Source organism: Sphingomonas kyungheensis, from assembly GCF_037120395.1.
GTDB classification, from domain to species: Bacteria; Pseudomonadota; Alphaproteobacteria; order Sphingomonadales; family Sphingomonadaceae; genus Sphingomonas; species Sphingomonas kyungheensis.
Window position 1 is genome coordinate 333285 of record NZ_JBBBDM010000002.1, and the last position, 227190, is coordinate 560474.

A 227190-nucleotide genomic window follows, 5' to 3' on the forward strand; every position below is an offset into this window, starting at 1 on the left:
GTGCAATTCTCCATCGCCGACGATGGCAGCGTCCTTCTTGCCGAGCCGATCTATGCCGAAGGCGGGCGCACGGTCGCGCTCGCCTTTGCCCGCGCGGCCCGGCAGTGGGCGTGGAGTGCCGAGCAGGTCAAGGCGATACCCAGTTTCCTGCGCTACAATGCGCGGGTCGAATTACGCTGCAACATGGCCTTTCCGCGGCCGTCGATCACGGACGGGTTGCTCGCGGACCTGACGCGCTGGTCTGCCGAGCGCGGTGCTCCGATGGCCGACGCGCCCGAAAACCCGGCGCAGGCGCTGGCCGGCCAGCGTGCTGCACTGGCCGCCGCGCCGCCCGCGGGCAAGCTGCCGGCGCTGATCGCGTTGCTCAATTCGCCGGTGGTGCCGCGCGAGGAACGCGCCCAGTTCGCGGCCGAGGCCTTGCAGGCGGCGAGGGCGGCACAGGCGCCGGTGACGGGGCAGCTCGCGCTCGACCTCGACGCACGGCTCAACGGTGTCGCGGACCAGTGGCGCCCCGGCACCTTCCGCCGGGTGGTTGCGCCGCTGCTCGATCAGCAGCCCTATGCCGGCGATCCGCGTGCCCGCGCCGCATTGCGGTTATTGCTCGCGGACGAGGAGCGGAACGCGAGCGACCGGATGGCGGCGTTGCTCGGCCAGGTCGTCGACGATCCGGCGCTGCCCGCGGACGATGCGCTGCGCACCGGCGCGCAGATCCGCCTCGCGTCGCTGGCGCAGCGGCGCGGCGACGACGCCGCGGCGAAGGCGGCCTTCGACAAGACCGGCCTTACCGCGAGCCAGTGCGCGCTGGTCGGCGATGCGCCGCGGATGCTCCACTCGGGCGGCAGCTTCCCGGAAGAGGCGCTGTCGTGGGGCTTCGAAGGGTGGACGCGGACGCAATATGACATCGCCGCCAACGGCCATGTCCTCAATGCGCGCGCGATCGTCTCCTATCCGCCGTTCATCTTCACCAAGGCGGGCGCGGCGACGGCGAGCGGGCTTGTCTATGCCAAGACCTATCGGCCCGAAGGCGCGCTGGCCTGCGGGGCGAACACCTCCAACGTCAAATTCCGGATACCCCACTGACCCCGTTCCGGTTGCGCCTTGGCGCCCAGGGCCTATGTGGTCCTGATGGCGCGCAGCACTTCACGCTCGAACGATTGGGGCTTTCCCCGCTGGCGTGGCTATGGCTCGGGTCGCGAGACGACGACGGTGCGGATCTGCGACCGGCACGGCTGTACCGAGCCGGGTGATTGCCCCGCGCCGAAATCGCCCAACAGCCCCGACCGCTGGTATTTCTGCACGACGCACGCCGCCGAATATAATCGCGGCTGGAACTATTTCGAAGGCCTGTCCGCGGAGGAAGCGGCGCAGCGCGAGGCGGCGGAGTCGCAGGATGCGTCGGGCTATGCCAATGCCAGCCATTATGCCTGGGGCGGCAGCGGCGACGGCAGCCGCTCGCGCGACGAGATGCGCGCGCTCGACGTGCTCGGGCTCGATACCGATGCGGATTTCGACACGGTGAAGGCCGCGTGGCGCAAGCTCGCCAAGGAAAACCATCCCGACATCCGCCCCGGCGATGCCGATGCCGCGGTGCGTTTCCAGACGGTGCAGGCCGCCTATGAGGTGCTGCGCAGCGCGGAGGAACGGCGCGAATGGCGCCCCCGCTGAAGCAGGTGCCGAGCGCCTGGCGCGGCGCGATCCTGGTCTGCGGCAAATGTTCGAAGAAGCTCGACGGCGGCTTCGGCAAGAAGGCGCAGACGCCGCTCGCCAAGCTGCTGCGCAAGCTGCTCGGCCTCGGCAAGGGGCGCAAGGCGACGCTCGGCGTGGTCGAGACGCGCTGCCTCGGCCTGTGTCCGCGCGGCGGCGTTGCGCTGATCGACGGCCGCGCGCCGGGGACGTGGCTGGTCGTGCCGCAGGGCGCCGACGTCGCCGAACTTGCCGCGCGGCTGGCGACAGTGCGGACCGTGCCCGCCGATCAGGCGTAGCGGCGCGCGGTTTCGCGGATCAGTGCGATCATGTTGGGGATGCCCTGCGTCCGGTTCGAGCTCAGCTGATTGGCGAGATCGAACGGCGCGAGTGCGCCCTTGATATCGGTCGCGACGATTGTCGCCGGCGTCTCGTCCTGCACGGTACGCAGCACGAGCGCGATGATCCCCTTGGTGATCGCGGCATTGCTGTCGGCGAGGAAATGGAGCGTGCCGTCCTCCGCCCGCATCGGATAGACCCAGACCGATGCGGAACAGCCGCGCACCAGCGTCGCCTCCGTCTTGAGCGCTTCCGGCATCGGCTCGAGCGACCGGCCGAGGTCGATCAGCAGCCGATAGCGATCGTCGGCATCGAGGAAGTCATATTCGTCGCGGATCTCGGCGATGCTGGTCATCACGGCGCGGTAGACCGGCGGCGGGGAGGAGGCAATCGGCCATCACCTTGGTGATGGCGCGCCGGTCCTGGGCGAATCCTCTGCAACACCGTGTGTCATGCCGGACTGGTTCCGGCATCCACTGTTCCGCAAGAGCAGCCTCTGGGTTTGCGGGGCGGCAGACCCCGGAACACGTCCGGGGCGACGTTACGGTTCAGGAGAGGTCAGGACGTTCGCAGAGGTCTTGCCTGCGCGGAAACCAGGTGTCCGGTCAGGCAAGCGCCCCATCCGGGCTCCGCGTTGACGCGGGGTGGCGAACCGCAATCGCCACCTGCGTCCTCACAGATCCACACCGGCGGCGATCGCCTCCAGCTTGCGGATACGCTCCTTGAGATCGGCGATCTCGATCCGCGATCCGGCGGAGGGGCCGGCGGGGACGGGCTCGCGGGCGGCGAGCTGTTCGTGCTGGAGCGCGAGCCAGCCGCGCCAGCCCGACAGGCAGGCGCCGACCAGCATCGCCAGACCGGCGAGCGCCACCAGCGCGAGCGTAAGATAGACGTTGGGATCGTTCATGATCGGCCTCCGGTCAGCGGGCGTGCAGGCGGCGGATCTCCGGACGGGACCGACGCTGCCGCGGGTTTCGGTACCGGCGCCACCCGGGGGAGGGCGCGCCGCGGATTGGTCCCACCCACAACAGCGGGTGGAAAGGGGGGGGCAGGCAGCTCCGGCCGCCTTGGCCCCCGTGGTCAGTTGATCGGCAGACGGCCGGGCGCGGTGCCGCGCAGCGCGTCGATCTCCTGCGCCAGGTCGGCGCCGCGATCGGTGACGATGCGTTCGAGCACGCGCACCCGTTCCTCCAGCCGCTCGGTCTGCGCGGCATATTGCGCGGCCTTTTCGGCGACCTTGTCGGCCTCGATCTCCATCCGGCGGTGCTGGAGCGCGAACCACGGCTTGACGAAGATGCCGCCGAAGATCGCGAGCAGACCGCAACAGATGCCGAGGATGGGGATCATCAGAGGGCTCATCATCCTACTCCTGTCAGCAGCTGCGCAGCTGGTCGATTTCGTGGCCGAGCCGGTGGGCGCGGTCGGTGACGATGCTCTCCACCGTCGCCAGCCGCTCCTGCAGCCGGTCGATCTGGCCGATGCGGCGGGCGTTTTCGGCATCGAGCAGGTCGATGTTGCGGCGCGCCTCGACATCGGGGGCAATGATCGCCTGCCGCACCTTGCGGCGGCCGTAATATTGCACCGCCAGCGTCACCATCGCGCCGAAGATCATGCAGATGATATGATCGGGTCCCATCATCCGTCTCCCTTAGCGGTCGCGAAGCGCTTCGATCTCGCGGGCGGTGCGCTCGGCGGGATCGGTGGCGATGCGTTCGAGGACGGCGATCCGTTCCTCCAGCCGGCTGACCTGCCCGGTCAGCTTCTCGTTCTCGTTGGAGAGCAGCATGATCTTGCGCTCCGCCTCGATGTCGTCGCCGCCGTCGGGGCCGTAGCCCATCCACATCATCCGCTGCATGCGCCGCATCTTGCGGGCCTGGCGGTTTTGCGCCTCTTCCAGCGGATAGCCGTGCTTGGCCTTGACCCAGGTGGTGAAGGCGTGACGCGCGCTCACCGCTCCGACGATACCGACCGGCACCATCCAACCCATGTCCATCGTGATTCTCCCTGAACCCGTGATGCCTGATCCTGCCCCCGACGTTGCTCAGCGCAGGCTGTCGATTTCCTCGGCTAGTCGGCTGTTGCGGCTGGTGTAATGCAGCTCGATGTCGGCGAGCCGGCGATCGATGTCGCGGAACTTGCTGCGCACCTCGCTGGTCGAGCGCTTCGGATTGGTCCGCACGCCCTGCCAGAATTTGGCGTCTTCCTGCGTCTCGTAGAGGCCATAGGGCTTCTTCGGCGCGAGCAGCCCGGCGGCGACATAGGCGATGAACACCCAGCCCGAGGTGGCGATGGTCAGCACGATCATCGCGACGCGGACCAGCGTCAGGTCGAAGCCGGTATAGTCGGTGATCCCGGCACAGACGCCGAGCCACTTGGCTTCCTGCTTGTCGACGTAGAATTTGGTGCGGGTAGACATCTCAATTCCTCCGGTCGAGCGAATAGGGAGTTGCTTGCGGGCTGTTCAGACTGGCCCGAAAGTCAGGATTGTCGGCGGCGACGATCCGCTCGACGGTATTGAGCCGATCTTCGAGGCGACGGGCGAGATTGAACATCTCGTCCAGCAGACGTTCGTCTTCTTCCGTGATCTTGGGTGCCTGTTTCCACTTGGTGATGTAGTGGAAGATCAACCAGGGCAGGCCGATCAGGGCAAGCGAAATGGCAAGTACGCCTTCGATGTCCATTTCACCCCTCCTTCTTCAGGCGCGCCTTGAGCGCGGCGAGTTCGGCATCGACCTTGTCGCTCTGGCGCAACTCGGCGATCTCTTCCTCAAGGCTCTTCGGTGCGCCGAGACCCAGCGCCTCGGCGCGGCCTTCGGCATCGTCGACCCGGCGTTCGAGCACGTCGAAGCGGCTGAACGCCTCGTGCGTCTTGGGGCCGGCATACATCTCGCGCAGGCGGTAGCGGTTGTTGGCGCTTTCCAGCCGCGTCTGGACGTTCGACTGTTTGGTGCGCGCTTCGGTCAGCTTCTTCTGGAGCTTGGCGATATCCTCTTCCGAGGCGCGCAGCGCGTCGTCGAGCACCTTGATCTCGATCTTGAGCTGCTCGGCCATGTCGGCGGCCTTCTGCTTCTCGACCAGAGCCGCCTTGGCGAGGTCTTCGCGATCCTTGCTCAGCGCCAGCTCGGCCTTCTCGGTCCAGCTGTCCTGCAACTGCTCCAGCTTGCTGATATGGCGACGCATCTCTTTCTGGTCGGCGATGGTGCGGGCAGCGGAGGCGCGCACCTCGACCAGCGTCTCCTCCATTTCGAGGATGATCATGCGGATCATCTTCGCCGGATCTTCCGCCTTTTCGAGCAGGTCGGCGAAATTGGCGGCGACGATGTCGCGGGTGCGGGAAAAAATGCCCATCGATTCTTTGCTCCTAAGACTGTCCGGCGCGACGGGGCGCCGGCTTTGCGACCATGTTACGCGCTCTGCTGCGTGGTCGCTACACTGTGGCTGGCCGCGGCGGGACCGACCGCGCCAGCGACACAGGTGGCGCTGAACAGGACGGTGCAGACGATCGCGGCGAGCTTGCGGCCGGTGTCGGAATTGAACATGGAAACCTCCTGATATCTGAACCTTGTTCCCGCCGTGTGGCGGTATGTCCGATGCTTTGCAGGAGGCGTGCCAAATCCGAAAAGCACGCAAAAGCGTCACTTTTCGGTGTCATCTATATGTAAGACACCGGCGGATGCTTGCATAGTCTTGGCGTTTTGCGCCAGATGTTGGCGATGGAACGGACCTCGCAGGTGATCGGCCAATCGGGGGCCTTTCTCGACGCGCTGGAGCGTGCCAGCCGCGCCGCCGCGCTCGATCGCCCGGTGCTGGTGATCGGCGAACGCGGTACCGGCAAGGAGCTGGTCGCCGAGCGTCTCCACCGCCTGTCGCCGCGCTGGGACCAGCCGCTGGTGGTGATGAATTGCGCCGCGCTGCCCGAGTCGCTGATCGAGGCGGAACTGTTCGGCCATGAGGCGGGTGCCTTCACCGGCGCCACCAAGGCGCGCGCCGGCCGGTTCGAGGAGGCGCATCGCGGTACCTTGTTCCTCGACGAACTCGGCACGCTGTCGATGGCGGCACAGGAGCGGCTGCTGCGGGCGGTCGAATATGGCGAGATCACCCGGATCGGCGCGTCGCGGCCGGCGCGCGTCGACGTGCGGATCGTCGCGGCGACCAACGAACATCTTCCCGGTAAGGTCGATGCGCACGAATTCCGCGCCGATCTGCTCGACCGGCTGAGCTTCGAGGTGGTGACGCTGCCGCCGCTGCGCGCGCGTACCGGCGATATCGCGGTGCTCGCCGACCATTTCGGCCGGCGGATGGCGTCGGAGATCGGCTGGGATCGCTGGCCCGGCTTCGGCCCGCGCGCGCTCGACCAGCTGCACACCTATCGCTGGCCGGGCAACGTCCGCGAGCTGCGCAACGTCGTCGAGCGCGCGGTCTATCGCTGGGACGGCGACGGCCCGGTCGACGCAATCGAGATCGATCCCTTCGCCTCGCCGTTCCGGCCGCAGGGCGGGGCGGGCGGCGGGCCGCGCCGGGCAACGCCCGCGCCTGCATCCGCGTCTTCGGCCGCCGATGCGCCGCCCGAGGACAGCCCGGTTGCCGCCTGCGAGGCCGGACCGTCCGACTTCAAGTCGCGCGTCGCGCAATTCGAACGCGAGCTGCTCGCCCGTGCGCTCGCCGACCATCGCTTCAACCAGCGCGCCACCGCCGAGGCGCTCGGGCTCAGCTACGATCAGTTGCGCCACGCGCTGCGCCGACACGAGCTGATCAACGCGACGGGCTCGTAACGCTTGCGTAACGGCGGGGGAGCATTAGGCAAAGACCTGCGTTAACGCCGGGACGACACTGTCCCTACCGAAAGGAGCCTTAGCCATGGCATTCGAACTGCCGCCGCTGCCGTATGACTATGACGCGCTGGAGCCGGTCATCTCCAAGGAGACGATGACCTTCCACCACGACAAGCATCATGCCGCCTATACCGCCAAGCTCAACGAAGGCGTCGCCGCCGACGCGAGCCTCGAAGGCCTGTCGATCGAGGACATCCTCGGCCGCATCTCGTCGCTGCCGCCGCTCGTCCGCAACAATGGCGGCGGCTATTGGAACCACGACTTCTTTTGGAAGATCATGGCGCCCAAGGGTTCGACGCAGCCGTCCGGCGCGCTCAAGGACGCGATCGACGCTTATGGCGGGCTCGACAAGCTCAAGGAGGATTTCAACACCAAGGGTGCGGGCCAGTTCGGTTCGGGCTGGGCCTGGGTGATCAAGGATTCGGGCGGCGCGCTCAAGGTGACGTCGACGCCGAACCAGGACAATCCGCTGATGGACGATGCCAAGGACAAGGGCACGCCGATCCTCGGCAATGACGTGTGGGAACACGCCTATTACCTGACCTACAAGAACGATCGCCCCGGCTACCTCAAGGCGTGGTGGGACATCGTCAACTGGGACGAAGCCGGCAAGCGTTTCGACGCGGCGTAATTCCCAAATTCCTCCCCGCTAGCGGGGAGGGGGACCAGCCGCAGGCTGGTGGAGGGCGGCTTCCGCAAGCGATGCGCTGCGTGAAGAGCCCCCTCCACCACCGGCTTCGCCGGCGGTCCCCCTCCCCGTGCCGGGGAGGATTATTCCGGCGGGATTCCCGCCTGCGGGTCCTCGGTATTCAGCCCGTGCCTGAGCAGCATCGGCACGTTGGCGAAGGCGAACAGCAGGGTGAGCGGGATCGCCCCCCATAGTTTGAACCCGACCCAGAAATCCCAGCTCGTCGTCCGCCACACCGCCTCGTTGAGCGCGGCCATCGCGACGAAGAATAGCGCCCAGTTGCGCGTCAGCTTGCGCCAGCCGACCGCGTCCAGCCCCGGATAGGCGGTGCCGAGCAGGCCCTGCAGCAACGGCCGGCCAGTGATCAGCCCGAAAGCGAGCACGGCGGCGAACATGCCGTAGACGAAGCTCGGCTTCATCTGGATGAACTTGGGGTCGTGGAACCAGACGGTCAGCCCGCCGAACACGACGACGAAGCCGCCCGAGATCCACAGCATCGGCGACACCGCACCGAGCTTCGCCTTCGACACCGCCATCGCGATCACCGTCGCGACGACGAAGGCGGTGGTGGCGACGATCACCTTGGCGATCACCAGCGCGCCGGCCCGGTCGAGATCGGAGAGGAAGCCGGTGCCCGCCGCGACCAGCTTCATCGCCAGCGCCGCGGGGAAGAGGAAATTGACCGCGAAGAAGACGAGCAGCGGACCATATTCGATGCCCATCCGCAGGCCGGGGGAGGATGGCCGTGCCGCGGTCACTTGCGCGCCCCCTGATCGACGCCGGCGATGATCCGTGCCACCTCATTGGCGTCGAACGGCCGAAGGTCGGTCATCCCCTCGCCGACGCCGATCGCATGGATCGGCAGGCCGTATTTCTCCGCCGCGGCGACCAGCACGCCGCCGCGCGCGGTGCCGTCGAGCTTGGTCATGACGAGGCCGGTGACCCCCGCCACCTCCTTGAACACCGCGATCTGGCTCAGCGCATTCTGGCCGGTGGTCGCGTCGAGCACCAGCACGACGTCATGCGGGCTCGCCGGGTTGATCCGGCCGAGCACGCGGCGGATCTTGGCGAGTTCGTCCATCAGCTCGCGCTTGTTCTGCAACCGGCCGGCGGTGTCGACGATCAGCACGTCGATGCCGGTCTCGGTCGCCTTCTTCACCGCGTCCCAGACGACGCCCGCGGCATCGCCGCCCTCCGGCCCGGTGACGATCGGCACGCCCACCCGGTCGGCCCAGGTGCGCAGCTGGCCGATCGCCGCGGCGCGGAACGTGTCGCCTGCCGCCAGCATCACGCCGTAATCCTGTTCCATCAGCAGATGCGCGAGCTTGGCGATCGTCGTCGTCTTGCCCGATCCGTTGACGCCGATGACGAGGATCACCTGCGGCCGCGGAAACGCCTCGATCTCGATCGGGCGGGCGACGCGGGCGAGCGTCTTCTCGACCTCCTCGGCGACGACGAGGCGAATGCCGAGCTCCTCCATGTTGCGCTCGAACGTCCCCTCGGCGAGGCGGGTGCGGATCTTGCCGGCGGTGTCGGGGCCGAGGTCGGAGGCGATCAGCGCCTCCTCGACCTCGTCGAGCGTCGCCTCGTCGAGCCGCGCGCCGCCGAGGCCGGCGAGATTGCCGACCAGCCGGTCCGACGTCTTCTTGAATCCGCCGAGCAGCCGCTCGTGCCAGGTGGGGGTGGTGCTCATATCATCGTCCCTAGCAGCTGGGTGTCGGTGGCGGCAGTGATGCGGACCGCGACGATATCGCCGGGGTTGCGGGTGACTGGACGCGAAAGCGCGGCGCTTGCGGAGGCCTGCCCTTCGACCGGTTCAGGGCGGCCGGGGGAGGGGGGCGCGGTGTCTTCACGACTGCCACCGCCAAAGTCCCCATGATCCGTCAGGGCTGAGCCTGTCGAAGCCCGGCCGTCCCCGTGCGCGACGCCGATCGGCGCAAGCGACACCTCCGCGAAATTTCCCGCATGGCCGCGGGTCCCCGGCCGTTCGAGCAGCACCTGCTGCACCGTGCCGACCTGCCCGTCGAGCCATGCCGTCCGCCGCCGCGCCGCCGCGGCGCGCAACCGTTCCGCCCGCGCCTTGATCGTCGCCCGGGCGACCTGCGGCATCCGCGCCGCCGGCGTGCCGGCGCGCGGCGAATAGGGGAAGATATGGCCGTGGACGATATCGGCATCGTCGATCAGCGCGAGCGTGTCGGCGAACATCGCGTCATCCTCGGTCGGGAAGCCGGCGATCAGGTCGGCGCCGATCGCGAGATCGGGCCGCGCCGCCTTGAGCCGCGCCACCGTCGCCACCGCCTGCGCGCGGCTGTGGCGGCGCTTCATCCGCTTGAGGATCAGGTCGTTGCCCGCCTGGAAGGAGAGGTGGAGATGCGGCATGATCCGCGCCTCGCCGGTGATCAGCGCCTCGAGCCGCGCGTCGATCTCGATCGAATCGAGCGACGACAGCCGCAGCCGCGCCAGCGCCGGGACATGGCGCAGGATGCGCGCGACCAGATGCCCCAGCGTCGGCGCGCCGGGCAGGTCATGGCCATAGCTGGTCAGATCGACCCCGGTCAGCACGATCTCGCCATGGCCCGCGTCGACCAGCGCGGCGATCCGGTCGATCACCGCGCCCGCCGGCACCGACCGGCTCGGCCCGCGGCCGAACGGGATCGCGCAGAAGGTGCAGCGATGGTCGCAGCCGTTCTGCACCTCGACGAAGGCGCGGGCGTGGCCGGTGAAGCTCGCGGCGAGATGCGGCGCGGTATCGCGCAACTGCATGATGTCGCCAGCCACGACGGGGGCGAGGCTGTCCCACGCCGCGCGCGACAGTTTCTCGCCATTGCCGATCACCCGGTCGACCTCGGGCATCGCCGCAAAGCCCTGCGGGTCGATCTGCGCCGCGCAGCCGGTGACGACCAGCTCGGCGTACGGCCGGTCGCGTCGCGCCCGGCGGATCGCGCTGCGCGTCGCCTTGACCGCGGCGTTGGTCACCGCGCAGGAGTTGACGACCACGGTATCGCGCCCGGCGACGAGCGTCCGGATCGTTTCGCTCTCGGCGATGTTCAGGCGGCAGCCGAGGGAGATCACCTCTGGCGCGGGAGCAGGCATGGCGGGCGATTTAGTCAGTGATGGGGCCCAAGTCCATGACATGGCGACGGCGGTCCTCGACTTCTGGTTCGGGCTGACCAGCGAACAGCAATTCGCCAGGGACGACGCCCTCGACCGGACGATCGCCGCACGCTTCGCGGCGATGCGCGATGGCGTGCTGCGCGCGCGGGCGGAAGGCTGGCGCGACGATCCCGATACGCTGCTGGCGGCGATCATTCTGCTCGACCAATTCTCGCGCAATCTGCATCGCGGCGCGGCGGAGGCCTATGCGGCGGACGGCCTTGCGCGCGAATTGACGCGCACCGCGATCGGACGGGGCTGGGAGGGGCGCTATCCGCCCGAACGGCGCGTCTTCCTCTACATGCCGTTGATGCACGCGGAGGATCTGGCGGAGCAGGACTTGTCGGTGACGAAGTTCGAGGCGCTGGGGCTTGCGGATAACATTGCCTTCGCACACGATCATCGTGACGTGATCGTAGCCTATGGACGCTTTCCGAGCCGTAATGCCGCGCTGGGACGCGAATCGACCGATGCGGAACGCGCCTATCTCGCCCGGCCGGATGCCGGCTGGTAGGACCAAGCGGCCACTCTTGCCTCCATCGTCACTTTCGACTAACAGCGATGCACGTTCCTCCACGGAATGCGATCGATGAAGCGCCCATGGGTGCACGCTGGCCGGCGAGGTTTCGCCCGCCGGCGTCTTTTGCGTTGCGTGGCATGATAAGGGTTTCGAGGCGATGTTCGACAGTCTGAGCGACCGGCTTGGCGGCGTATTCGACCGCCTGCGTGGCCGTGGCGCGCTGACCGAGGCCGATGTGCGGACGGCGATGCGCGAAGTGCGCGTCGCGCTGCTCGAAGCCGACGTCGCGCTGCCGGTGGCGCGCCAGTTCGTCGACAAGGTGACCGAGGAAGCGGTCGGCCAGAACGTGCTGCGCTCGGTTACGCCGGGGCAGCAGGTCGTCAAGATCGTCAACGACGCGCTGGTCGAGATGCTCGGCGCCGACGCGTCGGAGCTGGACCTCTCCGTTACCCCGCCCGCGGTGGTGATGATGGTCGGCCTGCAGGGCTCGGGCAAGACGACGACCACCGCCAAGATCGCCAAGCGCCTCGCCGCCGGCGTCGGCGGGCGTGACCGCAAGAAGGTGCTGATGGCGTCGCTCGACGTCAATCGCCCCAATGCGCAGGAACAGCTCGCGACCTTGGGCACGCAGGTCGAGGTGGCGACGCTGCCGATCGTCCCTGGCCAGCAGCCGGTCGACATCGCCCGCCGCGCGCTGCAGGCCGCCAAGCTCCAGGGCTATGACGTGCTGATGCTCGACACCGCCGGCCGGCTCCACGTCGACCAGGCGCTGATGGACGAGATGAAGGCGGTGGCGGAGATCGCCACGCCGCAGGAGATCCTGCTCGTCGTCGACTCGCTGACCGGGCAGGACGCGGTCAACGTCGCCCAGAACTTCTCCGAACAGGTGCCGCTGACCGGCGTCGTGCTCACCCGGATGGACGGCGACGCGCGCGGCGGTGCCGCGCTGTCGATGCGCGCCGTCACCGGCAAGCCGATCAAGTTCGCCGGTACCGGCGAAAAGATGGACGCGCTCGAAGCCTTCCATCCCAGCCGCGTCGCCGGCCGCATCCTCGGCATGGGCGACGTCGTCAGCCTGGTCGAACGCGCCGCCGAATCGATCCAGCAGGAAGACGCCGAGCGGATGACCGCGCGGCTCGCCAAGGGTCAGTTCGACATGAACGACCTGCGCGGCCAGCTCCAGCAGATGCGCCGGATGGGCGGTCTCGGCGCGCTCGCCGGGATGATGCCGGGGATGAAGAAGGCGCAGGGCGCGCTCGCCACCGCCGGCGGCGACAAGATGCTGATCCATATGGACGCGATGATCGGCTCGATGACCGTCAAGGAACGGACCAAGCCTGAGCTGATCAACGCCAAGCGCAAGATCCGCATCGCCAAGGGATCGGGCACGACGGTGCAGGAGGTCAACAAACTCCTCAAGATGCACCAGGAAATGTCGACCGCCATGAAGAAGATCAAGAAGATGGGCGGTCTCAAGGGCATGATGGCGATGCTCGGCAAGGGCGGCATGGGCGGCCTCGGCAATGCGATCGGCGGCGCCGGGCTCGGTGACATGATGGACAAGGCCGGCGGCGGCCTGCCCAAGGGGCTGCCCGGCCTCGGCGGCGGCCAGGACGGCATGCCCAAGCTTCCGCCCGGTTTCGAAAATCTTCTCAAGAAGAAATAAGACTTCAACGCAAACGACTTAGAACGAAGGATTATCTACAATGGCACTCAGCATTCGCCTGTCGCGTGGCGGCTCCAAGAAGCGTCCCTATTACCGGATCGTCGTCGCCGACGCGCGCAGCCCGCGTGACGGCAAGTTCATCGAGAAGATCGGCAACTACAACCCGCTGCTCGCCAAGGACGCCGAGAACCGCATCGTCCTCGACGCCGAGCGCGCCAAATACTGGCTGTCGAACGGCGCGCAGCCGACCGACCGCGTCGCGCGCTTCCTCGACGTCGCCGGTATCCGTGAGCGCGCCGCGCGCTCCAACCCCAACAAGGGCAAGCCGGGCGAGAAGGCGACCGAGCGCGCCGAAGAGCGGGCCGAGAAGCTGAAGGCGCAGGAAGAGGCCGCCGCCGCCGCTGCCGCCGCCCCGGCCGAAGAGGCGCCTGCCGCCGACGCCGAGACCGCCGAGGCCTAAGCATCGAAGCCGGCCATGGTGCGTTGATAGCCTCTCATTCTGAGGAGTTGACGCATCATGGCCGCCGAACCCGATCCCCGTACCGCCGCCGACGAACCGACCGACGCGGCTGCGACCGACGATGCCACCAATCAGGGCGTCTCGGCCACCGAACCCGCAGAGGGAGACGATGATGCCCCAGCAGGAGACGGCGGATCGCCGGGCTGAGCCCAGCGTCACGCTCGCGGTGGTGATCGGCGCGCACGGCGTCAACGGCCAGGTGCGCCTCAAGGTCTTCGCCGAGGATTTCGGCAGCTACAAGAGCTTCAACCAGGGCGCGCTGACGCTCAAATCGGCGCAGGCCGGTAACAACGGCCTGATCGTCCGATTCGCCGAAGTCGCCGACCGCAACGCCGCCGAGGCGCTGCGTGGTACCGAATTGACCGTGCCGCGCTCGGCGCTGCCGCCGCTCGGCGACGGCGAATATTATCATGCCGATCTGATGGGCCTGCCGGCGGTGTCGACCGACGGCAGCGCGCTGGGCCGTGTGGTGCTGATCGAGAATTTCGGCGCCGGCGACGTGCTCGAGATCGAGCGGCCCGACGGCAAACGCTTCATGGTGCCGATGAACGCCGACGCGGTGCCCGAATGGAACGCAGACCGGCTGGTGGTGACCGCCGACTTCGTCGAATGACGCGGTGGCGGTGACGGGCGCAATCGGCCGGAGCGATCTGTCCTATAGTCCCCTGACGGGCTATCCTCGCGCACGCTCTTTCTAATGTGAGTCGCTCGTAGCGCAGGAATCGAAACGATCGCAGCGGATCGTTTCCGTTAAGGTGTCCAAGTTGTCCACGTCAGCGGGCTGACACGATCGCCGCGACACCCGCGCCGCGTGCCAAGCCGTCCCGTATTCCCGCGCAGGCGGGAATCCAGTGGCCAAGCAGAACAACGGCTTACCGGGTGAAGACCACAAGGATGCCGCCTCGCGGGAGCGCTGCGAAGAGGCTCGGCGGCACCCAAAGCGGGCCGCGGCCTAGGGCGTTCGGTCACTCAAACGTGGCGTTACCCGAAGCGCACCGTCGCCCAAAGCGCTCCGTCAATCCAGACGTGTTCCGGGGTCCACCGTTCCGCAAGGTTAACGGCTTACGCTCCCGCGGAACCGTGGATGCCGGAACAAGTCCGGCATGACCAAGGGTGCAAGGGTCTCGCCTTCGCGCGGGCAAGGCCAAGGCCACCACCTTTCCCAACCGCCCACCCCGGCGGAGGCCGGGTCCCAGTCGGGCGAACCTCTAGACGGACTCACGCCACTCGCCTGACTTCGCCACGGACAGCGGATATGCAAAAGACCCGCCCCAGCCGCCGCGCTACCCGCGCAGGAACGCCGCCGGCGGCGGACCCGGCCATCACCGCCGGATCGGCTGTCGCTCGGCGAGCGTGTTGCGGATCGTCGTCGCCGCGACCCCGGCCTCGCCCATCGCATGGCTGATCTGGTCGAGCCCCTTGACCACGTCCCCCGCCGCGAACAACCCCGGCACGCTGGTGCGTTGGTGATCGTCGACCTCCAGGCAGCCGTCGCCATTCGCCCGCGCCCCCGCCGCCACCGCGAGATGCGAGCGGATACGCGATCCCAGCGCCGGATAGACGCTGTCGAACGCCATCCGCCCGTCCGCCGTATCGAGCGCGAGACGATTGCCCTCGATCTGCCAATTGCCGCACGGACCGGCGACGCGCGCGATCCCCGCCGCATCGAGCCGGGCGACGCATGCGGGGTCGAGCCGATGCTCGGCGTCCGGCGCGATCAGGGTGATGTCGCGGCTATAGCCGCGCAGGAAGATCGCCTCGCGCATGCCATGGTCGCCGGTGCCGATCACGCCGACACGCTTGTCGGTCACCTCATAGCCGTCGCAGATCGGGCAATAGCGGAACAGGCCGCGTTCGAGCGCCGGGTCGTGCACCTCCGGCAGGATGTTGGGCCGGTGATTGACCACCCCCGTCGCCAGCAGCACGGTGCGCGCGCGATACCGGCCGTGATCGGTGACGATGGTGAAATCCTCGCCGTCTGGCTCGATCGCGGTGACCTTCTTCTCCTCGCGGTGCGCGCCGTAACGCTCCGCCTGGGCGAGCATCAGCCCCAGCAGGTCCTTGCCGGCGATGCCGTCCGGATAGCCGGCATGATTGTGCGTGCACGGGATCATCGCCGCGCGGCTCGACCCGCTGTCGAACAGCCGGATCGAAAGGTGAAAGCGCGCCAGATAGATGGCGGCCGTCAGCCCGGCGGGGCCGGCGCCGATGATGATGCAATCGTCGGTCACGCTTGAAGGCTCAGCTGCATGTATATACGTCCCGTAGATACGGAGATTGGCATGGCTAACGAATATCGCGCCAAGGTGTTCAAATCAGGAAATTCGGTTGCGTTGCGCTTACCCAAGGCGCTGGGTCTGAAGGAAGGGGACGAGATGATCCTGCGGGAGGAGCGCGGGGCCTTCGTGATCGAGGCTGCGCCGCCTGTGCGGAAGAAGATCGACCTGACCGGCATCTACGGTTCCTGTCCGGGATTGAAGCCCTTGGCACCGGAAGACCGGATGATGGAGCCGCGTGACCTCGATTGGGCCGGGGCGCTGTTGCAGCGTGACTGATCTCCGGGTCGCACCCCGTTTCCTGCTCGACTCGAACATCTGCATCTACCTGCTGGAGGCGCTGTCGGACCGTGCGCGTCACCGGGCGGAATCATGTGCCTTGGGTGAGGTCGTCACCTCCGCCGTCGTCTATGCCGAGGTGCTGCGGGGCGTCGATCCGGCGGACGGCCATGCGATGCGCGCCATGCGTGCGTTCTTCGATCTCATCACGCCGCTGCCGTTCGATACCACGGCCGCCGAGGCCTATCAGCGACTACCCTTCCGCCGCGGCCGGTTCGATCGGCTCATCGGCGCGCATGCGCTGGCGTTGCGGCTGACCGTCGTCACCGCCAACGTGTCGGATTATGCCGATATCCCCGGCCTCTCCGTGGAAAACTGGACCCAATGACCTTCGCTGCGACGATCCTCACCCTCTACCCCGAGATGTTCCCCGGGCCGCTCGGCGTCTCGCTCGCCGGGCGGGCGTTGCGCGAAGGGGGGTGGCGGTGCGATCCGGTCCAGATCCGCGACTTCGCCACCGATCGGCATCGCTCGGTCGACGATACGCCGGCGGGCGGCGGTGCCGGGATGGTGCTGCGCGCCGACGTGCTCGCCGCCGCGGTCGACAGCGTCGCGGACGACCGCCCGATCCTCGCGATGACGCCGCGGGGGCGGCCGCTCTCCCAGGCCAAGGTCCGCGCCATCGCCGGCGGTCCCGGCGTCATCATCCTGTGCGGTCGGTTCGAGGGCTTCGACGAGCGCATCTTCGCCGGCCGTGCTATCGAGGAGGTGTCGATCGGCGACTATATCCTGTCGGGTGGCGAGATGGGGGCGCTGGTGCTGCTCGACTCTTGCATTCGGCTGCTCCCCGGCGTAATGGGCGCGGCTTCAAGCGGTGTGGACGAGAGCTTCGAAACGGGGCTGCTCGAATATCCGCAATATACCCGACCATTCGATTGGGAAGGGCGCACGATCCCCGAAGTGCTGCGATCGGGGGATCATGCGAGGATCGCGGCCTGGCGCAAGTCGATGGCCGAGACCGATACACGGCTAAGGAGGCCGGATCTGTGGGAGCGCCACGAGGGCGCTCGGGTCCGACCTCCCTCTGGCGCGCGGCACGAGAAGGACTGATGCGATGAACCTGATCCAGCAGCTCGAAGCCGAGCAGATCGAAAAGCTGACCGCCAAGCGCGCGATCCCCGAATTCCGTCCCGGCGACACGCTGAAGGTCGGCGTCAAGGTGGTCGAAGGCGAGCGGACCCGCGTCCAGAATTACGAAGGCGTGTGCATCGCCCGGTCGAATAAGGGCATGGGCTCGTCGTTCACCGTGCGCAAGATCAGCTTCGGCGAGGGCGTCGAGCGCGTCTTCCCGCTCTATTCGCCCAACATTGATTCGATCGACGTCGTCCGCAAGGGTGCGGTGCGTCGCGCGAAGCTCTATTATCTGCGTGGCCGTACCGGCAAGTCGGCGCGTATCGCCGAGCGTCGCGACACGCGTCCCGCCAAGGGCACCGTCGCCGCGGAATAATCCGTCGGTTCGGTGGAAAAATAAGGGCGTGGGAGGCTTCCTCCCGCGCCCTTTTCGCGTCAGCGGTCGGCGGCGGTGGCCGGGCTGCGCAGCAGCGCGGCGAGCGATGCGGCGGCGCGGCGCTTGGCCGCGAGCAGCCAGCGCGCCGGAGCGAGCGCGGCGATCGGCTGCGCCGACAGCGCCAGCACGACGATCACCGCGCCGATCGACGCGCCGGTCAGCGCGCGCACCCAGCGTTCGCCGCTCAGCGGGGCGCCGCAATGGAGCAGCGCGACGGCGAGCAGCGCCGCCGCGCCGCCGCGCAGCAACCATAGCTCACCACGGCTCGCCGTACCCGCCTCGCGGCGGAAGCGGAACGAGGCGCCGGCGAAGAGCAGCCAGGCGGTGGCGGAGAGCAGGATGGTCTCAGGCATGGATCGTCTCGGTCTGGCGGATACGGCGCGCGGCGGGCCGCGGCGGTCGGCCGGCGCACCAGCTGGCGACGCCGAAGAGGATGGCGATGGCGAGCATCGCCAGGTCGAAGGCAGCGAACAACGTGTCGTCGCGCAGCAGCGAGCCCGGTAGCCCGCGCCCGGTCGTCACGGCATTGGCCAGCGGGATCGCGGCGAAGGCGAGCGCGCCGATGGCGAAGCCCTCGCGCCAGGCGCGACGCGTCGGCCGCGCGAACTGGAGCAATGCCACCACGCCCCAGGTCCAGAACATCGCCGCGACCTCCCGGTCGGCGCGGCCGGGCAGATCGGCGGGGATCAGCCGGTTGGCGAGCAGGAAGGCGGCCATGCCGATCGGCAGCCCGACGATCGTCGCGATGTTGAGCCGCTCGACCAGCCGCAACCCGAAGAAGGGGGCGGCATTGGGGCGTCGCCGTGCCGCGGTCCACAGCAGCAGCCCGGTGCCGACCATCGCCGCGCCGGTCAGCCCGAGTCCGAACAGGGTCCAGCGCAACGCCGGCCGCGCGAATTGCGCGACGTGGAGGCCCAGCATCACCCCGGCGGTGGTCAGCGCCGGCCCGGCGTCACCGCTCGCCGCGATCAGCCGCCCGGTCGCGCCGCTGTAGGTCAGCGTCGGTCCGCGCGCATTGAGCGAGGCGCGGGGCGAGCGGTAGATGGTCACCGCCGCGGCGGCGTCATTGGGGTTGCGGATCGTCACGATCGCCGCCGGGGCGTGCCACCGGGCTTGCGCATCGGCGATCAGCGGCGCGACCGGCACGAGCGGCGCGGCGCGGCCCGCCGCCGCCGTCTCGGCCGGATAGCGATAGGCCGCCTGCGCGAAATCGGCCGGCTTGGCGTAGTTGCTGAGGATCGGATAGGGCATGTACATCACGACCAGCGTGATCAGCCCGGTATAGGTGATCACCGCGTGATAGGGCAGCGCCAGCACCGCCGAGACGTTGTGCGCGTCGAGCCAGCTGCGCTGCCCCTTGTTCCAGCGCAGCGTGAAGAAGTCGGCGAAGATGCGCTTGTGCGTCACCACGCCCGAGATGATCGCACCCAGCATGAACAGCGCGCACAGGCTGGCGAGCCAACGTCCCCAGGGATAGGGCAATTGCAGCTGGAAGTGGAAGCGATAGAAATGCTCGCCGCCGCGGGTTTCGCGGCCGTGCACCGGCTGGCCCGTCACGCCGTCGAGCGACAGTTCGTCGGGGCGATTGTGGCCCGTGTCGGCGGCCTTGGCATTGGGCGTGATGAAGACGCGGGTGACCGGCTCGCGGTCGGTCGGCAGCGAGAGGTACCAGGCTTCGTCGTCGGGACCGACCGATTGCAGATAGCGGACCGCGCTGGTCGCCGCGACCCCGGCCGGGACGGCATGCGCATCGACCTCGGGCTGCATCCAGCGGGTGATTTCGGGGCGGAAATAGCTCGCCGTGCCGGTCAGGAACATCGCGAACAGCAGCCAGCCGGCGACGAGGCCGAGCCAGCCGTGGATCCACGCCATGTTGCGCCGGAGGGAGCCGTTCACGCGCGCACTCCGAGCCACCAGAGCAGCGCGGCGCAGAGCAGGGCGCTGCCCCACACGCCGGCGAGAATGCGGCCGAGCCGCGGCTCGTGGAAGCACCACAGGGCGATCACCGGATAGAGTAGGATCGACAGGATCAGCGCCCAGCCGGTCGCCTCCGCCCGGTCGATCGGCAGCAGCCGCGCCGACAGCGCCGAAAGCCCCGCCGTCGCCGCATAGCCGCCGATCAGCGCGGTGAGGCAGCGCAGCACCATCGGCCAGCGCGCCTTTGACGCCGCGGGCGTGGGGCAGGGCGGGGTCGCCTTCATCAGCATAGGGAGCGGGTCGTGCCGGCCATGCCGGTCCTATAGCCCGTCTTGCGAACGCCTATCAATAGCGTATTTCACGCGGCGGTGATTTGCCCGCGCGAGCCGATAGCGAAGGGGCCGCCGGATCGTCTCCGGCGGCCCCTTTCGGCTTACTGGTCGAGGAAGGAGCGCATCTTGCGGCTGCGACTCGGATGCTTGAGCTTGCGCAGCGCCTTCGCCTCGATCTGGCGGATGCGCTCGCGCGTCACGCTGAACTGCTGGCCGACCTCTTCGAGCGTATGATCGGTGTTCATGCCGATGCCGAAGCGCATGCGCAGCACGCGCTCCTCGCGCGGGGTCAGCGAGGCGAGCACCCGCGTCACCGTCTCCTTGAGGTTGGCTTGGATCGCGGCGTCGACCGGGATCACCGCATTCTTGTCCTCGATGAAGTCGCCGAGATGCGAATCCTCCTCGTCGCCGATCGGCGTCTCGAGGCTGATCGGCTCCTTGGCGATCTTCATCACCTTGCGCACCTTCTCGAGCGGCATGCTCAGGCGCTCCGCCATTTCCTCCGGCGTGGGCTCGCGACCCTGTTCGTGGAGGAACTGGCGGCTGGTGCGGACCAGCTTGTTGATCGTCTCGATCATATGCACCGGGATACGGATGGTGCGCGCCTGATCGGCGATCGAGCGGGTGATCGCCTGCCGGATCCACCAGGTCGCATAGGTCGAGAATTTGTAGCCGCGGCGATATTCGAACTTATCCACCGCCTTCATCAGGCCGATATTGCCCTCCTGGATCAGATCCAGGAATTGCAGGCCGCGGTTGGTGTATTTCTTGGCGATCGAGATGACGAGGCGCAGGTTCGCCTCGACCATTTCCTTCTTGGCGATGCGCGCTTCGCGCTCCGCCTTCTGCACCATGTTGACGATGCGGCGGAATTCGGTGAGCGCCATGCCGGTCTGCTGCGAGATCTCGCTGATCTCGCCGCGGATGCGGTCAACCGCGTCGACTTCGTTATTGGCGAAGTTCGCCCATTTCTTGTCGAGCTTGCCGACCGTCTGCAGCCAGGTGTCGTCCATCTCGTGGCCGACGTAGCGGTCGAGGAAGTCCTTGCGGCTGACCTTGTGCCGTTCGGCGAGGCGCAGCATCTGCCCGCCCAGTGCGGTCAACCGGCGGTTGAACGCGTAGAGCTGGTCGACGAGATATTCGATCTTGGCGTTGTGGAACTGGACGCTCTCCACCTCGGCGGTGAGTTCCTCGCGCAGCTTCTGGTATTTGCGCTCGTCCGCCGCGGACAGCTCGCCGCCCGCCTGCATCGCGTCGAGCCGCGCCTGCTGGATCTTGCTGAACTTCTTGTAGAGCGCGGTGATGTTGGCGAACCGCTCGAGCGCCTGCGGCTTGAGCGTCTCCTCCATCTGCGCGAGGCTGAGCGTGTTGTCCTCATCCTCGTCGTCCGAGGGACGCGGCGCGCGCGGCTCACCCGATTCGTCATCGTCGTCCGCGGACGGCTCCTCGGGCTCTTCCTCGTCCTTGAAGCTGGCGCCGGCGGTCTTCTCGCTGATCTCGCCGGATTCGTCGTCCTCGGCCCCCTCGACCTGCTCGGCCGACGGACCCTTGGACAGCATCGCATCGAGATCGAGGATCTCGCGCAGCTGCATCGTGCCTTCGTTGAGCTGCGTCGACCAGTCGATGATCGCGTTGAAGGTGATCGGCGATTCGCACAGGCCGAGGATCATCGTGTCGCGACCCGCCTCGATCCGCTTGGCGATGGCGATCTCGCCCTCGCGGCTGAGCAGCTCGACCGCGCCCATCTCGCGCAGGTACATGCGGACCGGGTCGTCGGTACGATCGACGGTCTCTTTCTTCTTGGTCTCGAGCGCGGGCGCGGCGGAGCCGTCGCTATCGGCCTCGACGGGCTCGGCCTCGTCGTCCTCGGCCGGCTCCTTGTCCTCGCCGTCCTCGCCGGCTTCCTCGTTCTCGACGATGTTGACGCCCATCTCGTTCAGCGCGGACATGATGTCCTCGAGCTGATCGGACGACATCTGATCCTGGGGCAGCGCCTCGTTGAGCTGGTCGTAAGTGATGTAGCCGCGCTTCTTGGCGCGGGCGACCAGCTTCTTGATATCGGCGTCATTGAGGTCGATCAGCGGCGCGTCGGTCACGTCCGCACCCTCATCGCCACCGCTACCGTTAACCTTCGCCATCAATTACCCTCGGATCCAAACGATCGGGCGTCTTCGTTCGACTGCACTAGATTTGCAAGTCGAAGCTCCAAGCCCTGTTTCTCTTTCACCAACGCCACTTGCCGTTCGAACGCCTCGGCGGTGAAGTGCGCCTGCATCGAGGCGGTCGCTTCACCGAGCGCCATGTCCACTTCGGGGCGCGCCACCATGATGGCGATCGCTTCGTCGAGGTCGGCACGGGCGCGGGCGGGGTCGCCGCCGCTCTGCGTGAACGAATAGGGCATCGTATCGGCCCTCAGCAGATCGCTCGCGATCGCATCGAAACCGGACTTCGCCAATATGGTGCGCAGGCGCGCGCTATCAAGCGCCTGATCCTCCAGCGCGACGTCGACCACCGCCTCGAACAGCCGGCCGAGCGCGCCGTCGATCAGCTTGAGGCTGCCGAGCACCTCCATATGCCGCGCGATCTCGACCGGGTGGCGGATCAGCCCGGCGAGGATCGCCTTGGCGAGCACGCGGTCGATTCCGGCGGCGTGGAAGGCCTTGGCATCCTCGGTCGGCGGGGCGATCGGCGGCTTCCACTGGCCGTCGGCACCGCGCTTGCCCTGCGCGCGCGGCGCGGCGGGGGTGAAGGCGCGGCGTTTCGGGGCGAAATGTTCGTAGAAGCGGTTCTTGAAGTCGCTTTCATATTCCTTGCGCACCGATCCGTCGGCGATCGTCGCGGCGAGCTCGTGCAGCCGCTGCTTGAGCCCGGCGCGCTGCTCGGGCGTGTCGAGCGCGCCCGCGGCGACCTCGCTCTGCCAGAGGCGATCGACCAGCGGCTGCGGCTGCTGGAGCAGCGCCTCCATCGCCGCCCGGCCACCGCCGCGGACGAGGTCGTCGGGGTCCTGCCCCTCGGGCAGGGTGACGAAGGCGAGGCTGCGACCGTTGCCGAGCATCGGCATCGCGCGATGCGCCGCGCGCAGCGCCGCTTTCTGTCCGGCGCTGTCGCCGTCGAGGCAGAGGATCGGCACGTCGCTGATCCGCCACAGACGTTCGAGCTGCGCCTCGGTCAAGGCGGTGCCGAGCGGCGCCACCGCATCGCCGATCCCCGCCTGCGCCAGCGCGATCACGTCCATATAGCCTTCGACGACGAGGATGCGTGCCGACTTGCGCGCGGCGGGCGCGGCGCGGTCGAGATTGTAGAGCGTGCGCCCCTTGTCGAAGAGCGGCGTGTCGGGCGAGTTGAGATATTTGGGCTCGCCCTCGCCGATGACGCGGCCGCCGAAGGCGATCACCCGGCCGCGCGCGTCGCGGATCGGGATCATCAGTCGGCCGCGGAACCGGTCATAGGGCTCCTTGCCGTCGACCTGGATCAGCAGGCCGCATTCGATCAGCGCGGCGTCGCCATAGTCCTTGAGCGCGGCGCGCAGCTTGCCGCGGCTGTCGGGCGAGAAGCCCATGCCGAAGGCCCGCGCGGTTTCCGCCGAGATGCCGCGCCTGGCGAGCACCGCGCGCGCCTCGGCGCCGGCGATGCCATGGAGCTGCTCGCTGAACCAGGCGGCGGCATCCTCCATCGCCTCGTGCAGGCCCTTCGCCCGTTCCGCCTTGGCGGCAGAGGCGCGATCCTGTGCCGGCATCTCCATGCCGGCGGCCTGCGCCAGTTCCTTGACCGCGTCGATGAAGGGGAGGCCGCGCTGATCGGTCATCCAGCGGATCGCATCGCCATGCGCCGAACAGCCGAAGCAATGATAGAAGCCCTTGTCGTCGTTGACGTAGAAGCTGGGCGTCTTCTCGTTATGGAACGGGCAGCAGCCGCGCATCTCGCGCCCGGCCTTCTGCAGCTTGGTCGTCTTGCCGATCAGCGCGGACAGCGACGTGCGGGCACGCAGTTCGTCCAGAAAGGCCGGCGAAAGACTCATGCCGTGATTTTACCATGCGCGCTGGGGCGCCATTCGGCAAGGGCGCGTTTGATCGGAAAAGGAGGCTTTGATGGGCGGACGGGCCGGCGCCCGTGGCATCCGCCTGCATATGCCGATCGGGGACTCTTCATCCTTCGCCCTTCGTCATCGCGGCCTGCGCCAGGATGACGAAAGGCGGGGAGGGATAGAAGCTAAGCCCCCTTACGACAGCGCCGCCTTCACCAGCCCGCTCGCCTTGCTCATGTCGAGGCTCGCGGCGTGGCGCGCCTTCAGCTCCGCCATCACCTTGCCCATGTCCTTCATGCCGCTCGCGCCGAGCTCGGCCTTGATCGCCTCGATCGCGGCGACGGTGTCCGCCTCGCTCATCTGCGCCGGCAGGAAGCGTTCGATCACCGCGACCTCGGCCTTCTCCGCCTCGGCCAGCTCCTGACGGCCGCCGCTTTCGTACATGGCGATCGATTCGCGGCGCTGCTTGACCATCTTCTGCAGCACCTCGACCACCACGGCATCGTCGTCGGGCGTGGTGCCGCTGGTGCGCAGCTCGATGTCGCGGTTCTTGATCGCGGCCTGGATCAGGCTGATCGCGCTGCGGGTTTCCTTGTCGCCCGCCTTCATGGCGGTGACCTGGGCGGCCTTGATGTCGTCGCGAATCATGGGGAAGCTCTCGAAGATGGCGGTGAAGCGGACGAACCTAGCGGAGGAACGCTCCTTCGTGAACCGGTTGACCTGACGGGGGCGGGGGGCTAGCGGGCGCCTCTTAGCGACATAGACGAAATCTGTAGGAGTGCCCGCCAAGCCATGGCCGACGCCAAGCCCATTGCCATGCCTGCGAAGCCTGACGGCGCGACGGGTGTTCTGGTCCTCGCCACCGGTGAGGTGGCCTGGGGCCGCGGCTTCGGTGCGGAGGGGGCCGCGGTCGGCGAGGTGTGTTTCCACACCGCGATGACGGGCTATCAGGAGATCATGACCGATCCGTCCTTCGCCGGGCAGATCATCACCTTCACCTTCCCGCACATCGGCAACGTCGGCGCCAACCCCGACGATATCGAGGCGGATGCGCCGCATGCGCTCGGCATGATCGTGCGCGAGGACGTGACCGCGCCGTCGAACTTTCGCGCGGTCGAGCGGCTCGACGGCTGGATGAAGCGGCATACGCGCATCGGCCTCGCCGGGATCGACACGCGCGCGCTGACCCGCCGCATCCGCGCCGGCGGCGCCCCCAACGGCGTCGTCGCCCATTCGGCGAGCGGCGACTTTGACCTGCCCGCGCTGCTCGAGATGGCGCGCGGCTGGCCGGGGCTCGAGGGGATGGATCTCGCCAAGACGGTGTCGACCGAGGCGCATTACGCCTGGGGCGAGAGCCGCGAAGGCGGCGTCTGGCGGTTGGGCTTCGGCTATGGCGGCAGCGATGCGGGGGCGCGTCCGCACGTCGTCGCGATCGACTATGGCAGCAAGCACAACATCTTCCGCAATCTCGTCCGCGCCGGTGCCAAGGTCAGCGTGCTGCCGGCCGAGGCGACGTTCGAGCAGGTGATGGCGCTCGACCCCGACGGCATCTTCCTGTCGAACGGCCCCGGCGATCCCGCCGCGACCGGGACCTATGCGGTGCCGGTGATCCGCCAGTTGCTCGACACCGGCAAGCCGCTGTTCGGCATCTGCCTCGGCCACCAGTTGCTCGGCCTGGCGGTCGGCGCGACGACGACCAAGATGTTCCAGGGCCACCGCGGCGCCAACCATCCGGTCAAGCGGCTCGCCGACGGCGTCGTCGAGATCACCAGCATGAACCACGGCTTCGCGGTCGAGCGGGACTCGCTGCCCGCCAACGTCCGCGAGACGCACGTCTCGCTGTTCGACGGATCGAATGCGGGACTGGAGCTGACCGACCGGCCGGCGTTCAGCGTGCAATATCACCCCGAGGCGTCGCCGGGGCCGCAGGACAGCCTGTATCTCTTCGAGCGGTTCGTAGGATCGCTGTCGCCGCGGTGACGCTCTCTCCGACCGCCCCAGTCATGCCCGTTCCGGAATTCTGACCCATGCCCAAACGCACCGACATTTCCTCCATCCTCGTGATCGGCGCCGGACCGATCGTCATCGGGCAGGCGTGCGAATTCGATTATTCGGGCACGCAGGCGATCAAGGCCCTGAAGGAAGAGGGCTATCGCATCGTCCTGGTCAATTCGAACCCGGCGACGATCATGACCGATCCCGAGCTGGCCGACGCGACCTATGTCGAGCCGATCACGCCGGCCGTCGTCGCCAAGATCATCGAGAAGGAGCGGCCCGACGCCGTTCTGCCGACGATGGGCGGGCAGACCGCGCTCAACACCGCGCTGGCGCTGTTCCACGACGGCACGCTCGACAAGTTCGGCGTCCAGATGATCGGTGCCGATGCCGAGGCGATCGACAAGGCGGAAGACCGCCTCAAGTTCAAGCAGGCGATGACCAAGATCGGGCTGGAAAGCGCGCGTTCGGCGATCGCGCATACCGTCGAGGAGGCGCTCGCCGGGCTCGAGGTCACCGGCCTGCCGGCGATCATCCGGCCGAGCTTCACGATGGGCGGGTCGGGCGGCGGCGTCGTCTACAACCGGTCCGAATTCGTCGACATGGTCCGCAAGGGGCTCGACGCATCGCCGACCACCGAGGTGCTGATCGAAGAATCGCTCCTCGGCTGGAAAGAATATGAGATGGAGGTGGTGCGCGACCGCAAGGACAATTGCATCATCATCTGCTCGATCGAGAACGTCGATCCGATGGGCGTCCACACCGGCGATTCGATCACCGTCGCGCCCGCGCTGACGCTGACCGACAAGGAATATCAGATCATGCGCAATGCATCGATCGCGGTACTCCGGGAGATCGGCGTCGAGACCGGCGGATCGAACGTTCAATTCGCGGTCAATCCGAAGGACGGCCGCCTCGTCGTCATCGAGATGAATCCGCGCGTGTCGCGTTCCTCGGCGCTGGCGTCGAAGGCGACGGGCTTCCCGATCGCCAAGGTCGCCGCCAAGCTCGCGGTCGGCTATACGCTCGACGAGATCGACAATGACATCACCGGCGCGACGCCGGCGTCGTTCGAGCCGACGATCGACTATGTCGTCACCAAGATCCCGCGCTTCGCCTTCGAGAAGTTCAAGGGCGCCGAGGCGGTGCTGTCGACCGCGATGAAGTCGGTCGGCGAGGTGATGGCGATCGGCCGCAACATCCATGAATCGATGCAGAAGGCGCTGCGCGGCCTGGAGACCGGCCTGTCCGGTTTCAACGAGGTCGACCGGCTGGTCGGCGCGCCGCGCGCCGAGATCGAGGCGGCGCTGGCGGTGGCCACCCCCGACCGGTTGCTGGTCGCGGCGCAGGCGTTGCGCGAGGGCTTCACCGTCACCGAGATCCACGCCATCGCCAAGTTCGATCCGTGGTTCCTCGAACGGCTCGCCGAGATCGTCGCCGCCGAGGTGGAGGTGACGACCGACGGCCTGCCGATCGACGCCGCCGGGATGCGCCGGCTCAAGGCGATGGGGTTCAGCGACAAGCGGCTCGCCTATCTCGCACTCAAATCGGCGAACCTGCGCGGCAACGAGCGGGGGATTGCGCGCGGTTCGGGCCTGATCCACGAAGCGGTCAAGGCGATGACCGGCGGCGTCACCGAGGAGGAGGTGCGCGAGCGGCGCCACAAGCTCGGCGTCCGCCCGGTGTTCAAGCGGATCGATACCTGCGCCGCCGAATTCGATGCGCGCACGCCCTATATGTATTCGACCTATGAGGCGCCCTCGTTCGGCGAGCCCGAGGACGAGAGCATGCCGTCGGATCGCCGCAAGGTGGTGATCCTGGGTGGCGGCCCCAACCGGATCGGGCAGGGCATCGAGTTCGATTATTGCTGCTGCCACGCCTGTTTCGCGCTCGCCGACGCGGGCTACGAGACGATCATGATCAATTGCAATCCGGAGACGGTGAGCACCGATTACGACACGTCCGACCGGCTCTATTTCGAGCCGCTGACCGCCGAGGACGTGCTGGAGATCCTCCACGTCGAGCAGAGCCGCGGTGAACTGGTCGGCGTCATCGTCCAGTTCGGCGGCCAGACGCCGCTCAATCTCGCGCGGGCGCTGGAGAAGGCGGGTATCCCGATCCTCGGCACCAGCCCCGATGCGATCGACCTGGCGGAGGATCGCGAGCGGTTCGCCGCCTTGGTCAACAAGCTGCGCCTCAAGCAGCCGGCCAACGGCCTCGCGCGCAGCCGCGACGAGGCGGTCGCGGCGGCCGAGCGGATCGGCTATCCGGTGTTGATGCGCCCGAGCTACGTGCTCGGCGGGCGGGCGATGGAGATCGTCGATTCGCTCCAGCAGCTCGACGATTATATCCAGACCGCGGTGCAGGTGTCGGGCGACTCGCCGGTGCTGATCGACCAGTATCTGCGCGACGCGATCGAGGTCGACGTCGATGCGATCTCCGACGGCGACGAGGTGGTCGTCGCCGGTCTGCTCCAGCATATCGAGGAGGCGGGAGTTCATTCGGGCGACAGCGCCTGTTCGATCCCGCCCTATTCGCTCAACCCCGAGACGATCGCCGAGATCGAGCGGCAGACGGTGGCGCTGGCGCAGGCCCTGTCGGTCAAGGGGCTGATGAACATCCAGTTCGCGGTCAAGGACGGCGAGGTCTATCTCATCGAGGTCAACCCGCGCGCGTCGCGGACGGTGCCGTTCGTCGCCAAGGCGATCGGCGTTCCGATCGCCAAGATCGCGAGCCGGGTGATGGCCGGCGAAATGCTGCGCGAGCTGCCGCCGATCGATCGCCACATCGATTATTATGCGGTCAAGGAAGCCGTCTTCCCGTTCAACCGCTTCCCCGGCATCGATCCGGTGCTGTCGCCCGAGATGAAGAGCACCGGTGAGGTGATGGGGATCGACCCCGATTTCACCACCGCCTTCGCCAAGTCGCAGCTCGGCGCCGGCACCGTGCTGCCGACCGGCGGCACCGCCTTCGTCAGCGTCAAGAGCGGCGACAAGCCGCATATCGTCCCGGCGGTGAAGTCGCTGCTCTCGCACGGCTTCAAGGTGCTGGCGACCGGCGGCACCGCCGACTATCTCGCCAGCGTCGGCCTGCCGGTCGAGACGGTCAACAAGGTCGCACAGGGGCGGCCGCATATCCTCGACCGGATCATGGACGGCGAGGTGACGCTGATCTTCAACACCACCGAAGGGTGGCAGAGCCTCAAGGACTCCAAACCGATCCGTCAGGCGGCCTTGGCGCAGAAGATCCCCTATTTCACCACCGCCCCGGCGAGCGTGCAAGCGGCGGCGGCAATCGGGGTCACCTCTCTTGAAGTACGGCCTCTGCAATCCTACTATTCGCAGTCGCACAACTGATCCCGACATAATGACGTGATGTGCGGGGCGGGCCGGTGGTCCGCCGCGGGGTATGAGTGAATTGGGGACGTAGATATGGCGACCGTCGAAAAGATGCCGATGCTCCAGGAGGGCTATGACACGCTCACCGCGGACCTGAAGCGTCTGAAAACGGAACGTCCCCAGATCGTCGATGCGATCGAGGAAGCGCGGGCGCACGGCGACCTGTCCGAAAACGCCGAATATCACGCCGCCAAGGAACGCCAGGGCCAGATCGAGGCGTCGATCGCCGATATCGAGGACAAGCTCAGCCGCGCGCAGATCATCGATCCGCGCGACCTGTCGGGTGACAAGGTGGTGTTCGGCGCGACGGTGACCTTGCTCGACGACGACGACAAGCCGGTGAAATACCAGATCGTCGGCCAGACCGAGGCGAATGCCAAGACCGGCCGCATCTCCTACAATTCGCCGCTTGGACGCGCGCTGATCGGCCGCCGGGTCGATGACGAGATCGAGGTCTCGGTGCCGGCGGGGGACCGCTATTACGTCGTGTCGAAGGTCGAATTCATCTGATCGACCGCGTCGGCGCCGCCGCGGCGCCGTGGCGAGCTTTTTTTATCGGGGCGGCACCCATCGGGTGCCGCCCTTCGCATGTCAGCGGATGTCGAGCATCACCACCGACTTCGCCGGCAGTGCGACCGACAACGTCCCGTTGGCGAGCGTCGCGCCGGTGAAGGCGACCGGCCTGATCGTATCGGGGGCGTCGAACGTGTTGTGCGCGTCCATCGTCGTACCCGTCAGGATGCGCCCGCTCACCGTCCCGCCGCTGATCCCGGCGAGCTGCACCGAGACGTTCGCCGCCTGATTGGGGTCGACGTTGGTCAGCGCGACATGGACGACGCCGTCGGTGCCGCGCACCGCGCTCGAACTCACCGCACGCAGCTCATGCCCGCCATTGCGATACCAGTGCGAGCTGACCTCGACCGGCAGCACCGTGCCGTCCTGATAGCCCTTGTACAGGTCGAACACCCAATAGGTCGGCGTCTTGACCATGCGATTGCCGTCGGTGAGCAGCATCGCCTGCAGCACGTTGACCATCTGCGCGATATTGGCGCCGCGGACGCGATCGGCATGGCGGGCGAAGATGTCGAGGTTGAGGCTCGCCACCACCGCGTCGCGCAGGCTGTTCTGCTGGTAGAGGAAACCGGGATGCGAGCCGGGTTCCTGATCGTACCACGTCCCCCATTCGTCGACGAGCAGCGCGACGCGCTTCTTGGGATCATATTTGTCCATGATGCGCGAATGGTTCTGGAGCAGTTCCTCCATCTTCATCGTCTTGACCAGGGTGCGAGCCCAGGCCTCCTCGTCGAAGCCGGTCGCGGCGCCTTTCTGCTCCCAGGTGCCGGGCACGGTGTAATAATGGACGCCGATGCCGGAGAAGGCGCTCGCCGCCTTCTGCATCATCACCTCGGTCCAGTTATAATCCTCGGAATTGGCGCCGCTCGCCACCTTCATGATCTGGACGCCTTCGGGCACCTTGATGAAGGTCGAATAGCGCCGCGTCTCGTCGGCGGCATATTCGGGCGTCATATTGCCGCCGCAGCCCCACAATTCGTTGCCGATGCCGAACATCGCCAGCTTCCACGGCGTCTTGCGCCCGTTGGCGGCGCGTTCCTTGGCAAGCGTCGATCCGGTCGGCGAGGTCATATATTCGACCCACTCGGCCATCTCGCGCGGCGGCGCCGAGCCGACGTTGCCCGAGACATAGGCCTCGGCGCCGAGCAGCTCGCTATAGTCCATGAACTCGTGCGTGCCGACGGCATTGTCCTCGGTGACGCCGCCCCAGTTGGTGTTGACCTTGACCGGGCGCTTGTTGCGCGGCCCGATCCCTTCCCGCCAATGATATTCGTCGGCGAAGCAACCGCCGGGCCAGCGCACCACCGGCACCTTGATCGCCTTTAGCGCGTCGAGCACGTCGGTGCGATAGCCGCGGACGTTGGGGATCTTGCTGTTCGGGCCGACCCAGATCCCGCCATAGATGCCGGTGCCGAGATGTTCGGCGAACTGGCCGAAGAGGTGGCGGTCATATTTCGCGCCGGGATGATCGCCGCGCACCGACACCGTATCCGGCAGGGCAGGGGCTGGCGCCGCCTGCTGCGCCATCGCGCCCCCCGATACCAGACCCGCGAGCGCGGTACAGAACAGCAGCCTCGAAACCTTCATCTCTCTCCCCTGACGCGTCCCAGCGCGCGATGGAGAGGATGCTATCGGGCGGCGCTCGCCGCGTCAATTTGCCCGACAAATCCAAGCGCCGGAATCCGGCGTCCAGAAGCCGGGATCGGGCCGAAAACCAGCCGCTGCCGGCCGCTCAACTCCGACAGAACCGGCCCCGGTCGCTCAGGACGATGGGTCAGGCGCGACCGCGCCGTGCCTCGGCCTGCCGTGCCGCAGCGATCGTGTCGACGACCAGCTCGTAGAAGGCGGGCGAATAGCCGGAGGCGAGGAAGGCCTTCACCTCGGCCGAGGCGATCGCATAGCCGCGCTTCCAGCTCAGCACCGCGATCCGGCGCAGCGCCTCCAGCTTGGGGTCGGCGAGCTGCGGGCTGATCCGCACGCCGAACACCAGCCCGAGCCAGCGCGTCAGCCGGCCCGGCTGCCGCAACGTCGACAGGCCGTCCTGCCGCGCGATGCCGATCACCGAGCGTTCGAGTTCCGTCAGCACGGGGCGCGGCTCCTCTATCGAAGCGGGGGCGGGAAGGGTGAGGGACGGGGCGGGCGTCGGCACAGGGGCGCTCACCCGCGCGTAACCGGCATTGCCCGGTTCGGCAAAAGCAAGAAAAGCCATGGCGTCACTCCCTTTTCGCATCCGCACGTCACCACGTCCGCATCCATGGCGATGCAGAGCTGTGACCGCGAATTGTTGCACCCCTTTTGCCGCCGCGTCGCGGAAGGCATCTGGTACCCGATCGATGCTGGCGTTTTCCGTCGCCCTCATCTTCTATACTGGTCGGTATAGAAGCGGGATTCCGTACCGTCAACGGCTTTTATACCGGTCGGTAGCAAAAAGTGCGATGGGATATTCGGCGGTTGCAGGGCGTTGGCCCGGGACGACAGCAGGAGGTCCCATGTCCGATACGCCCCGCGACGCCAAGGTCGATCCCGAACGCGACCCCAGCGGCAATCCGTTCGACCGTCAGGACGGCAGCTTCGGACAGGATTACCATATCGCCCGCGAGGAAGCGCTGGGCGCCAAGATGCCGAGCGGCACCGTCGCCGCGCGCCCCGCTGATCCGGCACCATCGCACGATCCGGCGATACCGCCCGACAATGGCCGCAGGGCGAGCTTCGATCCCGCGACGGGCGAGGTGCACGGCAGCGGCTCGGGCGCGGGTGGTGGCAATCCCGGCGAGGATTTCGACGGCGATGCCGCGACCGGCGACGGGTATCCCGTCACCGGCGGCGAGGGACGGACCAAGGGCGCGGAGCGCGATCTCGGCCCCGGCCACGTTTCGGAATAGCCCGGCGCCCCGCCTCCGGTGAAGCGAGGCGGACCATCACTTGAGGGGCACGATCACCTCATCCGGGTGGGCGACGTTGAGCTCGCGCCGGACCATCTCGTCGACCATGTCGGGATTGGCATGGTCGGGATCGAGCAGGGCGACGCGGTTCTTGAGCACCGCGCGCTTCTGGTCAAGCGCGGCATATTGCTTCTCGCGTCGCATCAGCTGCTTCTTGTAGTCACCATAAGCGAGGATGCCGTTCGGGCCGAGCACGGCATAGGCGCCGAAGAACGCCATGATCGTCAGCCCGAGCGCGGGCAAGGCGGCACGCCGCATCGTCCGCTGGAATGCCGATTGCCTGTGTCCGCGCGCCGCCATGCCGTGCATCCTCGCTCGTCGTTCGTGCCCGATCAAGCCTTCAGAACGTCGCGACCGGCGTAACGTGCCGAGTCGCCCAGCTCTTCCTCGATGCGGATGAGCTGGTTGTACTTGGCGAGCCGGTCCGACCGGGCCAGGCTGCCGGTCTTGATCTGGCCGCAGTTGGTGGCGACCGCGAGGTCGGCGATCGTCGCATCCTCGGTCTCGCCCGAGCGATGGCTCATCACCGCGGTATAGCGCGCGCGCTGCGCCATGTTGACCGCTTCCAGCGTCTCGGTCAGCGTGCCGATCTGGTTGACCTTGACCAGCAGCGAATTGGCGTAGCCGCCGTCGATGCCGCGCTTCAGCCGCTTCGGGTTGGTGACGAACAGATCGTCGCCGACCAGCTGGACCGTGTCGCCGACGAGGTCGGTGAGCGCCTTCCAGCCCTCCCAATCGTCCTCGCTCATCCCGTCCTCGATCGAGAAGATCGGATAGCGGCGGGTCAGGTCGGCGAGATATTCGGCCATCGCGCCGCTCTCCAGCACCTTGCCCTCGCCGGAGATATTGTAGCGGCCGTCCTTGTAGAATTCGGTCGCGGCGCAATCGAGCGCGAGCATGACGTCGTCGCCGGGCGTGTAACCCGCCTTTTCGATGCTCTGCATGATGAAGCCCAGCGCCTCCTCGGTGCTGGCGATGTTCGGCGCGAAACCGCCCTCGTCGCCGATGCCGGTGGCCAGGCCCTTGTCGTGCAGCGCCTTCTTGAGCGTGTGGAAGATCTCCGAACCGCAGCGCACCGCCTCGACGATGTTCGCCGCGCCGACGGGAACGATCATGAACTCCTGGAAGTCGATCGGATTGTCGGCATGTTCGCCGCCGTTGATGATGTTCATCATCGGCACCGGCAGCACGTGCGCCGATACGCCGCCGACATATTTGTAGAGCGGCATGCCGCGCGCTTCCGCCGCGGCCTTGGCGGCGGCGAGGCTGACGCCGAGGATGGCGTTGGCGCCGAGCCGGCCCTTGTTCTCCGTGCCGTCGAGCTCGATCATCGCCGCGTCGAGATCCGCCTGATCCTCCGCGTCGAGGCCGAGCAGGGCTTCGACCAGCTCGCCGTTGACCGCCTCGACCGCATTGTCGACGCCCTTGCCGCCCCAGCGGCTCTTGTCGCCGTCGCGCTTCTCGACTGCCTCATGCGCGCCCGTCGAGGCGCCCGACGGCACCGCCGCACGTCCGAAGCTGCCGTCCTCCAGCAGCACGTCGACCTCGACCGTCGGGTTGCCGCGGCTGTCGAGGATCTGCCGGCCATGGATGTCGATGATTGCGGTCACGTAACGATGCTCCTACCTCTGGGGCGTGATGGGCGCGCTCTATCGTGCCGACCGTGTCGCGGCAATCTCCTCCACGGCGAGGGAACCGCGCCGGACGGGCCGGGGTTGAGCGTTGCGAACACAGGAAAGGGCGATCCATGGCCGATACCGATTTCACCACCGTTTCCGCCACCGACGCCGGTGCCACTACCACCGACGCCGCCGATCCGGCCGCCGATCCGGCCGCCGCGCCGGCGAGCACGACCGAACAGGCCAAGCAGACGGTGAAGGACTATTCGTCGAAATATGGCGCGCAGGCGACCGACCGGATCCGCACCTTCGCCGATACCGGCAAGGAACGGGCGGTGGGCGGTCTCGACCAGCTGTCGCAGCTGATCAACGACGCGGCGGGGCAGGTCGATGACAAGCTCGGCGCGCAATACGGCGATTACGCCCGCACCGCCGCCGGTACCGTCTCGGGCTTTGCCGAGCAGCTCAAGGCGAAGGACGTCGAGGAGCTGCTCGACGAGGCACGCGAGTTCGTCCGCAAGAGCCCCGGCGTCGCCGTCGGCGTCGCGGCGGCGCTCGGCTTCGCGCTCGCCCGCCTCGTCCAGTCCGGCATCGACAGCAACAAGGTCTGATCGCACGATGGCGACGACCCAGCCGGTCACCGAGGACGAAAGCATCCCGACGTTGCTGTCGCAGCTCGTCGACGATGCGCGTGGCCTCGCCAGCGCGGAGATCGCGCTGGTCAAGGCGCGCGTCGGTGAACGCGCAAGTGCCTATCGCAACGCGGCGATCTTCTTCGTCGCGGCGGCTGTGCTGGCGCTTGCCGGTCTCATCGCCCTGCTCGTCGGGCTGATCCTCAGCCTGGCAACGCTGATCGGCCCCGGGCTCGCCACCGCCGCGGTGGTGATCACGGTGTTCGCGATCGCCGGTGTGCTCGCGATCATCGGCAAGGGCCGGCTGGCGCCGGGCACCGCGCGATGAGCGGTCCCGAACCCTCGCTGCGTCTCGCGACGGCCGAAGCCGAGGCAGCGGCGGCACGCGCGCGGCTCAACGCTACGCTGGGGCGGCTGCAGGTCCGGCTCAACCCGCGCACGCTCGCGCTGCAGGCGGCGCGTGAGATCACCGACAAGAGCGGTGCCGCGGCGCAGGCCAGTCTCAACACCGCGGTGCGCAATCCGGGTGCCGTCGCCGGCGCCACCGCGGTCGCCGGCCTGTTCCTCGCCCGTCACCGTATCGCGGCGCTGTTTCGCCGCAAGCCCAAGCACAAGCCGGGCCACCGCGACCATGAACCCGGTCTCGGCCCGCAGGACTGACCCCGTTCGCAAAAGGATAGCCCCATGACCGACAGCCACGACATCCACGCCCGTATCGACGACGCCAAGCATGTCGCCAGCGACGCCGCACGCCGCACCGCCGATGCGGTCGAGCATAATCCGCTGGCGATCGTCGCCGGCGGCCTCGCCATCGGCGCGCTTGCCGGCGCGCTGATCCCGCGTTCGGCGAAGGAGAAGGAATTGCTCGCTCCGCTCGGCCGGACGCTCGGCGAGCGGGCACGCGGCGCCGTGCAGGCGGCGCGCGAGGCCGGCGCCAGCGAGCTGCAGAATGCCGGCCTGTCCAAGGATGCCGCCAAGGATCAGGTCAAGTCGCTGTTCCAGGGCATCGCCAAGGCCGCCTCGACCGCCGGCTCCGCCGCGGTGAAGACGGCCGCCAACAAGGCGTGATACCGGCGCGACGCCGCCGTTCGCGCGGCGGTGTCGCGGGGGTTCAATAGTGCGGCGCAACAGGCTAGGGCGCTGGGCTTGACCCTCACACCCGGGATACGCGCATGAGCAAGCTTCACCTCGTCTTCGGCGGCCGCGTCAAAGACCCCCGTACCCTCGAGTTCGCCGATCCGTCGCAGCTCGAGATCGTCGGCATCTATGCCGATTATGCCAGCGCCGAAAAGGCGTGGCGCGCCCATGCGCAGCGCACCGTCGACGATGCGGAGATGAAGTTCGTCGTCGTCCACCTCCACCGCCTGCTGGAACCCGAACTGCTCGCCCCGCCGGCGGCGTAATCGTCAGACCCGTCCGGCGACCATCGCCCTGATGTCGACCCGTGCCTTCAGCCGGGCGGCGAGCAGGGCGGTGCCGCTGATCTTGCGCTGGACGAACAAGGTGTCGGCGGGGGGCAGATGCCAGGTCGCGCGGTCGCGCGCCATCTCGATCCCCTGTTCGCGCACGACGCCGACGAAGGCGCGGTCGCCGAAGTCGAATGGGCCGGGGCGGTTGAGTTCGCCGAGGATCACGTCGATCATCGCATCGACCAGCGGACGATGCCGCGCCGCCGCCGCCTCGCCGAGGAAGCCCGCCGCGATCGCCGCCGCGCGCACCGCGTCGCGCTCGCCCGACAGGCCGGCGGCGAGCAGCCGGCGATAGCCCGCCGCCGTCGCCGGCGCGACCGGTCGGGCCGCGCCGAAATCGAGCAGCACGATCCGGCCCGTCTCGGGCTGCCAACGGTAATTGGCGAAATTGGGGTCGGTCTGCATCAGCCCCCAGTCGAGCAGTTCACGCAGCACCAGTGCGATCAGGCTGTGCATCGCATCGTCGCGCACCGATTGGTCCGCCGTCTCCAGCGTCTCGATCGGCACGCCTGCGACATAGCTCATCGCCAGGACATTGGGGGTGGTGAGGTCGGGATCGAGTTCGGGTACGACGAACGCCGGCTCGCCCGCGAGCAGGTCGCGATAGCGCGTCATCATCGCGCCCTCGCGCAGATAATCCGCCTCCTCGTGCAGCTGCCGCTTCGCCTCGTCGAGCAGCGGCGCGATGTCGAGTTCCTTGGGCAGCAGGCCGGAGACGCGCAGTAGGGTCGCGACATTGTCGACATCGGCGTCGATGCTCTGCATCACGCCGGGATATTGCACCTTGATCGCCAGTTCGCGGCCGTCGGGCAGGCGGGCGCGATGGACCTGACCGATCGAGGCGGCGGCGATGGGATGCGCCTGGAAATGCGCGAAGCGCCGTCGCCAGTCGCGCCCCCAGGCGGCGGTGAGCACCGTGTTGAGCTGCGGCGGCGGCATATGGTGCGCGTCGTTGCGCAGCCGGGAAAGGATCGTCGCGAGTTCGGGCGGCAGCATGTCGCCCGCATCCATCGAGATCATCTGGCCGAGCTTCATCGCCGCGCCGCGCAGATGCGCAAGCTGATCGGCGACGCGGGTCGCATTGGCGGGGGTGAGCAGCAGATCGCCCATCCGCGGCCGCTCACCCGCCGCCAGCCGCCGCGCGCCCTCGGCGACGACGCCGCCACCGACCCCCGCGGCAAGCCGCCCGAAGGCGCCGAGCCGCGACAGCCGGCCGCTCGGCACCGCGCGGCCCTTGTCGGATCGCTCGTCGTTCATCGGCGTGGTGCCGTCACGGGATCAACCGGTCGGCGCGCAGCCGCTCGAACAGGGCGAAGAAGGCGTCGTCGGTCGGCTGATAGGCGGTGAAGCCCAGCTTGCGGCTCTTCGACATGTCGGTGACGACTTCGATCGGCCGGCCGAGGTCTGCGTCGGTGTGCCACGGCGAGGCGAGGCGGGCGAGGTCGGGCTCAGCCAGTCCCTCGCGCGTCGCGATCCCGCGCCACAGGTTCGCGTCGTCCGCCATCTGCTGTTCGAGCGGCATCACCGTCCCGTCGAACGGCGCAACTTCCACGCCGAACCAGTCGGCGATCCGCTGCCACATCCAGCTCCAGCGGAAGACATCGCCGTTGACGACATTGAACGCCTCGTTCGCCGCTGCCGGCGTGCTCGCCGCCCACAGCAGATGCCGGGCGAGCTGGCCGGCGTCGGTCATGTCGGTGAGGCCGTTCCACTGCGCCGCCGATCCGGGGAAGCGGAACGGTCGCCCCGTCTCGCGGCACATGGTCGCATAGACCGCGAGCGTCGTGCCCATGTTCATCGCATTGCCGACCGCCTTGCCGATCACCGTATGCGGACGGTGGACGCTCCAGCTGAACCCGTCGCGTTCCGCCGCGGCGAACACCTCGTCCTCCTGGGCGTAATAAAAATTTTCGACATCAAGCCGGCCCTGTTCCTCGCGGAACGGCGTCTGCGGCAGCGTGCCTTTGCCATAGGCCTCGAACGGCCCGAGATAATGTTTGAGGCCGGTGACGAGCGCGACATGGCGCGCCGCGCCGTCATTGGCGCGCAGCCCGTCGAGCAGGTTGCGGACCATCGTCGCATTGACGCGGATATTCTCCGCCTCGCTGTCCTGCCGCAGCCAGGTGGTGATGAACACGGCATCGGGCCGCAGCCCCGCCAGCGCGGTGGCGGTGCCCGCCGCGTCGAGCAGGTCGGCGGCGACCGGGGTCACACCCTGCTGTTCGCCGGGACGACGGGCGAGGCCATGGACCTGCCAGCCCTGTTCGACGAGCAGCGCGGCTGTAGCGCTGCCGACGATTCCGCTCGCGCCGACGATCAATGCCTGTTTGGTCATGCTAAGCCTTTGATAGAACAGGCCGCTGCCAACGCAGGGGGACTGCCAAGGGTCCGTCAGACGCGGGCGAACAGATGGAAACGCAGCGTTGCACGCGGCGTAAAGCCGAGCCGGCGATAGAGCGCGATCGCGCCGTCATTGTCGGCATAACTGGTCAGGAACGGCACGTCGCCCGCCGCGCGGATCGCCGTCGCGACGCTGGCGATCAGGCGCGCCGCTTTGCCGCCGCCCCGATGATCGGGATGGGTACAGACCCCGCTGACCTCGCGAAAGCCGGGAAGCGCGAGCCGCGTGCCGGCCATCGCCACCAGCCGGCCGCCGCGGCGCATGCCGACGAAGCCACCGAACCGGTGCGTCCGTCGAAAAAAGGGGCCGGGACGGGTGAGGGTGGCAAGGGCGAGCATCTCGGCGGCATCGTCCTCGCCCAACGGCAGGATCCCGGCATCGTCGGGCGCCGCCACGGGGGTTTCCGCTATCATCTGGAGGCAGGCGGCGCGGCTGGTGCAGTGAAAGCCGGGCAGGGTCGCGGCCGGCGCGACTTCGATCAAGCCGATCGTCTCGCCCGGCGCGACCAGTGCGGCCAGCGCCGCGCCGTCCGGTCGGGCACCGGGTGCCAGCGCCGCGAACAGGCCATGGTCGGGATCGATCCGCCGCGCGTCGCCGTCGCCGCTCGCCAGCGGCGCCAGCCGGGTCGTCAGCGCATGCCAGACCGGCGCGTCAAGCGGATGCGACACGCTCAGCCATAAGGTGGCTGGTGATAGCCGGCGGGGGAGGTGGTGAAGATCTCGCAGCCGTCGTCGGTGATACCGATCGAATGTTCGAACTGCGCCGACAGCGAGCGGTCGCGCGTCACCGCGGTCCAGCCGTCGTCGAGCAGCTTGACGTCGGGGCGGCCGATATTGATCATCGGTTCGATCGTGAAGATCATCCCGGGCTTGAGCTCGGGGCCGGTGCCCGGCTTGCCGACATGCACCACCTCGGGCGCGTCGTGGAACAGCCGGCCGAGGCCATGGCCGCAGAAGTCGCGCACGACGCCATAGCGATGCTTTTCCGCATGGCGCTGGATCGCATTGGCGACATCGCCCATGTGGTTGCCGGGCCGCGCCTGTTCGATGCCGAGCATCAGGCATTCATAGGTCACCTCGACCAGCCGCCGCGCCTTCAACGGCACCTCGCCGATCAGGTACATGCGGCTCGAATCGCCATGCCAGCCATCGACGATCGGCGTCACGTCGACATTGACGATGTCGCCCGACTTGAGCGTCTTGTCCGACGGGATGCCGTGGCAGACGACGTGGTTGATCGAGATGCAGGTCGAATGCGTGTAACCGCGATAACCGAGCGTCGCCGGTACGCCGTCGCGTGCGACGATGAAGTCGTAGATCAGCCGGTCGAGCTCCGCGGTGGTGACGCCCGGCACCATATGGGGCACGAGCATGTCGAGCGTCTCGGCGGCGAGCCGGCCTGCCTTGTGCATCCCGGCGAAGGCGGCCGGGCCGTGCAATTTGATCGCGCCGGTGCGGCCTTCGGGTGCGTCGGAGGTAACGGTCACATATTCGGTCATCGCCGCGATATAGCGTGGTCGCCGCGATTTTGCGAGGCTATGACCGGGGGATGGAGCAGGAACGTATCTGGACCGCCGCGCTGGTCGTGATCGGGGATGAAATCCTCTCCGGCCGGACGCAGGACAAGAATATCGCGCAGCTGGCAAGCTGGCTCAACGTCCAGGGCATCCGCCTCGCCGAGGTGCGCGTCGTGCCGGATCGCGAGCCGGCGATCGTCGAGGCGGTCAACATCCTGCGCGCGCGCAACGACTATCTCTTCACCACCGGCGGCATCGGCCCGACGCATGACGACATCACCGTCGACGCGATCGCCGCGGCGCTGGGCGTGGCGGTCGAGCACCATCCCGAAGCGATGGCGACGCTCGAAGCCTATTATGCGACGCGCGGCGGACTGACCGAGACGCGGGCGCGCATGGCGCGGGTGCCGGCGGGGGCGGGCCTCATCCCCAATCGCGTGTCGGGTGCGCCGGGTATCCGGGTCGGCAACATCTTCATCATGGCCGGCGTACCGCATATCACCGCCGGCATGCTCGACGCGCTGACCGGGACGCTCGAAGGGGGCCGGCCGGTGGTGTCGGGCACGATCGGCTGCTGGGTCGCCGAGAGCGAGGTCGCCGATCTGCTGCGCGACTCGGAGAAGGCGCATGCGGGCGTCTCGATCGGGTCCTACCCCTTCTTCCGCGACGGGCGGACGGGGGCCAATTTCGTCGTGCGCAGCGCGGACGCGGATCTGGTCGCGCAATGCGTCGCCGATCTGACGCAGGCGCTCGAGGCGGGCGGGCGAACGGTGACGGTCGGCGGGATCTGAGCGGGCGCGCGGCGTCTCGCGGTGGCGGTGCCGTGTCGGTCTAGCACTCGGCCTCGTCGCGCAGATGTAGGTGCTCACGGAATTCCCACCTCGGCGTACACCAGTATTCCCGCGCAAGCGGAACTCCAGTGGCCAAGCAGAGCGAGATCTGGCGGCAGGAAGAACTGGGCTCCCGCCTTGGCGGGAGCCCTGGTGCGCTTTACCGGAAGCCTCGCACACGCAGAGAATAGCGGTCAAATCTTCGGGACTGCTGCGCGTAATGCCCTGCCGCTGCCCATGAGCCCGCCCCGCTTCACCCGCTGAACGCCCCGACATCGGCGATCGCCAGCTTCGCCGCCGGCACCGCGGTCGCCGGGAAGCTCAGCCGCAGGAAGCGCAGCTCGCGCGGCGCGGCGAACGGGATGCGCTGCGTCGCCAGCGCATAAGCGATGTTCTGGAACTCGCCTTCACCGGCGTCGGTCCAGTGCGTGCCGTCGAGGCTGGTTTCGGCATGATAGCCGCGCGGCGGCGCGCTGGCGGTGTCCGGGTGCCGCCATGGCGTCAGGCTGAACCCGGCGACGGTCTGCGCGCGGCCGAGATCGAGCGTCACGCTTGCCGGCGTCGCGGCGGGGGCGGGTTGCGACCAGATCGTGTCGCCATTGCCGTCGAGCAAAGCTTCGGCGCCCGGCGCGCTCGCCGTGACGACCTTCCAGCCGCGCGGTGACAGGGCGGTGGCATCGGCGACGCGCGGGGCGGCGACGGCGACCGGCGCGACGCTGTGGAACAGCGCGACTTCGCTGATCGCCGGGCAGGCGGGGGCGTCGAGGATCACCAGCCGCAGCCGGCGCGCGTCGATCGGCCGGGGCAGGCGGATGATCCGCTGCGCGCCGATGCAGCTCTTTTCGGCGAGCCGCTGCCAGCGGCCGCCGACCTCCGCCTCGACCGCGAAGCGGGTGACGCGGACGCCGAGCGGCAGAAATTCGCGCAACCGGATAAGGTCGAAGCGGCGGCCCGGCGGCAGGTCGAGCGTCAGCGTCGGCGTGGTGATGCCGTCGGGCGTCGACCAATAGCTGTCGCGATCGCCGTCGAGCACCTTGGCGGGGGCGAAGGCCGCGCCACGCGTCGCGCTCGCCGAAGCGACCGCGCCCTGCGCGAGATCCCTGGCGAAGCTCGCCTCCAGCGCCGCGCCGAAGCTCTTGAGCACCGCGACGTCGTGATCGGGGATGCGACCGCGCCGGTCGGGCGGCAGGTTGAGGTTGAGGTTGGTGCCCCGCCCGATCGATTCGTCGTGCAGCCGGATCAGCCGCTCCGGCGTCTTCACCGCGCCGTCCTCGTCGGGATGGTAGAACCAGCCGGGACGGATCGACACGTCGGTCTCCGCCGGCCACCACAGGACACCGCCGCGGACGCCGCTGTTGCCCTCGCTTTGCACATAGGGATGATCGGGCATCGTCGGCCAGCAGGGATCGCCGGCGACGCCATCCTCGTTGCCGACCCAGCGGATGTCCGCGCCGAGCGGATCGAAGGTGCAGGCCATCGGCTGATGCTGGTGGACGAGCGCGATGATCGACGGCCAGTTATAATATTTGGGCGCATCGATCTTCCGCGTCTCGCGGGCGCCGCCATAATAGCCGTCGCCGCCATTGGCGCCGTCGAACCAGAATTCGAACAATTCGCCATAGCGGGTGCACAGCTCGACCACCTGCTTGCGGTAATAGTCGATATAGGCGGGGCGGCCGTATTCGGGATGATTGCGGTCCCAGGGCGACAGATACAGGCCGAACGACAGGCCGGCGCGGCGCGTCGCCTGTTCCATTTCGCGGACGATATCGCCCTTGCCGTTCTTGTAGGGGCTGTTGCGGATGCAATGTTCGGTCAGCTGCGTCGGCCACAGGCAAAAACCGTCGTGATGCTTGGCGGTGAGGATGATGCCGCGCATCCCGCCGGCCTTGGCGGCGGCGACGATCTGGTCCGGCGCGAAGTCGGTCGGGTTGAACAGCGCCGGGCTCTCGTCGCCATAGCCCCATTCGCGATTGGTGAAGGTGTTGATCGAGAAATGGACGAAGGCGTAGCGTTCGCGGCGATGCCAGGCGAGCTGGCGCGGCGAGGGCGTCGCACCATAGGGCTTGGGCGCACCGGCCGTGGAGGCGGGCGCGGCGAGCGCGGGCATGGCGGTGGCGGCGAGGCCGGTGGCGAGGATGGTACGGCGGCTGAGGTCGGTCACGAAACTCTCCGATTGGATGGCGGTCAGGCGCTGGCAGCGCGGCCGTGCGATGGCGGCCGGTCGGCCTTGGCGGCACCGAAGGCCGTGTTGGGCATAGCGCTCATCGTGAAGCTGAGGCGGCCGCCCTGCATCAGCTCGGCATGGCTGATCCACGACTTGGTCCACGGCCGGCCGTTGAACGTCACCGCGCGGATATACGGCGTGTCGGCGCGGTTGCCCGGCGCCTCGATCGTCAGGCTCTTGCCGCCAGGCAGGCGCAACTCGGCGCGTTCGAACAGGGGCGAGCCGAAGACATAGACCGCCTCGACCGGATCGACCGGATAGAAGCCGAGCGACGACAGCACGAACCACGCGCTCATCTGGCCGCAATCGTCGTTGCCGATGATCCCGTCGGGGTCGTTCTTGTACATTTCGGTGCACAGGCGCCGCACCATCGCCTGCGTCTTCCACGCCGCGCCGGCATAGACGTAGAGATAGGCGACGTGATGGTTGGGCTCGTTGCCATGCGCATATTGGCCGACGAGGCCGCTGATGTCGGGCGGCGCATTGGCCGGCAGCGTCGACGGCGCGGTGAACAGCGCGTCGAGCCGCGCCTCGAACCTCGCATCGCCGCCCATATGGTCGATCAGGCCATAGACGTCATGCTGGTTGAGGAAGGTCGCCTGCCAGCCGTTCGCCTCGGTATAGTCGCGCCACCACGGCTTGGGCATATGGCCGAGCTGGACGGGATCATAGGGCGACCACCACTGGCCGTTGGCGAAGCGCGGCTTGGCGAAGCCCGCCTTGCCGTCGATGACGTTGCGCCAGTTGCCCGACCGCTTGAGCAGCCGGTCCGCCGCGGCGCCCTCCCCCGCCGCGCGGGCGAGGTGCGCCGAGACCCAGTCGTCATAGGCATATTCCTGCGTCCGGCTGACGCTTTCGAACCAGACGTCGGCGGGGACATAGCCCTTGGCGTCATAGACGTCGCGGCCCTTGCTGTTGTCGAGGTCGGGCGCGGTGAAGTCGAAGCTGCGCTTGGCGATCGCCGGCCAGGCGGCGGCATAATCGGCGGCGATCCCCTTGGCCTGCGCCTCGGCGAGGACCGATACCGCGTGCCAGCCGATCATCGTCCCCGTCTCGACCCCCTGCAACGGCCAGACCGGCGGGCCATAGACGCTCTGCTGCGTCTGGCGGATCAGGTCGTGGACCAGCGCCTGCGCCTGATCGGGGGCGACGATGGTGAGCAGCGGATGCAGCGCGCGATAGGTGTCCCACAGCGAATAGCTGCTGTACGCGCGCTCGCCCGCGCCGAGCCGGTGCGGCTTGCGGTCGAGCCCGATGTAGCGGCCGTCGACATCGGAGAAGAGCGTCGGCGCGAGCAGCGCATGATACAGCGCGGAGGCGAAGATGACGCGCTGATCGGCGCTGCCGCCGGCGATGCGCACGCCGGCGAAGGCCTCTGCCCAGCGGTCCTGCGCGGCGCGGCGCACCGCGTCGAAATCCCAGCTCTTGCCCTCGGCGGCGAGGTTGGCGCGCGCGCCGGCGACGTCGACGCCCGAAATGCCGCAGCGGACCAGGATCGGTGCCCCGCCGGCATCGTCATAATGGAGCACCGCCTTCAGCCGGTTGCCCCGCACCGCGCGCGCGCCGGCGGGTTGCTCGGCATCGCCGTCGCCATAGAGCGTGACGCGGCTCGGCGTGCGCGAGGTCTGGAGCGCGAAATGGATATGCCGCCCCTTCGCCCAGCGGTTGACGGTGCGGCTCCCGGTCAGCGTGCCGTCGGCGTCGAGCGTCAGGCTCGCGTCGGTGATCAGCGGCGGCTGGTCGCTCTTGTCGAGGACGAGATGCGACAGGTCGATCAGGATATGCCCCGCACCCGCGGGGAAGGTATAGCGGTGATAGCCGGTCCGTTCGGTGACGGTCAGCTCGGCGCGCACGCCGCTTTCCAGCGCAACGCGATAATAGCCGGGCTCGGCCTGTTCGGCGGTGAACCGCTGGCGGTAGCCGGCATCGGGATCGGCGAGCGGCCCCGGCAGCAATTCGACCTTGCCGCCCGTTTTCGTGCCCGCCGTCGGCACCACCAGCACGTCGAGCATGTCGCCGATGCCGGTGCCCGACAGATGGGTATGGCTGAACCCCATGATCGACGTATCGTCGCGGTGATAGCCGGAGCAGGCGTCCCATCGCTCGACATCGGTGTCGGGGCTGAGCTGCACCATGCCGAACGGCAAAGTCGCGCCGGGATAGGTATGGCCGTGGCCGCCGGTACCGACGAACAGATTGGCCTTGGCCGGCGCGGGCGCCGCGGCGAGGGCCGGCAACGGCAGGGCGAGCGGCAGGCCGGCGGCGGCGGTGCCGGCGAGCAGCGCACGGCGGGAGAGGGTGCGATCGGTCATAGGGGCGCCTTGAGCAATGCGGGCCGGGTCGCGGCAAGATGGAGGATGAGCTCGGCGAACAGGCCGTTCGCCCAGGCGAACCAGGCGCGGGTGAATTTGGCGGGATCGTCCTGGTCGAAGCTTTCGTGGATGAAGCCGGTGCCGCCGTCGGTATCGCGCAGGCTGCGCAGCGCGGCGCGGATCGTCGCGTCGTCGGTCGCGGAAAGCGCGCGGATGGTCAGCGACATCGGCCAGATCTGGCCCGCACCGACATGCGGGCCGCCGATGCCCTCGCCGGCGCGGCCGCGGAAGAACCACGGATTGGCCGCGCTCCAGCACGCGGCCTGCGTCCGCCGCCACAGCGGATCGGCCGAGTCGACGCAGCCGAGATAGCCGAGCCCCGACAGCGACGGCACGTTGGCGTCGTCCATGAAGATGGCGTTGCCGAAGCCGTCGACCTCATAGGCCCAGACCTCGCTGCCGTCGCGCAGCCGCATCGTCCCATAGGCCTTGAGCGCCGCCTCGACCTCCGCCGCCAGCGCGGTGGCGGCGGCGGCGAGGGCGGCATCGTGCCGCGCCTCGTTGGCGACGACGGCGAGTTCGCGTAACGCCGTGACCGCGAACAGATTGCTCGGGATCAGGAAGGGATAGAGGCAGGCATCGTCCGACGGGCGGAAGCCCGAATGGATCAGCCCGACCGGCCGCGTCGGATGGCCGTGACCCCAGAGCAACGTCTCGGTCGGCTGCGGCGCGGAGCGGCGGAAGCTGTACGGGCCGGGGCCGTCCTTCCTCTGCTGTTCGCGGAAGGTGCGGATGCTCGCGCGCGCGGCCTCCGCCCAGGTCGCGTCGAAGGGCGCGGCATCGCCGGTCGCGCGCCAGTATCCATGCGCGAGCCGCATCGGATAGCAGAGCGAGTCGATCTCCCACTTCCGCTCGGCGACGCCCGGCTTCATCTCCGTCTCGTCCTTCTGCGACCATTCGAGGTTCGACCTGGCGGTCGGATCCTCCATGAAGGCGTTGGCATAGGGATCGATCAGGATGCAGCGCGCCTGTCGGGCGATCAGGCCGCCGATCAGTCTGCGCAGCTCGGGCGCCTTGCGGGCAAGGTGGAGATAGGGCTTCACCTGCGCCGACGAATCGCGCAGCCACAGGCAGGGGATGTCGCCGGTGATGACGAAGCTGTCCGGCTTGCCGTCCACCGTGCCGACCTGCGTCACCGTCGTGTCGAGCGTGTTCGGATAGCAATTGCCGAACATCCAGCGCAGCTTGTCGTCACCGATCCGGCCGGCGACGCGGACCAGCTCGCGCTCCACCGCGGGGCTGGTGAAGCGCCGGTCGGCCGGCGCCGGTCGTTTCGACGGCAGGGATGCGGCGAAGGCCGGCGTCGCCAGCCCCGCGGCGGCCACGACCCCGCCGGCGAGCACGCTGCGGCGGGGCAGGGCGATGCCGCCCGCGGCACGGAGTTCTCCGCTCATTTCGGCAGCTCCATGTCCGTCCCCGTCACGGTGAAGTCGAACCATTGCCCCGCGCCGTCACCCGGCTGACCACCGCCGACGTAGAGCCGGTAGGCGCCGGGGGCGACGTGACGGCGGCCGTCGCGATCGACGATGCTCATGCCGCGCGGATCGATCGTGAAGCGCACATTGCTGCTGCGCCCGCGCGCGACGGCGATGCGGCGGAAGCCGACGAGCTGGCGTTGCAGCACCGCGTCATTGCCGCCGAGGCCGGTTCCTGCCGGCGGGACGAGATAGGCCTGCACCACCTCCTCGCCGTCGCGCGCGCCGCTGTTCGTCACCGTCGTGTCGACGGTCAGCGCGCCGCCCGCCGCGACCGATGCGGCGCCGCGCGGTGCCGCATAGCCGAAGCGCGTGTAGCTGAGGCCATGGCCGAAGCCCCACAGCGGCGTGCCGGTGAAATAGCGATAGGTGCGCTCCTTCATGTTGTAATCGGTGAAGGCGGGCAGGTCGGCGGTGGTGCGGTACAGCGTCACCGGCAGGCGCCCGGCGGGATTGGTCGCCCCCGACAGCACGTCGGCGAGCGCGGTGCCGCCCGCCTCGCCGCCATACCAATTGGCGAGGATCGCATCGGCGGCGGCGGGATCGACCGCCACCGCGCTGCCGCTGGTCAGCACCAGGACGATCGGCTTGCCCGTCGCCTTGAGCGCGGCGAGCAGCCGGAGCTGCGGCTCGGGCAGAGCGATGTCGGTCCGGTCGCCGCCGACGAAGCCGGGGACGGAGACGGAGAGCGCCTCGCCTTCCAGATCGGGCGACAGGCCGGCGACCACCACCGCGACGTCGGACTGGCGCGCCGCCTCGACCGCCTGCGCGAGCAACGGCTCGGCGGGCGGCAGCCACAACAGACGGAAGCTGTCGTCCTCCGACCGATGGTCAAGCCGGATGTCGATCGGCTGCGGCGTGCCGTCGCTGTCGATGACGAGGTCGACGCGGCCCTTGGGCAGATCGCCGTCGTGCAGCGTCTTGCCGCCGAGCGTCAGCGTCGCGCGGTCGTGGACCGTGCAATCCTTCCAGCATTGCGTCTGGTCGAGGATCAGATGGTAGCGGCCGGGCGCGGGCGGCACGAACTCGCCGGTCCAGCGCGCGGTATAGCCGATCGCGGGCAGGCCGGGCGCGGGCGGCGCGCGGTTGACGTCGAGGTCGATGCGACGGTCCTGCCGCACGGTCGGTGCGCCGCTGCCGCCGGTATAGGTGGCGCGCAGGCCGGGCTTGCCGTCGGCGCGCAGCGCGGTCTCCGGCACGACGATCGCCGAGCTTTCGGCGAGCAGCGAGCCTTGCGCATAACGGACATTGGCGGCGCCGAAACGCTGGCGAAGGCCTTCGAGCGGCGTCACCGGGTGCATCGCCGTGCCGTGGTAATTGCCCTGCAGCACGCCGAGATCGTCGGCATTGGCGCCGATCACCGCGATCCGGCTCCCGGCGGCGAGCGGCAGGCGCGCGTTGGTATTCTGCAACAGCACGATCGCCTTGCGTGCCGCCTCCAGCGCGACGGCATGATGCGCGGGCGTCGCCAGCTCGCTGGGCTTGATGCTCGCCCAGGGGCTGGTGCCCCCGTAAGCGATGCCGAGCGCGCGGCGGGCGCGCAGTGCGCGGGTCAGCGCGGTATCGACCTCCGCCTGGGTGACGAGGCCCTTGGCGAGCGCTTCGGGCAAGGCGGCATAGGCCGTACCGCAATTGATGTCGGTCCCGCCACGGATGCCCGCCGCCGCCGCGCCGGCCGCGTCGAGCCGGTAATGATGGTAGATCGAGATGTTCGACACCGCGTCGCAGTCCGAGACGGTGAAGCCGGCGAAGCCCCAGTCGTGGCGCAGGCGATCGTTCATCAGCCACGAGGCGGCGCAGGCCGGCACGCCGTGGATGCTGTTATAGGCACACATCAGCGACTGTGCCTTGCCCTCGGTGATCGCGCGGCGGAAGGCGGGAAGATAGGTCGCCTCGAGATCGCGCGGGCTGACGTCGACGTCGAAACTGTCGCGTCCCGCCTCGGGGCCGCTGTGCACCGCGAAATGCTTGGGTGTCGCGACGACGCGCGGGTGCCGGGGGTCGGGGCCTTGCAGGCCGGTGATGAAGCCGACGCCGAGCGACCCGGTCAGATAGGGATCCTCGCCATAGGTTTCCTGCCCGCGGCCCCAGCGCGGATCACGGAAGATGTTGATGTTGGGCGACCAGATCGTCAGCCCCTGATAGATGCGGCGATCCGCGGCGGCGGGTTGCGCGTTGAACTTGGCGCGCGCCTCGATGCTGACGACGGTGCCGACCTTGTTCATCAGATCGACGTCCCAGGTCGCGGCAAGGCCGATCGCCTGCGGGAAGACCGTGGCATAGCCATCGCGCGCGAGGCCGTGCAGCCCTTCGTTCCACCAGTCATAGGCGGGCAGGCCCGCGGCGGCGTCGGCGGGCGCGGTGCTCTGCAATTGCGCGGCCTTGCGCTCGGGCGACATCGCCGCGACGCTCGCGGCGACCGGATCGGCGGCCTGGGCGAGCAGGAGGAGGGCGGGGATCATAAGGTCGCTCCGAGACAGGGGGAGGAAAGGGTCATCGCGCCAGCGTCCGCAGTACCGGCGTCTGCTGGCCGGTCAGTGTCACCGTGATGCTCTCGCCGGGCAATAGGTCAAAACCATTGTCGGAAGCCTGGCCCGGCATATCGCCCATGTCGATCATCACCGCGCGCGCCAGCCGGGCGGCGGTGATCGTCGCCCGGTCGCCGTCGCGGCGCAGCGTCAGGCCGGGATCGGGATAGGCCATGTCCTTGGGCGCGAGCCGCTCGACGATCGTGCGGCTGACGCTGCGCCCGTCGATCAGCAGCTCGGCGACCGCATAGCTCTGCGCCGGCGGGGCGGCGCCGAACAGCGCGGCATCGGGCAGCGTCGCCACCGTCGCGGCGGAGAGCGGCGCGAGCGTCGCCGCCGCCTCGCGCGTCGCCAGCGTCGCGCCGGTCATGTCGCGCACCGTCACCCGCCAGCGCGCCGCGATCGGCGTCGTCGCGTCCGAGATCAGCGTCACCTGGGTGCTCGCGTCCTTATGCTCCGCGACGATCGCCTGCGGTGCGAAGAACCGCCGCGCCTCATACTGGAGCAGCTTCCACTGGCCGAGGTGATCGATGCTCGCCCAGCTGATCGACGGCCAGACGTCGTTGAGCTGCCAGAACAGCGACCCCATCGTCACCGGCCGGCAGGCGCGGTGGTGGCGCGCGGCGAGGCCGATCGCCTGCGCCTGATTGACCTGCGTCAGATAGACGAAGTCGGCGAAGTCCTTGGCCGGCCGCAGCCGCTGGTCGAGATACAGCCGCAGCCGGGCATTGCCTTCGCCCGCCAGGAACTTCTGATGCGCCTTCATCACCGCGCCGTCAGCATCGAGCGCGCCCGGCCCGGCGAAGTCGCGGATCGTCGCCATCGTCGGCATCGCCTGGAAGCCATATTCGGACATGAAGCGCGGGCAGTGATCGAGATATTGCTCGACCGGCTTCGATCCCGACCAGACGTCCCAGAAATGGCGATCGCCATTGGCGTCGGTATCGGTCGGGCCTTCGTAATCGCTCGACGGCGATCCCGGCATATAGGGCGTGCCGGGACTGTTGCGCGTGACGGCATCGCGCAGCACCCGGTCGAACAGCACCGCCATGCCAGTGCCGATCCGCTCCTGCTCGTCGGGGCCGACCGCGGTCTTGAACGCCTTGCGGTCGCTCCAATTCTCCCAGCCGGACAGGACTTCGTTATTGCCCGCCCAGAGGACGATCGAGGGATGGTCGCCGAGCCGCGCGACCTGCTCGTCCGCCTCGATGCGGACGTTCTCGCGGAATGCGGCCTCGGGCGGCGTCACCGAGCCGCCGAACATGAAATCCTGCCAGATCATCAGACCCAGCCGGTCGGCCATTTCGTAAAAGGCATCGTCGAGATAATAGCCGCCGCCCCAGACGCGGATCATGTTCATATTGGCGTCGCGCGCCGCGGTGAGCAGCCCCTGCATCTCGGCCGCCTCGACACGCGCCGGGAAGCTGTCGAACGGGATCAGATTGGCGCCCTTGGCGAAGACGCGATTGCCGTTGACGACGAAGGCGAAGGCGCCATCACGCCGGTCGAGCGACACGGTGCGCAGCCCGATGCGCCGCGCCCGCTGCTCGCTCGCCGCGCCGTCGACCAGCAGGGTCGTCGCGACGGTGTAGAGCGGCTGCGCGCCATAACCGGCGGGTTGCCAGCGCTGCGGCGCGGCGACGGTGAGCGGGATCGCGACGCGGTTGGGCCCGGCGGCGACCGCCACCGCCTGTTCGACGGTGCGCGCGGTGCCGTCGGGCGCGGTCATCGTCGTGCGCAGCGTCACCGTCTTCGCCCGGTCGGCGACGATCGTCGCGCGCGCGGTCAGCCGCGCCTCGGCATCGTTGAGCGCATCCTGTTCGACGCGCAGCGTCTCGATCCGCGCCGCGTCCCACGCCTCGAGCCGCGCCGGCCGCCACAGGCCGATGGTGACGATCCGCGGGCCCCAGTCCCAGCCATATTGGTATTTCGGCTTGCGGATATAGGGCGAGGTCTGGCGGTCGCCGGGATCGTCCTTGAACGCCGAGACATATTCGCCGGGCAGCGGGTGCTTGGCGGCGAGGACGAGCGGCGCGAGCTGCTTGATCGGCGAGGCGATGGTGACGAGGATCTCATTGTCGCCGGCCTTGAGCAGCGACTTGGCATCCGCGCGCCAGCGGCGATGCGCATTGTCGGCGGACAGCAGCACGCGACCGTTGACGCGCACCGTCGCGAAGGTGTCGAGCCCGTCGAAGACGAGGTCGAGATGGTCGCGCGCCAGCATCGCCGGCGACACCGCGATCTGCGTGCGGAACTGCCAGTCGGTCAGGCCGACCCATTGGATCGCGGCTTCGTTGGTGCCCTTGAACGGATCGGGGACGCGGTGGGCGGCGATCAGATCCTGCTGGACGCTGCCCGGCACGTGCGCGGGCAGCCAGCGCGTTTCCTTGGGATGCGCCTGTCCGGCAGCGCTGTCGGCGGGATCGATCCGCACCTGCCAGCCACGGTCGAGCGCCACGTCCGTACGCGGCGCGGCGAAGGCCGGCGTCGATGCGAGCAGGGCGAAGAGAAGGGGGAGGGCGGGCTTCACTGGACAGGCTCCGTCAACTGGACGTGATCGACCACGTAGAGCGGGTCGGCTAGCGGCGAGGTGAATTGCAGGCAGAGGTCGGCGTCGCGCGTCTGCGGCGGCAGCGCGGCCTCGAAGCGCATCCGGTTGGGCGCGCTTGCCGGATCGGGCAGCGGGAAGGTCGCCAGCACCGCCGGCCGCGGCGCGTCCTTCGTCGGGCAGCCGGCGGTGACGACCAGCTCGCCGTGCGGCGTGACGTTGTAGTGCGCGCGCAGCTTGGTGAACTCGTGCGCGAGCCCGAACGGCCGCGGCAGTCGTGCGACGTCCAGCGCGATCGTCCTCGCGCGGGCGATCGGTGCAGCGGGGAAGACCGAGCAAGTGTCGAACAGGTCGATCTTATAGGCGGGCGCGTCGGCGGTGGCGTCGGCGGTCAGCGGTACGTGCAGCGCCAGCGATCCGGTCGGGCAGGCGGTGAGCGCGTCATTGCCAGCGCCGAGCAACGCCTGCCGGTCGGTCGCGAAGCTGCGCGGCGCCGCCAGCGCCACGCCCGCGGCATCGAAGGCGGCGGCGCGGATCGTCGCGCCGGGTGCCAGCGTCAGCGGCGCGGCATAGCGCCGACTGTTGGCGGCGGGGGCGCTGCCGTCGAGCGTGTAGCGGATCGTGCCGAGCGGGGCCTGTGTCGCCAGGGCGACCGTCATGCGCCCGCTGCGCAGCACGTCGCCGCGCTTGCCCTCCAGCGTGTACGTGACCGCGAAGGCGCTGTCGGCGACCTCCAGCCCCGCGCGCCGCCAGCGCGCGATCTGCGGCTGAAGCCGTGCGACGAAGCCGGGAAAGTCGCGCGTCCCCGGCGCCGACCAGCTGATCTCGGCGAGCGCCGCGGCGCGCGGGAAGATCGCATGCTGCACCTGCCGCGCGGTGATGAGATATTCGCTGAACGCATTGCCCTGCGCGCCGAGGATATGTCCGGCGGCGGCGGCATCGATGCCCGCGGGCAGCGGATCGTAGCGATACAGGTCGGCCAGCGTCTGGATCGCCAGCCGGCCGGGCGGCTCGTCCGCCTGATCGCTCTGCGCATTGTCGAGGTAGAGCGTCGGCCCCGGCGACAGCACGACATCGTGCCCGCGCTTCGCCGCCTCGACCGCGCCCGTCTCGCCGCGCCACGACATCACCGCCGCCGATTGCGGCAATTCGCCTTCGAGGATCTCGTCCCAGCCGATCAGCCGCCGGTTGCGCTTGGCGAGATAGGCGGCGAGCTGGTCGATCAGCCAGCTCTGCATCTGCATCTCGGTCTTGAGGCCGAGCGATGCCATCTGCGCCTGCACAGCGGGCGAGCGCTCCCATTGATCCTTGACCGCCTCGTCGCCGCCGAGATGGATATACGGGCCCGGAAACACCGCGAGCAGCTCGTCGAGAATGTCCTCGACGAATCGCACCGTTTCGGGGCGCGGGTTGAGCAGATACGGATTGACGCCCCAGTCGTGGCCGACTGCGGGCCGATCGCCGAGCACGCCATGTTCGGGATAGGCGGCGACCAGGGCCTGTGCATGGCCGGGCAGGTCGATCTCGGGCACGACGACGATACCGCGCTCGGCGGCATAAGCGACGAGGCCGCGCAGCTCCTCCTGCGTATAGAAGCCGCCGACGCGCGCTCCCGGCGGGCCGCCGGCGGAGGGCGGGGTGCGCCAGGCGCCGACCTCGGTCAGCTTGGGATAGCGTTTGACCTCGAACCGCCAGCCCTGATCGTCGCTGAGATGGAGATGGAGCGTGTTGAGCTTCACCGCCGCCATCTGGTCGACGATATCGCGCAGCACCGCGACGGGCTGGAAATGCCGCGCCGGATCGATCATCAGCCCGCGCCAGGCGAAGCGCGGCGCATCGGCGATGGCGAGCGCCGGCACCGCGACCGGCCGGCCATAAGCGCGATCCGGGCTGAGCAATTGCGCGAGCGTCATCGCGCCGTGGACGAGGCCGCGATCGCCCGATGCACTGATCCGGATGCCGTGCGCATCGCTGTCGAGCCGATAGGCCTCGTCGCCGGTGACGGTCGCATCGCGGACGAAGCGGATCGCGGCCTCGCCGGCGACCGGTGCGAGCGCGATCCCGCGCGCGACGCGGACGTGCTGGGCGAGCAACCGCGCGGCGGCCGCCGCACCGGCATCGCCCGGCGGTGTGCCGACCCGCGCGCCGTCGGCGACGAGGAAGCTTCCGCTGCCCTGCGTCACGCTCTGCGGCAGGGGGACGAGCGGCAGCTCGCCCGCAGCCGGCGGGGCGGGGCGGGCGGCGGCGGGCGCGGTCAGCAGCGCCAGCGCAGCGCCGACGACGATCGCGATTCCCGGTTGCTCCCTCATGGCCGCCCCTTGGTCCTGTTTTGGTATTGATGGTATCTTGGCCGACGCTTTCCGCGGCGTCCATGCCTGATCTGCAAAAAAGCCCCGGCAGCCGCATCACGGGCTGCCGAGGCAATGATTTTTTACACACGTTATTTGAGTGGTTTGACCGGGGCGTCTTACATCCGGAACGACACCGCCGCCGCGAACGTGCGGCCGTTCTTGTAGAAGGCGGTGGGCCGGTCCGGCGTCGCATTATATTGCAGGTACGTCTCGTCGAGCAGGTTCTGCGCGTTGACGCTGAGCACGATGCCCTTGGTGATGTTGAGCGAGGCGGAGGCATCGAGCTGGCTGTAGGGCGCGACCATTTCGCGCGAGCCGAGCCGGCCGATCGTGCGGAAATAGCTCGACCGGTAATTGTAACTGACCCGCGCCTGGAACGGTCCCTTTTCGAAATAGGGGATCACGTTAATCGTATGCTCCGACAGATAGGGCAGGTTGAGCGTCGTGCCGGTCACGTCGGTATTGGAGGTCGAACTTTCCTGATAGGAATAATTCGCCTGCAAGCCGAAGCCGCCCCAGATGTCGCTCTGCGCGGAGATCAACGCGCCGTTGACCTTCGCCTTGCCGCCGTTGATCGGCTGGTTGACGTTATAGGTCGCCAACGCACCGGTCAGCGAGTTGAAGAAGACCGCATTGGTCCGCGTGTTGAAGATATAGTTGCTGATCTCGCGCCGGAACAGTTCGACCGCCAGCAGGCTGCCGGCGCGGGGGTAATATTCGGCGGTCAGTTCGTAATTGGTCGACTCATAGGGCTTGAGGTTGGGATTGCCGCCGCCACCATCGAGCGTGACGTTGTTGAGCGAGGTCGCCGCCGCCAGATCCTCGTAGCGCGGCCGGGCGATGACCCGCGCCGCCGCACCGCGGACGATCACCTTCGGCGTGATCGAATAGGCGATGTTGAGGCTCGGCAGGAACTTGAGATAGTCGTTCACCGTGCGGGTCGGCACCGGTACCGGATTGACCGTGTTGCTCAGCGTCGTCGCGTAATTGGAGATGTCGCGGGTATAGACGAGCCGGCCGCCGATATTGCCGCGCAGCCCGTCCTGATCGAAATTGGCCTGGGCATAGGAGGCCATGACCGTTTCGCGCACCTTGGTCGAGGCACCGACCTTGGTGACGAGCGGGCTGTTGATCGCATTGGCGAGGATGTCGATCACCGACTGCTGCGGCAGGTTGAGATATTTGGTGGCGTTGCCCATGCCGCCGCTGCCGTCGAACGTGCCGTCGGGCGTGGTAAGCGCAGTGACGCCGAGCTGGGTGACGTCGAGCGACTGCTGCAGATAGGTGTTGATCCCGCGCGCATCGACGCGATTGACGTGATCGGTGACGCGGCTGCCGAGCAGGATCTCCGTGAACGGCCCGACGCTGACCGGGATGGTCGCGTCATAGCCGCCGAAGATATCGCGATCGGTGGTGACGCTATAGTCCAGCCCGCCGATCTGCGCCGCGACCAATTGCGCCCCGGTCGACGTCAGCACCGGCCGCCCCTCGATCTGCGCGGCGTTGTTGTTCGGATTGGTGAAATAGTTCGCCGGATTGGTCAGGTCGCCGACGAAATTGACCGTCGCGGTGTTGTTGGTGAAGGCGTAGCTGTACGGCAGCTTGGTCTGCACGTTGAACAGATATTCGGGATTGCGGCCGCCCTTGGCGCGCGACCAGCCGCCCGAGAAGTTGACCTTGGCGCCGCCGTCGCCCTCCCAGTCGGCGAACAGGTTGAGATTGTCGGTCTTGAGGCTGGTGCGGCGGACGAGCGTATCGAGCTGCGCGCTCTGGCTCGTCGCCGCGCCGAAGCTTGCGGCGGTGACGACGCCGTTGCTGATCGTCGCGGACTGCAACACGTTCCCCGTCCAGGCGCCGGGGATGGTGTACATCGACTGGCTGTAATTGTTGTAATTGCCGTCGATATGCGTGCCGTTGAGGGTGAGAGTCAGGTCGCTGCTCGGCCGGAACTGCATCGTGCCCGACACGCTCTTGCGCTCGCGCTGCTGCTGGAAATAGGCGTAGTTGATGCCGAAGGGCGAGGCCGCCTTGTACAGATCCTCGATCGTGCCGCCGGTGATCGTCGCGCCGGGGCTCTTGAGGCTGAGGGTGCCGTCGCTGGCGCGATTGACGAACGGGCTGTTGTAGGTGCCGTCGGCATTGGGTGCGGTATTGTCATAGCCGAAGAATTCGACGCCGGCGCGGGTCAGGTTCTGCTTGTCGTAGGTGGCGGCGACGAGCACGCCGAACGTCTCGTCGGCGTTGCGCCAGCTGTACAGGCCCGAGCCGCGGGCGTTGCCCTTGTCCGACCGGTCATTGTACGAATAGCCGCCCGAGGCGAAGATCGAATTGGCCGGCAGATCGAGCGGCCGGCGCGTGCGGACGATCACCGTACCGCCGAGGCTGCCCTCCTCGATCCGCGGCTCGGGCGACTTGTACACTTCGAGCCGGTCGACCAGTTCGGGGGCGAGCAGCGAATAGTTGAAGGTGCGGCTCGACGGATCATTGTCGTTGCCGCCCCAGTCGGCCGAGGCGAGCGCATGGCCGTCGAGCAGCATGCGGTTGAGCGCCGGATCGGTGCCGAGGATCGCCACCTTCTCGCCTTCGCCGAAGCGCCGGTCGATGCTGACGCCGGGAATGTGCGACAGCGATTCCGCGACGTTGCGATCGGGGAATTTGCCGACGTCTTCCGAGGTGATGACATCGACCACCGCATTGGCGTTGCGCTTGACGTTGATCGCCTTTTGCAGACTGCCGCGATAGCCGGTGACGATGATGTCGCCGTCGGCCGGTGCGTCCGTCGCGGTCGTCGTCGTCGCCGCCTGATCGTCGCTGCCGGGTGGGCTGGCGGTGGGCGCGGTCTGCGCCGTCGACGGAATGGCCGTGGCAAGGCCGGCCAGGGCCGTGGTCACGAGGATCGCATGGCGAAGGTGCATCAGCTTCAGTCCCCTTTGTGGCGCACGCCCGGCCGCATGCTCCGTTCACACAGCCGCATCGGCCGGCGGCGATCCACGAGCGTGCCATTTTGGCATATAAATCCGCTCGCTATGGAAAGGTTATAACCAATCCATGCCAATCCATGCATTAAAAGTGTAATATCGCTCGGCGAATGCGGCGAATTGTGTGACCGGTGGCGTGACCGCTCTGGGACCGTTACGGTCCGAAAGCGTGTAGCGCAGGTAAAGTGTAAAGCGATCAGTGATTTGGGAGAGAGGATCATGCGGGACGACGGATACGGCGGCGGCGGGTGTTGCAACGGTTCGTCGCACACGATCGCGACGGACGAGCGCCGGCAAACGCGGCAAGTGCGGGTGATGCGGGCCGAATCATGACGATGCAGGCGAATCGTCACGACACTTCGGACACCGCTCCGCGAATCACTCTGGAGATCTGCGTCGAGACCGTCGCGGGTGCCGCCGCGGCGATCACCGGCGGCTGCGACCGGATCGAATTATGTGCCGCGCTCGCGCTCGGCGGGCTGACCCCGTCGGCAGGTCTGGTCGCGGCGGTGCTCGATGTGGCGCGACCGGCCGGCGTGGCGGTGCGCGCGATGGTGCGACCGCAGCCGGGCGGCTTCACCTATGACGCGACGACGCTGGCGCTGGCGCAGCGCGAGGCGGCGGCGCTGGTCGCGGCGGGGGTCGACGGCCTCGTCTTCGGCGCGACGCGGGAGGGGGCGCTCGACACGGCGGCGCTGGCAGGCGTCCGCGACGCGCTGCCCGCCACCGTCGGCATGACGCTGCATCGCGCGATCGACGTGGTCGACGATCCGGTCGCCGCGGTCGATACGGCGGTCGCGCTCGGCTTCGACCATATCCTGACCTCGGGCGGTGCGGCCTCGGCGCCCGCCGGGGCGGCGACGATCGCCCGGATGGTGGCGCGCGCCGCGGGCCGCTGCACCGTCATGGCCGGCGCCGGTGTCGCCCCCGGCAATGTCGCCGCGCTGATCGCCGCCACCGGCGTCCGCGCGGTCCACGGCTCGGCGAGCACGGCCGCCGCACCCGCCTCCGCCGAGCGTATCGACTTCGGGCCGCCGCCGCGGATCACCAGCGCCAGGGTCGTCGCGCAGCTACGTCAGGTCATTGACGACCAGTCCAATCTAGGACAATTGTAGGGCAAGGCGCCACTGGCGCCGCTCTGCGAGCCGTGGCACCCGTTGACGCCACAAGCAGCAGAACAGGGAGTGAGGGATGAGTTTCGTGAGCCGGGTGGGGCGGTTTCGTGCCGACAATCCCTCACCGCTCTATCTGCAGCTGCAACAGCTCATCCGCGACGCGATCGGTGGCGAGGTGATCACGCGCGGCGATGCGATTCCGGCCGAGCGCGATCTCGCCGTCGAATATGGCGTGTCGCGCATCACGGTGCGCAAGGCGATCGAGGGGCTGGTCGAGGAAGGCCTGCTCACCCGTCGCCGCGGCGCGGGCACCTTCGTCGCCGGGCGCGTCGAGAAGAATTTCAGCAAATTGTCTTCCTTCTCGGAGGATATGATCGCACGCGGCCTGACGCCGAGCAGCAGCTGGGTTTCGCGCAGCGTCGGGACCGTCAGCCCCGAGGAATCGATGGCGCTGGCCTTGTCGCCGAGCGCGCCGGTGTTCCGCTTCCAGCGGCTGCGCTTCGCCGACGAGGTGCCGATGGCGCTGGAGGTGGCGACGATCGCCGGTTTCTGCCTGCCGTCGATCGATGCGGTCGAAAGCTCGCTCTACGCCGCGCTGACCGAGGCGGGGCATCGCCCGGTGCGCGCCCTCCAGCGGCTGCGCGCCGTGCCGTTCGGCACCGACCACGCGCGGATGCTCGGCGTCGATCCGGGCTCGCCCGGTCTGCTGATCGAGCGGCGCGGCTTCCTGCGCGACGGCCGCGCCGTCGAATTCACCCGATCCTATTACCGCGGCGACAGCTACGATTTCGTGGCCGAGCTCGCCGACAGCTGACACGAGCCCGGGGGCCCTGAACCAAGTGACGACCGATACGATGACGGGCACGCTGATGCGCGCCGAGACGCTGGAGGCGGGAGCGACCGTCGCCCGGCTGGTGGCGCGCAACACCGCCGCGCTGACCGCGCTCGGCGAGCGGCTGCGTGCGACCCCGCCCGACGTGGTCGTGACCTGCGCGCGCGGATCGTCGGACCATGCCGCGATGTACGGCAAATATCTGATCGAGACGCTCATCGGCGTGCCGGTCGCCTCCGCCGCGCCCTCGGTCGTATCGCTGTTCGACGCGCCGGTGACGACGCGGCGCGCATTGTGCATCGCCATCTCGCAGAGCGGTCGCAGCCCCGATCTGCTCGCGACGGTCGAGGCGCATGCCAAGGCCGGCGCCGACGTGGTGGCGCTGGTCAACGACGAGACGTCGCCGCTCGCCGAGATGGCCGACACGTTGCTCGCGCTCAGCGCCGGGCCGGAACGCTCGGTCGCCGCGACCAAATCGTGCATCGCCGCGATGGCCGGCCTCGCCGCGCTGGTCGCGGCCTGGTCGGGCGATGCCGCGCTCGCCGAGGCGGTGAAGGCCTTGCCCGAACAGCTCGAACGCGCCGTGGCGCTCGACTGGAGCGCGGGCGTCGAGCCGCTTGCCGAGGCGAAGCAGATGTTCGTCATCGGTCGCGGCTATGGCTTCGGCGTCGCGCAGGAATGCGCGCTCAAGCTCAAGGAGACCTGCCAGTTGCAGGCCGAGCCGTTCAGCGCCGCCGAAGTGCGCCACGGCCCGATGGCGATCGTCGGCGAAGGCTTTCCGGTTCTCGCGCTGGCGACCTCCGACGCGGCGGGCGACGACGTGATGGCGGTGGCGGAAACCTTCGCCGGCCGCGGCGCGACCGTCCTGTCGGCGCATGCCGGCGATGCGCGCGCCAACCTGCCGGCGCTCGACGCGCATTCGGCGGTGCAGCCGATCCTGATGCTGGCGAGCTTCTACGGTCTCGCCGAGGCGCTGTCGCGGCGGCGCGGGCTCGATCCCGACACGCCCCCGCACCTCGCCAAGGTGACGCGCACGCTATGAGCGAGGCGTTCCGATATACCAACGGCCAGGTCGTCGTCGCCGATGCGGTGTGGCGCGGTGCGGAGATCGTCGTTGCGGGGGATCGCATCGCGTCGATCCGCCCGCTCGACGGCGACGCGGGTGACGCGGTCGATCTCGACGGCGGCTGGCTGATGCCGGGCTTCATCGACACCCAGGTCAACGGCGGCGGCGGCGTGCTGTTCAACGACGAGACCGACATCGACGGCATCGCCGCGATCACCGCGGCACATGCGCGCTACGGCACCACCGCGCTGCTGCCGACGCTGATCAGCGACACGCCCGACCGTATCGCGCTCGCGCTCGATGCGGTGGATGCGGCGATCGCGGCGGGCGTGCCCGGCGTGGTCGGCGTGCATATCGAGGGGCCGTGGCTCAACGTCGCGCGCAAGGGCATCCACGACCCGGCGCGCTTCCGCCTGCTCGATGCCGAGATGATCGCGCTGCTCACCCGGCCGCGTCGCGGCAAGGTGATGGTGACGCTGGCGCCCGAGCTGGCGCAGATCGATGACATCGCCCAGCTGACCGCCGCCGGCGTGCTGGTCAGCGCCGGTCATACCGAGGTGAGCTATGACGGGGCGCTCGCCGCCTTCGATGCGGGGCTGAGCGGCATCACCCATCTGTTCAACGCGATGCCGGCGATGGTGCAGCGCACTCCCGGCCTCGTCGGCGCAGCGCTCGACGATCCGCGGCCGTGGTGCGGGCTGATCGCCGACGGCGTCCACGTCGCTCCGGCGGTGCTGCGCATCGCGCTGCGCGCGCGCGGGCTCGACCGGATGATGCTGGTCACCGATGCGATGTCGTCGGTCGGCGCGGAGGTGAAGGATTTCGTCCTGCAGGGGCGGCAGATTCGCGTGCGCGACGGCATCTGCTCCTATGAGGATGGCACCTTGGCCGGATCGGACCTCGACATGGCGGCGGCGGTCGCCAATGCGATGGGGATGCTCGGGCTCGAGCCGGTGGCGGCGGCGCGGCTCGCCGCGGGCAATCCGGCGGCCTTCCTCGGCCTGTCGGCGGAACGCGGGACGCTCGCCGCCGGGCTGCGCGCCGATTGGGTGCAACTGACCGCGGCGATGGCGCCGGTCGCCACCACCATCGGCGGCCATCCGGCATGACGATCGACCGGCGGCAGCTGCTCGGGTCCGCCGGTGCCGGTCTGACGCTGACCCTGCCCGCCGCCGCGCGCGCAGCGCGCGGGCCGGATTATGGCGCGCTGCCGATGCCCGCCCCGGTCGACGGCCTGCGCGCGCCGCTGCCGGTGGGGGATCCGTCGCGGATCGGCTTCGACCAGGGCTGGCTGTTCCACGAAGGCGACATCGCGGTGCCGCCGGCGGCGACGCATAACGAGACCTATCTGCGCGCCAAGGCGGGCAATGCGGTCGGCGCGGCGGCGATCGATTATGACGACAGCGACTGGCCGCTGGTGACGCTGCCGCATGACTGGGCGTCGTTCCAGCCGTTCGTCGAGAGCGCCAATGTCGCGCAGGGCTATCGGCCACGCGGCATCGGCTGGTACCGGCGCAGCTTCCACCTCGATCCCGCCAGCCGCGGCCAATATTGCGAATTGCAGTTCGACGGTATCGCCACCAACGCGACCATCTGGGTCAACGGTAGCGTCGTCGCGCATAATTGGTCGGGCTATAACAGCATCTACGTCGACATCACGCCGTTCGCCCGCTTCGGCGACGAGCGCAACGTCGTCGCGATCCGCGTCGATGCCGAGGCGATGGAGGGCTGGTGGTATGAAGGCGCCGGCCTCTACCGCCATGCCTGGCTCGCCCGCCGCGCGCCCGTGTCGATCGTCACCGACGGCGTGCATTGCGACCCGCGCGCCGGCAGCGGCGGCGGCTGGAGCGTGCCCGTCACGGTGACCGCGCGCTCGACCGAGGCCGCGGCGGTCGGGGTCCGCGCCGTGGCCCGGCTGCTCGATTCAGGCGGCCGGACGGTCGCGACCGCGACGACCGATATGGCCACGGTGCCGCCGCTCGGGCAGGGCGACCTCACCACGACGCTGACGATCGCCGATCCGGCACTCTGGTCGGTGGCGACCCCGACGCTGTACACCGTCACCGTGGCGCTCGAACGCGACGGCGCGACGGTCGATGCGCGCAGCGTGCCGGTCGGCTTCCGCACGATCCGCTTCGATGCCGACCGGGGCTTCTTCCTCAACGGCGCGCCGGTCAAGCTGAAGGGCGTGTGCATCCACCACGACCATGCCGGCGTCGGCGTCGCCCTTCCCGACGCGCTGATGGCGTGGCGGCTGGAGCGGCTCAAGGAGCTGGGCTGCAACGCGATCCGCTGCTCGCACAACGCGCCGCCGGTGGCTTTCCTCGACCTATGCGACCGGATGGGTTTCCTCGTCATGGACGAGAACCGCAATTTCAATCCCTCGCCCGACTATATGGCGCAGCTCGAATGGCTGGTGCGGCGCGACCGCAACCATCCCAGCGTCATCCTCTGGTCGGTGTTCAACGAGGAGCCGATGCAGGGCACCCACGCCGGCGTCGAGATGGTGCGGCGGATGGCCGCCGCGGTGAAGCGGCTCGACGACAGTCGCCCGGTCACCGCCGCGATGAACGGCGCCTTCTTCAATCCGGAGAATGTCTCGACCGTCGTCGACGTCGTCGGCTTCAATTATTATCCCGGCGATTACGACAAGTTCCACGCGCTCAACCCGACCAAGCCGATGACCAGCTCGGAGGATACCAGCGCGTTCGAGACGCGCGGCGCCTATCAGACGATCCCGGCGAAGAACATCCGCTCGTCGATGGACGACGATGCGGCGGGCTGGGGCGAGACGCACCGCAAGGGCTGGGCAGAGATCGCCAGGCGCCCGTTCGTCGCCGGCGGCTTCGTCTGGACGGGCTTCGACTATCATGGCGAGCCGACGCCGCACGTCTGGCCGACGATCAGCAGCTTCTTCGGCATCCTCGACCTCTGCGGCTTCCGCAAGACGGCCTATGACATCCATCGCGCCGGCTGGATCGACGATGCGCCGGTCGTCGGCCTGGCGCCGCACTGGACCTGGCCCGGACGCGAGGGGCAGCCGGTGCCGATCCTCGTGCTCAGCAATGCCGAGCGGATCACGCTCAGGCTCAACGGCCGCGTCGTCGGCGAGGCCGCGGTCGACCGGCTGATGGGCAACAGCTTCACCGTGCCCTATGCCCCCGGCACGATCGAGGTGATCGCCTCAATCGGCGGACGCGAGGTGGCGCGCGCTGGGCATGAGACGGCGGGGCCACCGGTGGCGCTGCGCCTCACCCCGGCACGGCGCGCGATGGCGGGCGACGGCGAGGACGTCCAGCCGGTGACGATCGACGCGATCGACGCGCGTGGCCGCCACGTCCCCACCGCCAATCTGCCGACGCGGTTCGTCGTCACCGGCGCGACGATCATCGGTGTCGGCAACGGCGATCCCAACAGCCACGAATCCGAGAAGGGCGACAGCGCGACGAGCGGCGCGCGATCGCTGTTCAACGGGCTGGCGCAGGTCATCGTCCAGGCCGACGCCGGCGGGCGCGGTCGCATCACGCTGCGCGCCACCGCGCCCGGTCTGCGCCCGGCGGCGCTGATGATCGACCGTGTCGCCGCCACGCCCCGCGCGCAGGTCGCACCGCTCGCCGCGACGCGGACGATCGACGACTGGCGGCGCTCGCCCTTGCTCGCGGCGCGCCCCGACGCGTCGCTGGCGCCGGCAGAGAATGACAATAACAGCTGGGCCTTCGTCCACAGCGGCACCGCCACCCCGGCCGAGGCGCAGGCGGGCTGGCAGGTCTATCGGGCCAGCGTCACGCCGGTGCGCGTCATCGCCGCGAAGGGCGGCCGGATCGCCTTCGCCGCGGTCGCAGGACGGGCCGAACTGTGGGTCGACGGACGCAAACTCGCCGACAAAGCCGGAGCGGCGGTCGGACCGATCACGGCGGCCTTGCCGGCGGGCGCGGGGCCGCGTGCGATCGTCCTGATCGTCGCGCCCGAGCCGGGCCGGCCCTCCGGCATCGTCGGCCCGGTGACGATCAGCGCGGGCTGAGGCGCTCACAAAGGTATTCAATAGGTATTGTCAGCGGGTTGCCGCGCGATACACTGCGCGTCCGACCGGCGAGGAATGATGGAATGACCGACAAGCAGCTGCTGGCGCCACTCGCGGGATGGGTCCTGCCGCTGACCGCCGTGCCCGATCCGGTCTTCGCCGAGGGGATGATGGGGCCGGGCGTCGCGATCGATCCGACCGGTGACACGCTTCACGCGCCCTGTGATGCGCGGGTCCAGACGCTCCACGCTGCCGGTCATGCGATCACCCTCGACCTCGGCGACGGCGTGTCGCTGCTCGTCCATATCGGCATCGACACGGTGCGGCTCGGCGGCAGCGCCTTCACCCCGCTCGTCGCGCCGGGCGACAGCGTCCGCGCCGGTGATGCGCTGATCCGCTTCGACCTCGATGCGATCGTCCGGCAGGCCGCCTCGGCGGTGACGCCGGTGCTGCTCGTCGAGGGCGCGGCGACGATCGCGCCGATCGCGGGCGAGGGGCTGATCGCGGTCGGAGCCCCGCTCGCGCGGATCAGCGCCGCCACCGCCGAAGGCGGCTTGGCGGACGCCGCGGCGGGCGAGACGCTGCGACGCGACGCCACCGTGCTGCTGCCCCATGGCCTGCACGCGCGGCCGGCGGCGCGGATCGTCGCCGCGGTGCGCGACAGCGGCGCCGAGGTGACGCTGACCGCCGGTGACGACAGCGCATCGGCGACGAGCCCGATCGCCTTGCTGTCGCTCGGCCTCGCGCAGGGCCGCGCCGTCACCATCACCGCGCGCGGCGGCGATGCGGCCGGCGCGATCGACGCCGTCGTCGCCTTGCTCAGCGCCGAGGTCGACGCGCCGCCGCCGGCCGTCGCGCCGCCGCCTGCCGCCGCGCCGTCGCTCGAGCCGGGGGCCTTGCCCGGCGTACCTGCCGCGCCGGGCGTGGCGATCGGCCGCGCCGTCTGGCTGCGTCCCGACATTCCCGAGCTGCCGACGACGGGCGAGGGGGTGACGATCGAACGGGCGCGCCTCGCCGAGGGTATCGCCGCGGTCACCGCCGACCTCGCCGCCACGGCGGGCGGCGGGCAGATCGGCGGCGTGCTGGCCGCGCATCGCGCGATCCTCGACGATCCCGACCTGCGCGGTCGAGCCGAGGCGGGGATCGCCAACGGCATGGCGGCGGCGGCGGCGATGATGACCGCGGCGGAGGCGCAGGGGGCGCAGCTTCGCGCCACCGGCAACGCCCGCATCGCCGAACGCGCCGACGACATTCGCGACGTCGCGTTGCGCGTCGTCCATGCCATCCTCGGCACGCGCGCCGCAGCGGTCAGCGTGCCGGCCGGCGCGATCGTGCTCGCCGACGATCTGCTGCCCTCGCAATTCGCCGCGCTCGCCGCGGCGCAGGTCGCCGGCTTCGCGGTGGTCGGCGGTGGCCCGACCTCGCACGTCGCGATGCTCGCCGCCGGCCTGGGCGTGCCGATGGTCGTCGCGCTCGGCGACGCGCTGCGCGTCATCGCCGACGGCACGATGCTGATCCTCGACGCCGACGCCGGTGCGGTCGTCGCCGATCCTGCCCCCGATCGCATCGCGCAGGCGCAGACGGTGATCGACCGCCGCGCCGCCGCCGAGGCCGCCGCGCGCGCCGCCGGTGACGCTCCCGCGGCGACAGCCGATGGTACGGCCATCCACGTCTATGCCAATCTCGGCTCGATCGCCGATGCCGAGGCGGCGGCGGCGGCCGGTGCCGAGGGCTGCGGCCTGCTCCGCACCGAGATCCTGTTCCTCGACCGCGCCGTCGCGCCGGACGTCGCCGAACAGGCGGCGGATTATCGCGGTGTCGTCGCGGCCCTGCCGGGGCGGCCGGTGGTGATCCGCCTGCTCGACGTCGGCGGCGACAAGCCCGCGCCCTATCTGGCCATTCCCCCCGAGGAGAATCCGGCGCTCGGCCTGCGCGGCATCCGCGTCTCGCTGGCGCGGCCGGAGGTGCTCGACACCCAATTGCGCGCGATCCTCGCCGTGCCCGAGATCGACCGGGTGCGCATCATGGTGCCGATGGTGGCGAGCGTCGCCGAACTGATCGCGGTGCGCGCCGCGCTCGACCGGCTGCGCGACGAGCTCGGCATCGGCCCGGTGCCGCTCGGCGCGATGGTCGAGACGCCGGCGGCGGCGGCGACCGCCGATCTGATCGCCGCGCATGCCGACTTCCTGTCGATCGGCAGCAACGACCTGACCCAATATGTGCTGGCGATGGATCGCGGCAATCCCGCCGTGGCCAGCGGGATCGATGGCCTGCATCCGGCGGTCCTCCGCCTGATCGGCATGACCTGCGACGGTGCGGCGACACGCGGCGTGCCGGTCAGCGTCTGCGGCGGGCTTGCCGCCGATCCGCTCGCCGCGCCGATCCTGATCGGGCTCGGCGTCCGCACCCTGTCGGTGCCGCCGGCGCGCGTGCCGGCGACCAAGGCGCTGGTCGGGCGGCTGACGCTGGCGGCGGTGCGGACGCATGCCGCCGCGGCGACCGCCGCCGCCGGCGCCGCGGAGGTCCGCGCGCTCGCCCGCCAATTCGCCGAGGAGATCAGCCGATGACCCGTTCCACCGCCGGCGCCACCATCATGGGCTTCCTGCAGCCGCTTGGCCGCGCGCTGATGCTGCCGATCGCGGTGCTGCCGATCGCCGGGCTGCTGCTTCGCCTCGGTCAGCCCGACCTGCTCGACATTCCCTTCGTCAGCGCGGCGGGGGATGCGATGTTCTCCAACCTCGGCCTGCTGTTCGCGGTCGGCGTCGCTACCGGCTTCGCACGCGACGGCAATGGTGCCGCGGCGATGGCGGGGATCGTCTGCTATCTCGTCTCGGTCAACGCCTCGCAATCCTTTCTGACCGTGCCCGCCGCGACGCTCGCCAACGTGCCCGACGCGCTCGTCGCCGGCGTGTCAGCTGCGTGGAAGACCGCCGCGATCGATCGGCTGGAGGTGCCGGTCGGCATTCTCTCGGGGCTGGTCGGCGGCGGTTTCTACAACCGGTTCGCGACCTTCAAGCTGCCGGATTATCTCGCCTTCTTCGGCGGCCGTCGGTTCGTGCCGATCATCGCCGGCATCGCCGGGCTGGTCATCGCGCTGCTGCTCGGGCTGAGCTATGCGCCGATCGACGCCGGGATGGATGCGCTCAGCCACGGCGTCGTCGCGGCGGGCGGCTACGGCTATTTCGCCTTCGGCCTGCTCAACCGGCTGCTGCTCGTCACCGGCCTGCACCATATTCTCAACAACGTCGCCTATTTCGTCGTCGGCGATTATCACGGCAAGACCGGCGACCTGACCCGCTTCTTCGCCGGCGATCCGACCGCGGGCGGCTTCATGAGCGGCTTCTTCCCGGTGATGATGTTCGGCCTGCCCGCCGCCTGTCTCGCCATGTACCACGCGACGGCGCCGGAGCGGCGCAAGGAAGTCGGCGGGATGCTGTTCAGCCTCGCGCTGACCTCGTTCCTTACCGGCGTCACCGAGCCGATCGAGTTCAGCTTCATGTTCCTCGCGCCGGTGCTCTACGGCATCCATGCGCTGCTCGCAGGGCTCGCCGAGGCGATCATGAACGCGCTCGGCGTCCGGCTCGGCTACGGCTTTTCGGCAGGGCTGTTCGATTATGTCCTGAACTACGGCAAGGCGACGCGGCCGCTGATGCTGCTGCCGGTCGGGGCGGCCTATGCGATGATCTACTACGTGCTGTTCCGCTGGGCGATCGTCCGCTTCAACCTGCCGACGCCGGGGCGCGAGGCGCCCGAGGCGGTGCCGGCCGGACCGGCGGTGGCGGCCGATGCCAAGGCGGCGGCGTTCGTCGCCGCGCTCGGCGGTGCGGCCAATCTGCGCGGCATCGACGCCTGCGCCACCCGGCTGCGCCTGTCGGTCGCCGACGCCCAGGCGATCGACGAGCCGCGGCTGCGCCAGCTCGGCGCGCGTGGCGTGCTGCGCCCGTCGGGGACGGCGGTGCAGGTGATCGTCGGCGGCATCGCCGACGGGCTGGCGATGGAGATGCGCGCGGCGCTCGACGCCGGCGGTACCGCGACCGCGCCGGTCGCGGCCCCGCCGGCCGCCGCACCGGTGACGCTGCCCGGGACGATGGTCGCTGCGCTCGGCGGCAGCGGCAATGTCGGCGCGGTCAGCCGCCATGCCGACCGCTATCGCGTCGTCGTCACCGATCGCACGCGGGTGGACGAGGCCGCGCTGCCGCCCGAGGTCCGCACCATCGCCTGGCCGAGCCCGGCGGTCGCGCACCTGCTGCTGCGCTGAGCGGCTAGCGGAGGATGCGATGTTCGCCGGGCGCCAGCCCGTCGAGCGTCCATTCGCCGATCCGCCAGCGCACCAGCCGCAACGTCGGATAGCCGACCGCCGCGGTCATCCGCCGCACCTGCCGGTTGCGCCCTTCGCGCAAGGTCAGCGACAGCCAGCTGACGGGGATGTGCGCGCGGACCCGGATCGGCGGATCGCGCGGCCAGAGCGCGGGATCGTCGATCCGCGCCACCTCGGCGGGCCGCGTCGGCCCGTCGTTGAGCATCACCCCGTCGCGCAGCCGCGCCAGCGCCGCGTCATCGGGCTCGCCCTCGACCTGCACCCAATAGGTCTTGGCGAGCTTGAAGCGCGGATCGGCGATGCGCGCCTGCAGGCGGCCGTCGTCGGTGAGCAGCAACAGCCCCTCGCTGTCGCGGTCGAGCCGTCCCGCCGGATAGACGCCGGGCAGGGCGATATGATCGGACAAGGTCGCCCGCGTCGTCCGCGCGCCGCGATCGGTGAACTGGCTGAGCACGTTGAACGGCTTGTTGAACAGCACCAGCATCGCGACGCGGTATCGCGTCGCCGCGCCGCTGTCGATTGCCCCGTTGCATTGCCGCCGCCGCCGGCTTACAGCCCGGATCGCGCCGCCGATCGCGGCCCGGCGCGGGTGTAGCTCAATGGTAGAGCAGAAGCTTCCCAAGCTTACGACGAGGGTTCGATTCCCTTCACCCGCTCCATTCCCGTATCCCTGAGCGCACGCACGGTTCAGGCCCCGGCTCGAGCGCCCGCCGATGTTCGCCGTGCAGGCGAAGCCCATGCATGACAGCGCCTTAGCGGAGCGCTCATCGCACTAATTTCGTTGCCCGATCGCGGGAACCCCAGGCCGCCTCGCGGGTCGCACCGTGCATGAACCTCGTCGCGCCCGCGTTCGCCACCCTTGCCATCTCCCGTGTCATGCGGCCCGGGCACGAACAGGCGTTCGAGCCGTGGGCGGATCGCTGCGTCGCCGCGGCGCAGGCCCAGCCGCGGTTCCGCTGCGCGGTGCGGCTGGCGCAGGCGGGCGGGCTGCATCATCTGCTGCTGCAATTCGGCGACCGGACGGCGCTCGATGCCTGGACGGGGCAGGACGGCTATCGCGCGCTGTCCGACGAGGCGGACGATTTCTCGGTCGGGCTCGACCAGTCCGATGCCGGCACGCTGCTCGCCTTCACGCTGCCGAGCGAGGCGGCGGCGCGCAAGTGGAAGACGGCCTGCGTCACCTGGATCGGCGTCGTGCCGACCCTGCTGATCGTCAGCGCGGTGATCGGCTGGCTGCTGCCCGGTGCGCCCAAGGTGGTGCAGCAGATCCTGTCGTCGGTGATCCTCACCGCGGCGCTGACCTGGCTGATCCTGCCCAAGGTGCGCGGCTGGTCGCGTTTCTGGATGCTGCAGGACGAGCGCGGCCAGTTGTTGCGCAACGCCGAGTGACGGATCGTCGGCGCGCGATTACGCTCATTGTCAGCGCTTCGCCCAGCCGACGGTGATGATCGGCGGGACGGGTCTGGACGGTCGCGAGGTCTGCGTCCGCGGCGAGGGCGCCGGATCGATGCTGCCGCAACTCGCGACCGTCGTCATGGCAAGACGGCGCCGGTCGCCATGACGAACGCCACAAGCATCCGTCGGTTGACCAAGTACGCCGGCAAGCCGCCCGCGCGCCGCTTTGCGCGGGCGCGCCGGGGCGGTAGAGGGGGCGACAGCGCCAGGGCCGCTGCCCCGTCGGCGATCGGCCCGGCGCGCTCTAGCTGACGAAAGCGAGCTGTTATGACCGACACTTCCTACGATACGCGCCTCGGCCTGTTGATCGACGGCGAGTGGATCACCGATCGCGAGACGCAACCGGTGCTCGATCCCGCCACCGGGGCGACGCTGGCGCAGGTGCCGCTGGCCACCGCCGCCGATCTCGATCGCGCGCTCGATGCCGCGGACCGCGCCTTCAAGAGCTGGCGCGCGGTCGCGCCGCAGGAGCGGGCGGCGGTCCTGTCACGGACCGCGGCGCTGGTCCGCGAGCGCGCCGACCGGCTCGCCCGGCTCGCGACGCTGGAAGAAGGCAAGCCGCTCGCCGAGGCGAAGGGCGAGGTGATGGCGACCGCCGCGCTGCTCGACTTCCACGCCGGCGAGGCGGTGCGCATCTACGGCCGGGTGCTGCCGCGCCCGGTGGGGACGCGCTCGCTGGTGCTGCATCAGCCGGTCGGCCCGGTCGCAGCCTTCTGCGCCTGGAACTTCCCGGTGATGAATCCGGTGCGCAAGCTGTCGCCGGCGATCGCCGCGGGCTGTTCGGTGATCCTCAAGCCGAGCGAGGAGACGCCGGGTGCGGCGGTCGAGATCCTGCGCTGCTTCGAGGATGCCGGCCTGCCCGCCGGGGTGGCGCAGCTCGTCTTCGGCGTGCCCGATGCGGTGTCGCGCCAGCTGCTCGCCTCGCCGGTGACGCGCAAGCTCAGCTTCACCGGCTCGGTGCCGGTCGGCAAGCATCTGCTCAAGCTCGCCGCCGATACGGTGATGAAGACGACGATGGAGCTGGGCGGGCACGGCCCGGTGCTGGTGTTCGACGATTGCGACCTCGATCGCACGCTCGACATCCTCGTCCAGCACAAGTTCCGCAACGCCGGACAGGTCTGCGTCGCGCCGACCCGCTTCCACGTCCAGCAGGGCATCTATGAGCGGTTCGCACAGGGCTTCGCCGAGCGCACCCGCGCGCTCAAGCTCGGCAACGGGCTCGAGGCGGGGACGCAGATGGGGCCGATGGCCAATCCGCGCCGGCCGGAGGCGATCGCCGGGCTGGTCGACGATGCGGTCGGCGCCGGCGCGCGGTTGCTCACCGGCGGCACGCGCGCGGAGGGGGAGGGGTTCTTCTTCGCCCCGACGGTGCTCGCCGACGTGCCGCTCGCCAGCCATGCGATGAACGAGGAGCCGTTCGGCCCGGTCGCGCTGATCGGCGCCTTCGCCACCGCCGATGACGCTATCGCGGAGGCGAACCGGTTGCCCTATGGCCTCGGCGCCTATTGCTTCACCGAGAACGGCCGGCTCCAGAACCGGCTCGGCGACGAGATCGAGGCCGGCATGGTGGCGATCAACACGGTGCGGCTGAGCTGGGGCGATGCGCCGTTCGGCGGGGTCAAGGACAGCGGCTTCGGTTCGGAAGACGGGCCGGAGGGGATCGCCGCGCATTGCATCACCAAGGCGGTGCATATCGCCTGACGGGGGCGGGGGCTGCCGCGCCGGCGGCCCCCGTCGCTCAGACGAAGCGGATCAGCATCAGCAGCAGGCCGAGCATCGCCACCACCCAGACGAGGCTGCGCACATAGGGCACGCCGAGCATATAGAGCGGAATGTAGACGATCCGCGCGATCAGCCAGACCAGCGCACCGATCGCGCCGAGTCCGCCGGTCTGCCCCGTCGCCGCCAGCCCGAGCGCCAGCGCGAGGAAGGCGGGATAGGTCTCCTGGAAATTGGCGAGCGCACGGGCGGCGCGACCGGCGAGCACGCCGAGCGGTTTGACGTCGCCTTCGTCGCGCGGTCCGGCGTTCCAGGCGAGGCCGCGATCATGCGTCGCGGTCTGGCCCTGCAGCATGATATGCACGACGAGCAGCGCGACCGACGCCGCCAGCACGATCATCTCGGTCGCCATCACCCACACTCCCTCGTCATCCGCCGCAGCCAACGAGGCAGCGCGGCGAAGGCTCCGTGCAGCGCGAGACTAGCGCGACAGCAGCGCCGCGCCTTCGTAGCAGAGCGCGCCGATCAGCCCCGCCGCCGGCAGCGTCACCACCCAGGCGACGACGATCCGGCTCGCGACGTTCCAGCGCACCGCGGACAGCCGCCGTGCCGAGCCGACGCCGACGATCGCGCCGGTGATCGTGTGGGTCGAGGAGACCGGGATGCCGCCGACGGTCGCCATGAACAGGGTGATCGCGCCGCCGGTCTCGGCGCAGAATCCCTGCGCCGGGGTCAGCCGGGTGATCTTCGACCCCATCGTATGGACGATCTTCCACCCGCCCGACATCGTGCCGATCGCCATCGCCGCCTGGCACGACAGCACCACCCAGAAGGGGACGTGGAAGGCGCCGGTCAGCAGGCCCTGCGAATAGAGCAGGACGGTGATGATCCCCATCGTCTTCTGCGCGTCATTGGCGCCGTGGCCGAGGCTGTAGAGCGCGGCCGAGACGAGCTGGAGCTTGCGATAGCGCCGGTCGACCCCCATCGGCGTCAGCCGCAGCGAGCTCCAGGCGACGACGAGCACGAGCAGCAGCGCGAGGATCATGCCGATCGTCGGCGACAGGAAGATCGCGCCGACCGTCTTGCCGACGCCCGCCCAGACGACGCTGTCGAACCCCGCCTTGCTGATCCCGGCGCCGAGCAGGCCGCCGATCAGCGCATGGCTGGAGCTGGACGGAATGCCATAGCGCCAGGTGATGACGTTCCAGACAATCGCACCCATCAGCGCGCCGAAGATCACCTGTGGATCGATGACGGTGGCACTGACGATGCCCTTGCCGACCGTCTGCGCGACATTGTGGTCGAAGACGGCGAAGGCGATGAAGTTGAAGAAGGCGGCCCAGATCACCGCATGATGCGGCTTGAGCACGCGCGTCGAGACCACCGTCGCGATCGAATTGGCGGCGTCGTGCAGTCCGTTGAGAAAGTCGAACAGCAGCGCGACGCCGATCAGCGCGACAAGCAGCGTGAAGGAGATGGTCATGGCTCAGGCGTGATCGATGACGAGACCCTGGATCTCGTTGGCGATGTCCTCGAACCGGTCGGCGATGCGTTCGAGATGGCTATAGATCTCGCGCTCGACGATGAAGCGCATCGTCTGGCTGTCGTCGCAGGATTTGAACAGGGCGTGCAGGCCGCGGGCGTGATGGTCGTCGACCTGCCCCTCAAGCTGCACCAGCCGGGCGGTGAGGTCGTGCAGCCGCGCGGCGTTAGTGTCGAGCTTGCGGAGCAGCGGGATGGCTTCGGCGGTAACCCGCGCCGCCTCGACGACGAGGTCGACCATCGCACGCATGTCGGGCGCGAACTGATTGACCTCGTAGAGCGCGATCGTCGTCGCGGTCTGGTTCATCTGGTCGATCGAATCGTCCATCACCCCGATCAGGTCGGTGATCGCCGAACGGTCGAACGGCGTGACGAACACGCGGCGGACGTCCTGCAACACCTCACGCGTGATATCGTCCGCCTCATGCTCGCGATCGACGATCTCGGCGATATGCACCGGGATCGCGCCGTCGCCGCTGAACAGCTTCTGCAAGGCGTCCGCACCCGCGACCAGCGTCGCGGCATGGGCTTCGAATTGTTCGAAGAACCGACCTTGCTTCGGCATCAGCGCCTGGAACCAGGCTACCATAAGAGACCTTTCGTTGGTGGCGGGGGGCGCATGGGGCGGCGCGGCGCGCGAGGCAAGCCGAAATTGCGCACTGCACCATCGGGGGACGCCGCCGCATGCGCGCCGATCCCGCCGGCGGCGGTCGGTCGACGGGGGCGCGCGCAGGCCATGAGGCTATGCTATCACATTGCCGGCAAAAGGCTATCGCATCACGAGCAAGGCTTCCGCCGGGATCGTCGGGAGCGATCGATCCGGATCGCACCCGATGCAAAATTATATTTCGTCGATCGGCGCGGTCATGATCGCACGCAGGCCGGGATGATTGTCGCCATATTCGATCACGCCCGACAGGCGCTGGACCATCGCGTCCATCATCCGGCTGCCGAATCCCTCGCCGTCGCCCTTGCCGCGGCCGTCGTCGGCGACGATCAGCCGCAGCTTGCCGCCATGCTGTTCGAGCGCGATCGCCAGCGGTCCGGCCGCGCCGCCATAGGCATATTTGGTCGCGTTGATCACCAGCTCGGTCAGGATCAGGCCGATATTCACCGCCCGGTCGGTCGGCACCAGCACCGGCGCAAGGTCGAGCTTGATATGCCGCCCCCATTCGGCGCCGAGCGACGTCCGCATATCGGCGATCAGCTCGTCGACATAGCGGGCGAGATCGACACTTTCGACCTGATCGTCACGATACAGGCGGCGGTGGACCAGCGCCACCGCGGCGAGTCGCGCCTGCGCCTCGGCGAGGTGATCGGCGACGACGGGGCTGTTGGCGGTCTTGGCCTGGAGGCGGAGGAACGAGGCGACCAGCTGCAGGCTGTTCTGCACGCGATGATTGACCTCCTTCATCAGGACGTCCTTCTGCGCGAGCAGCGCATCCTTCTCGCTCAGCGCGCGGGCATATTCGCGGTTGAGCGTGCGGACCTGAAGGTGCTGGCGCGCCTCGTGGAAGCGGCGGCGCAGGCGATGCGCGGCCTCGATCTGTTCGAGCGTCCAGCGCTGCGAACAGCCGCGGACCGTCTCGCTATAGCTGGCGAAGGAGGTGCGCGGCGTCAGCGTCTCGCCGGGCGTGACCGCGACCGACTTGTGGGGATTGCCTGCCCATTCGATCGTCTCGACCGTCTCGGCACGCAGCCACAGCAGGATCGCATCCTCGTCGAACAGCGGCAGTGCGAGCAGGCCGCTCATCATGGTCTCATGCGCGCGCGCCATCGGGAAGAGCGCACCCAGTTCGTGCGTCGCGAGCGGCTCGCCACCGCGTTCGCGCACCCAACGGGCGATACCGGCGAGCACATTGTCGTCGGGGCAGCGGCCCGAGCGTTCGATCTGGTTGCCCGCGACCATGGCAAAGCCGTCGGCGTGCAGCATCGCGCGCAATTCGTCCTTCACCGCGATGATCGAGGCGCGCAGCGGCTCCTCGCTGTTGAGGCGCGGCACCATATGGTCCTCGTCGGCGCGCAGCGTCAGGCGCTCGCGATAGGCGGCGGCCTCCTCCTTGGCGCGAATCTGCCGGGCGAGGCCGCTGGCCAGCGTCGCCGCGGTGTTGCGGACGTCGGGCGGCAGCACGCGCGGGCTGTTGTGGTGACAGGCGATCAGCCCCCACAGCAAGCCGTCCTTGACGATCGAGATCGACGCCGACGCCTCCACCCCCATATTTCGGAGATATTGCAGGTGGATCGGCGAGACATGGCGCACCGCGACGTCGCTGAGGTCGATATGGTCAAAGGCGGCCGGGCGCAGCGGCGCCGGGTCATAGTCGACCGTCGGGATCGTCCGCGTGCGGTTGCGCACATAGAGCGCGCGCGCCTGCCGCGGAATGTCGGAGGCGGGGAAGCGATGGTTGCGGAAGGTGGCCAGCGACGGATCGCGATCCTCCGCCACCACCTGTCCGGCGTCGTCGTCGAGGAAGCGGTAGATCATCACCCGATCGAAGCCGGTGAGCATCCGGAACGCACCGGCAGCGCGGTCGTACAGCGTCTGGAGATCGGCGGCGCGCTCGAAACTCGCCGCGACTGCGTCGAGCCAGGCCAGCGTCGTCGATACCGACGCCGGCGCGCCCGCGACCGGCTCGAGCTCGACGAGCAGATGCGTGCCGCCACGATGCACCGTCGCCACGAACGATTCGCCGATTCCCGGCACGACGATCTGGCTGGTCGCGTCCAGCCCGCCCGGCAGATGGTGGAGCAGCGCTTGGATATCCTGGCCGAGCAGATCGGCGAGCGGCCGGCCCTGCCAGTGCGTCGCCAGCCGCGCCTCGATCGCCCCCGCGCCGGCGATCACCGCATGACCGGGGCCGGCTTCGGCGACCAGCAGCAGCCCGTGCGGCTGGATGGCGCCTGGGATATGAATGGGTTCGCGATCACAGGCCGTCAGGTCGAGACTCGGATCTGTTTCGAGGGGGATCGCCATTGTCACCGTATGCAACTCGTCCAGTCCAGCATGGCCTGACCCGTATGGCTTTACAAATGAACCCGTGCTGATCCAAATCAATATGTTGGCAAGTCGAGCACCCACTTGCGGCAGCCCGGATCGGCGCATTAGCAGCTTTCCGGCAGCAGCAGCGTTCGGAAAGCCATGATCACTCTATTCCACGTCAGCGATGTCCATTTCGGCGCAGAGGACCCACAGGCGATCGCCTGGTTCGGCGAACGCGTTACCGCGGAACGCCCCGATGCGGTGATCATGACCGGCGACCTGACGATGCGCGCGACGCGATCCGAGTTCGAGCGGGGCGGGGCGTGGCTGCGCAGCCTCGGCGTGCCGGTGACGCTGGAGATCGGCAACCACGACATCCCTTATTACTGGGATCCGTTTCGCCGCCTGTTCGCGCCCTATCAGCGCTATGCCGCGGTGGAGAAGATGATCGAGCGCGAGCTCGACCTGCCCGGCGTGACGATCGTCCCGCTCAAGACGATCGCGCGGGCGCAATGGCGCTGGAATTGGTCGAAGGGCCGGGTAGGGGCGGGTTCCTTACGCCGCGCGCTGGCGATGATCGACGCGGCGCCCAAGGACCGGCTGATCTTCGTCGCCGCGCATCACCCTCTTATCGAAGGCCCGACCAAGGGCACGGCCAGCACGCGCAATGGCGACGGGGCGCTGACCGCGCTGGCGGAGGCGGGGGCGCATGCGGTGCTGTCGGGCCATGTCCATGACCCCTTCGACGTTCCGGTCGCGCGCGCGGGGCGGACGATCCGGATGATCGGTGCCGGAACGCTGTCGAAGCGGACGCGCCATTCGCCGCCGGCGTTCAATGAGATCCGCGTCCATAACGGTGGCTTCGAAACGATCGCCCGGACGATGGGCGGAGACGCCGCGGTGATCGGCGATGCGACGGCCGATGTCGGGCGCCTGTCCTAGCGGCGCGGCGGCTCAGTTCAGTACCGACATCGTCCCCCAGGATTGCCACAGCGGGTTGGAATTGGGGGATTCGCGAGCGATCATAAGCGCTTCCTCGATGCGGATCGCAGCGAGGTCGAGCCCGATCGCATCGGCGATCTGACAGGCCTCGACCAACAGCGTCTCCAGAGTCTCAAGCGGCTGCGACTGCGACGACATATTCATCATTTCATATCCCACGAGGCCAAATGCCCCGCCCCCGTCCTGATATACGGTATATGCCCGTTATCGCCAATGTGGTGCAAGTTTTAATTGTGCTCGGCAAACAGCCCGTGCCGCAATTCCCAATATCCAGTGGCACGCGAGACACAGTTCCTGTCGCGAGTGGTTATCATCAGCAAAATACCGTCATCCCCTCCAAAGATCAGACGGCAAAAGCCACCCAATCACGTCCGTTTCTTGATTTGTATCAAGAGGGACGGAGCGGCGGGCATCATTCGGTGAAATTTTTTTAAGGTGGCGTTGCGGGGCGCGCGCGGGGCCGCTGCTGGCATACGCCCAAAACAAAACCGCCGCCCGGTCACCCGGACGGCGGTTTCGTGTGCTCGGCGAGAGGCCAGGATCACTCCTGGTTGAGATACTCACCCGCGGCGGCATCGCTGCCGTCGCCCGAGGGCACGACCTCGGCGAGCGGGTCAGGACCCGTGCCGGCATCGTCGCGCACCGTGCGCTGCTGCTCCGCGGCCCGCTGTTCCGCGGCCGAGATCGGGGCGACGATCGCCGCCGACAGCGCCCGCTGCTGTGCCCGCAGCGCCGCGTCGCGCGACGAAGCGGCGACCCGCAGCCGGTTCATGCCCGCGCCGGTACCCGCCGGGATCAGCCGGCCGACGATGACATTCTCCTTCAGGCCCATCAGCGTGTCCTGCTTGCCCTGGACCGCCGCCTCGGTGAGGACGCGGGTGGTCTCCTGGAACGACGCCGCCGAGATGAAGCTGCGGGTCTGCAGCGACGCCTTGGTGATGCCGAGCAGCACCGGCTTGCCCTGCGCGGGCTGCTGGTTCTTCTCGAGCTTCTCGTTCGTCGCGTCCATCTCCTCGCGATCGACCTGCTCGCCCTTGAGCAGCGTGGTGTCGCCGCCGTCGGTGATCTCGACCTTCTGCAGCATCTGACGAACGATCGTCTCGATGTGCTTGTCGTTGATCTTGACGCCCTGCAGTCGATAGACTTCCTGGATTTCGCTGACCAGATATTCGGCCAGCGGTTCGATGCCCATCGTCTCCAGGATGTCGTGCGGGTTGGGCGAACCACCGATCAGGTTGTCGCCACGCTTGACGTAGTCGCCTTCCTGAACGTCGATCACCTTCGACTTCGGCACCAGATATTCGACGACCTCGCCGCCATCCTCGGGCTGGATGCCGATCTTGCGCTTCGCCTTATAGTCCTTGCCGAACACGACCCGGCCGGAGACCTTGGCAATGATCGCCGCCTCCTTGGGGATGCGCGCCTCGAACAGTTCGGCGACGCGCGGCAGACCGCCGGTGATGTCGCGGGTCTTGGCGGACTCGCGGCTGACACGGGCGAGCACGTCGCCCGCCTGCACCTCGGCATTGTCGTCGACCGACAGCACCGCACCGGCAGCGAGCATGTAGCGCGCCGCTTCGCCGTCTTCCGACGTCGTCAGGGTCAGGCGCGGACGCAGATCCTCCTTCGACTTGGACGAGGTGCGATATTCGATCACCACGCGCTGCGCGATGCCGGTCGCTTCGTCGGTCTGCTCGGTGAGCGTCTTACCCTCGATCAGATCCTGATACTTCACGATGCCCGAATTCTCGGTGATCACCGGCATGGTGAACGGATCCCACTCCGCCATGCGATCGCCCTTCGACAGCATGTGGCCGTCGTCGAACATCACATAGGCGCCATAGGGGATACGGTGCGTCGACAGTTCGCGGCCGTCCATGTCGACGATCGCGATCTCGCCCGAACGCGACAGCGTCACCCGCCGCCCGCGCTGATCGACGATCAGGCGCAGGTCGCGGAACTGGGCGGTGCCGTCGACCGGCGCCTCCAGGTTCGACTGTTCGTTGAGCTGCGCCGCGCCGCCGATGTGGAAGGTGCGCATCGTCAGCTGCGTACCCGGCTCGCCGATCGACTGCGCCGCGATCACGCCGACCGCCTCGCCGATGTTGACCGGCGTACCGCGGGCGAGGTCACGCCCGTAGCACTTGCCGCACACGCCGATCTTGCTTTCGCAGACCAGCGGCGAGCGGATCTTCATCCCCTGGATGCCGATCTTCTCGATCTGCGCGATCATCGCCTCGTCGAGCAACGTGCCCGTCGGGATGATGACCTCACCGCTCTTGGCGTCGACCACGTCCTCCGCCGTCGTGCGGCCGAGGATGCGCTCGCCGAGCGAGGCGATCGTCGAACCGCCCTGCACGATCGCCTTCATCTCCAGCGCGCGCTCGGTGCCGCAATCCTCCTCGACGATGACGCAATCCTGCGACACGTCGACGAGGCGGCGGGTGAGATAACCCGAGTTGGCCGTTTTCAACGCGGTGTCCGCGAGGCCCTTACGAGCACCGTGGGTCGAGTTGAAATATTCGAGGACGGTCAGGCCTTCCTTGAAGTTCGAGATGATCGGCGTCTCGATGATCTCGCCCGACGGCTTGGCCATCAGCCCGCGCATGCCGGCAAGCTGCTTGATCTGCGCCTGCGAGCCACGGGCACCCGAGTGGGCCATCATGTAGATCGAGTTGATGTCCTTCTCGCGGCCCTTCATCGGCCCGTCCTCATAGTGACGGACGGCCTTGATCTCGTTCATCATCGAGTTCGCCACCTGATCGCCGCAGCGGCTCCAGGCGTCGATCACCTTGTTGTACTTTTCCTGCTGCGTGATCAGGCCGTCCTGATACTGCTGCTCGAAGTCCTTCACCTGATCGCGCGTCTCGTCGACCAGCTTGTCCTTGTCCGGCGCGATGATCATGTCGTCCTTGCCGAACGAAATGCCGGCGCGGAACGCGTGACGGAAGCCCAGTGCCATGATCGCATCGGCGAACAGCACGGTCTCCTTCTGGCCGGTGTGACGATAGACCTCGTCGATCACGTCGCCGACGTCCTTCTTGGTGAGCAGGCGGTTGACGGTCTCAAACGGCACCTTGTGGCTGTGCGGCAGGGTTTCACCCAGCAGCATGCGGCCCGGGGTCGTCTCGTAGCGCTTGAGGTACTGCTTGCCGTTCTCGTCGGTCTGCGGAACGCGGCTGACGATCTTGGTGTGAAGCGTCACCGCACCCGCGTTGAGCGCCTGATGCACCTCGGCCATGTCGCCGAGCAGCATGCCTTCGCCCGGCTCGCCTTCCTTCATCATCGACAGATAATAGAGACCCAGCACCATGTCCTGCGACGGCACGATGATCGGCTTGCCGTTGGCGGGCGACAGGATGTTGTTGGTCGACATCATCAGGACGCGCGCTTCCAGCTGCGCCTCGAGGCTCAGCGGCACGTGCACGGCCATCTGGTCGCCGTCGAAGTCGGCGTTGAACGCCGAGCAGACCAGCGGGTGGAGCTGGATCGCCTTGCCCTCAATCAGCACCGGCTCGAACGCCTGGATGCCGAGCCGGTGGAGCGTCGGTGCGCGGTTGAGCATCACCGGATGCTCGCGGATCACCTCATCCAGGATGTCCCAGACTTCCTTGCGCTCCTTCTCGACCCACTTCTTCGCCTGCTTGAGCGTCATGCTCAGGCCCTTGGCGTCGAGGCGGGCGTAGATGAACGGCTTGAACAGCTCGAGCGCCATCTTCTTGGGCAGGCCGCACTGGTGCAGCTTCAATTCCGGGCCGGTCACGATCACCGAACGACCCGAATAGTCGACGCGCTTGCCGAGAAGGTTCTGGCGGAAGCGGCCCTGCTTGCCCTTGAGCATGTCGGACAGCGACTTCAGCGGACGCTTGTTGGCGCCGGTGATCGTCCGGCCGCGGCGGCCGTTGTCGAACAGCGCGTCGACCGCTTCCTGCAGCATGCGCTTTTCGTTGCGGACGATGATGTCCGGCGCACGCAGCTCCATCAGGCGCTTCAACCGGTTGTTGCGGTTGATGACGCGGCGGTACAGGTCGTTGAGATCCGACGTCGCGAAGCGGCCGCCGTCGAGCGGCACCAGCGGGCGCAGTTCGGGCGGGATGACCGGCACGACTTCGAGGATCATCCATTCGGGACGGTTGCCCGATTCGAGGAAGCTCTCGACGACCTTCAAACGCTTGATGATCTTCTTGGGCTTCAGCTCCGACTTGGTCGTCGCCAGCTCTTCGAGCAGCTGCGTCTTCTCGCCCTCGAGATCGAGGCTTTCGAGCATGATGCGCACGGCCTCGGCGCCGATCCCGGCGGAGAAGGCGTCCTCACCATATTGGTCCTGCGCCTCGAGCAGCTCGTCCTCGGTCATCAGCTGGAACTTCTCCAGCGGCGTTAGGCCCGGCTCGATGACGATATAGGCTTCAAAGTACAGCACGCGCTCGAGCTGCTTGAGCTGCATGTCGAGCAGCAGGCCGATGCGCGACGGCAGCGACTTGAGGAACCAGATGTGCGCGACCGGGGCGGCGAGTTCGATATGGCCCATCCGCTCGCGGCGGACCTTCGACACGGTGACTTCGACACCGCATTTCTCGCAGACGATGCCCTTGTACTTCATGCGCTTGTACTTGCCGCACAGGCATTCGTAATCCTTGATCGGACCGAAGATGCGCGCGCAGAACAGGCCGTCACGCTCGGGCTTGAACGTGCGGTAGTTGATGGTTTCGGGCTTCTTGATCTCGCCGAACGACCACGAGCGGATCTTGTCGGGCGAGGCGATGCCGATCTGGATCTGGTCGAAGGTTTCGGGCTTGGCGATCGGGTTCGCGAAGTTGGTCAGTTCGTTCATGAACCTGTCCTCTTAAAATCTCTGTCTCCTCTCCCCTTGTGGGAGAGGAAGGGGCCCGCTGCCGAAGGCAGTGGGAAGGTGAGGGGGAAGCGATGCGGCTGCCGTGCCGCACTGCCCCTCACCCCGCGCCGCGTTCCGCGGCTTGCCCCTCTCCCACAGGGGGAGAGGGGACTTGAGGTCACTCCGCGGCGATCGCGATGCCGTCCTCGTCGACCTGGTCCTGCATCGTCTTCAAGTCGACGTTGAGGCCCAGCGAGCGCATTTCCTTGACGAGCACGTTGAAGCTCTCGGGAATGCCGGCCTCGAACGTGTCGTCACCCTTGACGATCGCCTCATAGACCTTGGTGCGGCCGACCACGTCGTCGGACTTCACCGTCAGCATCTCCTGCAAGGTGTAGGCGGCGCCATAGGCCTGCAAGGCCCAGACCTCCATCTCGCCGAAGCGCTGGCCGCCGAACTGCGCCTTGCCGCCCAGCGGCTGCTGGGTGACGAGCGAGTAGGGCCCGATCGAACGCGCGTGGATCTTGTCGTCCACCAGATGGTGCAGCTTGAGCATGTAGATGATGCCCACCGTCACCTTGCGGTCGAACTTGTCGCCGGTGCGTCCGTCGAACAGCTCCGACTGGCCCGACGTGTCGAGACCCGCCAGCTCCAGCATCGCCGACACGTCGCTTTCGCGGGCGCCGTCGAACACCGGGGTGCCCATCGGAATGCCGGTCCGGATGTTCTGGACCAGCTCGGCGATCTCTTCCGGCTCGCGGCTCTGGATGTCGTCGGCATAATGATCGCCATAGACCTCGACGAGGCGCGAACGGACCGCGTCGGGCATCTCGCCCGCCTTGGCGTCCGGATTCGCCTCGCGCCAATCCTCGAGCGCGGTCGCGACCTGCATGCCCAGGTTACGGGCAGCCCAGCCGAGATGCGTTTCGAAGATCTGCCCGACGTTCATGCGCGACGGCACGCCCAGCGGGTTGAGCACCAGATCGACCGGCGTCCCGTCGGCGAGGAACGGCATGTCCTCCTGCGGCAGGATGCGGCTGATCACGCCCTTGTTGCCGTGACGGCCGGCCATCTTGTCGCCCGGCTGCAGCTTGCGCTTCACCGCGACGAACACCTTGACCATCTTGAGCACGCCCGGCGGCAGCTCGTCGCCACGCTCCAGCTTCTCGCGGCGGTCATGGAACTTGTCCGTGATCCGCTTGGCCGCCTCGTCATACTGCTGCTTGACGGCTTCGAGATTGGCCTGGACCGCATCGTCCTGCACCGCGAACTTCCACCATTCGTGGCGGTCGACGCTGTCGAGCAGGTCCATGTCGATCGTCGAGCCCTTCTTGAGGCCCTTCGGAACGGCGGTGGCGACCTGGTCGAGCAGCATTTCGCGCAGGCGGCTCCACGTCGCCCGGTTGAGGATCGTGCGCTCGTCGTCCGAGTCCTTCTTGAGGCGCTCGATCTCCTCGCGCTCGATCGCCATCGCGCGCTCGTCCTTGTCGATGCCGTGGCGATTGAAGACGCGCACGTCGACGATCGTCCCGGCGACGCCCGGCGGCAGGCGCAGCGAGGTGTCGCGCACGTCGCTCGCCTTTTCACCGAAGATCGCGCGGAGCAGCTTCTCTTCCGGCGTCATCGGGCTTTCGCCCTTCGGCGTGATCTTGCCGACGAGGATGTCGCCCGGCTCGACCTCGGCACCGACGTAGACGATGCCCGCCTCGTCGAGGTTGCGCAATGCTTCCTCGCCGACGTTGGGGATGTCGCGCGTGATGTCCTCGGGCCCGAGCTTGGTGTCGCGGGCCATCACCTCGAACTCGTCGATGTGGATCGACGTGAACACGTCGTCCTTCACGATCCGCTCGGAGATGAGGATCGAGTCCTCGTAGTTGTAGCCGTTCCACGGCATGAACGCGACGAGCGCGTTGCGGCCGAGCGCCAGCTCGCCGAACTCGGTCGACGGACCGTCGGCGATGACGTCGCCGGCGTTGACCACGTCGCCCACCTTCACCAGCGGACGCTGGTTGATGCAGGTCGACTGGTTCGAGCGCTGAAACTTCATCAGCGTGTAGATGTCGACGCCCGACTTGGCCGAATCGACCTCACCGGTGGCGCGCACGACGATGCGGCTGGCATCGACCTGGTCGACGATGCCGGCACGCTTGGCGGCGATCGCGGCGCCAGAATCGCGCGCCACGGTCTCTTCCATGCCGGTGCCGACGAACGGCGCCTCGGCCTTGACCAGCGGCACCGCCTGGCGCTGCATGTTCGAGCCCATCAGCGCGCGGTTGGCGTCGTCGTTCTCGAGGAACGGGATCAGCGACGCGGCGACCGACACCAGCTGCTTGGGGCTGACGTCCATCAGCGTGATCGTCTCGGGCAGCGCCATCAGGAACTCGCCCGCCTGACGGGCCGACACCAGCTCCTCGGCGAAGCTGCCGTCGTCCTTCAGCTCGGCCGAGGCCTGCGCGATCGTATGCTTGGCCTCTTCCATCGCCGACAGATAGACGACGTCGTCGGTGACCTTGCCGTCGACGATCTTGCGGTACGGCGTCTCGATGAAGCCGTATTTGTTGACCCGGCTGAACGAGGCGAGGCTGTTGATCAGACCGATGTTCGGGCCTTCCGGCGTCTCGATCGGGCAGATGCGGCCATAATGCGTCGGGTGGACGTCGCGGACTTCGAAGCCCGCGCGTTCCCGCGTCAGACCGCCCGGCCCGAGCGCCGAGACACGACGCTTGTGCGTCACTTCCGACAGCGGGTTGGTCTGGTCCATGAACTGCGACAGCTGCGACGAGCCGAAGAATTCCCGCACCGCGGCGACGGCCGGCTTGGCGTTGATCAGGTCGTTCGGCATCACTGTCGACACGTCGACAGAGGACATGCGCTCCTTGACCGCACGCTCCATGCGCAGCAGGCCGACGCGATATTGGTTCTCGAGCAGCTCGCCGACCGAGCGGACGCGGCGGTTGCCGAGATTGTCGATGTCGTCGATCTCGCCCTTGCCGTCCTTGAGGTCGACCAGCGTCTTGACCACGGCGAGGATATCCTCGGTGCGCAGCGTCGTCACCGTATCCGGGCAGTCGAGGTCGAGGCGCATGTTGAGCTTGACGCGGCCCACCGCCGACAGGTCGTAGCGGTCCGGATCGAAGAACAGGCCGGCGAACAGTGCCTCCGCGGTCTCCAGCGTCGGCGGCTCGCCCGGGCGCATGACGCGATAGATGTCGCTCAGCGCCTGCTCGCGCTCCTCGGCCTTGTCGGCCTTGAGCGTGTTGCGGATCCATGCGCCGGTCGAGACGTGATCGATGTCGAGCAGCTCGATCGTGTCGATGCCGGCCTTGTCGAGCGCCTCGAGGTTCTCGGCGCCGATCTCGTCGCCCGCCTCGACGTAGATCTCGCCGGTTTGCTCGTTGATCAGGTCATAGGCCGAATAGCGGCCGAAGATCTCTTCGGTCGGGATCAGCAGCTGGGTGAGGCCGTCCTTGGCCGCCTTGTTGGCCGCACGCGGGCTGATCTTTTGCTGGGCGGCGAACACGACTTCGCCCGAGGAGGCGTCGACGATGTCGAACAGCGGCTTGACGCCACGCCAGTTCTCCGGCGCGAACGGGATGATCCAGCCGCCCTGGCCGCGCACATAGGTGACGCGGTTGTAGAAGTGGTTGAGGATGTCCTCGCTGGTCATGCCGAGCGCATAGAGCAGCGCCGTCACCGGCAGCTTGCGCTTACGGTCGATGCGGACGTTGACGATGTCCTTGGCGTCGAACTCGAAGTCGAGCCACGAACCGCGATACGGAATGACGCGGGCGGCGAACAAATACTTGCCCGAAGCATGCGTCTTGCCGCGATCGTGATCGAACAGCACGCCCGGCGAGCGGTGCATCTGGCTGACGATGACGCGCTCGGTACCGTTGATGAAGAAGGTGCCGTTCTCGGTCATGAGCGGCATGTCGCCCATGTAGACGTCCTGCTCCTTGATATCGATGACCGACTTGGCCTCGGTATCCGGATCGACCTCGAACGCGGTCAGGCGCAGCGTGACGCGCATCGGCGCGGCATAGGTGATGCCGCGCTGGCGGCATTCCTCGACGTCGAACTTCGGCGGCTCCAGGACGTAATCGTCGAAGTCGAGATAGGCGGTGCCGGCGAAATCCTGGATCGGGAACACGCTGCGCAGCGTCTTCTCGAGTCCCGAGACGTGGCCGATGCTCTTGTCCGAACGGAGGAACTGCTCGTAGCTCTCGCGCTGAACCTCGATCAGGTTCGGCATCTGGATGACTTCGTGGATGTCCCCGAAGATCTTGCGGATGCGCCGCTTCGCGGTGCTGCCCTGGATCGCTTTGCTGGCCATGGTGTTATGCCCTCAGTCGTGGCCTGCCAGCAGACACTGGCGACGGCCGGAATATCGTGCCCGGGAACCCCCGGAGCGGGACGCGAGGTGCGACGCAAAAAAGCCGATCGCATCCAAGTGCGTCGGCCTTCAGCGTCTTTGAAACCAGAACCCTCTATCCGTACGGAGCGCTGCGCGACGGTGCCCCATGTCCCGAAAGCTTTGGTGAACCGTGGATATAGGCGGCTTGCCCCGCCGTGTCAAAGGGGTGGCGGCGGCGGGCGGCGCGGCCGTGCCGTTCGCTCCGTCGCCATAGCGGGGCGGTTCGTCGCAGCGGGGGTGGCGGTCGTCAACCGTTCACTAAGGAGCGCGCAAGGGTTTTGGGTGAGATCAGAGTACATGACCATGATGCGGGGCGCGCGGCTGGGCGCGATCGCCCTTTCGGCGGCGGCTCTGGCGGGGACGCCGGGGCTCGCGCAGTCCAATACGAGCGCGCCGCAGACGATCCCGGGGCTCGACAATTTCAGCCTGTCGCCGTCGCGCCCGGCCACCCCCGCGCCGGTCGTTCCCGAGCCGACGCCTGCACCCAGCCCGACGCCGGCTCCGACCCCGACTCCGCGTGCAGTCCCGACCCCGCGGACTACGCCCACGCCGCGCGCCACACCGACGCCGCGTGCGACGCCGACCCCGGCCGCGACGCCCACCGTCGCGCCTGTACCGACCATCGCACCGGAACCCGCCGCGACGACGCCGGCGACACTGCCGACGGACGAACCCTCCGCGACCCCGCTCGCGACACCGAGCCCGACCGCCACGCCGGTGACTGCGCCCGCAGCCGCAGGGGATGGATCGGGTCTCTGGTGGCTGATCGCTGCCGCGGTGATCGCAGCGGCCTCGGGCGGTTGGTGGTGGCTACGCCGTCGCTCGCGCGAGGCGGTCGATGAAGCGCCTGCGGTCGCGCCGGTTGCGCCACCGCCACCGGCGCCACCTGTGCGGGATCGCCTGCCCACGCCAGCCGCAGCGCCAACGGCGGCCGCGACCCCGGCGATGTTCGAGCCGCCCGCGGCGCGCGCCCGGCTCGCGCTTGCGCTGCATCCGCGCCGGGCCGGGCTCAACCTGCTCAGCGCCACGGTCGAGGCGGAACTCGAAGTGCGCAATGCCGGGACGGCGCCGGCACAGGCGATCCGCATCGCCGCGACGCTGACCGGCGCCGGACCGGGGCAGGAGGGTGATGTTGCCGCCATCTATGCCGCGCCGCCGGGACGCACCGCGGTGCCACCCTTCGCGCTGGCACCGGGAGAGTCACGCCGCGTCCGCGTCGTCGTCGCCCTGTCGCGTACCGAGATCCGCCCGCTCGAGGCGGCGGGGCGGCCTATGTTCGTGCCCGTCGTCGTCGTCAACGTCGTCTATGATGCCGGTGGCGGCGAGGGGCAGGTCGGCAATGCCTTCGCGGTCGGCGTCGAGCGGGTCGACTCGGCGAAACTGGTGCCGTTCTGGCTCGATCAGCCGGCGCGGATGCACGATGTCCTCGGCGTTCGCCCCTATGCCGCTGCCGTGGAGCGGTGAGCGGCGCAATTCGCGCTTGATCCGCATCGCAGGTTGTCGCTAACCGTGTCCAAAGTGGTCCTTTCTTGGGGCCGGGAGACCCCATGGCAGGCGAACGTCACGGTGCCGCGATCTGGGCGGCGATCTGCCGCACGACCAATGTCGCGCATTTCGATGCCGCCGGCCATGTCGTGTGGGCGAGCGAGCGCTATTGCGCGACCTTTGGCTATCGGTTCGAAGACCTGCTCGGCATGCCGCACCGCGCCTTCTGCTCGCCGGAGGTGCGGGCGTCGGCCGACTATCGGCAATTGTGGCTCGATCTCGCGCTCGGCCGCGCCGTCTCGCTCGATTGCACGCGGATCGGCCGGGACGGACGCGAGCTGCGGCTGCACGCCGATTACGATCCGCTGCTCGACGATGACGGCGCGGTCTGCGGCTTCGTCAAGGTCGCCAGCGAACGGACCGCGCCACCGTCCGATGACGAGACGCGCGACGCCCGCCTCGTCGCGCTCGACCGCAGCCATGCGGTCATCGACTTCACGCCGGACGGGATCATCCTCGACGCCAATGCGCGGTTCCTCGCGCTCACCGGCTATGACCGCGACGATCTGATCGGCCGCCACCATCGCATCCTGTGCGATCCGGTCGATGCCGGTGCGCCGGCCTATACCGCCCTTTGGGCGAGGCTCGCCGCCGGCGAGAGCGAGGCGGGGGTCCTGGCGTGGATCGACAGCAAGGGGGCGCCGTTATGGCTGCAGGCAAGCTATACGCCGGTCGCCGACGCGGACGGCACGCCGCAGCGCATCGTCGCCATCGCCACCGACGTCACCCGCCGCGTCCGCCTCGACCATGATGTCGCCGCGCGCCACGACGAGGTGCGCCGCCACCAGGCGGCGATCGCCGACAAGACGGGGGAGATGCAGGCGACGATGACGCAGCTCGCCGCGCTGGTCGACGCGATGACCGCGATGAGCCGGCAGACCGAGCTGATGGCGATCAACGCCGCGATCGACGCGGCGCGTGCCGGCGAGCCGCCGGCGACGGTGATCCGGCCCGAGTCCTGGCGTCCCGCACGCCGGCGGTGACGCATAACGAAAGGGGCGACCTCCTCGCGAAGGCCGCCCCATCCGTTGCACGATCCGCCCGACGCCGTGACGCCGGACGGTTCGGACCAGCTTACTTGAGTTCGACGGTCGCGCCGGCGTCTTCAAGCTGCTTCTTGACCTTCTCGGCCTCGTCCTTGTTCACGCCTTCCTTGACGGCCTTCGGCGCGCCTTCGACGAGCGCCTTGGCTTCGGTCAGGCCGAGACCGGTGATGGCGCGGACTTCCTTGATGACGTTGATCTTCTTGCCACCGTCGCCGGTGAGGATCACGTCGAACTCGGTCTTCTCTTCCGCGGCCGGGGCACCGGCGCCCGCGCCACCGGCGGCGGGAGCCGCGGCAACGGCAGCGGCGGCCGAAACGCCCCACTTCTCTTCGAGCATCTTCGAGAGCTCGGCGGCCTCGAGGACGGTCAGTTCGCTCAGCTGGTCAACCAGCGCGTTCAGGTCTGCCATGATACTTCCTTCATATGCCGGGGCGGAACGCCCCTAAGTGTCAGTTGAAAATCGCTTGTCCGAAAGCGCCTGAAGCTCAGGCGGCTTCCTTCTCGGCGTAGGCCGACAGCACGCGCGCGATCTGCGCCGCGGGAGCCTGGGTGATGGTCGCGAGCTTCGTTGCCGGGGCAACGATGAGGCCGACGATCTTCGCCCGGAGTTCATCCAGCGAGGGCAGGGTGGCGAGCGCTTGCACGCCGGCAACGTCGAGAGAGGTCGCACCCATCGCACCGCCGACGATTTCGAACTTGTCGTTCGTCTTCGCGAATTCGACCGCTACCTTGGCAGCGGCGACGGGGTCGATCGAGGTGGCGAGGCCGACCGGGCCGGTGAGCATGTCGCCCAGCGAACCGTAATCGGTGCCATCGAGTGCGATCTTGGCAAGCTTGTTCTTCGAGACCTTGTAGGTCGCGCCGGCGTCCCGCATCGCGTTGCGCAGTCGGGTCGACTGGGCAACCGTCATTCCGTTGTTGCGGGTGACGACCACCACGCCGACCTCGGAAAAGGTGCGATTCAACTCGGCAACGGCCGCGGCCTTTTGAGCACGATCCATGCCATTCTCCACGTTTTGAGAGCGCCGCACGAAGCGACCCTCCCGGTTACAAACCGGAGGGGAAAACCCCGCCGGGGTTGTCCATCGATGGGGAAGGCACCCGTGAAGGGCGGCAGACCGGCGCGACGGAGCGCTCCGATCGTTCGAAATCCTGTCCCCGTCTCGGCAGGGCATTAAGCCGTGGCAAATCCGCGGCACCTGCTGTCTTGGACGGATGCGCGGCGGGCGGACCCACCGGCAAGCGCGGGCCTTTACCGCAGTTACGTGCGAAGTCAACCATGCCCTTCGGTACGCGGCGTCAAGCACCGGAATTATGTCAGAAACTGATACGTCTATTACGGACGTTTAACATTTGCGTGGTAGGGCAGCGATGATGTCCGACCTTTTCTCCGCGCCCGACCGGCCCGCCCGATGAAAAAGCGCGAACCCCGCGTCAAGGTGCTGGTGCGCGCGCGCATGCGGGCGGGATCGGAATGGACCGACGTGGTAATCCACAACATGTCGTCGCGCGGCCTGCTCGCCACCGCCGAGCCCGCCTGCCGGCCGGGAACGGTGATCGAGATCCGCCGGATCCATCATGTCGTCGTCGGCCGCGTCGTCTGGCAGAACGGCGCCTTCTTCGGCGTGCGGACGCAGGACCCGATCGACATCGACGGCATCGTCTCGGCCAAGCCGCCCGCGCACAAGCCGCAGCGCGGCGACGCGCCGGTCGCGGATCGGCGCGCCGAACGCCGCGTGCCCCCCGCCGAGCGCGAGGCGCAGAGCCGTCGCTTTGCCGCCGCCTTCCAGTTCGTCGCGCTGCTCGTCGCGATCGGCGTCGTCGGCATCTTTGCCGCCCGTCACGTCGGCGCGATCCTGTCGCGGCCGCTCGCCTCGGTCGGCGGCGCGCTCGACGGCAGCGCAGGGGCGACGCCGCCGAAGTGATGTCAGCGCGGAACCCGGCTCGCGCTGCCGCATTGCTCCGGTTTGCTCCCGATCGCACCGAGGTTCCCGATGACACTGCCTTCCGCCCCCGTCTGGTTCATCACCGGTTGCTCGACCGGTTTCGGTCGCGATCTGGCAAAGCTGGTGCTGGCGCGCGGCTGGCGTGTCGTCGTCACCGCGCGGGATGCGGAGCGCGTCGCCGATCTGGCGGCGGAGGCAGAGGACCGCGCGCTGGCACTGGCGCTCGACGTCAACGATGCCGGTCAGGTGGCGGCGGCGGTCGCGGCGGCCGAGGCGCGCTTCGGCCGCATCGACGTGCTCGTCAACAATGCCGGCTATGGCTATCAGGCGAGCATCGAGGAAGGCGAAGAGGCGGCGATCCGTGCGCAGTTCGACACCAACGTCTTCGGCCTGTTCGCGCTGACCCGCGCGGTGCTGCCGCTGATGCGCGTGCAGCGATCGGGCCACGTCATCAACTTCACCTCGGTCGCGGGGCTGATCGGCTTTCCGGGCTCGGGCTATTATGCCGCGTCCAAACATGCGGTCGAGGGCTGGTCGGACAGCCTGCTCGCCGAGGTCGCGCCGCTCGGCATCGCCGTCATCTGCGTCGAGCCGGGGCCGTTCCGCACCGACTGGGCCGGTCGTTCGCTCCAGCAGACGCCGGTACGGATCGCCGACTATGCCGACACCGCAGGCAAGCGGATGGAGTCGACCAGGCAGATCAGCGGCGAACAGGCGGGCGATCCGGTCCGCGCCGGCGAGGCGATCATCGCCGCCGCCGAGGCGGACACGCCGCCGCGGCATCTGGTGCTCGGCAAGTTCGGCTATGAGGCGGTGACGGCCAAGTTGCGGGAGCGGCTGGCGGAAATCGAAGGCCTGCGCGACGCCGCGCTGGGGGCGGACTTTCCGGAATAGCCGTCGCGGCGGGCGGTTGGGGTGAGGCGAGCGGCGGCGTTCGCGCTCCACCCGAGTATCAACCTTTTACGGGGATGATCGCGCGAAGACGCGAAGACGCGAAGCTGTTGCGACCCGGCACCGGTCTAGCCTTGCTCAAGAGCACGGCAAGGCGAAGTGCCTCTGTCCATATAGTTTCTCCGCGCCTCCGCGCCTCCGCGTGAACGCTCTTCCTTGCGGCTTCGCGCCTTCGCGTGAATCATGATCGCACGGGCAGCCCGAGGATTTGCGTTCGCGCGGAGGCGCGGAGGCGCGGAGGGTTGTCGATGCGATCAAGTGACCTGAAGGTGAAAGTCTCCCGGCGAGGCGAAGACTTTCGGCGAAGTCGCCCGGCGCTCCGCAAACCACCAGTAGTCTCGCGCAGGCGGGAATCCAGTGGCCAAGCGGAACAGCGGCCTGCGGCGAAAAGAAAACTGGGCTTCCGCCTCCGCGGGAGCATTGTCTAGGCCGGAGTAGCACCCATAGAAAAAGGGCCGGGATCGCTCCCGGCCCTTCTCCTATTCACTGCAAGCGGGCGACGCTTACGCGCCGGCCACCTCGGCGGTGTCGACGCGGATGCCCGGGCCCATCGTCGAGCTGACGGCGACCTTGCGGACATACTTGCCCTTGGCGCCCGACGGCTTGGCCTTGACCACCGCATCGACCAGCGCGTCGAAGTTGCGACGCAGGTCTTCCTGCGTGAACGACGCCTTGCCGATCCCCGAGTGGATGATGCCGGCCTTCTCGACGCGATACTCGACCTGACCGCCCTTGGCGGCCTTGACCGCTTCGGCGACGTTCATCGTCACGGTGCCGAGCTTCGGGTTCGGCATCAGGCCCTTAGGACCCAGCACCTTACCGAGGCGGCCGACGACGCCCATCATGTCCGGGGTCGCGATGCAGCGATCGAATTCGATCGTGCCGCCCTGGATCGTCTCCATCAGGTCTTCCGCACCGACGACATCGGCGCCGGCGGCGCGCGCTTCGTCAGCCTTGGGGCCGCGGGCGAAGACGCCGACGCGCACCGTCTTGCCGGTGCCGGCGGGCAGCGTCACGACGCCGCGGACCATCTGGTCGGCGTGGCGCGGATCGACGCCGAGGTTGAGCGCGACCTCGATCGTCTCGTCGAACTTGGCGGTGGCGTTCTCCTTGGCGAGCGCGATCGCCTGGTCGACGCCGTGCAGCGTCTCCGACGAGATGGTGTTCGCCTTCTGCTTCTTGGTCAGCTTGGCCATCTATCAGCCCTCCGTCACTTCGAGGCCCATCGCGCGGGCGGAGCCTTCGATGATCTTGGTCGCAGCCTCGATGTCGTTGGCGTTCAGATCCTTCATCTTGGTCTGGGCGATCTCGGCGAGCTTGCTGCGCGCGATCTTGCCCGCGACGACCTTGCCCGGCTCCTTCGAACCCGACTTCAGGCCGGCGGCCTTCTTGATCAGGAACGACGCCGGCGGCGTCTTGATCTCGAAGCTGAACGAACGATCGGCATAGACGGTGATCTTGGTGGGCAGCGGCGTGCCCTTGTCCATGTCGGTGGTCTGCGCGTTGAACGCCTTGCAGAATTCCATGATGTTGACGCCGCGCTGACCCAGGGCCGGGCCGATCGGCGGGGCGGGCTTGGCGTCGCCTGCAGGAACCTGCAGGTTGATGTAACCTGTGATCTTCTTTGCCATGTCACTCTCGTTTCAAGTTTAGCGGTCCCAGCGGGCGTCTCCGCCCTCCCGCAAGCATCCAGCCGAGGCGTGGAAGCGGCGGCCGTTAGCGGAAAGCGCAAGCCGAAGCAAGCGACCGCTATCCGGCGAGGAGCGTATACGATCGGCCGGAGGTGATATAAGCAGGCGGTTCCTGGAGGAGGGTTGATTTGAAGACGATGCGCAGCGCCCTGATGTTCGCCGGTCTCGCGGCTCTGGTTCAGCCCGGCCTCGCCGCCGGCCAGTCCGCGCCGCTCACCGTGGAGCGCATCTTCGGCAGCAATCCGATCCCGACCGATACCGTCGAAGGCGGGGAATGGACCGTGGACGGCAAGGGCTTCGACGCGATCGAACGGTCGTCGGCGATCGCCGGCGGCACCGACCTCGTCCGCTACGACGTCGCGCGGAACGGGCGCACCGTGCTGGTCGCTGCACGCGATCTCGTCGTGCCGGCGACGGGCAAGCCGGTCGAGATCCAGCATTACGCCTGGTCCGCCGACGGCAAGCGGCTGCTGATCCTGACCAACGGCCAGCGCTTCCGCCGCACGCGCGCGCTCGGCGACTATTGGCTGTTCGACCTGACGACGCGCAAGCTGCGGCGGATCGGCGGCGATGCCCCGGCCGCCAGCCTGCTCTATGCCGAATTCTCGCCCGACGGCAGCCGCATCGCCTATGTCCGCGGCAACAACCTCTATGTCGAGCCGACCGCCGGTGACGCGCCGCCGCGCCAGTTGACCCGTGACGGCAACGACCTGATCGTCAACGGGCTCGGCGACTGGGTGTACGAAGAGGAATTCTCGCTGCGCAAGGCGTGGTCGTGGAGCCCGGATTCGAAGACGATCGCCTTCTGGCGCTTCGATACCGCCGGCGTCGGCACCTTCTACCTCATCACCAACACCGTCGGCCAATATTCGCGGCCGATCCCGCTGCAATATCCCAAGGTCGGCACGACCAATTCGGCGGTGCGGGTCGGCACCGTCGACGTCGCCAGCGGCGCGACGCACTGGATCACGCTCGCCGGCGATCCGCGCCAGAATTACGTGCCGCAGATGAGCTGGGCCGGCAGCAGCGGCAAGGTCTTCCTGCAATATGCCAACCGCCTGCAGAACAGCTATCAGCTGCTGCTCGCCGATCCGGCGACCGGTACGACGCGACCCGTGTTCACCGAGCGCGACGCCGCCTGGGTCGAGGCGAATGACGATCCGACCTGGCTCGACGATGGCAAGCGCTTCACCTGGCTGAGCGAGCGTGATGGCTGGCGGCACCTCTATATTGCCTCCGCCGACGGCAAGACGATGGACCTGCGCACCCCGGGCAAGTTCGATGTCGTCAGCCTGCTGCGGGTCGACGCGGCGCAAAACGCCGCCTGGTTCATCGCCTCGCCCGACAATCCGACGCAGCGCTACCTGTATCGCGCGACGCTGACCGGCGCGCCGCACGTCGAGCGGGTGACGCCGGCGGGGCAGGCGGGGACGCACAGCTACGACATCGCGCCCGGCGGGCATTGGGCGCGGCACACCGTCTCGGCATTCGATCGGCCGCCGGTGACCGAGATGATCGACCTGACCACGCAGGCGCCGGTCCGCGTGCTGGCGCGCAACGCCGCGCTCGCCGACGAAGTGGCGCACGAGCCGCTCGCGCCGGTCGAGTTCACCCGGCTCGATCTCGGCAAGGGCGTGTCGGTCGATGCGTGGCTCCTCAAGCCCGCGGGCTTCGACCCGAAGAAGCGCTATCCGGTGCTGTTCCAGGTCTATGGCGAACCCTGGGGGCAGACGGTGGCGGACGTCTGGGGCGGCAACACCGCCCTCTGGCACCGGATGCTCGCCGAACGCGGCTATATCGTCGCGAGCATCGATCCGCGCGGCACCAACACGCCGCGCGGGCGCGACTGGCGCAAGAGCATCTACCGCCGCCTGGGCGTGATCGGACCGGAGGATTATGCCGCGGGCGTCCGCAGGCTGATCGCCGAGCGGCCTTATATCGACGCGACGCGGATCGGCATCTGGGGCTGGAGCGGCGGCGGGTCGAGCACGCTGCACGCGATGTTCCGCTTTCCCGACCTGTTCCGCACCGGCATCGCCGTCGCGGCGGTCTCCGACCAGACGCTGTATGATACTGTCTATCAGGAGCGGTACATGGGCCTGCCGTCGGACAATGAGGCGGGCTACAAGGCGGGATCGCCGATCACCTATGCGGACGGGCTCAAGGGTAATCTGCTGATGATTCACGGCACCGGCGACGACAATGTCCATTACCAGAATCTCGAACAGCTCGAAGACCGGCTGATCGCCGCGAACAAGCCGTTCACGATGATGGCCTATCCCGACCGTACCCACGGCATCTACGAGAAGCCGGGCACCAGCCTGCACCTCTATTCGCTGATGACGCGCTATCTCGAGACGAACCTGCCGCCCGGCGGGCGGTGAGCGGCTCCCCCGCCGGACCGGTCGCGCGCCGCGCTAGAGCGGCAGGCTCGCCTGTTCCGCCGCCGCCACCTCGCCGTCGCGGACGATGCCCGACAGCGTCAGGCCGAGCAGTCGCACGCCGTCCGGCACCGGCAGCAGCGCGTCGAGCAGCTCCCCGCCGATCCGCAGGAAGGCGGCGGGATCGCCGACCGTCGCGGTGAGCGAGCGGGCGCGGGTCAGCGTGCGGAAATCCGCATGCCGCAGCTTGAGCGTCACCGTCCGTCCGCGCGCGCCCGACCGTTCGATGCGGACCCATGCCGCCTCGGCGACGCGCGCCAGCGCCGCATGCAGCTCGGCGCGATCGGTCAGGTTGGTCTCGAACGTCCGCTCCGCGCCGACCGACTTGGCGACGCGATGCGAGCGGACCGGGCGGTGATCCTCGCCGCGCGCCGCAGCATAAAGATACTGGGCGTAGGAGCCGAAATGCGCCTGGAGGAAGGGCAGCGGCCGGTCGCGCAGATCGGCACCGGTGTGGATGCCGAGCTGCTCCATCCGCGCGGCGGTGACGGGGCCGACGCCGTGGAAGCGCTTGACCGGCAGCGACGCGACGAAGGCCGCGCCCTTGTGCGGCGGGATGACGCAGATCCCGTCGGGCTTGTTCTGGTCGGAGGCGAGCTTGGCGATGAACTTGTTGTAGCTCACTCCGGCGGAGGCGGTGAGGCCGGTGTCGGCACGGATGCGCGCGCGGATCTCCTCCGCGATCGCGCTCGCCGACCCCAGACCGCGCACGTCGGCCGTCACGTCCAGATAGGCCTCGTCGAGCGACAGCGGTTCGACGGCATCGGCATAATCGGCGAAGATCGCGCGGATCTGCTGCGAGACCGCGTGATAGACCTCGAACCGCGGCCGCACGAAGACGAGATCGGGACAGCGGCGGATCGCCGTCACCGACGGCATCGCCGATCGCACCCCGAAGGCGCGCGCCTCGTAGCTCGCCGCTGCGACGACGCCGCGCGCGCGCGATCCGCCGACCGCGACCGGTCGGCCACGCAGCGTCGGATCGTCGCGCTGTTCGACCGACGCGAAAAAGGCGTCCATGTCGACATGGATGATCTTGCGCTGCGGAACCGGTTCGGCATCGGCCATGATCCCGTTTCGTTCCAAAATCATGACAGATCAAGGCGGCGTGCGACGAATGGGGGTAGGGGACGGTCATGGCCCAACCCCGATTGCCCGCCGCCGCGGGCCACACCGCCCTCGTCATCATCGACATGGTCAATGCGCTCGACTTCGACGGGGCGGAGCGCCTGCGCCCGGCGGCGGAGGCGGCGGTCGCCCCGATCCTGGCGCTTCGCGATGCGGCGGATCGGGCGGGGGTGCCGGTGATCTACGTCAACGACAATGACGGCCAGTGGCATTCGCAGCGCGACCGGCTGGTCGAGACGGCGCTGTCGCGCGACACGCCGGGGCGCACGCTGACCGAGGCGCTGCGCCCGCGCGACAGCGATTATTTCGTCATCAAACCGCAATTCTCCGGCTTCTACGCGACCAACCTGCCGGTGTTGCTGCCGCAGCTCGCCGCGAGTCGGCTGGTGCTGACCGGTGTCGCCGCCGACATCTGCGTGCTGTTCACCGCCGCGGATGCGCATATGCGGCAATATGAGCTGTGGGTGCCGGCGGACGGCGTGGCGGGCGACGATCCCGATCGCACCCGCTGGGCGCTCGAGATCATGAAGAACAGCATGCAGGCGGAAACGCGGCCGACCGACGCCTTCACGCTCGACGCATGGATCGCCGCCGCGAACCGACACGATTGTCCGTCGTGCAATCGGGATGACCGAGGTTGCAATTGTCGCGGAAATCCCGCGGCGACATAGGCCTGTCGACGCCGCGATCCCGCGGCATCGATGGGAAATCGCCGTGTTCAGCCTGATCGTCCAGCTCGTCTCGCTCCGCCGCGCGCGCTGACATACCGCGCCTATTCGGCGTCGGCGAGCGCCGCCCGGACCTCCTCTTCGCTGACTCCGAACGCGCCGGCCAGTCCGGCGACCGACGCGCCGCGCTTGGCGAGTTCGCGCATCCGCGCGACATCGACCACCGTCGTGTAGCCACGCGTATCGCGCTGTTCGCGCACCACGTCCTTGCGACCGGATCCACGACGCCGCTGCGCCGCGGCGGCATGCGGATCGCCCTCGGCGAGCTGCTGCTCCGCCACGCGCCGCTCTTCGCGCGCGGCCTCTCGGGCGCGGGCCTCTTGCTCGCGGGCGGCGGTGCGGTCCTTGAGCCGCTGTTCGCTCTCACCCGCACGCGCCTGCGCCCGCGCCTCGCGGGCGGCGGCGCGTTGGGCGGCGCGATCGTCGAGACCCAGATTGCTGCGTACCCGCAGCCCGGCAGGCGAGGGCGTTCCCCAGCTCTTGTCGACCACCGACATGGCTCCGCTATGACAAGTCAGAAATGGCGCGCCCGGAACGATTCGAACGTCCGACCCTCAGATTCGTAGTCTGATGCTCTATCCAGCTGAGCTACGGGCGCTTGGGGCCGCGGCAGATGCCGCAGCCGATCGGGAAGTCATGAACCACCGTGCCTCCCGAAGACAGGGTGTGCGAGCGGCTTTGGCCAAAGCGCCGCGGTTATGCAAGCGCGAAATGCGCGTCAGGCGACGCGGCGGACTCCTTGGCCCGCGAATGTGCCGACCGGCTCACGCGCCGGCTGCTTGGGCTGCGCGGGCGCCTTGCCGTCGCGCCATGACGGATCGCTGCGGTTCGCGAGCGTGCGGAAACGGCGGGCGCGGACGGTGCCCGAGGCGCTGGCCATGTTGAGGTAGAGGCCGTTGGGCTCGGTATCCTCGGTGACCAGCGACTTGGCGCCGATGATGCAGCCAGGCGCGATCGTCACGCCGGGATTGATCGTGCAATCCGCCATCACCCAGGTGCCGGCCTTGATCGTGATCGGCGCGACCTCGATCGACGGCGACGAGCGGCGCGCCGGATCGCCGCTATGCGGATGGCTGCTCGCGGTGAAGGTGCAGCGCGCCGCGACGCGGGCGCCGTCCTCGATCGTCAGCGTGTCGCCGCCGTCGAAATAGGCTTCGTTGTTGAGCATCGCATTGCGCCCCATGACGAGGTCGGCGGAGGCGAGCCAGCAGGAATGCCGCACCGTCGCCGTCGGATGGATGCGGGCACCGGCGAAGTTGAGCAAAGCGCGTCGCATCCGGTCGGACAGGAAACGCGATCCCTGTACGCGAAGGATGACGGAGCGCAGCTTCGTCCGTTTCCATTTCGTCTCGGGCATGAGGCTTTCGCTCCCTATGGCGCCAGAAGGAATCTTGCTGTCGCTCAGACAGCAAGGCTGACATATAGGTTAATGAACGATTTGTCATTCAGTCGTTCCCCCACTCGCCCCGCGAATCCACCGATCGACCGTCCGGGTGGCGGTGCCCGCCGAAACGGGGTGTGATCCGCCAATACGAAGGGATCGGTAAGCGCCGCGATGCCACCTGCGGGTGTATCACTGATATGGCACACTTATCGCATGGCGGATCGCGATGACCATCGTCCACCGATGGCCTGTCGGGGAGACGATCATGCCTTATGACCAGATGCCGATCCTGATGCTGGCACTGACGACAGCCTTGTCGCCGGTGGGCGCCCATGCCGATGCCCGCGCCTATGCCGTGTCGTACAAGCCGGCGCGCGACGTCTATTGCATCCGCTTCTTCTCCGACACGATGCGCGATCCGCGGCCTAATACGCCGGCGCCGACCTGCATGACGCGGGCGAAATGGGCGCGGCAGGGTGTCGGCATCGTGCACCGGCGGCGCTGATCGTCCCGCGGCGGCGGTGGCCTGCAATAGGGCCGGACCGGCTTGGCACAATCGCCGACATCGTTACACTCGCCGCCGCCGGATCGGGCAGACTCGACCGGGACAGGGAGAAGGATGATGATCGGAACATTCGCGATGTTCGTCGCCGGTCTGGCGTCGGGTGCGCCTGACCAGGCCGTGCCGGCCCCGGCACCGGCGGCGCAACCCAGCATCTTCGACAAGGCGGTCAATGCGCCGGGGATCGGCTGGATGCCCTACGGCCCCAATCAGACCGCTCGACAGGTCGCGGCGGCCGAGGTGCCCGGCGGCAATGCGGTGCAGATCAAGGTGGCCAAGGCCGGCGCCAACGTCTGGGACAGCGGCGCCAATTATCCCACGATCAAGCCGATCGCGGCGGGCGATACGATGATGGTGATGATCTTCCTGCGCGCACCCAATGCCACCGACGCCGCGCCGATCACGATCCCGGTCGGGGTCGGTGGCGCCGCACCGCCCTATACGCCGATCACCAGCGAGCCGATCAAGGTCGGTCCGACGTGGAAGCGCTATTATGTGTCAGGCGTTGCGAACGAGGCCTATGCGCCGGGCAAGGCGAACCTGTTCGTGCAACTCGCGGGTGCCAAGCAGGTGATCGAGGTCGGGCCGGCCTTCCTGATCGACCTCGGGCCGAACTTCGATCGATCCAAGATCCCGCACAATTGAGTCGTTCGGCAGGGGCGGGGGCGCGGCGTCGCTTCCGCCCTGACGGTGTCCAGCGGAATCCCCATAATTCCCGTACACGCGAGCGTCCCGCGCCGCGCTGGTTCTCGTAAGGTTATATCTGAGAAGGGAGGCCGCGGCCCCGCATGGGGGAATGTGCGCGGCTTAGAAAATGGTCGGGAAGAGAGGATTCGAACCTCCGGCCCCTGCCTCCCGAAGACAGTGCTCTACCAGGCTGAGCTACTCCCCGACGGAGTCCGTCCGGTGCCCTTCGAAAGGGTCCGTCCGTGCTTGGAGGCGCGCCTATAGCCAGCGTCGAAGGGGGATGCAAGCGCCGGATTCGCATGCTTGCGAAATCGTCGCACGAGGCTCTAGGGGCGGCGGCGTGAACATGGTCGAAGCGCTCGCCGCTGCCCTCGTCATCGTCAACGTCGCGCTGGTCGCGCGGCGCAGCGTCTGGAACTATCCGGTCGCGCTGGTCGCGGTGGCGATCTACGCCTGGGTCTTCGCGACCGCGCGCCTGTACAGCGATGCGCTGCTGCAGGGCGTGTTCTTCGCCGCCAATCTCTACGGCTGGCGCAACTGGGCGCACAGCCGCGCGACGGCGGGGACGGTGATCGTCACGCGACTCGCACCCGTCGCGCGCATCGGCTGGCTCGTGGCGATCGTCGCCGCGGCCTGGGGCTGGGGGCTGCTGATGCACCGGTTCACCGATGCCGCTTATCCGTGGTGGGACGCGGCGCTGGCGATCGCCTCGGTCGCGGCGCAATGGTTGCAGGCCCGGCGCGTGATCGAGAGCTGGTGGCTGTGGATCGCGGTGGATGTCGGCAGTGTGCCGCTCTATGCGGCCAAGGCGCTGTGGATCACCGCCGCGCTCTACGCCGTGCTGCTCGGCCTGGCGATCTGGGGGTGGATCGACTGGCGCCGGGCGGCAGTGCGGCAAGAAGGAAAGGTTCGCGCATGATTCCGCGCTCGATCTGTCTGCATGGCCCGGAAAGCACCGGCAAGTCGACGATGTTGCCGCGTCTGTCGCAACATTTCGGCGGGGCGCCGTGCGTCGCCGAGTTCGGCCGCGCCTATACCGAGGCGTTCGGCACCGACCTGACGATGGCCGATCTGGTCGAGATCGGCAAAGGCCATGACGCCAAGGTCCGCCATGCCCTCGCCGACCGCAATTATCCGGTGATCACCGACACCGACCCGCTGATGACCGCGGTCTGGGCGGAGATGCTGTTCCACCGTCGCGATCCCTGGTTCACGACCTGGACCAACACCGCCGACATCTACCTGCTCTTCGACATCGACCTGCCCTGGGTCGAGGATGGCACGCGGATGTTCGGCGACGAGGCGGCGCGGCGCAAATTCTTCGAGCTCAGCAAGGCGGTGCTGGAGGAGCGCCGGCTGCCCTGGGCACTGGTTTCGGGACAGGGCTCGGCGCGTTATCTCAGCGCGCTGCGCGGGATCGAATCGCTCGCGCAGGGGTGAGGGTTGGGGGAGCGCGGCGCTCCCCCGGTCGGATCAGCTCGACGGCGCCAGCTTGGTGTTGAGCACCCAGCCGACATTGTCGTTCTCGTCGGCGACCTCCCACCACAGGCCGTCCTGCTTGCCGGTCGGATAGACGATCGCGCCCACCGGCAGCGCGCGCAGCACCTTGCTCGCGGGCGTCGCGGTGGCGCGCAGCGCGACGGGGGCCTGGGCGGTGAAGGTCTTCTTGGGAGTCGCCTCGGCAGTACCGGCCGATCCCGGCGTGACCTGGCCGAGCCCGGTGACGAGCTTGCTATACGCCTGGATGAACGACAGCGTGACGATCCGCCCCATGTCGGTATTGTCATAGCCGCCGCCCGCCGCCCCGGCGACCGACAGGAAGCCGCCACCGCCGAAGCTGAGGTTGTTCTTGGCGGCATAGCCCTCTTCGGTCGCGATCGTTTCGGTGGTGCGGACGTTGGTCGGCGACAGGACGGTGTTCGCCTCCATCTTCTTGCTCTTGAGCCCGCCGAGCAGACCACCGATCGCGCCGCCGATCAGCCCGCCCGCCGCGCCGGCGATGCCGTTGCCGCTGACGTTGCTGTTGGCGCCCTGGATCTCGGCGACGAGCACGTAATCGGCCGCCTTGATCTGGCCCTGGCCGACGTTGGCGCCGCGCTGCAGGCCGAGATTGCCGCCGATGTTGCGTTCGATCTGCGCGGCGTTGAGCCCGGTGCCGCGATCGACCAGGTTGAAGCAGCCCGAACGCTGGACGAGCACCTTGAGCAGCTTCGACGGCGGCGCGAGATCATATTGCGTCCACCAGCGCGGATCGTCGCCGTCGGCGATCGCCCGCGTGCCGAGCTTGCGCAGGCAGTGCGGCACCTCGGCGGCGGTCTTGTCCTGAAGCTTCTGACCGACCGATTCGCGCGCCAGTTTCTGCGCATCCGCGCTGGACACGACCAGGCACACGCCGGCCAATGCGGCGATAAGCTGTTGCTTCCTAACTTTTCTGATTCTCCCCAAGCGTTGATCATGCTCGGGACACCGCCACAGGAGCCCCCTTTGATCGGCGTCGCGGAGCCTTCGGCATCTAGCACCCGGGCGGATCGTGCGCTAGGCGCGGGGCCTTATGACGACCTCCCCCGACACCATCCGTAACTTCTCGATCATCGCGCATATCGATCATGGCAAGTCGACGCTCGCCGACCGGTTGATCCAGCGCACCGGCGGCCTCTCCGACCGCGAGATGTCGAGCCAGGTGCTCGACAATATGGAGATCGAGAAGGAGCGGGGGATCACCATCAAGGCGCAGACCGTGCGCCTGTCCTATCCCGCCAAGGACGGCGTCACCTACACGCTCAACCTGATGGACACGCCCGGCCACGTCGACTTCGCCTATGAGGTGAGCCGCAGCCTCGCCGCCTGCGAGGGCGCGCTGCTGGTCGTCGACGCCGCGCAGGGCGTCGAGGCGCAGACGCTCGCCAACGTCTATCAGTCGATCGAGCACGACCACGAGATCGTGCCGGTGATCAACAAGATCGATCTGCCCGCCGCCGAGCCCGAACAGGTCCGCAAGGAGATCGAGGACGTGATCGGCATCGACGCGTCGCAGGCGGTGCTCGCCAGCGCCAAGTCGGGGATCGGCATCGACGAGATCCTCGAGGCGATCGTCACCCGCATCCCGCCGCCCAAGGGCGATGCCGACGCGCCGCTGAAGGCGATGCTGGTCGACAGCTGGTATGATCCGTATCTCGGCGTCGTCATCCTCGTCCGGGTGATGCAGGGCGTGCTGCGCAAGGGGCAGCAGGTCAGCTTCATGCAGGCGGGCACGACGCATCTGGTCGATCGCGTCGGCTGCTTCCGGCCGAAGATCGAGCAGCTCACCGACCTCGGCCCGGGCGAGATCGGCTTCATCACCGCGCAGATCAAGGACGTCGCCCAGGCGCGCGTCGGCGACACGCTGACCGACAGCAAGCGCCCCGCCGCCGAGGCGCTGCCGGGCTTCAAGGAGGTCCAGCCGGTCGTCTTCTGCGGCCTGTTCCCGGTCGACGCCAACGACTTCGAGAAATTGCGCGAGAGCATCTCCAAGCTGCGGCTCAATGACGCGTCGTTCAGCTTCGAGATGGAGACCAGCGCCGCGCTCGGCTTCGGCTTCCGCTGCGGCTTCCTCGGCCTGCTGCATCTGGAGATCATCCAGGAGCGGCTGACGCGCGAATATGACCTCGACCTGATCACCACCGCGCCGTCGGTGGTCTATCAGATCGAGCTGACCCATCCCGATCCGGCCGGCATCACGCAGATCGACCTGCACAATCCCGCCGACATGCCCGACGTCAACAAGATCAAGACGATCAGCGAACCGTGGATCAATGCGACGATCTACGTGCCCGACGAATATCTCGGATCGATCCTCAAGCTGTGCCAGGACCGCCGTGGCATCCAGAAGAATCTGACCTATGTCGGCGGCCGCGCGCAGGCGACCTACGAACTGCCGCTCAACGAAGTGGTGTTCGATTTCTACGATCGGCTGAAATCGCTGTCGAAGGGCTATGCCAGCTTCGACTATACGCAGATCGGCTATCGCGAGGGCGACCTCGTCAAGATGAGCATCCTCGTCAACGAGGAGCCGGTCGACGCCTTGTCGATGATCGTCCACCGCGGCACGGCCGAGGTGCGCGGCCGCGGCATGGTCGAGCGGCTGAAGGAGCTGATCCCGCGGCATCTGTTCAAGATCCCGATCCAGGCGGCGATCGGCGGCAAGGTGATCGCGCGCGAGACGATCAGCGCGATGCGCAAGGACGTCACCGCCAAATGCTATGGCGGCGACGCGACCCGCAAGCGCAAGCTGCTCGAGAAGCAGAAGAAGGGCAAAGCCAAGATGCGCGAATACGGCAGCGTCAGCATCCCGCAGGAAGCCTTTATCGCTGCGCTGCGCATGGGTGACGAAGGATAGGGGCAGGCGGCCCAGGCTCTGGCGATCCGAAGACGCTTTGACAAATGGGACCGGCGACCGGCCGGTACAGGTCGTCGGCGGCCCGTGCAGATTGGCGACGGCGGATTAGAAACCCAAGAGTTGATACGCCAGACCCGGTACGGCGTGTCGACCATGAGCGAAATGCGCTAACCCAATTCCGCCGGAGCGGCGGGTGCGGTGACTGCGGACCGCGTGGCGGTGAGCGCCACGCGTCACGTCAAATGGATATCACCGCCACCGATCACATATAGCTGGCAGGGTTGGGGCTCGGCATCTTGCACGCGCGCGACTTGCCGCGCTTGCACGCCGCAACCTGATCGCGCCAATCGGCCATCGCCATCGCATAGGCTCGCTCGCGATCGGCTTGCAGCGCGGTGTCGGCCGCGATCGTCTGCCGACGGGCGCGCATCGCCGCGCGATACCGCCGCACGTCGCGCTGATAGCGCGCCTCATTGGCGGCGTTCACCGCGGTGACCGCCCCCGTATCGAACCGCGCGACCGCATCGACATGCTGGTTGGCCGCGGCGGTTTCCGGCGCGGTCTGCGCCGCGACGGCATCGTCGCGCTGCTGCTCGGCGGTGGAGGGCGCGGACGTCGTCGTCTGCGCGGCGACGGGAAGGGCGGCGATCAGCGCGACGCCGATCAGGACGGAACGAACCATGGCGAATACTCCTCGCAAGATGCCCGCGATAATGGGCGGCGGGGAGGTTGGTTCCCGTAACGGGGGCGGTACGATCGTGGGGAGATCGGCTAAGCGACCCGCTGGGCTCGGGTCACGGCATGATGACAACGACCCCCCGATCCACCGAAGCACCGTCGATCCGTCGCCGAAAACATTCGTCTCTAGCGGTTCATCTCGAACCGGTTGTTAACCTGCTGCCAACACACGCTTGATGGCTTCCCGTATCTCTTGCTCGATGCTTTCCCGCTCATTCTTTGGCAGAGCGGCGAACTGCTCTTTGGTGAAATGGTGGCGGGCGAGAATGTTATCCCTGATCCGGTCGAAAGGCGTCTTCTTCGCTTCCTTGAGAAAGGCGGCTGCCCAATCATCCGCGCGAGAGAATGCATTGGCCACCGCAAGCGGAGCGATAGCCGCCCGGATGCCAATGGTTTGAACAACATTTGGCGTAGTGCCGCCAATATGCAGAGGATAGGACATCGCAGCCTTCTCGACCTAGAACGTCTTTGCTACGTCTAATTATAGACAGAGCGTCGGCAGAACCGTTCAGCCTAGAAGCGTCGCAGGCGATGTCACCGCGTCAACCGCACCAACGCCGTGTCCAGCGCCTGCAGGAACCGGCTGCGGTCGGCGGCGGCGAAGGGCTTTGGCCCGCCGACCTGGTCGCCGCCGGCGCGCAGGTCGGCCATGATCGCGCGGGTGGCGATCGCGCTGCCGATCGAGGCGGTGGTGAATGGCTTGCCGGTCGGCGCCAGCACCGTCGCACCCGCTTTCAGGCAGCGGTCGGCGAGCAGGATGTCGGCGGTGATCACCACCGCCTGCGCATCCGCCGCCGCGGCGATCCAGTCGTCGGCGGCGTCGAAGCCGTCGCCGACCACGATGCGGGTGATCAGCGGATGCGCGGGAATGCGCAAATGGCTGTTGCTGACGATCGTCACCGGCACCGCGCGGCGCCAGGCGACCTTGTAGACCTCGTCCTTGACCGGACAGGCGTCCGCATCGACCAATATGCGCACGCCCGTCATCGCCGCTTAGCCGCGCGGGCCCTTGCGATACGGCTTGGCCTGATGCCGCGCGGGTGCGCCGCCGGTGCCGGTGCGGCTGCGCGGGGCGCCCGTTCCGCTGCGCGGCGCGCGCTCGGCCCGGTCGGCGCGGTCGCGGCCGCCCGCCTCACGCGGATTGCCGGTGAAGGGGACGATCTGCAGGCTGCCCTCGTCGCTTTCCGGATTAGCGGTACGCTGCACGCTGGCGAGCACGCGATCGGCGACGGTGCGCGGCACCTCGAAGATCGTGTCGTTCGGGTTGATGCGGATCGCGCCGATCTCCGCCTTGGTGATATGGCCGCGGCGGCAGATCAGCGGCAGCAGCCAGCGCGGGTCGGCATTCTGGCGACGGCCGATGTCCATGCGGAACCAGACGGTATCCTCGAAGCCGGGGCGGTGGCCCTGCGTCCGGTCGGACTGCTGCGGCGCGGCGCTGTCGAGCAGATCCTCCGCCTGCGGCATGGCGGCGCGATGCGCGTGGACCAGCGCGGCGGCGATATCCTCCGGGCTCTTCTCGGCGATCAGGCGCGCGGCGAGCGCGCGATCCTCCTCGTCGAACTCGATCGGCGCGAGCAGCGTGGTGATCAGCCGCTCGCGATCCTGCGCGCGGATATCGTCGGCGGACGGCGCCTTGATCCAGTCGCAGGCGATCTTCGCCTGCTTGAGCATCATGTCGACGCGGCGGCGGCGCGGATAGGGCACGATCAGCACCGCCGTGCCCTTCTTGCCGGCGCGGCCGGTGCGGCCCGAGCGATGCTGGAGCGTCTCGGCATCGCGCGGCAGCTCGACGTGGACGACGAGGCTGAGGCTCGGCAGGTCGATGCCGCGCGCGGCGACGTCGGTGGCGACGCAGACGCGGGCGCGCCGGTCGCGCAGCGCCTGCAACGCCTGGTTGCGCTCGTTCTGGCTGTGCTCGCCGGACAGCGCGACCGCCGCGAAGCCGCGCTCGACCAGACTGGCGTGGAGGTGGCGGACGTTGTCGCGCGTCGCGCAGAACAGCATCGCCGTCTCCGCCTCGTGGAAGCGCAGCAGGTTGATGACGGCATGTTCGATGTCGGCGGGCGCGACGGTCACCGCCTGATAGGCGATGTCGCCATGGCCGCGATCCTCGCCGACCGTCGAGATGCGCAGCGCATCGCGCTGGTAGCGCTTGGCGAGCGCGACGATCGGGCGCGGCATCGTCGCCGAGAACATCAGCGTTCGGCGCTCGTCGGGCGAGGAGTCGAGAATCTGTTCGAGATCCTCGCGGAAGCCCATGTCGAGCATCTCGTCCGCCTCGTCGAGCACCGCGACGCGCAGGCTGGCAAGGTCGAGCGCGCCGCGCTCGAGATGGTCGCGCAGCCGGCCGGGCGTGCCGACGACGATATGCGCGCCGTGGCTCAGCGAGCGGCGCTCCTTGCTCGCGTCCATGCCGCCGACGCAGGTGGCGATGCGGGCATGCGCCTCCTTGTACAGCCACATCAGCTCGCGGCTGACCTGGAGCGCGAGTTCGCGCGTCGGCGCGATGATGAGTGCGAGCGGCTTGCCCGGCGGCGGCAGCGTGCCGTCCGCCATCAGCTCGCCGGCCATGGCGAGGCCGAAGGCGACCGTCTTGCCCGAACCCGTCTGGGCGGAGACGACGAGATCGCGGCCGGCGGCCTCGGGTTCGATCACCGCGGCCTGGACGGCGGTGGGCGCTTCATAGCCGCGCGCGACGAGCGCCTGGCCGAGCAGGGGGGGAAGGGAGGAAAAGGGCATTGGGGCAACCTAACGGAAAGCGGCGCCCCGACGGCTTGGCACGAGGCCAGAACCGGGGCGCGGCAGAGGACAGTACAATCGCGATGTTGAAATCGCGGGCCAATCGCGGGCGGCAATACGGACGCAATGTGGCGCTTGTAACGCGCGCATCATGGCCGTTTCCGTGACCCCAGAGACCCTGCACCGCCTAATCCGCGAAGCCGAGGCCGAGCGAGGCCGCACCGCATCCCCTACTCTGAATCGGTGCTTCGCGCAACTCGCTGCCGCCTATCGGCTCGAATTGCAGCGTCTTGTCCCCGATCGGCCATGACGGATAACATTTATCGGTCCGAAGCGGGATCAACTCGCACCGCGTCTCGTTGAGCGGCAACGCGTAAGCCTCGGGTGGCTGGACGCGGTGGAGACCGCCGATGGCCAGCCTAGCCCCTTCCGCCGCCACCGGCGGCCGCAACGCCAGACCGGCCGACGCCGGGCGGACGCTCGATGCGCTCAACTTCTTCCTGGCCGATGTGCGCGACGGGCTCGGGCCGTATCTCGCCATCTATCTGCTCGCGGTGCGCGGGCCGGCGCATGGCTGGAACGAGGCGACGGTGGGCGTCGTCCTGACCGTCGCGGGGATCGTCGGGCTGGTGTCGCAGACGCCCGCCGGCGGCCTGATCGACCGCAGCCGCAACAAGCCGCGCATCGTCATCCTGGCGGCGCTGCTGGTGACGCTGAGCAGCATCTCGCTGCCGTTCGTTCATGGCTTCGCGATGGTCGCGACGACGCAGTCCGTCGCCGCCGTCGCGGGCGCGGTGTTCGCACCGGCGATCAGCGCGATCACGCTGGGGCTGGTCGGCCCGAAGCTGTTCTCCAAGCGGGTCGGGCGCAACGAGGCGTTCAACCATGCCGGCAACGCCGTCTCGGCGGCACTCGCCGGGGCGCTGGCATGGAAGTTCGGGCCGGTCGTGGTCTTCTGGCTGATGGGCGGGCTGACCGTCGCGAGCATCTTCGCGGCGATGCGCATCCGCAACGACGATATCGACAATGCCGTCGCCCGCCGGCTCGATTGCGAGACGGACGAGGGCTGCGAGCAGCCCGGCGGCTGGAAGGTGCTGGTCGAGAACAAGCCGCTGCTGCTGTTCGCGGTGATCGCCTTCCTCTTCCACCTTGCCAATGCCGCGATGCTGACCTCGGTGAGCCAATTGCTCGCCAAGACGGTCGGCAAGGATTCGGCGACCTCGCTGACCGCGGCCTGTATCGTCGCGGCGCAGCTGGTGATGGTGCCGGTGGCGGTGCTGGTCGGCCGGAACGTCGATCAATGGGGCCGCAAGCCGCTGTTCCTGGTGGCGTTCGCCGTGCTCGCGGCGCGAGGGGCATTGTACACCCTGTCCGACGATCCGTGGTGGCTGGTCGGCGTGCAGGCGCTCGACGGCGTCGGCGCCGGCATCTTCGGCGCGCTGTTCCCGGTGGTGATCGCCGACCTGACCAAGGGCACCGGCCGGTTCAACGTCAGCCAGGGTGCGGTCGCCACCGCACAGGGCCTCGGCGCGGCGCTGAGCGCGACGCTGGCGGGGACGATCATCGTCGGCGGCGGCTATGCGGCGAGCTTCCTGACGCTCGCCGCGGTCGCCGGCGTCGGCCTCGCACTCTACGCGCTGGCGATGCCAGAGACGAAGCCGGCGTGAGGGCGGGCAGGGCGGCGGCGCCACCATCATCCTCCATTCCTCATCCCTCCGCAGGCGGGGATCCATGCCCGCGGTCCTTTCGAACCTCGGGCAGGCCGACGCGTCTGGATCAGCGCCTGCGCGGGGATGACGAGCGGGGCGAGACGTCTTTCTATGATGGCAGGATAAAGCCCGCCGCTGCTTCCATTCTTCGGCTTAGACACCGCCGACCGGCAGGAACCGACATGATGACCACCCTCGAACCAAGACCCGTCGCGCGATGATCGCCACCGCCGCGATCTGCGCCGCCGCCACCGCCGGGGTGATCGTCCGCCCGTTCCGCTGGCCCGAGGCGGTCTGGGCGGTCGGCGGGGCGCTGCTACTGCTCGCCTTCGGGCTGATCGCGCCGGCCAATGCCTGGGCGGCGGTGCTCAAGGGCAGCGACGTCTATCTGTTCCTGATCGGCATGATGCTGCTGTCCGAGGCGGCGCGGACGCACGGCGTGTTCGACTGGGTCGCGCATCGCGCCGCGGCGGGGGCGAAGGCATCGGCGGTGCGGCTGTTCACGCTCGTCTTCCTCGTCGGCGTCGCGGTCACCACCTTCCTTTCCAACGATGCCACCGCGGTGGTGCTCACCCCTGCGGTCTATGCGGTGGCGCAGCGCGCCAAGGTCAAGCCGTTGCCGCTGCTGTTCGCCTGCGCGCTCGTCGCCAATGCGGCGAGCTTCGTGCTGCCGATCTCCAATCCCGCCAACCTCGTGCTCTACGCCAGCGACCTGCCGCGGCTCGGCGCCTGGCTCGCCGCCTTCGCGCTGCCGTCGCTGCTCGCGATCGGCGCGACCTATGCGGGGCTGCGTTGGCTGTTCCGCAGCGATCTGTCGGGCAGTGCCGAACAGGGCGAGAGCGTCGCGCTGGAGGGCAATGGCCGCGTCGCGCTCGCCGGCATCGGCGCGACGGCGGTGCTGCTGACCGTCGCCTCGGCGCTCGGCTGGGATCTCGGCTGGCCGACCTTCGGCGCCGGCGTCGCCACCGCGCTCGCCGTGCAGCTGCGCGCCCGGCAGTCGCCGCTGCCGCTGGTCAAGGGCGTGTCGTGGCTGGTGCTGCTGCTCGTCGCCGGGCTGTTCGTGATGGTCGAGGCGCTCGCCGAGACCGGGCTGATCGGCTGGCTCGCCGGGCAGCTCTCCGCGGCGGCGGCGCAGGACCCGCGCCTCGCCGCGGCGGGGGCGGGCGGGTTGCTCGCGGTCGGCGCCAATCTCGTCAACAACCTCCCCGCCGGCCTGATCGCCGCGCAGACGATCGCGGCGGCCCACCCGCCGGCGCTGATCGTCGATGCGTTGCTGATCGGCGTCGACCTCGGTCCCAATCTGTCGATCACCGGCTCGCTCGCGACGATCCTCTGGCTGATCGCGATCCGGCGCGAGGGCGAGGACGTCACCTTCGGGCAATTCCTGCGCGTCGGCGTGCTCACCACCGTGCCGGCGCTGATCCTCGCCATCGGGGTGCGCGTGCTGATCGGGTGAGGGGGCGGCGCCGGCACGCGGAGCGAACTTGCCCCGCCACGATCGCGCGCCTATCTCCGCCCCATGGCCACGTCACCCGACATCCTGCTCACCCCTGCCGCGGCGCGACGCGTCGCGACGATCGCCGGCAAGCAGAACAAGCCGGCGATCCTTCGCCTGTCGGTCGACGGCGGCGGCTGTTCGGGCTTCCAGTACAAGTTCGGCTTCGCCGACGCGCCCGACGGCGACGACGTGATCGCCGAGACGGACGGCGTGCGGCTGGTCGTCGACAGCGTCAGCATCGACCTCGTCCGCGGCTGCCAGGTCGATTACGTCGAATCGCTCGGCGGTGCGGCGTTCCGCGTCGACAACCCCAACGCCGCCTCGGGCTGCGGTTGCGGCTCCAGCTTTGCGATCTGACGGTTGAAGCTCGTCACCTACAACGTCAACGGGATCAAGGCGCGCCTGCCCCGGTTGCTCGAATATCTCACCGAACAGCAGCCCGACATCGTCTGCCTGCAGGAGATCAAGAGCAGCGACGATAGCTTCCCGCATGCCGATATCGAAGCGCTGGGCTATGGCGCGGTCTGGCATGGCCAGAAGGGGTTCAACGGCGTCGCGGTGCTCGCGCGCGGCCAGGTGCCGGTCGAACGCCAGCGCGGTCTCGCGGGCGAGGCGGAGGACGAGCACAGCCGCTATCTCGAATGCGAGGTCGACGGGCTGGTCGTCGCCTCCATCTACCTGCCCAACGGCAATCCGCAGCCCGGCCCCAAGTTCGACTATAAGCTGCGCTGGATGGAGCGGCTGGCGACGCATGCCCGCACGCTGCTCGACGCCGAGGTGCCGACGGTGCTGATGGGCGATTACAACGTCATCCCCAACGACGACGACACCTTCTCGGTGCGCGCGATGGCGAGCGACGCGCTGATGCAGCCCGAAAGCCGCGCCGCCTATCGGCGGCTGCTCGCGCAGGGATGGACCGATGCGCTGCGCACCCGCCACCCGACCGGCGGCGTTTGGACCTTCTGGGACTATCAGGCGGGGGCGTGGCAGCGCGACGCTGGCTTCCGCATCGATCACCTGCTGCTCAGCCCGCAGGCTGCCGACCGGCTGGTCGATGCCGGCGTCGACAAGGACTATCGCGGCCGCGACAAGGCCAGCGATCACGCACCGACCTGGGTGCGGCTGACGTGAGGCGGATCGCCGCGGCGGGGGGCGTCGCGCTGACGGTGGTCGCCACCCCCGCGCTGGCGCAGCGCAGCTATTGCCCCGAACGGCCGGGATTGGATACGCCGGCCTGCATCATCGATCGCGGCAAGGTGTCGGTCGAGACCGGCGTGGTCGACTGGACGCTCGATCGCCAGCCCGACAGCCGCACCGATACGGTGCTGATCGCGGATACGCTGGTCCGCGTCGGCATCACCGACCGGATCGAGGCGCGGATCGGCTGGACCCCCTTCGGTCACGAACGTCAGCGCGATCGCCAGACCGGTCAGATCGATCGCTTCGACGAGAGCGGCGACGTCTCGCTCGGGTTCAAGGCCGGGTTACTTCATCCCGACGGCAAGGGGCTGGCGGTGGCGGTGCTGCCGTTCGTCACGCTGCCGGTCGGCGGCAGCACGATCGGATCGCGCGTCGCCGGCGGCGGCGTGCTGCTGCCGGTGACCTATCGCCTCAACGATACCGTCCAGCTCGACGCGACGCCGGAGATCGACGCCCAGCCCGACGAGGAGCGCGCCGGCCGCCATCTGCGCTACAGCAGCGCCGGCGGCACGACGATCAAGCTCAACAAGACGGTGGCGCTGTCGCTCGAGGCGCAGGTGATCCGCGACGAGGATCCGGACGATAGCGCGACGCAATGGCTGAGCGCCGCGTCGCTCACCTGGCGACCCAAGAAGGACTGGCAATTCGACGTCCAGTCGACCTTCGGCCTCAACGGCGCCGCGCCGGACATGGAGCTGGCGGCGGGTATTTCGCGGCGGTTCTGATACCGTCAGCCCCTCCGCCAAAGGGGAGGGGCTAGTACAGCGCGGCTGCCACCGCCTATACCTCGCGCCTTCACGGGAGGGAGGGACCCAATGAGCCTGTTGCGTCGCAAGACGATCCAGCCACAGCCGCCCGGCCAGCAGCTCGCGCGGACGCTCGGCTGGCCGCATCTCGTCGCGCTGGGCGTCGGCGCGATCGTCGGCACCGGCATCCTGACGCTGATCGGCGTCGGCGCCGACCGTGCCGGCCCGGCGGTGATCGTCGCGTTCGTCGTCGCCGGCGCGATCTGCGCCTGTTCCGCGCTCTGCTATGCCGAGATGGCGACGCTGATCCCCGCCTCGGGCTCGGCCTATACCTACAGCTATGCGACGCTGGGCGAGGTGTTCGCCTGGGTGGTCGGCTGGAGCCTGATCCTCGAATATTCGCTCGTCGTCTCGACCGTCGCGGTCGGCTGGTCCGGCTATGCCGTCGGCTTCCTCAAGGGGCTCGGCGTCAGCGTACCCGCGGCGCTCGCCAATGGTCCGGGACTGGGCGGTGTCGTCAACCTGCCGGCAGTGGCGATCATCGCGCTGGTCGCCGGGCTGCTGATGCTCGGCACGCGCGAGAGTGCCCGGATCAACACCGTGCTGGTGCTGCTCAAGATCGTCACGCTCGCGCTGTTCGTCGGGGTGGCGCTGCCGCATTTCGATGCGGCCAACCTCCACCCCTTCGCGCCTTATGGCTATGGCAGTCCGACCGGCGCGGGCGGCGTCAAATATGGCGTGATGGGCGCGGCGGCGATCATCTTCTTTGCCTTCTACGGCTTCGATGCGATCTCGACCGCCGCCGAAGAGGCGAAGAATCCCGAGCGCGATCTCGCCATCGGCATCGTCGGATCGATGCTCGCCTGCACCGTCATCTATATGGTCGTCGCCGCCACCGCGGTCGGCGCGCTCAGCTACGCGCGCTTCGGCAGCAGTCCGGAGCCGCTCGCGCTGATCCTGCGCGAGCTCGGCCAGCCCAAGGTCGCGACGGTGGTCGCCGCCGCCGCCGCGGTGGCGCTGCCGACGGTGTTGCTCGCCTTCCTCTACGGGCAGAGCCGCATCTTCCTCGTCATGGCGCGGGACGGCTTCCTGCCGCCGGCGCTCGCCACGGTGAACAGGCGCGGCACGCCGGCGCGGATCACGGCGATGACCGCGGTGTTCGTCGCGATCATCGCCGGACTGGCGCCGCTCGACGTCATCGCCAGCCTCGCCAATGCCGGCACGCTCTGCGCCTTCGTCGCGGTGGCGGCCTGCGTGCTGGTCTCGCGGCGTCGCGATCCGGAGGTGCGGCGGCCCTTCCGTACGCCTGCGGCCTCTATCGTCGCGCCGCTCGCGATCCTCGGTTGCCTGTATCTGTTCACCAGCCTGCAGATCCGCACGCAGCTCGCCTTCCTCGGCTGGAACGGTTTCGGCCTGCTCGTCTACCTGCTCTACGCGCGCCGGCGGGCGGAGATCGCGGCATGAGCACGGGCTGGCATATCGGCATCATCGGCGGTTCGGGCCTCTACGATGTCGAGGGCGTCGAGGACGGCCGCTGGGTCGAGGTGACGACGCCCTGGGGCGCGCCGTCGGATGCGATCTTCAGCGGCCGGGTCGGTCCTGTCGCGGTGTCGTTCCTGCCCCGGCACGGGCGCGGCCATCGCATCAGCCCCGATGCGATCAACGCCCGCGCCAATATCGACGCGCTGAAGCGGATCGGCGTCACCGATGTGCTCGCGGTCTCGTCGGTCGGCTCGCTGGTCGAGGCGCGGCCGCCGGGCAGCTTCACGATCGTCGACCAGTTCATCGATCGCACCCGCGGCCGCGCGGCGAGCTTCTTCGGCAGCGGCTGCGTCGCGCACGTCTCGATGGCCGACCCGGTCTGCCCGCGGCTCAGCGCCTTCGCCGCCGATGCGGCGGGGGCGGGGACGGTGCGTGGCGGCACCTATCTGGCGATGGAGGCGCCGCAATTCTCGACGCGCGCGGAGAGCCACCTCTACCGGCAATGGGGCTGTCATGTCATCGGCATGACCGCGATGCCCGAGGCGAAGCTCGCCCGTGAGGCGGAGCTGCCCTATGCCCTGGTCGGCATGGTCACCGATTACGACTGCTGGCGGGCCGATACCGAGGCGGTCGACGTCGCGCAGGTGATCGCACAGCTCGGCGCCAATGCCGCCCGCGCCCGCTCCATGGTGATCGACCTGCTGCGCGCCTTGCCCGCGCAACGGCCGCCGTCGCCGATCGACACCTGCCTCGACCAGGCGATCATCACCGCCAAGAGCGCGCGCGATCCGGTGCTGGTCGAGAAGCTCGACGCGGTGGCGTGGCGCGCGCTGGGGCTGCGCTAGCGCTCTAGCGATCGGGGCCGATGCTGAAGCCGTGGCGATAGTTCATCGTCACGGCGATCCGGCTGATCCCGCTGCCGACCGGCACCGCGACCTGCGCGAAGGCCGGCTTGAGCCGCAGCAGCGACAGCGCCGGGTCGCGCGAGAAGGCGCCGCCGTCGCCGCCATCGGACTTGCCGTTGCCGTTGGCGTCGTGACGCACGGCGATGCCATAGGTCCCCGGCCGCGGCACCGGCACGCACAGCTCGACGCTGCGCCGCGAGTCGCTCGGGACCTCGACCCGCGCCAGCCAGCGGCCTTTCTGGAGGAAGCCGGGTTCGTCATACAATTGCACGCGCAGATCGCCGCCGCCGGTCCGCAGCCCCCGCACCGTGACGATCAGCCGGTGCGGCGTCGCCGCGGTACAGCCGGCGGTGACATGCTGCGCCGACGCCGACGCCGGCACCACGAGGGCCGTCAACAGGAGCGGGTATAGGCGGGTCATGCGGCGGTAAGTCTCCGTAAAACGGTGATTATACCGCTGGATGTGGCGAGGGTGTGGCGCGCGCGGGAAGGCTGCCCCGGCCCGAATGCAAGCGGGGGCGACACCTCGCGGTGCCGCCCCCGTCGCATCCGTCGCTACGTCGCGGAATTACGCCGCGAGGTTGCGCAGCACGTACTGGAGGATGCCGCCGTTGAGGAAATATTCCAGCTCGTTGACGGTATCGATCCGGCAGCGCGTCGCGAACGTCTCGACCGTCCCGTCGGCGCGGGTCAGCGTCACATCCACCGTCTGGCGCGGGCGCAGGTTGGCGACGCCGGTGATGGTGAACGTCTCCGACCCGTCGAGGCCCAGCGTCTGCCGCGTCACGCCCTCGGCGAACTGCAGCGGCAGCACGCCCATGCCGACGAGGTTCGAGCGGTGGATACGCTCGAAGCTCTCGGTGATGACCGCGCGCACGCCAAGCAGGTTGGTGCCCTTCGCCGCCCAGTCACGGCTGGAACCGGTGCCATATTCCTTGCCGGCGACGATGACGAGCGGCGTGCCCTTCTCCTTGTGGCGCATCGCCGCGTCGAAGATCGGCATCACCTCGCCGTCGAACTTGGTCATGCCGCCTTCGATGCCCGGCACCATCTCGTTCTTGATGCGGATATTGGCGAAGGTGCCGCGGACCATGACATGGTCGTTGCCGCGACGCGCGCCATAGCTGTTGAAATCGGCGCGGCTGACCTGCCGCTCCATCAGCCACTTGCCCGCCGGGCTGTCCGCCTTGATCGATCCCGCCGGCGAGATGTGGTCGGTGGTGATCGAATCGCCGAGGATGGCGAGCGGCTTCGCCTCGATGATGTCGGTGACGGGCTTCGGCGTCATCTCCATGCCCTCGAAATAGGGCGGGTTGGCGACATAGGTCGAGCCCGACGGCCAGGCGTAGGTGTCCGACTGGGTCACCTCGATCGCCCGCCACTTGGCGTCGCCGGCATAGACGTTGCCGTAGCGGTTGCGGAACATCGTATCGTCGATGTTCGCCGCCATCACGTCGGCGACCTCCTGGTTGGTCGGCCACACGTCCTTGAGGAAGACGTCCTGTCCGTCCTTGCCCTGGCCGAGCGGCGTCTCGGTCATGTCGAGCGTCACCGTGCCCTTGAGCGCGTAGGCGACGACGAGCGGCGGCGAGGCGAGGAAGTTGGCGCGCACGTCGGGCGAGACGCGGCCCTCGAAATTGCGGTTGCCCGACAGCACCGAGGCGGCGACGATGTCATTGCCGTTGATCGCCCTCGAGATCGGCTCGGCGAGCGGACCCGAATTGCCGATGCAGGTGGTGCAGCCATAGCCGACGAGGTTGAAGCCGATCGCGTCGAGATCCTGGCTCAGCCCCGCCTTGTTGAGATAGTCTGTGACGACCTGCGAACCGGGGGCGAGCGACGTCTTGACCCACGGCTTGGGCTTGAGGCCGAGCGCGTTCGCCTTGCGCGCGACGAGGCCGGCGGCGACCAGCACCGACGGGTTCGACGTGTTGGTGCAGCTGGTGATCGCGGCGATCACGACGTCGCCATCGCCGATGTCATGGCCGCGATCGGCGACTTCGACGCGCTGCGGGCGCTCCTTGTGGTAGATCTTGAACAGATCGCCGTTGAACACCTCGTCGACCTTGCCGAGGCTGACGCGGTCCTGCGGACGCTTGGGGCCGGCGAGGCTGGCGGTGACGGTGCCCATGTCGAGTTCGAGCGTGTCGGTGAACACCGGCTCGGGCGCATCGTCGTGGCGCCAGAAGCCGTTCGCCTTGGCATAGGCCTCGACCAGCGCGATATTCTCCTCGGACCGCGCGGTCAGGCGCATATAGTCCATCGTCTTGTCGTCGATCGGAAAGAAGCCGCAGGTCGCGCCGTACTCGGGGGCCATGTTGGCGATCGTCGCGCGGTCGGCGAGCGTCATCGACGACAGGCCCGGACCGTAGAACTCCACGAAGCGGCCGACGACGCCCTTGGCACGCAGCATCTGCGTGACGGTGAGCACGAGGTCGGTGGCGGTGATCCCCTCGCGCAATGCGCCGGTCAGCTTGAAGCCGACGACTTCGGGGATCAGCATGCTGACCGGCTGGCCGAGCATCGCCGCTTCCGCCTCGATGCCGCCGACGCCCCAGCCGAGCACGCCGAGACCGTTGATCATCGTCGTGTGGCTGTCGGTGCCGACCAACGTGTCGGGATAGGCGATCGGCGTACCGTCGCCATGGTCGCCGACGCTCGGCGACGACCAGACCGCCTGGCCGATATATTCCAGATTGACCTGGTGGCAGATGCCGGTGCCCGGCGGCACGACCTTGAAATTGTCGAGCGCGGCCGATCCCCATTTGAGGAACTCGTAGCGCTCGCCGTTGCGCTGATATTCGAGGTCGACGTTATCCTCGAACGCCTTGGGCGTGCCGAACTCGTCGACCATCACCGAATGGTCGATGACGAGGTGGACGGGCACCTGCGGATTGATCTTGGCGGCGTCGCCGCCGAGCTTGGTGATCGCGTCGCGCATCGCGGCAAGATCGACGACGCAGGGCACGCCGGTGAAATCCTGCATCAGCACGCGCGCCGGGCGATACTGGATCTCGCGATCCGAGCGGCGCTCCTGCTGCCAGTCGATGATCGCCTGCACGTCGGTCTCGGTGACGGTCTTGCCGTCCTCGAAGCGCAGCATGTTCTCGAGCAGCACCTTCATCGAGAAGGGCAGGCGGCTGATGTCGCCGAACTTCGCCGCCGCCTTTTCGAGGCTGAAATAGGCATAGCTCTTGTCGCCGACGGTGAGCGTGGAGCGGGTGTTGAGGCTGTCCTGGCCGATGGCGGTCATTATGATCCCTTCTGGTAGGCCCAGGGCGCTCGGGGAGGCGGCGTGGAGCCGCGCGGGCGCGCGAGAGCGCTTCTAGCGAAAGCTTATGGTGGGGCGGCCTTAGCAAGGGTGACCCGGCGGGGGAAGCCTATGCTGCACGTGCGTTGCCGCCGGCGGCGATCAGGTCGCGGCCGGCAGGATCGCCTCGCCCGTCGCCAGCGTCTTGCCGCGCGTGATGATCACGCGATCGCCGACTTTCGCCTCCCGGAACAGCAATTTGGCAAAGGCGGTCGGCACGCCGATGCAGCCGTGCGTGGCATAGCCCCAGGCGACTTCCGTGCCGTGCACCGCGACGCCGTCGTTGGTCAGCCGCATCGTATAGGGCATCGGCGCGCCGTACAGGCTGGAGACGTGGTGCGCGTCCTTCATCAGGATCGGAAAGGTGCCGAGCGGAGTCGGCTTGTCGTCGGCGCCATAGAGGATCGCGGTCGCGCCGATCTCATAGCCGTCGCGGAACACCGACAAGGTCTGCGCGGCGAGATCGACGGTGACGATCAGCGGCCCGGCAGGGACGCCCTTGTCGTCCCAGGCATAGTCGCCGAACTTGATCGGCCCGATCGCGAGCACGCGCTTGACCGCGAGCGGATTGGCCGTCGGCGTGGGGGCGGGCGCGGGGCGGACGGCGACGGGGGTCGGGGCAGGGGCGCGGGTCGCGCTCACCGGCGACACCTCCGCCGTCATCGGCCGCAGCGACGGTGCCGCGGCAACCGCCACCGCGCCGATCGCCGCGACGGCGAGGATGAGCTTGGCCACCAAGGGCCGTCGTGCCGGCATGATCCGCTCCCGCTGCTTTTGGCCGCATGCCCCGGCGGCGGGCATTTGGCTAGGTCCCGCAAGGGCTTGTGCCGCGACGGGACGAAGCGCGACGGCGTCAACCTTGGGGCTGGACCGACGCCGCATCAGGCCGGAAGCCCGGCACAGGCAACCCGATGGCCCCGGTGCCGGTTACCCTGCCGAGATGGCCAAGCTCAAAGTCTTCCGCACCCCGATCGGGTTCCACGACGCCTATGTCGCGGCCACCAGCCGCAAGGCGGCGTTGAAGGCCTGGGGCAGCGAGCGCGATCTGTTCGCGCGCGGTTCGGCCGAGGAGGTCACCGATCCGTCGCTCACCGCCGAACCGCTCGCCCAGCCCGGCGTGGTGATCAGACGCTCGCGCGGCAGCGCCGCCGAACAGATCGCCGCGCTTCCCGAGACCCCTGCGAGGCCGCCCCGTCGCGCGACACCAGAGCCGGCCCCCGCCACGCCGTCCGCCAAGCCGAAGCCACGGGCGATCCCGCCGAAGCCGGACCGGGCCGCGCTCGACGCCGCCGAACAGGCGCTCGCCGAGGCGACCGACCGTCAGCGCGGCGAGGCGCGGGCGCTGCGGGCCGAGGAGGCGACGCTCGCCAAACGCCGCCGGGCGATGGAGCGGGAGCATGAGGACGAGCAGCAGGCGCTCGCCGCCGCAAAGGAGGGGGCGGCCGATGCTTATGACCGCGCGATGCGGCTGTGGCGGGCCGCGTCGCGCTGACGCTCGCTGCGGCCGAGGCGTTGCGCCTGCGGAACATTGCATCGCGCCATGGGGTTGGATTGGCCAGAAAGGATCAGCCATGTCCCATATCCCCAGTTCCGCGATGAAACATGCCGGCCCAGTGCATCACGACGAGGCCGCACCGCCCAAGCCGGCGCCCAAGCCCAAGCCGCCGCGTCCGCAGCAGGGTGGCCTCGGCACCGCGGCCTGGCTGGCGATCGGCGGAACGATCCTGGTCGGCGCCGCCGCGGCGATCGCGGTGCCGTTGCTGCGCGCCGAGGCGACCCCCGTCGCCACCCGTCGCGGCAAGAAGGCGAACAAGCCTGGACGCAAGAAGGCCAAGCCGGCGCACGAGTGACGGCCGCCCCGCCGCGGGGCGATTCGCTCCGCGGCACCCTATTAAATTACCCCCCCCACACCCAATGCGTTGAGCGGACGTGACCGTCCGGCCACCGTGGCGCACGAAATCGCCGCGGCCGCCAAGCAAGCGCTTGCGTCGCCGCGCGTCCCGCGAGACAGGGGAGTGTGACTGACGCTATTCCGTTCCACCGCCTGACGCGCCGCCACCGCGAATGCCTTCGCGGCGTGCGCGAACTCAAGGGGTCGAAGGAGATCGCCGAGGAACTCGGCATCGAAAAGAGCACCGTCGACAAATATCTGACCGAGGCGGTCAAGGTGCTCGGCGCGCGCAATCGCCGCGACGCCGCGCTCCAGCTCGCCGCGCATGAAGACGCCTCCGACACGCCCGCCGACGCCCCCGATAAAATGGGGGGGCATTCTGCACGGCTAGCCGATCCCCCCGCCGATCCGCCAATGCCGGTGACGCCGGACGACAGGATCGTCAGGGCACCGGGGGGTTCCGGGGAGCGATTGCCAGCGCAGCGCTTCCCGGGACTATCGATGCCCATCCGGCGGAAGGGACAGCGGGGCAATGATCTGACGATCGGCGGCCGGTTGATCTGGATACCCGCCATCGCCATCAGCATCGCCATCGGGTTCGGCATGCTGATGACCGGGCTCCAGGTCCTCACCGGCCTGATCGCGGCGATCACGCAGCGCCTGTCCTGACCAACAGCAGGCGCCCCGACCGGGGTGCGCAGGGGGAAGGGTGGTCATGTCGCAGAACAATCCCGTCTATGCCAATGCCGAGCTCGCCGCCGATGCGGTCGCCGCCTTGTTGTGGCGGCTCGAAACGCAGCTCGACGAGGCCTTCGCCACCGGCGGCGAACTGCTCGCCGCCTTGCCCCGCGCCCGCAGCGCCGCCAGACTGCCGGCGATCGCCGGGCAGCAGGCGTTCGAGGTATTCGGCCAGGCGATCCTCGCCATCGGCGCAGCGCGCGGCCATACGGTCGCCGGCCATCGCGTCATCGAGAAACTTGGTCGCCAGATCGGGTATGAGACCAGTTTCGGCGATGAACAGCCGAAGCCGGATGTCATCCCGTCGGGCGTCGATGCCAGTCATCTGCGCGTCGCCGCCTGAGTGTCATGGCTTGGCCACCAGATCGCTCCTTTGGCCGGCCAAGTCATGACACATATCCTCGTCTTCAACCTGGTCCTGTTCGGTGCGTGCCTCTATGCCCTGGCGGCGGGGGGCGCGCCCGAACGCTGGACCGCGGCGGTCTTCCTGGGGGGCGCGACAATGACCTTCCTGCTGCCGTTCCAGCCCAACGTCAGCTATCACACCGTGCATCTGCGCATCCTGGCGATCGACTGTCTCGTCCTGCTCGCGCTGGTCGGCATCGCGCTGCGCGCCGACCGCTTCTGGCCGCTCTACGTCAGCGCGCTGCACCTGCTCACCATCGCGATCCACGGCGTCAAGGCGCTCGATCCCACGCTCGTGCCGTGGATGTATGCCGGCGCGAGCGCCAAGATCGCCTATCCGATGCTGGTGCTGCTCGCGCTCGGCGTGATCCGCCACCGCCACCGTCTGGCGCTGTTCGGCAGCGATCGCGACTGGTCGCCGGTGCGGCCTGCGGACGCTGAGTCGCAATGACGCCGGATATCCGTCTGTGGCGCTGGCCCGAACGCGACCGCGAAAGCCATGAACGGCTCGCCGCTGCGATTTCGCGCCTGCGCGCGCTGGTCGCGCTGGGGCGCGGCGAGATCGTCGCCACCGCCCTCACCGGACCGGAGGAGCCCGACGACGCCGAACGTGCCCGCGCGCTGCTCGCCCAGCGCCGCTGCCGCAATGCGGCGGCCGGCTCGCTCGCCGAACTGTTCGGCGAGCCGGGATGGGACCTGCTGCTGATCCTGTTCATCGCCTATGAGGAAGGGCGGGTGATCGACGGTCGTACCCTGCTGGCCGAGGCGGGGGTGCGCCCCACCGTCGGCCGGCGCTGGCTGCTCGCGCTCGCCGCGCGCGACGTGATCCGCTGCGACCCGCATGCGCCCGAAGCCTGCCCGGTCGCGCTCACCGACGAAGGGGTGATGCTGACCCTGCGCTGCATCGCCGCGGCCTAGCCTGGGGCGGCGCGCTATGCCCGCTCCTATCCCTCGCCGAGCAGCCGGTCGGCCTCTTCGCGCATCATCTCGACGCCCTGGCAGACGTGCAGCCCGGCGACGGTCAGGCCGAGATCGTCGGACAGGCGGATGAGCTCCTCGCCGAGGCCGATCGCGCGTTGCAGCAGTTCCGCGCGGATCCGGGGCGGGATGGGGTCTTGATTCGTCGACATACGCCTTGCCTTCTGCCGACGCGCGGATACGCCAACACGGGTCGCGGCGCCGGAGCCAAGCTCCCTATCATACGTTCACAGACTGGTAACTGAACGGACGACCGATCCGTCGTCCCAAGATGAGAGGATTGCGACTGATGGCCGAGGATAATGCAGGCGCGGGCGCCGCGCAGGGTGCCGATGCGATGCGTGATGCCGCCGAAACCGCACGCGCCGGCTTCGCCGAACATGTCATCGATCCCGCCCGTCGCGCCGGCGAGGCGATGCGCGCCTCGGGCCAGAAGGCCGCCGACAATGGCGCGGCGATCGGCCTCAAGATCATCGAACAGGCCGAGCAGAATTCGCGCGAGGCGTTCGACGCGATGCGTGAAGCCGCCAAGGCCAAGGACCTCAGCGAGGTGATGCGCATCCAGGGCGAATATCTGCGCGAACAGGGCCAGCGATCGATGAACCAGGCGCGTGAGATGGGCGAGTTGATCATGCAGTTCGGCCGCGAGGCGGTCGCACCGCTGCGCGGGGGCAAGCCCGACCAAGGCTGAGTTTCGCGTTATTCCCGGGGGGCAAGCTTCGCACGGCTTCGCCTCCTCGGGTGAATGTCTGCTCCGGCCCCGCCGGGCGGGCCGGGGTATCGGCCACCTGTCGGCAAAAGCGGAAGGCCGCCCTCCGCGGCGATATCAGGCCGTCGGCACCGCCCGCGCCAGGATCAGCAGGTCATGGGCGACGCCATCGCGACCTTTGACATGATCCGTGAGCAGCGCCTCGCGTCGGAACGCCAGCCCCTCGAACAGCGCGATCGAGGCGGTCTGGTCGGGCGTCATCGTCGCGCTCAGCTTGGCGAGGCCGTGCGCATGGGCGATCGCGAGCAGCGCCTCGAGCAGGTCGCCGCCGAGCCCCGCGCCGCGGCGGTCGGGGGCGACGAGCAGCCGGATCTCGCCGACATGGCCGCTCCACCCGAGCGGATCGCGCACCAGCGCGCCGGTCGCGACGATCCGCCCGTCGTCCTCCGCGACGAGGCTGTCGATCCAGCCTTCGCCCACCGCCTGCTGCCATGCCTCGATGACGCGCTCGTGGCGCAGGTCGCGGCCAAGGAAGAGCAGATCATGTTCGGGCAGCGTCGCGGCGAAGGCGAGCATCGCCGCATCGTCGGTCGGGCGGAAGCGGCGGATCGTATGGCTCATCGGGAACGCTCCGGCTGGATCAGGCCGCGTCTATATGCCTGATACAGCCGGATTGTCGAAAGGCGATTGCACCGTCGGCGAGGGATCAGTCGGGTCGCGGCACACCGGTCGGAGTCACCGGCACCGGGCCGCTCGCCCGCGCGTCCAGTGTCGAATCGCCGCCGAGCACGCGGTACAGCGTCACCCGGTTGCTCGCGCCGGTCAGCGTCGTCGTGATCAGCGTGCGCTGCGCGGTGTAGAGCGAGCGCTGCGCGTCGAGGCTCGACAGGAAGGTGTCGATGCCGCCCTGATAGCGCGCGTTGACCAGTTGCAGCGTATCCGCCGCGGCGATCTGGAAATTGGTCTGCGCGCGCAACTGGTCGGCGATCGTGCCCTGCCGCGCGAGCGCGTCGGCCGTCTCCTGGAAGGCGGTCTGGATCGTCTTTTCGTAGGTGGCGAGCGCCGCGTCGCGCTGCGCCTGCGTATAGCGGACGTTGGCGCGGCCCGCGCCCGCTTGGAAGATCGGGTAGCTGATCGACGGCGCCGCCGAATAGCTGAACGCCCCGCCGGCGAAGAGCGTGCGCAGCGCGGTGCTCGCGAACCCGACCAGCCCGGTCAGCGAGATGCGCGGGAACAGCTCCGCCCGCGCCGCGCCGATCTCGGCATTATAGGCGCGCAGCGTATATTCCGCCTGCACGACATCGGGTCGACGTAGCAAGACGCCGCTGTCCAGCCCCGCCGGCAATGTCGCGATCGTCGCCTGCGCCTGATCGATCGATGCCGGCAGCAGCGCGGGGTCGATCGGCGCGCCGACGAGCAGTTGCAGCGCGTTGACGTCCTGCGCCACCAACGTCCGCTGCTCGGCGAGATCGGCGTTGGCGGTTTCGAGGATCTGTTCGGCCTGACGCACGTCGGTGCGGGCGCTGATCCCGCCCTCCAGCCGGGCGCGGGTGAGGCGGACGCTGGTCTGCGCGCTGGTCGCGGTATCCTGCGCCACCTTGAGCAGGCTGCGATCGGCGGCATAGGTCAGCCAGGCGTCGGCGATGTCCCCGACCAGCGTCAGCCGTGTCGCCCGCGCCGCGGCCTCGGTGGCGAAATAGCGATCGAGCGCGGCGCGCGACAGCGAACGGACGCGGCCGAACAGATCGAGCTCGAAGGCCGTGACGCCGAGCTGCGCGGAAAAGGCGCTGTTGCTCGAACTGGTCGTCGTCACCGTTCCGGTCGATCCCGTCCCGGTGCCGACCCCCGTGCCGGTTCCGGTCCCGGTTCCCGTATTGCCGGTGCTCGTGCCCGTACCCGTGTTGGTGCTGCCGCTGCTCGCGGTATTGCGCACGCCATTGCCGCCGCCCGACAGCGAATAGCGCCCGGTCGCATCGACCGCGGGGAACAGGTCCGCGCGCTGGATGCGATATTGCGCGCGCGCCGCGGTGATGTTGGCGGCGGCGACCCGCAGGTCGCGATTGTTGACCAGCGCCTGATCGATCAGGGTCTGAAGCCGCGGATCCTTGAAGATGTCGCGATAGGTGAAGGCGGGAAGTGCCGCTTCGCTCTGCTTCAGGTAGACGTCGCCGACCGGCCAGGAGGTCGGCACCGGCATCTCCGGCCGGACGTATTTGGGCTCCATCGAACAGCCCGCGAGTGCGGTCGCGGCGAGCGCCGCGGCGAGGATCGGGCGGCTCATCGGGCAGGCTCCGGCTCGGCGGGCGGCATCGGCGGGGCGGGCGGTTCCTTGTCGACCTTGCCGCCCTGATGCCCGGTCGGACGACCACGCATCTTGGCGAGCCCGTCGCGCACGCCGCGGCGGACCAGCACGAAGAACAGCGGAATGTAGAAGATCGCGAGGAAGGTCGCCGAGAGCATACCGCCGATCACCGCGGTACCGATCGCGATGCGGCTGTTCGCGCCCGCCCCGGTGGAAATCGCCAGCGGCAGCACGCCGAAGATGAAGGCGAAGCTGGTCATCAGGATCGGCCGCAGGCGGATCTTCGCGGCTTCCAGCGCCGCGTCGAACACGCGCGCACCCTTGCGTTCGGCCTGTTCGGCGAACTCGATCATCAGGATCGCATTCTTGGCGGCGAGACCCATCGTCGTCAGCAGTCCGATCTGGAGATAAACGTCGTTGGTCAGCCCGCGCAGCGTGACGAAGGCGATCGCGCCGATCAGCCCGAGCGGGATGACGAGCAGCACCGCGAACGGGATCGACCAGCTCTCATACAAGGCCGCGAGGCAGAGGAAGACGACGAGGATCGACAGACCGTAGAGCAGCGGCGCCTGCCCCGACGACAGCCGTTCCTGATAGGACAGGCCGGCCCAGCTCACCGAGGTGCCGGGGATCTTCGCGGCCAGCTCCGCCATACGCGCCATCGCGTCGCCCGAGCTTTTGCCCGGCGCCGCCGAACCCTGATATTCGAACGACGAAATGCCGTTGAAGCGGGAAAGCGTCGTCGGCGCGGTCGCCCAGCCGGTGCGCGAGAAGGAGGAGAATGGCACCATCTGGCCGTTCGAACCGCGGACGAACCAGTCCTTCAGATCCTCGGGCTCGGCGCGATATTGCGCGTCGCCCTGGACGTAGACGCGCTTGACGCGGCCGCGGTCGATGAAGTCGTTGACATAGGTACCGCCCCAGGCGGTGGTCAGCGTCGCATTGGCGTTGCTCTGGGTCAGGCCGAGCGCCGACAATTTCTGCTGGTCCATGTCGACGCGCAGCGTCGCGATGTCGGGCAATTCGGTGAGACGGACCGAGGCGAGCACCGGATCGGCATTGGCCATGGCGAGCAGTTTGTCGCGCGCGTCGTTGAACTGCTGCTGCGACAGGCCGCCGGTGTTCTGCAACTCCATCGTGAAGCCGTCCGACTGGCCGAGCCCGCGCACCGCCGGCGGCACCAGCGCGAACACCTGCGCATCGCGCAGCCCGCGGAAGGCGGCGGAGGCGCGGCCGGTGATCGCGTCGGCGGTGTTTTCCTTGCCCTTGCGTTCCGACCAGTCGACGAAGTTGAGGAAGCCCTGGCCGGTATTCTGCCCGGCCGAACCCGAACCGCCGCCGGCGACGGTGAACAGCACGGAGCTGTTCTTGCCCTCGTTCTGGACGAAGTAATTCTCGACCTGCTTCTGCACCTGGAGCGTCCGCGCCTGTGTCGCGCCGGCGGGCAGGCGGAACTGGACGATCGCCGACCCCTGGTCCTCGGTCGGCAGGAAGCCGGTCGGCAGCCGCAGGAAGAGGATCGCCAGCAGCGCGACGACGCCGACATAGATCAGCAGGAACAGCCACTTGCGATCGACCACCGCGCGCACCGCATTGGTGTAGCGCTCGACGCCGCGATCGAAATTGGTGTTGAACCAGTGGGAGGCCTTGGTCCCCCAGCCGGCGACGCGCGGAAACCGCCGCTTGAAGCCCTGTGCCTCGTCGACCTCCTGCGCCTTCTGCTTGAGCAGCGAGGCGGTGAGCGCCGGGCTGAGGATCAGCGCGACGAGCACCGACAGCACCATCGCCGCGACGATGGTCAGCGAGAATTGCCGGTAGATCACCCCGGTCGAGCCGCCGAAGAAGGCCATCGGCAGGAACACCGCCGACAGCACCAGCGCGATGGCGATCAGCGCGACGGTGATCTCGTTCATCGACTCGATCGTCGCTTCGCGCGGACTCATCTCCGGATTCTCTTCCATCAACCGCTCGACGTTCTCGACGACGACGATCGCGTCGTCGACGAGCAGGCCGATGGCGAGGACGAGGCCGAACAGGGTCAGCGTGTTGATCGAGAAACCGGCGAATTTGAACACCGCGAAGGTGCCGAGCAGCACCACCGGCACGGCGATCGTCGGGATCAGCGTCGCGCGCCAGCTCTGCAGGAAGACGAACATGACGATGACGACGAGGATCACCGCCTCGATCAGCGTCTTGACCACCTCTTCGATCGACAGCTGGATGAAGGCGGTGGTGTCGTTGGCATAAGCGACCTTGAGGCCGGGCGGGAAGGTCTTGGCGACGCGCGCCACCTCCGCCTTGACCAGCTCGGCGGTCGCCAGCGCGTCGGCGCCGGGGGCGAGCAGCACGGCGATACCCGCGCCGGGATGGCGGTTGATCCGGCTGACCGAGGCATAGCTTTCCGCGCCGAGCTCGATCCGCGCGACGTCGGACAGGCGCACGGTGGCGCCGGTCGGCAGCGTCTTGACGATGATCTGGCGGAATTGCTCGGGCGTCTGGAGCCGCGACTGGGCGGTGACGGTGGCGTTGAGCATCTGCTCGCTGCTCGACGGCAGGCCGCCGATCTCGCCGGCGGCGACCTCGGTATTCTGGTTCTGGATCGCGGTGGTGACGTCGCTGGGGATCAGCGAATAGCTCGCCAGCCGCGCCGGATCGAGCCAGATGCGCATCGCATATTGCGAGCCGAAGACGTTGACGTCGCCGACGCCCTGCACGCGCCCGAGCGGGTCCTGCAGATTGGAGACGAGATAGTCCGACACGTCCATGTTGGTGCGCTGGTCGGTCTCGTCATAGACGCCGACGATCAGCAGATTGTCCGGGTTGGACTTGCGGACGACGAGACCCTGTTGCTGCACCTGCTGCGGCAGGCGCGCGACGCCCTGCTGCACCTGGTTCTGCACCTGGACCTGCGCGATGTCGGGATCGGTGCCCTTTTCGAAGGTCGCGGTGATCGTCACCTGGCCGCGGCTCGACGAGGAGGAGCTGAAATAAAGCAGGCCGTCGATGCCGGTCAGCTGCTGTTCGATGACCTGCGTCACCGAATTCTGCAGCGTCTGCGCGTTCGCGCCGGGGAAGGTCGCGCGGATCGAGACTTGCGGCGGCGCGACGTCGGGATATTGCGCGATCGGCAGGCTGAGGATCGAGCCGACGCCGGCGAGCATGACGATGATCGCCAGCACCCAGGCGAAGATCGGGCGATCGATGAAGATGCGACTGATCACGGGGTCAGCCCGCCTTGCTTTGGGCGTTACCCTGCTGTGCGTCCTTGCCCTGCGGCGGCTTGACCACCTGCGGGCTGTTCGCCGGCACCGCCTTGACCTGCGCGTTGGGCTTGAGGTTGTTGAGCCCCTGCGTGATGATCTTGTCGCCGGGGTTGAGCCCGCTCGTCACCACCCAATAGCGCCCCTGCGTGCGCGACGCGGTGACCGACTTCTGCACCGTCTTGTTGTTCGGTCCGACCAGCATCACCGTCGCATTGCCCTTGGCGTCGCGGCTCAGCGCCTCCTGCGGCACGAGGAAGGCGCGCTGGTTGATCGCCTGCGCGAACTTGGCGCGGACGAACATGCCGGGCAGCAGCAACCCTTGCGGATTGGGGATGCTGGCGCGCAGCGTCACCGTGCCGGTTTCGGTGTTGACCAGGGCTTCGGAGAATTCGACGCTGCCGGTCTGGCCATAGTCGCTGCCGTCCTCGAGCGTCAGGCGGACCTGCGCGCGCGTCGGCACGATGCCGTTCTGCGACAGGCTGCGGCGCAGCGCGAGCATGTCGGCGGCGGATTGCTGGATGTCGACGAACATCGGATCGAGCCGCTGGATCTGCGCGAGCGGATCGGTCTGGCTCGCCGAGACGAGCGCGCCCACGGTGAACAGCGACCGGCCGATCCGGCCGCTGATCGGCGCCGGCACGGTGGTGAACTTGAGGTTGATCCGCGCCGTCTCCAGCGCCGCGCTGGTCTGCGCGACCGAGGCGGTCGCCTGTCGCGCGGTGGCGACGGCGTTGGTATATTCCTGCTGCGACACGGCCTGGATCGCGGCAAGCGGCTTGTAGCGTTCGGCCTGCACGCGCTGCGCTTCCTGATTGGCGCGCGCGCTTTGCAGATTGGCCTGCGCTTCGTTGACCGCGGCGCGGTAGAGGCGGGGGTCGATCTCGTAGAGCGGCTCGCCGCGCTTCACCAGCGAGCCTTCGGTGAAGAAGCGGCGGCGGATGATGCCGTTGACCTGCGGCCGGACGTCCGAGCTTTCATAGGCGTTGGTACGCGCCGCCAGTTCGGTGACCATCGCCGCCTGCGTCGGCTGGACGACGACATAGCCGACCGTGGTCGGACCCTTGCCGGGACCGCCTGCGCTGCCCTTGCCCTTGGCGTTCGAATCACCGCCCCCGCCGCAGGCGGCGAGGCTGAGAATCACTGCGGCGACCGCCGTGCCGGCACCCAACCGGCGGCCCCGAAACGCAAATGTCGTCAAGTATGTCACCCGGATGGTATCTCGGCTCGCGCAGCCGGGACCAGCGCGACAATGCGCGGCCCGACGATTGGTTGCTCTTGCTGGCCCATTGGCGGCGAACGCGGCGGAAATGCAACCCGAGTGCCGCGTTATTAATGTCGCAAATTGTCGCAGTGCGGGAAGGATCGGGACATGACGGATGATCGGGACAAGGCGCTCGCCGGCGCGGCGGCGGCGGCCGAGGTCGTCGACGGCATGCTCATCGGGCTCGGCACCGGCTCCACCGCCACCCATGCGATCGAAGCGATCGGCGCACGCGTCGCGCAGGGGCTGTCCATCCGTGCCGTCGCCACGTCGCGCGCCAGCGAGGCGCTTGCCCGACGGCTCGGTATCGCGATGCTCGACTTCGCCGACGTGCCGCGGCTCGACCTGACCATCGACGGCGCCGATGCGATCGACCCGCGGTTCTTCGCGATCAAGGGCGGCGGCGGCGCGATGCTGCGCGAGAAGGTGGTCGCCGCCGCCTCCGACCGGATGGTCGTCATCGCCGACGGCAGCAAGCGCGTCGCCGCGATCGACGCAGGGCCGCTGGTGCCGGTCGAAATCCTGCCGTTCGCGCGCGCCTCGGTGCTCGCGGCGCTGGGCGCGGGGGCGGTGCTGCGCGGCGGTGAGCATGAGCCCTATGTCACGGATAACGGGAATTATATTGCCGACTGCCGGATCGATCTCAGCGATCCGCGCGCGGTGGCGGCGCGTTTGGCGGCGATCCCCGGCGTGCTCGGCCACGGCCTGTTCCTCGACGAGGTCGATGCCGCCTATTTTGCGCAAAACGGGACCGTTTCGCGGCTGGAACGGGGGGATTACTCCGGCTAAGGCCTGCCGTACCGCAACAGATCGGGCGTGCAGGCGTTCGACGCAGGGTAAGAGCGAGGGCCTTTAATCCCATGACCGATACCAACACCGCGATCCACGAAGACGGTTCGCTGGAACGCCTCACCATCGATACCATCCGCACCCTGTCGATGGACGCGGTGCAGAAGGCCAATTCGGGTCACCCCGGCACGCCGATGGCGCTCGCCCCGGTCGGCTACACCCTCTGGTCGCAATTCCTGCGCTACGATCCGGCCAAGCCCGACTGGCCCAACCGCGACCGCTTCGTGCTGTCGGTGGGCCACGCCTCGATGCTGCTGTACAGCCTGATCCACCTCGCCGGGATCGAGGAGATCGACGCGGACGGCAACAAGACCGGCCGCCCGGCGCTCAGCCTCGACGATCTCAAGGGCTTCCGCCAGCTGTCGTCGCGCACGCCGGGCCATCCCGAGTTCCGCCATACCACCGGTGTCGAGACGACGACCGGGCCGCTGGGTGCGGGTTGCTCCAATTCGGTCGGCATGGCGATCGCCGAGCGCTGGCTCGCCGCGCGCTACAACCGTCCCGAGTTCACGCTGTTTGACCATGACGTCTATACGCTGTGCGGCGACGGCGACATGATGGAGGGCGTAGCCGCCGAGGCGGCCAGCCTCGCCGGTCACCTCAAGCTGTCCAATCTCTGCTGGATCTACGACAGCAACCATATCTCGATCGAGGGCGGGACCGATCTCGCCTTCGACGAGGATGTCGGGCTGCGCTTCCAGGCCTATGGCTGGAACGTCATCCACCTCGACGATGCCAACGACACCAAGGCCTTCGCCAAGGCGATCGAGACGTTCAAGGCGACCGACGACAAGCCGACCTTCATCGTCGTCCATTCGGTGATCGGCTGGGGCAGCCCCAAGGCGGGCAGCGAGAAGGCGCATGGCGAGCCGCTCGGCGTGGATAACGTCCGCGCCACCAAGAAGGCCTATGGCTGGCCCGAGGACAAGGATTTCTACATCCCCGAAGGCGTCGCCGAGCATTTCCACGACGCGATCGCCGGGCGCGGCGGCGCGCTGCGCGAGGAATGGGAAGCGACCTTCGCGCGCTATCGCGAGGCCAATCCGGAGCTCGGCGCCGAGCTCGCGCTGATGCTCAAGGACGAACTGCCCGAGGGCTGGGATGCGGACATTCCCGACTTCCCCGCCGACGAAAAGGGCATGGCGAGCCGCGATTCGGGCGGCAAGGTGCTCAACGCGCTCGCCAAGCGGGTGCCGTGGCTGATCGGCGGTTCGGCCGATCTCTCGCCGTCGACCAAGACCGACATCAAGGGCGCGCCCTCGTTCGAGGCGAACAATTACGGCGGCCAGAACTTCCACTTCGGCGTGCGCGAGCACGGCATGGGCGGCGTCGTCAACGGCATGACGCTGTCGCACGTGCGCGGCTACGGCTCGACCTTCCTCGTCTTCGCCGATTACATGCGCGCGCCGATCCGCCTGTCGGCGATCATGGAGCTGGCCAGCGTATGGGTGTTCACCCATGATTCGATCGGCGTCGGTGAGGATGGCCCGACCCACCAGCCGATCGAGCATCTCGCGACGCTGCGCGCGATCCCCGGCCTCGACACGATCCGTCCGGGCGATGCCAACGAGGTCGCCTACAGCTGGCGCGCCGCGCTGGAGGACGCCAGCCGCCCGACCGCGCTCATCTTCTCGCGCCAGGCGCTGCCGACGCTCGACCGCAGCAAATATGCCTCGGCCGAGGGCACGCTCAAGGGCGGCTACGTCCTCGCCGATTGCGAAGGCACGCCCGAGGTGATCCTGATCGCGACGGGCAGCGAATTGTCGCTGGTCGTGCAGGCGCACGAAAAGCTGTCGGCGGACGGCATCAAGAGCCGCGTCGTCTCGATGCCGAGCTGGTATCGCTACGAGCTCCAGTCGGAAGACTATAAGGAAAGCGTGCTGCCGTCGTCGGTGCCCTCGCGCCTCGCGGTCGAGCAGGCGGGCGAGATGGGCTGGCATCGCTATGTCGGCCTCAAGGGGCGTACGATCACCATGTCGACGTTCGGCGCCTCCGCCCCCATATCGAAGCTGCAGGACAAATACGGCTTCACCCTCGACAATGTCGTCAAGGTGGCGCGCGAAATGCTGGAGAGCAACAATGGGTAAGCTCAACGACCTGAGCGCCGCGGGCACCGCGGTCTGGCTCGACTTCGTCGATCGCAAGTTTCTCGAGGCCGGCGGCCTCGAGACGTTGGTCAAGGAGGATTCGCTGACCGGCGTCACCTCCAACCCGTCGATCTTCGAAAAGGCGATGGGGCATGGCGATGCCTATGACGAGACGCTCGCCGCCTTCGACAAGGAGAATCCCGGCGCGGCGACGATCGATCGCTACGAGCATCTCGCCATCCAGGACATCAAGGCCGCGGCCGAGACGCTCAAGCCGGTGTATGACCGGCTCGACTCGAAGGACGGCTATGTCAGCCTCGAAGTCTCGCCGTACATCGCCGACGATACCGACGCGACGATCGCCGAAGCAGAGAAGCTGTGGCACGCGGTCGACCGCGCCAATCTGATGATCAAGATCCCCGGTACGCCCGCCGGCGCGCCGGCGATCAGCGCGACGATTGCCAAGGGCATCAACGTCAACGTCACGCTGCTCTTCTCGCAGGAGGCCTATATCCGCGTCGCCGAGGCCTTTGCCACCGGCCTCGAAGAACGCGTCCGCCAGGGTCAGCCGATCGACCGCATCGCCAGCGTCGCCAGCTTCTTCGTCAGCCGCATCGACGCGGTGATCGACAAGGAGATCGACCGCCGCGTCGCCGACAATGATCCCGAGGCGGACACGCTGAAGGGGCTGCGCGGCAAAGTGGCGATCGCCAATGCCAAGATGGCCTATCAATGGTTCCTCGACTTCGAGAAGTCCGAGCGCTGGCAGGCGCTCGCCGCCAAGGGCGCGCAGCCGCAGCGGCTGCTGTGGGCCTCGACCGGGGTCAAGGACAAGGCCTATCCCGACACGCTCTACGTCGACACGCTGATCGGCCGCGACACGGTCAACACCATGCCGCCGGCGACGATGGACGCCTTCCGCGAACGCGGCACCGTCGCGCCGACGCTCGAACAGGATGTCGACGACGCCCGCCGCGTGCTGGCCGAGGTCGACCGGCTTGGCCTCGACCTGACCGGCGTGACCGATACGTTGGTCGAGCAGGGCGTCGCCTCCTTCGCCAAGGCGTTCGACGATCTGCTCGGATCGATCGCCGCCAAGCAGCCGGCAACGGCATGATCCGCCGCCCCGTCCTGATCCAGGGCGGGGCGACCGCCCGGTGCGGACACACCGGTTTCCCGCACAGCCACTGCCCGACGTCGCCGCGATATGGTCGCGGCGCGGCGGCAGGGCTGTGATCGGCGGCGAGCTTCGGCGGTGTGCGGCAGGTTGCGCAACGCAACCCATCCTCCACCGCTCCGTTTAACCGACATCACAATCAGCGTCAGGACAGCAAGCATGAAGATCGGACTGATCGGCCTCGGCCGCATGGGTGGCAATATCGCGCGCCGGCTGATGCACGCCGGCCATGAGGTGGTCGCCTATGATCGCAGCGCCGAGGCGGTGACGGCCCTCGCCAAGGATGGCGCGGAGGCGGCGCATTCGCTCGACGACGTGCGCGCCAAGCTCGGCAGTCCGGCGATCTGGTGGGTGATGTTGCCCGCCGGCGGCCCGACCGAAGAGACGATCCAGGCGATCGGTGCGGGCGCAAGCGACGGCGATATCATCATCGACGGCGGCAACACCTTCTACAAGGACGACATCCGCCGCGCCAAGGCGCTTGCCGACAAGGGCGTCCATTATGTCGACGTCGGCACCTCGGGCGGCGTCTGGGGGCTGGAGCGCGGCTATTGCATGATGATCGGCGGCGACGTCGAGACGGTCAATCTGCTCGATCCGATCTTCGACGCGCTTGCGCCCGGCTATGGCTCGATCCCGCGCACGCCGGGGCGCGTCGCCGAGGCGGTCGATGCCCGGGCGGAGAAGGGTTATATTCATGCCGGTCCCGCCGGTGCCGGCCATTTCGTCAAGATGATCCACAACGGCATCGAATATGGCCTGATGCAGGCCTATGCCGAGGGCTTCGACATCCTCAAGTCGAAGAGCAGCGACAAATTGCCCGAAGACGAGCGCTTCGACCTCAACCTGACCGACATCGCCGAAGTCTGGCGGCGCGGCAGCGTCATCTCGTCGTGGCTGCTCGATCTCACCGCGATCGCGCTCGCCAAGGACGGCATGCTCGAAGGCTTTTCGGGCAGCGTCGCCGATTCGGGCGAGGGCCAGTGGACGATCGACGCCGCGATGGAAGAGAAGGTGCCGGCCAACGTCCTCACCGCATCGCTGTTCGCGCGCTATCGCAGCCGGGTTGACCATACGTTCGGCGACAAGGTGCTGTCGGCGATGCGCTTCGGCTTCGGCGGCCATGTCGAGATGCCGCAGTGAGCCGTGAGGCACCGCCGATCCGGCTCGTCGTGTCGGACATCGACGGCACGCTCGTCGACAAGAGCAAGCAGGTCACGCCGGCCACCGTCGCGGCAGTGCGCCGGCTGGAGGAGGCCGGGATCGGCTTCACCGTGATCAGCGCGCGGCCGATGTCGGGGATCATGCCGATCGCCGAAAAGCTGGCGATCGACGCGCCGATGGCGGCGTTCAACGGCGGCATCATCTTCCGGCGGGACGGCAGCATCGCCGAGCAGCATCGCGTCGATGCGGCGGTGACGCGCGGCGTGATGGGGATCGCCGCCGACAGCGGCGCCGACATCTGGGTCTTCGCCGACGACCTTTGGTATGCCTCGACCGACGTCGGCGCGCATGTCGACAGCGAACGGCGCGCCTCCAATCAGGAGCCGATCGTCACCGACGATTTCGATGCGCTGCTCGACCATGCCGACAAGATCACCTTCGTCAGCGACGACGAGGCGATGCTCGCGCGCCTCTCCGAACGCTGCAAGGCGGCGCATGGCGACGATGCGACGATCGTGCAGAGCCAGGTCTATTATCTCGACGTCACCGCCCGCGCCGCCAACAAGGGCGCAGGGCTGGTCGCGCTCGCCAAGACCTTCGATCAGCCGCTCGACGCGATCGCGGTACTCGGCGACCAATATAATGATGTCCCAATGTTGGAACGCGCCGGCCTTTCTGTCGCGATGGGAAACGCGCCTGATCCGGTAAAGTCTATTGCTCATGCGGTGACGAGCGGCAATGACGCGGACGGCGTCGCGCACGCCATCGACACGATCATCTTTCCCCGTATTGGAGCTGTTGCATGAAACAACTGGTTGCCTTCGACCTCGACGGAACGCTGGCCGAGAGCAAGCAGCCCTTGCAGGAGCCGATGGGGGAGGCGCTCGCCGACCTGCTCGGCGTCGCGCATGTCGCAGTGATCTCGGGTGGCGACTGGCCGCAGTTCCAGAAGCAGGTCGCGAGCCGCCTGCCGGCGCGCGCCGATCTCAGCAAGCTGTGGCTGATGCCGACCACCGGCACCAAGCTCTACACCTATCGCGACGGCAGCTGGAACACCGTCTACGCCGAGCTGTTCGACGACGAGACCAAGGCCAAGATCCTCAAGGCGTTCGACGAATCGCTCGCGGCGACGGGTTTCACCCCGGAAAAGACCTGGGGCGAGCGGATCGAGGATCGCGGCAGCCAGATCACCTTCTCCGCGCTCGGCCAGGAAGCGCCGATCGCCGAAAAGGAGCATTGGGACCCCAAGTTCGAAAAGCGCAAGGTCATCCAGGCCGATCTCAAGCAGCGCCTGCCGGGCCTGTCGATCAACATGGGCGGCGCCACCTCGATCGACATCACGCGCGAAGGCGTCGACAAGGCCTATGGTCTCAAGAAGCTGCGCGACGAGAGCGGTATTCCGCTGGATAGCATGATGTTCATCGGCGACGCCATCTTCCCGGGCGGCAACGATTATCCCGCCAAGGAACTTGGCCTCGATACGGTCCGCGTCCGCGACCCGGAAGAGACGATCTCGGTCGTCACCGCGATCGTCGCCTGCCAGAAGTAAATAGGTACCGGGCGGCTCAGGCGATGGCCTCGAGCCGCTCGATTGTCGCGCGCCACTCGTCGGCGCAGCGGCGATCCTCGCCGAACGGAATGACGCAGGTGCGGACCGGTCCGTTGCGGTCGAGCTGGTAGCGGATTTCGAGGAAGGCGGTCTCGACCGTCGTGCTCACCGACCGCGACTTGCCGCCGAACGTATAGCCGCCGAACAGGCCGCCCGAAACGCCGCCGAGCGTCAACCGACCGCCCTCCCGCGTATCAGTATAGACCGTCGCCTCGCGTTCGACCGTGGCGTGGACGATCTGGTCGCGGCTCAGCCAGAGCTGGTGATAGTCGGTGTCATAGTCGGTGATGACGACATGCCCCCCGCGGGTGATCGCTGCGGCGCCGGGCGTATCCTGCCACCAGCTGATCGACAGATTGGCCGGTTCGGGAAGCGAATCGATCTGTCGCATCAGCGTCTGCGCCGCGGCGCGATAGCGGAACCTGATCGTCGGACGAAGGAAAAGACGCGTCACAACCGCGATGATCAGTCGCGCGATCAGATAGTTGATGACGCCGCCAAAGAGGGCCCAGCCAATCGAACCGTGCAGTAGGGCGCTGAGCACCGGGACCGCGACGAAGACGATGATGATCCCCCGCGGCATCCATAGCGCGATCTTCTGGACGTGCTGGACCGTCGCGCGGACATCATCATTGGGCGGCGCGATCCGCTCCGGCCTGAGACTGGATTGTTCTGCAATGGCATCCATGATCGCCCCCCGATCGATTTGCGACGATCATGCAAAGGCGATTCGATCAGGTCCAGCGCGGTCGCGTATCGCGTTGATTGGGCGACGGCCCGTCCGTTGGTGGGGGCCGGCGACTCGGGAGCGGCTCAGCCGAGCCGGTACAGGCCCGCGCCGTGCGACGGGATCGTCTGGCGGAATTGGTCGCTGGCGGTGCCGACCGACCGGCCGCTCCACAGATCGACCGCCGCCGCCGATCCGGCGAGGCCGAGCATCGCCAGCGGCACCGCCACCTCGCGCGCCTTGTCGGTGGTGTTGAACAGCGCGACGTAGACGCCGTTGCCCGCGATCGGGCGGGCCGACCAGATGCGCGTGCCGTCCGCGACGAAATGCGGGCGGTTGTCGCGGCTCGCCTGATTGACCGCCAGCACCGCCCGATTGGTCAGCAGCGCCAGCGTCGCCGCATCGAGCCGACGCAGATCGCCGCCCATGATCAGCGGCGACCGCGCGATCGACCACAGGGTCATCAGCGTCCGCTGCTCGTCCGGAGTGAATTTGGTCGCCCGTGCGCCGAGCGCCAATTGGCCGAGCGGCAGCATGTCGGCATCGGGCCAGCCCCCCGTCGTGTCGACCGCATGCCAGTTTTCGAGGCGCGTGAACTGCGCCTCCAGCATCGGCCATTCGTCCCAGAAATCGTCGCTGATCCGCCACATCTGCGCATGGCGGCGGACGTGGTCGGCGCGCGCCACCGGCGTTTCGCCCGGCGACAGGCTGAGCACGATCGGCCGGCCGCTATGCTGGATCGCGGCATGCGCCGCCTCGATCTCGGCCGCATGGGAATCATAGGGGCGGCTCATGTCGTCCATCTTGACGAAATCGACACCCCAGCCCGCGTAGAGCGCGAAGACGCTGTCATAATAGGCCTGCGCACCGGGCTTGCGCATGTCGACGCCGTACATGTCCGGGTTCCACGGGCAGATGCTCGCCGTGTCGGCAATGTCGCGGGCGTGATAGCGGGTATTGAGCACGGGCAGGTTGCGCTCGACCGCCAGCCGCGGAATGCCGCGCATCAGGTGGATGCCGAACCTGAGCCCCATCGCATGGACGTCGGCGGCGAGCGGCGCGAAGCCCTTGCCCCCCGCGCTCGACGGAAAGCGATTGGGGGCAGGGAGCAGCCGGCCATAGCCGTCGAGCGTCGGCTGCGGCCTGGTGCTGTACGTATAGCTCGACGCACCCGGCTCATACCACTGGATGTCGATGGTGAAGACGTCGTAGCCGAAGGGCAGCAGCCGCGTGCGCATGATCGCCGCGGTCTCGCGCGCCTGCGCCTCGTTGATCGTCGTCGCGAAGCTGTTCCAGCTGTTCCACCCCATCGGCGGTCGCGGGGCGAGCGTGGCCGGGGCGGGCGGTTCGGCCGTTGCGCGGGCGGCGAGGGCGGTCGTGGCCGCGAGCGCCGTGCCGGCGCCGATCAGCGTGCGACGGTCGATGGATGTACGGCTCATGATCCCCCCGGACAGAAAAGGCGCCCGTTCGTTGCGGGCGCCTTCTGGTAGACGATCCGGACGGGCCTGTCCGGCCTTTTGCGCCGCGGCGGGGGTCGGCCCCACCGCGGTGCGGGTCAGCGGTCAGGCGCTATAGTACATGTCATATTCGACCGGCGACGGCGTCATCTCCCAGCGGGCGACCTCGCCGCGCTTGATCTCGACATAGGCCTCGATCTGATCCTTCGAGAAGACGTCGCCCTTGAGCAGGAAGTCGTGGTCCGCTTCCAGGCTGTCGAGCGCCTCGCGCAGGCTGCCGCAGACGGTCGGCACCTGGGCCAGTTCGGCGGGCGGCAGGTCGTAGAGGTTCTTGTCCATCGCCTCGCCGGGGTGGATCTTGTTCTGAATGCCGTCCATCCCGGCCATCATCAGCGCCGCATAAGCGAGATAGGGATTGGCCATCGCATCCGGGAACCGCACCTCGACGCGCTTCGCCTTCGGACCGGTGCCGTAGGGGATGCGGCACGAGGCCGAGCGGTTGCGCGCCGAATAGGCGAGCAGCACCGGCGCTTCGTAACCTGGCACCAGCCGCTTGTAGCTGTTGGTGGTCGGGTTGGTGAAGGCGTTGATCGCCTTGGCGTGACGGATGATGCCGCCGATGAAGTAGAGGCACATGTCCGACAGGCCGGCATAGCCCTCACCGGCGAACAGCGGCGTCTTGCCGTTCCAGATCGAGAAGTGGGTGTGCATGCCCGAGCCGTTATCTTCCTTGATCGGCTTGGGCATGAAGGTCGCCGACTTGCCATAGGCATGGGCGACCTGATGCACGACATATTTGTAGATCTGCATGCGGTCGGCGGTGGTGGTCAGCGTGCCGAAGGTCAGGCCGAGCTCGTGCTGCGCGGCGGCCACCTCATGGTGATGCTTGTCGCAGGGCAGGCCCATTTCGAGCATGGTCGAGACCATCTCACCGCGGATGTCGACGGCGCTGTCGACCGGCGCGACCGGGAAATAGCCGCCCTTGGCGCGCGGCCGGTGGCCGAGGTTGCCGCCCTCATATTCGCGACCGGTGTTGGTCGGCAGCTCGATATCGTCGATCTTGAAGTAGGACGACGCATAATTGGTGTCGAACTGGACGTTGTCGAACATGAAGAATTCGGCTTCCGGGCCGACGTAGACGGTGTCGCCGATCCCGGTGGTCTTGAGATAGGCCTCGGCGCGCTTGGCGGTCGAGCGCGGGTCGCGCGCATAGAGTTCACCGGTCGACGGCTCGACGACGTCGCAGAAGACGATCAGCATCGGCGTCGCCGAGAAGGGATCGGTGTAGACCGCGTCGAGATCGGGCTTGAGCACCATGTCCGATTCGTTGATCGCCTTCCAGCCCTCGATCGAGCTGCCGTCGAACATCAGGCCGTCGGTCAGCTCGTCCTCGCCGATCAGGCCGGCGACCATCGTCAGATGCTGCCATTTGCCCTTCGGGTCGGTGAAGCGCAGATCGACCCACTCGATCTCTTCGTCCTTGATCTTGTTGAGGATGTCGTTGGCGGTCGCAGCCATATCAGGTCCCTTGCTCTGCTACGTGGCCCGGGCGATGCCGGGCAGGAAATTGCGTCGCGGCGGCGCATTCACATGGAATGTTGCGCCGCGTCAAATGACGATGCTGTCAGATCGCCGCTTCGTCGCGCTCGCCGGTGCGGATGCGCAGCGCTGCCTCGACCGGGATGACGAAGATCTTGCCGTCGCCGATCCGGCCGGTCTGCGCGGCATTGGCGATCGCCTCGACGACGCGGTCGGCGAGGGCGTCTTCGACCACCACCTCGAGCTTCACCTTGGGCAGGAAGTCGACGACATATTCGGCGCCGCGGTAGAGTTCGGTATGACCCTTCTGGCGGCCGAAGCCCTTGGCCTCGGTCACGGTGATGCCGCTCACGCCGATCTCGTGCAGCGCTTCCTTCACCTCATCCAGCTTGAATGGCTTGATGATGGCTTCGACCTTCTTCACCGCGATACGCCCCCTGAAAATCCCGCGCGTCTGGCGCGGGCGGTGCAGTAAACGTGCCAGTCCTGACCCTTCGGGGCAACCGGGATTCGGAGCGATTTGCTGCTTGTTAAACGGGCAGGTCGGGCCAGCTTGCTGCTTGGGCGGGCAGGCGGGCGCTGCCTACAGGATCGTCCGCACCGCCTCCGGCGGCCTGGCCAACACGACGCCCTTGTCGGTCTCGACCAGCGGGCGCTGGATGATGATGGGGTTGATCGCCATCGCCTCGAGGATCGCAGCGTCATCCGCCTCGCTGTCGGCGAGTCGCTTGCCGTCCGGCTCGCTGAGCCGCAGCCCGTCGCGCGGCGTGAGGCCGGCACGGGCGTAGAGCCGCGACAGGTCGGCGACGGTCGGCGGCCGTTTGAGATATTCGATCACGGTCACCGTTGCGCCCGCCTCCTCGAGCAGGGCGAGCGTCTTGCGCGAAGTGCCGCAGCGCGGATTGTGATAAATGGTCGCAATCATCGCGCTGCGGCTCCGGTTCAGAGAATGATCAGGCGTCCTGCTTGGCCAGCCATTCCTCGAGCCATTTGATCGTATAGCTGCCCGCCTGGAACTCGGGATCGTCGAGCAGCGCCTGATGCAGCGGGATGGTCGTCGTCGGGCCCTCGATCACGAATTCCTCCAGCGCCCGGCGCAGGCGGCGCAGCGCGCCCTGACGCGTCGTGCCGTAGACGATCAGCTTGGCGATCATCGAATCGTAATAGGGCGGCACGCGATAGCCGGCGTAGAGGCCGCTATCGACGCGGACGTGCATCCCGCCCGGTGCGTGATATTGCTTCACCAGCCCCGGCGAGGGGGCGAAGGTGCGCGGGTCCTCGGCGTTGATGCGGCATTCGATCGCATGGCCGCGGAACTGGACGTCCTCCTGCCGCAGCGTCAGCGGATGGCCTTCGGCGACGCGGATCTGTTCGCGGACGAGGTCGAGTCCGGTGATCATCTCGGTCACCGGATGTTCGACCTGCAGCCGGGTGTTCATCTCGATGAAGTAGAACTCGCCGTCTTCCCACAGGAACTCGATCGTGCCGGCGCCGCGATAGCCCATGTCGGCCATCGCCTTGGCGACGATGCCGCCCATCCGCTCGCGCTCCTCGGCGGAGATGATCGGCGAGGGCGCCTCTTCCAGTACCTTCTGGTGGCGGCGCTGCAACGAACAGTCGCGCTCGCCCAGGTGGATCGCGTTGCCATTGCCGTCGCCGAACACCTGGAATTCGATATGCCGCGGATTGCCCAGGTATTTTTCCATGTAGACGGTGGCGTCGCCGAACGCCGCCTTCGCCTCGGTCCCGGCCTGCTGCATCAGCGTTTCGAGATGCTCGGGGCCGGTGCACACCTTCATGCCGCGACCGCCGCCGCCGCTCGCCGCCTTGATGATGACCGGATAGCCGATCGCGTCCGCCAGCACCTTGGCCTCGGCGACGTCGCTGATCGCGCCGTCGCTGCCGGGAACGAGCGGCAGGCCGAGCGCGCCGGCGGTGCGCTTCGCCTCGACCTTGTCGCCCATCGTGCGGATATGTTCGGGCTTGGGGCCGACGAATAGCAGGTCGTGCATCTCGACGATCTCGGCGAAGCGGGCATTTTCGCTGAGGAAGCCGTAGCCGGGGTGGATCGCGTCGGCGCCGCTGATCTCGGCGGCCGAGATGATGTTGGGGATGTTGAGATAGCTGTCGGTCGCTGCCGGCGGCCCGATGCAGATCGCCTCGTCGGCGAGGCGGACGTGCATCGCCTCGGCGTCGGCGGTCGAATGGACCGCGACCGTCGTGATGCCCATCTCATGGCAAGCACGGTGGATGCGCAGCGCGATCTCGCCGCGGTTGGCGATCAGCAGCTTCTTGATCGGGCGCATGCCTTACTCGACCACCACGAGCGGCTGGTCGAATTCGACCGGCTGGCCGTTCTCGATCAGGATCTGGCGGACGATGCCGGCGGTCGGCGCGGTGATCGGGTTCATCACCTTCATCGCCTCGACGATCAGCAGCGTGTCGCCGGCCGACACCGCATTGCCGACCGCGATGAACGGCTTGGCGCCAGGCTCGGCGGACAGATAGGCGGTGCCGACCATCGGCGACTTGACCGCATTGGCGGCGGCGAGCGTCGGCGCCATCGCACCGGCCTCGGCGGCGGTAGGCTGCGGCGCTGCCGCGGCGGGAGCGGGCGCCGCCGCCGGCGGGGCGTAATGGAGCGGTGCGGCGGCAGCGGCGGCCTTGCGCGCGACGCGGATCTTGCGATCGCCTTCCTCCACCTCGATCTCGGTGAGGTGGGTGGCGTCGAGCAGTTCGGCGAGCTGGCGCACGAGGTTGACGTCAACCTGCATGCTCTGCGCAGGGGCCCCGGAGTTGGTCTGGTCGGTCATGGGGGAGCCTCCTGTCAGAAGCGCGCCGCCGCTTCAAGCGCAAGGGTATAGGACAGCGCTCCGAATCCGGCGATGGTGCCTTTCGCCGCACGCCCGACGAAGCTGGTGTGGCGGAATTCCTCGCGGGTGTGGGGGTTGGAGAGGTGAACCTCGATCACCGGCGTGCGGATGCCCTTGATCGCGTCGTGCACCGCGATCGACGTGTGCGTGAAGGCGCCCGCGTTGAGGATCACCGCCTTCGCGCCGCGCGCCTGCGCCTCGTGCAGCCAGTCGACCAGATGGCCTTCGTGATTCGACTGGCGCATGTCGATCTCCAGCCCCAGCTCCTGGGCGCGATCCTCGAGCTGGCCGGCAATGTCGTCGAGCGTGTCGGCGCCATAGATCTCGGGCTCGCGCGTGCCGAGCAGGTTGAGGTTGGGGCCGTTGAGGACGAAGATGGTGTCGGTCATCGGGTCGCTTTCGGTTGAACCGGAGAGATCGTGTGCCTAGGTGCAGCGCATCACCCTTAGTCCGTTCGCCCTGCGCTTGTCGAAGGGCAGCTCTCCTCTGTCGCACCGGGCCGAAGGGGAGAGCGGGGCTTCGACCGGCTCAGCCCGAACGGATGGGGGCGTGCGCCTCCTGCAAGCTTATGCCCCATAGCGACGGAACGGTATCGATCACGGTCAACGGCGCGCACAAGCGCGTCAACGCGGGGCTGAGCCTCGCCGAACTCGCCGCCGAACTGGGGCTGGTGCCGGAGAAGGTGGCGGTCGAGCGGAATCTCGAGGTGGTGCCGCGCTCGACGCTCGCCGAGGTGCGGGTCGAGGACGGCGACGATATCGAGATCGTCCATTTCGTCGGTGGCGGCGACCACCCGCGGGCGGTGGCCGACGACAGCTGGACCGTCGCGGGCCGGACCTTCCGCTCTCGCCTGATCGTCGGCACCGGCAAATACAAGGATTTCGCGCAGAACGCCGCCGCGCTCGAAGCATCGGGGGCGGAGATCGTCACCGTCGCGGTGCGTCGCGTCAACGTCAGCGATCGCAATGCGCCGATGCTGACCGACTTTATCGATCCCAAGAAGGTCACCTATCTGCCCAACACCGCCGGCTGTTTCGACGCCGAGAGCGCGATCCGCACCCTGCGGCTGGCGCGCGAGGCGGGCGGCTGGGATCTCGTCAAGCTGGAGGTGCTGGGCGAGGCGAAGACGCTCTATCCCGATATGCACGAAACGCTGCGCGCGACCGAGATCCTCGCCAACGAAGGCTTCAAGCCGATGGTTTATTGCGTCGACGATCCGATCGCGGCGAAGCGGCTGGAGAATGCCGGCGCCGTCGCGATCATGCCGCTCGGCGCGCCGATCGGCTCGGGGCTCGGCATCCAGAACCGCATCACGATCCGGCTGATCGTCGAGGGTGCGGGCGTGCCGGTGCTGGTCGACGCCGGCGTCGGCACCGCCTCCGACGCGGCGGTGGCGATGGAATTGGGCTGCGACGGCGTGCTGATGAACACCGCCATCGCCGAGGCGAAGGACCCGGTGATGATGGCGGCGGCGATGCGCGCGGCGGTCGAGGCGGGGCGGCTCGCCTATCGCGCGGGGCGCATGGGACAGCGGCGCTATGCCGATCCGTCGAGCCCGCTCGCCGGGCTGATCTGACGCCCCCTGACGGATTTGTCACGGAACCGGTCCGGTTCGAACCCGTTGTATTGTCGTAGATCAAGCGGCCCGGCTGGCGGGCTGACGATAACAGCAGGAGGTCCTGATGGGCGAGCTCACCGACAAGATCAAAGGCACCGTGAACGAAGCGATCGGCAACGCCAAGGAAGCGATCGGCAAGCACAATGACGACCCCAGCCTCGCCGCCGAGGGTCAGGCCCAGCAGGCAGAAGGCAAGGGCGAGAAGTTCAAGGGCAGCGTCAAGGGCGCGCTCGGCGACAATATCTGATAGGCTTATCGATTGCCGGCAAAGGGCCGTCCCGCAAATCCGGGGCGGCCTTTTCCATATGGAAAAAGGGAGATGCATATGAAGACGACGATGATGGCGCTGGCCGCGGGTGCGATGGCGCTGTCGCTGGCAGCGTGCGGCGGCAAGGGTGACGACAAGCTCGGCAGCGAGGTCAAGGCCGCCGCCGACAATCGCGCCGATGCGATGGAGAGCGCCGCCGACAATCTCGAGGATCAGGCCAAGGCGGAGCGCAAGAGCGCGGCGCAGCAGGCCGATGCGATCGACGACGCCGACGTCAATGCCGCGGCGATGTCGAGTGGCGAGAAGGCCGCGCTGATCAACGGCAGCGACAAGCTGCGCTGATCCGCGGCGGGCACCGGGGACTATTTGCTTCGGCGGGAAACATCGTTTGTCGTGAGTGGTTTACGGCCAATGACCCCGCCCTATAGCCAACCGTCCTCGGTCACCCACGACCAAGGTGAGATCATCGTCGACGGACCCGACGGCGTCGCCGTCTCGCTGACCCCGGAGGCGGCGCTCATCACCGCCGGCCGATTAGAGACCGAGGCAATCGAGGCCCTGCTCGAGCGTGGCAAGACCGTCGTCACCAAGCCGGTCGGCTGAGTGGCGCCACTCCGGCTACTCATCGCCGAAAGTGAGCCCCCCGCTGCCCGCGCTGAACGCCGCGACAGCGTTGGCCGCAGTTCGGGCGAGACCTTTTGCAAGCGGCTCACCGGGCTGATGCCGGAGGCGCGGTGCGAGCGGGTCAAGCCGGCGGACGCCGATGCCGGGATCCCCGCCGGGCTCGACGGCTATGATGCGGTGTTGCTGACTGGATCGCCGCTCCATCTCTATGAGGATACGCCCGAGGCGCGACGTGAGATCGCGTTCATGCGCGCGGTGTTCGCGTCGGGCACGCCAGCATTCGGATCGTGTGCCGGGCTTCAGGTCGCGGTGGTCGCCGCCGGCGGGCAGGTGCGGGCGATGGGGTCGCGGCGCGAGATCGGCTTCGCGCGCCGCATCTTTCGGCAGCCGGACGGTGTCGATCACCCGCTGCTCGCCGGGCGGCCGCCGGTGTTCGACGTGCCGGCGATCCACGGCGACGAGGTCGAGACCTTGCCGGACGGCGCGACGCTGCTCGCCTCCAACGGCGTCACCCACGTGCAGGCGGCGGAAATCCGGCACGACCGCGGCGTCTTCTGGGGTGTGCAATATCACCCCGAAATCTCGCTGCGCGAGGTCGCGGCGGCGCTGCGGCGGCAGGCGGAGGAGTTGATCGACCTCGGCATGGCGCGTGACCGGCTCGACGTCGAACAGCAGGCGGTGCTGGTCGACACCCTCCACCGCGAGCCCGAGCGGCGCGATCTCGCCTGGCGGCTCGGACTCGACGAACAGGTGCTCGATCCGATGATGCGGATGACCGAGCTGCGCAACTTCCTCGACCGGCTGGTGCTGCCGACCCGCGCCGCGCGTGGGCGGGGCTAGGCGGACCGCCGCGCCGCCATCGCTTCCAGCGTCGTCGCATTGCTGATCACGGCGATGTCGGTGCGCAAATGGAGCAGGCGGACCCCGCGTCGGTCGAGCGCCCGCGCCAGCGCCGGGGCGAAATCCTCGGTCTGCTCGACCGTCTCCGCCCAGCAGCCATAAGCGCGGGCGAGCGCGGCGAAGTCCGGGTTGGTCAGTGTCGTCGCCTGGACGCGGCCGGGATATTCACGCTCCTGGTGCATGCGGATCGTGCCGTAGCCACCATTGTCGATCACCAGCACCAGCATCTGCGCATCGTGCTGGACCGCGGTGGCGAGTTCCTGCCCGTTCATCAGGAAACAGCCGTCGCCGGCGAGCGCGACCACCTGCCGCTCGGGAAAGCGCAGCGCGGCGGCGACCGCGGCGGGGACGCCATAGCCCATCGCGCCGGCGGTCGGGGCGAGCTGCGTGCCGGGCGCCGTATAGCGCCAGTAGCGGTGCCACCAGCCGCTGTAATTGCCCGCGCCGTTGCACAGGATCGTGTCTGCCGGCAACGCCGCTTGCATCGCCGCGACGCAGGGGCCGAGATCCATCGCCACGCCGTCGCGGGGTGCGGGGGTCGACCAGGCCAGCCATTCGGCATGCGCCTCGGCGCCGCCGGGATGCGGCGGGCCGTCGATTGCCGCGAGCGCCTCGGCGAACTCGGCCATGCCGGCGCAGATCGCCAGATCGGTGCGATAGGTCATCCCGAGTTCGGTCGCATCGGGATGGACGTGGATCAGCCGCTGGCCGGGATGATCGGGGGTGATGAGCGTATAGCCGTCGGTCGTCGCCTCGCCGAGCCGCGCGCCGACGACGAGCAGCAGGTCGGCGGCCTTGACGCGCGCGACCAGCGCCGGATTGGGGCCGTAACCGAGATTGCCCGCATAAGCGGGGCAAGCGTTGGGGATCGCATCCTGCCGGCGAAAGGCGGTGGCGACGGCGATGCCGGTGCGATCTGCCCAGGCGGCGAAATCCTGCGCCGCGACATTGTCCCAACCGCCGCCGCCGACGATCGCCAGCGGCCGTTCGGCGGTGGCGAGCAGATCGGCTAGCTGCTCCAGCCCCGCCTCGTCGCAGCCCTGCGACAACCGTTCGACCCGCGGCCGGTCGGCGACCTCGGCGCTGTCACGCAGCATGTCCTCGGGCAAGGCGAGCACGACCGGACCGGGCCGGCCGCTCATCGCCACGGCATAGGCGCGTGCGACATATTCGGGGATGCGCGCCGCATCGTCGATCCGTGCCGCCCATTTGGCGAGCGGCGCGAACATCGCGGTCATGTCGACTTCCTGGAACGCCTCCCGGTCGCGGGTGCCGCGATCGACGTCGCCGACAAACAGGATCAGCGGCTGCGAATCCTGCCGGGCGACGTGCACGCCGATCGCGGCATTGGTCGCGCCGGGGCCACGGGTGACGAAGGCGATGCCGGGCCGGTGGCCGAGCGTGCCGTCGGCGCAGGCCATGAACGCCGCGCCACCCTCCTGTCGGCAGACCACCGTCGCGATCTCCGGCGTATCGTGCAGCGCGTCGAGCACGGCGAGGAAGCTTTCCCCCGGCACCGTGAAGATCCGCTCACAGCCTTGGGCGAGCAATTGCGCGACGAGGATCTGGCCGCCGGTGCGTGGGGTGGTGTCCATACCCCGATCCTGCCCAATCCCTCCGGAGAAGTCGAGCGATCCGAGGCAGATGGGCGTTAGCGGCGGGTGGTCGGACCGAAATCGAACCAGCCCGGGCGGCTGCCCGCGGGATAGGCGGGGCGGACGGTGCTGACCGGGCGGACGCGGCCGGTGATGCGCTCGCCGAGCGTCGGCGCGGCGGCGACCGGCGCGGCGGGGGCTGCGACCGGCGCGGTTTCTGCGGCGCGGGCGAGGCGGTCGTTCTCGCGCTCCAGTTCGGTGATGCGCCGGTTGGCCTCGGCGAGTGCGGTATCGCCCTGCTTGCGATAGCCGGCATGCGCCTCGCGCTCGTCGGCATAGCGCGTCTTCCACTTGCGCCCGCCGCTGCTGCTGGCGAGGCCGAAGAACCAGCCTGCGACAAGGCACAAGGCCAAAGCGGCGAATTGCGTCGTAGTGGTGAACAGCATCCGAGCCTCCCTGTTACGCAAGCATAACGAGCGCGATGGCGCTTGGTTCATCGCCGTCCGCAGCGAAAGCGGCATCCCGCCTGGCGACGAACATGGACAACATGGACACCTTGATCGAAACGATCAGGCCCGATCGTTTCGGATTTTGCGCTGATCGATCGAGGATGAGACAGAACCGCGGCGAGATAGCGCCCTCCGCGCGGTTAGGACAGCGGTCCTCATTTCGCGCGGCGGTGCAGGCGCTTGCCCGTGCCTCGGTCCTAGAAGGCGTCGCTGATCGAGCAGGCGGCGGGGCCGAGGATGACGATGAACAGCGTCGGCAGGATGAACAGGATCAGCGGGATCGTCATGATCGCCGGCAGCCGTGCCGCTTTCTCCTCGGCGCGCATCATCCGTTCGTTGCGGAATTCGGCCGACAGCACGCGCAGCGCCGAGGCGAGCGGCGTGCCGTATTTCTCGGTCTGGATCATCGTGGTGACGACGCCGCGGATCGCGTCGAGGTCGACGCGGCTGGCGAGATTCTCGAAGGCCTGACGCCGTTCGGTGAGGAAGCCCAGTTCGATCGCGGTCAGCGTGAATTCGTCGCCGAGTTCGGGATAGGCGCGGCCGAGCTCGCGCGCGACGCGGTGGAAGGCGGCGTCGACGGTGAGGCCCGCCTCGGCGCAGATCACCAGCAGGTCGAGCGCGTCGGGCAGCCCCTTGCGGATCGCGTCGCTGCGCTTGGTGATCTTGTTCTTGAGATAGAGGTCGGGCGCCTTGTAGGCGAGGATGAAGGTCACCGCGACCAGGGCATAGCGTTTGAACGCCGACCAGTCGGGGAAGTAATCGAGCCCGTAGACGAGCAGCACCATCAGCCCGCCGAACACGATCGGCAGCGCGAGCCGGCCGAAGATCACGCCGACCGCCCATTCCTTGGAACGGATGCCGGCGCGCATCAGCTTGAGCTGCGCGTCCTTGACCTGGCTGTCCTGCAACACCTTGAGCGAAGAGAGCAGGCCGCGCATCCAGTCGGTGGTGTCGTTGCGCTGGACGAGCTTGGCGCGCCGCTTGGTCGAGGCGGTGATGCCCGCCTTGAGCTGTTCGCGGCGCTCGTTGAGCACCTTGACGCGCTTGTTCATCGGATCGGTGACGGTGCGCATCACCGTGTAGAGCGCGAGCATCACCGCAAAGGCGGCGACGCCCGACAGGATGGTCGCGACCCAGAGCACGTCGATGCCCATCAGCGTCGGTCCGGAAGGCTGCATGTCTCGTTTCCCGCCCTGGCGCCGCTAGATTTCGAAGCTGACCATCTTGGCCATGATGAACACGCCGATCCCCATCCACAGCAGCCCGCCGATGCCGGCGATCATCAGCCGCGGTTCGGAGAAGAAGCCCTGCATATAGCCGGCGTTGATCATCCAGATCATGCCGAAGACGATGAACGGCAGCGATCCGACGATATAGGCCGAGGCCTTGGATTCGGACGACATCGCCTTGATCTTGAGCTTCATCTGGCCGCGCTGGCGCAGCACCGTGGCAAGATTGGCGAGCGTTTCGGCAAGGTTGCCGCCGGTTTCGCGCTGGATGGCGATGGTGATGACGAAGAACTGGAATTCGGGCGTGCCGAGCCGGTCGGCGGTGTCCTGCAACGCCGCGTCCATTGACTTGCCGATCTTCATCTTGTCGGAGACCATGCGGAATTCCTCGCCGACCGGGCCTTCCACCTCCTGGCCGACGACGCCGATCGTCTCGGTGACCGGCAGGCCCGAACGCAGGCCGCGGACGAGCAGTTCGATCGCATCGGGGAATTTGGCGGTGAAGCGCGCGACGCGGCGGCGGATGAAGAAGCCGACCAGCCAGTGCGGCAGCCCCGCGCCGACCGCGAGGCCGAACAGCAGGGCGAGCAGGATCGGCGCGCCCTTCAGGATCAGCAGTCCCGCGACGACGACGATCAGCCCGCCGCTGATCATGCCGTAGCGGCCGACGCTCCAGTCCTTGCCGGTCATCGCCAACCGCTGGGCGAGCTGCGCCGGATTGGGCAGCAGCCGGCCGAAGGCGAGATCGGTGCGGGTCTGGACGCGCCCGGCGGCGATGCGGCGCATCTGCGTGTCCGCCACCGTCGCGGCATCGCTGTGCCGGGTGCGGACCGACGACAGCCGCCGCGCCTGTGCGCGCTGCGCCGACGGGCCGGCGAGCGCGATGACGATCAGGCCGATCGTCATCACCCCGCCGAACGCCACCATGATCAGGGGAAGCAGGTCCATCGCCGCGCCGTTATTTCTTGGCGCGCTTGCTGAGCAGCGCCGAGAAGCCGCCGATCAGCGACTTGCGCTTGGCGGTCGCCTTGCCCTCGCTGCCGGTGGCGACCAGTTCCTCGCCGACGTTGAGGACGTGGCGGGTCAGTTCGATCAGCGGCGCCACCGTCTTGGTGTTCTTGCCCGCCTCGGCGATCGGCTTGCCGAGCTTGGCGGCCTGCGCGGCGAGCTTCTGGTCGAAGGGGATGAGGAAATCGATCTTGCGCTCGATCGAGCTTTCGAAGTCCTTGCGGCTGATCTCGAGCTGCGCGGCGGGGTGGACGCGGCTGGCGACGACGGTGAGGTGCGTCTGCGGCGCGTTGGTCTTGAGCCACGACAGCACCCGGATCGTGTCGCGTGCCGCGGCAAGCGTCAGGTCGGTGACGATCACCGCCGCCTGGATGTCGCTGATCAGATGCGGATGCTGGACCAGCATCGCGCGCGGCAGGTCGACCACCGTCGCCTCGAAGGCGGCGCGCATCTCTTCCTGCAACTGGTAGAAGGCGGCACCGTCGGTGACGAGCGGCGCGTTGATCGGCGCCTCGGCGGAAAGGACGGCGAGCTTCTCGGTCGCCTTGACCATCGCGCGTTCGATGAACAGCCCGTCGATGCGGCTCGGATTCTCGATCGCGTCGGTGAGGCCGCGGCCCGGTTCGAGATCAAGGGTGAGCGCACCGGTGCCGAAATGGACGTCGAGGTCGAGCAGCGCGACGGTGCGCTTCTCGCGCTCGGCGAGCAGCCATGCGGTCGAGGTGGCGACGGTCGAGGCGCCGACGCCGCCGCGCGTGCCGATCACCGCGATCGCACAATGCGGCCGGTCGACGTTCGCCTCGGCGAGCTTGGGGGCGTTGAGCATCGCCTGGGCATGGCCGAACGCCTCGCGCATCGCATCGGGATGCAGCGGCTTCAGCAGATAGTCCTGGATGCCGCTGGCGATCAGGTCGCGATACAGGCGCACGTCGTTGACCTGCCCCGCGGCGATCACCACCGTGCCGGGCTCGCACACCTCGGCGAGGCTGTTGATGTCGTTGAGCGGATCGCCCGATTCGGCGAGGTCGACGAGCAGGATCTGCGGGCTCGCCGAGACCGACAGCGACTGGACCGCATTGCGCAGCCCGCCCTTGTGGACCTTGTCGACCGACCAGCCGAGCTCGGCGGCGATCGGGCGCAGCAGTTCGGCGGTGGTGTCGTCGCAGACATAGGCGGCGAAGGGTTCGCGCTGCGCGGCGCCGGCGGGTTTCCAGGGCGCGTTCATCAATTGCCCCCCTTGGTGCTCGTCGCCTGGAGCGTGCCGGCGCCGGTCGGCGCCTTCTTGATATAGGCGTCGATCGCTTTGCGGTTGACGGTAGTGTCGGCGAGCGTCTGCGGATCGGCGCCATGGACCAGATCGCTCGGCCGCGCGATCATCGCGGCGAGATTGGTGTTCACCGCACAGCCGTAGTTGGACGAGGTGTTGGCGTCGAACTCGTTGCTCGAATTGCGGCTCCAGTCGGGGCAGCCGGGGACGGAGGCGTGCATCCGGCTGATCACCACGCGCACCGTGCCCGGCGTCACCGGCGCATCGGTGACCGGACGGTCGTCGGAGAGCAGCAGGCCGTAGCTCGCCACCACCGCTGCGACCTCGTCGCGCGCCGCGCCGGCATAGGCCGCCTCGTCGATCGCGACGCGGTCGCCGAAGCCGAGGTGCATCGCGTCCATCCAGCCGGCGAGACGGCGTCCCTCACCGGGCGCGAGGCCGCGGCCGCCGGTGGCGAGATCGAGCGCATAATCGTTGCGCGCGACGACCGGCTGATGGACCGATTCGAGGCCGCGATTGGTGGTGCCCATGCAGCCGCCGAGCAGCAGCGCGGGCAAAGTGGCGAGGAGGAGCGAACGCTTGGTCATCGACGCGAGGTCCTTGATCGGGGACGCAGGAGTGGGGGATGCGGGGGCCATCAGTCGGAGAAGCCCGGGGCGGGCGCGGCGCCCTTCTTCTTCGACGCGGCGCGCGGATCGGCGGCGGGCACCGGCTGGCGCTGCGGCACCGGCGGCACCGCGGCGGCGGCGCCGAGCGTCGGCGGCACCGGCTGGCCGCCGGGCACCATCACCGGCACCGGCCGCTGCCCGCTGCCGCCGCCGCCGACCTCGCCGAGCAGGATGCGCTCGGCATCGCCCGGTGCGCGATAGCCGTCGTGCGGCAGCGCGACCTGCGCCGGATTGTTGATCGGCTTGACCAGATAGGGGGTGATGATGATCACCAGCTCGGTCTCGTTGCGCTGGAAGTTGGTCGAGCGGAACAGCGAGCCGATGATCGGCAGGTCGCCGAGGAACGGCGTCTTGTCGATATTGTTGCCGTGCGTGTTCGACAGCAGCCCGCCGATCATCATGCTCTGGCCCGAGCCGAGCTCCAGCGTCGTCTCGGCGCGGCGGGTGGTGATGCCGGGGACGCGGGTGCCGCTGACCGTGACCGCGCTGGCATTGTCGATCTGCGACACCTCGGGACGGACGCGCAGCGAGATGCGGCCGTCGGACAGGACGGTCGGCGTATAGGCGAGGCTGACGCCATATTGCTTGTATTCGACGGTGACGGTGCCAAGTCCGCCGGACAGCGGGATCGGGATCTCGCCGCCGGCGAGGAAGGTCGCGGTCTCGCCCGACAGCGCGGTGAGATTGGGGTTGGCGAGCGTCGTCACCTGTCCCAGCGTCTCGCCGAGATCAACTGCGGCGAGCAGGTCGAGACCGAGCAGCTTGCCGGCGAGGCCGAGGGTTGACCCCGACGTGCCGGGCGCAACGAGGCTGTAACCTGAGCCCGTGTTGAAGCCCGTCGCCAATGGCTGCCCGGGGGCATATTGAGGGCTGACTCCACCGCGACCGATGCCGAACTTAAATCCGCCGGTTCCGTCCACCGAGCCGAGATTGACCCCGACGTTCTTGATGAACGTCCGGCTCACTTCCGCGATCCGCACCTGGAGGTTGACCTGCAACGGCGTCGCAGTGCGCAGGCGCGAGAGCACCTTGGTCGAATCGCCGACATAGGCCTGGACCAGCCGCTCCGCCTCGGCGGCGTCGCCCGGGCCGGCGACGGTGCCGGTGAGCAGCACCAGCCCGTTCATCGGCGTCGCGGTGAGATGCGCCTCCGGCATCGCCAGCTGCAGCATCGCCGCGATCGAATCGAGATTGTTGCCGACGCGGACGGTGGTCGCATAGACGACCGCGCCGCCCTTCGTCGTCGCCGAGATCGTCGTCTCGCCGGTCTTCTTGCCGAAGATGTAGAGCTGGGTCGGCGAGCGGACCTGGACGTCGGCGACCGAATCGTCGGCGACGAACACGTCGCTCATCGGCCGCGACAGCGTCACCAGCCGGCCGCGGCCGGTGTTGACCTGGACGATCGAGGCGCTGCGCGCGACGGTGGCATCGGGCGCCCGCGCATCGGCGACGCCGAGCGGCAATGCGATGCTGCTCGCCAGCATCAGGCCGAGGGCGGCGGCGCGACGGCGCGGCGCGCGGAAGGTCTGCGACGAAGCCATTAGTTCTTCCCTCCGACCGGTACGACGGTCACGCTGTTGCCGCGCGCGACGCGCACGACCGGCCCCTGGATGACGACCGCACCGGGGGTGCCGGGCGTGCCGGTTGCCGCGGTGGCGGTGGTCGGCGTGCGCGGCGGCACGGTGCTGCGCTGGAAGCGCGAGACGTCGGCGCCGGTCGCGTAGGTGCTGCCGCCGGTCTGCGGCTCGCTCGCGACGCGCAGCATCATCGCCTTTTCGGCGCGGGCATCGCCGTCGGGCACCTTGACCGCGCCGCTGGCGATCGCCTCTTCCAGCTGGGTCGAATTGTCGGCAAGCGCGCGCAGCGACAGCGACAGGTCGCCGATCGTCCGCGCCACCGCGATCTTCTCGGCCATTTTGGGCGTCGCCTCCAGCGTCACGGTCGAATAGGTGCTGACCTTGGACTTGCCGTCATCGCCGACGACATTGTCGGTGCGCTGGTCGGTGGCGAGCACGCGGACGTTGCGCATGATCGTCTCGGACACCTTGAGCGGCTGGCCATCGCCGCCGCCCGGCACCGTCTGCGTCAGCACGAGGTCGATGCGATCGCCCGGGAAGACGAAGCCGGCGACCGCCGCCTGGCTCGACACGCTCACCGTCACCGCGCGCATCCCCGGCGCGAGCGCCGCGGCGAGGAAGCCGCGATCGCCCGGGGAGACGAGCGCGCCGCGCGTCACCGGCTGGCCCGCGGTGATCGCGTTGCGGACGACGGTGCCGGTCAGCTTGCTGAGGTCGGTGCTCGGCTTGAGGTAATAGGCGTTGTCGACCAGCTCGCGGGGCCACGGCTGGAACTTGAGCGCGGTGGCATCGAGGATCGTGCCGACCGGCAGCGTACGGGTGGCGACCAGCACCTCGGGGCCGTTGGCGACGACCGGGGCGGGGGCGCCCATCGCCATCGCCTGCGGCGCCGACGAACCCGCGATCAACGTGCGGGCAAAGAATGCCGTGATGCCGGCGACGAGCAGGGCGCCCACCAGCAAAACGATCTTGCGACTATCCATGTTCTCAACGGGCCTTTCAGCACACCGGGGGCAGTGGCCGGACTATGAGCCGAGACTGGTTAAAATCCGGTTCGTCTTCAAAGCGCTGGCATTGTAGCGGGTAAGGCGAGCAGCGCCGCGGCGGCGATGGCGACGCCATAAGGCACCTCGACCTGGCCGATGCGGCGCTGCCATCGCCGCTCGATCATCATCGCGATCGTGATCGCCCCGCCGAGCACCGACATCACCATCAGCATCTGCAACAGCCCGCCGAGCGGCAGCCATAGCGCCAGCGCGCCGATCATCTTGACGTCGCCGCCGCCCATCCAGCCGCGCGCGAAGGCGCCGACGAACAGCGCGAAGACGATCGCCGCGACGAGCAGCTGCACGCCGACCTCCGCCCAGCCGAGGCCGAGCGCCCACCACCACAGGGGGGCGAGCAATGCGATCGCGGCATTCTTGACGTTGGCGATCTCACGGGTACGGGCATCCTCGATCCCCGCGGCCACCAGCAGTGCGCCGAGCATGACGGCCAAAGCCGCGACCAGAAGATTATCCCACCCCATCGTCATGCGTAGGTAGACGGGATGGCTTGCGAAAACGTAACCAGCGCGACGATGACCGAGCAAGACGAGCTGCGCCGCCAATGGCCCGCCGAATCGCGCCTGTCGCTATGGCGTGCGCCGGACGGCTGGCAGCACCGCCGCTTCGACTGGCCGCATCCCGCGCCGCGCGGCCGCGTGCTGGTGCAGGGCGGGCGCGCCGACATCATCGAGAAGTTCATCGAGACTTTCCGCCACCTGCATGCGCACGGCTGGTCGGTGACCGCGTTCGACTGGCGCGGGCAGGGCGGATCGGGCCGGCTCGCCGGCGATCGCCACGTCGGCCATGCGGCGAGCTTCGCGCCCTGGGTCGCCGATCTCGCCGCCTTCTGGCAGGACTGGCGCGGCGAGGCGGCGGGGCCGGCGGTGCTGCTCGGTCATTCGATGGGCGCGCATCTCGCGCTGCGCGCGATGCTCGACGGGGGCGTGACGCCCGATGCGGCGGTGCTGGTCGCGCCGATGATCGGCATCCGCTCGCCGCTCGGCAGCCGGATCGGCGCGCTGATTGCCGCGGCGGCGACGCGGTTCGGCGATCCGGCGCGGCCGGTGTGGAAGACGCGGCCCGGCGATGCCACCTCCGGCCATCGCCAGCAACGGCTGACCCATTCGCTCGAACGATATGGCGACGAGGCCTATTGGTATGGCCGCGACCCCGATCTGCTGCTCGGCCCGCCGAGCTGGGCCTGGGTGCGCGAGGCGTTCGTCTCCGGCGCGCGGCTGCTCGCCGACCCGCGGCTCACGCGGCTTGCGGTGCCGGTGCTGATGCTGGTCGCCGACCACGATCAGCTGGTCGACAGCGCCGCCGCGCGCCGCCTCGCCGCGCGATTGCCCGATGTCGAGCTGATCCGCTTCGGCGCGGAGGCGGCGCATGAGATCCTGCGCGAGGCGGATGGCGTGCGGCTGCGCGCCTGTCGGGCGATCACCGACTTTCTGGAGCGGCGGACGTGATCCACGACGTGGCCATCGTCGGCGGTGGCATCGCAGGGGCGGGGCTCGCCGCGGCGATCGTCGGCGCGGCGCGCGTGCTGCTGCTCGAGGCGGAGGCGCAGCCGGGCTATCACAGCACCGGGCGGTCGGCGGCCTTCTGGTCGGAGACCTATGGCGGCCCCGGCATCCAGCCGCTGACCAGCGCCTCCGGCCCGGCATTGCGTGACGGCGGCTTCCTGGCGCCGCTCGGCTCGCTCCACGTCGGCCGGGCGGCGGATGCCGCGCAGGTCGATGCGTTCGTCGACTCGTTCGCCGGTACCGCGGTGGCGCTGGAGCGGGTCGATCCGCACCAGCGGGTGCCGGGGCTGCGGCCCGACTGGACGCTCGGCGTGATGGAGGCGAGCTGCGCCTATATCGATGTCGCGGCGCTGCATGCCGCCTATCTCGCCGCGTTCCGGCGGGCCGGCGGCGTGATCGCCACCGATGCCGCGCTGATCGCGGCGCGGCGCAAGGCGGGGGTGTGGACGATCGACACGCCCGCCGGGACGTTCCGGGCGCGGCTGCTCGTCAATGCGGCGGGGGCGTGGGCCGATGCGGTCGCCGGGCGGGTCGGCGCCGCGCCGCTCGGCATCCAGCCCTATCGGCGGACGATGGTGCAGCTGCGCACCGAACCATCCGCGCCGGCGGGGATGCCGCTCGTCGCCGACATCGCCGGGCGCTTCTATTTCAAGCCCGAGGCGGGGCGGCTGTGGCTCAGTCCCCATGACGAGACGCCGGTCGGTCCGCATGACGTCGCGCCCGAGGAGGTCGACGTCGCGCAGGCGATCGACCGGCTCGAATCGGTCGTCGACTGGCGGGCCGTCGCGGTCGAGCGACGCTGGGCCGGCCTGCGCAGCTTCGCGCCCGACCGGCTGCCGGTCTATGGCTTCGACGCGCGGGTGCCGGGGCTGTTCTGGTGCGCGGGGCAGGGCGGCTTCGGCATCCAGACCGCCCCCGCCGGCGCGGCGGTGGCGGCGAGCCTGCTGCTCGGCACGCCGTTGGCGGCGCCCTATGCGGGGATCGACGTCGATCGTTATGCGGCGCGGCGCTTCCTGCCGGACTGACCGGGAGCAGGGTTGGCGCAGGGGTGCAGAGGGAGCATCCACGGCGCAGCCGCCGTCCCGACACCGCCGAGGTGACAGCGCCGCCGCCGCGCCACATCCAAACTCTCCGCGCCTCCGCGCCTCCACGTGAACAAATCTCTTCGCGTGTCCGCGTCTTCGCGTGATCAAAGCTGCCGACCATCAGGCGGAGAGGTCTGGGGAGGGGCAAGGATGGTTCACGCAAAGCCGCGAAGAAGAGTGCTCACGCGGAGGCGCGGAGGACGATCGGGACGGGCGGCTGGCTCCCTTTACCAGATTGTCCTGATCGCCGCTGGCGCGGCGGGGGTAGGGCTCTGCGTCTTCTGCGCGACTCCTTAAACGGCAGGCCGGCTCGCTGCGAGGGCGGCGTCGCTGGCCAGTTTGTCGACGCGTTCGTTGTCGGCGTCGCCGTTGTGGCCCTTGACCCAGACCCATTCGATCTCGTGCTTCTGCGTCTCGGCGAACAGCGCCTGCCAGAGTTCGGCGTTCTTCACCGGCTTCTTGTCGGCGGTGCGCCAGCCGTTCTTGCGCCAGCCGTGGATCCAGCGGGTCAGGCCGTCCATGACGTATTTGCTGTCGGTCGACAGGCGGATCTTGCACGGCCGCGTCAGCACGCGCAGCGCCTCGATCGCCGCGGTCAGCTCCATGCGGTTGTTGGTGGTCAGCCGCTCGCCGCCGGACAATTCCTTCTCGTGGCCGCCGAAGCGGAGCAGTGCTCCCCAGCCGCCGGGGCCGGGATTGCCCTTGCAGGCGCCGTCGGTGGCGATCTCGACGAGCGGGGCGGCGGCGGGGTCGGTCATGCAAAAGCCTCCGGATGGGCATCATACCAGTCGAGCCGGCGCAGATAGGCGAGAGGATCCTTGCGCGTCACCAGCGCATCGGCCGGCGTGTTGAGCCAGTCCCAGGCGCGGGTGAGCAGGAAGCGGAGCGCCGCGCCGCGCGCCAGCACCGGCAGCGCGGCGCGCTCCGCATCGGACAGGCCGTGCGCCGCCGCATAGCCGGCGAGCAGCGCCGCGCCGACGCCATCGAGCGGCTCGCCGCGCGGATCGAAAGCCCAGGACCCATGCATCACCGCGACGTCATAGGCGCGCAGATCGCGGCAGGCGAAGTAGAAATCGATCAAACCGGTCACGGAGTCGCCCAACATCAACACGTTGTCGGGGAACAGGTCGGCGTGGATGACGCTCGTCGGCAGATCGTGCGGCCAGTCCGCCTCGACTGCGGCGAGCGCGCCGTCGACGCGCGCATACAGGCCGGGCGCGATGCCATCGAGGTCGCCGCCGCAGCGTTCGAGCAACGGCCGCCAGTCGGCGATGCCGAGACTGTTGGCGCGTGTGCCGCTGAAATCCGCGGCGGCGCGGTGCAGCGCGCCGAGCGCTGCACCCGCGGTGGCGGCCTGCGCCGGGGTGGGGCGGGTCACCGACACGCCGGCGAGGAAGCGGATCAGGCAGGCGGGGCGGCCCTCGAGCTGCTGCACCGCGACGCCGTCGCGGTCGCGGATCGCTGGGGGCACCGGCAGTCCGCGCGCGGCGAGGTGATCGAGCAAGTCGAGGAAGAAGGGCAGGTCGCCGGCATCGACGCGCTTTTCGTAGAGCGTCAGGATAAAGCGCGCGCGATCGGTGTCGACCAGATAGTTGCTGTTCTCCACCCCCTCGGCGATGCCCTTGGCGGAGACGAGCGCGCCGACGCCGTCATAGCGGCGCAGGAAGGCGGACAGCGCCTCCGCCGAGACATGGGTGTAGACGGCCATGTGTTCCTCCCCCGATTGCCGCGCCCCCGGGCGCGGGCCGGGGAAGCGGGCGGCTATGCCGCGGCGTCGAGCCCGCGTGGCAGCTTGAACGCGATCGTCTCGCGCGTCGTCTCTTCCTCGCGCTCGGTGACGTCGAAACGGGTCGAGAGCAGCTCGACCAGCTCGCGCACGAGCAGCTCGGGCGCCGAGGCGCCGGCGGTGATGCCGAGCGTGCCGACGCCGTCGAGGAAGCGCCAGTCGAGATCGGCGGCGCGCTGGATCAGCCGCGCCGGAATCCCCTCGCGCTCCGCCACCTCGACCAGCCGCACCGAGTTGGACGAATTGGGTGCGCCGATCACCAGCATCGCATCGCACGCCGCGGCGATCGCCTTGACCGCCGCCTGCCGGTTGGAGGTGGCGTAGCAGATGTCCTCGCCGCGCGGCGGCAGCATGTTGGGGAAGCGGCGCTGCAACACCGCGACGACCGCGGCGGTATCGTCGACCGACAGCGTCGTCTGGGTGAGGAAGGCGAGATTGTCGGGATCGACCGGCGCGAAGGTCTCGGCATCGGCGGCGGTCTCGATCAGCGACATCGCGCCGTCCGGCACCTGTCCGAAGGTGCCGACCACCTCGGGATGGCCGGCGTGGCCGATGAAGATGATGTGGCGGCCGGTCGCGACCAGGCGTTCGGCCTGGCGGTGCACCTTCGACACCAGAGGGCAGGTGGCGTCGAGATATTCGAGCCCGCGGCTCTGCGCGTCGGCGGGCACCGATTTGGGCACGCCGTGCGCCGAGAAGACGACCGGCGCGCCGTTCGGCACCTGATCGAGCTCCTCGACGAACACCGCGCCCTGAGCGCGCAGCGTGTCGACGACGAACTTGTTGTGGACGATCTCGTGGCGGACGTAGACCGGCGCGCCGTGTTTCTCGATCGCGAGTTCGACGATGCGGATCGCGCGGTCGACGCCGGCGCAAAAGCCGCGCGGCGCGGCGATCAGCAGATCGAGGACGGGCTTGCCGCCGTCCGGCTGAAGAAGAGAGGCCATGGCGGTCGCTCTACGCGATTGCTTGCACGCGCGAAAGGCGCTTCCTATGGTGCGCGCCGTACCGCCGGGCCGCCGGCGACTGCGTCACTGACCGTTCGACAAAGGTATGCGTCCCCGTGAAAACCACGATTCTCGGCCTGTCCGCCCTCGCGCTGATCCTCTCGGGCTGCGCCAGCAAGGGCGAGATCGTCGAAGGCGGCATCTCGGCGGTGCGTTCGGCCTGTCCGACCGTCGGCGTCGCGGCGGGGACCGGCGACATCACCCTGTTCGACCCGGCGACCAGCCGTGACGAGAGCGCGATCGACGTCGTCGCCAACATGACGCACGTACGCGGCGCCTGCAACGACGCGGGCGACCAGATCGTCACCAGCGTCACCTTCGACGTGCTGGCGCGGCGCACCCGCGCCGATGCGGCGCGCGACGTGGTGCTGCCCTATTACATCGCCATCGTCCGCGGCGGCACCGCGGTGACCGCCAAGCGCAAGGGGGCGGTGACCGTCCATTTCGACGCCGGCCAGACGCGCGCGCAGGCGAGCGGCACCGCCTCTACGCAGATCGCGCGCGCCGCGGCGACGCTGCCCGACGAGGTGCGCGACCAGCTTACCCGCAAGCGCAAGGCGGGGGACGAGGATGCCGCGACCGATCCGCTCGCCCGGCCCGAGGTGCGCACCGCGGTGCTGCGCGCGACGTTCGAGGCGCTGGTGGGCTTCCAGCTCACCGACGATCAGCTGAAGTATAACGCGCAGCGCTGATCCGCGGCGGATGCGGGCCTTTCCGCATTGACTAAGCCCTTGCGGGACGCCAGAGCATCGCACGTCGATGCCGGGCGACCGGCATGGGCGGGCGCGGGAGAGAGCCTCTTCACAAGGAGGCCGCCGAAGGAGCAACCACCCCGGAATCTCTCAGGCATAACGGACCGCGCGCTGCCTTATCGACACTCTGGAAAGCGTTCCTTTGAGGAGCCACCGAAGGGGTAAGCCCGCCGCCTGTTATGCGCCGGGTGAAAGCTCTCAGGTCACCGTGACAGAGGGGGTATGACGAGATCGGATGCGGCTGGCCCGCGACCCGGATCGTGTGCCTTTTTTGGAGACGGTTGATGAGCGACACGCTGCCGGACACCCTGCCTGACCCGCTCGACGAGCTCGATGGCGACGAACCCGCCATCCAGTTGCTGCCGCTCGACGCGTGGCATCGCGCCCGCGGCGGCCGCATGGTGCCCTTCGCCGGCTATGAGATGCCCGTCCAATATGAAGGCATCATGGCCGAGCATCTGTGGACGCGCGAATCGGCGGGTCTGTTCGACGTCAGCCATATGGGGCAGGTCGGCCTGACCGGCGACGGCATCGACGCCGCCGCGGTCGCCGCCGCGCTCGAGAAGGTGCTGCCCGGCGACGTCGCGGGACTGGCGCCGACCAGGATCCGCTATTCGCTGCTGCTCAACGACGAGGGCGGCATCCTCGACGATCTGATGGTGACGACGCTGCCCGAAGAGGGCGAGCATCCGTTCGGGGCGGCGAGCCATTATGTCGTCGTCAACGGCGCGACCAAATATGACGATCTCGCCTATCTGCTCGACGTGCTGCCCGATGACGTGACGCTCAACCTGATGGAAGATCAGGCCCTGCTGGCGGTGCAGGGGCCCGAGGCGGTCGCTGCCGTCGCGCGGCTGGTGCCCGGCGTCGAGGCGCTGGTGTTCATGACCGCGGGCGCGTTCGCATGGAACGGCCATGCGCTGTGGATCAGCCGTTCGGGCTATACCGGCGAGGATGGTGTCGAGATCTCGATCCCCGCAGAGGCCGCCGCCGCCTTCGCCGATGCGATCTGCGCCGAGCCGGAGGTCAAGCCGATCGGCCTCGGTGCGCGCGATTCGCTGCGGCTCGAAGCCGGGCTGCCGCTCTACGGCCACGACCTCGATCCCGAGACGACGCCGGTGATGGCCGACCTCGGCTTCGCTTTGTCGAAGCGCCGCCGCGAGGCCGCCGACTTTGCCGGTGCGGCGCGCATCCTTGCCGAGCGCACCGACGGCCCCGCGGTCAAGCGCGTCGGCCTGTCGGTCGCCGGGCGCCAGCCGGTGCGCGAGGGGGCCAGCGTCGTCGACGCCGATGGCGCGGTGATCGGCCGCGTCACCAGCGGCGGCTTCGCGCCGAGCGTCGGCGCGCCGATCGCCATGGCCTATGTTCCCGCAGCGCTGGCGGAGGCGGGCACGCCGCTGCGCCTCGTCCAGCGCGGCAAGATCCATGAGGCGGTGGTCGCCCCGCTGCCCTTCGTTCCCCACCGCTATGTCCGCGCAGGAGGCAAGTGATGAGCCGTTATTTCACCGAAGATCATGAATGGGTCGATGTCGACGGCGACACCGGCACGGTCGGCATCTCCGACTATGCGCAGGGCCAGCTCGGCGACATCGTCTTCGTTGACGTGCCCGAGGCGGGCAAGCAGCTCGGCAAGGGCGACGAGGCGGCGGTCGTCGAGTCGGTCAAGGCTGCGTCGGACGTCTATGCGCCGGTGTCGGGCACGGTGACCGAGGGCAATGCCGCGCTCGCCGACGATCCCAGCCTGGTCAATTCGGACCCGGAGGCGGAGGGCTGGTTCTTCAAGATCACGCTCAGCGACCCGGCCGAGCTCAAGACGCTGATGGACGAAGCGGCCTACGCGGACTTCGTCGCGAAGCTGTGACCTATCTTAGCCCCTCCCCGGAAGGGGTGGGGCTTCCAAGGGAATGATGATGCGCTATCTGCCGCTTACCCAGCCCGATCGTGATGCGATGCTCTCGGTCATCGGCGCGGGATCGATCGACGATCTGTTCGTCGACGTGCCCGAGGCCGCCCGCCTGTCCGGGCCGATCGCCGGCCTGCCGGGCCATGCCTCCGAACTCGCGGTCGAGCGGCACATGACCGCGCTGGCGCGCAAGAACGTCGTCGCCGGCGAGGTGCCCTTCTTCCTCGGCGCCGGCGCCTATCGCCATCATGTGCCGGCGAGCGTCGACCATCTCATCCAGCGCGGCGAATTCCTCACCGCCTATACGCCCTATCAGCCGGAAATCGCGCAGGGCACGTTGCAGATGCTGTTCGAGTTTCAGACGCAGGTCGCGCGGATGCTCGGCACCGACGTCGCCAATGCCTCGATGTACGACGGCTCGACCGCCTGCTGGGAGGCGATCGGCATGGCGCGGCGCATCACGCGCAAGGGCAAGGCGATCCTGTCGGGCGGGCTCCACCCGCATTATGTCAGCGTCGCCAAGACGATGGCCAAATATACCGGCGACCAGTTGCAGACCGCGACGCCGGCGCTGACCGCCGAGACCGATGTCGAGGCGCTGATCGCGGCGATCGACGCGGACACGTCGTGCGTCGTCGTGCAATATCCCGACATCCTCGGCCGCATCACCGACCTCACCCCGCTCGCCGATGCCTGCCACGCCAACAAGGCGCTGCTGATCGCGGTCGTCACCGAGCCGGTGGCGCTCGGCGCGATCACCGCGCCGGGCGAGATGGACGCCGACATCGTCGTCGGCGAGGGCCAGTCACTCGGCGTCGGCCTGCAGTTCGGCGGCCCCTATGTCGGGCTGATGGGCTGCAAGGAGAAGTACATCCGCCAGATGCCCGGCCGCTTCTGCGGCGAGACGGTCGATGCCGACGGGCGCCGCGGTTTCGTGCTGACGCTGTCGACGCGCGAACAGCATATCCGGCGCGAGAAGGCGACGAGCAACATCTGCACCAACTCGGGGCTGTGCGCGCTTGCCTTCTCGGTGCACATGACCTTGCTCGGCGAGGCGGGGCTGCGCCGGCTTGCGGCGATCAATCATGCCGCCGCCTGCCGCGCCGCCGACCGGCTGTCGCAGGTGCCCGGCGTGGAGCTGGTCACCGAGAGCTTCTTCAACGAATTCACCGTCAGGCTGCCGGTCGAGGCGCGTCCCGTCGTGCGCACGCTCGCCGATCGCGGCATCCTCGCGGGCGTGTCGCTCGGCCGGCTCTATCCGGGCGAGGCGGCGCTCGCCAACGGGCTGATCGTCGCGGTGACCGAGACGACCAGCGCGGAGGACATCGAAACCCTTGCCGCCGCACTCGAGGAGGTTCTGGCATGAGCATCAATCAGAGCGGCTGGCGTCCGCAGATGACCGCGGGCGACGGCAAGCCCGCCGCACCGACCGCCACCGGCAACAAGGCGCTGATGCTGGAGGAAGCGCTGATCTTCGAGATCGGCGACACGCAGACCACCGGCGTCGACTTCACGGGCATCGATGCGGCGGCACCGGCGTCGCGCCTCGGTGGCCTCGCGCGCAAGGCGGCGATCGGCCTGCCCGGGCTCGCCGAGCCGGAGGCGGTGCGCCATTACACCCGCCTGTCGCGCCAGAATTATGCGATCGACCTGGGCCTGTTCCCGCTCGGCTCGTGCACGATGAAGCACAATCCGCGGCTCAACGAGAAGATGGCGCGACTGCCCGGCTTCGCCGACGTGCATCCGTTGCAGCCGGTCGATACGGTGCAGGGCGCGCTTGAGGTGATCCATCAGCTCGCGCACTGGCTGGTGACGCTGACCGGCATGACCAGCGTCGCGATGAGCCCCAAGGCGGGCGCGCACGGCGAATTGTGCGGCATCCTCGCGATCAAGGCGGCGCTGGAAGCGCGCGGCGAGGGGCATCGCAAGATCGTGCTGGTGCCCGAATCGGCGCACGGCACCAACCCCGCCACCGCCGCCTTCGCCGGCTTCGCGGTCGAGGACATTCCCGCCACCGCCGACGGCCGTGTCGACACCGCGGCGCTGATCGCGCGGCTCGGGCCGGACGTCGCCGGGGTGATGATCACCAACCCCAATACCTGCGGCCTGTTCGAACGCGACCTCAAGACGATCTCCGACGCGGTGCATGACGCGGGCGGCTACGTCTATTGCGACGGTGCCAATTTCAACGCGATCGTCGGCCGGGTGCGGCCGGGCGATCTCGGCGTCGATGCGATGCACATCAACCTGCACAAGACCTTCTCGACGCCGCACGGCGGCGGCGGGCCGGGCTCGGGGCCGGTGGTCTTTTCCGAGGCGCTGACGCCGTTCGCGCCGCTGCCGTTCGTCGAGAAGCAGGGCGAGCAATTCGTGCTGATCGAGGAGGAGAATGCCGGCGAGCATCACGCCGGCAGCTTCGGCCGGATGGTCGCCTTCCACGGCCAGATGGGCATGTTCACGCGCGCGCTGACCTATATCCTCAGCCACGGCGCCGACGGCCTGCGCCAGGTCGCCGAGGATGCGGTGCTCAACGCCAATTACGTGCTGCGCTCGCTGGAGGGCACGCTCGACGCGCCCTTCGCCAAGGCCGGGCCGTGCATGCACGAGGCGATCTTCTCCGACGCCAATCTCGCCGAGGGCTTCTCGACGCTGGATGTCGCCAAGGGGCTGATCGACGAGGGCTTCCACCCGATGACGGTCTATTTCCCGCTCGTCGTCCACGGCGCGATGCTGGTCGAGCCGACCGAGACCGAATCGAAGGCGGCGCTCGACCAGTTCGTCGGCGCGCTGCGCTCGGTGGCGGAACGGGCGAAGGCGGGCGATGCCAGCCTCAAGACCGCGCCGCATTTCGCGCCGCGCGCGCGCCTCGACGAGACGCAGGCGGCACGCAAGCCGGTGCTGGTGTGGAAGGACGCGCCGCTCGCCCAGGCGGCGGAGTAGCATCCGGTCCCCCGCCCGGGCGTGACGGGCGGGGGCGACCGTATCGGGCGGTCAGTCGGCGGGCTCGGTTTTCTCGACTTCATATGAATAGAGCCGCATGATCATGCCGATGATCGAGGTCGTCGCGCCGCAGACGAGGCACAGGGCGAGCGCGGAATCGCGACTGGCGCTGCGCCAGGAGACGATCGCCAGAAGAACGACGCTGAAGGTCGAAATGACGTAACCGGTCGCTTTGATTTTTGCGCTGCGGGGCAGGGATGGCCAGGCTGTCATCGTCCAGCGCTAGCTAATGGGTTGCTTCATGTCACCGATGTGCAGGCGACTGAACTCAAGTTTAGACTGGCGGGGCGGAGAGCGATGGACTGGATCAACTATGCCCTGCCGCTCGTCGTCGTCGCGGTGGTGATGGCGATCCGCTGGCGGCGGATGAAGCGGGTGCGGCCGCTCAAGCTCGAACATCTCTGGATCCTGCCGGCGGTCTATGCGGCGGTGATCGCCGTCACGTTCAGCCGCTTTCCGCCGCGCGGCCTCGGCTGGCTGTTCTGCCTCGTCGCGCTGGCGCTCGGCGCGGCGCTCGGCTGGCAGCGCGGCAAGATGATGCGGATCACGCTCGACCCCGAGACGCACCGGCTCGGCCAGACCGCGTCGCCGGCGGCCTTGCTGTTCATCGTGCTGCTGATCGTCGTGCGCAGCGGCGCGCGCGGCGCGATGACATATGCGGGGCCGGCGGGGCTCGATCCGATGGCGATCACCGACCTGTTGATGGCGCTGGCGCTCGGCCTGTTCAGTGCGCAGCGGCTGGAAATGTATCTGCGCGGCAAGCGGATGCTCGCGGCAGCGGGAAATCGGACGCCGCCGATCTGAGCCCCCGGTGATCTTTCTATAAGAGAGAGATCGACTGGGGGGACTATGTTCATCACTTGGGGATCGAAGACGGTCAGCCGCGATCTGGGGCCGGACGGGCGCAGACATTGCCCGACCTGCGAATGCCAGCGCGGTTTCTACAAGCATCTGGCGTATCGCGTGCATCACATCATGTGGCTGTTCCGCTGGCCGACCGGGGTGCGCTACGCCAGCCGGTGCGATCAATGTGGCCATGGCGCGCCGATCGACGCGGTGCAGGTGCGCGCGGACCTCGGCAAGTCGCCGGTCGCGTGGATCGATCGCTACGGCTGGCTGCTCGGCATCGCCGCGGTCGCCGCCTTCTTCCTGTGGGCGGTCCTGTCGGACCCGCATCCGCCGGTGCGCTGATCCGCGATCGTGCAGGGGGTGACGGACGCGGCGGCTTTGGCTAGGCGTCCCACGCATGAAGCACGCTCTCTCCGTCACCCGCGCACAGGATTTCGCCGCCTGGTATCAGACCGTCATCGCCGAGGCCGACCTCGCCGAGGAATCGGGGGTGCGCGGCTGCATGGTCATCCGGCCGTGGGGCTATGGCATCTGGGAGCGGATCCAGAGGCTGCTCGATGACCGGATCAAGGCGACCGGGCATGAGAATTGCTATTTCCCCCTGTTCATCCCGCTCTCCTATTTCGAGAAGGAGGCGGAGCATGTCGAGGGCTTCGCCAAGGAGATGGCGGTGGTCACGCACCACCGGCTGATCGGCGACGGCAAGGGCGGGCTGGTGCCCGATCCCGCCGCCAAGCTGGAGGAGCCGCTGGTCGTGCGCCCGACGTCGGAGACGGTGATCGGCACCGCTTTCTCGCGCTGGGTCCAGTCGTGGCGCGATCTGCCGGTGCTGATCAACCAATGGGCCAATGTCGTGCGGTGGGAGATGCGCACCCGCATGTTCCTGCGCACCAGCGAGTTCCTCTGGCAGGAGGGCCATACCGCGCACGCCACCGCCGACGAGGCGCGTGACGAGACGCTCAAGATGCTCGAAGTCTATCGCAGCTTCGCCGAGGAGTGCCTCGCGCTGCCGGTGGTCGCGGGCGAGAAGCCGGAGAACGAGCGCTTCCCCGGCGCGGTCGCGACCTACAGCATCGAGGCGATGATGCAGGACGGCAAGGCGCTGCAGGCGGGCACCAGCCATTTCCTCGGCACCAACTTCGCCCGCGCGCAGAACATCCGCTTCCAGAACGCCAGCGGCGAGCTCGAACTCGCGCAGACGACGAGCTGGGGGGTGAGCACGCGGATGATCGGCGGCGTCATCATGGTGCATGGCGATGACGACGGCCTGCGCGTGCCGCCGCGGATCGCGCCGTGGCAGGTGGTGATCGTGCCGATGCTGCGCGACACGCCCGAGGACGAGGCGCTGATCGCTTATGCCAAAGAGGTGCAGGCGGCGCTCGCCGGCCTGTCCGCGCTCGGCGAGCCGGTGCGCGCGCTGCTCGACCTCAAGCCCGCCAAGGCGGCGACCAAGCGCTGGGGCTGGGTCAAGAAGGGCGCGCCGATCGTCGTTGAGATCGGCGGGCGCGACATGGCGGGCGGCAACGTCTCGGTGATCCGCCGCGACCGGCTGTATCGCGAGGACGGCAAGCTCGATTCGCAGGTCCTGCCGCGCGACGGTTTCGTCGCGGAGGTGCCGGCGCTGCTCGCCGCGATCCAGCAGGCGCTGCATCACGAGGCGCGCGCGCGGCTGACCGCGGCGATCGTCCCGGCGGCGGATTTCGCCGCGGTCGAGGCGCATTTCGCCGAGGGGGCGGTCAACCCCGGCTGGGTCGAGGTGCAATGGTCACGGCCGACCGGCGCGGCGCTCGACGCGGTAATCGAGCGATTGAAGGCGCTCAAGCTGACGATCCGCAACGCGCCGTCCGATGCGGCGGCGGCGGACGGGACGTGCCTATTCACCGGCGCGCCGGCGGTGGAGCGGGTGTTGCTGGCGCGGGCGTATTGAGGGGCTTTCGCTAACGTCCCGCTCCCGTCCTCCCCCTTCGCGGCTACGCCGCTTTTCCCTCTCCCGCCGGGAGAGGGAAGAGGTCGCGCAGCGGCCGATAGGGTGAGAGCAGGGCGTGACGGTTGTGGCCTTAACCGCCCTAAGCCCTACGCCTCGTATGTCGCGCCGACGTGCGCCTCGCCCCGTGCCTCGGCGAGCTGGACCTGGCGGTGGCGTTCGGCGGCGCGCGCCCTGGCGGCGTCGTCACGCGTGGCGTGGCAGCGCGGGCAGCTCACGCCTTCCGCATAGAGCGGCGACTGGCGATCGTCGGCGGAGACCGGCATCCGGCACGCCCGGCACAGGCCGTGGCTGCCCGGCGCGAGACCGTGGCCGACCGCGACGCGCTCGTCGAAGACGAAACATTCGCCCTGCCATGCACTCTGTGCGGCGGGTATCTCCTCCAGATAGCGCAGGATGCCGCCCTTGAGGTGGAAGACGTCGGCGACGCCCTCCGCCTTGAGGAAGGCGGTCGCCTTTTCGCAGCGGATGCCGCCGGTGCAGAACATCGCCACCTGCTTGCCGCCGGCAAGCAGTTCGTCGCGATGCGCGCGGAACCAGGCGGGGAAGTCGCGGAAGCTGTGCGTCTGCGGATCGATCGCGCCGGCGAAGCTGCCGACCGCCACCTCGTAATCGTTGCGCGTGTCGATCACCACCGTCGCCGGATCGGCGATCAGCGCGTTCCAGTCGGCGGGCTCGACATAATGGCCGGCGGCGAGCGGATCGACATGTTCGACGCCCATCGTCACGATCTCGCGCTTGAGCCGCACCTTGGTGCGGTGGAACGGCATCGTCTCGGCGCGCGCCTCCTTGACGTCGAGCGTCGCACAGCCGGGAAGCGCGCGGATATGCGCGAGCACCGCCGCGACCCCCGCGTCGGGACCGGCGATCGTACCGTTGATCCCCTCGGGCGCGAGCAGCAGCGTGCCCTTCACCCCGGCGGCGAGGCAGGCGTCGAGCAGCGGGCCGCGCAAGCCGGCAGGATCGTCGAACGGGGTGAAGCGATAGAGCGCGCAGACGCGGAACGGCGACATGGCGGCGCTGTAGCGGCTCGCGCCGCCCGGCGCAAAGTTGGGGCATGACGTTGCCGGGTCCAATCCCTATCTTCGCTGCGTGAAACATAAAAACAGACCCGGTCTGCCGACACAGGCGCAGATCCTCCAGTTCATCGAAACCTCCGACGTGCCCGCCGGCAAGCGCGAGATCGCCAAGGCGTTCGGGCTCACCGCGCAGGAGAAGATCGCGCTCAAGGCCTTGCTCAAGGACATGGCGGACGAGGGGCTGATCGACAGCGCGCCCGGCCGCGCCTTTCACAAGATGGGGGGCTTGCCCAAGGTGACGGTGCTGCGCGTCGCCGACGTCGATGACGGCGGGACGGTCTGGGCAGTGCCCGATCGCTGGGAGGCGGAGACGCCGCCGCCGCGTCTGCGGGTGCGCGAGCGCAAGCGTGGCGCGCTCGGCATCGGCGAGCGCGTGCTGGCGCGCACCGAGCAAGCAGGCAACGGCTGGATCGCGCATCCGATGAAGGTGCTCGCCAAGGCGTCCGAACAGGTGCTCGGCGTGCTGCGGCGCGAGGGGGAGCGCTTCTGGCTGACCGGGGTCGAGAAGAAGGACCGCCGCGAATTCCCCGTCTCCGATACCGGCGGTGCCGAGGCGGGCGATCTGGTGATGGCCGAAATGACCGGCCGGCCGCCGCGGATCAGCGTGCGCGTCGTCCAGCGGCTCGGCGATCCGTTCGCCCCGCGCAGCTTCTCGCTGATCGCGATCCACAAGCTCGGCATCCCCGACGTGTTCACCGGCGATACGCTGGACGAGGCGGCGCGCGTCTCCGAACTGCCGCTCGGCGACGATCGCGAGGATCTGACGCACCTGCCGATCGTCGCGATCGATCCCGCCGATGCGCGCGACCACGACGATGCGGTGTGGGCCGCGCCCGACGACGATCCCGCCAACAGCGGCGGCTGGCAGGCGGTGGTGGCGATCGCCGACGTCAGTTTCTACGTGCGGCCGGGATCGGAGATCGACCGCGAGGCGCGGCGTCGCGGCAATTCGGTCTATTTCCCGGATCGGGTGGTGCCGATGCTGCCCGAGATCCTGTCGGCCGAGGTATGTTCGCTCAAGGAGGGCGAGGATCGCGCGGCGCTGGTGTGCCATCTGCAGATCAGCCGGTCGGGGGCGCTGAAGAGCTGGCGGTTTACGCGCGCAAGGGTGCGGATCGCGGCGAACCTGGCGTATGAAGAGGCGCAGGCGATTTCTGACTCATTCCTCCCCGGCACGGGGAGGGGGACCAGCGAAGCTGGTGGAGGGGGGGCGCCATCAGCGACACCGCCCGAGGAAGCGCCCCTCCACCACGCCGCTGCGCGGCGCGGTCCCCCTCCCCGTGCCGGGGAGGAATTGCGCGAATCCCTCCGCCACCTCTGGGACTGCTGGCGTGCGCTCGCCAAGGCGCGCGACGCGCGCGAGCCGCTCGATCTCGATTTGCCGGAACGGCGGGTGGTGCTCGACGAGATGGGGCGGATCATGTCGGTCGCGCCGCGCGAGCGGCTCGATGCGCACCGGCTGATCGAGGATTATATGATCGCCGCCAACGTCGCCGCCGCCAAGGCGCTGGAGGCGAAGAAGGCGCCGGTGATGTACCGCGTCCACGAGCCGCCCAGCCGCGAGAAGCTCGTCGCGCTCAAGGACTATCTCGAAACGTTCGACGTGCCGCTGGCGCTCGGGCAGGTGATCCGCCCGGCGACCTTCAATCACGTGCTGGCGCGCGTCGGCGATGCCGACTTTCGGCCGCAGGTGATGGAGCAGGTGCTGCGCACCCAGACCCAGGCCTATTACGCCCCCGCCAACCAGGGGCATTTCGGCCTGTCGCTCGGCTCCTATGCGCATTTCACGTCGCCGATCCGGCGCTATGCCGATCTGCTCGTCCACCGCTCGCTCGTCGCCGCCTATCGGCTCGGCGAGGGCGGGCTCGGCCAGACCGACGCGGCGGCGATGGACGTGATCGGCGAGACGATCAGCGGCTATGAGCGCCGGGCGATGGAGGCGGAGCGCGATACGATCGACCGCTATGTCGCCGCCTTCCTCGCCGAAAAGGTCGGCGAGACGGTCGGCGCGCGGATCACCGGCGTACAGAATTACGGCTTCTTCGCGACGGTGGAGGGGATCGGCGGCGACGGGCTGATGCCGGTGCGCGATCTCGGCGGTGAATATTTCCGCTTCGACGAGGCGTCGCGCACGCTGGTCGGCGAGCAGAGCGGCGAGGCCTATACGCTCGGCCAGCGCGTCGACCTGCGGCTGGCGGAGGCGAATCCGGTGTCGGGGGCGCTGCGCTTCGAACTGCCCGGCGGCAAGGGGGCGGCGCCGGGTGCGCGGCACGTCTCGTCATCGCGCAAGGACCGCGTCATCAAGCACCGCGGCCGACCGGCGAACATCCGCCATCAGGGCAAACGGCGGTGACCGCGCGGCTGACGCGCGAGCCGTCGCGCGGCACGGTGCGCGACCGCTATCTCGTCCGCGGCAGCATCGCGCCGCAGTTCGTCGCGGCGCATGCGGTGACCGCGGACGATGCGATCGCTTTCACCCCGCGCGACGCGCGCGAGGCGCGCGCCTTTGCGGCAATGATCGCCGACGGATCGATCCGCATGCCGGCGGCCGGGCGCTTCTGGTTCGACATGGATGCCTATGAGACCGCCGCCGCGGCGAGGCGGACGCGGCGCGTTCCGGTGCTCGTGCTGGTCGCGCTGCTGATCGCGGGCGTGGCGGTGGTCTTCTATCGCGGCTAGCAGTCGTTCGGCCCCGGCGCCGACAGCCGATGCCATCAAGTAAGTGAATCCCTTCGGCTTCCAAAGAGGAGCGGTCCTTGCTGGCGCGATCTCCCCAATTCTGCCTAAGATAAGAGACTGCCGATAGTCGGGCAGGGGCAACAATGCTTCTGGGGAGGGGCGGATGCGGCGGTGGTTCATCGGGGGAATCGCGCTCGCGATACCGGGCGGCAGCGCGGCACAAACCGCAGCGCATGCACCGCCCGGCGATATCGTCGTCGTCGGCGAGAAGCTGCGCGGCTCGGCGATCGGTGACAGCGCGCCGGTGGCGGTGCTCGATGCGCAGGCGATCAAGGCGCTCGGCGCGAGTCGGATCGACGATCTGCTGCGGCTGCTCAAGCCGCTCACCACCTCGAACAGCGGCGCCGATCCGGTGTTCCTGCTCAACGGGCGGCGCATCTCGGGCTATGAGGAATTGCAGACGCTGCCGCCCGAGGCGATCGAACGTACCGAGATCCTGGCGGAAAGCGACTCCGCGCGTTTCGGTTTTCCGCCGACGGTACGGATCACCAACTTCATCACCAAACGCCGCTTCCGTGCACTCGAGGCGAGCGAGGACTCGTCGACCACGACAGAGGGCGGCGGCAGCGCGGCGACCTTCCTGCTCGGGTCGACCCGGCTCGACAAGGATCGCCGCACCTCGGTGACCCTGTCGTACGAACGGCAGGATCCGCTCCTCGCATCGCGTCGCTCGCCGGCGCCCGACCCCGGCGTGCTCTATGATACGATTGGTACGATCGCGGCGCCGGCGGGCGGATCGGTCGATCCGGCGCTCGATGCGCTCGCCGGACGGCCGGTGACGAGCGTGTCGGTGCCGGGCGATCCGGGCGCGCGGGCCACGCTTGCCGGTTACGCCGCCGCGGCGGCGGGGCCGCGGCGGATCACCGATCTCGCGCCCTATCAGTCGCTCACCAGCCGCGACCAGCTGCGCGTCAATGCGACGCACGCGATGCCGATCGGCAACACGGTGACCGGATCGCTCAACCTGTCGATGGATGCGCAACGCGGGATGGGCCTCGCCGGCCTGTCGACCGCGGCGCTGCGCGTCCCCGCCGGCAATCCCGCCGCGCCCTTCGCCGGCGACGTGCTGCTCTACCGCTATCTGCCCGAGGCGGGGGTGCTGGCGCAGCGGACGCGCGCGCTGACGCTGCACGGCGGCGCGACGTTGCAGGGCAGCCTGCGGCGCTGGCTGTGGTCGGTGACCGGCAGCTACGACCGGAGCCGGACCAGCGCGATGGTCGATCTCGGCGTCGATACCGGCGCGGCGCAGGCGGCGATCGATGCCGGCGCCGATCCGTACCAGCCGTTCGATGCGGCGTGGCTGCGCCAGCGCGAGGTCAGCCGCAGTCGCACGCTCGCGCGGACCGTATCGGCCAAGGCCAACGTCACCGGGCCGCTGCTCGCGCTTCCCGCCGGCGACGCGCGCGTCACGCTGACCGCCGACGCCGCCCGCACGTCGAGCGCGGGGCGCTCCACCGCCGCCGCGACGCCGCCTTTGCGCCGCGATACGGAGAGCGCCAACGTCGCCTTCGAGCTGCCGCTCGCCTCGGCGGAGCGCGGCATCCTGTCGCCGCTGGGGACGCTCACCGCCAATGCCGGCATCGGTATCGCCGCCGTGTCCGATTACGGCAGCCTCGCCAGCCGCAACCTCGGGCTGATCTGGGCACCGCGCAAGCGGGTGCAGATCACCGCCTCGACCAGCGTCAGCCGCACCGCGCCGGAGATCGCGCTGCTCACCCAGCCGGTGGTCGCGGTGCCCAATGCGCCCTTCTTCGACTTCCTCACCGGCACCAGCCCGCTGGTCACCGTGGTCGCCGGCGGCAATCCCGCGCTCGGCCCGCAGCGGCGGCAGATCGATACCGCGGGTATCGGCTGGCAGCCGTTCCGCGGCAAGGAGTTGCGGTTCAACCTCGACTATATCGAGACGACGACCGACGGCCAGGTCAGCTATCCGGTCGGCGGCACCGATGCGTTGCAATCCGCCTTCCCCAACCGGTTCGAGCGGGATGCCGCCGGCCGGCTGGTGCTGGTCGACCTCCGCCCGCTCAATCTGGCGCGCGAGCGCGAGCGCAAGCTGCAGGCGCGCGTCTCGCTGTGGACGATGCTGGGGGCGAAGCCGCCCGAGCCACCGCCGCCCGCCAAGGAAGCGCCACCGCCTCCGCCGCCCAAGCCGCGACCGTCGCTCTATACGTTCGTCACTGCCACCGCCCGGATCGATGATCGCCTACTGCCCCGGGTGGGACAGCCTGAGCTCGATCTGCTCGCGGGGGAGTCGGTCACCGGCAACGGCGGACGAACGCGCTACGAGGTGCAGGGCACGCTCGGTGGCTCGGTGGGTGCGGTCAACGGCGGCGTGTTCGGCATGTGGCAGGGGGCGACGCGCATCCGCAGCCCGATCGCCGCGTCGGACCTGTCCTTTTCGGGACGGACCTTCCTGGCCCTCTACAGCACGATCGATGCGCAGAAGATCGCGAACGGCGCGGCCTGGGCGAAGAGCCTGAGCTTCCAGTTCAACGTCAACAACCTGCTCAACACGCGCACCGTCGTGCGCGATCGCAACGGCATGACGCCCTATCGCTATCAGCGCGCCTTCCTCGATCCCTATGGCCGGATGGTCAAGCTGACGGTGCGCAAGCTGTTCTGAGCGGCCACGAAAAAGGGCGGCCCGTTGCCGGACCGCCCTTTTTTGAACCCCAAAGGGCCGGATCGCTTAGCGCTTCGAGAACTGGAAGCTGCGACGCGCCTTGGCGCGGCCGTACTTCTTGCGCTCGACGGTGCGGCTGTCGCGGGTCAGGAAGCCTGCCGCCTTGACCGGGGCGCGCAGCACCGGCTCGAAGCGGGTCAGCGCCTGGCTGATGCCGTGCTTGACCGCGCCGGCCTGGCCCGACAGGCCGCCGCCCTTGACGGTGCAGACCACGTCATACTGGCCCTCGCGCTCGGTGATGCCGAACACCTGGTTGATGACGAGGCGCAGCGTCGGCCGTGCGAAATAGACTTCCTGATCGCGACCGTTGATCGTGATCTTGCCCGAACCCGGCTTGAGCCAGACACGTGCGACGGCGTCCTTGCGGCGGCCGGTCGCATAGGCGCGGCCGTATTTGTCGAGCATCTGCTCACGCAGCGGCGTGACGGGCAGCACCTGCGTCGGCGCGGCGGGGGCGTCGCCCTCGGCAGCGGCGGCGGGCGCACCGGTGGTCGCCGGAGCGGCCTGGGTCAGCGACGCGAGGTCGGAAAGCGACTGGCGATTGTCGGTCATTACGCGCCCACCTTGTTCTTGCGGTTCATGCCCGCGATATCGAGAACGTCCGGGTTCTGAGCTTCGTGCGGATGCTCGCTGCCCTTGAAGATGCGCAGGTTGCGCATCTGCTCACGGCCGAGCGGGCCGCGCGGGATCATGCGCTCGACGGCCTTTTCGAGCACGCGCTCCGGGAAGCGGCCGTCGAGGACCTTGGCGGCGGTGACACCCTTGATGCCGCCGGCATAGCCGGTGTGCTTGTAATAGACCTTCTTCGCGGCCTTGTTACCGGTGAAGCGGATCTTGTCGGCGTTGATGACGATGACATTGTCACCGCAGTCGACGTGCGGGGTGAACGACGTCTTGTGCTTGCCGCGCAGGACGTTGGCGATGATCGTCGCCGCGCGACCGACCACCAGGCCGTCGGCATCGACGATATGCCACTTCTTCTCCACCTCGTGCGGCTTGGCCGACTTGGTGGTCTTCATGAGCGCCTTCATGGCGTTGGACCTTTCGGTTTGAAACGAGGCACGCCGCCCGTCGCCGGGCGGCGTGATTGGTCGCGCTACTGCTGGAACGACCCCCAAAAGTCAAGCAAAGCGCGGCTTTGCTGACGGGTAAAATGATACCTGAGAGTCAGGCGGGGCGGCGGCCGACCGCGTGGGCGGCGCAGACGGTGGCGATCAGCAGCAGTGCGGCATTGGCCTGATGCGCGACGGCGAGGTCGATCTGCACGCCGCTGAGCAGGGTCGCGATGCCGAGCCCGATCTGCAACGCGACGAGGCCGATCACCCAGCGTCCCGCACCCGCGCCCATCCGGATCGCGCGCACCGCGAGCCAGACCAGCCCGGCGGCGGCAGCGAACGCCCACCAGCGATGGATGAACTGGACGACGACCGGATTGTCGACCGCGTTGCGCCAGCCGGGATCGACCATCGGCACGCCGGCCGGGAACAGCGCGTCGCCCATCAGCGGCCAGCTTGCGAAGGCATAGCCGGCGTCGAGCCCGGCGGTGAAGGCGCCGTAGATCAGCTGGACGACGAGCAGCGCAAGCGCGACCGCCGCGATCCGCGTCAGCCGGGCCGGTCGGGCGAGCGGGTTGTGGTGCAGCGCGATGAGGTCGAGCGCGGTCCACACGATCCCGGCGAGGATGGTGAGCGCGGTGAGCAGGTGCACCGCGAGGCGGACGTGGCTGACGTCGGTCCGCACCGACAGGCCCGAGGCGACCATCCACCAGCCGATCGCCCCCTGCAAGCCGCCGAGCGCGAGCAGCGCCACCAGCCGCCAGCCGTAACCGGCGGGGATGCGCCGTCGGATCGCGAACCACAGCAACGGCAGGCCGAAGGCGGCACCAATCACCCGGCCGAGCAGGCGATGCGTATATTCCCAGAAGAAGATGCGCTTGAACCCGTCGAGCGTCATCCCCTGGTTGAAGGCGGCATATTCGGGAATGCGCTTGTAGCCGTCGAACTCGGCCTGCCATTGCGCCTGCGTCAGCGGCGGGATGATGCCGCTGATCGGCTTCCACTGGGTGATCGACAGGCCGGATTCGGTCAGGCGGGTGATGCCGCCGACGACGACCATGGCGACGATCAGCGCGGCGACGACGATCAGCCAGCGCGCGACGCTGCGCGGCCGGACAGGCGAGAGGAAGGCGGCGCTGGGTTGAAGCATGGCAGCGTCATACGCCTTTTGGCGGCAGCTCGCCAGCAGCGCGATCGGATTGATCGCGCGCGATCGGAGCAGGCCTTCAGACCCGAGCGGTGCTTCCCCCGGCGATGGCATGCTGTAAGACAATCGTCCGCATCCTGGCGGTGGCGGCCGTGGGTCAGCGGGGTGCCCGTTGCAGATTGGTACGTGGCCACGGCGGCGCTCCCTCGTCATGCCGGAGCCGTTCCCGCATCCACGGTTCGGCAAAAGCACAAGCCGTTGATTGCGCGGCGCAGTGGACCCCGGAACACGCCCGGGGTGACGATTGGTCGAGGGGCGCGCACACGTCGTTGAGATTCCCATGGTGGCAGACGGTTGGCACCGCACCCGCGTCGATGCATGGCGCTAGCGCACCCGCGATGATAACCGCGACCGGCAAGTGCGGGAGGACGAGCGATGACGTGGTTCGATCGGTTCGGCTGCTCGGTGCCGCTGATCCAGGCACCGATGGCGGGGGTGGCGACGCCCGCGCTCGCCGCCGCGGTAAGCGAGGCGGGTGCGCTGGGATCGATCGGCGTCGGCGCGACCGATGCCGCCGGGGCCCGCGCGATGATTGACGCGATACGCGCCGCGACCGATCGGCCGTTCACCGTCAATCTGTTCGTCCACCGCACGCCCGACGCGGCTGCGGCCCGCGAGGCGGCGTGGCTCGCCGCGCTGGCGCCGGTCTTCGCCGCCTATGACGCCGAGCCCCCCGCGCGTTTGCATTCGCCGTATCGCAGCTTCGCCGATGATGTGGAGATGCTCGCGATGCTGGTCGAGACCGCGCCGCCGGTGGTCAGCTTCCATTTCGGCCTGCCGCCCGCGGCGGCGATCGCGGCGTTGCGCGCGGCGGGCAGCGTGCTGCTCGCCACCGCGACCAGCCTTGCCGAAGCGCGCGCGATCGAGGCGGCGGGGATCGACGCCGTCGTCGCGCAGGGGATCGAGGCGGGCGGCCATCGCGGCAGCTTCGATCCCGCCGCGCCGGACGATGCGCTCGGCACCGTCGCGCTGACCCGGTTGCTGGTCCGCGACGGCGGGCTGCCGGTGATCGCCGCCGGCGGTCTGATGGACGGCGCGGGCATCGCCGCCGCCTGTGCGCTCGGCGCGGTGGCGGCACAGCTCGGCACCGCCTTCGTCGCCTGTCCGGAATCGGCGGCGGACGAGGGCTATCGCGCCGCGCTGGCGGGCGAGGGGGCGTGGCATACGCGGCTGACGACGCATATCTCGGGGCGGCCGGCACGCGCGCTGGCCAATCGGTTCACCGCGTTCGAGCCGGACGTCGCGCCGCCCGACTATCCGATCGCTTATGCCGCCGGGAAGGCGCTTCACGCAGTCGCCCGAGCCCACGGCGAGCATGGTTATGGCGCGCATTGGGCGGGGCAGGGTGCGCCGCTCGCGCGGGCGATGCCGGCCGCCGACCTGGTCGCGACGCTACGGCGGGAATGGCATGCGGCCGGCGCGGGACGTGAGTCGCCTGCATAGGACAATGTCAATGTCACTTCTTTGCAACATACCGCAACATTTTGAAACGCGCTGACATTTACGATTACATCAGGCGCCCTGGCCGGTTAGCTGCGCGGCAGCAGGACAGACTCGTTGTCCTTCCAGTGCACAGGGTATCTCATGTTAGCAGCGTATCGTCACCGCCTCCTTGCCACCACTTTGCTCGTCGGCGCCGTATTCGCCGTGCCGGCCCAGGCGCAGGATAGCGCGCTGCCGACGCAGGGCACCCCCGCCGACACCACCAACGATCAGGCGGCGAGCCCCGCCGCGACCGGCGTCACCCCCGCCGGCGACGATGCGACCGCGCCGGGCGCGCCGGCGCCGGGCGGGGACATCGTCGTCACCGGCTCGCGCATCGCCTCGCCCGCCGCCGCCAGCGCCTCGCCGTTGCAGGTGATCGGCGCCGAGCAGATCCAGCAGCAGGGCGCGATCAACGTCCAGGAAGTGCTGTTGCAGAATCCGGCGTTCGGCACGCCCGGCATCAGCCGCACCAATTCGTCGTTCGCGACGCAGGGCGCCGGCGCCGCGACGGTCAATTTGCGCAACCTCGGCGAGGATCGCACGCTGGTGCTGGTCAACGGCCGCCGCTTCGTCTCGGGCCAGCCGGGCAGCCAGGCGGTCGACCTCAACGTCATCCCGACGCAGTTCATCGACCGCGTCGACGTGCTGACCGGCGGCGCCTCCGCGGTCTACGGCTCGGACGCGGTCGCGGGCGTGGTCAACATCATCTACAAGAAGAATTACGAAGGCCTCCAGGCGGATGGTCAGGTCGGCATCTCGCAGCGCGGCGATGGCTTCGACCGTCAGATCAGCCTGCTCGGCGGCAAGAATTTCGCCGACGGCCGCGGCAACATCATGCTGTTCGGCAGCTATTCGAAGCAGGGCACGGTGCTGAAGCGCGACCGGTCGACCGAGGGCGGTTCGAGTGCGGTCGATTCGACCAGCCTCACGAACCTGACCGGCGATCTTGGCGATCTGTTCACGCCGGCCCGCCCGACTCTGTCGAGCTATGCGCCGGGCGGCCGTGTCTTCGCCGGCGACCAGACCTTCAGCTACAACACGGGTTCGCTCGTCAATTGCAGCGACATCAGCTGCGGCGGCTTCAACCGGTCCGACTACCGTTATCTTGCGGTGCCGGTCGAGCGGTACGTCGCTGCCGGTCGTGCGACCTTCGAAGTATCGCCGGCCGCGAACCTGTGGGTCGAGGGCAATTACGCCAAGACCAAGGTCAACACCGTGATCGAGCCGTTCCCGCTCGATTCCACCTTCAATGTCGTCGGGGCCAGCGGCCGGGTGCCGATCCAGACGGTCGTCGGCGGCGTCACCTATCGCAACCCATATGTACCGGACGCGATCTTCAACGCGGCGACCGATACCGATGGCGACGGGCTGCGTGACATCAGCTTCGATCGTCGGCTTGCCGACTTCGGCAACCGGACGAGTTCGGCGGACCGCGATCTGTTCCGCATCGCCGGCGGCCTGACCGGCAAGTTCGCCGGCGATCGCTGGGGCTATGAGCTTTACGGCATCTACGGCCAGAGCAAGGAGCATCAGGACGGGACGGGCCAGTTCAACACGCTGCGCTTCCAGCAGGCGCTCAACGCCTATACCGATCCGGCGACCGGCCAGGTGGTCTGCGCCGATCCGGCGGCGCGCGCGGCCGGCTGCGTTCCCGCCAACATCTTCGGCATCGGCACCTTGGCGCCCGCGGCGGGATATCTTGCCGCGCCGACCTTCCTCGATGCCAAGGTGACGCAGACCGTGTTCGGCGGCAACGTCACTGGCAAGCTCTTCTCGGTGTTCGGTGCCGATCCGGTCGGCGTCAACATCGGCACGGAATATCGCCGCGAAACCAGCAGCAACTCCTTCGACCTGCTGACGCAGCAGGGTCTGAACGGCAACAATGCGCTGCCCGCGACCAGCGGCCGCTTCCACTTGTGGGAAGGGTTCGGCGAGGCGATCGTGCCGCTGTTGCAGGACCGGCCGTTCTTCCACTCGCTCAGCTTGCGTGGCGCGGTTCGCGTGTCCGACTATTCGACGGTCGGCACCACGGTCAGCTATAACTACGGCGGCGAGTGGGCGCCGGTGCAGGACGTCCGCTTCCGCGTGATTGCGGCGCGATCGGTCCGGGCGCCCAATATCAACGAGCTGTTCCAGCCCGCGCAGCAGGACTTTCCGAGCGGCCTGCTCGATCCCTGCACCGGCGTGACGCTGGCCTCGACGGGCACCTTGGCGACCCAGTGTCTCGCCGCAGCGGGCGTTCGCGCCAACATCGCCGCCAACAACGGGACGTTCACCGTCAATCAGAGCGATCGCCAGGGCATCACGAGCTTCGGCGGCGGCAACATCAACCTGCAGGAAGAAAAGAGCGACAGCTTCACTGCCGGCGTGGTGATCAACCCCCGTTCGGTCAGCGCGCTGCGCAACCTCGTCCTGACGGTCGATTACTTCAACGTGCGGATCCGCGATGCGATCATCTTCACGCCGCTGCAGTTCACGCTGTCGCAATGCTATGATCAGGGCAACCAGGATTACTGCACCCAGGTGGTGCGCCGCGCCGCCGCGCAGGGCGGCAACAGCGCCGGCTCGATCGATCAGGTCAACACCACCTATCGCAACAGCGGCGGGACCAAGACGTCGGGCGTCGACACGACGGTGACCTGGCGTCAGAATCTCACCGACTGGGGTCTTGCCGGTACGTTGAACCTGCACGGGTCGTACACGCATCTCATCTCCGGCTACACGGTGCCGGTGCCGGGATCGTCGCGCGACTATTTCGCGGGGGAGATCGGTGCATCGCGTGACCGGTTCACCATCAACGGCTCTTACGATCTCGGTGGCGTCGGCCTGACGATGACGGGGACTTGGCTCGGCCAGGCGAGCGTCGACGATCAGTTCACCGGTGAGCGGCCGGGGTCCGACCCGCGGGTTCGCGTCCGCCCGCAATTCTACCTCGATTCGCAGCTGCGCTTCCGCACCAACGACAAGTTCGAGTTCTTTGTCGGCGGCGACAATCTGCTCGACAACAAGCCGCCGTACCTCGCAGACGTCAGCAGCTCGGCGGGGCAGGACACCGATGCGGGCACCTACGACCCGCTTGGCCGCCGCTATTATGCGGGTGTGCGCATCGCTTATTGAGCGAGATCATCAACCTGCCACGCAAAAGGGGGCGGTCGCTGCGGCGGCCGCCCTTTTTTGTCGCCCGGCAGTGGGGCGAGGGCGCAATCACCGGTTGTCGGATGGTAGCGCTATCGATAAGCTTCGGGAAAACAAGGGCTTGGGGATACTCCCCGGCTCGCACCGCCGGCGGCAGACCGGCACCCAGTGGAGACGATGCCTGTGACCCGATGGAACCGGACCCTGTTGCTTGGCGTGGCGAGCGCCGCGATGCTCGTCGGCATCGGCCATGCCCAGACGCTGACCGTCACGCCGGCGGAGACGCTCGAGACGCAGGGCCTCACCGTCATCGTCGACCAGAACCACTTCAGCCCGATCTTCTTCGACGAGAAGAATGCCGGCATCCAGATGGTGCTGCACGGCGAGCGGATCGCCACCGACGGCGCGGTGCGGCTCGACCGCACGCCCGAACAATGGGCGCCGGTGCCCGAATTCGTCAGCCGCAGCCTCGGCAACGAACCCAATCAGGTCGTCGTCCGCTCGGCGTTCAAGCAGCAGCAGCTCGCCTATAGCGTCAAGGTCACCGCCGAGCCGGGCGGCTTCCGCATCGCCGTCGACCTCGATCAGCCGCTGCCTGCGGCGCTGGCCGGCAAGGCGGGCTTCAACCTCGATTTCCTGCCCTCCGCCTATTTCGGCAAGACCTATCTGACCGATACGGCGCCGGGGCTGTTCCCGCGCCACCCGACCGGGCCGATGGCCAAGGACGGATCGGGCGATCCGCTGCCGCTCGGGAGCGCTACCAAGACGATCACGCTGTCGCCCGAGGACCCGCTGACCCGCGTCAGCATCACCTCCGACACCGGCCGGCTCGACCTCTATGATGCACGGGCGCGGGCGCAGAACGGCTGGTTCGTCGTCCGATCGCTGATCGCGCCGGGCGCGCAGAAGGATGCGGTGGTCTGGCACGTCCGGCCCAATGTCGTGAAGAACTGGACGCGCGATCCGGTCGTTTCGTTCAACCAGGCGGGCTATACGCCCGGCCGCGCCAAGGTCGCGCTGATCGAGCTCGACCCGAACTTCAAGGCGCCGGCCGAGGCGGAGCTGGTCCGCCTCACCGCCGACGGCACGCAGTCGGTGCTGCGCGCGCGCACCCAGACGCGCGGCCATTGGACGCGCTACGACTATGCCGCCTTCGACTTTTCGTCGGTGCGCGAGCCGGGCCTCTATGCGATCCGCTATGCCGGCCGCACCACCAACCCGTTCCGCATCGCGCCCGACGCCTATCAGCGGCTGTGGCAGACCTCGCTCGACACGTTCATCGCCGAACAGATGGATCACGTCGGCATCCGCGAACAATATCGCGTCTGGTCGTCGCCCTCGCATCTCGACGACGCGCGGCAGGCGCCGCCCAACATCACCCATTTCGACGGTTACAAGATGGGGCCGAACCTCGATTCGCCGTTCAAGGCGGGCGAGCATATCCCCGGCCTCGCGGTCGGCGGCTGGCAGGACGCCGGCGATTACGACATCCAGACGCCCGAGAATGCCGCGGTGACGCGCGATCTGGTCTGGGCGCGCGAATTGTTCGGGCTCGACTGGGACGAGACGAGCATCGACGAGGCGGCGCGCAAGGTCGAGATCCGCAGGCCCGACGGCATCGAGGATGCGGTCCAGCAGATCCGCCACGGCACGCTGCAATTGCTCGCGCAATACAAGGTGTTCGGACACGCCATCGTCGGCATCGTCGATCCGTCGCTGCGCCAGTACGCGCATCTCGGCGATGCCGGGTCGCAGACCGACAACCGGCTCTATGACGCGAAGCTCGGCAAGGACGAAATCAAGGGCAATGCCTCGGGCACGCCCGACGATCGCTGGGCCTTCACCACCGATCTGCCCGCCAACAACCTCGCCGTCGCGGGCGGGCTTGCCGCCGCCAGCCGGGCGCTCGCCGGCAGCGACCCGAAGATGGCGGGCGAGGCGCTCGCCGCGGCCAAGGTGCTGTGGAGCAAGCAGCAGGGCGGGGTGGTCAAGGCCGGCGACGGCCGCGACGATTCCTCGTCGCCGCGCTCGGCGGAGGCGGCCAATGTCGTCGCGACGGTCGAGCTGCTGCTCACCACGCGCGATCGCGTCTATGCCGATCGCCTGCGCCAGTTGCAGCCGGTGATCGCGCAGAACTTCCCATGGCTCGCCGGTGCGGCGGTGCGGGCGATCCCGCTGATGGACGCGAATTATCGCGCCGCGCTGGTACCGCTGGTGCAGGACATGAAGGCCAAGGCGGACGGGCCGATGACCGCCAATCCGTTCGGCGTGCCGATCAGCGACGGATCGTGGGCGGGATCGAACCAGGTGGTCAGCTTCGGCACGACCATGTACCTGCTGCACAAGGCGTTTCCGGAGATCGTCGGCACCGCCTACACGCTCAACGCGATCGACTATGTGCTGGGGCGCCACCCCGCCAACAACCTGTCGCTGGTCTCGACCGTCGGCACCGCGTCGAAGCTGATCGGCTATGGCCATAACCGCGCAGATTACAGCTTCATCCCGGGCGGGATGGTGCCGGGCGTGCTGATCGTCAAACCCGATTATCCGGAGGCGAAGACCGACTGGCCGTTCCTGTGGTTCGAGAACGAATATACCGTCAGCACCACCTCCGCCTATATCCTCGCCGCGCGGGCGGCGGCGGTGGTCGCGGCCGAGACGCAGTGATGCGGCGCCGCGGTGGCGGACTGGTCGCGGCGGTGGGAATCGCGCTCGCACCCGCCGCCGCCGCGCAGTTGCCTGTCGGGCCGGTGCTGCCGCGGGTGGCGCCGCCAATCCCCTCCGATGCGCCGCACCGCATCGTCATCCCCAACCGGCCCGATCCGGTGCCGGTCGTCCTCCACGTCGCCGGCACCGGCAGTGACGACGGCGACGGTTCGGCCGCGCATCCCTTCGCGACGCTGCTGCGCGCGCAGGCGGCGGTGCGGCGGCTCAACCGCGATCACGATGTCACCGTGCGGATCGCCGCCGGTGCCTACCGGCTCGCCGCGCCGTTGCGCTTCACCGCCGATGACGGCGGGCAGAACGGCTATACCGTGCGCTGGGAAGGCGCGGCGGGCGCCTATCCGACCGTGTCGGGCGGCGTGCCGGTCACCGGCTGGACGCGCGCCGACCGCGGTCGCGACATCTGGGTCGCGGCGATCCCGCGCGGCAGCGATCCCTTGCAGCTCAGCGTCGCGGGCCGGCTCGCCAGCCGCGCCGCGATCGAGATCCCGCGCGCCGCAGTCGCCTTCACGCCGGCCGGGCTGACGATCACCGATCCGGCGTGGCGGGCGCTCGCGCAACTGCCCGATCAGCGCCGGATCGCGGTCGAGGGGATGAGCTGGTTCACGCATCGCCATGCGATGGTCGAGCGGATCGAGGGCGACCGCATCGTCATGCAGCAGCCCGGCTGGCGCAACAATCTGGTCGGCTATGACACGCTGGCGCGGCCGGTGTCGGCCGAGGTGGCGCGGCTGTTCCTGGTCAATGCGCTCGCCTTCCTGCGCGAGCCCGGCCAATTCTACGCCAACCCCGCCGCCGGTCGCCTCTATTACAAGCCGCGCGCCGGTGAGGCGATGGCGCGCACCGCGGTGGTGATGCCGCGGCTCGAATCCCTGCTGTCGATCGCCGGGAGCCACGACCGTCCCGTCGCCGACCTGCAATTCCGCGGCCTTTCATTCAGCGATACGAGCTGGCTGCAACCGGCGAGTGCCGAGGGCTATGCCAGCCAGCAGAGCGGATCCTATCTGTCCGGCGAGCTGCCCGACTATCCCGCCGATCCGATCCGCGACTGCAGCTGGGGCTGCCGCCCGTTCGAGGCGATGCGTAACCGCTTCCGCCAGCAGCCCGCCGCGGTACAGGTCGCGGCGGCGCGGCGCATCGTCTTCGACGACGACCGGTTCGCGCAGCTCGGCCAGGTCGCGCTCGGCATCGGCAACAATCCCGACGCCAACGATGCCGGCATCGGCCTCGGCGCCAGCGCGATCGAGGTGACGCGCAGCGCCTTTACCGATCTCGCCGGCGGCGCGATCATGGTCGGCGGGGTGCAGCCCGATGCGCATCACCCGCAGCGGCCCGAGATGGGGCTGCGCGATATCGTCATCCGCAACAACCGGATCAGCCACGTCTCGCGCGATTACAAGGAACAGTCGGCGATCCTGGTGACCTATGCCTCGGGCACGATCATCATGAACAACGACGTGTCCGACGCCCCCTATGACGGCATCGACGTCGGCTGGGGCTGGGGGACGAACGATCCCGGCGGCAGCGCCGAATACTGGCGCGGCCAGCGCGGCTATTACGACGCGCCGGGCAATCGGGTCTATGACACGCCGACGACGTTGCGCGACACGGTGATCGTCGGCAACCGCGTCGCCCGCGTCAAACAATGGTTTCCCGACGGCGGCGCGATCTACCATCTGTCCGCCGATCCCGGCGCGCTGATCGCCGAGAATTACGTCGCCGATGTCGCCGGATCGGGCGGCATCGCCATCTATCTCGACGAAGGCTCGCGCTACGTCACCGTCCGCAACAACGTCATCGATCGCGTCGGCGGCGTCTGGCTGACGCTCAATTCGCAGGACCATATCGCGCCGCGGCGCACCGCGATGGACAATCGCGCCACCGGCAATTGGTATAATTCGGGCCGGTTGCAGGGCGGCTGGACCGACTATCTCGACAATCGCGCCGAGGCGAATGTCGCGGTGACCGGCGACGCCTGGCCGGCCGCGGCGAAGGCGGTGATCGACAGGAGCGGCGTCCAGCCGGCGGCGGCGCGATAACGACAGGGGGTGCAACAATCGCGCGGACGCTTCGTTCGTCGCGCATCCCCCCTGATCGATACGAAAGGCCGATTATGTTCGGACTCACCAAGAAGGTGCGCTACGCCGTCGTCGCCGGCGGCCAGATCTCGCAGCAGGCATTCATGCCCGGCGTCGCGCGCACCAACAATTCGGAGATGGTCGCGCTGGTCACCGGCGATCCGGTCAAGGCCGACAAGCTCGCCAAACAGTATAAGCTCAAAGCCTATACCTACGAGCAATATGACGAACTGCTGCGGTCGGGCGAGATCGACGCCGTCTATGTCGCGACGCCCAACTTCCTCCACATGCAATATGCGGTGCCGGCGCTGGAAGCGGGCATCCACGTGCTGCTCGAAAAGCCGATGGCATCGAGCGTCGAGGAGGCCGAGCAGATCCTCGCCGCGCAGAAGAAGAGCGGCGCCAAGCTGATGATCGCCTATCGCCTGCACCACGAGCCCGGCACGGTCGAGATGGTCGCGCGCGCGCGCGGCAAGGAATTCGGCGAGCTGCGCAGCTTCGTTTCGGCCTTCTGCCAGAATGTCGCCGAGGCCAATTCGCGCGGCCACAACGGCTATTGGGGCGGGCCGGTGCCCGACATGGGCACCTATCCGCTCAACGCCGCGCGCAACCTCTTCTCGCTCGAGCCGATCGCGGTCCATGCCGTCGGCACCAAGACGCCCAACCGCGGCTTCAACTTCCACGATACCGTCGCGGTGACGCTGACCTTCCCCGGTGAACGGCTCGCGCAATTCACCGTCAGCTACGCCACCGCCTCCGCCGAATTCTTCGAGCTGGTCGGCACGCGCGCGAGCATCTACGCCTCGCCCGCCTTCATGTTCGGTCCCAAGGTCGGCATCCGCTATGTCGAGAAGACCGAGGATGGCGAGAAGACGCACAGCTTCGATCCGGTCGAGCAGTTCGGCAACGAGACGCAATATTTCTCCGACTGTATCCTCAATGATCGCGAACCGGAGGCGAATGGGGAGGAAGGCTTGCTCGACATGCACGTCCTCGCCGCGGTCGAACGCTCGCTCGAGACGGGCGAGACGGTGACGCTGCCGCCGCGCACCCGCGATCGCCGCATCGACCCGAAGCAGGCGCTGACGCTCAAGCCGGCGAAGGAACCGGGCGAGGACGAGCTGATCAGCGTGATACCCCAGTCGGCGTAACGGGGCAGGGCTCCGGTCCCCTTGGATCGGTGGGCGACCCGCCATCGGGCCGCCCGGATTGCATGCACCTCCGTGTTGGGGCACATCGTTCCCCACGGGGGTGCGCGCGCGTTGATCGAGCTTCTTTTCGCCGCGGGGTCGATGGTTGCCCAATCCGTCTCACCCGCCACCGCGGCTGTGGCGCCACAATTGCGCAATGCCGAGGATGTCATCACATATTCGGATTATCCCGAAGAGGCGTTGCGTCGGCGCGAATATGGCATCACCTCGATCGTCCTGCAGGTGACGGCACAAGGTAGCATTTCTGGCTGCGCCGTTACGGAAAGCAGCGGATCACCAACACTCGATAGGAAGACCTGCGCCGTCTACGTCAAGCGGGCGCGGTTCACTGGGGCAACCGATGCGACCGGCCAGCTGATCGCTGCCGAGTTCCGGGCCGGAACGAGTTGGGGTGTCGAAGACCATCAGCCCAGTACGTTGATGTCCGTGCCGCTGCTGGTGAAGACGCTGCCACCCGAGTATCGTGATCCGGTCAAGGCGCGATTGCTGTTCGACGCGAGCGGGCGTGTTGCGCGCTGCGATGTCACTACGACGAGCGGCAGCGGCGCGGCGGATCGCGCGGCGTGCACCTATATCAGGACCATCCTGACCGTGACCCCGCCGAAGGCCGCAACGTCGGACGTGGCGCCGGTGGCCGTCCGCTATCTGACGGCAAGCTATCTCGTCCAGCCGGGCGAGACGACCGCGCCGCGGTGATCGTCTGCCACCGCCGCACGCTGTCGGGCGGACGGTGGCGCGTCGATCAGAGGCGCTGACGATCGGAGGGCTTCCGCCGCGCCACCGCACCTGCTTAACTCACGCGATGCGTTACCTTTTATCCATCGCCATGCTCGCCGCCGCGCCCGCTTTCGCGCAGACCGCCGGCGCACCGGTCGACGCGGTCGATCCGCTGATCGGCACCGCGGGGGAAGGGCATACCTTTCCCGGCGCCACCGCGCCGTTCGGCATGGTGCAGCTGTCGCCCGATACCGATACCGGCTGCGAGATCCGCGCCTGCTACGGCCATGCCGCCGGCTATCGCTATGAGGACCCGACGATCCAGGGGTTCAGCCACACCCACTTCTCGGGTGCCGGCCATTCCGATCTCGGCGACGTGCTGGTGATGCCGATGGCGGGGACGGTGCGGCTCGATCCCGGCGATCCGGCGCGGCCGGGATCGGGTTATCGGTCGCGCTTCGATCACGCCAGCGAGACGGCGCGGCCCGGCTATTATGCGGTGACGCTCGCCGACAGCGGTATCCGCGCCGAGCTGACCGCGGGGACGCGGATCGGCGTGCATCGCTATCGCTTCCCGGCGGGCAGCGCCGCGCATCTCGTCATCGACCTGCGCTCGTCGCTCTACCATTATCCGGGCAAGATCCTGTGGTCGGGGCTGCATCTGCGCGGCGACGGCATCCTCACCGGCTTTCGCGAGACGCGCGGCTGGGCGCCGGGGCGCAAGCTCTTCTTCGCGATGCATTTTTCCGCACCGCTCACCGACCATGCCTTCGTCGATCGTGATACCGCCGTGCCGTACAAGGGCTTCCAGGGGCCGGGGCGGGGCAGCGAGGCGCTCGCGGAAAAGCTGGGGCGGGCGCTCGAGGCGCGGCTCGATTTCGGTTCGCTTGCCGCGCCGCTCGAGGTCAGGGTCGCCTTATCTGGCGTCGACGAGGATGCCGCGGTCGCCAATCTCGCCGCCGAGCCGGGGAATTTCGACGCGATCCGCGCCGCCACGACCGCGGCGTGGAACGACGCGCTCGGCGCGGTGGCGATCGACGCGCCCGCGCCGATGCGCCGCACCGTCTATACCGCGCTCTACCATGCCCTGCTCGCGCCGAGCGTGTGGAGCGATGCGGACGGCCGATATCGCGGGCCGGACGATCAGGTGCACAAGGCGGAGGGCTTCACCTTCCGGTCGACCTTCTCGTTATGGGATACGTTCCGCGCCGAACATCCGCTGCTGACGCTGATCCAGCCGGCGCAGACCACGGTCGACGTCGTCCGCTCGCTCGTCGCCAGCCGCGCGCATAGCCCCGACGGCATCCTGCCGGTGTGGCAGTTCGCCGGGCGCGAGACCTGGACGATGATCGGCTATCATGCCGCGCCGGTGATCGCCGACGCCTATCTGAAGGGTATCCGCGGCTTCGATGCCGATGCGGCGCTCGACGCGATGGTCGCGAGCGCGACCTATGCGCCCTATGGCGGGCTCGGCGACTATATGGCGCACGGCTATGTCCCGATCGACAAGGAGCCGGAAGCGGCGTCGAAGACGGTCGAATATGCCTATGACGACTGGACGATCGCGCGGATGGCGCGGGCGATGGGGCGGACCGCGATCGCCGACCGGTTCGACGCGCGCGCCGGCAACTGGCGCAACAGCTTCGACGCCAAGACCGGCTGGCTGCGCGCGCGCCTGTCGAGCGGCGCGTTCCGCACGCCGTTCGATCCGACCGCGATCAACTACGGATCGGATTATACAGAGGGCAATGCCTGGCAATATAGCTGGTTCATGCCGCAGGATCAGGCCGGCCTGTTCCGCCTGCTCGGCGGCGACGCCAAGGCGATCGCCAAGCTCGATGCGATGTTCGACTATGACACGAGCAAGCTCGACTATAGCCATGCCGAGGATATCGCCGGGCTAATCGGCCAATATATCCACGGCAACGAGCCGAGCCATCACGTCGCCTATCTCTACAGCTATGCCGGCGCGCCGTGGCGGACGCAGGAGCGGCTCGCGCAGATCGTCGCCTCGCAATACAGGCCGACGCCGGACGGGCTCGCCGGCAACGACGATCTGGGGCAGATGTCGGCATGGCTGGTGTTTACCGCGTTCGGTTTCTATCCGGTCGCACCGGGATCGAACGAATATGTCATCGGTCGCCCGTTCGTCGACCGCGCGGTGATGCGCCTGCCCGACGGCAAGAGCTTCACCGTCGTCGCCGATGGCCTGTCGCCGACGAACCGCTATGTCGCGGCGGTGACGCTCAACGGCAAGGCGCTGACCCGCAGCTATCTGCGCGATGCCGAGCTGCGCGCGGGCGGCGAATTGCGCTTCCGCATGGCGGCGACGCCCGACCGCGACTGGGGCCACAGCCGCGCCGCGCGCCCCTATTCACGCTCGACGCGATGACCGCGCGCCCTTGTCTGCGGGCGCATATCGCATAGATAGGTGCGAGCGTCGCAGCCCGCGCGATGATACGCTGCGACAGGGAGTGGGCGATGGCCTGGTATGAGAAGCTGGCCATAGTCGTCGGCATGGTGCTGTTCATGGAGTGTTTCGCCTGGGCGACGCACAAATATGTCATGCACGGCTGGGGCTGGGGCTGGCACAAATCGCATCATGAGCCGCATCAGGGCGCGTTCGAGAAGAATGATCTGTATGCGATCACCTTTGCGGTGATCGTGCTGGTGCTGTTCGTCGTCGGGCTGCGCTGGCCGCCCCTGTGGTGGGCGGCGCTCGGCATCACCGTCTATGGCGGCATCTACGCCTTCGTCCACGACATGATGGTGCATCAGCGTTTCGGCATGCGCTGGGTGCCGCGCCGCGGCTATTCGAAGCGCCTGCTGCAGGCCCATCGGCTGCACCATGCGGTCAAGGGCAAGGAGGGCGGGGTGAGCTTCGGCTTCCTGCTCGCGCCCGATCCGGTGAAGCTCAAGCGCAAGCTCGCCGAACGTCATTCGCGATGAGCGGGCGATGACCCGCGCCGCGACGACGCGGACCAGCCTGCTGCTGGCGCTGGCCATCGCCGGCGGCTGGCTGGCGATCCATATCGGCGGCATTTTCTTCTGGCGCTGGCAGCCCGCGACGCTGCCGGTCGCGGCGCTGCTCATCCTGGTGCAGGCATGGCTGAGCACCGGCCTGTTCATCATCGCGCATGACTGTATGCACGGATCCTTCGCGCCGGGGCGGCGGCGGTGGAATGCACTGGTCGGCACCGCCTGCCTCGGCGCCTATGCCGGCCTGTCGTATCGCGCGCTCTACCCGATGCATCACCGGCATCACGCCGCACCCGGCACCGAGCACGATCCCGATTTCCACGCCGGCGCGCCGCGGCGTGCGCTGCCGTGGTTCGTCCATTTCTTCCGCGGCTATTACACACACGGCCAGATTCTGCGGATCACCGTCGCGGCAATCGTCTACATGCTGCTCGGCGCGTCGCTGCTCAATATCGTGGTCTTCTGGGCGCTGCCGGCCCTGCTCGCGCTGGCGCAGCTCTTCCTGTTCGGCACCTATCTGCCGCACCGCCATGCCGATACGCCCTTTGCCGATGCCCATAATGCGCGCAGCAACGGCCTGTCGCCGCTCGCCTCGCTCGCCACCTGCTTCCACTTCGGTGCCTATCACCACGAACATCACCTCAGCCCGCAGACGCCGTGGTGGCAATTGCCGCGGGTGCGGCGCTAGGCGGCGTCAGGGCGCGGTCTTCACCTCGCGGCCGTGGTCGTCGATCGCCGCCTTGGGGGCTTCGGACATCGGGCTCGAACTGCCGGTGCCGCGGCCGCGCAGATGATCGATCTCCGCCTGACGGCGCTGGAGATAGAAGGTGCGCGTATTGGCATAGGGATCGGCGGCATTGTCGTGCAACTCGTGCAGCGTGTCGTCGAACTCGGCGCGATGGTCGAGCACGCCGAGCACCGCCGCGGGGACGACGAAGGCGGGCTTCGTCACCACGCGCCCGGCGGCGAGCGGCAGCACCAGCCGGTCGACCGCGCCGCCGAACAGGTCGCGCACCGTCGTCGGCCCGACCAGCGGCAGGAACATGAACGGCCCCGGCTTCACGCCGTAGAAGCCGAGCGTATCGGCGAAGCCATTGCCGCGGCGCGGCAGGCGGAAGGGTTTGCGCTTGGCGATGTCGAACGCGCCGAGCAGGCCGACGGTGGTGTTGATCCCGAACCGGCCGACCGTCTCGATCGCCTTGCCGATCTTGTGCTGGAGCAGGAAGTTGAGGAAGACGACCGGCTCGCGCAGATTGTAGAGGACGTTGTGGACGCCGTCGCGGAACGGCTTGGGCGCGGTTTTCTTATACGCGCGCGCGACCGGCGCGATCAGCGCCTTGTCGACGGCCTCGGTCGCCTCGAACGAGCGTTCGTTGACGGCGCGGAAGGGATCGATCTTCGCATCGCTGCGCCCGGTGATGACGATATCGGCCGGTTCGGTGATCGGTCCGGCAGGCAGCGGCTGCACCGTCTGCGGCAGGGCCGGCGGCGGCGTCTCCGGCGCAGCCATGGGCACCGGAACGGCGGGTGCGGCCTGATCGGCGGGTGCAACCTGATCGGGGGTCGGCGGAGCGGCCTGCGGCGCGACCGGCACGATGACGGGCGCGGTGTCGGTCCGGACGGTGGCGGGCGGGACTTGTGCCGGCGGTGTCTGCTGGGCGGGCGCAGAGGCGAGCGCCGAAACCGTCGTCCACACCACCCAATTCAGCATAAAACCCCATCAGCCGCGTTCGTGACTTTATAGCGGACGCGGGCCGATCAACCACAATTGCGCTTAACAAGCCACCAAGAAGCTGAGGACAGGGGCAAAAAGCGCCCGCCGACGGGCGGGCGCTTTTCCGGATCAGAGTCGCGACGCAGTGGTGTAGCGGGTGCGCTCGTTTTCAACCTGATCGGCGGTATAGGCCGGGGCGGCCTCGTCGAAGCCGGTCCAGCCGCTGTCGCGATAGGCAGCGCCGCGGGTCTGCGCGTCAACCGAGCGGTTGCGCTGGAGCACCGCCTCGGCCTCGCTCACCATATCATCCGGGACCCGCGCGCTGACCAGCGAGCCGCCGCGGCGGACGCCTTCGGCATAGACGTGCGCGTCGGCATCGTCATGGCCCGCATTCTTGAGCGCGCCGACGATGCCGCCGGTCGCCGCGCCGCCGGCCGCACCGATGCCGGCACCCGCTGCGGTCGCGGCGAGCCAGCCGGCGGCGACGATCGGGCCGAGACCCGGAATGGCGAGCAGGCCGAGTCCGGCAAGCAGGCCGCCGGCACCGCCGACGACCGCACCGGTCGACACGCCGCGGCTGACGTCGCCGTGATCGTCGACACCGTCATGATCCTGTTCGACATGCTCGCCGTGGCGCTTGTCGGCGTTGCTCGCGACGATGCTGATGTCGTCGTGCGACACGCCGAGCGATTCGAGTTCGCGTACCGCGGTGGTCGCATCGGCATAATCGTCGAACAGGCGGGTGATGGTCTGGGTCATGGTGTCTCTCCTGAAGGGTAGCGCGTCGGTCAGCGGGCGGTGATGTTGCCCTTGTAGTCGAGCATCACGGTGGCGCGCTTGCCGCCTTTCATCGCGCTGCCCTGCCACAGGCCGTCGCGCTTGGTCAGCTTGGTGACACCGGTATAGCCCGCCTTCGCGAAGCGGCCGCGCGCCTGGTCTTCGGTGAAGGAATTGGCGCCCTTGGCCGGCGCGGCGATGGTGTGCGGCGCACCGTTCTTGACCGCCGGATTGTGCGATCCTGCCTGATGGGACTGGGCCATCGCGCCACCGGCGCACAGGGTCATGGCGGCTGCCGCGATCACAAAGCGTTTCATGCAAACTCTCCTCTTCCGATCGGCGCCCAACGCGCGGCTTGGCGAAATGGAAGCAAGCTACTGAAAAGGTTTGGTAGTCAGGCCGGTCGGGTAGCTTTGTACCCAAGGCCGCGACACATGCGTTACAGACTATTGCTGATCAAAGGACCGCGATGCGCATTCCCCAGCCCGCCGAGCGCGGTGCCATTCTGAACGCCAAGCGCCAGCTCAAGATGGCGCGATCGACCCACGCCTATGTTCGCGGCAATACGGTAAAATTCTACGACTGGCTGGCGGAGTCGGCGGCGGCCAGACGGGTGCCGGCGGGGCCGGCGATCTGGATCTGCGGCGATTGCCATCTCGGCAATCTCGGCCCGATCAACGATGGCGACGGGCGCATCGCGATCCAGATCCGCGATCTCGACCAGGCGGTGATCGGCAATCCGGCGCATGACCTGATCCGGCTGGGCCTGTCGCTCGCCACCGCGGCGCGCGGCTCGGACCTGCCCGGCGTCACCACCGCGCATATGATCGAGGAGATGGCCGAGGGCTATGCACGGGCGATGCAGGACCCGGCGAGCGGCGACAGCGGCCCGGAACCCGACGTGGTGCGCAGCGTCCGCCGCCGCGCGCTTGGCCGGCGCTGGCGGCACCTTGCCAAGGAGCGGCTGCGCACCACCGAGCCGACGATCCCGCTCGGCCGCAAGTTCTGGCCGCTCGAGCCCGCCGAACGCGCCGCGCTCGCCGAGACGCTCGCCGCGCCCGAGGTGTCGGCGATGGTGCTCGCGCTCGACGACAAGGACCGCGACCGTACCGTCCGGCTGGTCGACGCGGCCTATTGGATGAAGGGGTGCAGCTCGCTCGGCCTGCTGCGCTTCGCCGCGCTCGCCGGACTCAAGAACGCCAAGGGCCGCTCGGATTATGCGCTGATCGACCTCAAGGAGGCGACGACGCCGATCGCGCCCGCCGCACGCGGTGCGCGCATGCCCGCCGATCAGGCGGAGCGCGTCGTCGCCGCGGCGCGCGCGCTGTCGCCGCACCTTGGCAGCCGGATGGTCGCGACTCGGCTGCTCGACCGCTCCTTGTTCGTGCGCGAATTGTCGCCGCAGGACCTCAAGATCGAGGTCGAGCAGTTCAGCGCGGGCGAGGCGGTCAAGGCGGCGCGCTATCTCGCCTTCGTCGTCGGCAAGGCGCATGCCCGCCAGCTCGATGCGGACGGCCGCGCCGCCTGGGCAGAGGTGATCGGCGCGGATCGCCGCGGGCGTATCGATGCGCCGGGCTGGCTGTGGGAGAGCGTCGTCGCCCTCGCCGGGCGGCATGAGGCGGGCTATCTAAACCATTGCCGCGACTATGCGCTGGCGAGCTGACGGTCAGCCGAGCCAGCGTTGCAGGCGGGGGCGATAGCGCAGGAAGCGACGATAGCCGCGCTCCAGCCAGCGCAGCGCTATCGGATGGCGGGCGACGAGGCCGAGCGGGCGAAGCAGCGGGATCGCGCGCCACATCGCCGCAAAGGCGGCGGCGCCCGACAGCAGCACGCCATCCTCGCGGGCATGGAACCGGTCGAGCAGGGCGGCGCGATCGATCGGGCAGGCGGTGTCGGGATCGGTCGCGTCGACGAAGCGGATCGCGCCGCGCGTATCGAACCGCCGCATGAGGGCGATCTCGCGTCGGCACAACGGGCAGGCGCCATCATGCCAGACGGTGAGGCGGGGTACGGTCATCCGCTTCCAATGAACGGCGGGCCGTTCCGGTTGCTCCGGCACAAATTCCCCGCCACGCCGGACCGGCGTGACGGGGCAGGTTGGGGGCAGGGGAAACGGCTTAGAAGCGCGCGCGGACGCCGAGACGATAGAAGCGGCCGAGCGTGTCGTAGAGCGCCGGATTGACGTCGAGCCCGGTGTTGGTCTGCGGCGAGGCTTCCGGATCATGATCGAACAGATTGTCGACCTTGAAGAACATGCTGACCTGCTTGGTCACGTTGAGCGAGCCGCCGATGTCGAAATAGAAGGCGCCCTTCATCTTGTTGTAGTCGATGGTCGGATTGTTGGCGGTCGAGACCGGGCAGTTGGTTGAGCAGACGATATATTGATTGCCGAAGACGCCGTCGCTGAACCAGCGCTCCTGGAGGAGCAGGCTGAACCGGTCATTGTCGTAGGTCTGGACCGCCAGCCACTTCCAGCTCGGCGTCGCCCCCGAATTGGCGCCGGCGCTGTCGACCGGGATGGTGCCGGGCAGGCCGGGATCGGTGATGAAGTTGATGACATGGGTGCCAAGGCCACGCAGCGTGAAATTGCCGCCGAGGCCGAGCGGATTGCGCCACTGGTAGCTCGCCTCGATGTCGAAGCCCTCGGTCTTGATCGAGGCGAGGTTGAACGACTGGACGTTGACGAACGCGGTCTGGTTGCTGCCGACCGGCACGTCGAGATTGAATGCGCCGCAGGTGTCCGGCAGGTTGGAGATATAGCAGAGGTTGACGATCTGCTGCGCCGACAGGCTGGAGACGACGTCGCTGACCTTGATCTTGTAATAGTCGAACGACAGGCTGAGCCCCGGCAGCCACGACGGCCGCGCATAGACGATGCCGGCCTCGGTGCTGCGCGCGGTTTCGGGGCGCAGATTGGGGTTGCCGATCGTATTCTGGATGATCAGCAGCTGGCGCCCGTTGGGATTGGCCGTCGTCTTGCGCGGATCGGTAAAGTTGGGAACGGTGGTGGTCGTCGGTGCGGCGAACAGTTCGGACAGGTTCGGCGCGCGCACGTCGCGCGACGTCACCGCGCGCAGGCGCAGGCCGTCGAGCGGCGTGTCCCAGGTGCCGCCGACCTTCCACGCGTAGATCACGCCCGAGGTCGAATATTTGGTCGCGCGGCCCGCTCCGTTGATGCTCGCCTTGCCCAGCGCCGCCGAGTCGAGGATCGGCAAATTGAGTTCGAGGAAGCTTTCGTAGACGTGATACTTGCCCGAGCCGTTCTTGTAATTGCCGGCATACCAGTTGCTGCCGACCGTCGAATTGAGGATCGGATCGGCGGGATAATCGGCCGAATTGGGGCTGATATCCGAGACGCCGGCGCCGTACGGATCGGCATTCACGCGATAGGCCTCACGCCGGTATTCGACACCCATCGCGATGGCGAGCGGACCGGCCCACAGGTCGATCGGCGTGCCCGAGATGCTGGCGGCGGCGGCATCCTGCGTCTGGCGGGTATGCTGGAACGGCCCGTTTTCCGGCACAATATAGGCGAGCGCCGCGGCGGACGGCGTCGCACCGCCGAAGATGTTGATCGGCTGGCAGCCGTTGGCGCGCGCCGTCGCATTGGCGCAGACGATCTGGCCGTTGAGCGTCGTTGCGTTGATCGCCTGGTTGTACCGGCCGTTCAGGCTGATGTTGTCGACATTGATGTCGGTGATGTTGATGCCGTGCTCGTAATAGATGTCATAGGTCCAGCTGGACCCGACCAGATCGGCCTTGCCCTTCAGACCGCCGACGAAGCGATACTGGCGGCGATCGGTGTTGACCTTGATGTTCGGCAGGATCGCGTTGCTGAGGCCATAGCCGAAGGTGGTGATGCCGTTGGCGGCGCAGGCGGCGCTGATCGACGCGGGCAGATAGGGATTGGAGCATTGGATGGTCAGCCCGGTCTTCGAGGCGCCGGGGTTGGGCTGGTTGTTGGTCTTGACCTGCGCGATATTGGCGGTGACGTACAGCTCGGTGTCCGGCGCGATGTCATAGCCGACGCGGGTATAGCCGTTGATCCGCTGCAACGCCGATTGCAGCGACGTGCCCGAGCCGACGTGGCCCGACTGATCGCCGCCGACGCAGAAGCCGACATAGCAGCCGATGACGTTGCCGCCCGCGGTCTTCGACGGCACGCCGTTCGATCCGTACTGGAACGGGAAGGGGTTGCCGTTGACGTCGAACGCCGTGCCCTGGAGCGGGCCGCTGCTGATCAGGCCGTATTTCGTATATTGATAGGCCTGTGCATGGTCGCGATAGAGGAATTGCGGCGTGCCGCCGGCGCGGTTGCCGGTGTCGACCAGGGTCGAGGCGCGATACCAGTCGCGGCTGCCGGCGAGGTCCTCGCCGAAATTGCCCGGGCCGACGCCCTGATCCTTGGCATATTCGCCGCTGAGGATGACGTGGAGCCTGTCGCCTGCGAACGCCTTGCCGACTGCGAGCTGCGCCAGCACCTGACCATCGTCGCCATAGGTCGTCACGCCGGTCTGCAGATTGCCCTTGACGCCGGTGAAGCGGGTGTCGGTGATGAAGTTGACGACACCGCCGACCGCATCCGATCCGTAGGAGGCGGAGGCGCCGCCGGTGACGATGTCGACGCGCTTGATCAGCAATTGCGGGAATTGGCTGATGTCCGTCACGCCGGTGACGTTGGCGCCGATGACACGCTGGCCGTCGAGCAGGGTGAGGGTGCGGATCGTGCCGAGGCCGCGCAGCGACAGCGAGCTGAGACCCTGCTGGCCGCTCGAGGTGCTGAACGTCCCCGTCGTCGCGCCGGTCGATCCCTGCAGCGAAGGCAATTGGACGACGGTGTTGAAGATGTTCGACTGGGCGTTCTGCTGGATCTGCTGTTCGCCGATCACCGTCGTCGGGGTCGGCGCGCTGAAGCCGTTGGCGGTGATGCGCGTCCCGGTGACGACGATGTCGCTCGCCGGCGTCTCGACCTGCGGTGCGTCGGCGGTGCCGTCGGTGGTGGTGGTCGGCTTGGTCAGCTGGTCGGGCGCGGCGGGGTCGGCGGAGCGGGTCGAATCGGGCACCGCCGACTGGTCCTGCACCAGCGGCTGCGCGATCGCCGGCATCGCGATCAGCATCGCCGCGAGCGCCATCGCGCTGGTAGCGCTACCCGACATTGCCGTGAAACGCCGTCGCGTGCGCGAGACCTTGCTCATCATCCATCCCCTTGCTGACAGGCTAGTGCCGACCGTTCCGGCCTGATCCCTGATCTTGGCTTCTGCTTACGCAAAGACGGGGGCGACGGCATCTACGACCAAAGTCGATCAAGCCGGCAGGGACATATGGTAGCGCCGTCGCCCGAGACGCGCGGACGCACGTTTCGCGGGCAGGAACCGCCCCCGACATGCGCGCTGCCGCGCATGCCGGTGAAAGGACGTTACGGACGCGCGGTGTAGAGCGCGTGGTGGGTGACGATCAGCAGCGTCCGCCCGTCCGCGCCGCCGAACAGCAATTGCAGCGGCCGGTCGGGCACGTCGATCCGCCCCGTCTCGCGGCCATCGGCGGCATAGACGAAGATCTGTCCGTTGGCGACGTAGACGCGGCCGTCGGGGCCGGCGACGACGCTCTCGCCGCCGCGCGGCGCGAACGGCTTGAGGTCGGTGATCGCGCCGCCCGCGCCGACGAGGCCGCTGTAGGTGCGGTCTTCCGAACCGTTGGGCACATAGAGTCGCTCACCGGGTTTGGCGGTGACGAGGCCATAGGTGTCGAGCGTATCGGAGAAGCGCCAGCCGCGATGATCCGCCGGCCCCTGCTGCCAGACGCGGAACGCCGGCAGCGCGAGGCTGCCGTCGGGCGAGACATATTCCCGCGCCTTGGGCTCGGCGACGTCGCGCGCGAACATTTCGGCGAGCGTGGTGAAATGGTCGGTCGCGGGGTCATATTGATCGCGGAACTCGCCGTTGACCCACAGGCTGGCGGGCAGGGCGAGGCGCGGATGCGGCCTGGTCGGCGTCGCGGGCAGCACGGTGATCGCGGCGGGGTGGGCGGGATCGAGGCTGTAGACGGTGCCCGCAGCACCGGCCGAGGACAGGACCATCAGCTTGCCCGACCGGTCGACCGCGAGGTTGACCGCGTCGAGCGGCGCATCGGCGACCACCGACAGCCCGTCGCCGGCGGTCCAGCGGTGGATCCGCTGCATCGGCCGATCGACGAAGTAGAGCGCGCCCGCGGCATCGACCGCGCCGCCGCCCAGAGCGTGAAAGCCCTCGGCGACCCTGGTCACCGCGACGCCGGCCGACGGTGGGGCGACCGGCGCGTCGCCGACATCGAGTACGGCGAATTCGCGCTCGCGGACCCCGGCGGCGCGGGTGATGTCGCGGATCGCGTTTTCGTACGGATATTTGCTCGCGCGCAGATAGGTGCCGCAGCCGGCTTCGTCGCAGGTCGCAAAGCCGCTTTCCGCATTCACATGCACGTTGCGGAAGCGGATGTTGCTCGATCCGGTCAGCGTGATCGCATCCGGCGCGGCTTGCAGCGAGCGGGTGACGCGATAGGCGTGGAGATTGGCGAACAGGATGTCGCGCGAGTTGCGGATCTCGAACGCCACCGTATCGCGGCTCTCGCCCGCTTCCTCCTCGGTCTGCGGCGCGAGGAACTCCCAGTTGCGCACATGGTCGAGGACGATCTCGGCGCGGCGATGATGCTCCGCCGACATCTGGTAGACGTGACCCGGCGTGGCGGTGTCGGTGACGAGCAGCCCCGCCGAGGCATAGGTGCTCGGCGTCCACAGCCCGTTGAACGTGCCGCCGCCGCCGTCGGTCACCCACAGGCTGGCGTTCTGCCCGTCCCAGCGCTGGAGCGGATCGGGGTCGCCGCTGTGATCGGCGTTATAGGGATCGAAGCGGCTGCCGTCGGCGCGGAAGGTGCCGTGCCCGCCCTGGAACTTGACGTCGTCGACCAGCGAGCGTTCGCCCGCCCGCCACAACAGGGCGGTGGCGCGCGGATTGCGTCCGCCGGTGGCGAGGCCGAGGCCGGAGACGATCGCGTCGCCACCGCGCGCGCTTGCGATCAGGGCATGCGGCGCGCCGATGCCGCGATAGGCGGGGCTGTCGTCGGCGAGCACGATCTGGGTGAGGCTGGGGTGGAGGCCGATCAGCACGCTGTCGGGACGCAGCGTCAGCGTGTCGCTGACCCGGTAGAAGCCGGCGGGGAAATAAAGCACCTTGCGGCTCGCTATGGCCTTGCGCAGTGCCTCGGTATCGTCGGTGCTGCCGTCGCCGGTGACGCCGAGATCGCGGACGTTGGTCCAGCTCGCGACCGGCGGCAGCGCGCGGATCGCCGGCGCCGGCCGTTTGGCGCCACCGGTCAGCGGCACCGCATCCATCCGCGTCGCGAACGTCCCCATCGCGCCGAGCGCCGGCAGCGTCAGGCCGTAGGTGAAGGCGCGCACCCGATAGCGCGCCGCCGGGCCTGCCACCGTCCGGCCGCTGTCGCGGAAGCGCGCGAACACCGGCGTTCCGGTGGCGGTCGCATCCTCGAAGCCGATCTGCGTATAGGCATTGCCTTCGTTGCTGATGATGACGCCGGCCTTGGCGACATTCTCGAACCGGACCTGCTTGCCCCACAGCCAGTCGCCATAGCCGCGGTCGATCTCGATCCCGACGGGCACGTTGCGGAAGACGGTGTTGACCAATGTCAGCCCCGCCTCATGCCCGCGGATCGCCGCGTCGCTTTGGCCCTCGAAGGTCGCGTCGAGCAGGGTGTAGGGCCAGGCGGGGGAGGGCTTTTCGGTGAGGATGCCATAGCGGCCGCCGAAGAAGCGCAGGTCCTGCCCGACGTTGCCGACCTGATAGATGCCGGCGAGCGCGGAGCCGAGGTGGAAGTCGATATGCGACAGATAGGCATGCTGCGCGGCGTGGAAGCGGACCGCGGTCGCCGCCGGATTGCCCTCGCCGATGACGAAGTCGACGTTGGCCATCGACGAATAGAAGGTGCCGGAATTGGCGTCGGCGATGGCGGGATCGAACGGCACGCTGGTCGGCGGCGGCACCGGCACCACGCGCGGCGTCTCACCCGGCTTGGTCGGCAGCGTGCCGGTGAAGAACACCATGCTGCCGACCCCGGTCTGGAAGCCGGGCGTGTTCGCCGCAAGCAGGATCACCGGCCGCCGCTTGCCGACGCCGAACAGCCGCACGCCCGGTCGCATGAACAGCGTGCGGGTGATCCGGTAGCGCCCTTCCGGCAGGAAGACGATGCCGCCGCCGCCCTGCGCGGCGACCGAGTCGATCGCGCGCTGGATCGTCGCGCCGTCGTCGGCGATGCCGTCGCCCGTCGCGGCGACGGTGACGGCGCGCGGATCGGCCGGCGCGGCGGTCAGGCTCGACACCGACGGCGTCGGCGCGGCGGCGAACAGCGGCGCGGCGGTGCCGGCGAGCAGCAGCATGGCGACGGGGGGAAGGCGGCGCGCCGCGCGGGGCCTGATCGTCATCACGGCGAATTCCTTGTAAAAAACGGGGCCGGAGCGCCGGTGCGCCCGAAGTAGGAGCGGCTGCGGCAGGCGACGATTGCGACAAAGGTCGTATGGTCAGCCGGGCACGGACGCGGGATAGCAGCGTTATCCGCACGCCGGCGCTCAGCCGGCGTCGAACGCAAAGGTAGCCGGTGCAGGGGCAAGCAGGGCGGACATATGCCGTCGTCGTCATGGGCGTGAGCGGCAGCGGCAAGTCGACCCTGTCGACGCGGCTCGGCTGCGCGCTCGCCTGCCCGGTGCTCGAAGGCGATGCCTTCCACTCCGCCGCCAGCGTCGCCAAGATGCAGGCGGGCCATCCGCTCACCGACGACGATCGCTGGCCGTGGCTCGACCGGCTCGGCGCGGCGCTCGGCGAGGCGGCGCTGGCAAGCGCGGGCGGCGTCGCGGTCGCGGCCTGTTCGGCGCTCAAGCGCAGCTATCGCGAACGCCTGTCCGCCGCCTCGGCGGTGCCGTTGCTGTTCGTGCTGCTCGACACCGGCGCCGCGGAGATCGCGCGGCGGATGGAGACGCGCTCGGGCCATTACATGCCGCCCAGCCTGCTCGGCAGCCAGCTCGCCACGCTCGAAAAGCCGACCAGCGACGAGGCGGCGGTGACGCTCGATGCGGCGCGGCCGGTCGAGACCTTGGTCGCCGAGGCGCTGACGTGGATCGATGCGCAGCACGGTGCGATCCTCGGAGCCGATCCGATATCCCGCCGGTCGCACTAGGACTGTCAAAGGGCGGTGAGTCTCGGGCCCCTCGACAGGGTCAGACCAAGCGGCTGAAACAGGGGAGTCTGCGCCGATTTCGGTCGGTCCGGCCCGGCTCACGGCATCAGCCGCTTGCGCCCCTGCGACAGGTGCCAGCGCATCGCCAGCGCCGCGCCGTCGGCATCGCGCGCGCGGATCGCATCGACGATCGCGTCATGTTCGTCCATCATCGCGCCGATCACCTCGGGCGGGCGCGAGCGCGAGATGTCGACGCCGGCGCGCAGGATGCGCATCACCTCGTCCTGCAGATGGTCGAACACCGGCACGAAGGCGGAATTGCCCGTCGCCTCGACGATCGCGCGGTGGAGCAGCCAGTCCTCGTCATGCGCCGGCGCGTTCGACAGCAGCGCGCTGCGCAGCGCCGCCAGCGCCTGTTCGATCACGTCGAGCTGGTCGGGCGAGCGCCGCTGCGCCGCGAGCCGTGCCGCCTCCGATTCCAACACGAAGCGGACCTCATAGGTGCCGAGCGTCTTGGCGAGCGCGTCCATCGGCATATGCGTGCTCAGCCGCTCGGACGGGCGGCGCTGCACATAGGAGCCGGCGCCGCGCCGCGCCGCGGTGATCCCGTCCGAGGCGAGGCGGGCGAGCGCCTCGCGCACGATCGTCCGCGACACGCCGAACGATTCGGCGAGCCGCGCTTCGGAGGGCAGCCGATCGCCGATCGCCAGGCCATCGTCGTTGATGATCGCGACGATCGCCGTATAGGCGCGGTCGACCAGGCGTACTTCGCTCATTCTGGCTCCTTTTCCCGCCGGTCAGACGACATAACTGAGCGCGACGACCAGCGCGAGGCCGACCACCGAGATCACCGTCTCGAGCAGGGACCAGGTCTTGAACGTGTCCGCGGTGCTGGTGCCGACATAGCTCTTGACCAGCCAGAAGCCGGGATCGTTGACGTGGCTGAAGAATACCGACCCGGCGCCGATCGCCAGCACCACCAGTTCGGGCGACACGCCCGACCCGGCGACGACGCCGGGCATGATGCCGACCGCGGTGATCGTCGCCACCGTCGCCGATCCCGCGGCGAGACGGATGCCGACCGCGACCAGCCAGCCGAGCAGCAGCGGCGACACCGCATACATCAGCACCAGCCGGGCGAGCAGGTCGGACAGGCCGGCGCTGACCAGCACCTGCTTGAGCGCGCCGCCCGCGCCGATCGCGAGCAGGATCGCGCCGGCCGCGGCCATCGTCTCATGCCACACCGCGTCCTGGATCTTCGCCTCGCGCAGCCGCGCGCCGAACAGCAGGGGGAGGGCGAGCAGATTGGTGACGAGCAGCGCGATCACCGGATTGCTCGCCGCGACCAGCCAGCCCGCGCCCTTCAGCCCCGGCGCCATCTGGCCGAGTTCGCCGGTCGCGATCAGCAGCACCGGCAGCAGCACGATGACGAGCGAGGCGAACCGGTTCGGTGTGGCGAGATCGAGACGGTGATCGTGGAGCAGCGGCGGCGCGAGCCGGACGCCGGGCGTGACGAAGCGCGCCAGCACCGGCCCGGCGAGGATCGCGGTCGGAATGGCGACGAGGATGCCGTAGAGCATCGTCTTGCCGAGGTTCGCGCCGAGCGCCTCAACCGCGAGCAACGGCCCGGGATGCGGTGGCACCAGCGCATGGACGACGCCGAGCCCGGCGAGTGCCGGCATGATCAGCCGCAGCTTGGCGCCGTCGCGCGCCGCCTGATCGTCCCCCGCCATCGCCTCCGCCGCGGCGACGACGATCGGCAGCAGCAGCACGAGACCGGTTTCGAAGAACAGCGGCAGGCCGATGACGATGGCGATGCCGAGCGTCGCCCACGGCGCTGCCCGCGCGCCGGTCAACCGCAACGCGCCCTGCGCCAGTGCCGCCGCGGCGCCCGACAAATGCAGCATCGCGCCGAGCGACAGGCCGAGGGCGACGACGAGGCCGGTGCCGCCGATGATGTCGCCGACACCCTTCTGCACCGCCTTGGCGATCTCGGGCAGCGGCAGGCCGGCGAACAGCCCGACCGCAAACGCGCCGCACAACAGGCCGATGAAGGGATGGAGCCGCCCGCGCACGATCATCGCCACCGCCAGCAGGATCCCGGCGAGCGCCGCGGCGATCAGGCGGATGTCGGCGGCGCTCATGCCGGCGTGCCCCCCGCGCGGTGACGGTCGCATGCGCCGATTCGATCGGAACCGCGCCCTGCCGGTCGTGGTGCTGCGCCGCTTGCCGCGCTGCCCTGCCTGTGCCGCATCGACACCCTCCCTCCTGTGCGGCGACGCCTTCGCCTGCCGTTTCTGAGCCTATCTGTAGGACAGGTTTTTACGGATCGGCAAGAAAAAAGGCTTGATCCCATCGTATTAGCTGGATCATACAAGAAACCTGTCTAACCGAATCCATGCAAATGGTTCGCAAGACCAAGATGGAGCGTCCGCCATGGACGTCCGCCGGCCGTTGGCCGTTTAGGGAGGATGACGATGGAAGGGACTTCCACACTCGCTCGCCAGACCGCGCCGCGCACCGCCGCTGCGCCGGGGGTGACGCCGACGCTCGAGTCGCTGACGCCGACGCAGATGAAGGTGCTGCACGGCGTCCATTCCGGGCTGCTCAACAAGCAGATCGCTTATGATCTCGGCATCGCCGAAGCGACGGTGAAGGCGCATATGACCGCGCTGATGCGCAAGCTCAACGTGCGCAACCGCACGCAGGTCGCGCTCGCCGCGCAGACGCTGGCGCGCCGCGCCTCCTGACCCTTTCACGCGGCCCGCCGGGTCGCGCCGCACGATCGAACCCCCGGGGAGACTGGCCTTGAAGCATATCTGGCTGCTTGGCGCGGCGGCGCTGATCGCGCCCGCGCCTGCGGTGGCGGCAACGACCTCCGTCTATCTCACCGCGCCCAAGGACGAGCGGGCGATCACCGTGCGTGGCGTCGGCGACGGCCGCGCCGACGACAGCGCCGCGATCCAGCAGGCGATCGACGCGGCTGCGGAAGGCGGCAAGGGCGGCGTCGTCTTCCTGCCCTCGGGCCGCTACCGGGTCAGCCGGACGATCTTCGTCCGCTCGGCGGTGCGTATCTTCGGCGTCGGCGCGACCCGGCCGGCGATCGTGCTCGGCGACAATAGCGCCGGCTTCGGCGAGGGCGTCGCGGCGGTGCTCGCCTTCACCGGCGAGGATCAGTATCGCGTCGGCAAGGCGCCGGTGCCGCCGCGGACCAGCGTGCCGTTCGATCCCGCGATCTTCGACGCGACCTCCAGCACCTTCTATTCGGCGATCAGCAACGTCGATTTCCGCATCGGGGCCGGCAATGCCGGCGCGGTCGCGGTCCGCTTCCGCGTCGCGCAGCACGGCTATATCCGCCATGCCGACTTCCATATCGGATCGGGGCTTGCCGGTGTCTATCAGGCTGGCAACGAGTTCGAGGACCTGCGCTTCTTTGGCGGCCGCTACGGCATCATGTCGGAAAAGACCTCGCCCGCCTGGCAGTTCACGCTGATCGACAGCGATTTCAGCGGCCAGCGCGATGCGGCGATCCGCGAGCATGAGGTCGATCTGACTTTGGTCAACGTCGCGATCCGCGATACGCCGGTCGGTATCGAGATCGACCGCGGCTATTCGGATTCGCTGTGGGGCAAGGACGTCCGCTTCGAGAACGTCTCGCAGACCGCGGTGCTGATCTCGGAAGAGAAGAGCGTGTTCACCCAGATCGGCTTCGACAATGCGATCGGCATCAACACGCCGACCTTCGCCCGCTTCCGCGACAGCGGCGCGACGGTGGCGGGCAAGGGTGCCCGCTATCGGGTCAGCGACTTTTCCTATGGGCTGAAGCTCGCCGGGCTCGGCACGATCGGCGATTATGCGACCGACGTGACGATGGCGCCGCTGGCGCGGGTGCCGGCCCGGCCCAGGCCGGCGATCGCGGCGCTGCCGCCGGTCAAGGCCTGGGCGAATGCGCACGACCTCGGCGTCAGGGGCGACGACACCACCGACGACACCGCCGCGCTGCAACGCGCGATCGACACGCATCGCGTCGTCTACCTGCCGATGGGCCGCTATCGCGTCACCGATACGATCAGGCTGCGCCCCGACAGCGTGCTGATCGCGCTCCACCCGAGCCTCACCCACGTCTATCTGCCCGACGAGACGCCCGCCTTCATGGGCGTCGGCAGCGCCAAGGCGCTGATTGAAAGCGCCAAGGGCGGCAATGCGATCGTCCACGGCCTCGGCCTGTGGACCGGCGGCGTCAATCCGCGCGCCACCGCCTTGCTGTGGAAGGCGGGCGAGCGGTCGATGGTCAACGACGTCAAGATCCAGGGCGGCGGCGGCACCGTGCTGACCAAGGGCAGCCCGATCGGCTTCGGCGATCCGCGCGCGCGCTTCGACGGCCAATATCCCAGCATCTGGGTGACCGACGGCGGCGGCGGCACCTTCGCCGCGCTCTGGTCGCCCAACACGCTGGCCTCCGCGGGATTCTACGTCTCTAACACCAAGACGCCGGGCCATGTCTACGAACTGTCGGCCGAGCATCACTATCGCCACGAGATCGTCCTCGACCATGTCGAGAATTGGGAATTCCTCGCGCCGCAGACCGAGCAGGAGGTCCGCGACGGCGTCAATGCGGTGTCGACCGAGTTCCGCAACTCGCGCAACATCCTGTTCGCCAATTACCACGGCTATCGCGTCACCCGCACGATCAAGCCGATGGACACCGCGGTGCGGCTGTACAATTCGGGCGAGATCCGCTTCCGTAACGTCCATGTGAATGCGGAGAGCGGCTTTGCGAGCTGCGACGCCAAGGGCTGCGGCACCTATACGCGTGCGAGCAAATTCCCCTTCGAGAATGCGATCAAGGACATGACGCGCCAGCAGGAGGTGCGCGAGCGCGAATTCGCCCGGCTCGACGTGCCGGCCGCGCCGGCCAGCGCCGCGACCGCACCGGCCATCCCCGTCTCGGCGGGGGTGCGCAAGCTCGCGGACGGCTTCTATTCGATTGCCGGCGCGGCGACCGATGCCAACGGCAAGCTCTATTTCATCGATCGCTTCTTCCAGCGCATCCATGGCTGGTCGGCGGGCGAGGGGCTGACGACGGTGTCCGACGCGCCGCTCGATCCGGTCAATCTCGCGGTCGACCGGTCGGGATCGTTGCTCGTCCTGTCGTCGGCGGGGCGCGACGGCAGCGTCTACAGCATCGATCCGCGCGATCCGGCCGCGGTCCGCGTCATCCCGCCGACGCCGGTGCGCGCCGGGCGCAAGGCGGCGACGCTGCTGCCGGTCAACGTCTGGGCGAACGGTGAATTCGCCGATCGGATCGACCCCAAGACCTATAGCTACCCGCCGCTCAGCGCCTTCTTCACCGGCAAGATGGGCGAGGCGAAGGCGCAGGAATATGTCTCGCCCGACGGATCGCTGGTGCTGCCGGCGTTCCGCGTCCGGAACCAGGGGCCGGACGATCATCAGGGCTGGCGCTGGTCCGACACGCTCGATTCCTACGGCTTCGTCGCGGCGCCGCAGGGCGGCCGGGTGACGCTGACCAACGGATCGGAGAACCGCACCTACAGCGGTTTCGTCGGCGAGGGCGGCCAGGTCACCGACCTCAAGGTGGTCGCCGATCGCGGCGGCGAGAGCGTCGCACGCGATGCGGCGGGCAACCTCTACGTCGCCAACGGGCAGGTGTTCGTCTACGCGCCCGACGGCACGCAGACGCGTCGGATCGACGTGCCCGAACGGCCGCTGCAACTGGTGATCGGCGGGGCGGGGCAGAAGACGCTGTTCATCCTTACCCACCATGCGCTCTACGCGGTGGATCTGTAGGGCGGGCCGTCGCCGGGCCCCGATCCGGTGCGATCGATAAGCGGCGCCCGCCCCCTGCCGGCCTGATCGCGGGCAGGGGGCGGGGCGGGCCGCCGCCGCTGCCACGCGCATCGGTCCGGAACCGTACCGCAACAATCGCGGCGTCCCGGGGGTTTGACGAAAGGACCTTGTCCCTCAACGCCCGCAGCGAGATGCCCGATGACCGACGCCCCGATCCGTTACCGTCCCGACGTCGAAGAGGTGAAGCCTGACGAGGCCGAGACGATCGCCGGCCTCAACCAGACGTTCGACGTCATCCTCGAACGGACCGCGGAAGATTACGGCCACGCCGTCCGCTCGGTCCACGCCAAGGCGCATGCGCTGCTCGAAGGTGAGATGACCATCGACGCCGACCTGCCGCCCGAGGTGGCGCAGGGTCTGTTCGCGACGCCCGGCCGGCACAAGCTGCTGATGCGCATCTCGACCAACGCCGGCGACATCCTGCCCGACGCGATCAGCCTGCCGCGCGGCCTCGCGATCAAGGTGTTCGACGTCGCGGGCGAGCGCCTGCCCGGCGCCGAGGGCGAGACGCAGGATTTCGTGCTCAACAACGGCAAGGTGTTCCAGGCGAAGGACGCCGCCGCATTCCTGTCCAACCTCAAGCTGCTCGCCAAGACCACCGACCGGCTGGAAGGCACGAAGACCGTGCTGTCGACGGTGCTGCGCGGCGTGCATAACGCGCTGGACGCAGTCGGTGCGCAGATCCCCGCAGTCGATACGCTCGGCGGCGCGCCCAATGTCGATCCGCTGGGAGAGACCTATTATTCGGTGACGCCGTATCGCTGGGGTGATTACATCGCCAAGTTCCGCATCGTCCCGGTCGCGCCGGCCCTGACCGCGCTCACCGGCCGCATCATCGACGCGAACGGCCGCGAGGATGCGATCCGCAGCGAGGTGCGCGAGGAAATGGCGCGGATCGACGCCGAATGGGAATTCCAGGTCCAGCTCTGCCGCGATCTCGATCGCCAGCCGGTTGAGGACCCGACGGTCGAATGGCAGGAAGAGGAAGCGCCGTTCCAGCGCGTCGCGACGATCCGCGCCGCGGCGCAGGACAGCTACAGCGACGCCCACGTCCAGCAGATCAACGAGCAGAGCCGCTTCAGCATCTGGACCGGACTTGCCGCGCACCAGCCACTCGGCAACGTCAACCGCGCGCGCAACGCGACCTATCGCCATTCGGCCGATTTCCGCGCCCGCGTCAACGGCTGCCCCTATCACGAGGCGATGCGCGCCGCCGAGTGAGCGGCGCCGACTGCACGAACCCAATGCCTATCGCCCGGTGGTGTGCGGTTCTTCAGGAACCGGATCACCCGGGACTCACAACCAACCATCTTAGGAGAATCATCATGACCCTGTCGGGCAAGACCATCGCCATCCTGATAGCGCCGCGTGGCACCGAGGATCCCGAATTCGCCAAGCCCAAGGCGGCGGTCGAGGCGGCCGGCGGTACCGTCACCGTGATCAGCCTGGAGACGGGCGAGGCGCAGACCGTCAATAACGATCTCGATCCGGGCAGCAGCTATACCGTCGACAAGGCGATCGGCGACGTCGCCGCCGCCGATTTCGACGGGCTGGTCATCCCCGGCGGTACGGTCGGCGCCGACAAGCTGCGCGGTTCGGACGCGGTGGTCGCCTTCGTCCGTGACTTCTTCGCGGCGGGTAAGCCGGTCGCGGCGATCTGCCACGCGCCGTGGACGCTGATCGAGGCCGACCAGCTTCAGGGCCGCACGCTCACCTCCTATCCGACGCTGGCGACCGACATCCGCAACGCCGGCGGAAACTGGGTCGATCAGGAGGTGGTGGTCGATAAAGGCCTCGTCACCAGCCGCAATCCCGACGATCTGCCCGCTTTCTGCGCCAAGCTCGTCGAGGAATTCGCCGAGGGTCGCCATCCGGCGCAGGCGGAGAATGCGTGATGGCGCGCTTCGCCGATACGGTCGTGCTGATCACCGGTGCCGCGTCCGGCATCGGTGAGGGGGCGGCGCGCCGCTTCGCCGAGGAAGGGGCGACGCTGATGCTCGGCGACATCGATGCGGCGGCGCTCGGTCGCCTCGCCGACGAGCTGCCCGGCACGGTGGCGGTGCAGACCACCGACGTCTCCGACCGTGCCGCCTGCGAAGCGCTCGTCCAGGCGACGATCGATCGCTTCGGGCGGATCGACGTGCTCGTCAACGACGCCGGCGTCGATCATCTCGGCAAGCTCGACGAGGGCGAGTTCAGCGCCTTCACCAAGGTGATCGAGACCGATCTCTACGGCGTCGTCCAGATGAGCCGCGCGGCGATCCGACATCTGCGCACGTCGAAGGGCTGCATCGTCAACATCTCGTCGGTATCGGGTCTGGGTGGCGACTGGAACCACAGTTTCTATTGTGCGGCAAAGGGCGCGGTGAGCAATTTCACGCGGGCGCTGGCGATGGACGAGGCGCAGCATGGCGTCCGCGTCAATGCGGTCAATCCGTCGCTCACCTATACCGCGCTGACCGCGGGGATGAAGGAGCAGCCCGAGCTGATCGCCAAGTTCGAGGAGCGGATCCCGCTCGGTCGCGGCGCCGAGCCGGCCGACATCGCCGGCGCGATCGCCTTCCTCGCCAGCGAGGACGCGCATTATGTCACCGGGGTCAACCTGCCGGTCGACGGCGGCCTGACCGCGTCGAACGGCCAGCCACCGCTGTCGTGACATTGGAACCAATAGAGCGGGAAGACCGCTGGTGACCCCTACGAGAATCGAACTCGTGCTTTCGCCGTGAGAGGGCGACGTCCTGACCGCTAGACGAAGGGGCCGTGCGGTGAGCCAGCGCCTCTAGGCGCTGGGGCAGGGGGCGTCAAGCGGGTTTCGCCGACGCCCCCGTTTATCAGGCGGCGACCTTGCGCCGCTCGGCCATTTCCGCGTTGAGCATCTCGGCGAGCAGGAAGGCGAGTTCGAGGCTCTGCCCGGCGTTGAGACGCGGGTCGCAATGCGTGTGATAGCGATCGGCGAGGCTCTGTTCGGTCACGTCGATCGCGCCGCCGGTGCATTCGGTGACGTTCTGGCCGGTCATTTCGGCATGGATGCCGCCGGCGTGCGTGCCCTCGGCGCGGTGGACGGCGAAGAAGCCGCGCACCTCGGCGAGGATGCGGTCGAACGGGCGCGTCTTGTAGCCGGTCACCGCCTTGACGGTATTGCCGTGCATCGGGTCGCAGCTCCACACCACCGGATGCCCCTCGCGCGTCACCGCGCGGACGAGCTTGGGCAACGCCGCCTCGATCTTGTCGAAGCCATAGCGGGTGATCAGCGTCATCCGCCCCGGCACGCGGCCGGGGTTGAGCGTGTCGAGCATGCGCAGCAGCGCGTCGGGTTCGAGGCTCGGCCCGCATTTGACGCCGATCGGATTGCCGATGCCGCGCAGGAACTCGACATGCGCCGAGCCTTCGAAGCGGGTGCGGTCGCCGATCCACAGGAAATGCGCCGAGGTGTCGTACCAGTCGCCGGTCAGCGAATCCTGCCGGGTCAGCGCCTGTTCGAACGGCAGCAGCAGGGCTTCATGGCTGGTATAGAAAGCGGTCTGCGCCAGTTGCGGCACGGTCTCGGGATCGATGCCGCACGCCGCCATGAATTCGAGCGCCTCGCCGATCCGGTCGGCGGTCTCGGCATATTTGCGCGACCACGGGCTGCGGCCCATGAAATCGTGCGTCCAGCGATGCACCTGGTGCAGATTGGCATAGCCGCCCTGTGCGAAGGCGCGCAGCAGGTTGAGCGTCGCCGCCGACTGCGAATAGGCGCGGATCATCCGCTGCGGATCGGGGATGCGGCTTTCGGGCGTGAAGGCGATGTCGTTGACGTTGTCGCCGCGATAGCTCGGCAGCTCGACGCCATCGATCACCTCGGTCGGCGCGGAACGCGGCTTGGCGAACTGGCCCGCCATGCGGCCGAGCTTCACCACCGGCAGCTTCGACGCATAGGTCAGCACCACCGCCATCTGCAGGATGACGCGGAAGGTGTCGCGGATGTTGTTCGCGCTGTGCTCGGCGAAGGATTCGGCGCAATCGCCGCCCTGCAACAGGAACGCCTTGCCGGCGGCGACCTCGGCCAGTTCGGCGGTCAGATTGCGCGCCTCGCCGGCGAAGACCAGCGGCGGGAAGGTGGCGAGCGTGTCGGTCGCCTGGGTGAGCGCGGCGGCGTCGGGATAGTCGGGAAGCTGGCGGGCATCGGCCTTGGTCCAGCTGTCGGGGGCCCAGTTCGCGGCCATGATCGGTGTGTCCTTCGGGTCTAAACGCCTCGCGACATGCGCCCAAAACGGCTTTGACGCAACGAAGGAACGCTTGGGGCAGTCACCGCGACGTCTTTGCGGGCAACCCCGCATTGCCGGTCATCGCTGCAATCCTCTAGGATGAAGGTAAAGACAGGGGGACGGGGCATGCGGTGGTTGATCATGGGGCTTGCTCTCGCCGTCGCCAGCCCGCTGGCGGCGCGCGATCTGCCGGTGCCGGCGGACAAGGGGTGGCAGCATGCGCAGACCGGATTGGTGCTGACCGCACAGATCGACGGGATGCGCCGTACCGCGCTGACCGATGCGACGGCGTCCGAGCATGACGTGATGGCACAATATCAGGCGGCCGACGGCAGCGTCAGCGCGACGATCTATCTCTTCCATCCCGCGGCCGACGATGTCGCCCTCTGGTTCGACCGGTCGCGCACCACGCTCGAGCAGCGCGATCTGTTCCGCAACGCCGCCCCGGCCAGCGCCGATCCGGTCGCCTTCGCTGCGCCGGGCGCGTCGACGCCGTCCGCGCTGCGGCAGGTCTACGGTATCGCGGGCGGCGCAATCCGCAGTACCGCGCTGGCGGCGATCCCGGTCGGTGACTGGATCGTTGTCATCCGGATGACCGCACCGACGCTGACCGCGACGCAGCTCGACGCGCGGCTCCAGGCCGTCATCGGCGGGATACGCTGGCCGAAGCCGGAGGGAATGCCGGCCCCGGCGGCGGTGCCGATCGTCGCCTGCACCACCGCCTTGCACTTCGCCAAGGCGCAACCGATCACGACGCTCGATATATTGTCGATGCTGAGCGGAAGCATCGCTGCCTCCGCGGCCAAGTCCGAGCCCGCCGGCCCGCGCCCCGTCTGGTGCCGCGACGGCGAGCCGCGCGTCGAATATGGCGTCTACCGGACGGACGAGCGGAGCTATGTCATGGCGCTGTACGACGCGGGCCGCACCGTCTCCGTCTTCCCGTCGATCATGGGGCAGATCGAGAAGAGCGGCAGCTATGCGGTCTCGCTCACCGATGTCGACGGGACGACGAGCGCCTTTCCGACCTTCGATCATATGCCGTCGCCGAAACAGCTCTGGAGCCTCGTCGGCAGCGGCAAGCGCGTCGCGGTCTCCACCGGCAATCGGGTGACCATCGACGCCAACGCGGTCAAATGACCGGATCGGCGGTTCCGCTGGCGCCGCCGCTCGCCTAGAAGCGGCGGATGATCAAGGCTCTGTTCTGCGTCGCGCTCGGATTGTCGCTGCCTTCGGCGGCCATGGCGCAGGATGCTGCGGCGACCTTTGCGGCGATCCGCGCGGTCGACGGGCGGATGGCGGGGATCGCCTATCGGCTGACCACCGCCAATGCCGCGCTGTGCCGCGAGCTGGCACCGACGCCGGGCTGGGCGATCCATGCGATCGACCAGTATGACGCGCCCTTGCGCGACGCGGCGCGGGTCAGCTTCGGGTTCGAGGCGCCGGTCGCGGTCGAGGCGGTGGTGCCGGGCGCGCCCGCGGCGTCGGCGGCGGTCCAGCCGGGCGATTCGATCACCGCCATCGACGGCAAGCCGCTCGCCGCCGTCGCCGGCAAGACGACGTCGAGCGCCACCCGCGACGCCGCGCTCGCGACGATCGCTTCACTGCCCGCCGACCGGCCGCTGCGCGTCGCGCTGGTCCGCGGCGGGCAGGCGCGCAGCGTCACCATCGCCGCTTCGCCGGGCTGTCGCAGCGCGTTCGAGGTGCTGCTCGGGCCGGGCATGGAGGCCTCGGCGGACGGGCGGATCGTGCAGATCGCGGTGCGCTTCTTCGAACGCTATAGCGACGACGAGGTGGCGGTGGTGGTCGCGCACGAGCTGGCGCACAACATCCTCCACCATGCGCGGCGGCTCGATGCCGCGGGGGTGAAGCGCGGGCTGCTCGCCGAGGTCGGGCGCAACGGCCGGCTGTTCCGGCTGACCGAGGATCAGGCCGATCTGCTCGGCATGTATCTGCTGCGCAACGCCGGCTATGATCCGCAGAGCGCGGTGCGCTTCTGGCGCGACCATGGCGGCGACGTCGACGGCGGCCTGTTCCGCAGCCGCACGCATCCGTCCTCGGCAGCCCGGGCCAAGGCGATCGAGGCGGAGATCGCGCGCATCCCCGCCGATGCGCCGCGCCCCTATGTGCCGCCGATCATCGCCACCGCCGACCAGCCGCTCGGCTAGGCGGCGGGCGGGATCGCGATCGCCCAGTCCCAGCCGAGCGGATCGCCGTCCATCACCTCCACCCCCAATGCGGCGAGTTCGTCGCGGATCGCGTCCGAGCGCGGGAAGTCCTTGGCCGCCCGCGCCTCGCGTCGTTCGGCGAGCCGCGCGGCGACCCCGGCGGCGTCGATCCCGGCGCTCGCCGGCCGGACGCGCAGATCCTCGCGTGCCAGCGTCGTCAGCCCGAGGCCGAATACCGCGTCGAAATCGGCGAGCGCCGCCAGCCGGTCTGCCGGGCTGATCCGTTTGTCGGCGAGCAGTTCGTCGAGCACCGGCAGCGCGCGCGGCGTGTTGAGATCGTCGGACAGCGCCGCATCGAGCCGTTCGCGATAGGGCGTCGCGGCGGCGGCGCCCTTCGCCTCGCCGCGGGCGCGCAGCGCCGCCACGGTCTGGACGTAGCGTTTGAGCCGGGTCTGCGCGGCGGCGAGATTCTCCCAGGAGAATTCGAGTTCGCTGCGATAATGCGCCTGCAGGCACATCAGCCGATAGGCGAGCGGATGGAAGCCGCGCTCGACCAGTGCCGGCAGGATCAGCGCGTCGCCCGCCGATTTGGAGACCTTGCCGGTGCGGTTGACGAGGAAATTGTTGTGCATCCACACGGTCGCGCCGGTGTCGGCGGTGCCGGAAAAGGCCTGGTTCTGCGCGATCTCATTGGGATGATGGATCTCGCGATGATCGATGCCGCCGGTGTGGATGTCGAAATGCGCGCCCAGATACTGGCGGCTCATCACCGAACATTCGAGGTGCCAGCCCGGCGCGCCGCGGCCCCACGGGCTGTCCCACTCCATCTGGCGGTTCTCGCCCGGCGCGCTGGTCCGCCAGATCGCGAAGTCGGCCGGGTGGCGCTTGCCCGCGACCGTCTCGATCCGCCCCTCGACCGGGCCCTCGTCGCGGAGGCCGGCGAGCCGGCCGTAATCCGGCACGGTGCTGGTGTCGAAATAGAGGCCGTCGGCGAGCTGGTAGCAATGCCGCTCGGCGATCGCCTCGCCGAAGGCGATCATCGGCCCGACGTGATCGGTGGCGAGCGGGAAGCGGGCCGGGTCGCGGACGTTGAGGTCCTTGAGGTTCGCCTTGAACGCCGCGGTATAATGCGCCGCGATCGCCCAGATGTCCTGCCCGCTGGCGCGCGCCGCCGCCTCCATCTTGTCGTCACCGGCATCGGCGTCGCTGGTCAGATGGCCGACGTCGGTGATGTTGATGACATGGGTGAGGCCATAGCCTTTCCAGGTCAGCACCCGGCCGAGCGTGTCGGTGAACAGATAGGCGCGCAGATTGCCGATATGCGCATAATGATAGACCGTCGGCCCGCACGAATAGATGCGGACATCGGCGGGGTCGGCGGGCTCGAACAGCTCGGTGGTGCGGGTCAGGCTGTTGTACAGCGTCAGCGGCGTCATGCCGCCGCTCTAGCCCGGTCGCCCCGCCGCCGCCAAGGGGCGGTTACCGGCGCAGCGGCAGATCGTCGCGCAGATAGACGAGCAGATGCGCCCCCTCGCGCGGGACGCGCGACACCAGGCGATAGCGGGCGGCAAGAGTGCGGGCCATGATCCGCTCGCTGGCGCGGTTCCACGGCGCCATCGGCACGTCCATCGTCACGATCACCGGTGGCCGCCGCGACAGGATGCGTGCAACCTCGTGCGCCTCGTCGATCCCGGTTGCGCCCTGTTCCGCCTCATAGGCGAGCGTCGAGGGGAAGGCGTAGGCGGTCGGGATGCAGGCCTTGGCCAGATGGTAGAGGATCGCGTCGCCGGCGAAGACATAGGGGCAGCCGCCGCGGTCGTTCGCCGCCATCACCCGGGCGACGGTGCGCGCCGAGTCCGCCTCGGTCGGCACCAGGGCGACGCGCGCGACGAACAGCGCCAGCCCATAGCCGAGCAGCAGCCAGGGCGCGGCGCGCCAGCGGCCGAGCGCGACGCCGGCGAGCATCGCCATCGGCACGAGCAGCGGCAGCGCATAATGATCGAAGAAGGCGCCGATCATCGCAAAGGCGACGAGCGCGGCGGCGAGCCAGCCGAAGGCGATCCACCGCTCCGGGGATCGCGGCCGCATCCGCCAGACCGCGGCGATGGCGATCAGCAGCGGCAGCAATTGCGCGGTCGTGCCGGCGAGCCGCGCGGCGATCTTGGCGGCGGGATAGCCCTTGCGCAGCGCGACCGAGGCGAAATTGGCGAACCAGAAGGCGTCGAACACCGCCGGCCCGCGCATCCAGTAGAAACCGACGATTAGCAGCGTCGGCAGCAGTCCGAGCAGCGCCCAGACCGCCGCCGCCGCGATCACTGCCGGCGCGGAGGCGCGCGCGCGATAAAGATACCAGAGGTGCGCGAGGCCGAAGAAGGCGCCTTCGACGACCGGCGTATATTTGGTCTGGATCGCCAGCCCGGCGAGCAGGCAGGCGACGCAGCCGCTGGCGACGATCGCGCCGACCGCCTGCGCCGCGGCGAGCCGCGGCAGGCGCAACGTCAGCACCGCCGCGCCGGCGACGAACAGATTGTAGAAGACCGGCGACTGCCCGCCGCGCCCGCTGAGCAACGACAGCCACAGCACATAGGCGAGCCCCGCGACGAACCCGCCCGTCGCCGTCGCCCCGAGCCGCCGGCTGCCGCGCATCACCAGCCAGCCGGTCGCCGCCGCGAACAGCGTCGCGACCAGCTGATAGGCGAGGATGCCGTCGCCGGGCAGCAGCCGCATCGCCGCGAAGATCAGGAACAGGCCGGGCGGCTTGCGATCCCACAGATCGACATAGGGCAGGGCACCGTGCAGCAGGCGGTCGCCGACCAGCAGATAATATTGCTCGTCGACATGGATGATCGGATTGCCAAAATCGCGGCAGCGCAGGATCACCGCCCATAGCAGCAACGCCGCGCCTTGCCCGAACATCGACAGCCCGAATGCGGGCCGCCGGAGCGCGGGCGATCGGCCGGCTACCGCGGCTGCGGCCGGGAAACGGGCCATATGGGTCATCGGTCCTTGATAATCCGTGACCGGCACAGCGTCATGCGGAACTTTTTTGCATAGGCCGGTGTGGCTTGGGCGGATCGGTGTCGTCTGTCATCGGGGCATCGCAGCGACCGACGCGCGGCGCCGACGTGGTCTGCGGGGGGTGGACCACGTCGGCATGCGTCGCGGTCCGCGATGCCGCCAGACACGTCCGCCGGGGGCATCATGTTTCTGCTCAACGACCATGATACGATGCTACGCAGCGCGGCGGGATCGTCGATCGCCGCGCGGCGGCTCGATCGGCGGCCGACGCCGCTGTGGACGGTGCTGATCCCGTTCTTCAACGAGCGCGATTATCTCGCCGCGACGATCGCCAGCCTCGCCGCGCAGACCGTGCCGGTGATCATGATCCTCGTCGACAATGGCTCGACCGACGGCAGCGCCGATGTCGCCCGCGCCGCGGTGCGCGCGCACGGGCTCGACGCGCTGGTCATCACCGAACCGACGCCGGGCAAGGTCACCGCGCTGCGCACCGGGCTCGGCTGGGTACGGACGCGCTATGTCGCGACCTGCGACGCCGATACGCTCTATCCGCCGCATTATCTCGCCGAGGCCGAGCGGCTGTTGCAGCGCGACCGCTGCGTCGTCGCCGGCGCCTATTTCGTCCCGCCGGGCGCGGAACAGCCGGCGCGCGATGCCGAGGCGCGGCGCATCCTGTCGGCGGCACGGCTGCTGCCCCGCCAATGCCATGCCGGCGGTGCGGGCCAGTGTTTCGACGTCGCCGCCCTGCGTGCGGCGGGCGGCTTCGACGCCGCGATCTGGGGCTTCATCCTCGAGGATCATGAGGTGATCCACCGGACGATGCGGCAGGGGCGGATGCTCTATTCGCGCGACCTGTGGTGCATGCCCTCGCCGCGCGAGCGCGACCGGGAGTCGATCCGCTGGACGCTGCTGGAACGGCTCGTCTATTCGGCCGCCGCCCCGGTCGCGGGCAGCTGGTTCTTCTATCGCTTCCTGGCGCGCCGGTTGCAGCGCCGCAAGTTGCTCAGCGTGCAGATGCGCGAGCGTGCGTTCCAGGATCTGGAGGGAACGGTCCTTGCCTAATCTGATTCTTTGCGCCGACGATTTCGCCTATTCGCGTGGCGTCAGCGAGACGATCGCCGAGCTCGCTGCCCTGGGCAAGCTCAACGCGACGAGCTGCATGACGCTGATGCCCGGCTGGGCAGAGGATGCCGCGCTGCTTCGCGACCTGCCCGCGCACGTTTCGATCGGCCTCCACCTGACGCTGACGCAGGAGCGGCCGCTCACCGATATGCCGCGGCTCGCCCCCGACGGTCGCCTGCCCGAGATCGATCCGCTCGCGCGCCGCGCGGCGCGGCGCAACCTGCCGCTCGACGAGATCGCCGCGGAGATCGCCGCGCAATTCGACGCCTTCACCGCGGCGATGGGCCGCGCCCCCGACTTCGTCGACGGCCACCAGCATAGCCATGCGCTGCCCGGCATCCGCGACATCGTCCTGTTCGAAACCGCGAGCCGCGCGCCCGATGCCTGGCTGCGCGACTGTACCGATCGCGTCGACGCGATGCTGGCGCGCCCCTTCGTCGGCAAGGCGATCGGCAGCGCCTATCATTCGCGCGGACTGCGCCGGGCGGCGGCGCGCTACCGGCTGCGCTGCAACGACAGTTTCGCCGGCCATTATGACTTTTCGAGCGACTACAAGACGCTCTTCCCGCGCTTCCTGCGCCGGGCCGCGGGCATGCATCTGGTGATGTGCCATCCCGGCGCGGGCAAGCGCGACGGCGATTCGATCGCGGCGGCACGGCCGCGCGAAGCAGATGCCTTGCGGAGATGGTCGATTGCGGACATGGCGGCGGCGGAAGGGCTGGCGTTTCCAGCCTGACGGGAGCGTGGACGCAGATTGGGCGAGGCTGGACTTCGCGCCATCTTCCTCGAACAGCGGACGATGCTGGCGCGGCTGCTGACCGCGCGGCTCGGCAGCCGCGACGAAGCGGAAGATGCGCTGCAAGACATGTGGTTACGGATCGACCAGCTCGCCGATCAGCCGATCGCGCAGCCGGTCGCCTTCCTGTGCCGCGTCGCCAGCAACCTCGCCACCGACCGGCGGATCGCGGCGGCACGGCGGGGCGCGCGCGAGGCGGCATGGCTGGAGGATCAGCCGGCTGCGGACGATCTGCCCGATGCCGAACGCACGCTGGTGATGCGCAACCAGCTGCGCGCGATCGAGGCGGCGATCGCGGCGATGCCCGAGCGGATGGCGACGGCATTGCGGCTCTATCGGATCGAAAACCGGCCGCAGCGCGCGATCGCCGAGGAATTGGGGATCAGCGTCAGCGGCGTCGAAAAGCTGTTGCAGCGCGCCTATCGGATTATTCATGCGCAGGCGAACGCGATTGCTGCGGATATGCCGGTCGCGCATCGTCATGATGATGGAAGGGGGCAGCGCCTGTGAGCCGTGACGCACCGAACATCATCGATCAGGCGATCGCCTGGCATCTGCGCCAAGCCGATATGGCGGCGACGGAGTGGGAGGCGTTCGTCGCCTGGCTCGAAGTCCCCGTGCATGCCGAGGCCTATGATCGGGTCACCCTGCTCGACCGGCAGATCGCCGAGGTCCGCTTTCCCGATCCGGCGCCGCTCCCGGTCGCGGCGAACGACGACGCGCCTCGTCACCGCCGCTGGTGGCCGCTCGCCGGGGGCGGCGCGATCGCCGCGGCGCTCGTGCTCGGGCTGACGATGCCGTCGGTGTTCGCGCCGGCCGCCGCCGACCACGTCTACGCCACCCGCGACGGCGAGCGCCGCGACGTCCGCCTCGCCGACGGCACGCAGGTCGCGCTCAACGGCGGCAGCCTGCTGCGCGTCAGCGGCGACGATCCGCGCCGGGTCGCGCTCGATTCGGGCGAGGCGCTGTTCCACGTCGTCCACGATGCCGCGCATCCCTTCGAACTGCGCGCCGGCAACCAAGTGGTGCGCGATCTCGGCACGACCTTCAACGTCGTCCACAGCGGTGCGCGAATCGCGGTCGCGGTCGCCGAGGGATCGGTGCTTTTCCAGCCGGACGGGGCGCAGCTGCGGCTGGGGGCCGGGCAGGCGGTGACGATGGCCGCGGACCACCGGCTGGTCCGCTCGACCCTGCCGACCGCGGTGATCGGCGGCTGGCGCACCGGCGATCTCAGCTTCGACGGCACCCCGGTCGGCGAGGTCGCCGCCAGCCTGCGCCGCGCGCTCGGCATCGATCTGCGCATCATCGGTGACTTGTCGAAACGGCCGTTTACCGGCATGATCCACGTTACAGGCGCTGCCGATCGCGACGTTCCGCATCTGGCCGATCTGATCGGGGCAACATGGCGGCGTAATGGCGAAGGCTGGGTTTTGGCGCAGCGCGACGCCGCAACGCCCTGAACTGTTACGAGCGCTGATCCTTGTCGCCGTCTGCCTGCCGGCGGCGGCGCAGGCGCGCGACCGGGTGATCGCCGTCACCATCCCCGCCACCACGCTCGACGCCGCCCTGCTGACGCTGGCGCGGACCAGCGGGGTGGAGATCGCCAGCACCGAAAGCGGCCTGCGTGCCGTCCGCTCCCGCCCGCTGCGCGGCACGATGACGGTCGCCGCCGCGCTCGACACCTTGCTCGCCGGCAGCGGCTATCGCGCGATCGCATTCGCGCACGGCGGCTATCGCATCGTCGCCGCGCCGCGCAAACGCCTGCCGCCGCCGCACCCGCGCGCCGCGCCGCCGCCACGTGCCGAGGCCGCCCCGGCGGATATCATCGTCACCGCGAGCAAGCAGCGCGTACCGCTGCTCCGCTATCCCGGCAGCCTGACGCTGATCGGCAAGGCGACGCAGGCAAACGGCAGTGCCGCGGCGATCAGCGATCTCGCCGCCGCCGATCCGATCCTGCAGAGCACGCAGCTCGGCGCGGGGCGCAACAAGGTGTTCATCCGCGGCATCGCCGACAGCAGCTTCAACGGCACGACGCAATCGACCGCGAGCGTCTATCTCGATGACGTCCAGCTCAACGCCTCCGGGCCGGACCCCGGCCTGCGCCTCTACGACATGCAGGCGATCGAGGTGATGGAGGGACCGCAGGGTACGCTGTACGGCGCCGGCGCGATCGGCGGCGTGCTGCGGCTGACCTCGAACGCGCCGGTGCTCGATCGCGTCGCGGCGGCGGCGGGCGGCGGCGTCACCGCGACGCAGGGCGGTGCGGCGGGTTTCGACCTGTCGGGGATGCTCAACCTGCCGCTGCTCGACGAGCGGCTGGCGCTGCGCGGCGTCGCCTATGGCGTGCGCGACGGCGGCTATATCGACGATCCGGTGCGTGGGAGAGCGGTCAATCGCGTCGATACGATCGGCGGGCGCGTCGCGCTGCGGGTGCAGCCCGGCCCCGGCTGGCGGATCGACGTCAGCGGCGCCGGCCAGCGGATCGAAGCCGCCGACGGCCAATATGCCGAGACGCGCGACAGCTACCGGCGCAGCAGCCGGCTGGCGCAGCCCTATCGCAACCGCTTCCTGTTCGGCCGCGTCGTCGTCAGCAAAGATTGGGACAGCGGCCTCCGGCTCGTCTCGGCGACCGGGGTGGCGGATTACCATACCCGCGAGCTGTTCGATGCGACGCCGCGCGGCAGCAGCCGGCCGGCGATCTATACGGTCGACAACGACAAGCTGCTGCTGTCGCAGGAATTGCGCCTGTCGCGATCGATACCGGGCGGTCCGTCCTGGCTTGCCGGGGTGACGTTGGTCAGCGACAATTCGGTCCTGTCGCGCGCGCTCGGCGGCCCGGGCAATCCGATGGATATCGTCGGCGTCACCAACGTCACCCGCGCCGCCTCGGCATTCGGCGAGACGACGCTGGCGGTAGCCCCGGCGCTATCGATGACGGTGGGCGGCCGTTTCACCAGCGCGCGCGTCGATGGCGAACCCTCGGCGACGCGGCGGCCGAACGCGTACATCAAGGGGCGTTCGACCCAGCGGATCGATCCGACGCTGGCGTTATCCTATCGCCTCGCGCCCGATGTCGCGCTGTTCGCGCGCTATCAGACCGGTTTCCGGACCGGCGGCCTCGCGGTCGCGCAGGGGATCGGCCGCGTCGCCAATTTCGCCCCCGATTCGATCGCGGTGGGCGAGGTCGGCCTGCGCCGAGTGCGCAGCGGCACGACCGGGCTCGGCCTGTCGGTGAGCGCCGCGACCGCGCGCTGGCGCGGCATCCAGGCCGATCTGCTCAACCGGCGCGGGCAGCCGTTCACCACCAATCTCGGCGACGCCAATATCCAGACGCTGGAGGCGGCGATCGACTGGGTGCCGGTGGTCGGGCTCAGCGTCGCGGCGTCGGCGCTCTATACCTACAACCGCGTGCGCGGACCGGTCGCCGACCAGTCGCGCGAGGACAATCGCCGCCTGCCCGAAACCCCGCCCTTCGCCGGCCATGCCGCGGTCGATTATGGCTGGGAGAGCGGCCAGCCGGTCGAGCCGCGCGTCGGCGTGACGTTCGACTATATCGGGCGCTCGGTGCTCGGCACCGGCGACCTGCTCGACGTCAGCCAGGGACGCTATGTAACGCTCGGCGCCTCGGCGGGGCTGCGCTGGCGCAGGGTCGACGTGACGCTGGGGCTCGACAATGTGACCAACGCCGCCGCCAATCGCTTCGCCTTCGGCAATCCGTTCGGCCTCGCCGCGCGCAACCAGGTGACGCCGCTGCGGCCGCGCAATGCCCGGCTCGGCGTGTCGGTGGCGTGGTGATACGCGAGCTTCCGCACCCGCTGGGCGCTGGCGGACACGAGGAGATGTGGCGATGACGATCATCCGCAATGCGACCACGCCGGCGATGCCCGGCAAGACGCCGGGATGGTTCACCGGCGACGTGCGCCTCGACAATGTCGTCGCGGCCAATCGGCCGGGCCGGCTCCGTGCTCGTCACCTTCGCGCCCGGCGCGCGCACCGTCTGGCACACACATCCCGCCGGCCAGACGATCATCGTCACCGCGGGCAGGGGCTGGGCGCAGCGCGAGGGCCGTCCACGTGAAGAGATCCTGCGGGGCGATACGATCGTCTTTGACGCTGGCGAGCGCCACTGGCACGGCGCCACCGCGACGACGGGGATGAGTCATATCGCGATGACCGAGAGCATCGA

Annotated in this window: 204 protein-coding genes, 4 tRNA genes, 1 pseudogene and 2 riboswitches (2 of these 211 running past the window's edge); of the genes and pseudogenes, 108 read left to right on the forward strand and 101 right to left on the reverse strand. The window is 68.6% G+C overall.

Going from position 1 to position 227190, the window contains the following annotated elements:
- The 3 genes in view from V8201_RS05635 to V8201_RS05645 are tightly spaced (at most 45 nt apart) and all read left to right on the forward strand, a layout consistent with a single transcriptional unit that may run on beyond the window.
- Positions 1-1080, forward strand: partial view of a hypothetical protein gene (locus tag V8201_RS05635; RefSeq protein ID WP_152542006.1) — the 3' portion only. Its footprint begins 855 nt before the window's first position; only the last 1080 of its 1935 coding nucleotides appear in the window; its start codon lies beyond the left edge, outside the window; its stop codon occupies positions 1078-1080.
- A gap of 45 nt (positions 1081-1125) precedes the next feature.
- Positions 1126-1665: a J domain-containing protein gene (locus V8201_RS05640; RefSeq protein ID WP_037530100.1), complete on the forward strand. Its 540-nt coding sequence runs from the start codon at positions 1126-1128 to the stop codon at positions 1663-1665.
- Entirely contained in the window at positions 1650-1982 is a 333-nt protein-coding gene (locus tag V8201_RS05645) for a hypothetical protein (RefSeq protein ID WP_037530102.1), read from the forward strand. The genes V8201_RS05640 and V8201_RS05645 overlap by 16 nt, the downstream gene beginning before the upstream one ends.
- Here V8201_RS05645 and V8201_RS05650 read toward each other — a convergent pair.
- The 9 genes from V8201_RS05650 to V8201_RS05690 form a co-directional block, all read right to left on the reverse strand.
- On the reverse strand, positions 1973-2377 hold the full coding sequence (locus tag V8201_RS05650; protein WP_336544696.1) for a SufE family protein: 405 nt from the start codon (positions 2375-2377) through the stop codon (positions 1973-1975). The genes V8201_RS05645 and V8201_RS05650 overlap by 10 nt on opposite strands.
- 318 nt (positions 2378-2695) lie before the next feature.
- Positions 2696-2929 (reverse strand): hypothetical protein, encoded by a 234-nt coding sequence (locus tag V8201_RS05655; protein WP_037530105.1) that lies wholly within the window; start codon positions 2927-2929, stop codon positions 2696-2698.
- A 173-nt stretch (positions 2930-3102) separates the two neighbouring features.
- Positions 3103-3384: a hypothetical protein gene (locus V8201_RS05660; protein WP_443026766.1), complete on the reverse strand. Its 282-nt coding sequence runs from the start codon at positions 3382-3384 to the stop codon at positions 3103-3105.
- A gap of 10 nt (positions 3385-3394) precedes the next feature.
- Entirely contained in the window at positions 3395-3658 is a 264-nt protein-coding gene (locus V8201_RS05665) for a hypothetical protein (RefSeq protein ID WP_336544697.1), read from the reverse strand.
- A gap of 12 nt (positions 3659-3670) precedes the next feature.
- Positions 3671-4015 (reverse strand): hypothetical protein, encoded by a 345-nt coding sequence (locus V8201_RS05670; RefSeq protein WP_373276460.1) that lies wholly within the window; start codon positions 4013-4015, stop codon positions 3671-3673.
- 48 nt (positions 4016-4063) lie between these two features.
- A complete protein-coding gene (gene pspC, locus V8201_RS05675; RefSeq protein WP_037530111.1) occupies positions 4064-4438 on the reverse strand; it encodes an envelope stress response membrane protein PspC in 375 nt (124 codons plus the stop codon).
- Between the two features lies 1 nt (position 4439).
- Positions 4440-4703, reverse strand: coding sequence for an envelope stress response membrane protein PspB (gene pspB / locus V8201_RS05680; RefSeq protein WP_051583132.1), 264 nt, complete (start codon positions 4701-4703; stop codon positions 4440-4442).
- 1 nt (position 4704) lies between these two features.
- The gene (pspA, locus tag V8201_RS05685; protein ID WP_037530113.1) at positions 4705-5370 is read right to left on the reverse strand and encodes a phage shock protein PspA; all 666 of its coding nucleotides are present in this window, start codon (positions 5368-5370) and stop codon (positions 4705-4707) included.
- A 56-nt stretch (positions 5371-5426) separates the two neighbouring features.
- The gene (locus V8201_RS05690) at positions 5427-5561 is read right to left on the reverse strand and encodes a hypothetical protein (RefSeq protein WP_268747098.1); all 135 of its coding nucleotides are present in this window, start codon (positions 5559-5561) and stop codon (positions 5427-5429) included.
- Positions 5562-5735: 174 nt separating this feature from the next.
- On the opposite strand from V8201_RS05690, the gene pspF reads away from it, so the two are divergent.
- Positions 5736-6794 (forward strand): phage shock protein operon transcriptional activator, encoded by a 1059-nt coding sequence (pspF, locus tag V8201_RS05695; protein WP_336544698.1) that lies wholly within the window; start codon positions 5736-5738, stop codon positions 6792-6794.
- 85 nt (positions 6795-6879) lie between these two features.
- Positions 6880-7485 (forward strand): superoxide dismutase, encoded by a 606-nt coding sequence (locus V8201_RS05700; protein ID WP_271300412.1) that lies wholly within the window; start codon positions 6880-6882, stop codon positions 7483-7485.
- A 140-nt stretch (positions 7486-7625) separates the two neighbouring features.
- Here V8201_RS05700 and V8201_RS05705 read toward each other — a convergent pair whose 3' ends face one another.
- Genes V8201_RS05705 through mtaB form a run of 3 tightly spaced genes read right to left on the reverse strand, consistent with a single transcriptional unit; the run spans position 7626 to position 10635 of the window.
- Positions 7626-8264: an inner membrane-spanning protein YciB gene (locus V8201_RS05705; RefSeq protein ID WP_037530120.1), complete on the reverse strand. Its 639-nt coding sequence runs from the start codon at positions 8262-8264 to the stop codon at positions 7626-7628.
- Between the two features lie 32 nt (positions 8265-8296).
- A complete protein-coding gene (gene ftsY, locus V8201_RS05710) occupies positions 8297-9235 on the reverse strand; it encodes a signal recognition particle-docking protein FtsY (protein WP_037530122.1) in 939 nt (312 codons plus the stop codon).
- A complete protein-coding gene (gene mtaB / locus V8201_RS05715) occupies positions 9232-10635 on the reverse strand; it encodes a tRNA (N(6)-L-threonylcarbamoyladenosine(37)-C(2))-methylthiotransferase MtaB (RefSeq protein WP_336544699.1) in 1404 nt (467 codons plus the stop codon). The genes ftsY and mtaB overlap by 4 nt, the downstream gene beginning before the upstream one ends.
- A 40-nt stretch (positions 10636-10675) precedes the next feature.
- On the opposite strand from mtaB, the gene V8201_RS05720 reads away from it, so the two are divergent.
- From V8201_RS05720 to rimM, 4 genes are all read left to right on the forward strand, one after another.
- Positions 10676-11209: a DUF924 family protein gene (locus tag V8201_RS05720; protein ID WP_336544700.1), complete on the forward strand. Its 534-nt coding sequence runs from the start codon at positions 10676-10678 to the stop codon at positions 11207-11209.
- Between the two features lie 163 nt (positions 11210-11372).
- Positions 11373-12881 carry a signal recognition particle protein gene (gene ffh / locus V8201_RS05725; RefSeq protein WP_336544701.1) on the forward strand — a complete coding sequence of 503 codons (1509 nt, stop codon included), beginning with the start codon at positions 11373-11375 and terminating at the stop codon, positions 12879-12881.
- Between the two features lie 40 nt (positions 12882-12921).
- Positions 12922-13341, forward strand: a complete 420-nt coding sequence (gene rpsP / locus V8201_RS05730; protein WP_037530130.1) for a 30S ribosomal protein S16 — start codon at positions 12922-12924, stop codon at positions 13339-13341.
- A 172-nt stretch (positions 13342-13513) separates the two neighbouring features.
- Positions 13514-14014 carry a ribosome maturation factor RimM gene (gene rimM / locus V8201_RS05735; protein WP_037530134.1) on the forward strand — a complete coding sequence of 167 codons (501 nt, stop codon included), beginning with the start codon at positions 13514-13516 and terminating at the stop codon, positions 14012-14014.
- Positions 14015-14723: 709 nt separating this feature from the next.
- Here the strand turns inward: rimM and V8201_RS05740 are convergent.
- Entirely contained in the window at positions 14724-15632 is a 909-nt protein-coding gene (locus V8201_RS05740; RefSeq protein ID WP_051583133.1) for an NAD(P)/FAD-dependent oxidoreductase, read from the reverse strand.
- A 51-nt stretch (positions 15633-15683) separates the two neighbouring features.
- Between V8201_RS05740 and V8201_RS05745 the strand changes: the two genes are divergently transcribed.
- The 4 genes from V8201_RS05745 to rplS are packed head-to-tail and all read left to right on the forward strand — an operon-like array spanning position 15684 to position 17463.
- Positions 15684-15956: an AbrB/MazE/SpoVT family DNA-binding domain-containing protein gene (locus V8201_RS05745; RefSeq protein ID WP_037530773.1), complete on the forward strand. Its 273-nt coding sequence runs from the start codon at positions 15684-15686 to the stop codon at positions 15954-15956.
- Positions 15949-16344, forward strand: a complete 396-nt coding sequence (locus tag V8201_RS05750; protein ID WP_037530139.1) for a type II toxin-antitoxin system VapC family toxin — start codon at positions 15949-15951, stop codon at positions 16342-16344. Before V8201_RS05745 ends, V8201_RS05750 begins: the two co-directional genes overlap by 8 nt.
- A complete protein-coding gene (trmD, locus tag V8201_RS05755; protein WP_037530142.1) occupies positions 16341-17066 on the forward strand; it encodes a tRNA (guanosine(37)-N1)-methyltransferase TrmD in 726 nt (241 codons plus the stop codon). Before V8201_RS05750 ends, trmD begins: the two co-directional genes overlap by 4 nt.
- Before the next feature lie 4 nt (positions 17067-17070).
- Positions 17071-17463 (forward strand): 50S ribosomal protein L19, encoded by a 393-nt coding sequence (gene rplS, locus V8201_RS05760; protein ID WP_037530145.1) that lies wholly within the window; start codon positions 17071-17073, stop codon positions 17461-17463.
- A 59-nt stretch (positions 17464-17522) separates the two neighbouring features.
- On the opposite strand, the gene V8201_RS05765 is transcribed toward rplS, so the two are convergent.
- The 6 genes from V8201_RS05765 to V8201_RS05790 form a co-directional block, all read right to left on the reverse strand.
- Complete coding sequence (locus V8201_RS05765) at positions 17523-17876, reverse strand: hypothetical protein (protein ID WP_037530148.1); 354 nt, start codon at positions 17874-17876, stop codon at positions 17523-17525.
- Entirely contained in the window at positions 17869-19419 is a 1551-nt protein-coding gene (locus V8201_RS05770) for a PepSY-associated TM helix domain-containing protein (RefSeq protein ID WP_336544702.1), read from the reverse strand. The genes V8201_RS05765 and V8201_RS05770 overlap by 8 nt, the downstream gene beginning before the upstream one ends.
- Positions 19416-19724 carry a hypothetical protein gene (locus V8201_RS05775; RefSeq protein WP_271300417.1) on the reverse strand — a complete coding sequence of 103 codons (309 nt, stop codon included), beginning with the start codon at positions 19722-19724 and terminating at the stop codon, positions 19416-19418. Before V8201_RS05775 ends, V8201_RS05770 begins: the two co-directional genes overlap by 4 nt.
- Before the next feature lie 149 nt (positions 19725-19873).
- Positions 19874-21910, reverse strand: a complete 2037-nt coding sequence (gene rpoD / locus V8201_RS05780) for an RNA polymerase sigma factor RpoD (protein WP_336544703.1) — start codon at positions 21908-21910, stop codon at positions 19874-19876.
- The gene (dnaG, locus tag V8201_RS05785) at positions 21910-23790 is read right to left on the reverse strand and encodes a DNA primase (protein ID WP_336544704.1); all 1881 of its coding nucleotides are present in this window, start codon (positions 23788-23790) and stop codon (positions 21910-21912) included. The genes rpoD and dnaG overlap by 1 nt, the downstream gene beginning before the upstream one ends.
- Positions 23791-23991: 201 nt before the next feature.
- Positions 23992-24444 (reverse strand): GatB/YqeY domain-containing protein, encoded by a 453-nt coding sequence (locus V8201_RS05790; protein WP_271300418.1) that lies wholly within the window; start codon positions 24442-24444, stop codon positions 23992-23994.
- A gap of 144 nt (positions 24445-24588) precedes the next feature.
- Here V8201_RS05790 and carA point away from each other — a divergent pair, with 144 nt between their 5' ends.
- The 3 genes from carA (at position 24589) to greA (ending at position 29699) form a co-directional block, all read left to right on the forward strand.
- Positions 24589-25776, forward strand: coding sequence for a glutamine-hydrolyzing carbamoyl-phosphate synthase small subunit (carA, locus tag V8201_RS05795; protein WP_271300419.1), 1188 nt, complete (start codon positions 24589-24591; stop codon positions 25774-25776).
- Between the two features lie 47 nt (positions 25777-25823).
- Entirely contained in the window at positions 25824-29147 is a 3324-nt protein-coding gene (carB, locus tag V8201_RS05800) for a carbamoyl-phosphate synthase large subunit (RefSeq protein ID WP_336544705.1), read from the forward strand.
- Positions 29148-29222: 75 nt separating this feature from the next.
- Positions 29223-29699 (forward strand): transcription elongation factor GreA, encoded by a 477-nt coding sequence (greA, locus tag V8201_RS05805; RefSeq protein WP_037530161.1) that lies wholly within the window; start codon positions 29223-29225, stop codon positions 29697-29699.
- A gap of 81 nt (positions 29700-29780) precedes the next feature.
- On the opposite strand, the gene V8201_RS05810 is transcribed toward greA, so the two are convergent.
- Together V8201_RS05810 and V8201_RS05815 are read right to left on the reverse strand one after the other, a co-directional pair.
- Complete coding sequence (locus tag V8201_RS05810; RefSeq protein WP_037530162.1) at positions 29781-31349, reverse strand: alpha-N-arabinofuranosidase; 1569 nt, start codon at positions 31347-31349, stop codon at positions 29781-29783.
- Positions 31350-31536: 187 nt separating this feature from the next.
- Entirely contained in the window at positions 31537-31848 is a 312-nt protein-coding gene (locus V8201_RS05815) for a hypothetical protein (protein WP_271300422.1), read from the reverse strand.
- A 403-nt stretch (positions 31849-32251) separates the two neighbouring features.
- On the opposite strand from V8201_RS05815, the gene V8201_RS05820 reads away from it, so the two are divergent.
- Entirely contained in the window at positions 32252-32644 is a 393-nt protein-coding gene (locus V8201_RS05820) for a hypothetical protein (RefSeq protein WP_336544706.1), read from the forward strand.
- Positions 32645-32680: 36 nt separating this feature from the next.
- Here the strand turns inward: V8201_RS05820 and V8201_RS05825 are convergent, their stop codons facing one another.
- Positions 32681-33004 carry an FtsB family cell division protein gene (locus V8201_RS05825; RefSeq protein ID WP_051583136.1) on the reverse strand — a complete coding sequence of 108 codons (324 nt, stop codon included), beginning with the start codon at positions 33002-33004 and terminating at the stop codon, positions 32681-32683.
- 32 nt (positions 33005-33036) lie between these two features.
- The gene (eno, locus tag V8201_RS05830) at positions 33037-34314 is read right to left on the reverse strand and encodes a phosphopyruvate hydratase (RefSeq protein ID WP_037530167.1); all 1278 of its coding nucleotides are present in this window, start codon (positions 34312-34314) and stop codon (positions 33037-33039) included.
- Between the two features lie 137 nt (positions 34315-34451).
- On the opposite strand from eno, the gene V8201_RS05835 reads away from it, so the two are divergent.
- The 5 genes from V8201_RS05835 (at position 34452) to V8201_RS05855 (ending at position 36358) form a co-directional block, all read left to right on the forward strand.
- On the forward strand, positions 34452-34934 hold the full coding sequence (locus V8201_RS05835; RefSeq protein ID WP_336544707.1) for a hypothetical protein: 483 nt from the start codon (positions 34452-34454) through the stop codon (positions 34932-34934).
- Between the two features lie 7 nt (positions 34935-34941).
- Positions 34942-35283 carry a phage holin family protein gene (locus tag V8201_RS05840; RefSeq protein WP_336544708.1) on the forward strand — a complete coding sequence of 114 codons (342 nt, stop codon included), beginning with the start codon at positions 34942-34944 and terminating at the stop codon, positions 35281-35283.
- The gene (locus tag V8201_RS05845; protein ID WP_336544709.1) at positions 35280-35615 is read left to right on the forward strand and encodes a DUF3618 domain-containing protein; all 336 of its coding nucleotides are present in this window, start codon (positions 35280-35282) and stop codon (positions 35613-35615) included. Before V8201_RS05840 ends, V8201_RS05845 begins: the two co-directional genes overlap by 4 nt.
- A gap of 24 nt (positions 35616-35639) precedes the next feature.
- The gene (locus V8201_RS05850) at positions 35640-36023 is read left to right on the forward strand and encodes a hypothetical protein (protein ID WP_051583137.1); all 384 of its coding nucleotides are present in this window, start codon (positions 35640-35642) and stop codon (positions 36021-36023) included.
- 104 nt (positions 36024-36127) lie between these two features.
- Positions 36128-36358 (forward strand): DUF4170 domain-containing protein, encoded by a 231-nt coding sequence (locus V8201_RS05855; RefSeq protein WP_037530177.1) that lies wholly within the window; start codon positions 36128-36130, stop codon positions 36356-36358.
- Between the two features lie 3 nt (positions 36359-36361).
- On the opposite strand, the gene V8201_RS05860 is transcribed toward V8201_RS05855, so the two are convergent.
- From V8201_RS05860 to map, 4 genes are read right to left on the reverse strand one after another with little or no spacing between them, the layout of a single operon-like run.
- Positions 36362-37681, reverse strand: coding sequence for an ABC1 kinase family protein (locus V8201_RS05860; RefSeq protein ID WP_037530180.1), 1320 nt, complete (start codon positions 37679-37681; stop codon positions 36362-36364).
- Between the two features lie 13 nt (positions 37682-37694).
- Positions 37695-38759: an SDR family oxidoreductase gene (locus V8201_RS05865; protein ID WP_336544710.1), complete on the reverse strand. Its 1065-nt coding sequence runs from the start codon at positions 38757-38759 to the stop codon at positions 37695-37697.
- Between the two features lie 56 nt (positions 38760-38815).
- Positions 38816-39493, reverse strand: coding sequence for a GNAT family N-acetyltransferase (locus V8201_RS05870; RefSeq protein ID WP_336544711.1), 678 nt, complete (start codon positions 39491-39493; stop codon positions 38816-38818).
- A gap of 2 nt (positions 39494-39495) precedes the next feature.
- Positions 39496-40323, reverse strand: coding sequence for a type I methionyl aminopeptidase (map, locus tag V8201_RS05875; protein ID WP_037530187.1), 828 nt, complete (start codon positions 40321-40323; stop codon positions 39496-39498).
- Positions 40324-40373: 50 nt separating this feature from the next.
- On the opposite strand from map, the gene V8201_RS05880 reads away from it, so the two are divergent.
- Positions 40374-41132, forward strand: coding sequence for a competence/damage-inducible protein A (locus V8201_RS05880; RefSeq protein WP_037530190.1), 759 nt, complete (start codon positions 40374-40376; stop codon positions 41130-41132).
- 292 nt (positions 41133-41424) lie between these two features.
- Here V8201_RS05880 and V8201_RS05885 read toward each other — a convergent pair whose 3' ends face one another.
- From V8201_RS05885 to V8201_RS05915, 7 genes are all read right to left on the reverse strand, one after another.
- Positions 41425-43335 carry an alpha-L-fucosidase gene (locus tag V8201_RS05885; protein ID WP_336544712.1) on the reverse strand — a complete coding sequence of 637 codons (1911 nt, stop codon included), beginning with the start codon at positions 43333-43335 and terminating at the stop codon, positions 41425-41427.
- A 23-nt stretch (positions 43336-43358) separates the two neighbouring features.
- Positions 43359-45710 (reverse strand): GH92 family glycosyl hydrolase, encoded by a 2352-nt coding sequence (locus tag V8201_RS05890; RefSeq protein WP_336544713.1) that lies wholly within the window; start codon positions 45708-45710, stop codon positions 43359-43361.
- Positions 45707-47164, reverse strand: a complete 1458-nt coding sequence (locus V8201_RS05895; RefSeq protein ID WP_336544714.1) for a glycoside hydrolase family 125 protein — start codon at positions 47162-47164, stop codon at positions 45707-45709. The genes V8201_RS05890 and V8201_RS05895 overlap by 4 nt, the downstream gene beginning before the upstream one ends.
- A complete protein-coding gene (locus V8201_RS05900) occupies positions 47161-49707 on the reverse strand; it encodes a glycoside hydrolase family 3 C-terminal domain-containing protein (protein WP_336544715.1) in 2547 nt (848 codons plus the stop codon). Before V8201_RS05900 ends, V8201_RS05895 begins: the two co-directional genes overlap by 4 nt.
- Positions 49708-49738: 31 nt before the next feature.
- Positions 49739-52303 carry a beta-mannosidase gene (locus V8201_RS05905; RefSeq protein WP_336544716.1) on the reverse strand — a complete coding sequence of 855 codons (2565 nt, stop codon included), beginning with the start codon at positions 52301-52303 and terminating at the stop codon, positions 49739-49741.
- Positions 52300-54630, reverse strand: a complete 2331-nt coding sequence (locus V8201_RS05910) for a beta-N-acetylhexosaminidase (protein ID WP_336544717.1) — start codon at positions 54628-54630, stop codon at positions 52300-52302. Before V8201_RS05910 ends, V8201_RS05905 begins: the two co-directional genes overlap by 4 nt.
- Positions 54631-54788: 158 nt before the next feature.
- The gene (locus V8201_RS05915; RefSeq protein WP_336544718.1) at positions 54789-57563 is read right to left on the reverse strand and encodes a TonB-dependent receptor; all 2775 of its coding nucleotides are present in this window, start codon (positions 57561-57563) and stop codon (positions 54789-54791) included.
- A 416-nt stretch (positions 57564-57979) separates the two neighbouring features.
- Here V8201_RS05915 and V8201_RS05920 point away from each other — a divergent pair, with 416 nt between their 5' ends.
- The 7 genes from V8201_RS05920 (at position 57980) to nagE (ending at position 68942) form a co-directional block, all read left to right on the forward strand.
- Positions 57980-58765 carry a copper homeostasis protein CutC gene (locus V8201_RS05920; RefSeq protein ID WP_336544719.1) on the forward strand — a complete coding sequence of 262 codons (786 nt, stop codon included), beginning with the start codon at positions 57980-57982 and terminating at the stop codon, positions 58763-58765.
- Between the two features lie 76 nt (positions 58766-58841).
- The gene (locus tag V8201_RS05925; protein ID WP_037530205.1) at positions 58842-59579 is read left to right on the forward strand and encodes a GntR family transcriptional regulator; all 738 of its coding nucleotides are present in this window, start codon (positions 58842-58844) and stop codon (positions 59577-59579) included.
- 40 nt (positions 59580-59619) lie between these two features.
- Positions 59620-60639, forward strand: coding sequence for an SIS domain-containing protein (locus V8201_RS05930; RefSeq protein WP_336544912.1), 1020 nt, complete (start codon positions 59620-59622; stop codon positions 60637-60639).
- Positions 60636-61772 (forward strand): N-acetylglucosamine-6-phosphate deacetylase, encoded by a 1137-nt coding sequence (nagA, locus tag V8201_RS05935; RefSeq protein ID WP_336544720.1) that lies wholly within the window; start codon positions 60636-60638, stop codon positions 61770-61772. The genes V8201_RS05930 and nagA overlap by 4 nt, the downstream gene beginning before the upstream one ends.
- Entirely contained in the window at positions 61769-64684 is a 2916-nt protein-coding gene (gene galA / locus V8201_RS05940; protein ID WP_336544721.1) for a beta-galactosidase GalA, read from the forward strand. Before nagA ends, galA begins: the two co-directional genes overlap by 4 nt.
- Positions 64685-64767: 83 nt before the next feature.
- The gene (gene ptsP, locus V8201_RS05945; RefSeq protein WP_336544722.1) at positions 64768-67251 is read left to right on the forward strand and encodes a phosphoenolpyruvate--protein phosphotransferase; all 2484 of its coding nucleotides are present in this window, start codon (positions 64768-64770) and stop codon (positions 67249-67251) included.
- Positions 67248-68942: an N-acetylglucosamine-specific PTS transporter subunit IIBC gene (gene nagE, locus V8201_RS05950; RefSeq protein WP_235199438.1), complete on the forward strand. Its 1695-nt coding sequence runs from the start codon at positions 67248-67250 to the stop codon at positions 68940-68942. Before ptsP ends, nagE begins: the two co-directional genes overlap by 4 nt.
- Before the next feature lie 4 nt (positions 68943-68946).
- On the opposite strand, the gene V8201_RS05955 is transcribed toward nagE, so the two are convergent.
- Positions 68947-69486, reverse strand: a complete 540-nt coding sequence (locus V8201_RS05955) for a pseudouridine synthase (RefSeq protein ID WP_336544723.1) — start codon at positions 69484-69486, stop codon at positions 68947-68949.
- A 101-nt stretch (positions 69487-69587) separates the two neighbouring features.
- On the opposite strand from V8201_RS05955, the gene V8201_RS05960 reads away from it, so the two are divergent.
- The 3 genes from V8201_RS05960 (at position 69588) to V8201_RS05970 (ending at position 72158) form a co-directional block, all read left to right on the forward strand.
- Positions 69588-69661 (forward strand) — tRNA-Gly (locus V8201_RS05960).
- A 169-nt stretch (positions 69662-69830) separates the two neighbouring features.
- The gene (locus V8201_RS05965) at positions 69831-70391 is read left to right on the forward strand and encodes a putative antibiotic biosynthesis monooxygenase (RefSeq protein WP_152542028.1); all 561 of its coding nucleotides are present in this window, start codon (positions 69831-69833) and stop codon (positions 70389-70391) included.
- Positions 70392-70724: 333 nt separating this feature from the next.
- Complete coding sequence (locus tag V8201_RS05970; RefSeq protein ID WP_037530296.1) at positions 70725-72158, forward strand: NAD-dependent succinate-semialdehyde dehydrogenase; 1434 nt, start codon at positions 70725-70727, stop codon at positions 72156-72158.
- A 37-nt stretch (positions 72159-72195) separates the two neighbouring features.
- Here the strand turns inward: V8201_RS05970 and V8201_RS05975 are convergent, their stop codons facing one another.
- The 4 genes and pseudogenes from V8201_RS05975 to V8201_RS05990 form a co-directional block, all read right to left on the reverse strand.
- On the reverse strand, positions 72196-72588 hold the full coding sequence (locus tag V8201_RS05975; RefSeq protein WP_336544724.1) for an MAPEG family protein: 393 nt from the start codon (positions 72586-72588) through the stop codon (positions 72196-72198).
- A 69-nt stretch (positions 72589-72657) separates the two neighbouring features.
- Complete coding sequence (locus V8201_RS05980) at positions 72658-73659, reverse strand: inorganic phosphate transporter (RefSeq protein WP_037530299.1); 1002 nt, start codon at positions 73657-73659, stop codon at positions 72658-72660.
- 3 nt (positions 73660-73662) lie between these two features.
- Positions 73663-74322 (reverse strand): annotated as a pseudogene (locus V8201_RS05985) (DUF47 domain-containing protein); the annotation flags it as partial.
- 237 nt (positions 74323-74559) lie between these two features.
- Positions 74560-76692 carry a histidine kinase dimerization/phosphoacceptor domain -containing protein gene (locus V8201_RS05990; RefSeq protein WP_037530303.1) on the reverse strand — a complete coding sequence of 711 codons (2133 nt, stop codon included), beginning with the start codon at positions 76690-76692 and terminating at the stop codon, positions 74560-74562.
- A 165-nt stretch (positions 76693-76857) separates the two neighbouring features.
- Between V8201_RS05990 and V8201_RS05995 the strand changes: the two genes are divergently transcribed.
- Positions 76858-77640, forward strand: a complete 783-nt coding sequence (locus tag V8201_RS05995) for a metallophosphoesterase family protein (RefSeq protein WP_037530304.1) — start codon at positions 76858-76860, stop codon at positions 77638-77640.
- Positions 77641-77652: 12 nt separating this feature from the next.
- Here the strand turns inward: V8201_RS05995 and V8201_RS06000 are convergent, their stop codons facing one another.
- The gene (locus V8201_RS06000) at positions 77653-77844 is read right to left on the reverse strand and encodes a hypothetical protein (RefSeq protein WP_336544725.1); all 192 of its coding nucleotides are present in this window, start codon (positions 77842-77844) and stop codon (positions 77653-77655) included.
- A gap of 53 nt (positions 77845-77897) precedes the next feature.
- On the opposite strand from V8201_RS06000, the gene V8201_RS06005 reads away from it, so the two are divergent.
- The gene (locus V8201_RS06005) at positions 77898-78134 is read left to right on the forward strand and encodes a hypothetical protein (RefSeq protein WP_336544726.1); all 237 of its coding nucleotides are present in this window, start codon (positions 77898-77900) and stop codon (positions 78132-78134) included.
- A gap of 107 nt (positions 78135-78241) precedes the next feature.
- Here V8201_RS06005 and rpoC read toward each other — a convergent pair whose 3' ends face one another.
- The gene (rpoC, locus tag V8201_RS06010; protein ID WP_037530308.1) at positions 78242-82531 is read right to left on the reverse strand and encodes a DNA-directed RNA polymerase subunit beta'; all 4290 of its coding nucleotides are present in this window, start codon (positions 82529-82531) and stop codon (positions 78242-78244) included.
- A gap of 178 nt (positions 82532-82709) precedes the next feature.
- Entirely contained in the window at positions 82710-86864 is a 4155-nt protein-coding gene (gene rpoB, locus V8201_RS06015) for a DNA-directed RNA polymerase subunit beta (RefSeq protein ID WP_037530310.1), read from the reverse strand.
- A gap of 378 nt (positions 86865-87242) precedes the next feature.
- On the opposite strand from rpoB, the gene V8201_RS06020 reads away from it, so the two are divergent.
- Positions 87243-88409, forward strand: a complete 1167-nt coding sequence (locus V8201_RS06020) for a hypothetical protein (RefSeq protein WP_336544727.1) — start codon at positions 87243-87245, stop codon at positions 88407-88409.
- 83 nt (positions 88410-88492) lie between these two features.
- Positions 88493-89473, forward strand: coding sequence for a methyl-accepting chemotaxis protein (locus V8201_RS06025; RefSeq protein ID WP_336544728.1), 981 nt, complete (start codon positions 88493-88495; stop codon positions 89471-89473).
- A 91-nt stretch (positions 89474-89564) separates the two neighbouring features.
- Here the strand turns inward: V8201_RS06025 and rplL are convergent, their stop codons facing one another.
- Positions 89565-89945 carry a 50S ribosomal protein L7/L12 gene (gene rplL / locus V8201_RS06030; protein WP_037530315.1) on the reverse strand — a complete coding sequence of 127 codons (381 nt, stop codon included), beginning with the start codon at positions 89943-89945 and terminating at the stop codon, positions 89565-89567.
- Positions 89946-90021: 76 nt separating this feature from the next.
- Entirely contained in the window at positions 90022-90537 is a 516-nt protein-coding gene (rplJ, locus tag V8201_RS06035) for a 50S ribosomal protein L10 (RefSeq protein WP_271300453.1), read from the reverse strand.
- Between the two features lie 411 nt (positions 90538-90948).
- Between rplJ and V8201_RS06040 the strand changes: the two genes are divergently transcribed.
- Both V8201_RS06040 and V8201_RS06045 read left to right on the forward strand, forming a co-directional pair.
- Positions 90949-91461: a PilZ domain-containing protein gene (locus V8201_RS06040; RefSeq protein ID WP_336544729.1), complete on the forward strand. Its 513-nt coding sequence runs from the start codon at positions 90949-90951 to the stop codon at positions 91459-91461.
- 69 nt (positions 91462-91530) lie between these two features.
- Entirely contained in the window at positions 91531-92376 is an 846-nt protein-coding gene (locus V8201_RS06045; RefSeq protein WP_336544730.1) for an oxidoreductase, read from the forward strand.
- A gap of 560 nt (positions 92377-92936) precedes the next feature.
- Here the strand turns inward: V8201_RS06045 and rplA are convergent.
- Positions 92937-93629 (reverse strand): 50S ribosomal protein L1, encoded by a 693-nt coding sequence (gene rplA / locus V8201_RS06050; protein ID WP_336544731.1) that lies wholly within the window; start codon positions 93627-93629, stop codon positions 92937-92939.
- A 3-nt stretch (positions 93630-93632) separates the two neighbouring features.
- Positions 93633-94064 carry a 50S ribosomal protein L11 gene (gene rplK, locus V8201_RS06055; RefSeq protein WP_017978227.1) on the reverse strand — a complete coding sequence of 144 codons (432 nt, stop codon included), beginning with the start codon at positions 94062-94064 and terminating at the stop codon, positions 93633-93635.
- 197 nt (positions 94065-94261) lie between these two features.
- Here rplK and V8201_RS06060 point away from each other — a divergent pair, with 197 nt between their 5' ends.
- Positions 94262-96508 carry a S9 family peptidase gene (locus V8201_RS06060; RefSeq protein WP_336544913.1) on the forward strand — a complete coding sequence of 749 codons (2247 nt, stop codon included), beginning with the start codon at positions 94262-94264 and terminating at the stop codon, positions 96506-96508.
- Positions 96509-96541: 33 nt separating this feature from the next.
- On the opposite strand, the gene dinB is transcribed toward V8201_RS06060, so the two are convergent.
- The gene (gene dinB / locus V8201_RS06065) at positions 96542-97633 is read right to left on the reverse strand and encodes a DNA polymerase IV (protein ID WP_037530330.1); all 1092 of its coding nucleotides are present in this window, start codon (positions 97631-97633) and stop codon (positions 96542-96544) included.
- A gap of 68 nt (positions 97634-97701) precedes the next feature.
- On the opposite strand from dinB, the gene V8201_RS06070 reads away from it, so the two are divergent.
- Entirely contained in the window at positions 97702-98364 is a 663-nt protein-coding gene (locus V8201_RS06070; protein ID WP_336544732.1) for a cysteine hydrolase family protein, read from the forward strand.
- 101 nt (positions 98365-98465) lie between these two features.
- Here the strand turns inward: V8201_RS06070 and V8201_RS06075 are convergent, their stop codons facing one another.
- From V8201_RS06075 to V8201_RS06085, 3 genes are all read right to left on the reverse strand, one after another.
- Positions 98466-98918: a hypothetical protein gene (locus V8201_RS06075; protein WP_271300457.1), complete on the reverse strand. Its 453-nt coding sequence runs from the start codon at positions 98916-98918 to the stop codon at positions 98466-98468.
- A 24-nt stretch (positions 98919-98942) separates the two neighbouring features.
- Positions 98943-99019: transfer RNA gene (locus V8201_RS06080), tRNA-Arg, on the reverse strand.
- 120 nt (positions 99020-99139) lie between these two features.
- A complete protein-coding gene (locus V8201_RS06085) occupies positions 99140-99778 on the reverse strand; it encodes an acyltransferase (protein WP_271300458.1) in 639 nt (212 codons plus the stop codon).
- Positions 99779-100070: 292 nt separating this feature from the next.
- On the opposite strand from V8201_RS06085, the gene V8201_RS06090 reads away from it, so the two are divergent.
- Both V8201_RS06090 and V8201_RS06095 read left to right on the forward strand, forming a co-directional pair.
- Positions 100071-100310: a hypothetical protein gene (locus tag V8201_RS06090; RefSeq protein WP_336544733.1), complete on the forward strand. Its 240-nt coding sequence runs from the start codon at positions 100071-100073 to the stop codon at positions 100308-100310.
- A 117-nt stretch (positions 100311-100427) separates the two neighbouring features.
- Positions 100428-101012 (forward strand): hypothetical protein, encoded by a 585-nt coding sequence (locus tag V8201_RS06095; protein WP_336544734.1) that lies wholly within the window; start codon positions 100428-100430, stop codon positions 101010-101012.
- 170 nt (positions 101013-101182) lie between these two features.
- Here the strand turns inward: V8201_RS06095 and V8201_RS06100 are convergent.
- Positions 101183-101259: transfer RNA gene (locus V8201_RS06100), tRNA-Pro, on the reverse strand.
- Between the two features lie 141 nt (positions 101260-101400).
- Here V8201_RS06100 and pnuC point away from each other — a divergent pair.
- Complete coding sequence (gene pnuC, locus V8201_RS06105; protein ID WP_271300848.1) at positions 101401-101973, forward strand: nicotinamide riboside transporter PnuC; 573 nt, start codon at positions 101401-101403, stop codon at positions 101971-101973.
- Positions 101970-102494 carry an AAA family ATPase gene (locus V8201_RS06110; RefSeq protein ID WP_037530335.1) on the forward strand — a complete coding sequence of 175 codons (525 nt, stop codon included), beginning with the start codon at positions 101970-101972 and terminating at the stop codon, positions 102492-102494. Before pnuC ends, V8201_RS06110 begins: the two co-directional genes overlap by 4 nt.
- A gap of 33 nt (positions 102495-102527) precedes the next feature.
- Here V8201_RS06110 and V8201_RS06115 read toward each other — a convergent pair whose 3' ends face one another.
- Positions 102528-103409: a CsgG/HfaB family protein gene (locus V8201_RS06115; RefSeq protein WP_373276465.1), complete on the reverse strand. Its 882-nt coding sequence runs from the start codon at positions 103407-103409 to the stop codon at positions 102528-102530.
- A 196-nt stretch (positions 103410-103605) separates the two neighbouring features.
- Between V8201_RS06115 and lepA the strand changes: the two genes are divergently transcribed.
- On the forward strand, positions 103606-105429 hold the full coding sequence (gene lepA, locus V8201_RS06120) for a translation elongation factor 4 (protein WP_037530336.1): 1824 nt from the start codon (positions 103606-103608) through the stop codon (positions 105427-105429).
- Positions 105430-105691: 262 nt separating this feature from the next.
- Here the strand turns inward: lepA and V8201_RS06125 are convergent, their stop codons facing one another.
- The 4 genes from V8201_RS06125 to V8201_RS06140 all read right to left on the reverse strand — a co-directional run bounded on the left by V8201_RS06125 (position 105692) and on the right by V8201_RS06140 (position 108909).
- Positions 105692-106111 (reverse strand): hypothetical protein, encoded by a 420-nt coding sequence (locus V8201_RS06125; protein WP_037530338.1) that lies wholly within the window; start codon positions 106109-106111, stop codon positions 105692-105694.
- A gap of 207 nt (positions 106112-106318) precedes the next feature.
- The gene (locus tag V8201_RS06130) at positions 106319-106609 is read right to left on the reverse strand and encodes a hypothetical protein (RefSeq protein ID WP_336544736.1); all 291 of its coding nucleotides are present in this window, start codon (positions 106607-106609) and stop codon (positions 106319-106321) included.
- A gap of 92 nt (positions 106610-106701) precedes the next feature.
- Entirely contained in the window at positions 106702-107154 is a 453-nt protein-coding gene (locus V8201_RS06135) for a YaiI/YqxD family protein (RefSeq protein ID WP_037530342.1), read from the reverse strand.
- 6 nt (positions 107155-107160) lie between these two features.
- The gene (locus V8201_RS06140) at positions 107161-108909 is read right to left on the reverse strand and encodes a DEAD/DEAH box helicase (RefSeq protein WP_336544737.1); all 1749 of its coding nucleotides are present in this window, start codon (positions 108907-108909) and stop codon (positions 107161-107163) included.
- 410 nt (positions 108910-109319) lie between these two features.
- On the opposite strand from V8201_RS06140, the gene V8201_RS06145 reads away from it, so the two are divergent.
- The 7 genes from V8201_RS06145 (at position 109320) to mtnP (ending at position 116389) form a co-directional block, all read left to right on the forward strand.
- Positions 109320-110576: an MFS transporter gene (locus tag V8201_RS06145; protein ID WP_336544738.1), complete on the forward strand. Its 1257-nt coding sequence runs from the start codon at positions 109320-109322 to the stop codon at positions 110574-110576.
- A gap of 259 nt (positions 110577-110835) precedes the next feature.
- Positions 110836-112074 carry an SLC13 family permease gene (locus tag V8201_RS06150; RefSeq protein ID WP_336544739.1) on the forward strand — a complete coding sequence of 413 codons (1239 nt, stop codon included), beginning with the start codon at positions 110836-110838 and terminating at the stop codon, positions 112072-112074.
- A gap of 63 nt (positions 112075-112137) precedes the next feature.
- A complete protein-coding gene (erpA, locus tag V8201_RS06155) occupies positions 112138-112473 on the forward strand; it encodes an iron-sulfur cluster insertion protein ErpA (protein WP_037530349.1) in 336 nt (111 codons plus the stop codon).
- A gap of 3 nt (positions 112474-112476) precedes the next feature.
- Positions 112477-113247 carry an exodeoxyribonuclease III gene (xth, locus tag V8201_RS06160; RefSeq protein WP_336544740.1) on the forward strand — a complete coding sequence of 257 codons (771 nt, stop codon included), beginning with the start codon at positions 112477-112479 and terminating at the stop codon, positions 113245-113247.
- The gene (locus tag V8201_RS06165) at positions 113244-114041 is read left to right on the forward strand and encodes a transporter (RefSeq protein ID WP_336544741.1); all 798 of its coding nucleotides are present in this window, start codon (positions 113244-113246) and stop codon (positions 114039-114041) included. The genes xth and V8201_RS06165 overlap by 4 nt, the downstream gene beginning before the upstream one ends.
- A gap of 90 nt (positions 114042-114131) precedes the next feature.
- A complete protein-coding gene (locus V8201_RS06170) occupies positions 114132-115526 on the forward strand; it encodes an amino acid permease (protein ID WP_336544742.1) in 1395 nt (464 codons plus the stop codon).
- On the forward strand, positions 115523-116389 hold the full coding sequence (mtnP, locus tag V8201_RS06175) for an S-methyl-5'-thioadenosine phosphorylase (RefSeq protein ID WP_336544743.1): 867 nt from the start codon (positions 115523-115525) through the stop codon (positions 116387-116389). Before V8201_RS06170 ends, mtnP begins: the two co-directional genes overlap by 4 nt.
- Before the next feature lie 4 nt (positions 116390-116393).
- Here mtnP and V8201_RS06180 read toward each other — a convergent pair whose 3' ends face one another.
- From V8201_RS06180 to V8201_RS06190, 3 genes are all read right to left on the reverse strand, one after another.
- Complete coding sequence (locus tag V8201_RS06180; protein WP_161773106.1) at positions 116394-116846, reverse strand: DUF2141 domain-containing protein; 453 nt, start codon at positions 116844-116846, stop codon at positions 116394-116396.
- A gap of 171 nt (positions 116847-117017) precedes the next feature.
- Complete coding sequence (acnA, locus tag V8201_RS06185) at positions 117018-119702, reverse strand: aconitate hydratase AcnA (protein WP_037530364.1); 2685 nt, start codon at positions 119700-119702, stop codon at positions 117018-117020.
- 159 nt (positions 119703-119861) lie between these two features.
- The gene (locus V8201_RS06190; protein WP_336544744.1) at positions 119862-120494 is read right to left on the reverse strand and encodes a L,D-transpeptidase family protein; all 633 of its coding nucleotides are present in this window, start codon (positions 120492-120494) and stop codon (positions 119862-119864) included.
- Positions 120495-120699: 205 nt separating this feature from the next.
- Between V8201_RS06190 and V8201_RS06195 the strand changes: the two genes are divergently transcribed.
- The 6 genes from V8201_RS06195 to V8201_RS06220 all read left to right on the forward strand — a co-directional run bounded on the left by V8201_RS06195 (position 120700) and on the right by V8201_RS06220 (position 123711).
- Positions 120700-121251 (forward strand): hypothetical protein, encoded by a 552-nt coding sequence (locus V8201_RS06195; RefSeq protein WP_336544745.1) that lies wholly within the window; start codon positions 120700-120702, stop codon positions 121249-121251.
- A gap of 79 nt (positions 121252-121330) precedes the next feature.
- The gene (locus tag V8201_RS06200; protein ID WP_336544746.1) at positions 121331-121609 is read left to right on the forward strand and encodes a hypothetical protein; all 279 of its coding nucleotides are present in this window, start codon (positions 121331-121333) and stop codon (positions 121607-121609) included.
- 167 nt (positions 121610-121776) lie between these two features.
- Positions 121777-122319: a helix-turn-helix domain-containing protein gene (locus V8201_RS06205; RefSeq protein WP_081792818.1), complete on the forward strand. Its 543-nt coding sequence runs from the start codon at positions 121777-121779 to the stop codon at positions 122317-122319.
- A gap of 46 nt (positions 122320-122365) precedes the next feature.
- Positions 122366-122731, forward strand: coding sequence for a hypothetical protein (locus V8201_RS06210; protein ID WP_037530368.1), 366 nt, complete (start codon positions 122366-122368; stop codon positions 122729-122731).
- 45 nt (positions 122732-122776) lie between these two features.
- Complete coding sequence (locus V8201_RS06215; RefSeq protein WP_336544747.1) at positions 122777-123244, forward strand: hypothetical protein; 468 nt, start codon at positions 122777-122779, stop codon at positions 123242-123244.
- A complete protein-coding gene (locus V8201_RS06220; RefSeq protein WP_271300471.1) occupies positions 123241-123711 on the forward strand; it encodes a hypothetical protein in 471 nt (156 codons plus the stop codon). The genes V8201_RS06215 and V8201_RS06220 overlap by 4 nt, the downstream gene beginning before the upstream one ends.
- A gap of 26 nt (positions 123712-123737) precedes the next feature.
- On the opposite strand, the gene V8201_RS06225 is transcribed toward V8201_RS06220, so the two are convergent.
- On the reverse strand, positions 123738-123923 hold the full coding sequence (locus V8201_RS06225; protein ID WP_037530372.1) for a hypothetical protein: 186 nt from the start codon (positions 123921-123923) through the stop codon (positions 123738-123740).
- 137 nt (positions 123924-124060) lie between these two features.
- On the opposite strand from V8201_RS06225, the gene V8201_RS06230 reads away from it, so the two are divergent.
- Positions 124061-124462, forward strand: a complete 402-nt coding sequence (locus V8201_RS06230; protein WP_051583150.1) for a phasin family protein — start codon at positions 124061-124063, stop codon at positions 124460-124462.
- Between the two features lie 135 nt (positions 124463-124597).
- On the opposite strand, the gene V8201_RS06235 is transcribed toward V8201_RS06230, so the two are convergent.
- The 4 genes from V8201_RS06235 to V8201_RS06250 form a co-directional block, all read right to left on the reverse strand.
- Entirely contained in the window at positions 124598-125101 is a 504-nt protein-coding gene (locus V8201_RS06235; RefSeq protein WP_037530377.1) for a GNAT family N-acetyltransferase, read from the reverse strand.
- Between the two features lie 85 nt (positions 125102-125186).
- The gene (locus V8201_RS06240) at positions 125187-126761 is read right to left on the reverse strand and encodes an efflux transporter outer membrane subunit (protein ID WP_336544748.1); all 1575 of its coding nucleotides are present in this window, start codon (positions 126759-126761) and stop codon (positions 125187-125189) included.
- Complete coding sequence (locus tag V8201_RS06245; protein WP_336544749.1) at positions 126758-130003, reverse strand: efflux RND transporter permease subunit; 3246 nt, start codon at positions 130001-130003, stop codon at positions 126758-126760. The genes V8201_RS06240 and V8201_RS06245 overlap by 4 nt, the downstream gene beginning before the upstream one ends.
- A gap of 4 nt (positions 130004-130007) precedes the next feature.
- The gene (locus V8201_RS06250) at positions 130008-131213 is read right to left on the reverse strand and encodes an efflux RND transporter periplasmic adaptor subunit (RefSeq protein WP_373276461.1); all 1206 of its coding nucleotides are present in this window, start codon (positions 131211-131213) and stop codon (positions 130008-130010) included.
- A gap of 201 nt (positions 131214-131414) precedes the next feature.
- Here V8201_RS06250 and rpiA point away from each other — a divergent pair, with 201 nt between their 5' ends.
- From rpiA to V8201_RS06280, 6 genes are all read left to right on the forward strand, one after another.
- On the forward strand, positions 131415-132095 hold the full coding sequence (rpiA, locus tag V8201_RS06255; protein WP_336544750.1) for a ribose-5-phosphate isomerase RpiA: 681 nt from the start codon (positions 131415-131417) through the stop codon (positions 132093-132095).
- 71 nt (positions 132096-132166) lie between these two features.
- On the forward strand, positions 132167-134242 hold the full coding sequence (tkt, locus tag V8201_RS06260) for a transketolase (protein WP_336544751.1): 2076 nt from the start codon (positions 132167-132169) through the stop codon (positions 134240-134242).
- Positions 134235-135359: a transaldolase gene (gene tal / locus V8201_RS06265; protein WP_336544752.1), complete on the forward strand. Its 1125-nt coding sequence runs from the start codon at positions 134235-134237 to the stop codon at positions 135357-135359. The genes tkt and tal overlap by 8 nt, the downstream gene beginning before the upstream one ends.
- 219 nt (positions 135360-135578) lie before the next feature.
- Positions 135579-136562 (forward strand): phosphogluconate dehydrogenase (NAD(+)-dependent, decarboxylating), encoded by a 984-nt coding sequence (gene gnd / locus V8201_RS06270; RefSeq protein ID WP_037530394.1) that lies wholly within the window; start codon positions 135579-135581, stop codon positions 136560-136562.
- Entirely contained in the window at positions 136559-137389 is an 831-nt protein-coding gene (locus V8201_RS06275; RefSeq protein ID WP_336544753.1) for a Cof-type HAD-IIB family hydrolase, read from the forward strand. The genes gnd and V8201_RS06275 overlap by 4 nt, the downstream gene beginning before the upstream one ends.
- Positions 137386-138132 carry an HAD-IIB family hydrolase gene (locus tag V8201_RS06280; protein WP_037530399.1) on the forward strand — a complete coding sequence of 249 codons (747 nt, stop codon included), beginning with the start codon at positions 137386-137388 and terminating at the stop codon, positions 138130-138132. Before V8201_RS06275 ends, V8201_RS06280 begins: the two co-directional genes overlap by 4 nt.
- A 16-nt stretch (positions 138133-138148) precedes the next feature.
- Here the strand turns inward: V8201_RS06280 and V8201_RS06285 are convergent, their stop codons facing one another.
- The 8 genes from V8201_RS06285 to aroQ all read right to left on the reverse strand — a co-directional run bounded on the left by V8201_RS06285 (position 138149) and on the right by aroQ (position 145177).
- Positions 138149-138880: a hypothetical protein gene (locus V8201_RS06285; RefSeq protein ID WP_336544754.1), complete on the reverse strand. Its 732-nt coding sequence runs from the start codon at positions 138878-138880 to the stop codon at positions 138149-138151.
- A 125-nt stretch (positions 138881-139005) separates the two neighbouring features.
- Entirely contained in the window at positions 139006-140358 is a 1353-nt protein-coding gene (locus V8201_RS06290) for a glycoside hydrolase family 27 protein (protein ID WP_373276462.1), read from the reverse strand.
- Between the two features lie 123 nt (positions 140359-140481).
- Entirely contained in the window at positions 140482-141894 is a 1413-nt protein-coding gene (gene glnA / locus V8201_RS06295) for a type I glutamate--ammonia ligase (protein WP_037530403.1), read from the reverse strand.
- Between the two features lie 106 nt (positions 141895-142000).
- A complete protein-coding gene (locus V8201_RS06300; RefSeq protein ID WP_037530405.1) occupies positions 142001-142339 on the reverse strand; it encodes a P-II family nitrogen regulator in 339 nt (112 codons plus the stop codon).
- Between the two features lie 159 nt (positions 142340-142498).
- Entirely contained in the window at positions 142499-142840 is a 342-nt protein-coding gene (locus V8201_RS06305) for an arsenate reductase family protein (RefSeq protein WP_037530407.1), read from the reverse strand.
- Positions 142841-142868: 28 nt separating this feature from the next.
- Positions 142869-144221: an acetyl-CoA carboxylase biotin carboxylase subunit gene (accC, locus tag V8201_RS06310; protein WP_037530410.1), complete on the reverse strand. Its 1353-nt coding sequence runs from the start codon at positions 144219-144221 to the stop codon at positions 142869-142871.
- Positions 144222-144224: 3 nt separating this feature from the next.
- Positions 144225-144728, reverse strand: a complete 504-nt coding sequence (accB, locus tag V8201_RS06315; protein WP_336544755.1) for an acetyl-CoA carboxylase biotin carboxyl carrier protein — start codon at positions 144726-144728, stop codon at positions 144225-144227.
- A 14-nt stretch (positions 144729-144742) separates the two neighbouring features.
- The gene (gene aroQ, locus V8201_RS06320) at positions 144743-145177 is read right to left on the reverse strand and encodes a type II 3-dehydroquinate dehydratase (protein WP_336544756.1); all 435 of its coding nucleotides are present in this window, start codon (positions 145175-145177) and stop codon (positions 144743-144745) included.
- Positions 145178-145356: 179 nt separating this feature from the next.
- Here aroQ and thiS point away from each other — a divergent pair, with 179 nt between their 5' ends.
- The 5 genes from thiS (at position 145357) to V8201_RS06345 (ending at position 148138) form a co-directional block, all read left to right on the forward strand.
- The gene (thiS, locus tag V8201_RS06325; protein ID WP_271300480.1) at positions 145357-146364 is read left to right on the forward strand and encodes a sulfur carrier protein ThiS; all 1008 of its coding nucleotides are present in this window, start codon (positions 145357-145359) and stop codon (positions 146362-146364) included.
- Positions 146365-146470: 106 nt separating this feature from the next.
- On the forward strand, positions 146471-146653 hold the full coding sequence (locus V8201_RS06330) for a CsbD family protein (protein WP_336544757.1): 183 nt from the start codon (positions 146471-146473) through the stop codon (positions 146651-146653).
- A 78-nt stretch (positions 146654-146731) separates the two neighbouring features.
- The gene (locus V8201_RS06335; protein WP_037530418.1) at positions 146732-147016 is read left to right on the forward strand and encodes a hypothetical protein; all 285 of its coding nucleotides are present in this window, start codon (positions 146732-146734) and stop codon (positions 147014-147016) included.
- Positions 147017-147085: 69 nt separating this feature from the next.
- Entirely contained in the window at positions 147086-147277 is a 192-nt protein-coding gene (locus tag V8201_RS06340) for a hypothetical protein (RefSeq protein WP_037530421.1), read from the forward strand.
- A 117-nt stretch (positions 147278-147394) separates the two neighbouring features.
- Complete coding sequence (locus tag V8201_RS06345) at positions 147395-148138, forward strand: type 1 glutamine amidotransferase (RefSeq protein WP_336544758.1); 744 nt, start codon at positions 147395-147397, stop codon at positions 148136-148138.
- Here the strand turns inward: V8201_RS06345 and V8201_RS06350 are convergent.
- The 9 genes from V8201_RS06350 to V8201_RS06390 all read right to left on the reverse strand — a co-directional run bounded on the left by V8201_RS06350 (position 148135) and on the right by V8201_RS06390 (position 157582).
- The gene (locus V8201_RS06350) at positions 148135-149793 is read right to left on the reverse strand and encodes a thiamine pyrophosphate-binding protein (RefSeq protein ID WP_336544759.1); all 1659 of its coding nucleotides are present in this window, start codon (positions 149791-149793) and stop codon (positions 148135-148137) included. The two genes, V8201_RS06345 and V8201_RS06350, sit on opposite strands and share 4 nt — an antisense overlap.
- 56 nt (positions 149794-149849) lie before the next feature.
- Positions 149850-150239, reverse strand: a complete 390-nt coding sequence (locus V8201_RS06355; RefSeq protein ID WP_037530429.1) for a hypothetical protein — start codon at positions 150237-150239, stop codon at positions 149850-149852.
- A gap of 260 nt (positions 150240-150499) precedes the next feature.
- Positions 150500-151483 carry a type II secretion system F family protein gene (locus tag V8201_RS06360; RefSeq protein WP_200870314.1) on the reverse strand — a complete coding sequence of 328 codons (984 nt, stop codon included), beginning with the start codon at positions 151481-151483 and terminating at the stop codon, positions 150500-150502.
- 24 nt (positions 151484-151507) lie between these two features.
- Positions 151508-152482: a type II secretion system F family protein gene (locus V8201_RS06365; protein WP_336544760.1), complete on the reverse strand. Its 975-nt coding sequence runs from the start codon at positions 152480-152482 to the stop codon at positions 151508-151510.
- Between the two features lie 10 nt (positions 152483-152492).
- Entirely contained in the window at positions 152493-153767 is a 1275-nt protein-coding gene (locus V8201_RS06370; RefSeq protein WP_037530436.1) for a CpaE/TadZ family protein, read from the reverse strand.
- Positions 153767-154396: a CpaD family pilus assembly protein gene (locus V8201_RS06375; RefSeq protein WP_037530437.1), complete on the reverse strand. Its 630-nt coding sequence runs from the start codon at positions 154394-154396 to the stop codon at positions 153767-153769. The genes V8201_RS06370 and V8201_RS06375 overlap by 1 nt, the downstream gene beginning before the upstream one ends.
- Positions 154397-154446: 50 nt before the next feature.
- Complete coding sequence (locus V8201_RS06380; RefSeq protein ID WP_336544761.1) at positions 154447-156018, reverse strand: type II and III secretion system protein family protein; 1572 nt, start codon at positions 156016-156018, stop codon at positions 154447-154449.
- Positions 156018-157037 carry a Flp pilus assembly protein CpaB gene (cpaB, locus tag V8201_RS06385; RefSeq protein ID WP_336544762.1) on the reverse strand — a complete coding sequence of 340 codons (1020 nt, stop codon included), beginning with the start codon at positions 157035-157037 and terminating at the stop codon, positions 156018-156020. The genes V8201_RS06380 and cpaB overlap by 1 nt, the downstream gene beginning before the upstream one ends.
- A gap of 77 nt (positions 157038-157114) precedes the next feature.
- Positions 157115-157582 carry an A24 family peptidase gene (locus tag V8201_RS06390; protein WP_336544916.1) on the reverse strand — a complete coding sequence of 156 codons (468 nt, stop codon included), beginning with the start codon at positions 157580-157582 and terminating at the stop codon, positions 157115-157117.
- A 51-nt stretch (positions 157583-157633) separates the two neighbouring features.
- Here V8201_RS06390 and V8201_RS06395 point away from each other — a divergent pair, with 51 nt between their 5' ends.
- Both V8201_RS06395 and V8201_RS06400 read left to right on the forward strand, forming a co-directional pair.
- A complete protein-coding gene (locus tag V8201_RS06395; protein WP_336544763.1) occupies positions 157634-158566 on the forward strand; it encodes an alpha/beta fold hydrolase in 933 nt (310 codons plus the stop codon).
- On the forward strand, positions 158563-159648 hold the full coding sequence (locus V8201_RS06400) for an NAD(P)/FAD-dependent oxidoreductase (protein ID WP_336544764.1): 1086 nt from the start codon (positions 158563-158565) through the stop codon (positions 159646-159648). Before V8201_RS06395 ends, V8201_RS06400 begins: the two co-directional genes overlap by 4 nt.
- 353 nt (positions 159649-160001) lie before the next feature.
- Here the strand turns inward: V8201_RS06400 and rnhA are convergent, their stop codons facing one another.
- From rnhA to ispH, 3 genes are read right to left on the reverse strand one after another with little or no spacing between them, the layout of a single operon-like run.
- Positions 160002-160466 (reverse strand): ribonuclease HI, encoded by a 465-nt coding sequence (gene rnhA, locus V8201_RS06405; RefSeq protein ID WP_037530445.1) that lies wholly within the window; start codon positions 160464-160466, stop codon positions 160002-160004.
- On the reverse strand, positions 160463-161416 hold the full coding sequence (gene thrB / locus V8201_RS06410) for a homoserine kinase (protein WP_336544765.1): 954 nt from the start codon (positions 161414-161416) through the stop codon (positions 160463-160465). The genes rnhA and thrB overlap by 4 nt, the downstream gene beginning before the upstream one ends.
- A gap of 53 nt (positions 161417-161469) precedes the next feature.
- Positions 161470-162441 (reverse strand): 4-hydroxy-3-methylbut-2-enyl diphosphate reductase, encoded by a 972-nt coding sequence (gene ispH / locus V8201_RS06415; protein ID WP_037530449.1) that lies wholly within the window; start codon positions 162439-162441, stop codon positions 161470-161472.
- A gap of 116 nt (positions 162442-162557) precedes the next feature.
- Between ispH and V8201_RS06420 the strand changes: the two genes are divergently transcribed.
- The 5 genes from V8201_RS06420 to gcvPB all read left to right on the forward strand — a co-directional run bounded on the left by V8201_RS06420 (position 162558) and on the right by gcvPB (position 168096).
- Complete coding sequence (locus V8201_RS06420) at positions 162558-163193, forward strand: hypothetical protein (protein WP_235199449.1); 636 nt, start codon at positions 162558-162560, stop codon at positions 163191-163193.
- An 84-nt stretch (positions 163194-163277) separates the two neighbouring features.
- Positions 163278-163370: riboswitch (glycine riboswitch) on the forward strand.
- A riboswitch (glycine riboswitch) is annotated at positions 163371-163478 on the forward strand.
- Between the two features lie 59 nt (positions 163479-163537).
- Positions 163538-164743: a glycine cleavage system aminomethyltransferase GcvT gene (gcvT, locus tag V8201_RS06425; RefSeq protein WP_336544766.1), complete on the forward strand. Its 1206-nt coding sequence runs from the start codon at positions 163538-163540 to the stop codon at positions 164741-164743.
- On the forward strand, positions 164743-165114 hold the full coding sequence (gene gcvH / locus V8201_RS06430) for a glycine cleavage system protein GcvH (protein WP_336544767.1): 372 nt from the start codon (positions 164743-164745) through the stop codon (positions 165112-165114). The genes gcvT and gcvH overlap by 1 nt, the downstream gene beginning before the upstream one ends.
- 49 nt (positions 165115-165163) lie before the next feature.
- Positions 165164-166522, forward strand: a complete 1359-nt coding sequence (gcvPA, locus tag V8201_RS06435) for an aminomethyl-transferring glycine dehydrogenase subunit GcvPA (protein ID WP_271300491.1) — start codon at positions 165164-165166, stop codon at positions 166520-166522.
- Positions 166519-168096 (forward strand): aminomethyl-transferring glycine dehydrogenase subunit GcvPB, encoded by a 1578-nt coding sequence (gene gcvPB / locus V8201_RS06440; RefSeq protein WP_037530455.1) that lies wholly within the window; start codon positions 166519-166521, stop codon positions 168094-168096. The genes gcvPA and gcvPB overlap by 4 nt, the downstream gene beginning before the upstream one ends.
- Positions 168097-168147: 51 nt before the next feature.
- Here gcvPB and V8201_RS06445 read toward each other — a convergent pair whose 3' ends face one another.
- Positions 168148-168369, reverse strand: a complete 222-nt coding sequence (locus tag V8201_RS06445; protein ID WP_037530458.1) for a hypothetical protein — start codon at positions 168367-168369, stop codon at positions 168148-168150.
- A gap of 84 nt (positions 168370-168453) precedes the next feature.
- On the opposite strand from V8201_RS06445, the gene V8201_RS06450 reads away from it, so the two are divergent.
- The 3 genes from V8201_RS06450 to proS are packed head-to-tail and all read left to right on the forward strand — an operon-like array spanning position 168454 to position 170932.
- Positions 168454-168960, forward strand: coding sequence for a CcdC protein domain-containing protein (locus tag V8201_RS06450; RefSeq protein WP_336544768.1), 507 nt, complete (start codon positions 168454-168456; stop codon positions 168958-168960).
- 45 nt (positions 168961-169005) lie between these two features.
- Positions 169006-169347, forward strand: coding sequence for a hypothetical protein (locus tag V8201_RS06455; RefSeq protein ID WP_336544769.1), 342 nt, complete (start codon positions 169006-169008; stop codon positions 169345-169347).
- Positions 169348-169402: 55 nt separating this feature from the next.
- Positions 169403-170932 (forward strand): proline--tRNA ligase, encoded by a 1530-nt coding sequence (gene proS / locus V8201_RS06460; protein WP_336544770.1) that lies wholly within the window; start codon positions 169403-169405, stop codon positions 170930-170932.
- A 146-nt stretch (positions 170933-171078) separates the two neighbouring features.
- On the opposite strand, the gene trhO is transcribed toward proS, so the two are convergent.
- On the reverse strand, positions 171079-172002 hold the full coding sequence (gene trhO / locus V8201_RS06465; protein ID WP_336544771.1) for an oxygen-dependent tRNA uridine(34) hydroxylase TrhO: 924 nt from the start codon (positions 172000-172002) through the stop codon (positions 171079-171081).
- A 79-nt stretch (positions 172003-172081) separates the two neighbouring features.
- Between trhO and V8201_RS06470 the strand changes: the two genes are divergently transcribed.
- The 3 genes from V8201_RS06470 to V8201_RS06480 all read left to right on the forward strand — a co-directional run bounded on the left by V8201_RS06470 (position 172082) and on the right by V8201_RS06480 (position 177430).
- Positions 172082-174421: a ribonuclease R family protein gene (locus V8201_RS06470; protein WP_336544772.1), complete on the forward strand. Its 2340-nt coding sequence runs from the start codon at positions 172082-172084 to the stop codon at positions 174419-174421.
- Positions 174418-174747, forward strand: a complete 330-nt coding sequence (locus V8201_RS06475) for a hypothetical protein (RefSeq protein WP_336544773.1) — start codon at positions 174418-174420, stop codon at positions 174745-174747. The genes V8201_RS06470 and V8201_RS06475 overlap by 4 nt, the downstream gene beginning before the upstream one ends.
- 163 nt (positions 174748-174910) lie before the next feature.
- Positions 174911-177430, forward strand: a complete 2520-nt coding sequence (locus tag V8201_RS06480) for a TonB-dependent receptor (protein ID WP_336544774.1) — start codon at positions 174911-174913, stop codon at positions 177428-177430.
- A 66-nt stretch (positions 177431-177496) separates the two neighbouring features.
- Here V8201_RS06480 and rpsI read toward each other — a convergent pair whose 3' ends face one another.
- The 3 genes from rpsI to V8201_RS06495 all read right to left on the reverse strand — a co-directional run bounded on the left by rpsI (position 177497) and on the right by V8201_RS06495 (position 179695).
- Positions 177497-178042 (reverse strand): 30S ribosomal protein S9, encoded by a 546-nt coding sequence (gene rpsI / locus V8201_RS06485; protein WP_037530471.1) that lies wholly within the window; start codon positions 178040-178042, stop codon positions 177497-177499.
- Positions 178042-178521: a 50S ribosomal protein L13 gene (rplM, locus tag V8201_RS06490; protein ID WP_037530473.1), complete on the reverse strand. Its 480-nt coding sequence runs from the start codon at positions 178519-178521 to the stop codon at positions 178042-178044. Before rplM ends, rpsI begins: the two co-directional genes overlap by 1 nt.
- Before the next feature lie 136 nt (positions 178522-178657).
- Positions 178658-179695, reverse strand: a complete 1038-nt coding sequence (locus tag V8201_RS06495) for a COX15/CtaA family protein (RefSeq protein ID WP_271300499.1) — start codon at positions 179693-179695, stop codon at positions 178658-178660.
- A gap of 432 nt (positions 179696-180127) precedes the next feature.
- Here V8201_RS06495 and V8201_RS06500 point away from each other — a divergent pair, with 432 nt between their 5' ends.
- The 9 genes from V8201_RS06500 (at position 180128) to V8201_RS06540 (ending at position 194769) form a co-directional block, all read left to right on the forward strand.
- Entirely contained in the window at positions 180128-181195 is a 1068-nt protein-coding gene (locus V8201_RS06500; RefSeq protein WP_336544775.1) for an NAD(P)H-dependent flavin oxidoreductase, read from the forward strand.
- Positions 181196-181336: 141 nt separating this feature from the next.
- Positions 181337-184354, forward strand: coding sequence for a TonB-dependent receptor plug domain-containing protein (locus tag V8201_RS06505; RefSeq protein WP_336544776.1), 3018 nt, complete (start codon positions 181337-181339; stop codon positions 184352-184354).
- A 201-nt stretch (positions 184355-184555) separates the two neighbouring features.
- Positions 184556-187039 (forward strand): glycoside hydrolase family 9 protein, encoded by a 2484-nt coding sequence (locus tag V8201_RS06510; RefSeq protein WP_336544777.1) that lies wholly within the window; start codon positions 184556-184558, stop codon positions 187037-187039.
- Complete coding sequence (locus V8201_RS06515) at positions 187039-189135, forward strand: right-handed parallel beta-helix repeat-containing protein (RefSeq protein ID WP_336544778.1); 2097 nt, start codon at positions 187039-187041, stop codon at positions 189133-189135. Before V8201_RS06510 ends, V8201_RS06515 begins: the two co-directional genes overlap by 1 nt.
- 74 nt (positions 189136-189209) lie before the next feature.
- Positions 189210-190325, forward strand: coding sequence for a Gfo/Idh/MocA family protein (locus tag V8201_RS06520; protein WP_271300504.1), 1116 nt, complete (start codon positions 189210-189212; stop codon positions 190323-190325).
- 111 nt (positions 190326-190436) lie between these two features.
- Positions 190437-191081 carry an energy transducer TonB gene (locus V8201_RS06525; protein WP_336544779.1) on the forward strand — a complete coding sequence of 215 codons (645 nt, stop codon included), beginning with the start codon at positions 190437-190439 and terminating at the stop codon, positions 191079-191081.
- A 106-nt stretch (positions 191082-191187) separates the two neighbouring features.
- Positions 191188-193494, forward strand: coding sequence for a GH92 family glycosyl hydrolase (locus V8201_RS06530; RefSeq protein ID WP_336544780.1), 2307 nt, complete (start codon positions 191188-191190; stop codon positions 193492-193494).
- An 89-nt stretch (positions 193495-193583) separates the two neighbouring features.
- On the forward strand, positions 193584-194051 hold the full coding sequence (locus V8201_RS06535; RefSeq protein ID WP_037530485.1) for a sterol desaturase family protein: 468 nt from the start codon (positions 193584-193586) through the stop codon (positions 194049-194051).
- Between the two features lie 7 nt (positions 194052-194058).
- Positions 194059-194769 carry a fatty acid desaturase gene (locus V8201_RS06540; RefSeq protein WP_037530486.1) on the forward strand — a complete coding sequence of 237 codons (711 nt, stop codon included), beginning with the start codon at positions 194059-194061 and terminating at the stop codon, positions 194767-194769.
- A 6-nt stretch (positions 194770-194775) separates the two neighbouring features.
- Here V8201_RS06540 and V8201_RS06545 read toward each other — a convergent pair whose 3' ends face one another.
- The 3 genes from V8201_RS06545 to V8201_RS06555 form a co-directional block, all read right to left on the reverse strand.
- The gene (locus tag V8201_RS06545; RefSeq protein ID WP_336544781.1) at positions 194776-195792 is read right to left on the reverse strand and encodes an MlaA family lipoprotein; all 1017 of its coding nucleotides are present in this window, start codon (positions 195790-195792) and stop codon (positions 194776-194778) included.
- A gap of 132 nt (positions 195793-195924) precedes the next feature.
- Positions 195925-196554: a hypothetical protein gene (locus V8201_RS06550; RefSeq protein WP_037530488.1), complete on the reverse strand. Its 630-nt coding sequence runs from the start codon at positions 196552-196554 to the stop codon at positions 195925-195927.
- A gap of 29 nt (positions 196555-196583) precedes the next feature.
- A complete protein-coding gene (locus tag V8201_RS06555) occupies positions 196584-196889 on the reverse strand; it encodes a hypothetical protein (RefSeq protein ID WP_037530491.1) in 306 nt (101 codons plus the stop codon).
- 152 nt (positions 196890-197041) lie between these two features.
- Here V8201_RS06555 and V8201_RS06560 point away from each other — a divergent pair, with 152 nt between their 5' ends.
- Positions 197042-198235 (forward strand): DUF2252 family protein, encoded by a 1194-nt coding sequence (locus tag V8201_RS06560; RefSeq protein WP_336544782.1) that lies wholly within the window; start codon positions 197042-197044, stop codon positions 198233-198235.
- A gap of 3 nt (positions 198236-198238) precedes the next feature.
- Here the strand turns inward: V8201_RS06560 and V8201_RS06565 are convergent, their stop codons facing one another.
- The 3 genes from V8201_RS06565 to V8201_RS06575 form a co-directional block, all read right to left on the reverse strand.
- On the reverse strand, positions 198239-198589 hold the full coding sequence (locus V8201_RS06565) for a thiol-disulfide oxidoreductase DCC family protein (protein ID WP_336544783.1): 351 nt from the start codon (positions 198587-198589) through the stop codon (positions 198239-198241).
- Positions 198590-198689: 100 nt separating this feature from the next.
- Complete coding sequence (locus V8201_RS06570; RefSeq protein WP_444529436.1) at positions 198690-201770, reverse strand: TonB-dependent receptor plug domain-containing protein; 3081 nt, start codon at positions 201768-201770, stop codon at positions 198690-198692.
- A 218-nt stretch (positions 201771-201988) separates the two neighbouring features.
- Entirely contained in the window at positions 201989-205039 is a 3051-nt protein-coding gene (locus tag V8201_RS06575; protein WP_336544785.1) for a glycosyl hydrolase family 28-related protein, read from the reverse strand.
- 212 nt (positions 205040-205251) lie between these two features.
- Between V8201_RS06575 and V8201_RS06580 the strand changes: the two genes are divergently transcribed.
- Positions 205252-205788: a gluconokinase gene (locus V8201_RS06580; RefSeq protein ID WP_336544917.1), complete on the forward strand. Its 537-nt coding sequence runs from the start codon at positions 205252-205254 to the stop codon at positions 205786-205788.
- A 98-nt stretch (positions 205789-205886) separates the two neighbouring features.
- Here V8201_RS06580 and V8201_RS06585 read toward each other — a convergent pair whose 3' ends face one another.
- Both V8201_RS06585 and V8201_RS06590 read right to left on the reverse strand, forming a co-directional pair.
- On the reverse strand, positions 205887-206564 hold the full coding sequence (locus tag V8201_RS06585; RefSeq protein WP_271300512.1) for a FadR/GntR family transcriptional regulator: 678 nt from the start codon (positions 206562-206564) through the stop codon (positions 205887-205889).
- Positions 206565-206585: 21 nt separating this feature from the next.
- Positions 206586-207932, reverse strand: a complete 1347-nt coding sequence (locus tag V8201_RS06590; RefSeq protein ID WP_336544786.1) for a GntT/GntP/DsdX family permease — start codon at positions 207930-207932, stop codon at positions 206586-206588.
- A 333-nt stretch (positions 207933-208265) separates the two neighbouring features.
- Here V8201_RS06590 and V8201_RS06595 point away from each other — a divergent pair, with 333 nt between their 5' ends.
- From V8201_RS06595 to budC, 5 genes are all read left to right on the forward strand, one after another.
- Positions 208266-208538 (forward strand): response regulator transcription factor, encoded by a 273-nt coding sequence (locus V8201_RS06595; RefSeq protein ID WP_081792838.1) that lies wholly within the window; start codon positions 208266-208268, stop codon positions 208536-208538.
- Positions 208539-208596: 58 nt separating this feature from the next.
- Positions 208597-211596, forward strand: coding sequence for a glycosyl hydrolase family 28-related protein (locus tag V8201_RS06600; RefSeq protein ID WP_336544787.1), 3000 nt, complete (start codon positions 208597-208599; stop codon positions 211594-211596).
- A 198-nt stretch (positions 211597-211794) separates the two neighbouring features.
- Complete coding sequence (locus V8201_RS06605) at positions 211795-212877, forward strand: catalase family protein (protein ID WP_336544788.1); 1083 nt, start codon at positions 211795-211797, stop codon at positions 212875-212877.
- 104 nt (positions 212878-212981) lie between these two features.
- Positions 212982-213551 carry a type 1 glutamine amidotransferase domain-containing protein gene (locus V8201_RS06610; RefSeq protein ID WP_336544789.1) on the forward strand — a complete coding sequence of 190 codons (570 nt, stop codon included), beginning with the start codon at positions 212982-212984 and terminating at the stop codon, positions 213549-213551.
- Positions 213551-214312, forward strand: coding sequence for a meso-2,3-butanediol dehydrogenase (gene budC, locus V8201_RS06615; RefSeq protein WP_336544790.1), 762 nt, complete (start codon positions 213551-213553; stop codon positions 214310-214312). Before V8201_RS06610 ends, budC begins: the two co-directional genes overlap by 1 nt.
- Before the next feature lie 29 nt (positions 214313-214341).
- On the opposite strand, the gene V8201_RS06620 is transcribed toward budC, so the two are convergent.
- Both V8201_RS06620 and V8201_RS06625 read right to left on the reverse strand, forming a co-directional pair.
- A tRNA-Glu gene (locus tag V8201_RS06620) sits at positions 214342-214416 on the reverse strand.
- Positions 214417-214487: 71 nt separating this feature from the next.
- On the reverse strand, positions 214488-215861 hold the full coding sequence (locus tag V8201_RS06625; protein WP_271300518.1) for a class II 3-deoxy-7-phosphoheptulonate synthase: 1374 nt from the start codon (positions 215859-215861) through the stop codon (positions 214488-214490).
- Positions 215862-216029: 168 nt separating this feature from the next.
- On the opposite strand from V8201_RS06625, the gene V8201_RS06630 reads away from it, so the two are divergent.
- Positions 216030-217040 carry a hypothetical protein gene (locus V8201_RS06630; protein ID WP_336544791.1) on the forward strand — a complete coding sequence of 337 codons (1011 nt, stop codon included), beginning with the start codon at positions 216030-216032 and terminating at the stop codon, positions 217038-217040.
- 47 nt (positions 217041-217087) lie between these two features.
- Positions 217088-218068 carry a M48 family metallopeptidase gene (locus V8201_RS06635; protein ID WP_271300520.1) on the forward strand — a complete coding sequence of 327 codons (981 nt, stop codon included), beginning with the start codon at positions 217088-217090 and terminating at the stop codon, positions 218066-218068.
- Here V8201_RS06635 and cysS read toward each other — a convergent pair.
- Together cysS and V8201_RS06645 are read right to left on the reverse strand one after the other, a co-directional pair.
- Positions 218065-219504: a cysteine--tRNA ligase gene (gene cysS / locus V8201_RS06640; RefSeq protein ID WP_037530599.1), complete on the reverse strand. Its 1440-nt coding sequence runs from the start codon at positions 219502-219504 to the stop codon at positions 218065-218067. The two genes, V8201_RS06635 and cysS, sit on opposite strands and share 4 nt — an antisense overlap.
- Before the next feature lie 43 nt (positions 219505-219547).
- Positions 219548-220984, reverse strand: coding sequence for a glycosyltransferase family protein (locus V8201_RS06645; RefSeq protein ID WP_336544792.1), 1437 nt, complete (start codon positions 220982-220984; stop codon positions 219548-219550).
- Positions 220985-221269: 285 nt separating this feature from the next.
- On the opposite strand from V8201_RS06645, the gene V8201_RS06650 reads away from it, so the two are divergent.
- The 6 genes from V8201_RS06650 to V8201_RS06675 all read left to right on the forward strand — a co-directional run.
- Positions 221270-222148, forward strand: a complete 879-nt coding sequence (locus V8201_RS06650; RefSeq protein ID WP_081792827.1) for a glycosyltransferase family 2 protein — start codon at positions 221270-221272, stop codon at positions 222146-222148.
- Positions 222141-222944: a ChbG/HpnK family deacetylase gene (locus V8201_RS06655; protein WP_037530601.1), complete on the forward strand. Its 804-nt coding sequence runs from the start codon at positions 222141-222143 to the stop codon at positions 222942-222944. Before V8201_RS06650 ends, V8201_RS06655 begins: the two co-directional genes overlap by 8 nt.
- 63 nt (positions 222945-223007) lie before the next feature.
- Positions 223008-223514, forward strand: coding sequence for an RNA polymerase sigma factor (locus V8201_RS06660; protein WP_336544918.1), 507 nt, complete (start codon positions 223008-223010; stop codon positions 223512-223514).
- On the forward strand, positions 223511-224464 hold the full coding sequence (locus V8201_RS06665) for a FecR family protein (RefSeq protein WP_336544793.1): 954 nt from the start codon (positions 223511-223513) through the stop codon (positions 224462-224464). Before V8201_RS06660 ends, V8201_RS06665 begins: the two co-directional genes overlap by 4 nt.
- Positions 224418-226799, forward strand: a complete 2382-nt coding sequence (locus tag V8201_RS06670) for a TonB-dependent receptor (protein WP_336544794.1) — start codon at positions 224418-224420, stop codon at positions 226797-226799. The genes V8201_RS06665 and V8201_RS06670 overlap by 47 nt, the downstream gene beginning before the upstream one ends.
- Positions 226800-226933: 134 nt before the next feature.
- Positions 226934-227190: the 5' portion of a (R)-mandelonitrile lyase gene (locus V8201_RS06675; protein WP_336544795.1), read on the forward strand. The gene runs 55 nt beyond the window's last position; the window shows 257 of its 312 coding nt (coding positions 1-257); it begins with the start codon at positions 226934-226936; its stop codon lies off the right edge, out of view.

What these genes read in the sequence shown, in the direction of transcription:
- rplM (WP_037530473.1), bottom strand. Translation starts at nt 178,521, where the DNA reads ATGAAGGCGCTCATGAAGACCACCAAGTCGGCCAAGCCGCACGAGGTG.
- V8201_RS06195 (WP_336544745.1), top strand. Translation starts at nt 120,700, where the DNA reads ATGGCCAAGCTCAAAGTCTTCCGCACCCCGATCGGGTTCCACGACGCC.
- V8201_RS06535 (WP_037530485.1), top strand. Translation starts at nt 193,584, where the DNA reads ATGGCCTGGTATGAGAAGCTGGCCATAGTCGTCGGCATGGTGCTGTTC.
- V8201_RS06290 (WP_373276462.1), bottom strand. Translation starts at nt 140,358, where the DNA reads ATGAGCCGTACATCCATCGACCGTCGCACGCTGATCGGCGCCGGCACG.
- rpoD (WP_336544703.1), bottom strand. Translation starts at nt 21,910, where the DNA reads ATGGCGAAGGTTAACGGTAGCGGTGGCGATGAGGGTGCGGACGTGACC.
- V8201_RS05775 (WP_271300417.1), bottom strand. Translation starts at nt 19,724, where the DNA reads ATGAAGGCGACCCCGCCCTGCCCCACGCCCGCGGCGTCAAAGGCGCGC.
- V8201_RS06455 (WP_336544769.1), top strand. Translation starts at nt 169,006, where the DNA reads ATGTTCATCACTTGGGGATCGAAGACGGTCAGCCGCGATCTGGGGCCG.
- V8201_RS05690 (WP_268747098.1), bottom strand. Translation starts at nt 5,561, where the DNA reads ATGTTCAATTCCGACACCGGCCGCAAGCTCGCCGCGATCGTCTGCACC.
- V8201_RS06045 (WP_336544730.1), top strand. Translation starts at nt 91,531, where the DNA reads ATGACACTGCCTTCCGCCCCCGTCTGGTTCATCACCGGTTGCTCGACC.
- mtaB (WP_336544699.1), bottom strand. Translation starts at nt 10,635, where the DNA reads ATGCCTGCTCCCGCGCCAGAGGTGATCTCCCTCGGCTGCCGCCTGAAC.
- V8201_RS06355 (WP_037530429.1), bottom strand. Translation starts at nt 150,239, where the DNA reads ATGCTGTTCACCACTACGACGCAATTCGCCGCTTTGGCCTTGTGCCTT.
- pspB (WP_051583132.1), bottom strand. Translation starts at nt 4,703, where the DNA reads ATGGACATCGAAGGCGTACTTGCCATTTCGCTTGCCCTGATCGGCCTG.
- V8201_RS06340 (WP_037530421.1), top strand. Translation starts at nt 147,086, where the DNA reads ATGACCCCGCCCTATAGCCAACCGTCCTCGGTCACCCACGACCAAGGT.
- V8201_RS06575 (WP_336544785.1), bottom strand. Translation starts at nt 205,039, where the DNA reads ATGACGATCAGGCCCCGCGCGGCGCGCCGCCTTCCCCCCGTCGCCATG.
- dinB (WP_037530330.1), bottom strand. Translation starts at nt 97,633, where the DNA reads ATGGCCGATGCCGAACCGGTTCCGCAGCGCAAGATCATCCATGTCGAC.
- V8201_RS05975 (WP_336544724.1), bottom strand. Translation starts at nt 72,588, where the DNA reads ATGGCGACCGAGATGATCGTGCTGGCGGCGTCGGTCGCGCTGCTCGTC.
- V8201_RS06145 (WP_336544738.1), top strand. Translation starts at nt 109,320, where the DNA reads ATGGCCAGCCTAGCCCCTTCCGCCGCCACCGGCGGCCGCAACGCCAGA.
- V8201_RS06370 (WP_037530436.1), bottom strand. Translation starts at nt 153,767, where the DNA reads ATGAACGCGCCCTGGAAACCCGCCGGCGCCGCGCAGCGCGAACCCTTC.
- pnuC (WP_271300848.1), top strand. Translation starts at nt 101,401, where the DNA reads ATGGTCGAAGCGCTCGCCGCTGCCCTCGTCATCGTCAACGTCGCGCTG.
- V8201_RS05930 (WP_336544912.1), top strand. Translation starts at nt 59,620, where the DNA reads ATGACGGGCACGCTGATGCGCGCCGAGACGCTGGAGGCGGGAGCGACC.
- nagE (WP_235199438.1), top strand. Translation starts at nt 67,248, where the DNA reads ATGACCCGTTCCACCGCCGGCGCCACCATCATGGGCTTCCTGCAGCCG.
- erpA (WP_037530349.1), top strand. Translation starts at nt 112,138, where the DNA reads ATGGCCACGTCACCCGACATCCTGCTCACCCCTGCCGCGGCGCGACGC.
- acnA (WP_037530364.1), bottom strand. Translation starts at nt 119,702, where the DNA reads ATGACCGCCATCGGCCAGGACAGCCTCAACACCCGCTCCACGCTCACC.
- V8201_RS06225 (WP_037530372.1), bottom strand. Translation starts at nt 123,923, where the DNA reads ATGTCGACGAATCAAGACCCCATCCCGCCCCGGATCCGCGCGGAACTG.
- V8201_RS06150 (WP_336544739.1), top strand. Translation starts at nt 110,836, where the DNA reads ATGATCGCCACCGCCGCGATCTGCGCCGCCGCCACCGCCGGGGTGATC.
- V8201_RS06505 (WP_336544776.1), top strand. Translation starts at nt 181,337, where the DNA reads ATGTTAGCAGCGTATCGTCACCGCCTCCTTGCCACCACTTTGCTCGTC.
- V8201_RS06070 (WP_336544732.1), top strand. Translation starts at nt 97,702, where the DNA reads ATGGCCCAACCCCGATTGCCCGCCGCCGCGGGCCACACCGCCCTCGTC.
- gnd (WP_037530394.1), top strand. Translation starts at nt 135,579, where the DNA reads ATGAAGATCGGACTGATCGGCCTCGGCCGCATGGGTGGCAATATCGCG.
- V8201_RS06605 (WP_336544788.1), top strand. Translation starts at nt 211,795, where the DNA reads ATGACCGACGCCCCGATCCGTTACCGTCCCGACGTCGAAGAGGTGAAG.
- V8201_RS05655 (WP_037530105.1), bottom strand. Translation starts at nt 2,929, where the DNA reads ATGAACGATCCCAACGTCTATCTTACGCTCGCGCTGGTGGCGCTCGCC.
- aroQ (WP_336544756.1), bottom strand. Translation starts at nt 145,177, where the DNA reads ATGACCGACACCATCTTCGTCCTCAACGGCCCCAACCTCAACCTGCTC.
- V8201_RS05825 (WP_051583136.1), bottom strand. Translation starts at nt 33,004, where the DNA reads ATGGCGGCGCGCGGACACAGGCAATCGGCATTCCAGCGGACGATGCGG.
- V8201_RS05660 (WP_443026766.1), bottom strand. Translation starts at nt 3,384, where the DNA reads ATGATGAGCCCTCTGATGATCCCCATCCTCGGCATCTGTTGCGGTCTG.
- V8201_RS06170 (WP_336544742.1), top strand. Translation starts at nt 114,132, where the DNA reads ATGAGCCTGTTGCGTCGCAAGACGATCCAGCCACAGCCGCCCGGCCAG.
- rnhA (WP_037530445.1), bottom strand. Translation starts at nt 160,466, where the DNA reads ATGACCGACCCCGCCGCCGCCCCGCTCGTCGAGATCGCCACCGACGGC.
- V8201_RS05895 (WP_336544714.1), bottom strand. Translation starts at nt 47,164, where the DNA reads ATGAGCGGAGAACTCCGTGCCGCGGGCGGCATCGCCCTGCCCCGCCGC.
- V8201_RS05970 (WP_037530296.1), top strand. Translation starts at nt 70,725, where the DNA reads ATGACCGACACTTCCTACGATACGCGCCTCGGCCTGTTGATCGACGGC.
- V8201_RS06330 (WP_336544757.1), top strand. Translation starts at nt 146,471, where the DNA reads ATGGGCGAGCTCACCGACAAGATCAAAGGCACCGTGAACGAAGCGATC.
- V8201_RS05665 (WP_336544697.1), bottom strand. Translation starts at nt 3,658, where the DNA reads ATGGGACCCGATCATATCATCTGCATGATCTTCGGCGCGATGGTGACG.
- V8201_RS05720 (WP_336544700.1), top strand. Translation starts at nt 10,676, where the DNA reads ATGGCGACGGCGGTCCTCGACTTCTGGTTCGGGCTGACCAGCGAACAG.
- V8201_RS06635 (WP_271300520.1), top strand. Translation starts at nt 217,088, where the DNA reads ATGATCAAGGCTCTGTTCTGCGTCGCGCTCGGATTGTCGCTGCCTTCG.
- V8201_RS05980 (WP_037530299.1), bottom strand. Translation starts at nt 73,659, where the DNA reads ATGACCATCTCCTTCACGCTGCTTGTCGCGCTGATCGGCGTCGCGCTG.
- rpiA (WP_336544750.1), top strand. Translation starts at nt 131,415, where the DNA reads ATGACGGATGATCGGGACAAGGCGCTCGCCGGCGCGGCGGCGGCGGCC.
- V8201_RS06650 (WP_081792827.1), top strand. Translation starts at nt 221,270, where the DNA reads ATGTTTCTGCTCAACGACCATGATACGATGCTACGCAGCGCGGCGGGA.
- V8201_RS06645 (WP_336544792.1), bottom strand. Translation starts at nt 220,984, where the DNA reads ATGTTCGGGCAAGGCGCGGCGTTGCTGCTATGGGCGGTGATCCTGCGC.
- V8201_RS06545 (WP_336544781.1), bottom strand. Translation starts at nt 195,792, where the DNA reads ATGCTGAATTGGGTGGTGTGGACGACGGTTTCGGCGCTCGCCTCTGCG.
- V8201_RS05790 (WP_271300418.1), bottom strand. Translation starts at nt 24,444, where the DNA reads ATGATTCGCGACGACATCAAGGCCGCCCAGGTCACCGCCATGAAGGCG.
- V8201_RS06220 (WP_271300471.1), top strand. Translation starts at nt 123,241, where the DNA reads ATGACGCCGGATATCCGTCTGTGGCGCTGGCCCGAACGCGACCGCGAA.
- mtnP (WP_336544743.1), top strand. Translation starts at nt 115,523, where the DNA reads ATGAGCACGGGCTGGCATATCGGCATCATCGGCGGTTCGGGCCTCTAC.
- V8201_RS05745 (WP_037530773.1), top strand. Translation starts at nt 15,684, where the DNA reads ATGGCTAACGAATATCGCGCCAAGGTGTTCAAATCAGGAAATTCGGTT.
- V8201_RS05700 (WP_271300412.1), top strand. Translation starts at nt 6,880, where the DNA reads ATGGCATTCGAACTGCCGCCGCTGCCGTATGACTATGACGCGCTGGAG.
- trhO (WP_336544771.1), bottom strand. Translation starts at nt 172,002, where the DNA reads ATGTCGCCGTTCCGCGTCTGCGCGCTCTATCGCTTCACCCCGTTCGAC.
- V8201_RS06040 (WP_336544729.1), top strand. Translation starts at nt 90,949, where the DNA reads ATGAAAAAGCGCGAACCCCGCGTCAAGGTGCTGGTGCGCGCGCGCATG.
- cysS (WP_037530599.1), bottom strand. Translation starts at nt 219,504, where the DNA reads ATGACGCCGCTGACGCTGTACAACAGCCTGACCCGCACCACCGAGCTG.
- V8201_RS05820 (WP_336544706.1), top strand. Translation starts at nt 32,252, where the DNA reads ATGTCCGATACGCCCCGCGACGCCAAGGTCGATCCCGAACGCGACCCC.
- V8201_RS06480 (WP_336544774.1), top strand. Translation starts at nt 174,911, where the DNA reads ATGCGGCGGTGGTTCATCGGGGGAATCGCGCTCGCGATACCGGGCGGC.
- V8201_RS06380 (WP_336544761.1), bottom strand. Translation starts at nt 156,018, where the DNA reads ATGGCTTCGTCGCAGACCTTCCGCGCGCCGCGCCGTCGCGCCGCCGCC.
- trmD (WP_037530142.1), top strand. Translation starts at nt 16,341, where the DNA reads ATGACCTTCGCTGCGACGATCCTCACCCTCTACCCCGAGATGTTCCCC.
- V8201_RS06570 (WP_444529436.1), bottom strand. Translation starts at nt 201,770, where the DNA reads ATGATGAGCAAGGTCTCGCGCACGCGACGGCGTTTCACGGCAATGTCG.
- V8201_RS05640 (WP_037530100.1), top strand. Translation starts at nt 1,126, where the DNA reads ATGGCGCGCAGCACTTCACGCTCGAACGATTGGGGCTTTCCCCGCTGG.
- V8201_RS06075 (WP_271300457.1), bottom strand. Translation starts at nt 98,918, where the DNA reads ATGTCGGTGGTCGACAAGAGCTGGGGAACGCCCTCGCCTGCCGGGCTG.
- V8201_RS06580 (WP_336544917.1), top strand. Translation starts at nt 205,252, where the DNA reads ATGGGCGTGAGCGGCAGCGGCAAGTCGACCCTGTCGACGCGGCTCGGC.
- cpaB (WP_336544762.1), bottom strand. Translation starts at nt 157,037, where the DNA reads ATGGATAGTCGCAAGATCGTTTTGCTGGTGGGCGCCCTGCTCGTCGCC.
- gcvPB (WP_037530455.1), top strand. Translation starts at nt 166,519, where the DNA reads ATGAGCATCAATCAGAGCGGCTGGCGTCCGCAGATGACCGCGGGCGAC.
- V8201_RS06215 (WP_336544747.1), top strand. Translation starts at nt 122,777, where the DNA reads ATGACACATATCCTCGTCTTCAACCTGGTCCTGTTCGGTGCGTGCCTC.
- V8201_RS06005 (WP_336544726.1), top strand. Translation starts at nt 77,898, where the DNA reads ATGCCCGTTATCGCCAATGTGGTGCAAGTTTTAATTGTGCTCGGCAAA.
- V8201_RS06495 (WP_271300499.1), bottom strand. Translation starts at nt 179,695, where the DNA reads ATGCTTCAACCCAGCGCCGCCTTCCTCTCGCCTGTCCGGCCGCGCAGC.
- V8201_RS05920 (WP_336544719.1), top strand. Translation starts at nt 57,980, where the DNA reads ATGACGATGCAGGCGAATCGTCACGACACTTCGGACACCGCTCCGCGA.
- V8201_RS06450 (WP_336544768.1), top strand. Translation starts at nt 168,454, where the DNA reads ATGGACTGGATCAACTATGCCCTGCCGCTCGTCGTCGTCGCGGTGGTG.
- rplK (WP_017978227.1), bottom strand. Translation starts at nt 94,064, where the DNA reads ATGGCAAAGAAGATCACAGGTTACATCAACCTGCAGGTTCCTGCAGGC.
- V8201_RS05855 (WP_037530177.1), top strand. Translation starts at nt 36,128, where the DNA reads ATGAGCAAGCTTCACCTCGTCTTCGGCGGCCGCGTCAAAGACCCCCGT.
- pspC (WP_037530111.1), bottom strand. Translation starts at nt 4,438, where the DNA reads ATGTCTACCCGCACCAAATTCTACGTCGACAAGCAGGAAGCCAAGTGG.
- tkt (WP_336544751.1), top strand. Translation starts at nt 132,167, where the DNA reads ATGACCGATACCAACACCGCGATCCACGAAGACGGTTCGCTGGAACGC.
- accB (WP_336544755.1), bottom strand. Translation starts at nt 144,728, where the DNA reads ATGACCGACCAGACCAACTCCGGGGCCCCTGCGCAGAGCATGCAGGTT.
- rplL (WP_037530315.1), bottom strand. Translation starts at nt 89,945, where the DNA reads ATGGCAGACCTGAACGCGCTGGTTGACCAGCTGAGCGAACTGACCGTC.
- V8201_RS05880 (WP_037530190.1), top strand. Translation starts at nt 40,374, where the DNA reads ATGGAGCAGGAACGTATCTGGACCGCCGCGCTGGTCGTGATCGGGGAT.
- V8201_RS05705 (WP_037530120.1), bottom strand. Translation starts at nt 8,264, where the DNA reads ATGGGCATCGAATATGGTCCGCTGCTCGTCTTCTTCGCGGTCAATTTC.
- V8201_RS06025 (WP_336544728.1), top strand. Translation starts at nt 88,493, where the DNA reads ATGGCAGGCGAACGTCACGGTGCCGCGATCTGGGCGGCGATCTGCCGC.
- V8201_RS05925 (WP_037530205.1), top strand. Translation starts at nt 58,842, where the DNA reads ATGAGTTTCGTGAGCCGGGTGGGGCGGTTTCGTGCCGACAATCCCTCA.
- V8201_RS06020 (WP_336544727.1), top strand. Translation starts at nt 87,243, where the DNA reads ATGACCATGATGCGGGGCGCGCGGCTGGGCGCGATCGCCCTTTCGGCG.
- thiS (WP_271300480.1), top strand. Translation starts at nt 145,357, where the DNA reads ATGCCCCATAGCGACGGAACGGTATCGATCACGGTCAACGGCGCGCAC.
- V8201_RS06595 (WP_081792838.1), top strand. Translation starts at nt 208,266, where the DNA reads ATGGAAGGGACTTCCACACTCGCTCGCCAGACCGCGCCGCGCACCGCC.
- gcvPA (WP_271300491.1), top strand. Translation starts at nt 165,164, where the DNA reads ATGCGCTATCTGCCGCTTACCCAGCCCGATCGTGATGCGATGCTCTCG.
- V8201_RS06560 (WP_336544782.1), top strand. Translation starts at nt 197,042, where the DNA reads ATGCGCATTCCCCAGCCCGCCGAGCGCGGTGCCATTCTGAACGCCAAG.
- V8201_RS06375 (WP_037530437.1), bottom strand. Translation starts at nt 154,396, where the DNA reads ATGACCAAGCGTTCGCTCCTCCTCGCCACTTTGCCCGCGCTGCTGCTC.
- V8201_RS05860 (WP_037530180.1), bottom strand. Translation starts at nt 37,681, where the DNA reads ATGAACGACGAGCGATCCGACAAGGGCCGCGCGGTGCCGAGCGGCCGG.
- V8201_RS05965 (WP_152542028.1), top strand. Translation starts at nt 69,831, where the DNA reads ATGAACCTCGTCGCGCCCGCGTTCGCCACCCTTGCCATCTCCCGTGTC.
- rplA (WP_336544731.1), bottom strand. Translation starts at nt 93,629, where the DNA reads ATGGCCAAGCTGACCAAGAAGCAGAAGGCGAACACCATCTCGTCGGAG.
- thrB (WP_336544765.1), bottom strand. Translation starts at nt 161,416, where the DNA reads ATGGCCGTCTACACCCATGTCTCGGCGGAGGCGCTGTCCGCCTTCCTG.
- tal (WP_336544752.1), top strand. Translation starts at nt 134,235, where the DNA reads ATGGGTAAGCTCAACGACCTGAGCGCCGCGGGCACCGCGGTCTGGCTC.
- V8201_RS05810 (WP_037530162.1), bottom strand. Translation starts at nt 31,349, where the DNA reads ATGAAGGTTTCGAGGCTGCTGTTCTGTACCGCGCTCGCGGGTCTGGTA.
- V8201_RS06365 (WP_336544760.1), bottom strand. Translation starts at nt 152,482, where the DNA reads ATGGACCTGCTTCCCCTGATCATGGTGGCGTTCGGCGGGGTGATGACG.
- V8201_RS05835 (WP_336544707.1), top strand. Translation starts at nt 34,452, where the DNA reads ATGGCCGATACCGATTTCACCACCGTTTCCGCCACCGACGCCGGTGCC.
- V8201_RS06140 (WP_336544737.1), bottom strand. Translation starts at nt 108,909, where the DNA reads ATGCCCTTTTCCTCCCTTCCCCCCCTGCTCGGCCAGGCGCTCGTCGCG.
- glnA (WP_037530403.1), bottom strand. Translation starts at nt 141,894, where the DNA reads ATGGCTGCGACCGCCAACGACATCCTCAACAAGATCAAGGACGAAGAG.
- ispH (WP_037530449.1), bottom strand. Translation starts at nt 162,441, where the DNA reads ATGGCCTCTCTTCTTCAGCCGGACGGCGGCAAGCCCGTCCTCGATCTG.
- V8201_RS05900 (WP_336544715.1), bottom strand. Translation starts at nt 49,707, where the DNA reads ATGATCCCCGCCCTCCTCCTGCTCGCCCAGGCCGCCGATCCGGTCGCC.
- V8201_RS06240 (WP_336544748.1), bottom strand. Translation starts at nt 126,761, where the DNA reads ATGAGCCGCCCGATCCTCGCCGCGGCGCTCGCCGCGACCGCACTCGCG.
- V8201_RS06515 (WP_336544778.1), top strand. Translation starts at nt 187,039, where the DNA reads ATGCGGCGCCGCGGTGGCGGACTGGTCGCGGCGGTGGGAATCGCGCTC.
- V8201_RS05645 (WP_037530102.1), top strand. Translation starts at nt 1,650, where the DNA reads ATGGCGCCCCCGCTGAAGCAGGTGCCGAGCGCCTGGCGCGGCGCGATC.
- V8201_RS06360 (WP_200870314.1), bottom strand. Translation starts at nt 151,483, where the DNA reads ATGCAGCCTTCCGGACCGACGCTGATGGGCATCGACGTGCTCTGGGTC.
- rplJ (WP_271300453.1), bottom strand. Translation starts at nt 90,537, where the DNA reads ATGGATCGTGCTCAAAAGGCCGCGGCCGTTGCCGAGTTGAATCGCACC.
- V8201_RS06210 (WP_037530368.1), top strand. Translation starts at nt 122,366, where the DNA reads ATGTCGCAGAACAATCCCGTCTATGCCAATGCCGAGCTCGCCGCCGAT.
- rplS (WP_037530145.1), top strand. Translation starts at nt 17,071, where the DNA reads ATGAACCTGATCCAGCAGCTCGAAGCCGAGCAGATCGAAAAGCTGACC.
- V8201_RS06305 (WP_037530407.1), bottom strand. Translation starts at nt 142,840, where the DNA reads ATGATTGCGACCATTTATCACAATCCGCGCTGCGGCACTTCGCGCAAG.
- carA (WP_271300419.1), top strand. Translation starts at nt 24,589, where the DNA reads ATGGCCGACGCCAAGCCCATTGCCATGCCTGCGAAGCCTGACGGCGCG.
- V8201_RS05910 (WP_336544717.1), bottom strand. Translation starts at nt 54,630, where the DNA reads ATGAGGGAGCAACCGGGAATCGCGATCGTCGTCGGCGCTGCGCTGGCG.
- V8201_RS06060 (WP_336544913.1), top strand. Translation starts at nt 94,262, where the DNA reads ATGCGCAGCGCCCTGATGTTCGCCGGTCTCGCGGCTCTGGTTCAGCCC.
- V8201_RS05890 (WP_336544713.1), bottom strand. Translation starts at nt 45,710, where the DNA reads ATGACCGATCGCACCCTCTCCCGCCGTGCGCTGCTCGCCGGCACCGCC.
- V8201_RS06335 (WP_037530418.1), top strand. Translation starts at nt 146,732, where the DNA reads ATGAAGACGACGATGATGGCGCTGGCCGCGGGTGCGATGGCGCTGTCG.
- V8201_RS06530 (WP_336544780.1), top strand. Translation starts at nt 191,188, where the DNA reads ATGCGTTACCTTTTATCCATCGCCATGCTCGCCGCCGCGCCCGCTTTC.
- V8201_RS06395 (WP_336544763.1), top strand. Translation starts at nt 157,634, where the DNA reads ATGACCGAGCAAGACGAGCTGCGCCGCCAATGGCCCGCCGAATCGCGC.
- V8201_RS06630 (WP_336544791.1), top strand. Translation starts at nt 216,030, where the DNA reads ATGCGGTGGTTGATCATGGGGCTTGCTCTCGCCGTCGCCAGCCCGCTG.
- V8201_RS06130 (WP_336544736.1), bottom strand. Translation starts at nt 106,609, where the DNA reads ATGTCCTATCCTCTGCATATTGGCGGCACTACGCCAAATGTTGTTCAA.
- V8201_RS05990 (WP_037530303.1), bottom strand. Translation starts at nt 76,692, where the DNA reads ATGGCGATCCCCCTCGAAACAGATCCGAGTCTCGACCTGACGGCCTGT.
- V8201_RS05865 (WP_336544710.1), bottom strand. Translation starts at nt 38,759, where the DNA reads ATGACCAAACAGGCATTGATCGTCGGCGCGAGCGGAATCGTCGGCAGC.
- V8201_RS05650 (WP_336544696.1), bottom strand. Translation starts at nt 2,377, where the DNA reads ATGACCAGCATCGCCGAGATCCGCGACGAATATGACTTCCTCGATGCC.
- V8201_RS06200 (WP_336544746.1), top strand. Translation starts at nt 121,331, where the DNA reads ATGTCCCATATCCCCAGTTCCGCGATGAAACATGCCGGCCCAGTGCAT.
- ffh (WP_336544701.1), top strand. Translation starts at nt 11,373, where the DNA reads ATGTTCGACAGTCTGAGCGACCGGCTTGGCGGCGTATTCGACCGCCTG.
- V8201_RS06235 (WP_037530377.1), bottom strand. Translation starts at nt 125,101, where the DNA reads ATGAGCCATACGATCCGCCGCTTCCGCCCGACCGACGATGCGGCGATG.
- map (WP_037530187.1), bottom strand. Translation starts at nt 40,323, where the DNA reads ATGACCGAATATGTGACCGTTACCTCCGACGCACCCGAAGGCCGCACC.
- rpoB (WP_037530310.1), bottom strand. Translation starts at nt 86,864, where the DNA reads ATGGCCAGCAAAGCGATCCAGGGCAGCACCGCGAAGCGGCGCATCCGC.
- dnaG (WP_336544704.1), bottom strand. Translation starts at nt 23,790, where the DNA reads ATGAGTCTTTCGCCGGCCTTTCTGGACGAACTGCGTGCCCGCACGTCG.
- V8201_RS06285 (WP_336544754.1), bottom strand. Translation starts at nt 138,880, where the DNA reads ATGGATGCCATTGCAGAACAATCCAGTCTCAGGCCGGAGCGGATCGCG.
- budC (WP_336544790.1), top strand. Translation starts at nt 213,551, where the DNA reads ATGGCGCGCTTCGCCGATACGGTCGTGCTGATCACCGGTGCCGCGTCC.
- V8201_RS06555 (WP_037530491.1), bottom strand. Translation starts at nt 196,889, where the DNA reads ATGAAACGCTTTGTGATCGCGGCAGCCGCCATGACCCTGTGCGCCGGT.
- galA (WP_336544721.1), top strand. Translation starts at nt 61,769, where the DNA reads ATGACGATCGACCGGCGGCAGCTGCTCGGGTCCGCCGGTGCCGGTCTG.
- accC (WP_037530410.1), bottom strand. Translation starts at nt 144,221, where the DNA reads ATGCGCCCGATCAAGAAGCTGCTGATCGCCAACCGCGGCGAGATCGCG.
- pspA (WP_037530113.1), bottom strand. Translation starts at nt 5,370, where the DNA reads ATGGGCATTTTTTCCCGCACCCGCGACATCGTCGCCGCCAATTTCGCC.
- lepA (WP_037530336.1), top strand. Translation starts at nt 103,606, where the DNA reads ATGACGACCTCCCCCGACACCATCCGTAACTTCTCGATCATCGCGCAT.
- V8201_RS06390 (WP_336544916.1), bottom strand. Translation starts at nt 157,582, where the DNA reads ATGGGGTGGGATAATCTTCTGGTCGCGGCTTTGGCCGTCATGCTCGGC.
- V8201_RS06095 (WP_336544734.1), top strand. Translation starts at nt 100,428, where the DNA reads ATGATCGGAACATTCGCGATGTTCGTCGCCGGTCTGGCGTCGGGTGCG.
- rpoC (WP_037530308.1), bottom strand. Translation starts at nt 82,531, where the DNA reads ATGAACGAACTGACCAACTTCGCGAACCCGATCGCCAAGCCCGAAACC.
- rpsP (WP_037530130.1), top strand. Translation starts at nt 12,922, where the DNA reads ATGGCACTCAGCATTCGCCTGTCGCGTGGCGGCTCCAAGAAGCGTCCC.
- V8201_RS05845 (WP_336544709.1), top strand. Translation starts at nt 35,280, where the DNA reads ATGAGCGGTCCCGAACCCTCGCTGCGTCTCGCGACGGCCGAAGCCGAG.
- proS (WP_336544770.1), top strand. Translation starts at nt 169,403, where the DNA reads ATGAAGCACGCTCTCTCCGTCACCCGCGCACAGGATTTCGCCGCCTGG.
- V8201_RS06110 (WP_037530335.1), top strand. Translation starts at nt 101,970, where the DNA reads ATGATTCCGCGCTCGATCTGTCTGCATGGCCCGGAAAGCACCGGCAAG.
- V8201_RS06550 (WP_037530488.1), bottom strand. Translation starts at nt 196,554, where the DNA reads ATGACCCAGACCATCACCCGCCTGTTCGACGATTATGCCGATGCGACC.
- nagA (WP_336544720.1), top strand. Translation starts at nt 60,636, where the DNA reads ATGAGCGAGGCGTTCCGATATACCAACGGCCAGGTCGTCGTCGCCGAT.
- V8201_RS06540 (WP_037530486.1), top strand. Translation starts at nt 194,059, where the DNA reads ATGACCCGCGCCGCGACGACGCGGACCAGCCTGCTGCTGGCGCTGGCC.
- V8201_RS06660 (WP_336544918.1), top strand. Translation starts at nt 223,008, where the DNA reads ATGCTGGCGCGGCTGCTGACCGCGCGGCTCGGCAGCCGCGACGAAGCG.
- V8201_RS06345 (WP_336544758.1), top strand. Translation starts at nt 147,395, where the DNA reads ATGCCGGAGGCGCGGTGCGAGCGGGTCAAGCCGGCGGACGCCGATGCC.
- V8201_RS06135 (WP_037530342.1), bottom strand. Translation starts at nt 107,154, where the DNA reads ATGACGGGCGTGCGCATATTGGTCGATGCGGACGCCTGTCCGGTCAAG.
- pspF (WP_336544698.1), top strand. Translation starts at nt 5,736, where the DNA reads ATGGAACGGACCTCGCAGGTGATCGGCCAATCGGGGGCCTTTCTCGAC.
- V8201_RS06125 (WP_037530338.1), bottom strand. Translation starts at nt 106,111, where the DNA reads ATGGTTCGTTCCGTCCTGATCGGCGTCGCGCTGATCGCCGCCCTTCCC.
- rpsI (WP_037530471.1), bottom strand. Translation starts at nt 178,042, where the DNA reads ATGACCGACAATCGCCAGTCGCTTTCCGACCTCGCGTCGCTGACCCAG.
- V8201_RS05995 (WP_037530304.1), top strand. Translation starts at nt 76,858, where the DNA reads ATGATCACTCTATTCCACGTCAGCGATGTCCATTTCGGCGCAGAGGAC.
- V8201_RS06590 (WP_336544786.1), bottom strand. Translation starts at nt 207,932, where the DNA reads ATGAGCGCCGCCGACATCCGCCTGATCGCCGCGGCGCTCGCCGGGATC.
- carB (WP_336544705.1), top strand. Translation starts at nt 25,824, where the DNA reads ATGCCCAAACGCACCGACATTTCCTCCATCCTCGTGATCGGCGCCGGA.
- V8201_RS06565 (WP_336544783.1), bottom strand. Translation starts at nt 198,589, where the DNA reads ATGACCGTACCCCGCCTCACCGTCTGGCATGATGGCGCCTGCCCGTTG.
- V8201_RS05670 (WP_373276460.1), bottom strand. Translation starts at nt 4,015, where the DNA reads ATGGACATGGGTTGGATGGTGCCGGTCGGTATCGTCGGAGCGGTGAGC.
- V8201_RS06230 (WP_051583150.1), top strand. Translation starts at nt 124,061, where the DNA reads ATGGCCGAGGATAATGCAGGCGCGGGCGCCGCGCAGGGTGCCGATGCG.
- V8201_RS06670 (WP_336544794.1), top strand. Translation starts at nt 224,418, where the DNA reads ATGGCGAAGGCTGGGTTTTGGCGCAGCGCGACGCCGCAACGCCCTGAA.
- ftsY (WP_037530122.1), bottom strand. Translation starts at nt 9,235, where the DNA reads ATGAGCACCACCCCCACCTGGCACGAGCGGCTGCTCGGCGGATTCAAG.
- V8201_RS05850 (WP_051583137.1), top strand. Translation starts at nt 35,640, where the DNA reads ATGACCGACAGCCACGACATCCACGCCCGTATCGACGACGCCAAGCAT.
- V8201_RS06610 (WP_336544789.1), top strand. Translation starts at nt 212,982, where the DNA reads ATGACCCTGTCGGGCAAGACCATCGCCATCCTGATAGCGCCGCGTGGC.
- V8201_RS06085 (WP_271300458.1), bottom strand. Translation starts at nt 99,778, where the DNA reads ATGCCCGAGACGAAATGGAAACGGACGAAGCTGCGCTCCGTCATCCTT.
- V8201_RS06445 (WP_037530458.1), bottom strand. Translation starts at nt 168,369, where the DNA reads ATGACAGCCTGGCCATCCCTGCCCCGCAGCGCAAAAATCAAAGCGACC.
- V8201_RS06500 (WP_336544775.1), top strand. Translation starts at nt 180,128, where the DNA reads ATGACGTGGTTCGATCGGTTCGGCTGCTCGGTGCCGCTGATCCAGGCA.
- V8201_RS06090 (WP_336544733.1), top strand. Translation starts at nt 100,071, where the DNA reads ATGCCTTATGACCAGATGCCGATCCTGATGCTGGCACTGACGACAGCC.
- V8201_RS05765 (WP_037530148.1), bottom strand. Translation starts at nt 17,876, where the DNA reads ATGCCTGAGACCATCCTGCTCTCCGCCACCGCCTGGCTGCTCTTCGCC.
- rimM (WP_037530134.1), top strand. Translation starts at nt 13,514, where the DNA reads ATGCCCCAGCAGGAGACGGCGGATCGCCGGGCTGAGCCCAGCGTCACG.
- V8201_RS06350 (WP_336544759.1), bottom strand. Translation starts at nt 149,793, where the DNA reads ATGGACACCACCCCACGCACCGGCGGCCAGATCCTCGTCGCGCAATTG.
- ptsP (WP_336544722.1), top strand. Translation starts at nt 64,768, where the DNA reads ATGACCGACAAGCAGCTGCTGGCGCCACTCGCGGGATGGGTCCTGCCG.
- V8201_RS06585 (WP_271300512.1), bottom strand. Translation starts at nt 206,564, where the DNA reads ATGAGCGAAGTACGCCTGGTCGACCGCGCCTATACGGCGATCGTCGCG.
- gcvH (WP_336544767.1), top strand. Translation starts at nt 164,743, where the DNA reads ATGAGCCGTTATTTCACCGAAGATCATGAATGGGTCGATGTCGACGGC.
- V8201_RS06280 (WP_037530399.1), top strand. Translation starts at nt 137,386, where the DNA reads ATGAAACAACTGGTTGCCTTCGACCTCGACGGAACGCTGGCCGAGAGC.
- V8201_RS06000 (WP_336544725.1), bottom strand. Translation starts at nt 77,844, where the DNA reads ATGAATATGTCGTCGCAGTCGCAGCCGCTTGAGACTCTGGAGACGCTG.
- V8201_RS06520 (WP_271300504.1), top strand. Translation starts at nt 189,210, where the DNA reads ATGTTCGGACTCACCAAGAAGGTGCGCTACGCCGTCGTCGCCGGCGGC.
- V8201_RS05955 (WP_336544723.1), bottom strand. Translation starts at nt 69,486, where the DNA reads ATGCTGGTGCTGTTCAACAAGCCGTTCAACGTGCTCAGCCAGTTCACC.
- greA (WP_037530161.1), top strand. Translation starts at nt 29,223, where the DNA reads ATGGCGACCGTCGAAAAGATGCCGATGCTCCAGGAGGGCTATGACACG.
- V8201_RS06625 (WP_271300518.1), bottom strand. Translation starts at nt 215,861, where the DNA reads ATGGCCGCGAACTGGGCCCCCGACAGCTGGACCAAGGCCGATGCCCGC.
- V8201_RS05840 (WP_336544708.1), top strand. Translation starts at nt 34,942, where the DNA reads ATGGCGACGACCCAGCCGGTCACCGAGGACGAAAGCATCCCGACGTTG.
- gcvT (WP_336544766.1), top strand. Translation starts at nt 163,538, where the DNA reads ATGAGCGACACGCTGCCGGACACCCTGCCTGACCCGCTCGACGAGCTC.